This is a genomic window from Curtobacterium sp. MCJR17_055 (assembly GCF_003224335.1).
Classification (GTDB): domain Bacteria; phylum Actinomycetota; class Actinomycetes; order Actinomycetales; family Microbacteriaceae; genus Curtobacterium.
In genome coordinates this window covers 1-227989 of record NZ_QKLF01000002.1, presented here as the reverse complement: position 1 = coordinate 227989, position 227989 = coordinate 1, and the positions used below count along the sequence as shown (strand labels likewise).

Annotated in this window: 212 protein-coding genes, 1 tRNA gene and 1 riboswitch (1 of these 214 cut by a window edge); of the genes, 144 read left to right on the top strand and 69 right to left on the bottom strand. The window is 71.2% G+C overall.

The window, feature by feature from the left end:
- The 4 genes from DEJ16_RS05125 to DEJ16_RS05110 form a co-directional block, all read left to right on the top strand.
- On the top strand, positions 1 to 1798 hold the 3' portion of the coding sequence (locus DEJ16_RS05125; protein ID WP_258365831.1) for a cellulose synthase catalytic subunit. The gene continues 170 nt to the left of window position 1, outside the view; only the last 1798 of its 1968 coding nucleotides appear in the window; the start codon falls outside the window, past its left edge; the stop codon is at positions 1796 to 1798.
- Positions 1795 to 2535, top strand: coding sequence for an HlyD family secretion protein (locus DEJ16_RS05120; RefSeq protein ID WP_110824290.1), 741 nt, complete (start codon positions 1795 to 1797; stop codon positions 2533 to 2535). The genes DEJ16_RS05125 and DEJ16_RS05120 overlap by 4 nt, the downstream gene beginning before the upstream one ends.
- Before the next feature lie 2 nt (positions 2536 to 2537).
- Positions 2538 to 4622: a glycosyl hydrolase gene (locus tag DEJ16_RS05115; protein ID WP_110824289.1), complete on the top strand. Its 2085-nt coding sequence runs from the start codon at positions 2538 to 2540 to the stop codon at positions 4620 to 4622.
- 78 nt (positions 4623 to 4700) lie between these two features.
- Positions 4701 to 5225 (top strand): hypothetical protein, encoded by a 525-nt coding sequence (locus DEJ16_RS05110; RefSeq protein ID WP_110824288.1) that lies wholly within the window; start codon positions 4701 to 4703, stop codon positions 5223 to 5225.
- A gap of 1 nt (position 5226) precedes the next feature.
- On the opposite strand, the gene DEJ16_RS05105 is transcribed toward DEJ16_RS05110, so the two are convergent.
- Together DEJ16_RS05105 and DEJ16_RS05100 are read right to left on the bottom strand one after the other, a co-directional pair.
- Complete coding sequence (locus tag DEJ16_RS05105) at positions 5227 to 6006, bottom strand: DNA-formamidopyrimidine glycosylase family protein (RefSeq protein ID WP_110824287.1); 780 nt, start codon at positions 6004 to 6006, stop codon at positions 5227 to 5229.
- 23 nt (positions 6007 to 6029) lie between these two features.
- Positions 6030 to 10766, bottom strand: coding sequence for an ATP-dependent helicase (locus DEJ16_RS05100; RefSeq protein ID WP_110824286.1), 4737 nt, complete (start codon positions 10764 to 10766; stop codon positions 6030 to 6032).
- Between the two features lie 142 nt (positions 10767 to 10908).
- Between DEJ16_RS05100 and DEJ16_RS05095 the strand changes: the two genes are divergently transcribed.
- Complete coding sequence (locus tag DEJ16_RS05095) at positions 10909 to 11583, top strand: PadR family transcriptional regulator (protein ID WP_258365830.1); 675 nt, start codon at positions 10909 to 10911, stop codon at positions 11581 to 11583.
- Positions 11584 to 11597: 14 nt separating this feature from the next.
- Here the strand turns inward: DEJ16_RS05095 and DEJ16_RS05090 are convergent, their stop codons facing one another.
- Positions 11598 to 12215, bottom strand: coding sequence for an alpha/beta hydrolase (locus DEJ16_RS05090; RefSeq protein WP_110824285.1), 618 nt, complete (start codon positions 12213 to 12215; stop codon positions 11598 to 11600).
- A 74-nt stretch (positions 12216 to 12289) separates the two neighbouring features.
- Between DEJ16_RS05090 and DEJ16_RS05085 the strand changes: the two genes are divergently transcribed.
- A complete protein-coding gene (locus tag DEJ16_RS05085; RefSeq protein WP_110824284.1) occupies positions 12290 to 12844 on the top strand; it encodes an NUDIX hydrolase family protein in 555 nt (184 codons plus the stop codon).
- 79 nt (positions 12845 to 12923) lie between these two features.
- Here the strand turns inward: DEJ16_RS05085 and DEJ16_RS05080 are convergent, their stop codons facing one another.
- Together DEJ16_RS05080 and DEJ16_RS05075 are read right to left on the bottom strand one after the other, a co-directional pair.
- Entirely contained in the window at positions 12924 to 13124 is a 201-nt protein-coding gene (locus DEJ16_RS05080) for a CsbD family protein (protein WP_110824283.1), read from the bottom strand.
- Between the two features lie 116 nt (positions 13125 to 13240).
- Entirely contained in the window at positions 13241 to 14884 is a 1644-nt protein-coding gene (locus DEJ16_RS05075; protein ID WP_110824282.1) for a DEAD/DEAH box helicase, read from the bottom strand.
- Positions 14885 to 15245: 361 nt separating this feature from the next.
- Here DEJ16_RS05075 and DEJ16_RS05070 point away from each other — a divergent pair, with 361 nt between their 5' ends.
- On the top strand, positions 15246 to 16118 hold the full coding sequence (locus DEJ16_RS05070) for an endo alpha-1,4 polygalactosaminidase (protein ID WP_258365829.1): 873 nt from the start codon (positions 15246 to 15248) through the stop codon (positions 16116 to 16118).
- Positions 16119 to 16215: 97 nt separating this feature from the next.
- On the opposite strand, the gene DEJ16_RS05065 is transcribed toward DEJ16_RS05070, so the two are convergent.
- The 4 genes from DEJ16_RS05065 to DEJ16_RS05050 form a co-directional block, all read right to left on the bottom strand.
- Positions 16216 to 16575 carry a GntR family transcriptional regulator gene (locus tag DEJ16_RS05065; RefSeq protein WP_110824444.1) on the bottom strand — a complete coding sequence of 120 codons (360 nt, stop codon included), beginning with the start codon at positions 16573 to 16575 and terminating at the stop codon, positions 16216 to 16218.
- 10 nt (positions 16576 to 16585) lie between these two features.
- The gene (locus DEJ16_RS05060) at positions 16586 to 17218 is read right to left on the bottom strand and encodes a DUF1684 domain-containing protein (RefSeq protein ID WP_110824281.1); all 633 of its coding nucleotides are present in this window, start codon (positions 17216 to 17218) and stop codon (positions 16586 to 16588) included.
- A gap of 70 nt (positions 17219 to 17288) precedes the next feature.
- A complete protein-coding gene (locus DEJ16_RS05055) occupies positions 17289 to 17762 on the bottom strand; it encodes a hypothetical protein (protein WP_110824280.1) in 474 nt (157 codons plus the stop codon).
- A 121-nt stretch (positions 17763 to 17883) separates the two neighbouring features.
- Complete coding sequence (locus DEJ16_RS05050) at positions 17884 to 18516, bottom strand: GNAT family N-acetyltransferase (protein WP_110824279.1); 633 nt, start codon at positions 18514 to 18516, stop codon at positions 17884 to 17886.
- 95 nt (positions 18517 to 18611) lie between these two features.
- Between DEJ16_RS05050 and DEJ16_RS05045 the strand changes: the two genes are divergently transcribed.
- Together DEJ16_RS05045 and DEJ16_RS05040 are read left to right on the top strand one after the other, a co-directional pair.
- Complete coding sequence (locus DEJ16_RS05045; RefSeq protein WP_110824278.1) at positions 18612 to 19256, top strand: hypothetical protein; 645 nt, start codon at positions 18612 to 18614, stop codon at positions 19254 to 19256.
- A gap of 49 nt (positions 19257 to 19305) precedes the next feature.
- Positions 19306 to 19605, top strand: a complete 300-nt coding sequence (locus DEJ16_RS05040; protein WP_110824277.1) for a DUF427 domain-containing protein — start codon at positions 19306 to 19308, stop codon at positions 19603 to 19605.
- Positions 19606 to 19618: 13 nt separating this feature from the next.
- On the opposite strand, the gene DEJ16_RS05035 is transcribed toward DEJ16_RS05040, so the two are convergent.
- The 7 genes from DEJ16_RS05035 to DEJ16_RS05005 form a co-directional block, all read right to left on the bottom strand.
- The gene (locus DEJ16_RS05035) at positions 19619 to 20869 is read right to left on the bottom strand and encodes an Nramp family divalent metal transporter (protein WP_110824276.1); all 1251 of its coding nucleotides are present in this window, start codon (positions 20867 to 20869) and stop codon (positions 19619 to 19621) included.
- Between the two features lie 123 nt (positions 20870 to 20992).
- Positions 20993 to 21688, bottom strand: coding sequence for a CGNR zinc finger domain-containing protein (locus tag DEJ16_RS05030; RefSeq protein ID WP_110824275.1), 696 nt, complete (start codon positions 21686 to 21688; stop codon positions 20993 to 20995).
- A 9-nt stretch (positions 21689 to 21697) separates the two neighbouring features.
- Positions 21698 to 22216: a SprT-like domain-containing protein gene (locus tag DEJ16_RS05025; protein ID WP_258365828.1), complete on the bottom strand. Its 519-nt coding sequence runs from the start codon at positions 22214 to 22216 to the stop codon at positions 21698 to 21700.
- Positions 22213 to 23046, bottom strand: coding sequence for a hypothetical protein (locus tag DEJ16_RS05020; protein WP_110824274.1), 834 nt, complete (start codon positions 23044 to 23046; stop codon positions 22213 to 22215). Before DEJ16_RS05020 ends, DEJ16_RS05025 begins: the two co-directional genes overlap by 4 nt.
- 112 nt (positions 23047 to 23158) lie before the next feature.
- Entirely contained in the window at positions 23159 to 23884 is a 726-nt protein-coding gene (locus DEJ16_RS05015) for a DUF4064 domain-containing protein (protein ID WP_110824273.1), read from the bottom strand.
- 96 nt (positions 23885 to 23980) lie between these two features.
- Positions 23981 to 24823, bottom strand: coding sequence for a spermidine synthase (locus DEJ16_RS05010; RefSeq protein WP_110824272.1), 843 nt, complete (start codon positions 24821 to 24823; stop codon positions 23981 to 23983).
- Positions 24816 to 25190 (bottom strand): hypothetical protein, encoded by a 375-nt coding sequence (locus DEJ16_RS05005; protein ID WP_110824271.1) that lies wholly within the window; start codon positions 25188 to 25190, stop codon positions 24816 to 24818. The genes DEJ16_RS05010 and DEJ16_RS05005 overlap by 8 nt, the downstream gene beginning before the upstream one ends.
- Positions 25191 to 25552: 362 nt before the next feature.
- Here DEJ16_RS05005 and DEJ16_RS05000 point away from each other — a divergent pair, with 362 nt between their 5' ends.
- The 3 genes from DEJ16_RS05000 (at position 25553) to DEJ16_RS04990 (ending at position 33897) form a co-directional block, all read left to right on the top strand.
- Positions 25553 to 26104 carry a hypothetical protein gene (locus tag DEJ16_RS05000; RefSeq protein WP_110824270.1) on the top strand — a complete coding sequence of 184 codons (552 nt, stop codon included), beginning with the start codon at positions 25553 to 25555 and terminating at the stop codon, positions 26102 to 26104.
- Between the two features lie 375 nt (positions 26105 to 26479).
- Complete coding sequence (rpoB, locus tag DEJ16_RS04995; protein WP_110824269.1) at positions 26480 to 29968, top strand: DNA-directed RNA polymerase subunit beta; 3489 nt, start codon at positions 26480 to 26482, stop codon at positions 29966 to 29968.
- 47 nt (positions 29969 to 30015) lie between these two features.
- Positions 30016 to 33897, top strand: a complete 3882-nt coding sequence (locus tag DEJ16_RS04990) for a DNA-directed RNA polymerase subunit beta' (protein ID WP_110824268.1) — start codon at positions 30016 to 30018, stop codon at positions 33895 to 33897.
- A 174-nt stretch (positions 33898 to 34071) separates the two neighbouring features.
- On the opposite strand, the gene DEJ16_RS04985 is transcribed toward DEJ16_RS04990, so the two are convergent.
- Positions 34072 to 34470, bottom strand: a complete 399-nt coding sequence (locus DEJ16_RS04985) for a VOC family protein (RefSeq protein WP_110824267.1) — start codon at positions 34468 to 34470, stop codon at positions 34072 to 34074.
- A gap of 329 nt (positions 34471 to 34799) precedes the next feature.
- Between DEJ16_RS04985 and DEJ16_RS04980 the strand changes: the two genes are divergently transcribed.
- From DEJ16_RS04980 to DEJ16_RS04885, 20 genes are all read left to right on the top strand, one after another.
- On the top strand, positions 34800 to 36470 hold the full coding sequence (locus DEJ16_RS04980; RefSeq protein WP_110824266.1) for a GspE/PulE family protein: 1671 nt from the start codon (positions 34800 to 34802) through the stop codon (positions 36468 to 36470).
- Between the two features lie 18 nt (positions 36471 to 36488).
- A complete protein-coding gene (locus DEJ16_RS04975) occupies positions 36489 to 38102 on the top strand; it encodes a type IV pilus twitching motility protein PilT (RefSeq protein ID WP_309146405.1) in 1614 nt (537 codons plus the stop codon).
- Positions 38102 to 39325 (top strand): type II secretion system F family protein, encoded by a 1224-nt coding sequence (locus tag DEJ16_RS04970; RefSeq protein ID WP_110824265.1) that lies wholly within the window; start codon positions 38102 to 38104, stop codon positions 39323 to 39325. The genes DEJ16_RS04975 and DEJ16_RS04970 overlap by 1 nt, the downstream gene beginning before the upstream one ends.
- Positions 39326 to 39517: 192 nt before the next feature.
- Complete coding sequence (locus DEJ16_RS16040; protein WP_110824264.1) at positions 39518 to 39955, top strand: type IV pilin protein; 438 nt, start codon at positions 39518 to 39520, stop codon at positions 39953 to 39955.
- Between the two features lie 83 nt (positions 39956 to 40038).
- Positions 40039 to 41403: a prepilin-type N-terminal cleavage/methylation domain-containing protein gene (locus tag DEJ16_RS04960; protein WP_110824263.1), complete on the top strand. Its 1365-nt coding sequence runs from the start codon at positions 40039 to 40041 to the stop codon at positions 41401 to 41403.
- Positions 41400 to 42089, top strand: coding sequence for a hypothetical protein (locus DEJ16_RS04955; protein WP_146232819.1), 690 nt, complete (start codon positions 41400 to 41402; stop codon positions 42087 to 42089). Before DEJ16_RS04960 ends, DEJ16_RS04955 begins: the two co-directional genes overlap by 4 nt.
- A 13-nt stretch (positions 42090 to 42102) precedes the next feature.
- Entirely contained in the window at positions 42103 to 43938 is a 1836-nt protein-coding gene (locus DEJ16_RS04950; RefSeq protein WP_110824261.1) for a hypothetical protein, read from the top strand.
- Positions 43935 to 44792, top strand: coding sequence for an A24 family peptidase (locus DEJ16_RS04945; RefSeq protein WP_258365827.1), 858 nt, complete (start codon positions 43935 to 43937; stop codon positions 44790 to 44792). The genes DEJ16_RS04950 and DEJ16_RS04945 overlap by 4 nt, the downstream gene beginning before the upstream one ends.
- A gap of 101 nt (positions 44793 to 44893) precedes the next feature.
- A complete protein-coding gene (pilM, locus tag DEJ16_RS04940; protein WP_110824260.1) occupies positions 44894 to 45946 on the top strand; it encodes a type IV pilus assembly protein PilM in 1053 nt (350 codons plus the stop codon).
- Entirely contained in the window at positions 45943 to 46722 is a 780-nt protein-coding gene (locus DEJ16_RS04935) for a hypothetical protein (protein ID WP_110824259.1), read from the top strand. Before pilM ends, DEJ16_RS04935 begins: the two co-directional genes overlap by 4 nt.
- 1 nt (position 46723) lies before the next feature.
- Positions 46724 to 47461 carry a hypothetical protein gene (locus tag DEJ16_RS04930; protein WP_110824258.1) on the top strand — a complete coding sequence of 246 codons (738 nt, stop codon included), beginning with the start codon at positions 46724 to 46726 and terminating at the stop codon, positions 47459 to 47461.
- A gap of 171 nt (positions 47462 to 47632) precedes the next feature.
- A complete protein-coding gene (locus DEJ16_RS04925) occupies positions 47633 to 48391 on the top strand; it encodes a hypothetical protein (RefSeq protein WP_110824257.1) in 759 nt (252 codons plus the stop codon).
- 40 nt (positions 48392 to 48431) lie between these two features.
- Positions 48432 to 48887 (top strand): DUF6121 family protein, encoded by a 456-nt coding sequence (locus DEJ16_RS04920; protein ID WP_110824256.1) that lies wholly within the window; start codon positions 48432 to 48434, stop codon positions 48885 to 48887.
- A gap of 75 nt (positions 48888 to 48962) precedes the next feature.
- A complete protein-coding gene (locus DEJ16_RS04915; RefSeq protein ID WP_110824255.1) occupies positions 48963 to 50123 on the top strand; it encodes a hypothetical protein in 1161 nt (386 codons plus the stop codon).
- A gap of 263 nt (positions 50124 to 50386) precedes the next feature.
- Positions 50387 to 50755, top strand: a complete 369-nt coding sequence (rpsL, locus tag DEJ16_RS04910) for a 30S ribosomal protein S12 (protein ID WP_058728453.1) — start codon at positions 50387 to 50389, stop codon at positions 50753 to 50755.
- Between the two features lie 5 nt (positions 50756 to 50760).
- The gene (gene rpsG / locus DEJ16_RS04905) at positions 50761 to 51231 is read left to right on the top strand and encodes a 30S ribosomal protein S7 (protein ID WP_110824254.1); all 471 of its coding nucleotides are present in this window, start codon (positions 50761 to 50763) and stop codon (positions 51229 to 51231) included.
- Positions 51232 to 51319: 88 nt separating this feature from the next.
- A complete protein-coding gene (gene fusA, locus DEJ16_RS04900; protein ID WP_110824253.1) occupies positions 51320 to 53434 on the top strand; it encodes an elongation factor G in 2115 nt (704 codons plus the stop codon).
- 149 nt (positions 53435 to 53583) lie between these two features.
- Positions 53584 to 54771, top strand: a complete 1188-nt coding sequence (gene tuf / locus DEJ16_RS04895; RefSeq protein WP_110824252.1) for an elongation factor Tu — start codon at positions 53584 to 53586, stop codon at positions 54769 to 54771.
- Between the two features lie 143 nt (positions 54772 to 54914).
- Positions 54915 to 55892 carry a DNA topoisomerase IB gene (locus DEJ16_RS04890; RefSeq protein WP_110824251.1) on the top strand — a complete coding sequence of 326 codons (978 nt, stop codon included), beginning with the start codon at positions 54915 to 54917 and terminating at the stop codon, positions 55890 to 55892.
- 87 nt (positions 55893 to 55979) lie between these two features.
- Positions 55980 to 56777: a DarT ssDNA thymidine ADP-ribosyltransferase family protein gene (locus tag DEJ16_RS04885; protein WP_110824250.1), complete on the top strand. Its 798-nt coding sequence runs from the start codon at positions 55980 to 55982 to the stop codon at positions 56775 to 56777.
- 78 nt (positions 56778 to 56855) lie between these two features.
- On the opposite strand, the gene DEJ16_RS04880 is transcribed toward DEJ16_RS04885, so the two are convergent.
- A complete protein-coding gene (locus DEJ16_RS04880; RefSeq protein ID WP_110824249.1) occupies positions 56856 to 57653 on the bottom strand; it encodes a TrmH family RNA methyltransferase in 798 nt (265 codons plus the stop codon).
- 549 nt (positions 57654 to 58202) lie between these two features.
- Between DEJ16_RS04880 and rpsJ the strand changes: the two genes are divergently transcribed.
- The 23 genes from rpsJ to map all read left to right on the top strand — a co-directional run bounded on the left by rpsJ (position 58203) and on the right by map (position 70751).
- Positions 58203 to 58511, top strand: coding sequence for a 30S ribosomal protein S10 (rpsJ, locus tag DEJ16_RS04875; RefSeq protein ID WP_110824248.1), 309 nt, complete (start codon positions 58203 to 58205; stop codon positions 58509 to 58511).
- Between the two features lie 14 nt (positions 58512 to 58525).
- Complete coding sequence (rplC, locus tag DEJ16_RS04870) at positions 58526 to 59179, top strand: 50S ribosomal protein L3 (RefSeq protein WP_110824247.1); 654 nt, start codon at positions 58526 to 58528, stop codon at positions 59177 to 59179.
- Between the two features lie 2 nt (positions 59180 to 59181).
- Entirely contained in the window at positions 59182 to 59841 is a 660-nt protein-coding gene (gene rplD, locus DEJ16_RS04865) for a 50S ribosomal protein L4 (RefSeq protein WP_110824246.1), read from the top strand.
- The gene (gene rplW, locus DEJ16_RS04860; protein WP_110824245.1) at positions 59838 to 60137 is read left to right on the top strand and encodes a 50S ribosomal protein L23; all 300 of its coding nucleotides are present in this window, start codon (positions 59838 to 59840) and stop codon (positions 60135 to 60137) included. Before rplD ends, rplW begins: the two co-directional genes overlap by 4 nt.
- An 18-nt stretch (positions 60138 to 60155) precedes the next feature.
- A complete protein-coding gene (rplB, locus tag DEJ16_RS04855) occupies positions 60156 to 60995 on the top strand; it encodes a 50S ribosomal protein L2 (RefSeq protein ID WP_110824244.1) in 840 nt (279 codons plus the stop codon).
- 11 nt (positions 60996 to 61006) lie between these two features.
- Positions 61007 to 61288, top strand: a complete 282-nt coding sequence (rpsS, locus tag DEJ16_RS04850) for a 30S ribosomal protein S19 (protein ID WP_017885529.1) — start codon at positions 61007 to 61009, stop codon at positions 61286 to 61288.
- A gap of 26 nt (positions 61289 to 61314) precedes the next feature.
- Complete coding sequence (rplV, locus tag DEJ16_RS04845; protein ID WP_110824243.1) at positions 61315 to 61707, top strand: 50S ribosomal protein L22; 393 nt, start codon at positions 61315 to 61317, stop codon at positions 61705 to 61707.
- Positions 61707 to 62513, top strand: a complete 807-nt coding sequence (rpsC, locus tag DEJ16_RS04840) for a 30S ribosomal protein S3 (protein WP_110824242.1) — start codon at positions 61707 to 61709, stop codon at positions 62511 to 62513. The genes rplV and rpsC overlap by 1 nt, the downstream gene beginning before the upstream one ends.
- 2 nt (positions 62514 to 62515) lie before the next feature.
- Positions 62516 to 62935 (top strand): 50S ribosomal protein L16, encoded by a 420-nt coding sequence (gene rplP, locus DEJ16_RS04835; protein ID WP_110824241.1) that lies wholly within the window; start codon positions 62516 to 62518, stop codon positions 62933 to 62935.
- The gene (rpmC, locus tag DEJ16_RS04830) at positions 62935 to 63255 is read left to right on the top strand and encodes a 50S ribosomal protein L29 (RefSeq protein WP_110824240.1); all 321 of its coding nucleotides are present in this window, start codon (positions 62935 to 62937) and stop codon (positions 63253 to 63255) included. Before rplP ends, rpmC begins: the two co-directional genes overlap by 1 nt.
- Complete coding sequence (gene rpsQ / locus DEJ16_RS04825) at positions 63255 to 63539, top strand: 30S ribosomal protein S17 (RefSeq protein WP_110824239.1); 285 nt, start codon at positions 63255 to 63257, stop codon at positions 63537 to 63539. The genes rpmC and rpsQ overlap by 1 nt, the downstream gene beginning before the upstream one ends.
- A gap of 31 nt (positions 63540 to 63570) precedes the next feature.
- A complete protein-coding gene (rplN, locus tag DEJ16_RS04820) occupies positions 63571 to 63939 on the top strand; it encodes a 50S ribosomal protein L14 (RefSeq protein ID WP_110824238.1) in 369 nt (122 codons plus the stop codon).
- A gap of 3 nt (positions 63940 to 63942) precedes the next feature.
- Positions 63943 to 64296: a 50S ribosomal protein L24 gene (gene rplX / locus DEJ16_RS04815; RefSeq protein WP_110824237.1), complete on the top strand. Its 354-nt coding sequence runs from the start codon at positions 63943 to 63945 to the stop codon at positions 64294 to 64296.
- Positions 64296 to 64886, top strand: coding sequence for a 50S ribosomal protein L5 (gene rplE, locus DEJ16_RS04810; RefSeq protein WP_110824236.1), 591 nt, complete (start codon positions 64296 to 64298; stop codon positions 64884 to 64886). The genes rplX and rplE overlap by 1 nt, the downstream gene beginning before the upstream one ends.
- Positions 64887 to 65041: 155 nt before the next feature.
- A complete protein-coding gene (gene rpsH, locus DEJ16_RS04805) occupies positions 65042 to 65440 on the top strand; it encodes a 30S ribosomal protein S8 (RefSeq protein ID WP_110824235.1) in 399 nt (132 codons plus the stop codon).
- A gap of 6 nt (positions 65441 to 65446) precedes the next feature.
- Positions 65447 to 65983, top strand: a complete 537-nt coding sequence (gene rplF / locus DEJ16_RS04800; protein WP_110824234.1) for a 50S ribosomal protein L6 — start codon at positions 65447 to 65449, stop codon at positions 65981 to 65983.
- 2 nt (positions 65984 to 65985) lie between these two features.
- Entirely contained in the window at positions 65986 to 66363 is a 378-nt protein-coding gene (rplR, locus tag DEJ16_RS04795; protein ID WP_110824233.1) for a 50S ribosomal protein L18, read from the top strand.
- Positions 66360 to 67172, top strand: a complete 813-nt coding sequence (rpsE, locus tag DEJ16_RS04790; protein WP_181419464.1) for a 30S ribosomal protein S5 — start codon at positions 66360 to 66362, stop codon at positions 67170 to 67172. The genes rplR and rpsE overlap by 4 nt, the downstream gene beginning before the upstream one ends.
- Complete coding sequence (rpmD, locus tag DEJ16_RS04785) at positions 67172 to 67357, top strand: 50S ribosomal protein L30 (RefSeq protein WP_082517835.1); 186 nt, start codon at positions 67172 to 67174, stop codon at positions 67355 to 67357. The genes rpsE and rpmD overlap by 1 nt, the downstream gene beginning before the upstream one ends.
- Complete coding sequence (rplO, locus tag DEJ16_RS04780; protein WP_110824232.1) at positions 67354 to 67818, top strand: 50S ribosomal protein L15; 465 nt, start codon at positions 67354 to 67356, stop codon at positions 67816 to 67818. Before rpmD ends, rplO begins: the two co-directional genes overlap by 4 nt.
- Before the next feature lie 178 nt (positions 67819 to 67996).
- Positions 67997 to 69319 carry a preprotein translocase subunit SecY gene (gene secY / locus DEJ16_RS04775; protein WP_110824231.1) on the top strand — a complete coding sequence of 441 codons (1323 nt, stop codon included), beginning with the start codon at positions 67997 to 67999 and terminating at the stop codon, positions 69317 to 69319.
- Positions 69316 to 69906 carry an adenylate kinase gene (locus DEJ16_RS04770; RefSeq protein WP_110824230.1) on the top strand — a complete coding sequence of 197 codons (591 nt, stop codon included), beginning with the start codon at positions 69316 to 69318 and terminating at the stop codon, positions 69904 to 69906. The genes secY and DEJ16_RS04770 overlap by 4 nt, the downstream gene beginning before the upstream one ends.
- Positions 69907 to 69920: 14 nt before the next feature.
- Positions 69921 to 70751 (top strand): type I methionyl aminopeptidase, encoded by an 831-nt coding sequence (map, locus tag DEJ16_RS04765; RefSeq protein ID WP_258365826.1) that lies wholly within the window; start codon positions 69921 to 69923, stop codon positions 70749 to 70751.
- Between the two features lie 310 nt (positions 70752 to 71061).
- On the opposite strand, the gene DEJ16_RS04760 is transcribed toward map, so the two are convergent.
- Positions 71062 to 72342, bottom strand: a complete 1281-nt coding sequence (locus DEJ16_RS04760; protein WP_258365825.1) for an LCP family protein — start codon at positions 72340 to 72342, stop codon at positions 71062 to 71064.
- 287 nt (positions 72343 to 72629) lie between these two features.
- On the opposite strand from DEJ16_RS04760, the gene infA reads away from it, so the two are divergent.
- The 7 genes from infA to DEJ16_RS04725 all read left to right on the top strand — a co-directional run bounded on the left by infA (position 72630) and on the right by DEJ16_RS04725 (position 77192).
- On the top strand, positions 72630 to 72851 hold the full coding sequence (infA, locus tag DEJ16_RS04755) for a translation initiation factor IF-1 (protein WP_017885509.1): 222 nt from the start codon (positions 72630 to 72632) through the stop codon (positions 72849 to 72851).
- A 70-nt stretch (positions 72852 to 72921) separates the two neighbouring features.
- Positions 72922 to 73038 carry a 50S ribosomal protein L36 gene (rpmJ, locus tag DEJ16_RS04750; protein ID WP_022903266.1) on the top strand — a complete coding sequence of 39 codons (117 nt, stop codon included), beginning with the start codon at positions 72922 to 72924 and terminating at the stop codon, positions 73036 to 73038.
- 206 nt (positions 73039 to 73244) lie between these two features.
- On the top strand, positions 73245 to 73619 hold the full coding sequence (rpsM, locus tag DEJ16_RS04745; protein ID WP_110824228.1) for a 30S ribosomal protein S13: 375 nt from the start codon (positions 73245 to 73247) through the stop codon (positions 73617 to 73619).
- Positions 73620 to 73628: 9 nt separating this feature from the next.
- Positions 73629 to 74027 carry a 30S ribosomal protein S11 gene (rpsK, locus tag DEJ16_RS04740; protein ID WP_110824227.1) on the top strand — a complete coding sequence of 133 codons (399 nt, stop codon included), beginning with the start codon at positions 73629 to 73631 and terminating at the stop codon, positions 74025 to 74027.
- A gap of 188 nt (positions 74028 to 74215) precedes the next feature.
- On the top strand, positions 74216 to 75211 hold the full coding sequence (locus DEJ16_RS04735; protein WP_110824226.1) for a DNA-directed RNA polymerase subunit alpha: 996 nt from the start codon (positions 74216 to 74218) through the stop codon (positions 75209 to 75211).
- Between the two features lie 64 nt (positions 75212 to 75275).
- Positions 75276 to 75857 carry a 50S ribosomal protein L17 gene (rplQ, locus tag DEJ16_RS04730; RefSeq protein WP_110824225.1) on the top strand — a complete coding sequence of 194 codons (582 nt, stop codon included), beginning with the start codon at positions 75276 to 75278 and terminating at the stop codon, positions 75855 to 75857.
- 177 nt (positions 75858 to 76034) lie between these two features.
- A complete protein-coding gene (locus DEJ16_RS04725) occupies positions 76035 to 77192 on the top strand; it encodes an aromatic acid exporter family protein (protein WP_110824224.1) in 1158 nt (385 codons plus the stop codon).
- Positions 77193 to 77202: 10 nt separating this feature from the next.
- Here DEJ16_RS04725 and DEJ16_RS04720 read toward each other — a convergent pair whose 3' ends face one another.
- Positions 77203 to 78339 carry a hypothetical protein gene (locus DEJ16_RS04720; RefSeq protein WP_146232818.1) on the bottom strand — a complete coding sequence of 379 codons (1137 nt, stop codon included), beginning with the start codon at positions 78337 to 78339 and terminating at the stop codon, positions 77203 to 77205.
- A 126-nt stretch (positions 78340 to 78465) separates the two neighbouring features.
- Here DEJ16_RS04720 and truA point away from each other — a divergent pair, with 126 nt between their 5' ends.
- The 6 genes from truA to glmM all read left to right on the top strand — a co-directional run bounded on the left by truA (position 78466) and on the right by glmM (position 85823).
- On the top strand, positions 78466 to 79383 hold the full coding sequence (gene truA, locus DEJ16_RS04715) for a tRNA pseudouridine(38-40) synthase TruA (RefSeq protein WP_258365824.1): 918 nt from the start codon (positions 78466 to 78468) through the stop codon (positions 79381 to 79383).
- Positions 79384 to 79432: 49 nt separating this feature from the next.
- Positions 79433 to 80179 carry an MBL fold metallo-hydrolase gene (locus tag DEJ16_RS04710; RefSeq protein ID WP_110824222.1) on the top strand — a complete coding sequence of 249 codons (747 nt, stop codon included), beginning with the start codon at positions 79433 to 79435 and terminating at the stop codon, positions 80177 to 80179.
- A gap of 133 nt (positions 80180 to 80312) precedes the next feature.
- Positions 80313 to 83192 carry an ExeM/NucH family extracellular endonuclease gene (locus DEJ16_RS04705; protein WP_181419463.1) on the top strand — a complete coding sequence of 960 codons (2880 nt, stop codon included), beginning with the start codon at positions 80313 to 80315 and terminating at the stop codon, positions 83190 to 83192.
- 264 nt (positions 83193 to 83456) lie between these two features.
- On the top strand, positions 83457 to 83903 hold the full coding sequence (gene rplM, locus DEJ16_RS04700) for a 50S ribosomal protein L13 (protein WP_110824221.1): 447 nt from the start codon (positions 83457 to 83459) through the stop codon (positions 83901 to 83903).
- A gap of 38 nt (positions 83904 to 83941) precedes the next feature.
- Entirely contained in the window at positions 83942 to 84427 is a 486-nt protein-coding gene (gene rpsI / locus DEJ16_RS04695; RefSeq protein ID WP_110824220.1) for a 30S ribosomal protein S9, read from the top strand.
- Between the two features lie 22 nt (positions 84428 to 84449).
- Positions 84450 to 85823 (top strand): phosphoglucosamine mutase, encoded by a 1374-nt coding sequence (glmM, locus tag DEJ16_RS04690; protein WP_110824219.1) that lies wholly within the window; start codon positions 84450 to 84452, stop codon positions 85821 to 85823.
- 186 nt (positions 85824 to 86009) lie between these two features.
- Here the strand turns inward: glmM and coaA are convergent, their stop codons facing one another.
- The 3 genes from coaA to DEJ16_RS04675 all read right to left on the bottom strand — a co-directional run bounded on the left by coaA (position 86010) and on the right by DEJ16_RS04675 (position 88720).
- On the bottom strand, positions 86010 to 86954 hold the full coding sequence (coaA, locus tag DEJ16_RS04685) for a type I pantothenate kinase (protein ID WP_110824218.1): 945 nt from the start codon (positions 86952 to 86954) through the stop codon (positions 86010 to 86012).
- An 85-nt stretch (positions 86955 to 87039) separates the two neighbouring features.
- Complete coding sequence (locus DEJ16_RS04680) at positions 87040 to 87525, bottom strand: glutathione peroxidase (RefSeq protein WP_110824437.1); 486 nt, start codon at positions 87523 to 87525, stop codon at positions 87040 to 87042.
- A gap of 10 nt (positions 87526 to 87535) precedes the next feature.
- Positions 87536 to 88720: an ATP-binding protein gene (locus tag DEJ16_RS04675; RefSeq protein ID WP_146232817.1), complete on the bottom strand. Its 1185-nt coding sequence runs from the start codon at positions 88718 to 88720 to the stop codon at positions 87536 to 87538.
- A 114-nt stretch (positions 88721 to 88834) separates the two neighbouring features.
- On the opposite strand from DEJ16_RS04675, the gene glmS reads away from it, so the two are divergent.
- Genes glmS through tsaE form a run of 5 tightly spaced genes read left to right on the top strand, consistent with a single transcriptional unit; the run spans position 88835 to position 93841 of the window.
- A complete protein-coding gene (glmS, locus tag DEJ16_RS04670) occupies positions 88835 to 90682 on the top strand; it encodes a glutamine--fructose-6-phosphate transaminase (isomerizing) (RefSeq protein WP_110824216.1) in 1848 nt (615 codons plus the stop codon).
- 6 nt (positions 90683 to 90688) lie between these two features.
- Positions 90689 to 91087: a holo-ACP synthase gene (locus DEJ16_RS04665; protein WP_110824215.1), complete on the top strand. Its 399-nt coding sequence runs from the start codon at positions 90689 to 90691 to the stop codon at positions 91085 to 91087.
- Complete coding sequence (gene alr / locus DEJ16_RS04660; RefSeq protein WP_110824214.1) at positions 91084 to 92187, top strand: alanine racemase; 1104 nt, start codon at positions 91084 to 91086, stop codon at positions 92185 to 92187. Before DEJ16_RS04665 ends, alr (DEJ16_RS04660) begins: the two co-directional genes overlap by 4 nt.
- Entirely contained in the window at positions 92184 to 93347 is a 1164-nt protein-coding gene (gene alr / locus DEJ16_RS04655) for an alanine racemase (RefSeq protein WP_181419462.1), read from the top strand. The genes alr (DEJ16_RS04660) and alr (DEJ16_RS04655) overlap by 4 nt, the downstream gene beginning before the upstream one ends.
- Positions 93348 to 93385: 38 nt before the next feature.
- Positions 93386 to 93841: a tRNA (adenosine(37)-N6)-threonylcarbamoyltransferase complex ATPase subunit type 1 TsaE gene (gene tsaE, locus DEJ16_RS04650; protein ID WP_110824436.1), complete on the top strand. Its 456-nt coding sequence runs from the start codon at positions 93386 to 93388 to the stop codon at positions 93839 to 93841.
- A 394-nt stretch (positions 93842 to 94235) separates the two neighbouring features.
- Here the strand turns inward: tsaE and DEJ16_RS15690 are convergent, their stop codons facing one another.
- From DEJ16_RS15690 to DEJ16_RS04630, 5 genes are all read right to left on the bottom strand, one after another.
- Positions 94236 to 94400, bottom strand: a complete 165-nt coding sequence (locus DEJ16_RS15690; protein WP_181419461.1) for a hypothetical protein — start codon at positions 94398 to 94400, stop codon at positions 94236 to 94238.
- A complete protein-coding gene (locus DEJ16_RS04645; RefSeq protein WP_110824212.1) occupies positions 94397 to 94996 on the bottom strand; it encodes a dihydrofolate reductase family protein in 600 nt (199 codons plus the stop codon). The genes DEJ16_RS15690 and DEJ16_RS04645 overlap by 4 nt, the downstream gene beginning before the upstream one ends.
- Before the next feature lie 65 nt (positions 94997 to 95061).
- Positions 95062 to 95670 (bottom strand): hypothetical protein, encoded by a 609-nt coding sequence (locus DEJ16_RS04640; protein ID WP_110824211.1) that lies wholly within the window; start codon positions 95668 to 95670, stop codon positions 95062 to 95064.
- 190 nt (positions 95671 to 95860) lie between these two features.
- A complete protein-coding gene (locus DEJ16_RS04635; protein ID WP_110824210.1) occupies positions 95861 to 96931 on the bottom strand; it encodes a CU044_5270 family protein in 1071 nt (356 codons plus the stop codon).
- Positions 96924 to 97469: an RNA polymerase sigma factor gene (locus DEJ16_RS04630; RefSeq protein WP_181419460.1), complete on the bottom strand. Its 546-nt coding sequence runs from the start codon at positions 97467 to 97469 to the stop codon at positions 96924 to 96926. Before DEJ16_RS04630 ends, DEJ16_RS04635 begins: the two co-directional genes overlap by 8 nt.
- 152 nt (positions 97470 to 97621) lie before the next feature.
- On the opposite strand from DEJ16_RS04630, the gene tsaB reads away from it, so the two are divergent.
- The 4 genes from tsaB to DEJ16_RS04610 all read left to right on the top strand — a co-directional run bounded on the left by tsaB (position 97622) and on the right by DEJ16_RS04610 (position 100860).
- The gene (gene tsaB / locus DEJ16_RS04625; RefSeq protein ID WP_110824208.1) at positions 97622 to 98242 is read left to right on the top strand and encodes a tRNA (adenosine(37)-N6)-threonylcarbamoyltransferase complex dimerization subunit type 1 TsaB; all 621 of its coding nucleotides are present in this window, start codon (positions 97622 to 97624) and stop codon (positions 98240 to 98242) included.
- On the top strand, positions 98239 to 98778 hold the full coding sequence (gene rimI / locus DEJ16_RS04620; protein WP_258365823.1) for a ribosomal protein S18-alanine N-acetyltransferase: 540 nt from the start codon (positions 98239 to 98241) through the stop codon (positions 98776 to 98778). Before tsaB ends, rimI begins: the two co-directional genes overlap by 4 nt.
- Entirely contained in the window at positions 98765 to 99820 is a 1056-nt protein-coding gene (gene tsaD / locus DEJ16_RS04615) for a tRNA (adenosine(37)-N6)-threonylcarbamoyltransferase complex transferase subunit TsaD (RefSeq protein ID WP_110824207.1), read from the top strand. Before rimI ends, tsaD begins: the two co-directional genes overlap by 14 nt.
- 98 nt (positions 99821 to 99918) lie before the next feature.
- The gene (locus DEJ16_RS04610) at positions 99919 to 100860 is read left to right on the top strand and encodes a DUF4190 domain-containing protein (RefSeq protein WP_110858032.1); all 942 of its coding nucleotides are present in this window, start codon (positions 99919 to 99921) and stop codon (positions 100858 to 100860) included.
- Between the two features lie 113 nt (positions 100861 to 100973).
- Here the strand turns inward: DEJ16_RS04610 and DEJ16_RS04605 are convergent, their stop codons facing one another.
- Positions 100974 to 102176, bottom strand: coding sequence for a class I SAM-dependent methyltransferase (locus tag DEJ16_RS04605; protein WP_110824205.1), 1203 nt, complete (start codon positions 102174 to 102176; stop codon positions 100974 to 100976).
- A gap of 158 nt (positions 102177 to 102334) precedes the next feature.
- Here DEJ16_RS04605 and groES point away from each other — a divergent pair, with 158 nt between their 5' ends.
- Positions 102335 to 102631 (top strand): co-chaperone GroES, encoded by a 297-nt coding sequence (gene groES, locus DEJ16_RS04600; RefSeq protein ID WP_110824204.1) that lies wholly within the window; start codon positions 102335 to 102337, stop codon positions 102629 to 102631.
- Between the two features lie 123 nt (positions 102632 to 102754).
- Positions 102755 to 103708: an EamA family transporter RarD gene (gene rarD, locus DEJ16_RS04595; protein ID WP_110824203.1), complete on the top strand. Its 954-nt coding sequence runs from the start codon at positions 102755 to 102757 to the stop codon at positions 103706 to 103708.
- A 249-nt stretch (positions 103709 to 103957) separates the two neighbouring features.
- Here rarD and DEJ16_RS04590 read toward each other — a convergent pair whose 3' ends face one another.
- Positions 103958 to 105295, bottom strand: a complete 1338-nt coding sequence (locus DEJ16_RS04590) for an ABC transporter substrate-binding protein (RefSeq protein WP_110824202.1) — start codon at positions 105293 to 105295, stop codon at positions 103958 to 103960.
- Between the two features lie 249 nt (positions 105296 to 105544).
- Between DEJ16_RS04590 and DEJ16_RS04585 the strand changes: the two genes are divergently transcribed.
- The gene (locus tag DEJ16_RS04585; RefSeq protein WP_110824201.1) at positions 105545 to 106363 is read left to right on the top strand and encodes an SDR family oxidoreductase; all 819 of its coding nucleotides are present in this window, start codon (positions 105545 to 105547) and stop codon (positions 106361 to 106363) included.
- Between the two features lie 85 nt (positions 106364 to 106448).
- Here DEJ16_RS04585 and guaB read toward each other — a convergent pair whose 3' ends face one another.
- Positions 106449 to 107951, bottom strand: a complete 1503-nt coding sequence (guaB, locus tag DEJ16_RS04580; RefSeq protein WP_110824200.1) for an IMP dehydrogenase — start codon at positions 107949 to 107951, stop codon at positions 106449 to 106451.
- A gap of 363 nt (positions 107952 to 108314) precedes the next feature.
- Here guaB and DEJ16_RS04575 point away from each other — a divergent pair, with 363 nt between their 5' ends.
- The 7 genes from DEJ16_RS04575 (at position 108315) to DEJ16_RS04550 (ending at position 116067) form a co-directional block, all read left to right on the top strand.
- Positions 108315 to 109643 (top strand): branched-chain amino acid ABC transporter permease, encoded by a 1329-nt coding sequence (locus DEJ16_RS04575; RefSeq protein ID WP_110824199.1) that lies wholly within the window; start codon positions 108315 to 108317, stop codon positions 109641 to 109643.
- A gap of 12 nt (positions 109644 to 109655) precedes the next feature.
- Positions 109656 to 110642 (top strand): branched-chain amino acid ABC transporter permease, encoded by a 987-nt coding sequence (locus DEJ16_RS04570; RefSeq protein WP_110824198.1) that lies wholly within the window; start codon positions 109656 to 109658, stop codon positions 110640 to 110642.
- Complete coding sequence (locus tag DEJ16_RS04565; protein ID WP_110824197.1) at positions 110635 to 111597, top strand: ABC transporter ATP-binding protein; 963 nt, start codon at positions 110635 to 110637, stop codon at positions 111595 to 111597. Before DEJ16_RS04570 ends, DEJ16_RS04565 begins: the two co-directional genes overlap by 8 nt.
- A gap of 134 nt (positions 111598 to 111731) precedes the next feature.
- Entirely contained in the window at positions 111732 to 112457 is a 726-nt protein-coding gene (locus DEJ16_RS04560) for an ABC transporter ATP-binding protein (protein WP_258365862.1), read from the top strand.
- Between the two features lie 340 nt (positions 112458 to 112797).
- Positions 112798 to 112974: a hypothetical protein gene (locus DEJ16_RS15685; protein WP_181419459.1), complete on the top strand. Its 177-nt coding sequence runs from the start codon at positions 112798 to 112800 to the stop codon at positions 112972 to 112974.
- A gap of 54 nt (positions 112975 to 113028) precedes the next feature.
- Entirely contained in the window at positions 113029 to 114147 is a 1119-nt protein-coding gene (locus tag DEJ16_RS04555; RefSeq protein ID WP_110824195.1) for a GuaB3 family IMP dehydrogenase-related protein, read from the top strand.
- Between the two features lie 63 nt (positions 114148 to 114210).
- A complete protein-coding gene (locus DEJ16_RS04550; RefSeq protein ID WP_110824434.1) occupies positions 114211 to 116067 on the top strand; it encodes a glycerol-3-phosphate dehydrogenase/oxidase in 1857 nt (618 codons plus the stop codon).
- Between the two features lie 108 nt (positions 116068 to 116175).
- On the opposite strand, the gene DEJ16_RS04545 is transcribed toward DEJ16_RS04550, so the two are convergent.
- Positions 116176 to 116667, bottom strand: a complete 492-nt coding sequence (locus DEJ16_RS04545; protein WP_110824194.1) for a hypothetical protein — start codon at positions 116665 to 116667, stop codon at positions 116176 to 116178.
- A gap of 119 nt (positions 116668 to 116786) precedes the next feature.
- On the opposite strand from DEJ16_RS04545, the gene DEJ16_RS04540 reads away from it, so the two are divergent.
- From DEJ16_RS04540 to guaA, 5 genes are read left to right on the top strand one after another with little or no spacing between them, the layout of a single operon-like run.
- Positions 116787 to 117317, top strand: a complete 531-nt coding sequence (locus DEJ16_RS04540; RefSeq protein WP_110824193.1) for a cation:proton antiporter regulatory subunit — start codon at positions 116787 to 116789, stop codon at positions 117315 to 117317.
- Positions 117318 to 117320: 3 nt separating this feature from the next.
- The gene (locus DEJ16_RS04535; RefSeq protein WP_110824192.1) at positions 117321 to 118748 is read left to right on the top strand and encodes a cation:proton antiporter; all 1428 of its coding nucleotides are present in this window, start codon (positions 117321 to 117323) and stop codon (positions 118746 to 118748) included.
- 47 nt (positions 118749 to 118795) lie between these two features.
- Positions 118796 to 119587, top strand: coding sequence for an SURF1 family cytochrome oxidase biogenesis protein (locus DEJ16_RS04530; protein ID WP_181419458.1), 792 nt, complete (start codon positions 118796 to 118798; stop codon positions 119585 to 119587).
- Positions 119588 to 119597: 10 nt separating this feature from the next.
- Positions 119598 to 120044 (top strand): DUF3817 domain-containing protein, encoded by a 447-nt coding sequence (locus DEJ16_RS04525; protein ID WP_110824190.1) that lies wholly within the window; start codon positions 119598 to 119600, stop codon positions 120042 to 120044.
- The gene (gene guaA, locus DEJ16_RS04520) at positions 120041 to 121621 is read left to right on the top strand and encodes a glutamine-hydrolyzing GMP synthase (protein ID WP_110824189.1); all 1581 of its coding nucleotides are present in this window, start codon (positions 120041 to 120043) and stop codon (positions 121619 to 121621) included. The genes DEJ16_RS04525 and guaA overlap by 4 nt, the downstream gene beginning before the upstream one ends.
- A gap of 414 nt (positions 121622 to 122035) precedes the next feature.
- Here the strand turns inward: guaA and DEJ16_RS04515 are convergent, their stop codons facing one another.
- Positions 122036 to 122950, bottom strand: coding sequence for a Bax inhibitor-1/YccA family protein (locus tag DEJ16_RS04515; RefSeq protein WP_110824188.1), 915 nt, complete (start codon positions 122948 to 122950; stop codon positions 122036 to 122038).
- Positions 122951 to 123225: 275 nt separating this feature from the next.
- On the opposite strand from DEJ16_RS04515, the gene DEJ16_RS04510 reads away from it, so the two are divergent.
- Positions 123226 to 124248 (top strand): glycerophosphodiester phosphodiesterase family protein, encoded by a 1023-nt coding sequence (locus tag DEJ16_RS04510; RefSeq protein WP_110824187.1) that lies wholly within the window; start codon positions 123226 to 123228, stop codon positions 124246 to 124248.
- A gap of 35 nt (positions 124249 to 124283) precedes the next feature.
- Positions 124284 to 126743, top strand: coding sequence for an ATP-dependent helicase (locus DEJ16_RS04505; protein WP_110824186.1), 2460 nt, complete (start codon positions 124284 to 124286; stop codon positions 126741 to 126743).
- An 8-nt stretch (positions 126744 to 126751) separates the two neighbouring features.
- Here the strand turns inward: DEJ16_RS04505 and DEJ16_RS04500 are convergent, their stop codons facing one another.
- Positions 126752 to 127255, bottom strand: a complete 504-nt coding sequence (locus DEJ16_RS04500; protein ID WP_110824185.1) for a GNAT family N-acetyltransferase — start codon at positions 127253 to 127255, stop codon at positions 126752 to 126754.
- 115 nt (positions 127256 to 127370) lie between these two features.
- On the opposite strand from DEJ16_RS04500, the gene DEJ16_RS04495 reads away from it, so the two are divergent.
- The 3 genes from DEJ16_RS04495 to DEJ16_RS04485 are packed head-to-tail and all read left to right on the top strand — an operon-like array spanning position 127371 to position 132690.
- On the top strand, positions 127371 to 128915 hold the full coding sequence (locus DEJ16_RS04495; protein WP_110824184.1) for a pyridoxal-dependent decarboxylase: 1545 nt from the start codon (positions 127371 to 127373) through the stop codon (positions 128913 to 128915).
- Complete coding sequence (locus tag DEJ16_RS04490; protein WP_110824183.1) at positions 128912 to 130339, top strand: lysine N(6)-hydroxylase/L-ornithine N(5)-oxygenase family protein; 1428 nt, start codon at positions 128912 to 128914, stop codon at positions 130337 to 130339. The genes DEJ16_RS04495 and DEJ16_RS04490 overlap by 4 nt, the downstream gene beginning before the upstream one ends.
- Positions 130336 to 132690, top strand: coding sequence for a GNAT family N-acetyltransferase (locus tag DEJ16_RS04485; RefSeq protein ID WP_110824182.1), 2355 nt, complete (start codon positions 130336 to 130338; stop codon positions 132688 to 132690). Before DEJ16_RS04490 ends, DEJ16_RS04485 begins: the two co-directional genes overlap by 4 nt.
- 69 nt (positions 132691 to 132759) lie before the next feature.
- On the opposite strand, the gene DEJ16_RS04480 is transcribed toward DEJ16_RS04485, so the two are convergent.
- From DEJ16_RS04480 to DEJ16_RS04465, 4 genes are all read right to left on the bottom strand, one after another.
- Complete coding sequence (locus DEJ16_RS04480) at positions 132760 to 133395, bottom strand: pyridoxal 5'-phosphate synthase (RefSeq protein ID WP_110824181.1); 636 nt, start codon at positions 133393 to 133395, stop codon at positions 132760 to 132762.
- Between the two features lie 64 nt (positions 133396 to 133459).
- Complete coding sequence (locus DEJ16_RS04475; protein WP_181419457.1) at positions 133460 to 134314, bottom strand: oxygenase MpaB family protein; 855 nt, start codon at positions 134312 to 134314, stop codon at positions 133460 to 133462.
- 1 nt (position 134315) lies between these two features.
- Positions 134316 to 134621, bottom strand: a complete 306-nt coding sequence (locus DEJ16_RS04470; RefSeq protein WP_110824179.1) for a hypothetical protein — start codon at positions 134619 to 134621, stop codon at positions 134316 to 134318.
- 298 nt (positions 134622 to 134919) lie between these two features.
- The gene (locus DEJ16_RS04465) at positions 134920 to 136551 is read right to left on the bottom strand and encodes a RecQ family ATP-dependent DNA helicase (RefSeq protein WP_110824178.1); all 1632 of its coding nucleotides are present in this window, start codon (positions 136549 to 136551) and stop codon (positions 134920 to 134922) included.
- Positions 136552 to 136782: 231 nt separating this feature from the next.
- Between DEJ16_RS04465 and sucC the strand changes: the two genes are divergently transcribed.
- The 5 genes from sucC (at position 136783) to purH (ending at position 143342) form a co-directional block, all read left to right on the top strand.
- Positions 136783 to 137952 (top strand): ADP-forming succinate--CoA ligase subunit beta, encoded by a 1170-nt coding sequence (gene sucC / locus DEJ16_RS04460; protein ID WP_110824177.1) that lies wholly within the window; start codon positions 136783 to 136785, stop codon positions 137950 to 137952.
- A gap of 14 nt (positions 137953 to 137966) precedes the next feature.
- Positions 137967 to 138854: a succinate--CoA ligase subunit alpha gene (gene sucD, locus DEJ16_RS04455; RefSeq protein ID WP_110824176.1), complete on the top strand. Its 888-nt coding sequence runs from the start codon at positions 137967 to 137969 to the stop codon at positions 138852 to 138854.
- 88 nt (positions 138855 to 138942) lie between these two features.
- Entirely contained in the window at positions 138943 to 141036 is a 2094-nt protein-coding gene (locus tag DEJ16_RS04450; RefSeq protein ID WP_110824175.1) for a DUF6350 family protein, read from the top strand.
- An 84-nt stretch (positions 141037 to 141120) separates the two neighbouring features.
- The gene (gene purN, locus DEJ16_RS04445; protein ID WP_110824174.1) at positions 141121 to 141714 is read left to right on the top strand and encodes a phosphoribosylglycinamide formyltransferase; all 594 of its coding nucleotides are present in this window, start codon (positions 141121 to 141123) and stop codon (positions 141712 to 141714) included.
- Complete coding sequence (gene purH, locus DEJ16_RS04440) at positions 141711 to 143342, top strand: bifunctional phosphoribosylaminoimidazolecarboxamide formyltransferase/IMP cyclohydrolase (RefSeq protein ID WP_110824173.1); 1632 nt, start codon at positions 141711 to 141713, stop codon at positions 143340 to 143342. Before purN ends, purH begins: the two co-directional genes overlap by 4 nt.
- Positions 143343 to 143438: 96 nt before the next feature.
- Here purH and DEJ16_RS15925 read toward each other — a convergent pair whose 3' ends face one another.
- Positions 143439 to 143567, bottom strand: coding sequence for a hypothetical protein (locus DEJ16_RS15925; protein WP_258365820.1), 129 nt, complete (start codon positions 143565 to 143567; stop codon positions 143439 to 143441).
- 345 nt (positions 143568 to 143912) lie between these two features.
- Between DEJ16_RS15925 and DEJ16_RS04435 the strand changes: the two genes are divergently transcribed.
- The 3 genes from DEJ16_RS04435 (at position 143913) to DEJ16_RS04425 (ending at position 148253) form a co-directional block, all read left to right on the top strand.
- Positions 143913 to 145739, top strand: coding sequence for an ABC transporter ATP-binding protein (locus DEJ16_RS04435; protein WP_110824433.1), 1827 nt, complete (start codon positions 143913 to 143915; stop codon positions 145737 to 145739).
- Positions 145740 to 145864: 125 nt separating this feature from the next.
- On the top strand, positions 145865 to 147673 hold the full coding sequence (locus DEJ16_RS04430) for an ABC transporter ATP-binding protein (protein WP_110824432.1): 1809 nt from the start codon (positions 145865 to 145867) through the stop codon (positions 147671 to 147673).
- A gap of 64 nt (positions 147674 to 147737) precedes the next feature.
- On the top strand, positions 147738 to 148253 hold the full coding sequence (locus DEJ16_RS04425; RefSeq protein ID WP_110824172.1) for a DUF805 domain-containing protein: 516 nt from the start codon (positions 147738 to 147740) through the stop codon (positions 148251 to 148253).
- Here DEJ16_RS04425 and DEJ16_RS04420 read toward each other — a convergent pair.
- Both DEJ16_RS04420 and DEJ16_RS04415 read right to left on the bottom strand, forming a co-directional pair.
- A complete protein-coding gene (locus tag DEJ16_RS04420; RefSeq protein WP_110824171.1) occupies positions 148250 to 148609 on the bottom strand; it encodes an MGMT family protein in 360 nt (119 codons plus the stop codon). The genes DEJ16_RS04425 and DEJ16_RS04420 overlap by 4 nt on opposite strands.
- Positions 148610 to 148617: 8 nt before the next feature.
- Complete coding sequence (locus DEJ16_RS04415) at positions 148618 to 149070, bottom strand: GNAT family N-acetyltransferase (RefSeq protein ID WP_110824170.1); 453 nt, start codon at positions 149068 to 149070, stop codon at positions 148618 to 148620.
- 81 nt (positions 149071 to 149151) lie between these two features.
- Here DEJ16_RS04415 and DEJ16_RS04410 point away from each other — a divergent pair, with 81 nt between their 5' ends.
- The 9 genes from DEJ16_RS04410 (at position 149152) to DEJ16_RS04370 (ending at position 161218) form a co-directional block, all read left to right on the top strand.
- On the top strand, positions 149152 to 150426 hold the full coding sequence (locus DEJ16_RS04410; protein WP_110824169.1) for an ROK family transcriptional regulator: 1275 nt from the start codon (positions 149152 to 149154) through the stop codon (positions 150424 to 150426).
- A 29-nt stretch (positions 150427 to 150455) separates the two neighbouring features.
- Positions 150456 to 151307 carry a PhzF family phenazine biosynthesis protein gene (locus DEJ16_RS04405; RefSeq protein ID WP_110824168.1) on the top strand — a complete coding sequence of 284 codons (852 nt, stop codon included), beginning with the start codon at positions 150456 to 150458 and terminating at the stop codon, positions 151305 to 151307.
- Positions 151308 to 151580: 273 nt separating this feature from the next.
- Positions 151581 to 152936: an extracellular solute-binding protein gene (locus tag DEJ16_RS04400; protein WP_110824167.1), complete on the top strand. Its 1356-nt coding sequence runs from the start codon at positions 151581 to 151583 to the stop codon at positions 152934 to 152936.
- A 100-nt stretch (positions 152937 to 153036) separates the two neighbouring features.
- Complete coding sequence (locus tag DEJ16_RS04395; protein WP_110824166.1) at positions 153037 to 153987, top strand: carbohydrate ABC transporter permease; 951 nt, start codon at positions 153037 to 153039, stop codon at positions 153985 to 153987.
- Positions 153988 to 153989: 2 nt separating this feature from the next.
- Positions 153990 to 154889: a carbohydrate ABC transporter permease gene (locus tag DEJ16_RS04390; protein WP_110824165.1), complete on the top strand. Its 900-nt coding sequence runs from the start codon at positions 153990 to 153992 to the stop codon at positions 154887 to 154889.
- 46 nt (positions 154890 to 154935) lie between these two features.
- On the top strand, positions 154936 to 157980 hold the full coding sequence (locus tag DEJ16_RS04385) for a glycoside hydrolase family 38 C-terminal domain-containing protein (RefSeq protein WP_110824164.1): 3045 nt from the start codon (positions 154936 to 154938) through the stop codon (positions 157978 to 157980).
- Between the two features lie 267 nt (positions 157981 to 158247).
- Positions 158248 to 159483 (top strand): ice-binding family protein, encoded by a 1236-nt coding sequence (locus DEJ16_RS04380; protein WP_110858031.1) that lies wholly within the window; start codon positions 158248 to 158250, stop codon positions 159481 to 159483.
- Between the two features lie 132 nt (positions 159484 to 159615).
- The gene (locus tag DEJ16_RS04375) at positions 159616 to 160362 is read left to right on the top strand and encodes a histidine phosphatase family protein (protein ID WP_110824162.1); all 747 of its coding nucleotides are present in this window, start codon (positions 159616 to 159618) and stop codon (positions 160360 to 160362) included.
- The gene (locus DEJ16_RS04370; RefSeq protein WP_110824161.1) at positions 160355 to 161218 is read left to right on the top strand and encodes an NAD(P)H-hydrate dehydratase; all 864 of its coding nucleotides are present in this window, start codon (positions 160355 to 160357) and stop codon (positions 161216 to 161218) included. The genes DEJ16_RS04375 and DEJ16_RS04370 overlap by 8 nt, the downstream gene beginning before the upstream one ends.
- A gap of 5 nt (positions 161219 to 161223) precedes the next feature.
- Here the strand turns inward: DEJ16_RS04370 and DEJ16_RS04365 are convergent, their stop codons facing one another.
- Both DEJ16_RS04365 and DEJ16_RS04360 read right to left on the bottom strand, forming a co-directional pair.
- Complete coding sequence (locus DEJ16_RS04365; RefSeq protein ID WP_110824160.1) at positions 161224 to 161661, bottom strand: YdeI/OmpD-associated family protein; 438 nt, start codon at positions 161659 to 161661, stop codon at positions 161224 to 161226.
- A gap of 119 nt (positions 161662 to 161780) precedes the next feature.
- Positions 161781 to 162260 (bottom strand): NUDIX domain-containing protein, encoded by a 480-nt coding sequence (locus tag DEJ16_RS04360; RefSeq protein ID WP_110824159.1) that lies wholly within the window; start codon positions 162258 to 162260, stop codon positions 161781 to 161783.
- An 84-nt stretch (positions 162261 to 162344) separates the two neighbouring features.
- Between DEJ16_RS04360 and nagB the strand changes: the two genes are divergently transcribed.
- Complete coding sequence (gene nagB / locus DEJ16_RS04355) at positions 162345 to 163130, top strand: glucosamine-6-phosphate deaminase (RefSeq protein WP_110824158.1); 786 nt, start codon at positions 162345 to 162347, stop codon at positions 163128 to 163130.
- An 11-nt stretch (positions 163131 to 163141) separates the two neighbouring features.
- Here nagB and DEJ16_RS04350 read toward each other — a convergent pair whose 3' ends face one another.
- Entirely contained in the window at positions 163142 to 164311 is a 1170-nt protein-coding gene (locus tag DEJ16_RS04350) for a MalY/PatB family protein (RefSeq protein WP_110824157.1), read from the bottom strand.
- A 146-nt stretch (positions 164312 to 164457) separates the two neighbouring features.
- Between DEJ16_RS04350 and DEJ16_RS04345 the strand changes: the two genes are divergently transcribed.
- Entirely contained in the window at positions 164458 to 166929 is a 2472-nt protein-coding gene (locus tag DEJ16_RS04345) for a GH92 family glycosyl hydrolase (RefSeq protein ID WP_220032656.1), read from the top strand.
- Positions 166926 to 167795: an alpha/beta hydrolase gene (locus DEJ16_RS04340; protein ID WP_181419455.1), complete on the top strand. Its 870-nt coding sequence runs from the start codon at positions 166926 to 166928 to the stop codon at positions 167793 to 167795. The genes DEJ16_RS04345 and DEJ16_RS04340 overlap by 4 nt, the downstream gene beginning before the upstream one ends.
- 24 nt (positions 167796 to 167819) lie before the next feature.
- Here DEJ16_RS04340 and DEJ16_RS04335 read toward each other — a convergent pair whose 3' ends face one another.
- The 7 genes from DEJ16_RS04335 to clpS form a co-directional block, all read right to left on the bottom strand.
- On the bottom strand, positions 167820 to 168794 hold the full coding sequence (locus DEJ16_RS04335; protein ID WP_110824155.1) for a GNAT family N-acetyltransferase: 975 nt from the start codon (positions 168792 to 168794) through the stop codon (positions 167820 to 167822).
- Positions 168795 to 168847: 53 nt separating this feature from the next.
- Positions 168848 to 169510, bottom strand: coding sequence for a peroxiredoxin-like family protein (locus DEJ16_RS04330; RefSeq protein ID WP_110824154.1), 663 nt, complete (start codon positions 169508 to 169510; stop codon positions 168848 to 168850).
- 123 nt (positions 169511 to 169633) lie between these two features.
- Positions 169634 to 170797, bottom strand: coding sequence for an N-acetylglucosamine-6-phosphate deacetylase (nagA, locus tag DEJ16_RS04325; protein WP_181419454.1), 1164 nt, complete (start codon positions 170795 to 170797; stop codon positions 169634 to 169636).
- Positions 170794 to 171201 carry a YrdB family protein gene (locus DEJ16_RS04320; protein ID WP_110824153.1) on the bottom strand — a complete coding sequence of 136 codons (408 nt, stop codon included), beginning with the start codon at positions 171199 to 171201 and terminating at the stop codon, positions 170794 to 170796. The genes nagA and DEJ16_RS04320 overlap by 4 nt, the downstream gene beginning before the upstream one ends.
- Positions 171202 to 171209: 8 nt before the next feature.
- Positions 171210 to 172079 (bottom strand): formyltetrahydrofolate deformylase, encoded by an 870-nt coding sequence (gene purU, locus DEJ16_RS04315; RefSeq protein WP_110824152.1) that lies wholly within the window; start codon positions 172077 to 172079, stop codon positions 171210 to 171212.
- A gap of 85 nt (positions 172080 to 172164) precedes the next feature.
- Complete coding sequence (locus DEJ16_RS04310; protein ID WP_110824151.1) at positions 172165 to 172641, bottom strand: DUF2017 domain-containing protein; 477 nt, start codon at positions 172639 to 172641, stop codon at positions 172165 to 172167.
- Complete coding sequence (gene clpS, locus DEJ16_RS04305; protein WP_110824150.1) at positions 172638 to 172925, bottom strand: ATP-dependent Clp protease adapter ClpS; 288 nt, start codon at positions 172923 to 172925, stop codon at positions 172638 to 172640. Before clpS ends, DEJ16_RS04310 begins: the two co-directional genes overlap by 4 nt.
- Positions 172926 to 172963: 38 nt before the next feature.
- A riboswitch (ZMP/ZTP riboswitch) is annotated at positions 172964 to 173049 on the top strand.
- A 54-nt stretch (positions 173050 to 173103) separates the two neighbouring features.
- Here clpS and glyA point away from each other — a divergent pair.
- On the top strand, positions 173104 to 174408 hold the full coding sequence (gene glyA / locus DEJ16_RS04300) for a serine hydroxymethyltransferase (RefSeq protein WP_309146392.1): 1305 nt from the start codon (positions 173104 to 173106) through the stop codon (positions 174406 to 174408).
- Complete coding sequence (locus DEJ16_RS04295; RefSeq protein WP_110824149.1) at positions 174405 to 175328, top strand: tetrahydrofolate dehydrogenase/cyclohydrolase catalytic domain-containing protein; 924 nt, start codon at positions 174405 to 174407, stop codon at positions 175326 to 175328. The genes glyA and DEJ16_RS04295 overlap by 4 nt, the downstream gene beginning before the upstream one ends.
- A 301-nt stretch (positions 175329 to 175629) precedes the next feature.
- Here the strand turns inward: DEJ16_RS04295 and galK are convergent, their stop codons facing one another.
- A complete protein-coding gene (galK, locus tag DEJ16_RS04290) occupies positions 175630 to 176769 on the bottom strand; it encodes a galactokinase (RefSeq protein WP_110824148.1) in 1140 nt (379 codons plus the stop codon).
- The gene (gene galT / locus DEJ16_RS04285; protein ID WP_181419453.1) at positions 176766 to 177863 is read right to left on the bottom strand and encodes a galactose-1-phosphate uridylyltransferase; all 1098 of its coding nucleotides are present in this window, start codon (positions 177861 to 177863) and stop codon (positions 176766 to 176768) included. The genes galK and galT overlap by 4 nt, the downstream gene beginning before the upstream one ends.
- 63 nt (positions 177864 to 177926) lie before the next feature.
- Here galT and DEJ16_RS04280 point away from each other — a divergent pair, with 63 nt between their 5' ends.
- Complete coding sequence (locus tag DEJ16_RS04280; protein WP_110824146.1) at positions 177927 to 178772, top strand: DeoR/GlpR family DNA-binding transcription regulator; 846 nt, start codon at positions 177927 to 177929, stop codon at positions 178770 to 178772.
- Positions 178769 to 179704, top strand: a complete 936-nt coding sequence (locus tag DEJ16_RS04275) for an aldose 1-epimerase family protein (RefSeq protein WP_110824145.1) — start codon at positions 178769 to 178771, stop codon at positions 179702 to 179704. The genes DEJ16_RS04280 and DEJ16_RS04275 overlap by 4 nt, the downstream gene beginning before the upstream one ends.
- A gap of 49 nt (positions 179705 to 179753) precedes the next feature.
- On the opposite strand, the gene DEJ16_RS04270 is transcribed toward DEJ16_RS04275, so the two are convergent.
- The 3 genes from DEJ16_RS04270 to DEJ16_RS04260 form a co-directional block, all read right to left on the bottom strand.
- A complete protein-coding gene (locus DEJ16_RS04270) occupies positions 179754 to 180074 on the bottom strand; it encodes a hypothetical protein (protein WP_110824144.1) in 321 nt (106 codons plus the stop codon).
- 159 nt (positions 180075 to 180233) lie between these two features.
- Positions 180234 to 180872, bottom strand: a complete 639-nt coding sequence (locus tag DEJ16_RS04265; protein ID WP_110824143.1) for a TetR/AcrR family transcriptional regulator — start codon at positions 180870 to 180872, stop codon at positions 180234 to 180236.
- Between the two features lie 388 nt (positions 180873 to 181260).
- Positions 181261 to 181333, bottom strand: a tRNA-Lys gene (locus DEJ16_RS04260).
- A 43-nt stretch (positions 181334 to 181376) separates the two neighbouring features.
- Here DEJ16_RS04260 and DEJ16_RS04255 point away from each other — a divergent pair.
- The 3 genes from DEJ16_RS04255 (at position 181377) to DEJ16_RS04245 (ending at position 184352) form a co-directional block, all read left to right on the top strand.
- Positions 181377 to 182006 carry a DNA-directed RNA polymerase subunit beta gene (locus DEJ16_RS04255; protein ID WP_110824142.1) on the top strand — a complete coding sequence of 210 codons (630 nt, stop codon included), beginning with the start codon at positions 181377 to 181379 and terminating at the stop codon, positions 182004 to 182006.
- Between the two features lie 916 nt (positions 182007 to 182922).
- Positions 182923 to 183498 carry an ECF RNA polymerase sigma factor SigK gene (gene sigK, locus DEJ16_RS04250; protein ID WP_258365816.1) on the top strand — a complete coding sequence of 192 codons (576 nt, stop codon included), beginning with the start codon at positions 182923 to 182925 and terminating at the stop codon, positions 183496 to 183498.
- Complete coding sequence (locus tag DEJ16_RS04245; protein WP_110824140.1) at positions 183495 to 184352, top strand: anti-sigma factor domain-containing protein; 858 nt, start codon at positions 183495 to 183497, stop codon at positions 184350 to 184352. Before sigK ends, DEJ16_RS04245 begins: the two co-directional genes overlap by 4 nt.
- 585 nt (positions 184353 to 184937) lie before the next feature.
- On the opposite strand, the gene pstB is transcribed toward DEJ16_RS04245, so the two are convergent.
- The 6 genes from pstB to DEJ16_RS04215 form a co-directional block, all read right to left on the bottom strand.
- Positions 184938 to 185717 (bottom strand): phosphate ABC transporter ATP-binding protein PstB, encoded by a 780-nt coding sequence (gene pstB / locus DEJ16_RS04240; protein ID WP_110824139.1) that lies wholly within the window; start codon positions 185715 to 185717, stop codon positions 184938 to 184940.
- Positions 185718 to 185790: 73 nt separating this feature from the next.
- Positions 185791 to 186870 carry a phosphate ABC transporter permease PstA gene (gene pstA / locus DEJ16_RS04235; protein WP_110824138.1) on the bottom strand — a complete coding sequence of 360 codons (1080 nt, stop codon included), beginning with the start codon at positions 186868 to 186870 and terminating at the stop codon, positions 185791 to 185793.
- Between the two features lie 19 nt (positions 186871 to 186889).
- Positions 186890 to 187840: a phosphate ABC transporter permease subunit PstC gene (gene pstC, locus DEJ16_RS04230; protein ID WP_110824137.1), complete on the bottom strand. Its 951-nt coding sequence runs from the start codon at positions 187838 to 187840 to the stop codon at positions 186890 to 186892.
- A 160-nt stretch (positions 187841 to 188000) separates the two neighbouring features.
- Positions 188001 to 189116 carry a phosphate ABC transporter substrate-binding protein PstS gene (gene pstS / locus DEJ16_RS04225; protein ID WP_110824136.1) on the bottom strand — a complete coding sequence of 372 codons (1116 nt, stop codon included), beginning with the start codon at positions 189114 to 189116 and terminating at the stop codon, positions 188001 to 188003.
- 499 nt (positions 189117 to 189615) lie between these two features.
- Positions 189616 to 190563, bottom strand: a complete 948-nt coding sequence (locus tag DEJ16_RS04220) for an NUDIX domain-containing protein (protein WP_181419452.1) — start codon at positions 190561 to 190563, stop codon at positions 189616 to 189618.
- Complete coding sequence (locus DEJ16_RS04215) at positions 190560 to 192725, bottom strand: RNA degradosome polyphosphate kinase (RefSeq protein ID WP_110824134.1); 2166 nt, start codon at positions 192723 to 192725, stop codon at positions 190560 to 190562. The genes DEJ16_RS04220 and DEJ16_RS04215 overlap by 4 nt, the downstream gene beginning before the upstream one ends.
- A gap of 209 nt (positions 192726 to 192934) precedes the next feature.
- Here DEJ16_RS04215 and DEJ16_RS04210 point away from each other — a divergent pair, with 209 nt between their 5' ends.
- The 10 genes from DEJ16_RS04210 to DEJ16_RS04160 all read left to right on the top strand — a co-directional run bounded on the left by DEJ16_RS04210 (position 192935) and on the right by DEJ16_RS04160 (position 211431).
- Positions 192935 to 193216 carry a pyrophosphorylase gene (locus DEJ16_RS04210; protein WP_110824133.1) on the top strand — a complete coding sequence of 94 codons (282 nt, stop codon included), beginning with the start codon at positions 192935 to 192937 and terminating at the stop codon, positions 193214 to 193216.
- Between the two features lie 106 nt (positions 193217 to 193322).
- Positions 193323 to 198716: a DUF6531 domain-containing protein gene (locus DEJ16_RS04205; protein ID WP_110824132.1), complete on the top strand. Its 5394-nt coding sequence runs from the start codon at positions 193323 to 193325 to the stop codon at positions 198714 to 198716.
- A 69-nt stretch (positions 198717 to 198785) separates the two neighbouring features.
- Complete coding sequence (locus DEJ16_RS04200) at positions 198786 to 199187, top strand: hypothetical protein (protein WP_110824131.1); 402 nt, start codon at positions 198786 to 198788, stop codon at positions 199185 to 199187.
- A 775-nt stretch (positions 199188 to 199962) separates the two neighbouring features.
- A complete protein-coding gene (locus DEJ16_RS04190) occupies positions 199963 to 200436 on the top strand; it encodes a hypothetical protein (RefSeq protein ID WP_181419451.1) in 474 nt (157 codons plus the stop codon).
- A gap of 949 nt (positions 200437 to 201385) precedes the next feature.
- The gene (locus DEJ16_RS04185; RefSeq protein ID WP_110824128.1) at positions 201386 to 201835 is read left to right on the top strand and encodes a hypothetical protein; all 450 of its coding nucleotides are present in this window, start codon (positions 201386 to 201388) and stop codon (positions 201833 to 201835) included.
- 8 nt (positions 201836 to 201843) lie between these two features.
- The gene (locus DEJ16_RS04180; protein WP_146232816.1) at positions 201844 to 202353 is read left to right on the top strand and encodes a hypothetical protein; all 510 of its coding nucleotides are present in this window, start codon (positions 201844 to 201846) and stop codon (positions 202351 to 202353) included.
- Between the two features lie 125 nt (positions 202354 to 202478).
- A complete protein-coding gene (locus DEJ16_RS04175; RefSeq protein ID WP_110824126.1) occupies positions 202479 to 202718 on the top strand; it encodes a hypothetical protein in 240 nt (79 codons plus the stop codon).
- A gap of 286 nt (positions 202719 to 203004) precedes the next feature.
- Entirely contained in the window at positions 203005 to 205692 is a 2688-nt protein-coding gene (locus DEJ16_RS04170; RefSeq protein WP_110824125.1) for a hypothetical protein, read from the top strand.
- Positions 205689 to 207041 (top strand): amino acid ABC transporter substrate-binding protein, encoded by a 1353-nt coding sequence (locus DEJ16_RS04165; RefSeq protein WP_110824124.1) that lies wholly within the window; start codon positions 205689 to 205691, stop codon positions 207039 to 207041. Before DEJ16_RS04170 ends, DEJ16_RS04165 begins: the two co-directional genes overlap by 4 nt.
- Positions 207042 to 207141: 100 nt before the next feature.
- On the top strand, positions 207142 to 211431 hold the full coding sequence (locus DEJ16_RS04160; protein WP_110824123.1) for an FtsK/SpoIIIE domain-containing protein: 4290 nt from the start codon (positions 207142 to 207144) through the stop codon (positions 211429 to 211431).
- A 292-nt stretch (positions 211432 to 211723) separates the two neighbouring features.
- Here the strand turns inward: DEJ16_RS04160 and DEJ16_RS04150 are convergent, their stop codons facing one another.
- Genes DEJ16_RS04150 through DEJ16_RS04140 form a run of 3 tightly spaced genes read right to left on the bottom strand, consistent with a single transcriptional unit; the run spans position 211724 to position 215414 of the window.
- Complete coding sequence (locus tag DEJ16_RS04150; RefSeq protein WP_110824122.1) at positions 211724 to 213862, bottom strand: serine/threonine-protein kinase; 2139 nt, start codon at positions 213860 to 213862, stop codon at positions 211724 to 211726.
- A gap of 47 nt (positions 213863 to 213909) precedes the next feature.
- Entirely contained in the window at positions 213910 to 214734 is an 825-nt protein-coding gene (gene mshD / locus DEJ16_RS04145; RefSeq protein ID WP_110824121.1) for a mycothiol synthase, read from the bottom strand.
- A complete protein-coding gene (locus tag DEJ16_RS04140; protein WP_110824120.1) occupies positions 214734 to 215414 on the bottom strand; it encodes a response regulator transcription factor in 681 nt (226 codons plus the stop codon). Before DEJ16_RS04140 ends, mshD begins: the two co-directional genes overlap by 1 nt.
- A gap of 98 nt (positions 215415 to 215512) precedes the next feature.
- Between DEJ16_RS04140 and DEJ16_RS04135 the strand changes: the two genes are divergently transcribed.
- From DEJ16_RS04135 to DEJ16_RS04125, 3 genes are all read left to right on the top strand, one after another.
- A complete protein-coding gene (locus DEJ16_RS04135) occupies positions 215513 to 215818 on the top strand; it encodes a hypothetical protein (protein WP_110824119.1) in 306 nt (101 codons plus the stop codon).
- Between the two features lie 153 nt (positions 215819 to 215971).
- Positions 215972 to 216574 (top strand): FABP family protein, encoded by a 603-nt coding sequence (locus DEJ16_RS04130; RefSeq protein WP_110824118.1) that lies wholly within the window; start codon positions 215972 to 215974, stop codon positions 216572 to 216574.
- Entirely contained in the window at positions 216574 to 217650 is a 1077-nt protein-coding gene (locus DEJ16_RS04125) for a folate-binding protein YgfZ (RefSeq protein ID WP_110824117.1), read from the top strand. The genes DEJ16_RS04130 and DEJ16_RS04125 overlap by 1 nt, the downstream gene beginning before the upstream one ends.
- Positions 217651 to 217795: 145 nt before the next feature.
- Here the strand turns inward: DEJ16_RS04125 and DEJ16_RS04120 are convergent, their stop codons facing one another.
- Entirely contained in the window at positions 217796 to 218584 is a 789-nt protein-coding gene (locus DEJ16_RS04120) for a class I SAM-dependent methyltransferase (RefSeq protein ID WP_110824116.1), read from the bottom strand.
- 43 nt (positions 218585 to 218627) lie between these two features.
- On the opposite strand from DEJ16_RS04120, the gene DEJ16_RS04115 reads away from it, so the two are divergent.
- Positions 218628 to 219374 (top strand): phosphoglyceromutase, encoded by a 747-nt coding sequence (locus DEJ16_RS04115; protein ID WP_110824115.1) that lies wholly within the window; start codon positions 218628 to 218630, stop codon positions 219372 to 219374.
- Between the two features lie 71 nt (positions 219375 to 219445).
- On the opposite strand, the gene DEJ16_RS04110 is transcribed toward DEJ16_RS04115, so the two are convergent.
- Together DEJ16_RS04110 and phoU are read right to left on the bottom strand one after the other, a co-directional pair.
- Positions 219446 to 219988: an AAA family ATPase gene (locus tag DEJ16_RS04110; RefSeq protein WP_110824114.1), complete on the bottom strand. Its 543-nt coding sequence runs from the start codon at positions 219986 to 219988 to the stop codon at positions 219446 to 219448.
- Between the two features lie 119 nt (positions 219989 to 220107).
- Positions 220108 to 220779: a phosphate signaling complex protein PhoU gene (gene phoU / locus DEJ16_RS04105; RefSeq protein ID WP_110824113.1), complete on the bottom strand. Its 672-nt coding sequence runs from the start codon at positions 220777 to 220779 to the stop codon at positions 220108 to 220110.
- Positions 220780 to 220925: 146 nt separating this feature from the next.
- Here phoU and DEJ16_RS04100 point away from each other — a divergent pair, with 146 nt between their 5' ends.
- A complete protein-coding gene (locus tag DEJ16_RS04100; RefSeq protein ID WP_110824112.1) occupies positions 220926 to 222092 on the top strand; it encodes a cell wall metabolism sensor histidine kinase WalK in 1167 nt (388 codons plus the stop codon).
- Positions 222089 to 222769, top strand: coding sequence for a response regulator transcription factor (locus DEJ16_RS04095; RefSeq protein WP_110824111.1), 681 nt, complete (start codon positions 222089 to 222091; stop codon positions 222767 to 222769). The genes DEJ16_RS04100 and DEJ16_RS04095 overlap by 4 nt, the downstream gene beginning before the upstream one ends.
- A 74-nt stretch (positions 222770 to 222843) precedes the next feature.
- Here DEJ16_RS04095 and DEJ16_RS04090 read toward each other — a convergent pair whose 3' ends face one another.
- Positions 222844 to 223431 (bottom strand): hypothetical protein, encoded by a 588-nt coding sequence (locus DEJ16_RS04090; protein WP_110824110.1) that lies wholly within the window; start codon positions 223429 to 223431, stop codon positions 222844 to 222846.
- A 185-nt stretch (positions 223432 to 223616) separates the two neighbouring features.
- Between DEJ16_RS04090 and DEJ16_RS04085 the strand changes: the two genes are divergently transcribed.
- The 4 genes from DEJ16_RS04085 (at position 223617) to rlmB (ending at position 227845) form a co-directional block, all read left to right on the top strand.
- Complete coding sequence (locus DEJ16_RS04085; RefSeq protein ID WP_017888066.1) at positions 223617 to 224099, top strand: CarD family transcriptional regulator; 483 nt, start codon at positions 223617 to 223619, stop codon at positions 224097 to 224099.
- Between the two features lie 51 nt (positions 224100 to 224150).
- On the top strand, positions 224151 to 225326 hold the full coding sequence (ispD, locus tag DEJ16_RS04080; RefSeq protein ID WP_110824109.1) for a 2-C-methyl-D-erythritol 4-phosphate cytidylyltransferase: 1176 nt from the start codon (positions 224151 to 224153) through the stop codon (positions 225324 to 225326).
- 61 nt (positions 225327 to 225387) lie between these two features.
- Positions 225388 to 226797 (top strand): cysteine--tRNA ligase, encoded by a 1410-nt coding sequence (gene cysS, locus DEJ16_RS04075; protein WP_110824108.1) that lies wholly within the window; start codon positions 225388 to 225390, stop codon positions 226795 to 226797.
- A gap of 28 nt (positions 226798 to 226825) precedes the next feature.
- On the top strand, positions 226826 to 227845 hold the full coding sequence (gene rlmB / locus DEJ16_RS04070) for a 23S rRNA (guanosine(2251)-2'-O)-methyltransferase RlmB (RefSeq protein ID WP_110824107.1): 1020 nt from the start codon (positions 226826 to 226828) through the stop codon (positions 227843 to 227845).
- Positions 227846 to 227989: the final 144 nt, after the last annotated feature.

Here is a 227989-nt window from a genome sequence, read left to right as displayed (position 1 = left end):
CGAAGGCGCCGACCGCCCGGCCGCACCGGTCGTCCACGTGACCGAGCAGCCCGCCGCCGCCCGCAACCGCGACACCCGGGCCCACAGCCCGGTCATGGTGCTCATCGTGCTGCTGGCGACGCTCGGCGTCGTCACCTACGCGGTGTTCCTGCTCAACCCCGCCAACCGCGGGGACTTCCTGCCCTACGGGCTCGTCATCATCGCGGAGAGCGTCCTCGTCGGGCAGTCCCTGCTGTCGATGTGGACGATCCTGTCCGGCGGTACCGACCCGCGTGACTTCGCGTTCCACAACACCCAGGACACGCTCTTCGACCCCGACGAGATCGCCCGTGACGGGCTCGTCGAGCGCGGCCACCGCTGGCCGATGCGCGTCCGCGGCAAGCGGGTCGTCGTCGACGTCTTCATCACCGTGTACGGCGAGGAGCTGACGAAGATCGCCGCGACCGTCGCCGCCGCGGTCGCGATGCGCGGCGAGCACCGCACGTGGATCCTCGACGACGGTCGGAGCGACGACGTGCGCGCCCTCGCCGACCGCCTCGGTGCCCGGTACGTCCGTCGGCTGTCCTCGAACGGCGCGAAGGCGGGCAACATCAACCACGCCCTGACGCTCGCGAAGGGCGACTACTTCGCCGTCTTCGACGCGGACTTCGTGCCCGCGAAGGACTTCCTGTTCGAGACCGTCCCGTTCTTCGCGGACGAGTCGATCGCGTTCGTGCAGACCCCGCAGACGTACGGCAACCTGCACAACCTCGTCTCCCGCGGCGCCGGCTACATGCAGACGGTGTTCTACCGCTTCATCCAGCCCGGCCGGAACCGGTTCAACGCGGCCTTCTGCGTCGGCACGAACGTGATCTTCCGCCGTGCGGCGATCGACGACGTCGGCGGCATCCACACCGACTCGAAGTCCGAGGACGTCTGGACGAGCCTGCACCTGCACGAGCGCGGCTGGAAGTCGGTCTTCATCCCGATGACCCTGGCGGTCGGCGACGCTCCGGAGACGATCGAGGCGTACAGCAAGCAGCAGCTCCGCTGGGCCACCGGCGGGTTCGAGATCCTGCTCACGCACTTCCCGTTCAACCCGAAGCGCAAGCTCACGATGGACCAGCGCCTGCAGTACTTCGTCACCGCGAGCTTCTACCTGACCGGCATCGTCCCCGGCCTGCTGCTGCTCGTCCCGCCGCTCGAGATCTTCTTCGACCTCCGCCCGATGAACATGTCGATCGGGGTCGGCGAGTGGGTGCTGTTCTACCTCGGCTTCTACCTCATGCAGGTCGTCCTGGCGTTCTACGCCCTCGGGTCGTTCCGGTACGAGACCCTGCTCCTGGCCGCGGTGTCGTTCCCGATCTACGCCCGTGCGCTGTGGAACGTGCTCTGCGGGAAGGAGCAGGCCTGGCACGTCACGGGAGCCGGTCGGGGCCGGGCGCCCTCGCCGTTCAACTTCATCGTGCCGCAGGTGCTCGTCTTCGTGTTCCTGTCCCTGACGAGCGTCGTCGCGATCTGGCGTGACGTGTCGAACGGGCAGCTGACGCTCGCCACCGCGTGGAACATCACGAACTCGGTCATCTTCGGCGCCTTCATCGTCACGGCGTTCCGTGAGCAGTCGGTCAACCGGCGGGCCGCCCGGCAGGAGCGTGACGCGGACACCGCTCCGGTCTTCGTCCTCGCCACGGCCGGCCTCGAGCCCGCGCCCGCCCTCCGGACGCAGGTCGTCCGCCCCGACTCGCTGCAGAACGCACGCGACGTCATCACCGCCAGCGCCGCCTCCGGCACCCCGACGGCCGTGGAGGTCGCATCATGACCTGGACCAACCGACTCCGCCTGTACGGTGGCATCCTGGTCGTGCTCGTCGTCGTCGCGGCCTGCACGCTCGTCTTCAACCAGCGGCGGAGCGCCGTGACGAGTGCCTCGGCCGCCATCACCGCGCAGGAGTACGCCGTCGGCACCGACTACGGCGGAACGGTCACCGAGGAGTACGTCGAGGAGGGTGACACCGTCCGCGAGGGGCAGGAGCTCATGCAGGTCCAGAGCCTGCAGCTCGCCCAGGACATCCGGAAGGGCGTCGTCGGCGCGGACACCACCACCAGCGCGTACGAGATCGAGTCCGACGGCCTGATCACCTTCAAGGCGGAGGTCTCCGGCACCGTCGCGAAGCTCGACGTGAAAGCCGGTGGGTACGTGCAGGCCGGCTCGGAGCTCGGCACGATCCACAAGGCGAAGAGCCTGTTCGTCACGTCCGAGTTCCTCGTCAGCCCGCGCGACTACGGCCGGATCACCGACGGTGCGACGGTCGACTTGCGCCTGCCGAACGACCGCTCGATCGAGGGGACCGTCAAGAACGTCAGCGTCGTGACCGACGCCGACGGCCAGGCGAAGACGACCGTGTCCGTGGAGAGCCCGGAGCTGTCGGCGTCGCCGTCGTCCGGGGTCACGAGCCCGGGCACCCCGGTGGACGCGACACTGCACCTCCGCGACGACGGCCGGCTGGCCGGTGTCACCGACGCGTTCCGCGACTTCCTCCGTCAGATCGGGATCTGAGCGTGCGGCTCCGTGCCGCTGCCGTCGCCCTCGTGGCCGCGTCCGCGCTCGTCCTCACCGCCTGCACCGGGACCGGCGCCGAGACCGGGACGGGAGGCCCGGACCGCGCCACCGGGACCGGCTCACCGTCCGCGGACGGTCCGGACCGGGAACAGGCCCGCGACCAGGCCCGCGCCCTGGCCGCCCTCGGTGCCGTCCCGAAGACCACCGCGGGCACCATGCGCCTCGCCGACGGGCTCGTCCCGCCGACGAACCGGTGGTTCTCCGGCCTGGTCTACGGCGCCGCACCGCAGCCGGTCTTCCCGACCCCGATCTCGTGGCAGGTGACCGACGACGGGTTCGCCGCCGGGCTGCCCGTGGTGAGCGCCACCGAGAAGACGATCGCCGGTGGTGCGGTGCAGCAGGTCGGGCTCGACCTCGGCGCCGACCGGACCCTCGTGTCCGCGTACGACCAGGTGTCCGTGACGGTCGAACACCGCGACGGCGACCGGGTCGTCGGGCACACCGTCCTCGCGCAGGGGTCCCCGCTCGTGTCCTACACGGCCGAGGCCGGACAGACCGTGCGCGCGACCTCGAGCATCACCGCGACCGGTGACGGCCCCGACGGCACGACGACGGGCACCATCGCCGCCGACGGTCGCACGTGGGGCGTCGTCACCAGCGGCGACGTCAGCGGCAGCGCGATCGAGCTCGGTCGCGGGGGCACCGTCGTCCTCTTCCCCGTGCCCGACGACGCGACCGGCAAGCAGGTGCGTGCCCTGTCCACCGCGGCGGCGTCCCCGTTGCAGCAGGTCACCCTCGCCCGCTCGTCGACCGGCACCGCGACCCACGGCGAGCAGCGGACCGCTCTCGGGTACCGCACCGCGGCACGGGGCGACACCGTCATCGTGCCGCAGCCCGGTCAGGGCGCGACGGGTCTGGACTGCACGGGTCTGCACTACGCGACCATCACCGGGGACGCCCCCGTCTGCACCGGTGACGTGCTCCGGTTCGCGGCCCCGAGCCTCCAGGCCGACGACCGGTTGGACCTGTCCCGGCTGTCCTCGTCCGAACGCGACGAGCTGACCGGTCAGGTCCGCGCGGACGCCGGCGCGGTCTCGGAGGCGTCCTTCGGCGCCGACAGCTACGGCGGCGGCAAGGACCTGTACCGGGTCGCGAACCTGTACCGGCTCGCCACGCAGCTCGACCTCGACGACGTCGCCGCGGGCCTGCGGGAGCAGTTGGTCACGCAGATCGACCAGTGGACCGATCCGGAGGGCTGCGGCGTCAGCGGCACGCGGTGCTTCCGGTACGACGACACCGTGAAGGGCCTGGTCGGCCAAGCGCCCTCCTACGGCTCGGACGAGTTCAACGACCACCACTTCCACTACGGCTACCTGCTGTCCGCAGCGGCGATCGTCGCGGACGGGTCGGACGAGCTCGTCGCGGCGTGGGCGCCCGTGCTCGACCTCGTCGCCGCGGACATCGCGTCCCCGGAGGCGACGGCGTCCTTCCCGGAACTCCGCGTGTACGACCCGTACGCGCAGCACTCGTGGGCCTCCGGGTACTCGCCGTTCGCGGACGGGAACAACCAGGAGTCCTCGTCCGAGGCCGTGTCCGCCTGGAACGGGCTCGCCCGTTGGGGGACGGTCTCCGGCTCCCGGTCGACCGCGGAACTCGGCAGCTGGCTGCTCGCGAACGAGGCCGTGTCTGCCCAGCGTGACGTGCTCGACCCGGACCTGCGCGCGTTCCCCGGGTTCGAGCACACGATCGTCTCGCTGAACTGGGGCGGCAAACGGGACCACGCCACGTGGTTCAGCGCGGACCCGGCGGCACCGGCCGGCATCGAGCTCATCCCGATGCCAGCGGTCGCGACGGAGTACGTCGCGGCCGGCGGGAAGCGGCAGATCGCCCGGGTCCTCGACGAGGCCGTGCCGGAGGGCGACTACGCGGTGCAGTTCGGGGACTACCTGCTCATGTACCGGGCGCTCGCCTCGGGCAGCCAGGCGACGGTCGCGTTGGCCGCCGCGCGGGACCTGCCGGCGGAGGACATCGACACCGGCAACACCCGCTCGTACCTGCTCGCCTGGATCATGGCGCGCGGGTAGCGGGTGCCGGACCGGGAGCGCGGTCGGGGGACGCGCTCCTGGGCTCCGGCACACCTCCGGCGGCCTACGGTCGGGAGCATGACCACCTTGCGCGCGAAGACCACCGCCACCCTCGTCGGCCTCGCCACCGTCGGCCTGCTGCTCGGCGGCTGCTCGAACGCCGGTGCCCAGAACGGCAACCCGGTCGGGAAGGTGCCGGGCTCGGAGGAGTCCGCGACCCGCTCCGACCCGGGTCAGCGCAACAGTGCGCCGTGCGGGGTCGCCTCGAGCGCCGCCGTCGACGCGATCGACGAGGCGGTCGGCCCGCACGACGGCACCGACGTCGTCAGCGTCACGGAGAGCGACGAGGGCTGGTACCTCGGCGTCTCGGTCGCCCCGAACACGAGCGACGACCCCAACGACGACGAGGTCGGCATCTGGGGTACGGAAGAGGACCCCACCGCCGAGGACTTCGACGGCCCGGTCTTCCCGGTGAACAAGGTCGCCGAGGACGTCGTCGCCGACGAGCAGGGCTCCGCGACCGCAGCACCGTCCGCCTTCTCCGAGACGTCGAAGGCCGCGAAGCAGGTCCAGAGCTGCATCGTCGAGGCCGTCGACCACTGAGTCAGGTCTGGCAGCGCGGACACCAGTAGGTGTCCCGCAGCGTGAGCTCCGACTCGCCCAGGTCGCCCGACCGGACACGCGTGCCACAGCGCAGGCAGGGCTTGCCGGCCCGGTTGTAGACCCAGAACCGCTGCCCCGGGCGGTCGACGCCCGTGGTCACGCGGTTGCTCCGGTCGCGGTTGGCGACGATGAGCCGGGAGGCCATGGTCACCATCCGCGCGGGGTCGCGCACCTCGCCGACGGGGCGCGTGGGCAGCACGCCCCGCAGGAAGCAGAGCTCGTTGCGGTAGACGTTCCCGAGGCCCGCCATCACCCGCTGGTCGAGGAGGGCGAGGCCGACCGGTCGCTCCGGGTCGGCGGTGAGGTTCGCGAGGGCGAGGTCGGCGTCCCAGTCCGGGCCGAGCAGGTCCGGACCGAGGTGCCCGACGACGGTGGACTCCTGGTCGCGCGGGACGACCTCGAGGACCCCGAGCGTGAACCCGACGGTCGACACGTCCGCGGCGTCGAGCACCACGCGCGCCTGGAACGCGGGTCGCCGCCAGCGCTCGCCGGGCCGGTAGACGTCCCACCGGCCCTCCATCTTGAGGTGCGAATGCACGGTGAGGTCGCCGATCCGGTGCAGCAGGTGCTTGCCGCGAGGCACGACCTCGTCCACCGTCCGCCCGACCAGGTCGAGCGCGGCGAACGCGGGTACGCGGAAGTCGCTGCGGGTCAGGACCTTCCCCGCGAGCGCGGCGTGCAGGCGGGCCGCGGCGCGGAAGACGGTGTCGCCCTCAGGCACGATCGACCTCAGGCATGATCCACTCAGGCACGGAGTCGCAGTCCCTGCGGGGTGGCGGTGAAGCCCGCCGTGCGGAGCGCCGTGCCGAGCGCCGACTCGAGGACGAACTCCCCGTCGACCCGCTCCACCGACAGCTTGCCGAGCCCGGACCGCACGGTGGCCGCGATCGACGTCGCCGCCGCCGCGAGGTCGGCCGGGTCCTCGGTGAAGGTCAGCACGCTCTTGCCGCCGCGTTCGACGTAGACGGCGAGCTGGCCGTCGACGAGCACGACGAGCGCGCCCGCCTTGCGGCCAGGTCGGTGCCCCCGTCCGGTCTTCGTCGCCGGGGTGGTGGTCGCCGGGGACGTGCCCGCGGCCTCCGCGCCGGTCGAGCCGTCGGCGTCCTCGTCAGCGGCGTCGTGCGGCCACGGCAACGCCGCCCCGTAGGGGTTGGCCGGGTCGGTGGCGGCGAGGGTGAGCGCCTCTCGCGTGCGGTCCGGGTCGGCCCGCTCCTCGTCGTCCAGGTCCTTCGCGTACGTGCGGAGCCGGTCGACGGTCGGCCCGGTGGCGAACTGCGCCGCTCCGAGCCCCTCGACGAAGTACCCGCGTCGGGCGCGGCCGGACTCCTCGAACTTCGCGAGCACCCGGTAGACCCCGGCGAAGCCGCCCCGGACGCCCTCGACCTGCACGGCCCCGCGGGTGACGACGCCGTAGCGCTCGAGCAGGAGCTCGGCGGTCGCCGCGGCCCGGACGGTCGCGTCGGGTTCGGCGAGCGGCAGGAGCGACCAGCGGCCGCCGACGTTCGGCGGTCCGGACTGGGTCGGCAGCGTCGGCCGACGACGCCCGCGGTACGCCCGGGCCCGGGGCGCGGCGGACGTGCGCGCCGCGCCGCCGAGCATCGCCCGGAGCGGTGCGAAGGTGTCGTTCGTGATCTGTCCGGCCCAGACGAGGTCCCACAGCGCGGTCGTCATCGCCTTGTCGTCGGTGCTCCCGACGGCCTGGCCGAGCTGGCGGAAGAAGTAGGCGCCACCGCCGGCGAGGGCGCCGAGCACGTCCCGCTGCAGCTCGGTCGTCTCGTCCCCGGCGGCCTCGGCCAGGGTCGTCGCCGCGGTGTCGGCGAGGTGCAGGCGCACCCAGCCGTCGTTGCCGGGCAGGGTCCCGCCGCCGGACCAGAGGACCTCGCCCGTGGCGGTCAGCTCGTCGAGCATGCTCGGGGCGTAGTCGGACACCCGGGCCGGCAGCACGAGGGACTCCCATGAACTGGCGGGCAGGGCGACACCGGAGAGTTGGTCGACGACCTGCAGCACGCCGTCGATCCCGCGCAGCCCACCGCGGGTGCCGGGGACGCGGACGTGCTGCCACGCCGGCATGAACCGGGCGAGCGTGTCCGGGGACACCGGCTCGACCTCGTGCCGGAGCGCCGCGAGCGACTTCGTGCGGATGCGTCGGAGCACCTCGGAGTCGCACCACTCGGCGCCCTGTCGGTCCGGTCGGAACTCGCCCTCGACCAGCCGTCGGTCGGCGACCAGGCGACGCAGCGTGTCCTGCACGACCGCGACACCGAGACCGAGCCGACCGGCTGCCTCCTGCAGACTGAAGGGTCCGTGGCTGCGGGCGTACCGACCGACGAGGTCCCCGAGCGGGTCCGCGACCGGTTCGACGAACGCGGTCGGGACACCGATCGGCAGCGGGACGCCCAGCGCATCGCGAAGCCGGGACGCGTCCTCGATGACGGCCCACCGGGTGGCGCCGGCGTGCGAGAAGGCCAGGACCCGGCGGTCGCGCTCGAGCCCCTCGAGTGCCGTGCGCAGGGTGGTGCCCGCCTCGGTCCGGTCGGGGGCGTCCGCGAGCCAGCTGCGGTCGAGCAGCTCCTCGAGGTCGAGCGCGCCGACGAGCCGCAGGACGTCGACCATGCCCTCCACGTCCCGCGCCCGGCGGTCCGGGGAGAGCCGCTGCAGGTCGCGCTCGACGCCCTCGATGACCGCGGGGTCGAGGAGCTCACGCAGCTCGGCCCGACCGAGCAACTCGCTGAGCAGCGTCGAGTCGAGCGACAGGGCGGCAGCCCGACGTTCGGCGAGCGGGGAGTCGCCCTCGTACATGAAGGCGGCGACGTAGCCGAACAGGAGCGTCCGGGCGAACGGTGACGGCTGCTCGGTCTCGCTCTCGACGAGCCGGATGCGCCGTCGGGCGATCTCGTCCGCGATCCCGAGCAGGGACGGGACGTCGTACACGTCCTGCAGGACCTCGCGCACGGTCTCGAGCAGGATCGGGAACGTCGGGTACTTCTGGGCGACCTCGAGCAGCTGGGACGCCCGCTGGCGCTGCTGCCAGAGCGGCGAGCGGCGGCCGGGGTCGCGTCGCGGGAGCAGGAGCGCCCGGGCGGCGCACTCGCGGAACCGGGCGGCGAACAGCGCGGACCCGCCGACCTCGTCGGTGACGATCGCCTCGAGGTCGTCGCGGTCGAAGACGAACAGGTCCGCTCCGGGAGGCTCGGCGTCGGTCTCCGGGATCCGCACCACGATGCCGTCGTCGGCGGCCATCGCCCCGCCGTCGATCCCGTGCCGTTCCCGCAGGCGGGCCGCGACCGCGAGGGCCCACGGCGCGTGCACGGTCATGCCGTACGGGGAGTGCAGGATGAGGCGCCAGTCGCCGAGCTCGTCGCGGAAGCGCTCGACGACGAGCGTCGTGTCGCTCGGCACGTGGCCGGTGGCGGCGCGCTGGTCGCGGAGGAAGGTGATGAGGTTCGTGACCGCGCGGTCGTCGAGTCCGACGCCCGCCACCCGCGCGCGGGCGTCCTCGTCCGAGGCGGACTCGACCTCGCGCACGAAGGCACCGGTCGCGCGGCCGAGCTCCGCCGGTCGGCCCAGGCCGTCGCCCTTCCAGAACGGCACGCGGCCGGGCTGCCCGAACGCCGGACTCACCAGGACGCGGTCGTGGGTGATCTCCTCGATCCGCCAGCTCGTGGCCCCGAGCGCGAAGACGTCGCCCACGCGGGACTCGTAGACCATCTCCTCGTCGAGCTCCCCGACGCGGGAGGCCCGCTCCCCGACCATGAAGACGCCGAACATCCCGCGGTCGGGGATGCTCCCGCCGCTCGTGACGGCGAGTCGCTGGGCCCCGGGACGACCGGTCAGGGTGCCGTGCACGCGGTCCCAGACCAGGCGCGGGCGCAGCTCGGCGAACTCGTCGCTCGGGTACCGCCCGGTGACCAGGTCGAGCGTCGCGTCGAACGCCGAGCGGGGCAGGCCGCTGAACGGGGCGCTGCGCCGGACCAGGTCGAACCAGTGCTCGACGTCGACGGTGTCGACCGCTCCGGCGGCGACGGTGTGCTGCGCGAGGACGTCGAGCGGGTTCGCGGGGACCGAGATCGACTCGATCTGCCCGCTGACCATCCGCTCGACGGTGACAGCGCTGTTGACGAGGTCGGCCCGGTGCTTCGGGAAGAGCACACCGCGGGAGACCTCGCCGACCTGGTGCCCGGCGCGGCCGACGCGCTGCAGGCCGCTCGCGACCGACGGCGGTGCCTCGACCTGGATGACGAGGTCGACCTCGCCCATGTCGATGCCGAGTTCGAGCGAGCTGGTGGCGACCACGCAGCGCAGCCGCCCGGACTTCAGGTCGTCCTCGATGATCGCGCGCTGGTCCTTGGACACCGAGCCGTGGTGGGCACGGGCGAGCACCGGCACGCTCGGGTCCGAGCCGCCGCCTTCGGTCTGTCCGGATCCGCCGACGAGCTGGGCCGGCGGGCGCTTCGGCTGGGCCACCGGCGCGTGCGCGGACGCCCGCCCCGGGGACTGCGCGACCGCCACGGCGCCGACGCCGGCGGCCACGGGCTCGGCCACCTCCGTCGTCGCGAGCGCCCGTTCCTCGTGGATCTCGTTGAGCCGGGCGGTCAGGCGTTCGGCGAGTCGTCGGGAGTTGGCGAAGACGATCGTCGACCGGTGCTGCTCGATGAGGTCGACCACGGACTCCTCGACGTGCGGCCAGATCGATCCGTTCGTCGGGCTGGAGGTCGCGTCCGCCCCGACCGGTGGGGCGCCGAGCTCGGTCATGTCGTCGACGGGGACGACCACGCGCAGGTCGAACGTCTTCTGCGCGGGCGGCGCGATGATCTGCACCGGCGCACGACCACCGAGGAAGCGGGCGACCTCCTCCGCCGGACGCACGGTCGCGGACAGGCCGATGCGCTGTACGGGCTTCTCGAGCAGGTCGTCGAGGCGCTCGAGCGAGACGGCGAGGTGGGCGCCGCGCTTCGACGACGCGACCGCGTGCACCTCGTCGACGATGACGGTGTCGACGTTGACGAGCGTCTCGCGGGCCTTCGACGTGAGCATGAGGTACAGCGACTCGGGCGTCGTGATGAGGATGTCCGGCGGCAGCCGCAGGAGCTTCTGCCGGTCGGACGAGGGGGTGTCCCCGCTCCGGACCCCGACCGTGACGTCCGGGGGTTCCAGGCCCATCCGCTTGGCGGTCTGGGTGATGCCGACCAGCGGGCTCCGGAGGTTGCGCTCGACGTCGACTCCGAGGGCCTTCAGCGGGGACACGTAGAGCACCCGGGTCCGCTGCTTCGCCGGCGGGGTGTCGGTCGAGGCGATGAGCCGGTCGATCGACCAGAGGAACGAGGCCAGCGTCTTACCGGAGCCGGTCGGGGCGATGACGAGCGCGTGCTGTCCGGTCGAGATGGCGTCCCACGCCCCGGCTTGCGCTGCCGTCGGTTCGCGGAAGGCACCCCGGAACCACTCGGCGGTGGCGGGGGAGAAGCGCTCGAAGACGTCCGTCATGGTCCGGTCCATCCTGCTCCTCACCACCGACAGCGTCCTGATGCGGGCGCTGCTTGACAAGACGAACGGTACCGATCGATCGTTACAGCATCACGACCGGTACGAACCCGGTCGTGGACCATCCTCCACGAAAGGAGTCGTCATGCACTCCATGGACGACCACACCAGCACCACGTCCCCCCGCGGCCCCTTCGGTCGCGGGCCCCGCGGACCCCGCTTCGGCGGCGCCCGCCAGCACCACGGCGTCGGGTTCCATGGCCGTGACCACGACTCCGCCGGCCGTGGCGGTCGCGGCTCCGGCCCGGGCTTCGGCGGACCCGGCTTCGGCGGACCCGGGTTCGGCCCGGGCTTCGGCGGCGGCTTCGGCCCCGGTCGCGAGCGCCGCCGTCGCGGCGACGTCCGGCTCGCCGTCCTCGGCCTCCTCGGCGAGGGCCCGCAGAACGGGTACGCCGTCATCAAGACCATCGCCGAGCGCACCGGCGGCGCATGGAAGCCGAGCCCCGGTTCGGTCTACCCGACGCTCCAGCAGCTCGTCGACGAAGAGCTCGTCGTCTCGACGGGCGACGGCCGCAAGACGCTCTTCGAACTCACCGACGCCGGACGCGCCGAGGTCGAGGCGAAGGCCGACGAGATCGCCGCCGCGTGGGAGTCCACGCCCGGCATCCCCGACTCGCAGCGGGCGTTCGTCGAGTCCCTCCGCAGGGCGATGGGCGTGCTGCACATGTACCGGACCACCGCCACGGAGGCGCAGCTCACCGCCGCCACCGCGAAGGTCGACCAGCTGCGCCGGGACCTCCTCCAGATCCTCGCGGACTGACCGTCCGTCCCGGCTCAGTCGCCGATGAACGCCGCGACGTCGGCCAGCTCCGCCGCGGAGACCGCGTGCGGCAGACCCGGGTAGCTCCGGTCGGTCACCCGGGTGTGTGCGGCCGCCCACGCGCTGGTCCTGGCGGTGGCCTCGGCGGGGATGACCGTGTCGGCGTCCCCGTGTCCGAGGAACACCCGTGGTCGGACGGCGGCCAGTCGGTCGTCACGACCGTCGTCGACACCGGGGACCACGAAGCCGGACAGCGAGACGGCGAACGCGAACGCCTCCGGTCGCGTGCGCAGGAGCTGCAGGGCCATCGACCCGCCCTGCGAGAAGCCGAGCAGACCGATCCGCGGGTGGTCGGCCGCGACGGCGTCGATCCAGTCGAGCACGGCGGTCGCGGACGCGTCGGCGGCGGCGGGGTCCGGTGACCCGGGCGTCCCGAGCGGGTACCAGCTGAAGCCGGGCCCCCACGGGTCCGGTGCCCGGAGCGCTGCCACCGTCCACGCCGCGGGCAGGGCCGGTGCCAGACCGAGCAGGTCGTGCTCGTGGGACCCGACCCCGTGCAGGGCGACGAGGAGCGGGGTCCCGACGCGGTCCGCTGCCGATCGGGTCCACTGCACGACGTCCGCATCCACCATGGGGACAACGGTATCCGTCCACCGCCGTGCTCCTCCGGCACCGGATTCGCCGCCTGGCCTGGTAGGAACGGTGCATGGCCTCGCTCCGCACCCCCGACCCCGACCCCGACTCCGGCTCCGGCTGGCTGTCGGACGAGGAACTCGCGACCGTCCGCCGTCGCATGCCCATCACCTACGTGGAGGCCGTCCCGGTGCGCACCGACGGCCTCGGAGTCGTCACGGAGGTCGGCGTGCTGCTGCGCGTGTCCCCGAGCGGATCGATCGCCCGGACGCTCGTCTCCGGTCGCGTGATGTACGGCGAGTCGATCCGCACCGCGCTGTTCCGTCACCTCGAGAAGGACCTCGGGCCGATGGCGTTCCCGCAGCTGCCGCCCAGCCCGAACCCCTTCACGGTCGCGGAGTACTTCCCGCTGCCCGGCGCCTCGGTGTTCACGGACGAGCGGCAGCACGCGATCTCGCTCGCCTACGTCGTGCCGGTCACCGGGACCTGCGAACCCCGGCAGGACGCCCTCGAACTGACCTGGATGAGTCCGATGGAGGCCGCGTCCGACGCCGTCGCAGACGAGATGGAGGGCGGTCGCGGTGCGCTGCTCCGTGCCGGTCTCGCCTCGGTGGGCGCCCTGCACTGACGGCGTCCCCCGCACACGACGAAGCCCCCGGATCCGATCGGATCCGGGGGCTTCGCAGCGCGGTACGGGACCGGCTTCGTTACTTGTCGTTCTTGAAGGAGTCGGCGACGCCGTGTGCAGCGTCCTTCACGTCGGTGACGCCCTGCTTGGCCGAGGCCTTGCCCTGGTCGGTCTGACCTTCGGCCTTCAGGCGGTCGTTGTCGGTGGCGTTGCCGAAGCCTTCCTTGGCCTTGCCGGCCGCCTTCTCAGCGGCGTTCTTGATGTCTTCGATCCCAGCCATACGTGCTCCTTCCGACGACGGACGATTCCCCGGTGGACGCTCGCGCATCCGCCGGTGACCAGTACCGTACGCGGCGACACCGGGCCGCTCGGAGGAGACGTTGAGGTTGGACCGGGTCAGCGACCGCTGCCGGCCGGACGGGAGGCGCGGCGGGACCCACCACGACGGGCTGCGGGCGCAGCGTCGTCACGCGGGGACCGACCGGCGGCGTAGCCGCCGTCCGACGACCACACCGACGCGGAACCGCCGCGGGTGGTGTCGGAAGCGGCGCGGCGCGGTGCGCCACGGCGCTGGCCGGAGGCGGCACCGCCGGTCGACGCGCCACGGCGGTCGTCGCGACCGGCCGCGTCGGACCGACCACCACGACGGGAACCCGAACCAGCCGTGTCGCTGCCGGCAGCGGAGCGCCCGGCGGAGGACGAGCCTCCCGACCGGCCGCCGGTGCCACCGACGGGGGCGCCACGACCACGCGAGCGGCCACGACCCTGGCCGGCGGCGTCACCGGAGGACTGGCGACGCGGCTGCTGCTGGACCACGGGGGTCGTGTCCTCGCGGTACGGGGCGACCTCGCCGACGAGCTCGGTCACGGCCGGGGAGGTCGCGGTCACCTGCTGCGGGGTGACCTTGATCGCTGCGGCGCGCATCATCTGCGCGACGTCACGACGCTCGGCGGGCATCGCCACCGTGACGACGTCACCCGAAGAACCGGCACGGGCGGTGCGGCCGGAACGGTGCAGGTACGCCTTGTGCTCGGTGGGCGGGTCGACGTGCACGACGAGCTCGACGGCGTCGACGTGCACACCGCGGGCGGCGACGTCGGTGGCCACGAGGACGAGTGCGTCGCCGGAGGAGAACCGGGCGAGGTTCCGCTCACGGGCACCCTGCGACAGGTTGCCCTGCAGGTCGACGGCCGGGATGCCCTGGCTCGACAGCTGCTTGGCCAGGCGCTTGGCGTGGTGCTTCGTGCGCATGAAGAGGATGCGGCGGCCGGTGCCGGAGGCGAGGGCCTTGACGAGGTCCTTCTTCGCGTCGGCGTCGGCGACCTCGAACAGGTGGTGGGTCATCGCCTCGACCGGGCTGGTCTCGTCGTCGACGGAGTGCATCACCGGGTCGTGCAGGAACTTCTTGACGAGCTTGTCCACGCCGTTGTCGAGCGTGGCGGAGAACAGGAGGCGCTGGCCGTTGACCGGCGTCGCCTGCATGATCTTGGTCACACCGGGCAGGAAGCCCATGTCGGCCATGTGGTCGGCCTCGTCGAGGACGGTGACCTCGATGGCGTCCAGGTGCACGTGGCCCTGCTGCATCAGGTCGGCGAGGCGACCCGGGCAGGCCACGACGATGTCGACGCCGCGGTTGAGCGCCTCGACCTGACGGCCCTGGCCGACGCCACCGAAGATGGTCGTGGTGTTGAGGCCCATCGCCTTGGCGAGGGGGGCGAGCGTCGCGTCGATCTGGGTCGCGAGCTCACGGGTCGGGGCGAGCACGAGGGCACGGGGGCGACCGGCGCGGCGCTGGCGGGGTGCGGCGGCGAGGCGGGCGGCGAGGGGGATCGCGAACGCGATCGTCTTGCCGGAGCCGGTGCGGCCACGGCCGAGCACGTCCTTGCCCGTGAGCGAGTCCGGGAGCGTGTCGACCTGGATCGGGAAGGCGTTCTCCTTGCCCTGGCCGACGAGGACGTCGACCATCGGGGCGGGCACACCGAGGTCGGCGAACCGGACGTCGGCGGTGTGGGGGTCCTGCGTGGTGTTCTGGGTGGTCATGGTGACCTCTCGGGCCGTTGCCGGCCGGGAAGGCGCGCGGTCGAGGCCGGCGCGGGCGGGAGCGCATCCGTGGGCGGTCCGTGTCCCGGAGGAGACGGCGCTGGTGGACGGGTGCTGTCGCCGCAGCAGAGAGCCTGGCACCGGTTCCGTCTTCCCGGACGGGTTCCGGGAGGAGGGGAGGTGCGCGATACATCGGTGTCGGTTCCGCGTGTGAGCCGCTGGGGCTCGGTGCGGGACACCGGGAGTTTCGGGGGCGTCCGTACGACGCACGAGGCGATCGGCGCCTCGAGTGGTCCCAGCATAGCGGGCCGGGGACCCGGAGCGGGAGGGGGCGTTCGCGATGAGCGTGCGAGGATGCCTCGTGCGCACCCGGATCCCCGTCGTCATGGCCGCCCTCGTGACCCTCGTCACCCTCGCCTCGGCGGGCTGTGCGGGCGCGGGCGGCGAGATCGCGCTGACGGGTGGTGCCACCGCGCACGCCGACGGGTCCGCCGCTGCGGCTCCCCGGCCGCTCCCGACGACCGGCATCCCCGACTACCAGCTCGGCGGCGGGTACGCCCCGCCCACGGGCGTCACCGTCGTCGCACGGGACAGCACCGAGCGACCGGCCGCCGACACGTACGGCATCTGCTACGTCAACGGCTTCCAGACCCAGCCCGGTGACCGCGGGTCCTGGCTGTCCGACCACCCGGGAGCGGTCCTCCGGACGGCGGCCGGCACGCCCGTGCGCGATCCGGGGTGGCCGGACGAGATGTTGCTCGACACCCGGACGGCAGCGGCGCGCGCGACCATCACTGCGGTCCTCGGGCGGACGATCGCCCGGTGCGCGGACCGTGGGTTCGACGCCGTCGAGTTCGACAACCTCGACTCCTGGACCCGGTCCGGCGGCAGGCTCACCCGCTCCGGCAACCTCGCGCTCGCCGCCGCGCTCGTCCGGGCGGCGCACGACGAGGGGCTGGCCGCCGCGCAGAAGAACACCCCGCAGCTCGGCACGGTCGGGCAGCAGCGCACCGGGTTCGACTTCGCGGTGGCCGAGGAGTGCGTGCAGTACGACGAGTGCGCCGCCTACACGGACGTGTACGGCGACCGCGTGGTGGACGTCGAGTACGCGGACACGCTCGAGCAGGACTGGTCGGACGTGTGTGCGATGCCGGACCGCCCACGCATGACGATCCTCCGCGACCGGGACCTCGTGCCGGCCGGCGACGACGGGTACGTCTTCGAGCACTGCTGAGCGTCGCGCCGCGGGCACCGATCGCACTCGGCGACGGGACACGCGCCTCCCGGTACGAGCGGTGTCGCCCGGCGCGGAGTCGGCGCGCTCCGGACCGCTACGCCGGCCAGGCGTCCCGCAGCGCGGAGGCCGCCTGGTCCGCCGACAGGCCGGCCTCGCGCGCAGCGGCCACGAGCGCGGCCGCCGCGGCGGTGACGCTTTCCGGAACCTCGGCCGGTCGCACCACCCGGGTGCCGGCACCCCGCGCGGTGTGCACGAGCCCGGCCTCCTCGAGCAGCTGGTAGGCCTTGGCGACCGTGCCGGCTGCGAGCCCGAGCTCGGCGGCGAGCCCGCGGACGCTCGGCAGCCGCTCGCCGTCCACGAGGTAGCCGGCGGTGATCTGTGCGGCGAGCTGCGACCGCACCTGTTCGAAGGGCGGCACGCGGCCGCCGGCGTCGATCGCGACGAATCCCGACATGCGGTCCACCCTAGGAGCCGTACCGCTCGCCGACCGGGATCGCCACGGGCACGGTGTTGCCGGGCGGCGCGAGCGGGCACGCCCACGCCGGGTCGTACGCGCACGACGGGTTGTACGCGAAGTTGAAGTCGAGCACGAGCTCCCCGTCGACACCGCCGAGGTCCGCGCCCTTGATGGTGTCGAGCAGGTAGCGGCCACCGCCGTAGGTCCCGCCGGGCTTCCCGGCACCGGCGTCCTTCACCGGGACGAACAGCCCACCCGCGTAGCCGCCGTGCGACCACACGTCGAGCGTGCCGACGCCGGGGACCTCCACGACGCCGAGGCGGTCGAAGTGCACGACGCCGTCGGTGCCGGTCTCGACGTCGAGCGCCTGCGGGGCCGCCTCCTCGATGCGGAGCCGGAAGCGCCAGGCGGGGTCGTAGTCGGGGACGGGGAGGGACGTGAACGCGGCTGCGTCCTCGGGGAGGAGCGGGCTCGCGGGGTGTCCGGCGAACATGGCGTCCCGGCCCTCGCGCCACAGTGCGTGTGCGGCCTCGGGGGTCGCGGCGGCCCGCGCCCGTCGGTACAGGTCGAAGGTCCGACGCCGCCAGTCGACGGTGGCGAGGGTGCTTCGGACGCGGTCGGCGGTCTCCGTCTGGGTCACGTCGCTGAGCGTACGCCCGGCCGGTGACGCCGCTCCGGGCCTGGAGGCGCGGCCGCGGGGTCCGCTCGGGTCACGCCCGCCAGGTGGGCGCGAGGGCCCGCATCCGGAACGCCCGCCACTGCCAGATGACCCACATGCCGGGCCAGAGCGCCACCCCGAGGAGCGCCGGCCGGGTCCGGTAGGTCAGCCGGTCGCGGAACAGCGTGCGCCCGCCCGGCAGCGCGGAGACGGCCATCCGGTGGCGCATGTCCATCCGGGCGAACAGCCCGCTCGTGCCGCCACCGCGGTCGACCTGCACGGGGACGCCCTCGGTCTCGTGCAGGTCGATGTCGACGTGGCTCGAGCCGCTCGGGAGGACACCGAACGTCGACGCGCTGATCGGGTGCGGGTCGTGCGGTGTCCAGTGCTCGGGGAACCCGTCGCGGTCGAGCGACCGGTAGACCAGGAACGGCTTCGTGACGGCGACCATGACGGACGGCCGGAGGAGGGCGTCCCGGACGGCGTCCACGGGTGCGTCCAGTTCGATGCGGAGTCCGACGTGCATGGGGCGGACGCTACCCGGGCGTGCTGGGGTGCCGTCGCGCGGGCGGGGGCGCGGGCATGGGCGCGGGCACGGGCACGGGCACGGCACGGCGTCCGCGGCGGGAGGGCCACCGCCGGGACCGTCAGGCGTGCCGGGCGGAGCGGCGGCGCGACCCTTCCGCGCGGTCATGGCTGCGCAGACGTTCAGCGAGGGAGAGCCGGACGGTCGGCCACTCGGACTGGATGACCGAGAACACCACGGTGTCGCGGAGGCTGCCGTCGCGGCCGAGGGCGTGGTTCCGGAGCACCCCGTCCTGCTTCGCGCCGAGGCCCGCGATGGCGGCGCGGGACCGGGTGTTGTGCCAGTGCGTCCGGAACTCGACCGCGATGCACTGCCACACGTCGAAGGCGTGCGAGAGCATGAGCAGCTTCGCCTCGGTGTTGATGCCGGTGCGCTGGGCGGAGGCGCCGAGGAACGTCGCACCGATCTCGACCCGGCGGTTGTCCCGGTCGATGTCGAGGAACGAGGTGGCGCCGACGACCCGTCCGGTGGGGCGGTCCCGCACGGCGAACGGCACCATCCGACCGGCGGCCTGCTCGGCGAGTCGCCGGTCGATCTCCTCGTCGACCCCCGCCGGCGCGGGCACGCGGGTGTACCAGGCGCGCCAGAGGTCACCGTCCGCGACGGCCGCCCGCAGGTCGTCCGCGTGCTCGTGCGACAGGGGCTCGAGCGTGACGCGGTCGCCGGTGAGGGTGGGCGCGGGGTCGGTCTCCATGGCAGGGGATCGTACCGGGCACACCGGGCACGGCAGCTGCGCGGGACCGCTCGGAGCGTGCTCGGCCGAGGCCCCGCCGCGACTATCGTGTCGGCGTGCAGGAACGAGGACAGCAGCGGTACCAGGTGCGGTTCGGGTGGGGTGTCCCGGGAGCGGCGCGGGTCGCCGCCGACGCGCACCTGCTCGTGTGGGTGGACGTGCTCCCGGCGGCCGCCTTCCCCGACGACGTCCGCGCCGATGACGTCCGGCACGACGACGTCCGCCACCACGACGTCCACCGGGGTGTGCCGCTCGGGCAGCTGCCCGACGGGCCGGAGGTCGTGCTCGGTCACCTCGGCAACACCGCGGCGGTCGCCGGACGGGTGGCGCGCCTCCAGGCCGAGCGGGGCGACCGCTGCGTCGTCGCGGTGGTCGCGGCCGGCCACGTCGACGGACCCGTCGGCGGCGACGCGGCCGCCGAGGCGGGCGAGGCACCGGACGTCCGGACGGTCCCGGAGTTCGCCGTGGAGGACCTGCTCGGCGCCGGCGCGGTCGTCGACGCGCTCGTCGAGTCCGGCATCGACCACACGTCCCCGGAGGCCGCGGCGGCGTGCGCCGCCTGGACGGGCCTCCGCCGGGCGGCGAAGCACCTCGTCACGGCCTCCGAGGCGGCCGCCGTGCTCGGCGCCGAGCGGGTGCACGCGGCGCTCGCCGTGGGTCCCGACCTGGTCACGCTGCGACCGTCCACCGCACGGGCGTAGGGTCCCCGTCGGACGCCGTCGGACCGACGGCCGGAACGAGGAGGAAGTCATGCAGGCAGTGATCGGCGACACCGTCATCGCGGAGGCCCCGGAGGCGGACCTCATCCAGATCGAGGGCAACTGGTACTTCCCGCCGGCGAGCGTGAAGACCGAGCTGTTCAGCGAGAGCCCCACCCAGTACCACTGCCCGTGGAAGGGCGACACCCAGTACTGGACCGTGACGGTCGACGGGCAGGAGCACGTGGACAACGCCTGGTCCTACCCGGAGCCGATCCCGTCGTCGTTCGACCGCGTCGGCCAGGACTACAGCGGCTACGTGGCGTTCTGGAAGGACGTGCGGGTCTCCTAGGAGCCGCGCGGGCTCAGCCCGTGACGGTGAGCACGATGAGCGCCACGTTGAGGGCGACGATCACCGTGGCGATGAGCCAGGCCACGACCCGGGTGCCGACGGCGTTGACGTCGGCACCCATCACGCTCCGCCGGGACGTGTAGGCGACGAGCGGCACGATCGCGAACGCGATGCCGAAGCTCAGCACGACCTGGCTGATGACGAGCAGCTGGGTGGCGTCGGCGTCGAGCGCGAGCAGGACGATCGCGGGGACGAGCGTGACGAGCCGCCGCACCACGAGCGGCACCCGCACGCGCAGCAGCCCGTGCATGATCTCCGCGCCGGCCATGCAGCCGACCGACGTCGACGCCAGCCCCGACGCGAGCAGTCCGATCGCGAACAGCACCCCCACGACCGGACCGACGTTCTCGGCGATGGCCCGCTGGGCCCCGGGGATCGAGTCGGTGCCGTCGACGCCCTGCAGCGTGGCGGCGGCGAGGACGAGCATGCTGATGTTCACGCCGCCGGCCACGACCAGGGCCAGGCCCACGTCCCAGCGGGTGGCGACGAGGATCCGGTGCCGTTCGGGGCCGGCCGGGACGTCCCCGTGCCGGTCGCGGGCCAGGGCGGAGTGCAGGTACACGGCGTGCGGCATGACGGTCGCGCCGAGCATCGAGGCGGCGAGCAGCACGGACCCGGAGTCGGCGAACCGGGGTGCGATGCCGGCGACGAGCTCGTCGGGGGACACCTGCGCGAACAGCAGCCCGGCGCAGAACCCGATCGTGAGGACCGCGAGCATCGCCGTGACGACCGCCTCGAAGGTCCGGGCGCCCCGGCGGTTCTGCAGCAGGAGGATCGCCATCGAGACGACGCCGGTGATCAGCCCGCCCGCGACGAGGGGCACGCCGAAGAGCAGGTGCAGGGCGAGTGCGCCGCCGATGACCTCGGCCACGTCGGTCGCCGCCGCGACCACCTCGGCCTGCGCCCAGAACAGCAGGCGCGGCGTGCGGCGCATCTTCAGGCCGAGCAGTTCCGGCAGCGACTTCCCGGTGACGATGCCGAGCTTCGCCGACAGGTACTGCACCACGACCGCGCTCGCGTTGGCGGCCACGAGCACCCAGAGCAGCAGGTACCCGTACCGGGCGCCGGCGGTGAGGTTCGCGGCGACGTTGCCCGGGTCGACGTAGGCGATGGCGGCGACGAAGGCCGGTCCGAGCAGTCCGAGCCCGGCGGCACGTCGACCGGGCGGGCGCTGGCTCACGACCGGGGCGGCGGTGTCCGTCATGCGGTCAGCATGCCAGAGAGTTCGGTGCACCGAATCCAGGGTTTCGGTGCCGCACCAGATCGGGCGGTCCGCGGCCCGCTGCCAATCCCGCTGCCGGACCCGCTGCTCGCAGCTCGGTGTCGGTCAGACGCCTGCGCGGCGGGCCCGGTGCGCACGCACCTTCGCCCGGTTCCCGCAGCGCTGCATGGAGCACCAGCGTCGGGTGCCGCCGCGCGAGGAGTCGTAGAACACCAGGCCGCAGTCCGGCGCGGAGCACCGGCTGAGGCGCGCGGACCGGCCCTCGGCCTCGAGGTCGTCGAAGCCGACCTCGGTGAGCAGGGCGACGGCGTCGCGGGCGACGCTCGAGAGCGCCTGCGCGAGCCGGACGCGGTTCGCCCCGGCACGGCGTCGACCACCCGGGAGGCTCGGGGGCACGTCCGGCAGTGCGGCGAACAGGTTGACGGTGTCGATGTCGTCCGGCACGGGACGGGTGCGTCCGGTCCCGGCACGGAGGCCCGCGGCGACGGCGGTGCGCTCGCCCGCGGAGTCGGCGGCGGCGGGTGCTGCGGCGACGGCGAGGCGGGCGATCGCGGCCCGGAGCGCACGGGCGTCCTGCAGTTCGCGCGCGGTGGCGCCGACGTCGATCGGTTCGGTGTGCAGGCCGAGCCACTCGTCCAGGTCGGCCGGGGTCGCGAGCAGTTCACCGAGGTGTCCGCGCGGACGGCGCCGGTCGGGGTCGTCGGTGAACCCGCCGGTGTGCGCGAAGTCGAGGGCGATGCGTCCCGCGTCGAAGAACCACGAGGACCCGGCATCGGTCCGGATGTCCTGCCCTGTTCGCATCCGCCCAGGCTAACGGGTGTGCGGCGCGCCTCCGACACGATCCGCCCGGGCTGGGCTAGTCGTCTCCGTCGTCCCGGGCAGGCGTCGCGTCCATGCGATGACGTTCCGCTCGTCGAACCGGCGCGAGCACCGGGCGCAGGCCAGCGGGCGCGTGGGGGTCCGGTACCGGAAGTGCTCGTGTCCGGCCGGGCAGTGCCCCACCCACGGCGCCAGTTCGCTCGCGATCGGTCCGTCGTGCAGCCGCGACCCGGTGTACCCGAGGGCACGGGCCGTCCGGCGCCACGAGGGCCCGTGGCCGGCGCGTGGCCCGCTCAGGGCGTGCGCGATCTCGTGCAGGAGGACCTGCTCGACGTCGTCGGGAGCGAAGCGGACGGCGAGGTGCCGGCTCACGGTGATGCGGCGCCGGGCGAAGTCGCACTGGCCGGCTCGGGTCTTCGCGTTGTCGAACGCGAAGGTCCAGGAGCCGTCGGGCAGGTGGGCGCCCATCAGCTCGGCAGCCCGGGACCGGACGTGGTCGAGTGCGGTCACTGCTCCCCGAGCGGACCCTGGCCCTCGTCGGACCGGTCCTTCCGGGCGGACAGGCGGCCCCAGAGCGAGTCGCCCTCGGTCCGGGCGGCGTCGGGCGCACCGAGCACCCGGCGTCGGATCGGCGGGATCTGCTTCTCCGGTTCGGCCATGCGCGTCTGCGGTTCGCCCTCGGTGCGGACCGCGACCTCGCGGGCGGTCCGCGGTCGAGCGGCCTCCGGCTCAGGGGCGGGCTGCGCCATGGAGGCCCGGAGTGCGGCCTCGACGGCCGTGCGGAGCGCTTCGGTGCGCTCGGACGGTGCTCCGGCAGCGCGGAAGGCGTCGTACGCGCGGCTGAGGACGGCGCGCGCCTCCTCGAACCGGGAGAGCTCGTAGAGGGACCAGCCCTCGAGTTCGGCGGCGGCGCCCTCCAGCTCCGGCCACTCCTCGGTCGCGGCCGTGTCGCGCGCCATCGAGGCCTCGGTGGCGGCGCGCTCGTAGCGCCCGAGGTCGTGCAGGACGTGGGCGCGGCGGATGCGTGCGCCGACCTTGTCCTGGCGTTCCCCGGTGAACATCGTCAGCCGGAACACCTCCTCGGCCACGGTGAGCGACTCGTCCAGGCGGCCGAGCAGACGGAGCAGTTCGGCGCGCTCGGCGAGGGCGTCGGTGCTCCGGCTCTGGCCGAGGTCGCGCAGGCGGTCCTGCACGACCTGGACGTCGACGGCCGGGCGGAGGCTGATCGGCGCGAAGGTGCTGCCCGGGCTGACCCCGGCGGTCACCGGGGCGGCATGACGGGGCTCCCGGGCCTGGTCGGTCCGGTCGTGGTCTCGGCGTTCGTCGGGCGGGAGGGACATCACGGTCGAGGGTATCCGCGCGATCCCCTGAGGTCCCCGTGCCACGCGCACGGAACGCGCACGGCCCGCCCCGGATGCACCGGGACGGGCCGTGTCGGTCGGCGTCGAGCGGTCAGCGAGCCCCGGCGACGGCGGCGGCGATCGAGGCGCCGTAGGCGACGAAGAACACGATGCCGGCGAGGACGGCGAGGACGATCGCCAGGACGCCCCACACCCGGCCGCGTCCCGTGGCGGTGGCGATGATGCCCTGCACGAGGGCCCAGAGCCCGATGACGAAGCCGATGCCCGCCACGACCAAGGCGCTGCCGACGGCGCCCATCACGGCGGGATCCGACATGAGCTCCTGCGACATCTGCTGCTGGTCGACGGTGCCGGAGCCGCCGCTGCGCATGAGCTCCCGGAACGACTCGCTCGCCCCGATGCCGCTGCCGAACAACCAGCCGCCGACGGCACCGAGCACGAGGGCCACGATCCCCAGGCCGAACGCCACGACCCCCAGGGTGCGCTTCCGCTTCACCGCGCCCTCGTGCGCCTGCCAGGCGGGAGCGGCGCCGTGCTGCTGGTCCCACTGCTGCGGCTGCCCGTACTGCGGCTGCCCGTGCTGCTGCTGCCCGTGCTGCTGGTGCCCGTACTGGTCGCCGTGCTGCTGCTGCCCGTACTGCTGGTCGCCGTGCCGCTGCTGGCCCCACTGCGGCGCGGACTGCTGGCCGTACTGCTGCGTTGGCTGGTCCTCGTACCGCGGTGCCGAACCGTGCTCGGGCGTGATGCGCTCGCCGTAGCGCGGCTGGTCCTGCTCGCCGTGGCCCTGCGGGGCTGGGGTGCGATCGTCGTTGGTCATCGGCGGCCTCCTCGTGGTGTGCGGTCGCGCGCTGGCGCGGCGTGCCCCCATCCTGGCAGCGTCCGCACCGCGAGGGACGCCGTCCGCAGCCGCTGCTCAGGCGCCGAAGACGGACCGGTTCGGCTCGGGCGACCCGATGGCCGTGGTGTCGGTGACGATGGGCGCTCCCGCGATGAAGGACCGCAGCTCGTCGCCGTGCACGACCTTGCTCGGCAGCGGGTCGGAGGAGTACCGCCGCGGCATCTCCGCGATCGGCAGGGCACCGGGGGACCCGAGCAGCACGATGTTGCCGAACCGCCGGCCCTTGAGCATCCCGGTGTCCGCGACCGCCGCGACGGACGGCAGCACCGACTGCAGCGTCGCTGCCTGCCCACGGGCGAAGGCCAGGCCGGCACCGTCGGCGACGTTCACCGCGACGATGCCGGTCGGGGACAGGAAGGAGGCGACCGAGCGGTAGAACTCCACGCTCGTCACGTGCGCAGGGGTGCGTGCGCCGCTGAAGACGTCGACGACGGCCAGGTCCACGGTGCCGCGGAGACCGGCCGGCAGCTTCTCGAGCACCTCGCGGGCGTCGCCGTACCGCACGCGGATCGAGGCGCCGCGGGGGAACGGCAGGGCGTCCCGCACATGGTCGACCAGGTCCCGCTCGAGCTCGATGACCTGCTGCCGCGAACCCGGTCGCGTGACCGCGACGTACCGCGGCAGGGTCAGCGCACCGGCGCCGAGGTGCAGCGCGGTGACCGGCCCCGGCGGCAGGAGGTCGATCGCGTGCCCGATCCGCCGGATGTACTCGAACGCCAGGTGTGTCGGGTCCTCGAGGTCGACGTGTGACTGCGGCGTGCCGTCGACCACCAGGGTGAACGAGCCCGGCCGATGCTTGTCCGGCTCGACCACCGCGTACCCAGCACCGACCCGGAACCCGTCGAACGCATCAGCCATGGGTCGATGGAACACCATCGCGGCCCGCGACCTCGCGGAGGTGCTGCGCCGTCCGCTCGGTGAGGAACGCGCACAGCCTTCCGACCGCCAGGACCTCGGTGGCCAGGGTCATCACCTGCTCCGCGGAGACCTGCGCGTCGGTCTCGCGGGCCTCGAACGTCACGGTCCACTCCGGCGAGCCGCCGATCTCACGCTTCAGGTAGACCTCGGTCCCGGACGTGCCCAGCCGGGCCACGATGAGCGCGGTGTCGATGAGGGAACCGTCCCACGACACGTCGATCGCCCGTGGGTCGGCAGCGTCACCGGCGTCGTGGGCACGGAACTCCGCGATCCAGCTGGAGAGCTCCTCGCTCGAGAGACTGGGCATGCGACCAGGATACGAACCGCACGCGCGCCGGCCGACCGGTCGTCCGATGGACGCTGGCCGCCGCTGATCCATGCTTCTGCATGGACAGTCAGGAGACGCCGAGGTGCACGACGTACCGTGCCGGTGTCCTCGTGCGACGGACGACGCGACCCCACCTTCGGTCGTTCCCGTCGCCCCGGTCGGCCCGACGCCGTCGACGCCCGCCCCGGTCCACGCCGGAGCCCGTCCGCCGCCGTTCCCGACCGCTCCGGACGCAGCCCGACGACGAGCCCCGCCCTCGTCGCGGGCCTCCTCGCCGTGCCGCCGTCCGACCCACACCGCCGCACCACGTCCGGGCGTCCCGCGCCCGAAGGAGCCCGACCATGTCCACCGACACCCTCTCGATCCCAGTCCGTACCGGACGTTCCGCGCGAGCGTCCGCTCGCACGACGGAGCCGGGGCGGGCCTCCCGGCCGCTCGTCGAGGACCGCCAGAGCGCGCCCGTCTGGATGCGCGTCGTCGGCGGGGTCGTGCTGGCCGCCGGGCTCGCGCTGACGGCGGCGGTCCTCGCCTGGCCGGGGGACGCGCCCGAGTCGGCGCTCGTCGTCCCCGGGCTCGTCGCCGTCGTGGTCGGCGCACTCGCCCTCGCCGCCCGCGCCGGGTTCACCGTCACCGAGGACGCCGTCGTGCTGCACTTCCGGCCGCTCCCGCCCCGCCGGATCGCCAGAGGGCGGATCACGAGGGTCCGGGTGACTGAGGCGGACGCCACCACCTACGGCGGGGTCGGTCTCCGGATCGGGCGCCGCCGCCGGGCACTCGTGCTGACGCCGGGGCCCGGGGTGGAGATCACCGACGACGCGGGACGGACGACCTTCGTGCGGAGCGACCGACCGTGCGACGCGGTCCGTGCACTCGGAGGGGGCGGCCGGCGGTGACCGCGCGGGGGAATGAGACCGGCCCGGCGGGGCTTATACACGCCGGACTCGATCTCGGTCAAGCCAGGACTGGACAGCGCACTCGTCCCCGACCTATGATGACAGTTCGCGCTCCCTGGCATCCGTGTCGTCATATTGCGGTCGACCGAGTTCCTCGAAGACGCCTCTCAGCAGGTGCTTCGCAGAACACGCCTGGTGATGCCGGTCCCGTATATGGCGGCGGGGCCCGCTCACCGATCATCCCACAGGCGGCTCCGGACCCGGAGCCTCACCGTACTCGTGTCGTGATCATCGGGTTGCGCCGAGCGATCAATCCACTCACCTACACACTGCTCGTCAGTGTCGGCCCGACGGGGCCTACCGGAGGTCAAACCCTTGGCTGCTGCGCCCAACGCATCCACCAACCCCAAGAACGGTCGCAACCACTCGCGACTCTCGTTCGCCAAGATCACGGACACCCTCACGGTTCCTGATCTGCTCGCCCTCCAGACGGAGAGCTTCGACTGGCTCGTCGGCAACGACGCATGGAAGGCCCGCCTCGCCGAAGGGCAGGAGCAGGGTCGCACCGACCTCGCGCTGCACTCCGGCCTCGAGGAGATCTTCGAGGAGATCTCCCCGATCGAGGACCTCGGCGAGACCATGCAGCTCTCGTTCACGTCGCCGGAGCTCGAGGACCCGAAGTACTCGATCGACGACTGCAAGGAGCGCGGCAAGACCTACGCCGCTCCGCTGTACGTCAACGCCGAGTTCATGAACCACATGACGGGTGAGATCAAGACGCAGACGGTCTTCATGGGCGACTTCCCGCTCATGACCGAGCGCGGCACGTTCATCATCAACGGCACCGAGCGTGTCGTCGTCTCGCAGCTCGTCCGCTCGCCGGGCGTGTACTTCGAGCGCGCCCAGGAGAAGACGTCCGACAAGGACATCTACTCCGCTCGCATCATCCCGTCGCGCGGTGCGTGGCTCGAGTTCGAGATCGACAAGCGCGACCAGGTGGGCGTGCGCATCGACCGCAAGCGCAAGCAGTCCGTGACCGTCTTCCTCAAGGCCCTCGGCCTGACGAGCGAAGAGATCATGGAGGAGTTCCAGGGCTTCGCGTCCATGGAGTCGACCCTCGAGAAGGACGCCGTCCTCACGAAGGAAGAGGCGCTCAAGGACATCTACCGGAAGCTCCGTCCGGGCGAGCAGGTCGCCGCCGAGGCCGCGCGTGCGCTCCTCGACAACTTCTACTTCAACCCGAAGCGCTACGACCTGGCCAAGGTCGGTCGGTACAAGCTCGACCGCAAGCTCGGCATCGACGCCCCGCTGTCCGACTCGGTGCTCACCGTCAAGGACATCGTCGCGACGATCAAGTACCTCGTGTCGCTGCACGCCGAGCGCACCACGATGGACGGCATCCGTGACGGCGAGCCGGTCCAGCTCCGCCTCGACGTGGACGACATCGACCACTTCGGCAACCGTCGCATCCGCGCCGTCGGCGAGCTCATCCAGAACCAGGTCCGCACGGGTCTGTCCCGCATGGAGCGCGTCGTCCGCGAGCGCATGACCACGCAGGACATCGAGGCCATCACGCCGCAGACGCTCATCAACGTGCGTCCCGTCGTCGCCGCGATCAAGGAGTTCTTCGGGACCAGCCAGCTGTCGCAGTTCATGGACCAGAACAACCCGCTCGCGGGCCTGACGCACAAGCGGCGTCTGTCGGCCCTCGGCCCGGGTGGTCTGTCCCGTGAGCGTGCCGGCGTCGAGGTCCGCGACGTCCACCCGTCGCACTACGGCCGCATGTGCCCGATCGAGACCCCGGAAGGCCCGAACATCGGCCTGATCGGTTCGCTCGCGTCGTTCGGTCGGATCAACTCCTTCGGCTTCATCGAGACCCCGTACCGCCGGGTCGTGAACGGTCAGGTCACCACGACCATCGACTACCTCACGGCCTCGGAAGAGGACGACTTCGTCGTCGCGCAGGCCAACGCCCCGCTGACGGACGACTTCCACTTCCAGGACGACAAGGTGCTCGTCCGCAAGAAGGGCGGGGAGGTCGAGCTCGTCGGCAAGGACGAGGTCGACTACATGGACGTCTCGCCGCGCCAGATGGTGTCGGTCGCGACCTCGCTCATCCCGTTCCTCGAGCACGACGACGCGAACCGCGCCCTCATGGGTGCGAACATGCAGCGCCAGGCCGTGCCGCTCCTCCGCTCCGAGTCGCCGCTCGTCGGCACCGGCATGGAGGGCTACACCGCCATCGACGCCGGTGACGTCGTCACCGCCGACAAGGCGGGCGTCGTCTCCGAGGTCTCGGCCGACGCCGTGACCCTGCAGCTCGACGAGGGCGGCACGCAGACCTACTACCTGCGCAAGTTCGACCGCTCGAACCAGGGCACCAGCTACAACCACCGCGTGATCGTCAGCGCCGGTGAGCGTGTGGAGCAGGGCGAGGTCATCGCCGACGGCCCCGCGACGGAGAACGGCGAGCTCGCGCTCGGCAAGAACCTCCTCGTCGCGTTCATGCCGTGGGAGGGCTACAACTACGAGGACGCGATGATCCTGTCGCAGAACCTCGTGAAGGACGACACGCTCTCCTCGATCCACATCGAGGAGTACGAGGTCGACGCCCGCGACACGAAGCTCGGGAAAGAGGAGATCACCCGCGACCTCCCGAACGTCAGCCCGGACCTCCTGGCCGACCTCGACGAGCGCGGCATCATCCGGATCGGTGCCGAGGTCCGCCCCGGCGACATCCTGGTCGGCAAGGTCACGCCGAAGGGCGAGACCGAGCTGAGTGCCGAGGAGCGCCTGCTCCGTGCCATCTTCAACGAGAAGTCGCGCGAAGTCCGCGACACCTCGCTCAAGGTGCCCCACGGTGAAGAGGGCACGATCATCGGCGTCAAGGTGTTCGACTCGCAGGACGGCGACGACGAGCTCGGCTCGGGCGTCAACCAGCGCGTGGTCGTCTACATCGCCCAGAAGCGCAAGATCACCGCGGGTGACAAGCTCGCCGGCCGCCACGGCAACAAGGGCGTCATCTCGACGATCCTTCCCGTGGAGGACATGCCCTTCCTCGCGGACGGCACCCCGGTCGACATCGTCCTCAACCCGCTCGGCGTCCCCGGCCGCATGAACTTCGGCCAGGTCCTCGAGATCCACCTCGGGTGGCTCGCGAAGCAGGGCTGGAACGTCGAGGGCATCCAGGAGTGGGCCTCCGCCCTGCCCGAGGCCGCGCACAGCGCAGCCCCCGGCACGAAGGTCGCCACCCCGGTGTTCGACGGTGCGTACGAGCGCGAGATCGAGGGCCTCCTCGACTCCACGCTCCCGAACCGTGACGGCGAGCGCCTGATCGGTTCCTCGGGCAAGGCGCAGCTCTTCGACGGTCGCTCCGGCGAGCCGTTCCCGGAGCCCGTCTCGGTCGGCTACATGTACATCCTGAAGCTGCACCACCTGGTCGACGACAAGATCCACGCCCGTTCGACCGGCCCGTACTCGATGATCACGCAGCAGCCGCTGGGTGGGAAGGCGCAGTTCGGTGGACAGCGCTTCGGTGAGATGGAGGTGTGGGCGCTCGAGGCATACGGTGCCGCGTACGCCCTCCAGGAGCTCCTGACGATCAAGTCCGACGACATCCTCGGCCGCGTGAAGGTCTACGAGGCGATCGTCAAGGGCGAGAACATCCAGGAGCCCGGCATCCCGGAGTCGTTCAAGGTCCTCATGAAGGAGATGCAGTCGCTCTGCCTGAACGTCGAGGTCCTCTCGGCGGACGGCCAGGCGGTCAGCCTCCGCGACACGGACGACGAGGTCTTCCGTGCCGCTGAAGAGCTCGGCATCAACATCTCCTCGCGGTTCGAGTCGTCGTCCGTCGACGACATCTGATCCCTCCCGTACCGAACACGTTTCGAACTCAGCAAGAGAGAAGAACATTGCTCGAAGCAACTTCCTTTGATGCCATTCGGATCGGTCTCGCGACCGCCGAGGACATCCGCCAGTGGTCGTACGGCGAGGTCAAGAAGCCGGAGACCATCAACTACCGCACCCTGAAGCCCGAGAAGGACGGTCTGTTCGGCGAGCAGATCTTCGGTCCCTCCCGCGACTGGGAGTGCGCCTGTGGCAAGTACAAGCGTGTCCGCTTCAAGGGCATCGTCTGCGAGCGCTGCGGCGTCGAGGTCACCAAGTCCTCGGTCCGCCGTGAGCGCATGGGCCACATCGAGCTCGCCGCGCCCGTCACGCACATCTGGTACTTCAAGGGCGTCCCGTCGCGCCTGGGCTACCTGCTGGACATGGCGCCGAAGGACCTCGAGAAGGTCATCTACTTCGCCGCGTACATGATCATCAGCATCGACGAGGAGGGCCGTCACGCCGACATGCCCGGCCTCGAGAACGAGATGCGCCTCGAGATCAAGAACCTCGAGAACCAGCGCGACTCGATCATCGCCGACCGCCTCAAGAAGCTCGAGGACGACCTCGCAGCCCTTGAAGAGGAGGGCGCCAAGGCCGACGTGAAGCGCCGGACCAAGGACACCGCCGAGAAGGAGATGTCCCAGGTCCGCAAGTCCTTCGACGAGGACATCACCCGCCTCGAGCGCGTGTGGGAGGACTTCCGCAACCTCAAGGTGGGCGACCTCAAGCCCGAGGACGCCGTCTTCCACGAGCTCCAGGACCGCTTCGGGATCTACTTCGACGCCTACATGGGCGCCGAGGCGATCAAGCTGCGGCTCGAGGCCTTCGACCTGGCCGCCGAGGCCGAGGCGCTGCGTCTGCAGATCGCCGAGGGCAAGGGCCAGAAGAAGATCCGCGCGATCAAGCGCCTGCGCGTCGTCAGCTCCTTCCTCGCCACCGGCAACTCGCCGGCCGCGATGGTGCTCGACGTCGTGCCGGTCATCCCGCCGGAGCTCCGCCCGATGGTGCAGCTCGACGGTGGCCGCTTCGCCACGTCGGACCTCAACGACCTCTACCGTCGTGTGATCAACCGCAACAACCGTCTCCGCCGCCTGCTCGACCTCGGTGCCCCCGAGATCATCGTGAACAACGAGAAGCGCATGCTGCAGGAAGCGGTCGACGCGCTGTTCGACAACGGTCGCCGTGGACGTCCGGTCACGGGTACCGGCAACCGCGCCCTGAAGTCCCTGAGCGACATGCTCAAGGGCAAGCAGGGTCGTTTCCGCCAGAACCTGCTCGGCAAGCGCGTCGACTACTCGGGCCGTTCGGTCATCATCGTCGGCCCGCAGCTCAAGCTCCACCAGTGCGGTCTGCCCAAGCAGATGGCGCTCGAGCTGTTCAAGCCGTTCGTCATCAAGCGCCTGATCGACCTGTCGCACGCGCAGAACATCAAGTCGGCCAAGCGCATGGTCGAGCGTTCGCGCGCCCAGGTGTGGGACGTGCTCGAGGAGATCATCCGCGAGCGCCCCGTGCTGCTGAACCGTGCGCCCACGCTGCACCGTCTCGGCATCCAGGCGTTCGAGCCGCAGCTCGTCGAGGGCAAGGCCATCCAGCTCCACCCGCTGGTCTGTGCTGCGTTCAACGCGGACTTCGACGGTGACCAGATGGCCGTGCACCTGCCGCTGTCGGTCGAGGCCCAGGCCGAGGCCCGCATCCTGATGCTCGCCTCGAACAACATCCTCAAGCCGTCCGACGGCCGTCCGGTGACCCTGCCCGCGCAGGACATGATCATCGGTCTGCACCACCTGACGACCGTCCGTGAGGGCGCCGTGGGTGAGGGCCGGGCGTTCTCCTCCGTCGCCGAGGCGATCCTCGCGAAGGACCAGAACACGCTGCACCTCAACGCGATGGTGAAGATCCGCATGACGGGTGTCCACTTCGCCGAGGGTGAGGCGCCGGAGGGCTACGAGGTCGGTCAGCCGATCCTCCTCGAGACCACCCTGGGCCGTGCGCTCTTCAACGAGACCCTGCCGGCGGACTACCCGTTCGTCCAGCGGGTCACCGACAAGGGCACGCTCTCCGCGATCGTCAACGACCTCGCCGAGCGCTACTCCAAGACCGAGACGGCCGCTGCGCTCGACCGGATCAAGGACGCCGGCTTCTACTGGGGCACCCGCTCCGGTGTGACCGTCGCCCTGTCGGACGTCGTGACGCCTCCTCGCAAGAAGGAGATCATCGCGGGCTACGAGGTCCAGGCCGCCAAGGTGCAGGGCGAGTTCGACAAGGGTCTGATCACCGACTCCGAGCGTCGCGCCGACCTGATCAAGATCTGGACCGAGGCCACGAACGAGATCGCGCAGGAGATGCGCGACAACTTCCCGGTCGACAACACCATCAACCGCATGGTGTCGTCCGGTGCTCGTGGTAACTGGCTGCAGGTGCGCAACATCGCCGGTATGCGTGGTCTGGTGAACAACCCGAAGGGCGAGATCATCGCCCGCCCGATCATCAACTCGTACCGCGAGGGCCTGACCGTGGCGGAGTACTTCATCGCCACGCACGGTGCTCGCAAGGGTCTGGCGGACACGGCACTCCGTACCGCTGACTCGGGCTACCTGACCCGTCGTCTCGTGGACGTGTCGCAGGACGTCATCATCCGTGAGGACGACTGCGGGACGACCCGTGGCCTCGAGCTGCCGATCGCGACGGTCGGTGCTGACGGCGGGCTCGTCCGCGACCCGCGCGTCGAGAACACCGTCTACTCGCGCACCCTCGCGACCGAGGCCGTCGACGCCTCGGGCACCGTGGTGGCCGAGGCCGGCGAGGACGTCGGTGACGTCCTCCTCGACAAGCTGCTCGCTGCCGGTGTCGAGAGCATCAAGGTGCGCTCGGTCCTGACCTGCGAGTCGGCCGTCGGTGTCTGCGCGCAGTGCTACGGCCGCTCGCTCGCCACGGGCAACCTGGTCGACATCGGTGAGGCGGTCGGCATCATCGCCGCCCAGTCCATCGGTGAGCCCGGTACCCAGCTGACGATGCGTACCTTCCACACGGGTGGTTCGGCCTCGGCCGACGACATCACGCAGGGTCTGCCCCGCGTGACCGAGCTCTTCGAGGCCCGCACCCCGAAGGGCGCGTCCCCGATCGCCGAGGCCCCCGGCCGCGCCACGATCGAGGACACGGACAAGGGTCGTCGGATCATCCTCACGCCGGACAACGGCGACGAGCCGTTCATCTACCCGGTGCTCAAGCGTGCGACCCTCCTCATCGAGGACGGGCAGCACGTCGAGCTCGGCGAGCAGTTCATCGCCGGCACCGTCGACCCGAAGGAAGTCCTCCGGGTCAAGGGTGTCCGTGAGGTCCAGAAGCACCTGGTCAACGGTGTGCAGGACGTGTACGGCTCGCAGGGTGTGCCGATCCACGACAAGCACATCGAGGTCATCGTCCGCCAGATGCTCCGCAAGGTCACCGTCGTCGACCACGCCGACACCGACCTGCTGCCGGGTGAGCTCGTCGACCGGTCGCGCTACAACGCGATCAACCGGGCGGCGCTGCAGGAGGGTCGCAAGACCGCCTCGGCTCGCCAGGAGGTCATGGGCATCACGAAGGCGTCCCTCGCGACCGAGTCGTGGCTGTCCGCCGCGTCCTTCCAGGAGACCACCCGCGTCCTGACGCAGGCGGCCATGGAGGGCAAGCAGGACCAGCTCGTCGGCCTCAAGGAGAACGTCATCATCGGGAAGCTCATCCCCGCCGGGACGGGCCTCAGCCGGTACCGCGACGTGGACGTGAACGCGACGGAGGAAGCGAAGGCGGAGCGGTACCCGAACCGCATCTTCGCGGACGACTCGTCGTTCTCGGACGCCGACCTGAGCTTCGTCGACTTCGACAGCTTCTCGTCGGACGACTTCACGCCGGGCACGTACAACTGAACCGAGTGACCCCCAGGAAGGGCCCCGCATCCGTCAGGATGCGGGGCCCTTCCCCGTTGTGGGCGGAGCCCGTTGTGGGCGGAGCCCGTTGTGGGCGGAGCCCGTTGTGGGCGGAGCCGGACGGGAGGCCCGGGGCGGCCCCGTCACGGGCCTCCCGGCCTGCCGTCTGGATTCCTAGACGGGGCGGTCGGCGCCGCTGTCGCGGCCGCCGGATCCGCGCCCGCGCTCGTCGGCGAGCGAGTACAGGTTGAGGACGTTGCCGTCCGGGTCGCGGACGTCGAACCAGTCGACCGCACCGTCGACACACTCGACCGGACCCACGTCGATGCCGAGCGCGGCGATCCGGGCGTGCTGGGCGGCCACGTCGTCGACGCCGAAGCGGACGGTCGCCGGGTTCTCGTCGGCATCGGGGTCCTCGAGGAGCTGGATCCAGATCCCGCCGACCTCGTACTCGGCGACGCCCTCGGTCGGTTCGAGGTCCGGCTCGAGTCGTTCGAACACCGCGCCGTACCAGAGGCAGGACGCCTCGAGGTCGGTGACGGGCAGCCCCACGGTCACGCTCGTGATGTCCATGCCTCATCATGGTCCCTGCTCACCGGGCGCGTCGAGGGGTCGCGACTTCCCCGCCACAGCCGGTCCTGCGCGCCGGCCGTGCACAGGAGGATCCGTTCGGGAACGCGACGCGATCGGTGGGGCTGATGCTGTCGGTCATGCGCGTTCGCCGTCACCTCGATACCCGTCGGTACCCCTGTTCTGGGTCCAGCAACAACTCCTCCGCCCCCTCCTTCTGGGACTGCTCCGGGAGCGTGCCCGGACGTAGCGTGGACGAGCGTCGTACCCCTGGCGGCGCGCATCGAACCACGCCGCTTCGGCGCGCCCGGCAGCAAGGAGGTACAGGGCTCATGGCAACCCTGTCCGAGATCCTCATCCTCAACGGTGCGCTCCCGATCGAGTACCTCGACGCCATGACCGGCCACGAGGACGTCGACGAGCAGGCGATCCGCTCGCTGGTCGAACAGGGCGTGGTGAGCGAGGCGCAGTACATCACCGCGCGCGCCGCCTCGCACAACTCGAAGACCGTCCCGCTCACCGACTACCCGGTCGACGGCACCGCGGTCTCGGTGCTGCCCGCACCGCTCTGCCGCCGGCACTCGGTCCTCGGGATCGGGTTCGAGGGGGAGACCCTCGTGCTCGCCATGGTGAACCCGGCGAACGTCCTGGCGATCGACGACGCCCGCGCGGCCTCCGGTCGCCCGATCAAGCCCCTGCAGGTCGACGAGCGCGACCTGCTCGCCGCGTTCGACCGGTACCTCCGTGCCGACGACGAGCTCAACGACCTCACCTCCTCGCTCGAGGAAGAGGCCTCGCGCTCGAACGAGCAGCAGGCGGACATCGGCGACGGCTCCCTGGACGACGTGCCGATCGTGCGCTTCGTGAACCTGCTCGTGTCCCAGGCGATCCAGGACCACGCGTCCGACATCCACATCGAGCCCGGCGAGCACGAGGTCCGGGTCCGCTACCGCATCGACGGCGTGCTGCACGAGATGACCCCGGCGCCGAAGAACATCCAGAACGGCGTCATCAGCCGGCTCAAGATCATGAGCGACATCGACATCGCCGAGCGTCGGAAGCCGCAGGACGGCCGTATGTCCGTGCGGCACGGTGGTCGGCAGATCGACCTGCGCGTGGCGACCCTGCCGACCGTGTGGGGCGAGAAGGTCGTCATGCGGATCCTCGACAACACGAACACGTCGTTGACCCTCAAGGACCTCAACCTGCTCGACCGCAACGCGGCGGCGTACCAGAAGTCCTACTCGAAGCCGTACGGCATGATCCTGGTCACCGGCCCGACCGGTTCCGGCAAGTCCACGACGCTGTACACGACGCTGAACGCCGTCGCGAAGCCGGAGATCAACGTCATCACGGTCGAGGACCCGGTCGAGTACCGGATGGCCGGCGTCAACCAGGTGCAGGTCAACCCGAAGGCCGGCCTGACGTTCGCGTCCGCCCTCCGCAGCATCCTCCGGTCCGACCCGGACGTCGTGCTCCTCGGTGAGATCCGCGACCACGAGACCGCGCAGATCGCGATCGAGGCGTCCCTCACCGGCCACCTCGTGCTCTCCACCCTGCACACGAACGACGCCCCCTCGGCCGTCACCCGCCTCACCGAGATGGACATCGAACCGTTCCTGGTCGGGTCCGCCCTCGACTGCGTCGTCGCCCAACGCCTCGCACGCAAGCTCTGCGACCGCTGCAAGGTGCCCGCCGTGTACGAGGCCGAGCAGCTGCACGCCCTCGGGTTCCTCGACGCGCCCGACGCCGCCGTCCCGGACTTCTTCGCTCCCCTCGGCTGCGCCGTGTGCTCGAACACCGGGTACCGCGGGCGCATCGCACTGCACGAGGTGATGACCGTCACGGAGGAGATCGAGCGGCTCGCCGTCGCCCGTGCCTCGAGCGCGGAGATCGGCCGTGTCGCCCAGCAGCAGGGCATGCTCACCCTCCGGATGGACGGGTGGGAGAAGGTCAAGCTCGGACTCACGAGCGTCGACGAGATCCTGCGCGTGGTCGCGTAGCCCCTGGAGGACGAGCAGATGACCGAGTCCGTCTACGACGTGACGCCCGCCAGCGACGAGCCGGTGGCCGGCTGGCACCCCGGGACGCCCGGCATGCCCGGTGTCGAGGTCGGCGGTCGCCGTGCCGCACGCCTCGCGCAGGCCGCGCAGGCGGCACCGACCTCGTACCCGCCCGCCGCGGCAGCCGGGCCGTCGGCGGCCGTCTACGACCTCGGCGACGACCTGACCGCGTGGTCCGCGCCGGTCGGGCAGCCCGTCGCCGTCCCCGTCGCGCAGCCGCAGGCCGTGCCGGCGACCCCGCCGGCCGCGGTCCCGCCGTCGACCGCCACCTACGGGTACGACCCGTACCAGGTGACCGAGCGCTTGCCGGTGGCGCCCGCGGCCGCGACCACGAGCCTCCCGAGCGTCGCGCCGCACGCGCCGACCCAGGTGGTCACGCCGACCGGCAGCCCCGAGATCAACTTCACCCGCCACGCGCGCGAGGTGGCCGACTCCGACCTCATCACCGCCCTCGCGCAGGTCGTCTACCAGGGCGCATCGGACCTGCACGTGACCGCGGACGCCCCGCCGACCGTGCGGGTCGACGGGTCGCTCCGACCCGCCGTGCCGGGAGGCCCGTGGGCCCGCAACAAGGTCATCGCCGCCCTCAAGACGCTCCTGTCGGGCGACCAGGCCGCGCAGTTCGACCAGGAGCAGGAACTCGACTTCGCGTACTCGCTGTCGCCGGAGTACCGCTTCCGCGTGAACTTCTACCAGCAGCGCGGCAACTGGGGAGCGGCCTTCCGCATCATCCCCACGAAGATCAAGACGCTGAAGCAGCTCGGGATCCCCGAGCACGTCGGGGAGTTCTCGAAGCTGTCCCGCGGGCTCGTCCTCGTCACCGGGCCGACCGGCTCGGGCAAGTCCACGACGCTCGCCGCGCTCATCGACCTCGTCAACGAGACCCGCGCCGACCACATCGTCACGGTCGAGGACCCGATCGAGTTCATGCACGAGCACAAGAAGGCGATCATCAACCAGCGGGAGGTCGGGGCGGACACCCACTCCTTCGCCCGCGCGCTCAAGCACGTCCTCCGCCAGGACCCGGACGTCATCCTCATCGGCGAGCTCCGCGACCTCGAGACGATCTCGGTCGCGCTGACCGCCGCCGAGACCGGCCACCTCGTCTTCGCGACCCTGCACACGCAGAGCGCTCCCGGCACGATCGACCGCGTCATCGACGTCTTCCCACCGCACCAGCAGGGGCAGATCCGCACGCAGCTCGCGGCGACGCTCGAAGGCGTCGTCTGCCAGACCCTCGTCCCGAAGGCGAACGGCACCGGGCGCATCGTGTCCACCGAGATCATGAAGACCACCCCCGCCATCGGCAACCTCATCCGCGAGGGCAAGACGTACCAGATCACCTCGGCAATGCAGGCGGGGCGGGACGCGGGCATGCACACCATGGACCAGGACCTGGCCGAACTGGTCAACGTCGGCACCATCACCCGCAAGGCGGCGCTCGAGAAGGTCCACGACCTCGAGGGCTTCGACCGGCTGGTGCAGCGCGTCGAATCACCGTCCGACGCGTCCGCCGACGCGATCGCCGCGAGCGGGATCGACTTCGGCGACAAGTTCTCCGGAGGTTACTGATGTCCCTCGCGTTCGACTACCGGGGCCGCGACGGCTCCGGCAAGCTCGTCAAGGGTCGGCTCGACGCCGCCTCCGAGGGGGCCGTCGTCCAGCGGCTCCGGGGGATGGGCGTCTCGCCGATCGCGATCACCGAGGCCAAGGCCGGCACGGGCCTGCAGACCGAGATCAAGATCCCCGGCTTCGAGAAAGGCGTCGGCCTCAAGGACCTCGCGGTCATGGCGCGGCAGGCGTCGACGATGCTGTCGTCGGGGTTGTCCCTGCTGAAGACGCTCGGGATCCTCGCGGACCAGACCGAGAACAAGAAACTCAAGGGCATCCTCCAGAAGGTCCGCGACGAGGTCGAGCAGGGTGTCTCCTTCTCGGACGCCGTTGGTCGCTACGAGGCCGACTTCCCGCCGATCATGATCAACATGATCCGCGCGGGGGAGACCGGCGGGTTCCTCGACCAGGCGATGGACTCGATCGCGACGAACTTCGAGAAGGAGCACAAGCTCCGCACGACGATCAAGTCGGCCATGACCTACCCGGTCGTCGTGCTCATCATGTCGCTCGCCGCGGTGGCGATCATGCTGATCTTCATCGTGCCGATCTTCCAGGACATGTTCTCCAACCTGGGGGGAACCCTCCCGCTGCCGACGATGCTGCTCGTCTACGCGTCCCGCTCGATGAAGTTCGTCTTGCCGGTCCTCATCCCGTTGGTGATCGTGGCCTGGCTCTGGTGGCGCGCCAACAAGAACTCGGTGAGGGTTCGCTCGTTCTTCGACCCGATCAAGCTCCGCGTGCCGGTGTTCGGCGCGTTGAACCGGAAGATCGTCATCGCCCGGTTCTCCCGTAATCTCTCGAACATGATCGCCGCGGGCGTGCCGATCCTCCAGGGCCTGCAGATCGCCGGTCAGGTCTCCGGGAACATCGTCATCGAGAATGCAACTGCGCGCGTTTCCGAATCGGTACGGAAAGGCACGACGATCGCCGAACCGCTCGCCGAGGAAGATATCTTCCCGAGCATGGTGGCGCAGATGGTCTCCGTCGGTGAAGACGCTGGTTCCCTCGAGGTCATGCTCGAGAAGATCGCGGTGTTCTACGACGCGGAAGTCGAAGCGACGACCGAGGCGCTGACGTCCCTGATCGAGCCACTCCTGATCGCGTTCCTCGGCGTCGTCGTCGGCGGCATGATCGTCGCGCTCTACCTGCCGATCTTCCAGATCACCACCCTGGTCAAGTAGGCAGGGCGCTTTTCATGACCCCCGATCGTGGGGAAGTCAGGTCATTCTTGACCCCGGTAGTGGGGGTGTTTCCCTGCACTTTGACCCCCGTTCTCGGGATTATGGCCGAGAAATCCGCTCAATACGATGGATGACGGCGGCAGCACGGCCCCGAATGATTTCTCCTCACATTCTCAATCGATTGGAAATGCAATGTACTTTGCACTCCTGGGCAAGCTGAACGCTCGCCGGCAGAACCTCGCCGCTGACAAGGAAAAGGGCTTCACGCTCATCGAGCTCCTCGTCGTGGTCATCATCATCGGCATCCTCGCCGCGATCGCCATCCCGGTGTACGTGGGTGTGCAGAACAACGCGAAGGAGTCCGCGGCGAAGTCGGACCTGACGAACGCCAAGACCGCCGTCGTGACGTACTTCACGCAGAACAACAAGAACCCCGCGAACCTCACGTCGCTGTCGGAACAGGGCTACCCGAACCCGACGTCCACCTACACGACTCCGGGTACCGCTCCCGCCTTCGTCTCGGGCGCCAACGGCACGGACGGCAAGTTCTGCCTGAAGGCGGTCAGCAACAACAACAAGTCGTTCTACGTGACGCAGGACAGCGGCGTCTCCGAGACCGTCTGCTCCTGATCTGATCCGCGGCGGCGGGCTCGCGACCTCCCGGGTCCGAGCCCGCCGCCGTTCCACTGCCCGCGACCCGAAGGGAGACGACGATGCGGCGCATCAGTTTCCTCCTCCAGTCGGCGCGCGAGCGGCAGGACGGCTTCACCATCATCGAGGTGATGGTCGCGATGACCGTGTTCGCGATGATCGCAGCAGGGGTCGCCGCGGGCATCGTCTCGAGCATCTACCTGACGCAGGACAATCGCTCGCGCGAGGCTGCGCTCAACCTCGCCACGCAGGAGATCGACCGGGTGCGGAGCGTCAAGGACGTCTTCACCGTGACCAACTCGTCGAGTCCGGCGCAGGTCGGTGGGCAGCAGTACACCGTCACCCGATCGGTGAACTGGATCACGTCCACGGGCTCCGACAACACATGCGGAGCGGGAGACGGTGTCCTCGCCTACAAGCGCGTCAACGTCCAGGTCGCGTGGTCGAACGGAACGTCGAGCAAGCAGCGGTCCGTCGACATCGACACGCTGGTCGCGCCACCGACATCGGTCGCGAGCAACACGAGTTCGACGATCGTCATCGCTGTCTCGACGGCGAACGGTGCGCCCAACACCGATGCGACGGTCACCGTCAGGCCGGTGGGAGGCGGTGCTGCGCTCCCGCCCGAGCAACCGGCTCCGACCGACGCCAACGGGTGCTCCTACGCCGTCGACGTGAAGCCGGGGACCTACGAGGTCTCGGTCTCGAAGAGCGGGAACACCGACGAGGACTTCGCTTCCACCGCGTCGAAGCAGGTCGCCACCGTCGCTGGCAGTGTGGCCAGCCAGTCGTTCGTGCTCGACCAGCCGGCATCGGTCACGCTGCAGTACGCGGCGAACGCCAGGGCCGGGAGCAACCCGAAACTGCCGAGCGGTCTTTCCGCGTCCTTCGTCCGCGGTCAGACGGTGACGACGGTGACGTCCTCGCAGACGAGGGTGTTCCCCTACGGCTACGACGTCTACGCGGGCAAGTACGACAAGAGGACGTGCGCCAACGTCAACCCCTTGGCGTGGTCGATCCCCACGACGTCGAACCTCATGGTGGACGCGGCGAGTGTCCCCACCGGGGTCGGCGGTGTCGCGGGTGACTCCAGCACGGTCAAGATCCCGATGGGCCTGATCGACGTGAAGCTCGTGGGCTCCGACACCGTCCTGGTCGCGACGCCGACTCCCGGGCCGGGCACCGCGAACGACCCCGGGTGCACGACCCAACCGGCAACCACCTACACCTTCACCGGGCTGGATTCGAGGACCGCGACGACCATCGCCCTGCCGTACGGGGCCTTCCAGTTCAAGGAGGGGACGTCCGCGGCAGCGCTCGGGCCGAACACTCCCGTCTTCGCCGCTTCCGCCGGAGCGACGAACGTCAACGTGACGGTCTCCGGACGCACGGTGCTCTTCGATCCCCGGACGAAGGGTGCACCGTGACGCGGCGGTGGAGGGAGCTGCGTCGACGGTTGCTCGCCGAGGAGCGCGGCATCAGTCTCGTCGAACTCATCGTGGCCATGACCCTCAGCATCCTCATCCTGACGGTCGCAGGGTCCTTCCTCGTGTCGGCGCAACGCGCGTCGGTGACGGCTCGAGCGGTCAACGACAACACGCGTACGGCAGCAGCAGCGATGAACGAGATGACCCGGATCCTGCGATCGGCGACGAACAACGCGGTGTCGACGGGTGACGAACCGCAGTACGCCTTCCAGTACGCGAGTGCGACCAGCGTCCGCTTCTTTTCCTACGTCAACACGGACTCGACGGCGTCGCGGCCCGTGCTGGTGCAGCTCACGCTGGATCCGGTCCGACGATCGATCACCGAGACGAAGTGGGCGGGCACCCAGGTGGGTGCGAGTGATTACTACACCTTCCCCCTGGCGTCGACGCCGTCCTTGAGTGCGACGCCCGTGTCGACCCGCACGCTGGCGACGTCGGTCGTGTCCACGAGGGCCTTCACGTTCACCAACGCGGCAGGCGCTCCGCTCGGTTCGATCGACGCCCCCCTCAGTGCAACCGACCTGACCAACGTCCGACGCGTTGCGATCACCATCACCGCGGGGACGGACGTGTCCGACCGCCGCGCAACGACGTTGACGAACAGCGTCAGCCTCGCGAACCTCTGATCGGAGCCTCATCGTGATCCGGATCCTCCATACGCTGCGTGCTCGCGACGACGAGCGCGGCGTCGCACTCGTCGCGGTCGTCGGCGTGGGCATGGTGGTCATGATGCTCGTCGCGACGCTCGTCGCGGTCTCGTCGAGCGGAGCGCGACTCACCACGAACGACCGGGACTGGGCACGTGCCGCAGCCGCGGCGTACGCGGGCATCGCGGACTACCAGGCCCGTCTCAACGCGGACAACTCGTACGGGACCCACGGCGAGGAGGCCGCTCCGTTCAGCAGGGACAGCGGGAGCAAGTTCTCCGACGGCCCCGGTGGCAATCCGGCCTTCGGGTACCGGCCCGAAGACCGTTGGGTGGACGTTCCCGGGCGCGACGGCACTCCGAGTGGTGGCTCCTACCGGTACGCGGTCGACAACTCGAAGCTCACGTCGCAGGGCGCCATCCGTGTGCAGTCGACGGGGCGGGCTGGTTCGACGACACGGACGTTCATCGCGAACGTCCGACCGGACGGCTTCTCGAACTACCTGTACTTCACGAACTACGAGTCGCAGGACCCCTCCGTGAGCAACGAGACGGTCAACTCCACCTGCGGCGGCCAGCAGTGCAAGGTCCCCTGCACCAGCGAGTACCGGCCGTTCGCCGTCGGGACCACCTGCCAGTACATCCAGTTCGCGGCACGGGACCTGCTCGAAGGCCCGGTGCGGTCGAACGACCAGTTCCGGATCTGCGGCGCGACCTTCCAGGGCACCGTGCAGAGCGTGTACGGCTGGACCAAGGCAGGGTGCACCGGTACGACGCCGACCTTCGCGAGCAACCCCACGACGAGTTCGACGCTCACGCCGCCGGCCACCATCGCGGATCTCCGCGACTACACGCGCGAGGACCTCCGGTCGACGACGGACACGCCCGAGGGCCCGGGCTGCCTCTACACCGGTCCCACGAAGATCACCTTCCTCGGCGGGGGGAAGGCCAACATCGTCTCGCCGATGACCGTGAAGACGTGGGTGAAGGGAGCAGCCGAACAAGCGGGCGGCTTCCTGACGGGAGGCAGCCAGCCAGCCCGTTGCGGGGACGTCGACCAGCTGCACACCCCCGCCGGCGCGACGATCGACATCCCGAAGAACAACCTCATCTACGTGCAGAACGAACCGGCCGTCCGGTCGCGCGGCGGCCAGGACCCCAATCTCTGGAGCAGCTCGGAGTACAAGCGGGAGTCCACCGCGTGTGACGTCACGACGCGCGCCAGCACGGCCACGTCGCTGCCGTCGAACGGGGTGGGGTTCCCCGAAGTCGGCAGCACCAACGAAGCAGACCCGACAGCGGGCCTCGGCAACACCGTGACCGATCCGTACGGTTGCGACAACGGTGACGTCTTCGTGAAGGGCACGGTGGACAAAGCGGTGACCGTCGCTGCGGAGAACTACCTGTACGTCACCGGCGACATCACCTACCCCGCGACCCGGTCGGCGTCGACGGTCCTCGGGCTGATCGGACAGCGTGCAGTGTGGGTCTGGAACCCCGTCAACCAGGCCAGGCAGCCCTACAAGCCGGCCAACCGCCGGATCGACGCGGCGATCCTCGCGAACGACGGCACGTTCGCGGTGCAGAACTACACGCTCGGGTCCTCCCGGGGAACGCTGACCGTGAACGGATCGATCGCGCAGAACTTCCGTGGGGCGGTGGGGACCGGGAGCGGGGCGAGCGGGTACTTCAAGGACTACGCCTACGACCCGTCCCTCGCCACGTACACCCCACCGAAGTTCCCACAACCGACGATCACGACCTACCGCGTCGCGACGCAGCTCGAGTCCCGCACCGCCTACACCGCATCGGGGGCAGCGGTACCGTGACGATCTCGGCAGCCGCTCCTGTCCTGGTCGTGCTCGTCGGTGTCCTGGGCATCGTCGTGGGGTCGTTCCTGAACGTGGTCGTCCACCGCGTCCCCGCCGGACTCTCCGTCGTCCGGCCGGCCAGCGCGTGCCCGCGGTGTGGGCACGCGATCCGTCGTCGCGACAACGTGCCCGTCCTGTCGTGGCTCGCACTGCGGGGGCGTTGCCGGGACTGCGGCGTCCGTATCCCGAAGCGGTACCCACTGGTCGAGGCGGCGACGGGCGGGCTCTTCGTGGTCGTCACGCTCCTCTTCCTCACCGCGCCCTGGTCGCCTGCGACCGGTGGCGCAACGGGAGCGTCAGCGGACGTCCACGTGCTCGTCGTGCTCGTCGCGTACCTGTACCTGATGGCGATCAGCCTGGCGCTCGCGCTCATCGACCTCGACACCCACACATTGCCGAACCGGATCGTGCTGCCGGCCTCCGTGGTGATGCCGGTGCTGTTGCTCACGGCATCCGTCCTGTCCGGCGACTGGGCAGCGTTGGGGCGGGGCGCGGTCGGAGCGGTGGTCCTCGGCGGGGCCTACCTGGGACTCGCCGTGGCGGTGCCCGGCGGTATGGGGTTCGGGGACGTGAAACTCGCCGTCGTGCTCGGGCTCGCCCTGGCGTACCTCGGATGGGGACCCCTCGCAGTGGGTTCTTTCGGCGCGTTCCTCCTCGGCGGTATCTTCGCCATCGCCCTGGTCGCCGTGCGGCGAGCCGGACGGCGGAGCGGGATCCCGTTCGGCCCCTGGATGCTCGTCGGCGCCTGGCTCGGGATCGCGTTCGGTCCACCGCTCTGGGCGATGTACCTCGGGCTCCTCGGGCTCTCGTGATCAGCCCCCGATCGCGAACCCACCAAGTCCTCCCGGCGTCCCGCCCGGGCATGCACCATCCTCCGCAGAGCTCCTCCGCGGCGGCACGGAAGGAGGCCGTCATGGCCAAGAGCATCGTCGGCGTCGACATCGGCGCGGCTTCGATCCGCGCTGTCGAGGTGCAGGACGCAGACCGGGCGAAGCCGGTGATCCTCCGCTTCGCCGAGGTGCCGGTGCCCGAGGGATCCACGCGGCAGGGAGAGGTGGTCGAGCCCAACACGGTCGCGGCCGCACTCCGTCAGCTGTGGTCCGTCGGGAAGTTCCGGTCGCGCGACGTCGTCCTCGGGATGGGGAACCAGCGCGTGCTCTCCCGTGACCTGACCGTGCCGAAGGCTCCGCTGGCGCAGATCAGGGAATCGCTGCCGTTCCAGGTCCAGGACATGCTGCCGGTCCCGGTCGTGGACGCGATCCTCGACTTCTACCCGACCTCGGAAGGGACGAGCGAGAACGGTCCGACGGTCAGCGGTCTCCTGGTCGCCGCCGTGAAGGACGCGGTCCTCGCGAACGTGCGCGCGGTCCAGACCGCCGGCCTCAACCCGGTCGCGGTCGACCTCATCCCGTTCGCCCTCGCACGCGTCCTCTCGCCATCGCAGCGGAGCGGGACCACGGCCATCGTCGAATGCGGCGGCAACACCACCACGGTCGTGGTCGTCACCGACGGCGTGCCGAAGTTCGTGCGCATCATCCCCACCGGAGGCGAGGACGTGACCCGGCTCCTGGCCGGCCGTCTCGAGGTCCCCGCATCCGCGGCGGAGTCCGTGAAGCGTCACTTCGGCATGGACTCGACCCGTGCGCGGACCCGCGACGACGCCCTTGCGGTCGCCGCGGTCCGGGAGACGGTCGGAGAGCTGCTCGCGAGCCTCCGGAACACGATGAACTACTTCGTGAACACCCACCCGTCCGAGCCCGTCGGCGAGGTCCTGCTGGTCGGCGGTGCGGCTGAGCTGCCGGGCTTCGCGTCGGCGCTCGCGGAGGCCACCGGCTTGCCCGTCCGACGCGGCGAGCCGTTCACCCACGCCGGGCTCGCGAAGTCGATCCGCCCAGAGGACCTCCAGACGCACGGCTCGTCGATCACCGTGGCGTGGGGGCTCGCAGTCGGAGGGAAGGCAGCATGAGCGAGGCGAAGATGAAGCAGCCGCGGTTCGCCGGGGCCCGTGGGCGCTCGAGTGTGAGCCCGGAGCGCCGTGTCGTCGAGGAGACCGCGCAGCGGTCGAAGCGCCAGCCCCGACGAGGGGCCGGCAACGGTCCGGTCGTCGGTGCCCGTCCGCGCGCGGACCTCCTGCCGACCGAGGTGCTGGTCCACCGGCGTGAGCGACGGGTCGTCGGTCGTCTCTGGGCGGGGGTCGTGGTCGTCGCGGTGGCGGTCGGCATCGGCATCGGAGGCGCTTCCCTCGTGGCGACCCGAGCGACGGACGACCTCGCGAACGCACAGGCGCAGACGCTCTCGCTGCTGCAGCAGCAGGCGCAGTACAAGGAAGTGCGGACGACCGAGTCCTCGACGTCGCTCCTGGAGTCCGCGCAGGCGGTCGGAGGGTCGACCGAGATCGCGTGGGGGCCGTACCTGCACGAGGTTCGGGCGTCCCTCCCCGAGGGCGTCGTGATCAACGGCGTCGGCGTGGACTCGGCTTCCCCGCTCGAGCCGTACGCGCAGACCGATGCACCCCTGCAGGGCAGGCGGGTCGCCACGCTGACGCTCGACGCGATCAGCCAGACGTTGCCGACCGTGCCGGACTGGCTCGAGTCCGTCCGGTCGTTGGACGGCTTCGTCGACGCGAACGTCAACTCGGTGACGCTCGAGGAGACGAGCGGCCACTACACGGTCAACATGACCATCCACGTCGACGAGCGAGCATTCGACGGCAAGTACCTCCCGCAGAAGAAGGGGGAATGACATGACCCGGAACCGCCTCAACATGGTCCTGGCCGTGCTCGCCATGGTGGTGGTCGCGGCTGCGGGCTTCTTCCTCGGCGTGCAACCCCAGCTCAGCCGTGCGGCGACCGACGGTGCCCAGCAGGCGACCGTCGAGCACGAGAACGCGGTGAAGTCCGGCGAGCTCGCCCGCTTGCGGCAGCAGGCGAAAACCCTGCCCGAGATGCGGACGGCACTCGCCGAGTTGCAGGCCTCCGTGCCGTCGTCGGACCGCATGTCGGCGTTCTACGACGAGGTCGACCAGGCAGCGACGACGGCAGGCGTCACGGTCTCGACGATCACCACCTCGGACGCGACCGCCTACATCCCGCCGGTCACCGAGGCGGCGTCGACCGCGACCGACGGGGCCGAGCCGGCGGCGCCGTCCACTACGACCCCCACGCCGTCCGCATCGGCCACGCCCACGCCGCCGGGCGTCACGACCGACGCGCGGATCACCGGGGAGAACTTCTCCGTCATCCCCGTCACGGTGTCGGTGGACGGCTCGTTCGACCAGGCGATGTCCTTCGCGACCGAGGTGCAGGACCTGTCCCGGCTGTACCTCGTGACGTCGATCACGTCCTCCGCCTCCGAACCGTCGGCGGAGTCCACCGAGACGTCCTCCACGACCTGGAACTTCAGCGGCTACGTCTACGTCCTCGACGTCGACGTCGACGCCGACGCGTCGGCGACGACCGCGGCGTCCGGCGACGCGGGCTGAACCCGACTCCACCGAACGCCCCCCGGAAGGGGTCCCGCCGCCACGCCGGACCCGCTTCCGCCGGGGCGTTCCGTGCCTCTACGATGCTGCTCGGGCCCGCGCTCGCGGCTGCCCATCTCCCTCTCGGACGTCCCTCGGAACGGGCGTCCCTCGTCGTGCCCGGAGTCGCTCGTGTTGGTCGGTGTCGTGGAGTTCCTCGGCTGGTTCGGGGCCGGAACGGTCCTCGTCGGGTACGTCCTCTTCTCGCTCGGGAAGATCGCGAACGGCCCGGTGTACCAGCTGTTCAACCTGGTCGGTGGCGTCGCGATCGCGGTGAACGTGGCGGCGCACCATGCCGTCCCCTCGACGATCGTGAACAGCATCTGGGCGGCCGTGGCGGCAGTGGTCCTCGCGCGCATGGTCGTCCGCCGCCGACGGGGCACGTCGGCCGGCGTGCAGCCGGCTCCGGAGCTGCACGCGGAACCCCCGACCACGACGGCGGTCCTGCCGGTGGTCGGCCCGGCCCTCCGCGACCACCAGCCGGAGGCGGACCACCGCTCCGATGCGGACCACCGCTCCGAGGTGAACCACCGCTCTGGGGTGGACCACCGCTCCGAGGCGGACCAGCAGCCGGAGCCCGACCAGCCGGAGACCGGCCACCGGCCCGACGGGCCCCTCGACGAGGCCGCGCCCACGGGCCTCCCGGCCGGCCGCACGACGGGCACGGAGGCCACGAGCACAGACGCCACGAGCACAGACGCCACGGGCACGGACGCCACGGGCACCGCCGCCACGGGCACCGACGCGCCCGCTCCGATGACGGAGACGGTGCCGGTCATCACGGCGACCATCGCCCTCGCGCTCGTCCAGGCGGCACACCAGCAGCACGCGGCCCAGCAGGAGGCCGCGCAGCAGCAGACCACGCAGCCGGAACCCGCCGACGCCCCGTAGCTGCCGGACCCGGACCGACGCGGAGCGCTACGATCGGCGCATGTCCCGGTGGTTGGTGGCGACGATGGCGTCGGTCCTCTTCATCGCGCTCGTCATCGCCGTGACGGGCTTCGAGGCCCTGCTCGCCGACGTCGAGGCGATCCGGCAGCCGGACGCCACCCCCTACCTCGGGCCGGCGATGGTCGTCGGCGCCGGTGTCGCCGTGTTCCTCGCGACCGCGATGGGCGCCCGCGAGGGGAACCCCGTCGTCACCGGACTCGTCGCCGCGGCGACGACGTACCTCGTCATGCTCGGCGTGGGCGCGGTCGGCTACGCCCTCGTCCGGTCCGACGCCGCGGAACTGCTCGTCTTCCCGGCGGGCTACGCCCTCAGTCCGTTCGTGGTCGGTGGGGTCGTCGTGGCGCTCGTCACGGTCGTCGGCGGCATCTCCGCGGTCCGGTGGCAGGGCCCCCGCCCACAGGGGCAGCAGTCGTCGCCGATTCGTCCACAGGACTGACGGGAGGCCCGGCCCGCGTCCGCCGCGTTCGGTACGATTCCGGGACGAGCTGAACGACGGCGCCTTGGGGGACTCATGACGGACGCACCTGACGACTCGCGGGGCTGGGAATCGGTGCCGGGGGCAGACACCCTCCGCGGCGACCGTGCGCTGCCCGCGGTGATGACCGCCGGCCCGACCGCGTCTGCCCCGGGGTACGCGGCCGGTCGACCTCGCCGCGGACTCCGGAAGGGTGCGGTGATCGGCATCGTCGCCGGAGCCGCAGCGCTCGTGCTCCTCGTGGTCGCGGGCGGCATCGGGTGGTCGGTCGGGTCGGACAGCCACTCCGCGGACCGCCCCGTGCAGGCGTTCCTGCAGGACGTCGAGGGCGGTCGCCTCACGGACGCGCTCGACGCCGCCGGCATCGACCGCGACGACGACGACGTCCTCCTCACCGACGCCGCCTACGCGCAGGCGAACGACAAGATCACCGCCCACCGGATCACCTCGGTCGACCAGGGCGACGACCGCGCGACCGTGCACGCGCTGCTGACCCAGGCCGGTCGGAGCGTGCCGGCCACGTTCGAACTCGAGCGCACCGGGACGGACTGGGGTGTGTTCCCCGTCTGGGAACTGCAGCCGCCGTCCCTCGGCTCGGTCGAGGTCGTCGTGCAGGGACCGACCGACAGCACCGTCCGGGTCGCCGGAGCGGAGGCGACGACCGGTGACCTCGGCGCGGTCGCACTGCGGGCGTTCCCCGGCTCGTACGAGGTGTCGTCCGAGGGCGGCAAGTGGTTCGCCGCCGATGCCTCGACGGCCGCCGTGCGGGGGTTCGGGACGCCCGGGACCCCGGTCGTGCTCGCCACGACCCTGACGGACGCCGGCCAGCAGGCCGCCACGAAGGCCGTCGACTCCTGGGTGGACGGCTGCGTCGCGGCCCAGACGGCCACGCCCGACGGCTGCAGCTTCTACGCCTACGGGGAGAACCCGGCGAACACCTACACGAACCAGAAGTGGACACTCGACGCCAGGCCGTCGGTCGGCGTCGGCGACTGGTCCTCGAGGGGATGGCTCGTCGAGACCCGCGCTCCGGGGTCGGCGACGTTCACCGCGGAGTTCACCGGTCCGAACGGTCGTGGGACCGCGACGGCCGGGCCGATCGACGTCAACGCGTCCGGCTGGATCACCGGCTTCGGGGACGACGGCGCCACCTTCGTCCCGGCGGTCGCGAACGGCCAGACCGACTCCGGCTCCTGACCGCCCTCGTCCCGCGTCCCCGGGCGGTTCTCGCCCGGGGCGAACGGGCCGCCGTCGGGCCCACCGTGGATTGATTTCAGCGGGCGTGGCGGCTAGGCTCTCCCGGGTGTGCGCCTTCGGGCGCGCCCAGATCCTGCAGGCCTCCGGCCTCCTGATCACTCCATCCCCCATCTCCCTCCGCCGTCAGGCGGTGGTCCGCGTGGGATGAGGAAGCCGACGGACCGCGTCGGCCAGAGAGCACGAGCGAAGAACCAGGAGAACAGTTGCCTACCATCCAGCAGCTCGTTCGCAAGGGTCGTACGCCGAAGGTCGTCAAGACCAAGGCGCCCGCCCTGAAGGCGAACCCCCAGCAGCGTGGCGTGTGCACCCGCGTCTACACCACCACCCCGAAGAAGCCGAACTCGGCACTGCGCAAGGTCGCTCGTGTCAAGCTCTCGAACGGCACCGAGGTCACGGCCTACATCCCCGGTGAGGGCCACAACCTCCAGGAGCACTCGATGGTGCTCGTCCGCGGCGGTCGTGTGAAGGACCTCCCGGGTGTGCGCTACAAGATCATCCGTGGTGCCCTGGACACCCAGGCCGTCAAGAACCGTAAGCAGGCCCGCAGCCGCTACGGTGCGAAGAAGGGTTGAGTTAGATGCCTCGTAAGGGTCCCGCCCCGAAGCGCCCCGTCGTCGCCGATCCGGTCTACGGCGCCCCCGTCGTCAGCCAGCTCGTCAACAAGATCCTCCTCGACGGCAAGAAGGGCCTCGCCGAGCGCATCGTCTACGACGCACTCGAAGGGGTCTCCTCCAAGAACGGCCAGGACGCCGTCACGACGCTCAAGAAGGCGCTCGACAACGTCCGTCCGACCCTCGAGGTCCGCAGCCGCCGCGTCGGTGGCTCGACCTACCAGGTCCCGGTCGAGGTCAAGCCGCACCGTGCGAACACGCTCGCGCTGCGCTGGCTGACCTCGTACGCCAAGGCCCGTCGCGAGAAGACGATGACCGAGCGTCTCATGAACGAGATCCTCGACGCGTCGAACGGTCTCGGTGCCGCGGTCAAGCGCCGTGAGGACACCCACAAGATGGCCGAGTCGAACAAGGCCTTCGCGCACTACCGCTGGTAGTCATCCGGCACCGTCCGGGTGCCTCGGTCAACAGCCGCGGCACTCGGACGGCCGCCACCCTCTCCTACAACTCTCTCGGAGGAACCCTGTGGCACAGGACGTGCTCACCGACCTGAACAAGGTCCGCAACATCGGCATCATGGCGCACATCGACGCCGGCAAGACCACGACCACCGAGCGCATCCTGTTCTACACGGGCATCACGCACAAGATCGGTGAAGTCCACGACGGCGCAGCCACCATGGACTGGATGGCGCAGGAGCAGGAGCGCGGCATCACGATCACGTCGGCCGCGACGACGTGCTTCTGGGACAACAACCAGATCAACATCATCGACACCCCGGGTCACGTGGACTTCACGGTCGAGGTGGAGCGTTCGCTCCGCGTCCTCGACGGTGCGGTCGCCGTCTTCGACGGCAAGGAGGGCGTCGAGCCCCAGTCCGAGACCGTGTGGCGTCAGGCGGACAAGTACAACGTCCCGCGCATCTGCTTCGTCAACAAGATGGACAAGCTCGGTGCGGACTTCTACTTCACCGTCGACACGATCATCAACCGCCTCGGTGCGGAGCCGCTCGTGCTCCAGCTCCCGATCGGTGCCGAGAACGACTTCGTCGGCGTCATCGACCTGATCGAGATGCACGCCAAGGTCTGGCCGGGCGATGCCAAGGGTGACGTCACCATGGGCGCCCAGTACGAGGTCCAGGAGATCCCCGCGGACCTCAAGGACCGTGCCGAGGAGTACCGCGCGAAGCTCGTCGAGCGTGTCGCGGAGACCGACGACGCACTGCTCGAGAAGTACTTCGGCGGCGAAGAGCTCTCCAAGGACGAGATCAAGGCCGCGATCCGCAAGCTGACGATCAACTCCGAGGTGTACCCGATCCTCTGCGGCTCGGCGTTCAAGAACCGTGGCGTGCAGCCGATGCTCGACGCGGTCATCGACTACCTGCCGTCGCCCCTCGACGTCCCGCCGATGATCGGCCACGACGTCAAGGACGAAGAGGTCGAGATCATCCGCAAGCCGGAGGCCTCCGAGCCCTTCTCCGCGCTCGCGTTCAAGGTCGCGGTGCACCCGTTCTTCGGTCGCCTCACCTACGTCCGCGTGTACTCCGGTCACATCGACTCCGGTGCCCAGGTCATCAACTCGACCAAGGGCAAGAAGGAGCGCATCGGCAAGATCTTCCAGATGCACTCCAACAAGGAGAACCCGGTCGACTCGGTCACCGCCGGTCACATCTACGCGGTCATCGGCCTCAAGGACACGACCACGGGAGACACCCTGTGCGACCCGTCGAACCAGGTCGTCCTCGAGTCGATGACGTTCCCGGAGCCGGTCATCGAGGTCGCGATCGAGCCGAACACCAAGGCCGACCAGGAGAAGCTCTCCACCGCGATCCAGAAGCTCGCCGAAGAGGACCCGACGTTCCGCGTCGAGCTCAACGCCGAGACCGGTCAGACGACGATCAAGGGCATGGGCGAGCTCCACCTCGACATCCTCGTCGACCGCATGAAGCGCGAGTTCAAGGTCGAGGCGAACGTCGGCAAGCCGCAGGTGGCCTACCGCGAGACCCTGACCAAGGTCGTCGAGCGCTACGACTACACCCACAAGAAGCAGACCGGTGGTTCCGGTCAGTTCGCGAAGGTGCAGATCGCGCTCGAGCCGATGCCCGTCACCGCCGAGAAGGTGTACGAGTTCGAGAACGCCGTCACCGGTGGTCGCGTTCCGCGCGAGTACATCCCGTCGGTCGACGCCGGTATCCAGGACGCGATGCAGGTGGGCGTGCTCGCCGGCTTCCCGACCGTGGGTGTCAAGGCGATCCTCAAGGACGGCGCGGCGCACGACGTCGACTCGTCCGAGATGGCGTTCAAGATCGCCGGTTCGATCGCGTACAAGGAAGCGGCCCGCAAGGCCGGTCCGGTGCTGCTCGAGCCGATCATGGCCGTCGAGGTCCGTACGCCCGAGGAGTACATGGGCGACGTCATCGGCGACCTGAACTCGCGTCGCGGTCAGATCTCCGAGATGACCGATGCGTCGGGCGTCAAGGTGGTCCGCGCGAGCGTCCCGCTGTCCGAGATGTTCGGGTACGTGGGCGACTTGCGCTCCAAGACCTCTGGTCGTGCTGTCTTCTCCATGGTGTTCGAGACCTACAACGAGGTCCCGCGCAACGTGGCGGACGAGATCATCCAGAAGAGCACCGGGGCCTGACGCTCCCGCGTCATCCCCAGGCGAGGGTGCCCGGCGACGGGCCCCTCGTCACCAAGTAAAGTAGAGACACACACACCGCGCGCCAACAGCGCAGGGCCGACCAAGGTCCTGCCGGGGGCGACGCATCCGAGTCCTGAGGAGGACCCACAGTGGCCAAGGCCAAGTTCGAGCGGACCAAGCCGCACGTCAACATCGGAACCATCGGTCACGTCGACCACGGCAAGACCACGCTCACGGCGGCGATCACCAAGGTTCTGCACGACCAGTACCCGGACCTCAACGAGGCCCGTGACTTCGCGCAGATCGACAACGCTCCCGAAGAGCGCCAGCGCGGCATCACGATCAACATCTCGCACGTCGAGTACCAGACCGACAAGCGCCACTACGCGCACGTCGACGCTCCTGGTCACGCCGACTACGTGAAGAACATGATCACCGGTGCGGCCCAGATGGACGGCGCGATCCTCGTGGTCGCCGCCACCGACGGTCCGATGCCCCAGACGCGTGAGCACGTCCTGCTCGCCCGTCAGGTCGGCGTCCCCTACATCGTCGTCGCCCTCAACAAGGCCGACATGGTGGACGACGAGGAGATCCTGGAGCTCGTCGAGCTCGAGGTCCGCGAGCTCCTCGGCTCGCAGGAGTTCGACGAGGACGCCCCCGTCGTGCAGGTCTCGGCGCTCAAGGCGCTCGAGGGCGACGAGAAGTGGGTCAAGTCCGTCCAGGACCTGATGTCCGCCGTCGACGAGAACGTCCCGGACCCGGTGCGCGCCACCGACCAGCCGTTCCTCATGCCGATCGAGGACGTCTTCACGATCACCGGTCGTGGAACCGTCGTCACCGGCCGTGTCGAGCGCGGTGAGCTCGACATCAACTCCGAGGTCGAGATCGTCGGCATCAAGGCGACCCAGAAGACCACGGTCACGGGCATCGAGATGTTCCGCAAGCTGCTGGACAAGGCAGTCGCCGGTGACAACACCGGTCTGCTCATCCGTGGCCTCAAGCGCGAGGACGTCGAGCGCGGCCAGGTCGTCGTGAAGCCGGGTTCGGTCACGCCGCACACCGAGTTCACCGCGAACGCGTACATCCTGAACAAGGAAGAGGGCGGTCGTCACAACCCGTTCTACGCGAACTACCGTCCGCAGTTCTACTTCCGCACCACGGACGTCACCGGCGTCATCACGCTGCCCGAGGGCACCGAGATGGTCATGCCCGGTGACACCGTCGCCATGACCGTCGAGCTGATCCAGCCGATCGCCATGGAGGAGGGCCTCCGCTTCGCCATCCGTGAGGGTGGTCGTACGGTCGGCGCCGGTACGGTCGAGAAGATCATCAAGTAACTCCGGTTGCTCCACGAGAGCGGGGTCGGGCCTTCGGGTCCGGCCCCGCTCTTCGTGGTCTCCGCACCGGGCGAGGCGGCAGAGGGCGCCCGCGGGGTACGTTCCTGCAGCGTCCGGCAGCGCCGAGGGTGTTGCATCGGGTCGTGACACGTCTGCGCCGTTCCTCGACCAAGGGTCGCGGGTACCACCGCGTCCGCAGCGGCAAGGGCTTCTCCTACCGCGACCCGTACGGCACCACGGTCTCCGACCCGGAGGTGCGTCAGCGGCTCGAGGACCTCGTCATCCCGCCCGCGTGGGACGACGTCTGGATCTCGCCGTACGAGAACGGCCACATCCTGGCCACCGGCATCGACGGTGCCGGTCGCCGGCAGTACATGTACCACCCGTCGTGGCGCGACCGGATGGACAAGATCAAGTACGACCGGGCCCTCGCGCTGGCCGAGTCGCTCCCGGCCGCCCGGCGGATGGTGACCCAGGACCTGCGCCGACCGGACCCGGACCGCCGTCGCGCACTGGCCGCAGCCTTCCGGATGCTCGACCAGGGCTCGCTCCGCGTCGGGTCGGAGCGGTACGCCACGGAGCACGGCAGCCACGGCCTGTCGACACTCCTCTGCTCGCACGCCCACATCTCCGGGGACGACATCGAGCTCGGCTTCCCCGGCAAGAGCCACCAGGCGTGGTCCTCGACGATCCACGACGCCGACCTCGCCCGTGTCCTGGTGGGGATGAAACGGCGGGGGGCGAACGCTCGGCTGCTCTCTTTCCGCGAGCGGCGGGGGGACGAGTGGCAACCGGTGACCGCGGAAGACATCAACGCCTACGTGAAGGAGCGTGCCGGGGATGAGTTCACGGCGAAGGACTTCCGCACGTTGCACGGCACGGTCGCGGCCGCGGTCGACCTGGCCCAGACCGGTGTCCTGTCGAGCCAGGCGAAGCGCAAGAAGGCGATCTCGCACGCGGTGAAGGCCGCGAGCGAGGTCCTCGGCAACACGCCGACCGTCGCCCGCCAGAGCTACATCGACCCCCGGTTGCTCGATGCGTACGAGCACGGCGAGACCATCGACCCGGCCCGGTTGCACGCCGCCGAGTCCGAGGTCCGGGCCCTGCTCTACCGGCAGTGACGTGATCGGTCGCCCGCGGTTCCCGGATGACGTAGCGTTGGTCGTCGTGCCCGCCCACCCCACGAGGCACGGAAGGACCCATCAGTCGTGACCGACGAGTGCATCCACGGTTTCCCCATCGAGCTCTGCGACATCTGCTCCCCACGGCAGCGTGACCCGGAGACCATCACCAAGACCCCGACGCCACGACGCACGCGTGTGACGACGTCGTTGCGGTCCGCCCCGACGAACGCCAACGGGAAGGCCGTCGAGCCGACGTTGCCCGCCACCCGCGACTTCGCGGCGCTGCGTGCGCACCACGTCACGCACGTCGACAACCTCGCCTCGATCCTCGCCGAGGGCGCGATCCTCGCCGCCGACCGCGCGACGCCCTCCGTCGACGTCAGCTCCGCCGCCACCCGGGAGGCCCGTGGCGCGGCGCTCGCACCCGACGGTTCCAGCGTGGCCGGGCACGTGCCCTTCACGCTCTCGCCGGACGCGCGCCGGTGGGACGAACTCCGCTCCGGCGCGGAGGAGGACCGCTGGTCGGACGCGGCCAGGCGCACGCGTGCGACGGAGTTCGTCGTCCTCGTCGTCCCGACCACCGCGTTCGGTGCGTCGGTGATCCTGGCGGACACGGACGCCGAGGACCCGGACGTCCGCTTCGCCGTCGGCCCGGAGGCGGCCACGAACCTCCTCCGTCGCACCGACATCACGGACCCGTCCATGCACGGGGTCGAGCTGCTCGCCGGCCCGCAGGTGCCGCTGTCGTCGGTCGCGCTCGTGGGCGTGCCGAACGACCGCGTCCGGCAGCAGGTGAAGGCCGTCTTCGCCGAGCAGGGCGGACCGTCGCCCCGTGTCGCGGTGTTCCCGCCGTGGTTCGTGCCGCCGCTCCCCGAGGACTGACGCCGCTCGCGACGCTCATGCCACGCAGGACGCCCCGGTTCCCCGAGTGGGAGCCGGGGCGTCCTGCGTGCCGTCGGGTCAGGGACGTCGACGGGAGCGGGCGTAGAGCACGATGCCGGCGACGACGGAGACGTTGAGCGACTCCACCCGGCTGTCGATCGGCACCGACACCGTCTGCGTCGCGAGGTCCTGCAGGACGTCCGACGCCCCGGTCTTCTCGGCGCCGAGCAGCAGGGCGACGTCCTCCTCGAGGTCCCCGAGCGACTCGGGGGAGAGGGAGCCGTCCATGTCGACGTCGACCACGCGGAGCCCGGACTCGCCGAGCCACCGGGCGACGCGCTCGCGGGTCTCGAGCAGGACCGGCACCGAGAACACGTGGCCGCGGCTGGCGCGCACGACACGACGGTCGGCGATCGTGGGGAGGTCGCTGTCGACGAGCACGACGCCCCGTGCACCGAGGCCGACGGCCGTGCGCACGATGGCACCGATGTTGCCGACGATCTTCACGCCGTCCAGGACGAGCACGTCCCCGGTGCCCTCGGCGAGGGCGGAGAAGCGGGCCGGTGCCGGGACGTTCGCGACGCCGAAGACCTTCGGACGCTTCTCGGAGCGGAACACCTTGGTCAGGACGGCCGGGTCGACGAGCCGTACCGGCACCCCGTGCTCGGTGCAGAGGGCGGCGAGGTCGGCGGGGAACTCCCGGATCGAGTCGCCGTACACCTCGACGAAGCGGACGCCGGCGCGGAGGGCCTGCACGAGGGGCTCGAGGTCCTCGACGATCGCGGTGCGGACGGCGCCGCGCGCCGGCTTCGCGAGGTCGGCGAGACGCTGCACCGCGGGGTCGGACTGGTCGGTGAGCACTTCGGGTTCCGGCATGCGCGAAGGCTAGCAGCGGCGCGGGACGCCGCCCCGGGAGCGGCCGCCGACCGACCGTCCGGCGTGCGTCGACCCGACCGCTGCGGGCGGGCCTCCAGGCGGTGGGTCGGGACGCTGAGGAGCCCGGTACGACGGACCCGGGAGGCCCGGAGGGCCGTGTCCGACACGCCGGTACGATCGCGACACGCCCGGGTTGCACCGACGCGGGGCCTATGGGAGACTTGTCCGGTTCCGAAATTCCGCGGGCGTTCGCGCCCGCAGGGTCACTGCTCTGGCAGTGCACAACCCCCTTGTGAAGCAGGGCTGGGTTGGGCCGCAGGCAGCAGAACACGATCGTCATCCTCGAGCACCACGGCGCAGCAGTGCCGGGTGCGGGTGACGACATGTCCGCGCGGGTGGCCCAGGCCCTCGCGCGGTTGACAGGAGAACAGCGGTCATCCCCTCCGGGCGGAGCCGGTGGTTCACGTAAACAGCCGGGCACGCGACAGCGGAGTCCCGGCGGCGTCAGGCGGCCTGCGGGTGCGCGGCGCAGAGAGGACAGGAAAACACATGGCGGGACAGAAGATCCGCATCCGGCTCAAGTCGTACGACCACGAGGTCATCGACACGTCGGCCCGGAAGATCGTCGACACGGTGACCCGTGCCGGTGCGACCGTGGTCGGCCCGGTGCCGCTCCCCACCGAGAAGAACGTGATCCCCGTGATCCGTTCTCCCCACAAGTACAAGGACTCGCGCGAGCACTTCGAGAAGCGCACGCACAAGCGGGTCATCGACATCGTCGACCCGACGCCGAAGGCCGTCGACTCGCTCATGCGACTCGACCTCCCGGCGGACGTCAACATCGAGATCAAGCTGTAAGGGGGCTGGAACTCATGGCGAACTCAACCAAGACCGTCAAGGGCCTCCTCGGCAAGAAGCTCGGGATGACCCAGGTGTGGGACGAGAACAACAAGTTCATCCCCGTCACCGTGATCGAGGTCGGCCCGAACGTGGTCACCCAGATCCGCAACGTCGAGCGCGACGGCTACGAGGCGATCCAGATCGCCGCGGGCCAGATCGACCCCCGCAAGGTGAACAAGCCGGCCGCCGGCCACTTCGAGGCCGCCGGGGTCACCCCGCGCCGCACCCTCACCGAGATCCGGACGAACGACTCCGCCGAGTACTCGCTCGGCCAGGAGCTCACGGTCGACCTGTTCGAAGCGGGCCAGAAGGTCGACGTCGTCGGCACCAGCAAGGGCAAGGGCTTCGCCGGTGTCATGAAGCGTCACAACTTCGCCGGTGTCTCCGCCTCGCACGGTTCGCACCGCAACCACCGCAAGCCCGGTTCGATCGGCGCCTCCTCGACCCCGTCGCGTGTCTTCAAGGGCATGCGCATGGCCGGTCGGATGGGTGGCGACCGCGTGACCGTCCTCAACCTCACGGTCCACGCCGTCGACGCCGAGAAGGGTCTGCTGCTCGTCAAGGGCGCCGTCCCCGGTGCTCGTGGCCGTTCCGTCTTCGTCCGCACCGCCGTGAAGGGTAAGTGATCATGGCCACCACGACCGCAACCACGATCGACGTCCTCGACGTCACGGGTGAGAAGTCCGGCACCGTCGAGCTCCCCGCAGCGATCTTCGACGTCGAGACCAACGTCCCGCTGATCCACCAGGTGGTCACCGCGCAGCTCGCCGCCGCGCGCCAGGGCACCCACAAGACCAAGAACCGTGGCGAAGTCCGCGGTGCCGGTCGCAAGCCGTTCAAGCAGAAGGGCACCGGCCGCTCCCGTCAGGGTTCGGTCCGCGCTCCGGAGCACACCGGCGGTGGCGTCGTCCACGGACCGACCCCCCGCGACTACTCGCAGCGCACCCCGAAGAAGATGATCGCCGCAGCCCTGCTCGGCTCGCTCTCGGACCGCGCCCGCGGTGGCCGCATCTCCGCTGTGGAGGGCTTCATCGCGGCCGAGACGCCGTCGACGAAGGTCGCCCGCACGCTGCTCGAGAAGGTCGCGCCCGTCAAGAACGTGCTCGTCGTGCTCGAGTCGGGCGACGAGCTCACGCTCAAGTCGATCCGCAACCTGCCGAACGTCCACGCGCTCTCGTACGGCCAGCTCAACGCCTACGACGTGCTCAAGGCCGACGCGCTCGTCTTCAGCAAGAGCGCACTCGACGCCTTCATCGCGTCGAAGACCGCGAAGGAGATCACCGCATGAGCGGCTTCAACAAGGACCCGCGCGACATCATCATCTCGCCGGTCGTGTCGGAGAAGAGCTACGGCCTCATCGACCAGGGCAAGTACACGTTCCTCGTGGACCCCCGTGCGAACAAGACCGAGATCAAGCTCGCGATCGAGAAGATCTTCGACGTCAAGGTCGCCGGCATCAACACGCTGAACCGTCCGGGCAAGACCCGCCGGACCAAGTTCGGGATCGGCAAGCGCAAGGACACCAAGCGCGCCATCGTGACGCTCAAGTCCGGTTCGATCGACATCTTCACGGCTGTCGGCTGAGGACCAGAGGGATAAATCATGGCTATTCGTAACTACAAGCCCACGACTCCCGGTCGTCGCGGCTCCTCGGTCGCCGACTTCGCCGAGATCACCCGTTCGACCCCGGAGAAGTCCCTGCTCCGTCCGCTGCCGAAGACCGGTGGCCGGAACAGCTCGGGTCGCATCACGACGCGTCACATCGGTGGTGGCCACAAGCGCCAGTACCGCGTGATCGACTTCCGTCGTGCCGACAAGGACGGCGTCGACGCGAAGGTCGCGCACATCGAGTACGACCCGAACCGCACGGCGCGCATCGCGCTCCTGCACTTCGTGGACGGCACCAAGCGCTACATCATCGCTCCGAACAAGCTCAAGCAGGGCGACGTCGTCGAGACGGGCCCCGGCGCTGACATCAAGCCGGGCAACAACCTGCCGCTGCGCAACATCCCCGTCGGTACCGTGATCCACGCGATCGAGCTCCGTCCCGGTGGCGGCGCGAAGATGGCCCGATCCGCCGGTGCCTCGGTGCGTCTCGTCGCCAAGGACGGCCCCTACGCGCAGCTCCGTCTGCCGTCGGGCGAGGTCCGCAACGTCGACGCGCGCTGCCGCGCCACCATCGGCGAGGTCGGCAACGCCGAGCAGTCGAACATCAACTGGGGCAAGGCCGGCCGCATGCGCTGGAAGGGCGTCCGCCCGACCGTGCGTGGTGTCGCGATGAACCCGGTCGACCACCCGCACGGTGGTGGTGAGGGCAAGACGTCCGGTGGTCGTCACCCGGTCAGCCCCTGGGGCCAGGCCGAGGGTCGCACGCGCAAGCCCAACAAGCCGAGCGACAAGCTCATCGTCCGTCGCCGTAACGCCGGCAAGAAGCGCAAGTAGGAGTTCCGAAGATGCCACGCAGTCTGAAGAAGGGCCCCTTCGTCGACGAGCACCTGCTCCGCAAGGTCGTCACGCAGAACGAGGCCAACACCAAGAACGTGATCCGTACCTGGTCGCGTCGGTCGATGATCGTCCCGAACATGCTCGGTCACACCATCGCGGTGCACGACGGCCGCAAGCACATCCCGGTGTTCGTCACCGAGTCGATGGTCGGTCACAAGCTCGGCGAGTTCGCGCCGACCCGCACCTTCCGCGGCCACGTGAAGGACGACAAGAAGGGCCGTCGCCGCTGAGGCGGCGACGAAAGAGGAGGAACGAAATGGTGGAGTCGATCGCACGCGTGCGACACATCCGCGTCACGCCTCAGAAGGCCCGTCGCGTCATCCAGCTGATCCGCGGCAAGCAGGCCCACGAGGCGCTCGCCATCCTGAAGTTCGCCCCCCAGGGCGCTTCGGAGCCCGTGTACAAGCTGGTCGCCTCGGCGATCGCCAACGCACGTGTCAAGGCGGACTCGACGAACAGCTTCCTCGACGAGCGCGACCTCTACGTGAGCAGCGTCTACGTCGACGAGGGCACGACCCTGAAGCGGTTCCAGCCGCGCGCCCAGGGCCGCGCCTTCCGCATCAACAAGCGCACCAGCCACATCACGGTCGTCCTCGCGACGCCGGATGAGGCCGAGGCCGCCGCGACGAGCAAGAAGGCGAGCAAGTAATGGGCCAGAAGGTCAACCCGTACGGCTTCCGTCTCGGGATCACGACGGACCACATCTCCCACTGGTTCGCCGACAGCACGAAGAAGGGTCAGCGTTACGCCGACTTCGTGGCCGAGGACGTCAAGATCCGTCAGTTCCTGACGAAGACCCTCGACCGCGCGGGCGTCGCCCGCATCGAGCTGGAGCGCACCCGTGACCGCGTCCGCGTGGACATCCACACGGCGCGCCCGGGCATCGTCATCGGTCGCCGCGGCGCCGAGGCGGAGCGCATCCGGAGCGAGCTCGAGAAGCTCACCAAGAAGCAGATCCAGCTCAACATCCTCGAGGTCAAGAACCCCGAGACCGAGGCCCAGCTCGTCGCGCAGGGCATCGCCGAGCAGCTCTCCGCTCGTGTCGCGTTCCGTCGCGCCATGCGCAAGGGCCTGCAGGGTGCACAGCGCGCCGGCGCCAAGGGTGTCCGCATCCAGGTGTCGGGCCGCCTCGGCGGCGCGGAGATGTCGCGTTCGGAGTTCTACCGCGAAGGCCGTGTGCCCCTGCACACCCTCCGCGCGAACATCGACTACGGCTTCTACGAGGCCCGGACCACGTTCGGCCGCATCGGCGTGAAGGTCTGGATCTACAAGGGCGACATCACGAACAAGGAGCTCGCTCGCGAGCAGGCGAACCAGCGTTCGTCCCGCCCCGAGCGTCGTGGCGGCGACCGTCGTGGCGGCGGCCCCCGTGGCGACCGCAACGAGCGCGGTGGCGACCGTCGCGAGCAGCAGGCCCCGCAGGACGCGCCGGCCGGCGCAGGAGTTGAGGCGTAACCATGCTTATCCCCCGTCGAGTCAAGCACCGCAAGCAGCACCACCCGAAGCGTTCGGGCCAGGCGACCGGTGGCACCAAGGTCTCCTTCGGTGACTACGGTATCCAGGCGCTCACCCCGGCCTACGTGACCAACCGTCAGATCGAGTCCGCTCGTATCGCGATGACGCGTCACATCAAGCGTGGCGGCAAGGTGTGGATCAACATCTACCCGGACCGTCCGCTCACCAAGAAGCCGGCTGAGACCCGAATGGGTTCCGGTAAGGGTTCCCCCGAGTGGTGGATCGCGAACGTCAAGCCGGGTCGTGTGCTCTTCGAGCTCTCCGGCGTGAGCGACGAGATCGCCCGCGAGGCACTGACCCGTGCAATCCACAAGCTGCCCCTCAAGGCACGCATCATCAAGCGCGAGGAGGGCGACGCATAATGGCGATCGGTTCCAAGGAGCTCCGTCCCACTGAGCTCGACACCTTCGAGAACGAGCGTCTCGCTGACGAGCTGAAGAAGGCCAAGGAGGAGCTGTTCAACCTCCGCTTCCAGTCGGCCACCGGCCAGCTGGAGAGCCACGGCCGTCTCCGTGCCGTCAAGCGCGACATCGCGCGCATCTACACCGTGCTCCGCGAGCGCGAGCTCGGCATCCGTGCCACGCCCGCCCCCGTCGAGACCGCCCCGAAGGCCAAGAAGTCGTCGAAGAAGGCCGAGAAGCCGGCTGAGTCGACCGAGGCCGAGACCGCCGAGGAGAACTGATGGCGACCGAAGAGAAGGACTCCGCAGCCCTCACCCGCGGCTACCGGAAGACCCGTCGCGGCTACGTGACGAGCGACAAGATGGACAAGACGATCGTCGTCGAGGTCGAGGACCGCGTGAAGCACCCCCTCTACGGCAAGGTCATCCGTCGCACGTCGAAGGTCAAGGCCCACGACGAGCTCGGGACCGCCGGCATCGGCGACCTGGTCGTCATCAGCGAGACCCGTCCCCTCAGCGCCACCAAGCGCTGGCGCCTGGTCGAGATCCTCGAGAAGGCCAAGTAGGCCTCGGCCCGCTTCGGAATAGGAGACAGCAGTGATTCAGCAGGAATCCCGCCTGAAGGTCGCCGACAACACGGGTGCCAAGGAGATCTTGACCATCCGCGTGCTCGGTGGCTCGGGTCGTCGCTACGCCGGCCTCGGTGACGTCATCGTCGCCACGGTGAAGGACGCCATCCCCGGCGGCAACGTGAAGAAGGGTGACGTCGTCAAGGCGGTCATCGTTCGCACCAAGAAGGAGACCCGTCGTCCCGACGGCTCCTACATCAAGTTCGACGAGAACGCGGCAGTGATCCTCAAGGCTGACGGCGACCCGCGCGGTACCCGCATCTTCGGGCCGATCGGTCGCGAGCTCCGTGACAAGAAGTTCATGAAGATCATCTCGCTCGCGCCGGAGGTGCTGTAAGCCATGGCGAACATCAAGAAGGGTGACCTGGTCCAGGTCATCACGGGCGCCACGCAGGAGCGTGGCGGCGACCGCGGCAAGCAGGGCAAGGTCATCGAGGTCCGCGGCGACCGTCTGGTCGTCGAGGGCATCAACTTCGTGACCAAGCACGTCCGCGTCGGTCAGACCCAGCGCGGTTCGAAGACCGGTGGCATCGAGCAGCACGAAGCCCCGATCCACGTGTCGAACGTCGCGATCGTCGACCCGAAGACCAAGAAGCCGACCCGCGTCGGTTTCCGCAACGAACAGGTGGAGAAGGACGGCGTCACCAAGACCGTCCGCGTCCGCTACGCCAAGAAGTCTGGTGAGAAGCTCTGATGACCGACACGACTGCCGCGACTGCTGAGAAAGTTCAGCCGCGCCTCAAGCAGAAGTACCGCAACGAGATCAAGGCGGCGCTGACCGAGCAGTTCGGTTACGCGAACGTCAACCAGGTCCCCGGCCTGGTCAAGGTCGTCGTCAACACCGGCGTCGGCGAGGCCGCGCGCGACTCGAAGATCATCGAGGGGGCCATCAAGGACCTCACGGCGATCACGGGTCAGAAGCCACAGGTCACGCTGGCCCGCAAGTCCATCGCGCAGTTCAAGCTGCGTGAGGGCCAGGCCATCGGCGCGCACGTCACCCTCCGCGGTGACCGCGCGTGGGAGTTCCTCGACCGCCTGCTGTCGCTGGCGCTCCCGCGCATCCGCGACTTCCGCGGCCTGAGCGACCGCCAGTTCGACGGCAACGGCAACTACACCTTCGGTCTCTCGGAGCAGAGCGTGTTCCACGAGATCGACCAGGACCGCATCGACCGCGTGCGTGGGTTCGACATCACCGTCGTGACCACCGCGAAGACGGACGACGAAGGCCGCGCGCTGCTCCGCCAGCTCGGCTTCCCGTTCCGTTCTGCCGAGCAGACGGTCTAAGCTACTCCGGGCGGTGCGGGCCGGAGGAGTTTCTCCTCCGGCCCGCTCGCACGAAGTCACACCGATCCCGGGGAACCGCCCTGGGATCACATCGATCGTCGAGGTCGGCACTCGTGGAACGGGTGTCGAAACCGGACGAAGGACGGAAACGCATCATGACGATGACCGATCCGGTCGCAGACATGCTGACCAGATTGCGGAACGCGAACTCGGCGCACCACGACGCCGTCTCGCTTCCGAGCTCCAAGCTCAAGCAGACCATCGCTGACATCCTCAAGCGCGAGGGTTACATCAGCGAGTGGAAGGTCGAGGACGCCCGCGTCGGGCAGACCCTGACCATCGACCTCAAGTACGGCCCCGATCGCGAGCGTTCGATCGCCGGCATCAAGCGCGTCTCGAAGCCGGGCCTCCGCGTCTACGCGAAGTCGACCGAGATCCCCCGGGTCCTCGGTGGCCTCGGCGTGGCGATCCTGTCGACCTCCTCGGGGCTCCTGACCGACCGCGAAGCCGAGCAGAAGGGCGTGGGTGGGGAAGTCCTCGCCTACGTTTGGTGATCGATCATGTCTCGTATCGGACGTCTCCCCATCGACATCCCGGCCGGAGCGACCGTCTCGGTCGACGGCCAGAACGTCGCCGTCAAGGGCCCGAAGGGCGAGCTTTCGCTCGTCATCGCTGAGCCCATCCAGGCGAAGGTCGAGGACAACCAGGTCCTCGTCAGCCGCCCGGACGACGAGCGTTCCTCCCGCGCGCTGCACGGCCTGACCCGCTCGCTCATCGCGAACCAGATCATCGGCGTCACCCAGGGCTACTCCAAGGGCCTCGAGGTCGTCGGGACCGGTTACCGCGTGGCCGCCAAGGGCAGCGACCTCGAGTTCGCGCTCGGGTACTCCCACCCCATCACGGTCAACCCGCCGGCCGGCATCAGCTTCGCCGTCGAGGGCAACAACAAGGTCACCGTGAACGGCATCGACAAGCAGCTCGTCGGTGAGGTCGCGGCCAACATCCGCAAGCTGCGCAAGCCCGAGCCCTACAAGGGCAAGGGTGTCCGCTACGCCGGCGAGATCGTGCGCCGCAAGGCCGGAAAGTCAGGTAAGTGATCATGGCCATCGGAACTCGTACTCGAGGCAAGAGCAAGGCGGCTGCCAAGGCGCGTCGCCACAACCGTCTCCGGAAGAAGATCACCGGGACCGAGACCCGTCCCCGTCTCGCCGTCACCCGTTCGTCACGTCACGTGTTCGTCCAGGTCATCGACGACGCCAAGGGTCACACCCTCGCCAGCGCATCGACGATGGAGGCCGACCTCCGCTCGTTCGACGGCGACAAGACCGCCAAGGCCCGTCGCGTCGGCGAGCTCGTCGCCGAGCGCGCGAAGTCGGCTGGCGTCGAGGCCGTGGTCTTCGACCGCGGCGGTAGCAAGTACGCCGGTCGCGTCGCCGCGATCGCCGATGGTGCCCGTGAAGGAGGGCTGAACCTGTGAGCGACATCGCGAACACCAACGACGACGCCGAGGCCACGACCGAGGTCGAGACGACCGACGCCGAGACCACCGCGACCGAGGCGAAGGCCCCCGCGGCCAAGGAGCCCGACGTCCCGGTCGTCGAGCGTCCCGTCGAGACCGCTGCGGGTTCGGCATCGAACAACCGCGACTCCGTCGACAACCGTGGCCGTCGTGGTGGCGGCAGCGGTGGCGGGCGTGACCGTCAGCAGGGTGGCCGTGGCGGCAACGACCGCAACGGTCGCGGCGGCGACAGCCAGTTCCTCGAGCGCGTCGTCACCATCAACCGCGTCTCCAAGGTCGTCAAGGGTGGTCGTCGCTTCAGCTTCACCGCGCTCGTCGTCGTCGGTGACGGCAACGGTCTGGTGGGCGTCGGCTACGGCAAGGCCCGCGAGGTCCCGACCGCCATCTCGAAGGGCGTCGAGGAGGCGAAGAAGAACTTCTTCCGCGTCCCCCGCGTCGGCAACACGATCCCGCACCCGGTGCAGGGTGAGGCCGCCGCTGGCGTCGTCCTCCTGCGTCCGGCCGCTGCCGGTACCGGTGTCATCGCCGGTGGTCCGGTCCGCGCCGTGCTCGAGTGCGCCGGCATCCACGACGTCCTGAGCAAGTCGCTCGGTTCGTCGAACACCATCAACATCGTGCACGCGACCGTGACGGCGCTCAAGCAGCTCGAAGAGCCGCGTGCCGTCGCCAGCCGTCGTGGTCTGCCCGTCGACCACGTCGTCCCGGCCCGTCTGCTGCACGCCGAGGCGGCCGCTCGTACGGCTGCGAACGAGAAGGCAGGTGCGTGATGGCGATGCTGAAGATCACGCAGACGAAGTCCGTCATCAGCGAGAAGCAGTACCAGCGCGACACGCTCCGCAGCCTGGGTCTCAAGCGCATCGGCCGTACGGTCCTGCGTGAGGACAACTCCCAGAACCGCGGGTACATCGCGACGGTTGCGCACCTCGTGAAGGTCGAGGAGGTCGACGCATGAGCGACGAGAAGAACGAGCGCGTCCAGATCCTGAAGGTTCACCACCTTCGTCCGGCAGCGGGGTCCAAGAAGGACCGCACCCGCGTCGGCCGTGGTGAGGGCTCGAAGGGCAAGACCGCCGGCCGTGGCACCAAGGGCCAGAAGGCCCGGTACCAGGTCAAGGTCGGCTTCGAGGGTGGGCAGATGCCGCTGCACATGCGCACCCCGAAGCTCCGCGGGTTCAAGAACCCGTTCCGCGTCGAGTACCAGCCCGTGAACCTGGACAAGATCGCGGAGCTCTACCCGAACGGTGGCGACGTCACCGTCGCGGACCTGGTCGCCAAGGGCGCCGTCCGCAAGAACGAGAAGGTCAAGGTTCTCGGTCAGGGTGACATCAGCGTGGCGATCACCGTCACGGTCGACAAGGTCTCGGCATCCGCCGAGGAGAAGATCGTGGCGGCGGGCGGCACCGTCACCAAGTAGTCCCCGTCGGCGGCGGCCCGCGCATTGCGCGCGGGCCGCCGTTACGGTTTCCTTGATGGCAGGTCCGGAACACGGCGTCGTTCGACGTGCGTGCCGGACCACGGGGTCGGCGCTTCCGGCCACGGGCGACCTCGCCCGGCTCGACCGGTCAACCGGTCACAGAAGTTCGGAGTAACTCGTGTTCAGAGCGGTCGCGCGCATCATGCGCACCCCAGATCTTCGGAAGAAGATCGGTTTCACCCTCGCGATCATCGCGCTGTTCCGCCTCGGCTCGTACATCCCGGCACCGTTCGTGGACTACGCCAGCGTGCAGGCCTGCCTGGCGTCCGCGTCGTCCTCCGGCGGCCTGTACGACCTGATCAACCTGTTCTCCGGCGGCGCGCTCCTGAAGCTCTCGGTCTTCGCGCTCGGGATCATGCCGTACATCACGTCGTCGATCATCGTGCAGCTCCTGCGCGTGGTGATCCCGCACTTCGACTCCCTCTACAAGGAGGGTCAGTCCGGTCAGGCGAAGCTGACGCAGTACACGCGCTACCTCACCATCGCGCTGGGCGTGCTGCAGTCCACCACCCTGATCACCGTCGCTCGCTCGGGTGCCCTCTTCGGCACGAGCGCCTCGGCCTCCTGCACGTCGATCATCTCGAACGACAGCTGGTACGCGATCCTCCTGATGGTCATCACCCTGACCGCGGGCACCGGCCTGATCATGTGGATGGGCGAGCTCGTCACCGAGCGCGGCATCGGCAACGGCATGTCGCTGCTCATCTTCACCTCGATCGCCGCGCAGTTCCCGTCGGCGCTCTGGGCCATCGAGCAGTCGCAGTCCTTCGAGCTCTTCCTCTTCGTCATCCTGGTCGGCCTGGTCATCATGATGGCCGTCGTGTTCGTCGAGCAGTCGCAGCGGCGCATCCCGGTCCAGTACGCCAAGCGCATGGTCGGGCGCCGCACCTACGGCGGCAACAACACGTACATCCCGATCAAGGTGAACATGGCCGGCGTCGTGCCCGTCATCTTCGCGTCCTCGCTGCTGTACCTGCCGGCGCTGATCGCACAGTTCAACCAGCCCTCGGACGGCTCCGCGCCGGCCCCGTGGGTGACCTGGATCCAGAGCAACCTGACCTCGGGTGACAACTGGTTCTACATGGTCCTGTACTTCCTGCTCATCGTCGGGTTCACGTACTTCTACGTCGCGATCACCTTCAACCCCGAAGAGGTCGCCGACAACATGAAGAAGTACGGCGGGTTCATCCCGGGCATCCGAGCCGGACGTCCGACCGCCGAGTACCTCGACTACGTCCTCACCCGGGTGACGCTGCCCGGTGCGCTCTACCTCGGTCTCATCGCGCTCATCCCGCTCGCAGCACTGGCGCTGTTCGGGGCGAACCAGAACTTCCCGTTCGGCGGTGCCAGCATCCTGATCATCGTGGGTGTCGGCCTCGAGACCGTGAAGCAGATCGACTCGCAGCTGCAGCAACGTCACTACGAAGGGCTCCTCCGTTGAGCGCACGCCTCATCATCGTCGGACCTCCCGGAGCGGGCAAGGGCACCCAGGCCGGCCGCATCGCGTCGGCGCTCGGGATCCCCGCGATCTCCACGGGCGACATCTTCCGCAAGAACGTCGCCGACGGCACGCCCCTGGGGCAGCGCGCGAAGGCGCTCATGGACGCCGGTGAGTACGTGCCGGACGACCTGACCAACGCGCTGGTCCGGGACCGTCTCGCCGAGCCGGACGCCGAGCAGGGGTTCCTGCTCGACGGGTACCCGCGCACCACCGCACAGGTCGAGTACCTCGACGCGCTCCTCGCGGAGCAGGGTGCGGCGATCGACCTCGTCGTGCAGCTCGTCGCCGACCAGGACGCCCTCGTGGCGCGCCTGCTCAAGCGTGCGGGGGAGCAGGGTCGCGCTGACGACACCGAGGAGACGATCCGTCGTCGCCAGCAGGTGTACCAGGAGCAGACCGCGCCGATCGTCGCCGTCTACCAGGAGCGCGGACTCGTCGCCGACGTCGACGGTCTCGGCACCGTGGACGAGGTCGGGGACCGCATCGCGGAGGCCCTGACGACCCGCGGTCTCACGGCCGCCGTCTGACCGGGGTCGCTCCGGTGCGTCGACGGAAGCCCTCCATCTACAAGTCGCCCGAGGAGCTGCGCGCCATGGTGCGCCCGGGTCTCCTCACCGCGCAGGCGTTGGACGCCGTCCGAGCAGCGATCCGTCCCGGGACGACCACGGCGGAGCTCGACGCGATCGCCGAGCGGACGATCCGCGACGGCGGGGGCATCCCGAACTTCCAGCTCGTGCCGGGCTACCGCCACACGCTCTGCGTCTCGGTGAACGACGAGATCGTGCACGGGATCCCCGGCGCACGGGTGCTGCAGGCCGGCGACATCGTGTCGGTCGACGCCGGGGCCGAGGTCGACGGCTGGAACGGTGACAGCGCCTTCACCGTGGTCGTGCCCGGCGGCGACCCCACCGTGGCGGCCGCCCGGCAGAAGCTGTCCGACACCACCGAGCGCGCGCTGTGGCACGGCATCGCAGCGCTCGCGCACGCACGGAACCTGCACGAGGTCGGCTCGGCCGTCGAGGACGCCATCGACGAGACCGGGGCGTGGGGCATCGTCGAGGACTTCACCGGCCACGGGATCGGCCGGTCGATGCACGAGGAGCCTCCGGTCTTCAACCACCGTGTCCGCGGTGCCGGCCCTGCCGTGCAGCCGGGCCTCGCGGTCGCCATCGAACCGATGGTCACCGCCGGCACGATCGACAGTTCGACCGACGACGACGAGTGGACCGTCCGGACACTCGACGGGTCCGACGCCGCCCACTGGGAGCACAGCGTCGCGGTGCACGCCGACGGCATCTGGGTGTTGACCGCCGCCGACGGTGGGGCCGCCGGGCTGGCACCCCTCGGCGTCACGCCGGTCCCGGTCCCGTAGCGCGCCTCCCGACCGCGCCTCCGGACCGCGTCTCCAGCTCCGGGCACGGAGGCCGTCCGGCCCGGCACCCGGTGCTGCCGTCCACGCTGCAGGACCCGGGTCGCGGGCCGACCCTGGTGACGCGGGACGGGCCTCCAGGCAGGACGTGGCCGGTGCGGTGCGGTGCGGCTGCACCGCGCATCTCCCACCCGCCGCCGTCAGGCGACGGGCTCCGTGGCGTGGGGAGGCGGCCCTGCCGACGGCGCCGACGGGTCGGGGCCGGACGAGAGGCCCGGCGTCCCCGACCCCGGACCGTCCGTGGCGCGGTTCCTCAGTTCCCGACGGAGCAGGTCTCCTCGGCAGCGCTCTGTCCGCTGATCGAGGAGGGCAGCGGCGTCGAGGAGGGGCTGCTCGTCGTGGTCGTCTGTCCGTCCGGCGTGGCCGACGCGCTCGGAGCAGCGGTCGCGGTGTCCGACGGCGCGGCATCGGACGGGCTCGCGGACGGAGCCGCGGTCTCTGCGTCGGACGACTCCTGCGACGCGCGACCGGTCGACGAGTCGCTGAGCGAGGTCCGCTCGTCCGTCTGCAGGGCGACGTTGAGCGTGTGGGCGGCGGCCTCGTCGACGACGACGCGCGCCGCGTCGGCGGGGTCGTCGACGACCGGGTACTGCACGAAGAGCATGCTCGAGGTGCTCATGCCGCGCAGGGTCGATGCGAGGCCGACGAGGGTCCGGGTCTGCGCGAGGCCGTCGGACAGCGTCATGTTGGACAGCGCTGCGCCGGCGAGCTTGTAGAGGGTGATGGGGTTCGACAGGGTGCCGTCCGCCGTCACCTGGCGGAGCAGTGCGGACAGGAAGACCTGCTGGGAGCTGATGCGAGCCAGGTCGCTGCCGTCGCCGACGCCGTGGCGCGAGCGGAGGAAGGCGAGCGCGTCCGAACCCTGCAGGGAGTGCGCGCCGGCGGTCAGGTGCAGCCCGGTGAAGGTGTCGTCGATGGGGGTCGCGACGCAGACGTCGACGCCGCCGAGGGCGTTCGACATCTCGATCACGCCGTCGAAGGTGATGAGCCCGGCGTAGGGCACGGTGAGGCCGGTGAGGTTCTCCACCGTGTCGACGACACAGGAGACACCGCCGTTGCCGAGCGCGGTGTTGAACTGCGCTGACTCCGCTGCGGGGTAGGTCGTCCCGGTCTCGGGGTTGGTGCACGCCGGGATCGGCACCATCAGGTCGCGGGGGAAGCTGACCGCGGTGAGCTGCTGGTGGTCCTCGGACACGTGCACGAGCATCGTGACGTCGTTGCGGGCGCCCTCGACGTCCTCGTCGGAGTCGAACTGCCCGACGCGGGTGTCGCTCCCGATGAGCAGGATGTTCGCGCCACCCTCGATGGCGGTGACGTCGGCGGTCTCCGCGGTGCTCTGGTCGTCGGTGCTGAGCTGCACCGTCTGCGGCGCCGCGGCGAGCTGGGCGCCGGCGATCGCGGCGACGCTGGTGCCGCTGACGAGCAGGACCGCGGCCGCGGATGCGACGACGGACAGGAGGGTCGTCCAGGCGCGGCGGCGGGGGAGTCGGCCGTGGCGGGCGACGGGGCTCGCGCGGCCGGGGGCGTCGGGCACGGGGGTCCTCCTTCGGTGACTGCTCTCGTCACCGTACGGGGCTGGGCCCTGTTCCGGCATCGCTCCGGCTGTGGAGAACCTGTCGAACAGCGGATCTGCGGGCCGATCCGGGCGGCTCGTCCCCTGCACTGGGGTGCCCGCGCCGCTCCGACATGCAGGCGCACTTGGCAATCGGCGGTCTACCACATAAGATCGATCTTTGGTGTGCCATGCCCTCTGGCGTGGCGCCCGACCCGCAGACCGGCTCGGGGATCACACCGGTAATCCAACCAAGCGACAGTGAGGCTATGGCCAAGAAAGACGGCGTCATCGAGATCGAGGGCTCGGTGCTCGAAGCTCTGCCCAACGCGATGTTCCGCGTTGAGCTGACCAACGGACACAAGGTCCTCGCGCACATCTCCGGGAAGATGCGCCAGCACTACATCCGCATCCTCCCCGAGGACCGCGTGATCGTGGAGCTGAGCCCGTACGACCTGACCCGCGGCCGGATCGTCTACCGCTACAAGTGATCCGCGAGCTGGAAAGGAACGGCCCGGCGAACCCGCCGAGCACGAAGCCAGCGAGCACGAGGAACGAACAATGAAGGTCAACCCCAGCGTCAAGCCCATCTGCGAGCACTGCCGAGTGATCCGCCGGAAGGGCCGCGTCATGGTGATCTGCAAGAGCAACCCGCGTCACAAGCAGCGCCAGGGCTAGTCCCCGTGGGGCTCCTCCGGGAGCCTGCCGCGTGAGCGGGGTCGCCGGTCGTCAGACCGCCTGCGGCTCGAGCACGAACCACAACTGAAGATCGACAACGCAGTACCAGAACCCATCCGCCTCGGCGGGTGGGGGACACCTCGGGACGGAGGCCCGGGCACCGGTACTGCGCCACACCTCCATCGACAACAGGAGCAGCCAGCACAATGGCACGTCTAGCAGGCGTCGACATCCCGCGCGAGAAGCGCGTGGAGATCGCACTCACCTACATCTACGGGGTCGGCCGTACCCGCGCCGTCCAGACGCTCGCGGAGACCGGCATCTCCGGCGACATCCGCGTCAAGGACCTCACCGACGACCAGCTCGTCGCCCTCCGCGACTACATCGAGGGCACGTTCAAGGTGGAGGGTGACCTCCGCCGTGAGGTCGCCGCCGACATCCGCCGCAAGGTCGAGATCGGTAGCTACGAGGGTCTCCGCCACCGTCGTGGTCTCCCGGTGCGCGGTCAGCGCACCAAGACCAACGCTCGTACCCGCAAGGGCCCGAAGCGCACCGTGGCAGGCAAGAAGAAGGCTCGATAGGAGATCACGATGGCTACCCCCAAGACCGCCGCGCGCAAGCCGCGCCGCAAGGAGAAGAAGAACGTCGCCGTGGGCCAGGCCCACATCAAGAGCACGTTCAACAACACCATCGTCAGCATCACCGACCCGTCGGGTGCCGTCCTGAGCTGGGCGTCCTCGGGCGCCGTCGGCTTCAAGGGCTCGCGCAAGTCGACGCCGTTCGCGGCGCAGCTCGCCGCCGAATCGGCCGCCCGTCAGGCCGCCGAGCACGGCGTCAAGAAGGTCGACGTCTTCGTCAAGGGCCCGGGCTCGGGTCGCGAGACGGCGATCCGTTCCCTCCAGGCCGCTGGCCTCGAGGTCGGCTCGATCAACGACGTCACGCCGCAGGCGCACAACGGGTGCCGCCCGCCGAAGCGCCGCCGCGTCTGACGCGAGGAGCAACCGGCCGTTCCCCGCTCGTTCCCTGACCGGGACGAGCGGGGTCGGCCATTCCTGGTCGTTCGATCGCGCACTCCAGTGCGCGTGATCACAACTGAAACAGACCCGTCGGGGCCCGGCCGGCCCCGTCGTACCGCCAAGTGTCATATAGCGGACACTTCGCCGAAAGGAATTCCACAGTGCTCATTGCACAGCGCCCCACCCTGAACGAGGAGTCGATCTCCGAGTTCCGCTCGCGCTTCGTCATCGAACCGCTCGAGCCGGGCTTCGGCTACACCCTCGGCAACTCGCTGCGCCGCACGCTCCTCTCGTCCATCCCCGGTGCTGCCGTCACGAGCATCCGCATCGACGGTGTCCTCCACGAGTTCAGCACCGTTCCCGGTGTCAAGGAGGACGTCACCGAGATCATCCTGAACATCAAGAGCCTGGTCGTCTCCAGCGAGCACGACGAGCCGATCACCGCGTACCTGCGCAAGCAGGGTGCGGGCCAGGTCACCGCGGCGGACATCTCCGCCCCGGCCGGTGTCGAGATCCACAACCCGGACCTCGTCATCGCGACCCTGAACGACTCCGCGCGCTTCGAGCTGGAGCTGACGATCGAGCGTGGCCGCGGCTACGTCTCGGCGACCCAGAACCGCTCGGAGTTCAGCGAGGCCGGTCAGATCCCGATCGACTCGATCTACTCGCCCGTGCTCAAGGTCACCTACCGCGTCGAAGCGACGCGTGCCGGTGAGCGCACGGACTTCGACCGCCTGGTCGTCGACGTCGAGTCGAAGCCCGCGATCACGCCGCGCGACGCCATCGCGTCGGCCGGTCGCACGCTGGTCGAGCTGTTCGGTCTCGCCCGCGAGCTGAACACGGCGGCCGAGGGCATCGAGATCGGCCCCGCGCCGGTCGACGCCGTGCTCTCGAACGAGCTGCAGACCCCGATCGAGGACCTCGACCTGTCGGTGCGCAGCTACAACTGCCTCAAGCGGGAGGGCATCAACACGGTGTCCGAGCTCGTCGCCCTGTCGGAGACGCAGCTCATGAACATCCGCAACTTCGGTCAGAAGTCGGTGGACGAGGTCAAGGACAAGCTCACCGAGCTCGGCCTGTCCCTCAAGGACACCGTCCCCGGATTCGACGGTGCCCACTTCTACAGCGGGTACGACGAGGACGAGTCCAGCAACTGACCTCGCGCTGACGCGCACGCGCTCCTGACACGGGGCGCACCACCATCACCACTGGAGAACTGACATGCCGAAGCCCACCAAGGGCCCCCGCCTCGGTGGCGGTCCCGCCCACGAGCGCCTGCTCCTGAGCAACCTCGCCAACGCCCTCTTCACGCACGGTCGCATCACGACGACCGAGACGAAGGCCAAGCGCCTCCGTCCGGTCGCCGAGCGGCTCATCACGTTCGCGAAGCGCGGCGACCTGCACGCGCGTCGTCGCGTGATCGCGGCCCTGCGCGACAAGACCGTCGTGCACACGCTGTTCACGGAGATCGCGCCGCAGGTGGCCGACCGCCAGGGCGGCTACACCCGCATCACGAAGCTCGGCTTCCGCAAGGGCGACAACGCGCCGCTCGCCTCGATCGAGCTCGTCCTCGAGCCCGTCTCGAGCTCACCGGCACCCGTCACGCGCAACGCGGCCCCGGCCGCCGCTGCGCCGGTCGCCGAGGACACCACGTCCGAGGAGACCACGGAGGCCCCGGTCGAGGAGACCGAGACCACCGAGGAGTCGACCCCGGTCGCCGACGAGACCACGACCGACGCTGCTGCCGAGGTCGAGGCCGACGCCGCTGCGAAGTCGGACGACGCCGCGGACGCGTCCAAGTAGTCGCACCGCACCACAGGAAGGCCCCTGCAGCGTCTGCTGCAGGGGCCTTCCTGTTCCACCGCGCAGGCTCCTGACCACGCGGTTCGGACCGCCCGGCGGACCCGGGAGGCCCGGCGTACCCGGGAGGCCCGACCAGCGTCCGCCCCACACCGTGCCGACCGAGAGACGAGGTACCCGATGCAGTTCCAGCACGTCGCCGGCGTCGGCACCCGACTGTGGCGGTGGAGCCGGGACTCCGGCACGCAGCCCCGGCTGCTGCACGCAGCCAAGGCAGCTGCGGCGGCCACCATCGCCTGGCTGGTCGCGCAGAACGTGCCCGGTGTGGCAGCGGAGTACCCCTACTACGCCCCGCTCGGCGCGGTCGTGGCGATGCAGACGACGGTGTTCGCCGGACTCCGGAGCGGGCTGCAGACCCTGGTCGGGATCGCGCTCGGCATCGCGGTCGCCGCCTTCACGATGTGGGTCGGCGACCCCGGGGTCCTGGCCGTGGCGATCACGGTCGGCGTCGGCGTCCTCGTCGGCGGGTTCCGGGTCCTCGGCGAGGGGAGCTCCTGGGTGTCGACGGCGGCGCTCTTCGTCCTGCTCGTCGGCGGTGCACACGCCGAGGGGTACTCGCTCGGGTACCTGGTGCAGATGGCCGTCGGCGTGGTGGTCGGGCTCCTCGTGAACTTCCTGGTGTTCCCGCCCCTGCACTTCTGGGACGCCGAGCGCCGCATCGACCAGGTGAACACCGTCCTCGCCACGCACCTGGACGGCCTGGCGGACGTGCTCGAACAGGGCGAGCGTGACGAGCGCGCGTGGGACCAAGCGCAGGACCGCCTCGACCGTGCCATCGCCGACGTCCGGGCTCGGGTGTCGATCGCCCAGGAGAGCCGCCGCATCAACCTCCGCGGTGCGCTCCGCGGCTCACGTGCCCGCCTGCAGCGCGACGGCGCCCGCTTCCGCGCGCTCGAGCGGGTCGCCTGGTACACGACCGACCTGACGGAGCTGGTGGCTCGTTCCGGTCCGGTGTCGGCGAACCTCGGACGTCCGGACGAGGCGTTCACGACGCCGCTCGTGCACGCCATCCGGCAGGTCGCGTCGATGGTCCGTGGCGACCACCCGCCGGACGAGGGCGACCGGGCGATCGCGGAGCTCGAGCAGGCGCTCGACGCCTCCCACGAGTTCCCGTCGGACGTCGCCGTGACCGCCACTGCGCTGGTGGCGCTCCGCGGCATCGTCGAGTCGGAGCGCCGGGCGACCCGGGACGCCGACACCGAGACCGGCCCTGCCGAGCCGACGAGCATCCGCGACCGGCTCGTGCGCCGACGCGGGCACGGCGGTCAGCGGGGCTGACGCCGACGCGTCACGAGCCGAACGACGACGCCGCCCACCGCTCGACCGCGGCGGCGGTGTCCGATGCCGCCTCGGTCGTCAGGAGGTACTGCGTCCAGGTGCGGTCGTGCACCACGTCGACCGTGCAGGCGAGCTCGTCACACGTGCGCCATGCGGCGTCGCGTGCGCCGAGCCCCGGCAGGTCGATCCGTCCGTCGCGGTCGACGGTGCCCGCCGCGAGCCGCTGCTCGACGACCCACCCGCTGTCCGGGACCGAGGCGTACACCGCGCCCGTGGTGTACTCCGGGCCGACGAAGCGGCACGCGCTGCCGCCGACCCGGCTCTGGGCGAACTCGTCGATGGTCGGCGGGGTGTCGGTCAGCGTCACCGAGTCGCGGAGGGTGGTGTCGGCGATGGCCGCGACCCCGTCCGTCGTGCAGTCGGTGAACGACCAGTCGTCCGAGTCGTCGCCGTCCACCGATGCAGCCGGGGACGCGGCGACGGTCTCCCGTGCGTGCTCGAGGAGCGCTTCGTACTCGGGCTGCATCGCCTCGGGGGTGGCGTCAGACGCGGTCTGCAGACGCACGACCGCGACGTCGACCCAGGCCGTCCCGGCGAGCACACCACCGTTGCAGTACACCCGTGCAGCATCGCTCGCGGCGCAGCGCACTGTGGTCGCGCTCTCCGCGGGAGCGGTCGCGTCCGTGCCGGCGGTCCGGAACGCGGCAGCGGCGTCCGGGAGCACGGCGACTCGGACGCCCTCGTAGGCGGGCTCGTCGGCCGTGCGCGCGGCGCGGTCGTCCAGTGGGGAGCTGCCGTTGGACGCCCAGCATCCCGTCCCGCCGGCGAGCCTGGTGGCGTTCCACGTGGCGGCCGGGTGGGCCAGTTCGGTGATGGCGTCGACGGGCTCGGCATCGGGGACGAGCGCGCGGACGAGGTCGTCCGGCAGGAGGGCGTCGCACGCGGGCGCGTCTCCGGCGGAGGGCTCGGTGCCGAAGTCGGTCGTGGCGGGCGTGTGCTCCGGGGTCGCCTCGGTGGAAGGGCTCGCGGCGGTCGGGGCGGCTGTCGGGTCGGTGCTCGGCGTGGGAGCGCAGGCGGTCATGCCGGTGCTCACCGCGGCCAGGAGCGCGATGGCCACGACCCCCCTCGTGACTGTCTTCATGTGCATGCCTTCAGTATGGAGACGCGCGACCGGCTCGGACGCGGGCGCACATCACGGTCCGGTACCGACCTCGATCCCGCAGAGCCTGTCCCGACGGCGCTGACGTCGCGCTGACGTCGGTACCGTGGAGGTGTGAGCGAGACCGGCCGGACCGAGGGCGAGGCCGGCGTGCGGCTGCGGCTCGACATCGCCTACGACGGAGCCGCGTTCTCCGGGTGGGCCCGACAGCCCGGACTCCGGACCGTGCAGGGCGCGCTCGAGTCCGCCCTCGCCACCGTCTTCACCCGCTGGGGCACACCGCCGCAGCTCACGGTCGCCGGCCGCACCGACGCCGGTGTGCACGCCACCGGGCAGGTCGCGCACCTCGACCTCAGCGACGAGCAGTGGGCCGCGCTCTCCCGTCCCCGCCGTCCCGCCGCCGACGGCACCACGCGGGACCCCTTCGCCGGGCTGGTCCGCCGCCTGAACGGGCTCGCCGGGCCGGACGGGGACGTCGTCGTCACCCGGGCGTCGGTCGCCCCGCCGGGGTTCGACGCGCGGTTCTCACCGGTCTGGCGGCGGTACCGGTACCGGGTCGCCGACCTCGATGCCGCCCGTGACCCTCTCCGTCGCGGACACACGACCTGGTACCCGGGGCGCCTGGACCGGGCGGTGATGGAGCGCGGTGCGCTCCGCCTGCTCGGGCTGCACGACTTCGCGGCGTTCTGCAAGCCGCGTGAGGGCGCGACCACCATCCGGACCCTGCAGGAGTTCCGCTGGGACCGCGAGCCGGACGGCGTGCTCGTGGCGAGCCTCCAGGCCGACGCCTTCTGCCACTCCATGGTGCGCGCCATGGTGGGCGGCTGCCTCGCCGTCGGCGAGGGCCGCCTGACGCCGGACCGGCTCGACGAGCTGCGGATCGCCGCCGAGCGCACGAGCGCCTTCACGGTCGCCCCGGCCCGTGGGCTCACCTTGACGGAGGTCGGGTACCCCGACGACGACGCCCTGGAGGCCCGTGCCGTGCAGACACGCGCCCGTCGCGACGCGGAGGGACACCGGCCCGGCGACTGAGCGGCAGGCACCCGCGTCGCGTCCCGGCGCAGGGCGCTACCGTCGGGGCATGGCTCCTCGTGCTCCGCGCTCCCTCGTCTCCGTCGCACCCGGCGTGGTGTTCGTCGAGGGGCCGGTGTCCAACTGGGTCGTCCTCGCCGAGGAGGACGGCGTCGCCCTCATCGACGCGGGGTACCCCGCCGACACCGACCTCGTCCTGGACAGCGTGCTGCTCGCCGGCCACGACCTCGACGAACTCCGACGCGTGTACGTCACCCACGGCCACGTCGACCACGTCGGCGGCCTGCCCGGGATCCTCGAGCGTCATCCGCACGTCGAGGTCCTCGCGCACGCCGACGAACTCGCCAACGTCCGTGGACCGGGGCGCCAGCAGGTCACCCCGGCGGAGATCGGCGGACGGCTCGCCGCTCCCCGGGTGCTGCGGTGGCTCGGGCGTGCGATCGCCTCCGACGCGCTCCGGCCGACCACCGTCCCGTCCGCGCGCGCGTTCACCGCGCGGGACTTCGACGGTCGCGCGATGACCCCGCTGCCCGCGCCCGGCCACACCGCCGGGTCCACCGCGTACCTGCTGCCGGCCGCCGATGCGATCGTCACGGGCGACGCCGTCGTCACCCACCACGACACCCAGCCGGCCTCGTGGGCACCACGGCCGCGCATGATCACGCCGTTCTTCACCGCCGACCAGGCGCTCGCCGTGGAGTCCGCGGGCGTGCTGCCGTACCCGGCGATCGTGTTGCCCGGACACGGCCCGGCGGTGCACCGGGTCGGGTCGGAGTGGGTGCCGATCGAGGCGTGACGGCCGAGCACGGCGCCGGAGAACGGGCGGTCGACCCTCGTCCGGGGGGAAGGTTCACCTGCTCGTAACCTGTGCGCCCGCGCAGGACCGTACCGTCGTCGGGATCCCTCCCGACCACGAACCGAAGGTCCTCATGCCCCGAACCGTCGGACGCACCCTGCTGTGCGCCACGGCTGCCGCGACCCTGCTCGCCGCACCGCTCGTCACCGTCACCGCCGCGACCGCGAACCCCGCGGGCACCGGACTCGTCATCGCAGAGGCGTACCTCAAGGGCGGGAGCGCGAACGCGTTCTTCAACCAGAAGTTCGTCGAGATCGCCAACCCGACGGCCAGCCCGGTCACCCTCGACGGATGGTCGCTCCAGTACCGGGCGGCGACCAGCACCGGCGCGTTCAGCACGAGCGCCCTCGAGGGCACGGTCCCCGCGAACGGCACCTTCCTCGTGTCGATGGCGGGCAACGGGAGCGAGCCCGCCGGGGCCGACCTGCCCGCCGCGGACGACACCGCGTCGCTCAACCCGTCCGGGACGACCGGCACGCTCGTCCTCGCCGACCGCACGGCAGCGCTGACGCTGCCGGCGGGCCCGGTCGCGACGGGCACCGCGGGCGTGGTCGACCTGCTCGGCTACGGGGCGTCGAACACGTTCGAGGGCACGGTCCGCACCGTGACGGGGGCGAACGCGGTGCCGAACGGCCTCGTCCGGGCGGGCACGGCCGACACCGACGTCAACGGCACCGACTTCACCGTCACGACGACGGTCACGCCGCGCAACGCAGCCGGACAGACCGCGGGCGGAGGAACGACCCCCGCCCCGGGTGACGGCGGCACCACACCACCGGCCACCCCTGCGGTCGCCGCGACCATCCCCGAGATCCAGGGCACGACCGACACCTCGCCGTTCGTCGGCAGGACCGTCGTCACGAGCGGCGTGGTCACGGCCGTGTACGCGACCGGCGGGCTCAACGGCTACACGATCCAGACGCCCGGGACGGGAGGCCCGACCGACCCTGCCACGCGGACCGCGTCCGACGGGCTCTTCGTCTACTCCGCGGCCACCGTCGGTCAGGTCGCGATCGGGGACCACGTCGAGCTCACCGGCACGGTGTCCGAGTTCTCCGGGCTGACCGAACTGACCGTCTCGAGCGCCGCCGGACTGCGCACGCTCAGCACGCCCGCCGTCGCGCCGCAGCCGGCCGCCGTGGTCTTCCCGCGCACGGACGCCGCGCGGGAGTCCCTCGAGAGCATGCTCGTCGCCCCGCAGGGCTCCTACACGGTCGCCGACAACTACACGACGAACCAGTACGGCGAGATCGCGCTCGCCACGGGGACCGGCCGACTCCTGCAGCCGACCGAGGTCGCCCGTCCGGGCAGCGTCGAGGCCGCCGCGGTCGCCGCCGACAACGCCGCCCGCAAGGTGACGCTCGACGACGGCGCGAGCACGAACTTCCTGCCGCGGGACGGCCAGGACCAGGCCGCCCGTGAGGTCCCGGTGCCGTGGTTGACGAACGCGGGACCGGTCACGGTCGGTGCGACCACGACGTTCACCGCCCCCGTGGTCCTCGACTACCGGAACAACGCCTGGAAGTTCCAGCCGACCACGCCGATCACCGGCGCGACCCCGACGGCCGACCTGCCCGCCTCGTTCTCGGACGTCCGGACCGCGACGCCCGAGGGCGTCGGCGGCGACCTGACGCTCGCCGGGTTCAACGTCCTGAACTACTTCCCGACGACCGGCGACGAGGTGGCCGGCTGCACGTACTACCGGGACCGTGCGGGTGACCCGATCACGGTGGACTCGGGCTGCGACGCCCGTGGTGCTGCCGAGCAGGAGGACCTCGACCGCCAGCAGGTGAAGATCGTGAAGGCGATCAACGCCCTCGACGCGGACGTGGTCTCGCTCGAGGAGATCGAGAACTCGGCCCGCTTCGGCCTGGACCGCGACGCGGCCGTGGCGACCCTCGTCGCCGCCCTCAACGCGGCGACCGGCACCGACACGTGGGCCTACGCGGAGTCGCCCTCCGTCGTGCCGGCCAGCGAGGACGTGATCCGCCTGGCGCTCATCTACAAGAAGGACCGCGTCGCCCCCACCGGCGAGTCGACGATCCTGCTCGACCCCGCCTTCACGAACGCCCGCCAGCCGGTCGCCGACGCCTTCCGTCCGGTCGGCGGCACCGCGGAGGACGACTTCCTCGTCATCGCGAACCACTTCAAGTCGAAGGGCTCCGGCACCGGCGAGAACGCCGACCAGGGCGACGGGCAGGGGGCGTCCAACGCCGACCGCGTGCGACAGGCGCGGGCGCTGGCGACCTTCTCGACCGCCATGCAGGAGCAGTACGGCACCGACAAGACGTTCCTGATCGGTGACTTCAACGCCTACAGCGAGGAGGACCCGATGGTGGTGCTCCGCGACGCCGGGTACACCGACCTCGCCCCGGCGCAGGACGCGTCGGAGTACTCCTACGTGTTCAGCGGCCTGAGCGGGTCCCTCGACCACGTGCTGGCCTCGCCCGCGGCGCTCGCGAGCGTGACCGGCGTGGACATCTGGAACATCAACTCGACCGAGTCGGTGGCCCTGGAGTACAGCCGGTACAACGTGAACGTGTCGGACCTGTACCGCGACGACGTGTACCGCGCCAGCGACCACGACCCGATCCTGGTCGGCTTCGACGTGACCGAGGCCGAGGTGCCGGGTGACCCGACACCGGAGCCCACCCCGACGCCGGGCCCGGGCACGGACCCGACCCCGACGCCGACGCCGACGCCGGTCCCGGGCGCGGCCGACCCGACCCCGACCCCGGGTGCTGGTGACCCGAGCGCGGGCCCCGTCGCCGGTGACGGGGGGACGACCCCGGGCGCGGGCGGGCTGACCGGGACGCCGAGCGCGGGTGACGGCCTGGCCTTCACCGGCGCGGAGATCGGGGGCGGCCTCGCGGCTGCGCTCGCCCTCCTGGCCGCCGGTGGCGGGCTCCTCGCCCTCCGTCGCCGCCGGACGACGGGTGGCGGCGCCGAGTGACGCCGCGCTGACCGCGACCACCGACGGGAGGCGCGATCCGGGTCCGACCCGGGTCGTGCCTCCCGTCCGTCGTGTGCGGCGAGGCGGGCGCGGTTGACCGAGCGCTCCGGCGTCCGCTAGGCTCTCACCTTGGTCTGCGCGCTCTGTTGCGCCAGACAGTCAGATGGGCCCTCCACCGGGTCGTTCGCCGGGCGTCTGCCCGCGAGAACGCCCACCGGAGTGGGATTCACGGACTCCTCACCTCGACACGAAAGCAGCACTCCTGTGACTCGTACGTTCTCCCCGAAGCCGGCAGACGTCCAGCACGACTGGATCGTCATCGACGCGACCGACGTCGTGCTCGGCCGCCTCGCTTCGCACGTCGCCGCCCTCCTCCGCGGCAAGCACAAGGCCACCTTCGCCCAGCACATGGACATGGGTGACTACGTCATCATCGTGAACGCCGACAAGGTCGCCCTGACCGGGTCGAAGCTCGCCAAGAAGGTCTACTACCGCCACTCCGGTTACCCGGGCGGCCTCACGGCCACCACCTACCCGGAGATGCTCGAGAAGCACCCGACGCGCGCCGTCGAGAAGGCGATCCGCGGCATGCTGCCGAAGAACACCCTCGGTCGCGAGCAGCTCAAGAAGCTCAAGGTCTACGCAGGCGCTGAGCACCCCCACGCGGCGCAGCAGCCCAAGCCGTACACCTTCGACCAGGTCTCGCAGTAACAGCGGCCACGACGACTTCCAGGAACGAGAAAACACTCATGGCTCAGATCGCTGACTCCATCGACCAGACCCCGGAGACCTTCACCACCGAGAGCGCGCCCGTCGCGTCGGAGGCGGCTCCCCGTCAGATCCTCAACGTCTCGGGCGGTGCCGTCGGTCGCCGCAAGGAGGCCATCGCGCGCGTCCGCCTGGTCCCCGGCTCCGGCACCTTCTCGGTGAACGGCCGCACGCTCGAGGACTACTTCCCGAACAAGCTGCACCAGCAGCTCATCAACGACCCGTTCAAGGTGCTCGAGCTCCTCGGTGCCTACGACGTCACCGCCCGCATCACGGGTGGCGGCCCCTCGGGTCAGGCCGGCGCGCTCCGTCTCGCCATCGCCCGCACCCTGAACGAGATCGACCGCGAGAACAACCGCGCGACCCTCAAGAAGGCCGGCTTCCTCACCCGTGACGCCCGCGTCATCGAGCGCAAGAAGGCCGGTCTCAAGAAGGCCCGCAAGGCGTCGCAGTTCTCGAAGCGCTGATCGCCTGACGGCGGGAGATCGCATGCCGCGTCTGTTCGGTACCGACGGCGTTCGTGGCCTCGCCAACGGCGAGTTGACGGCCGCGCTCGCACTGGGTCTTGCCCAGGCGAGCGCGGCCGTGCTCACGCACGGACACCACGCGGACGCTCGTCGAGCGTCCGGTCGCACGCGCCCCCGGGCCGTGCTCGCGCGTGACCCGCGCGTCTCCGGCGAGTTCCTGGGTGCCGCCGTGGCAGCCGGGCTCGCCTCCGCCGGCGTCGACGTCCTCGACGCCGGGGTCATCCCCACCCCAGCAGCGGCGTACCTGGTTGCGGACGTCGACGCCGACTTCGGCGTGATGATCTCCGCCTCGCACAACCCCGCCCCGGACAACGGGATCAAGTTCTTCGCCGCTGGTGGTCGCAAGCTGCCGGACGAGGTCGAGGACCGCATCGAAGCGGCCATGCACGACCAATCCGCACCGACCCCCACCGGTGCCGAGGTCGGGCGCATCACCCGCTTCGCCGACGCCGAGGACCGCTACGTGGTCCATCTGCTCGGCACGCTGCCGCACCGACTCGACGGGATCCACGTCGTGCTCGACTGCGCCAACGGTGCCGCCTCCGGGGTCTCGCCCGAGGTGTTCGTCAACGCGGGTGCGAAGGTCACGCTCATCGGTGCCGACCCGAACGGCATCAACATCAACGACGGCGTCGGCTCGACCCACATCGACAACCTCGCGCGCGCGGTCCTCGAGGCCGGCGCCGACGTGGGCATCGCGCACGACGGTGACGCCGACCGCTGCCTCGCCGTGGACGCCGACGGCAACGCGGTGGACGGCGACCAGATCATGGCGATCCTCGCGCTGTCCCTCAAGGAGCGCGGACGCCTGGTCGACGACACCCTCGTCGCCACGGTGATGTCGAACCTCGGGCTCAAGCGGGCCATGGCGGACGCGGGCATCACGGTCCTCGAGACCGGTGTCGGGGACCGGTACGTCCTCGAGAAGATGACCGAGGGTGGGTTCTCGCTCGGTGGCGAGCAGTCCGGCCACATCATCTTCAGCGACTATGCGACGACCGGTGACGGGGTCTTGACTGGCCTCCACCTCGTGGCGGAGATGGCGCGCACCGGCAAGACGCTCGGCGAGCTCGCCGCGTGCATGACGGTGTTCCCGCAGGTGCTCCTCAACGTGAAGGGCGTCGACCGCCACGGGCTCGACGACCAGGGCGTCCAGGACGCGATCACCGACGCCACCGACGCACTCGGTGACTCCGGTCGCGTGCTGCTGCGTCCCTCGGGCACGGAGCCGGTCGTCCGCGTGATGGTCGAGGCGGCCTCGCAGGAGGACGCCCAGCGCGTCGCCGAGGAGCTCGCCGACGTCGTGCGTGCGCGCCTGACGCTCGACGCCGCGTAGCCGCGCGGGGTCGCGCCTGCGTCGGCCACGCGCGCCGGCCGCGCCGGCCGCGCTCGCGCCCCGCTGGCGTGGATCGCATCTGCACAACAGAAGCCCGTCCGAACTGCGCACTCGCGCGGTTCGGACGGGCTTCGGTTATGCGGGGACGGCAGGCACCGCGGGACGGCAGGCACCGCGGGGACACGGTCAGATCTTGCGGAGCAGGACGCTCGTCACCTTGTGGTCGGCGGCCTTCTTGAGCACGAGGGTCGCCCGGGAGCGCGTCGGCAGGACGTTCTCGAGCAGGTTCGGCTCGTTGATCGCCCGCCACACCTCGGTCGCGGTGCGGACGGCGTCCTCGCGGGACAGCTCGGCGAAGCGGTGGAAGAACGAGTCCGGGCTCGAGAACGCCTGCTCCTGCAAGGCCAGGAACCGGTCGACGTACCAGGACTCGATGTCCTTCGTCTTCGCGTCGACGTAGATCGTGAAGTCGAACAGGTCGGACAGGGCCAGGCGTCCGTGCACCGGTGGCGCGAGCACGTTCAGCCCCTCGACGATGAGGATGTCCGGCTGCCGCACGACGATCTCCGCGTCGGGCACGATGTCGTAGACCAGGTGCGAGTAGTACGGCGCCCGGACCTCGGCGGCACCGCTCTTCACGTTGCTGACGAACCGGAGGAGCGAGCGACGATCGTACGACTCCGGGAAGCCCTTGCGGTCCATGATCCCGCGGCGCTCGAGTTCCGCGTTCGGGTACAGGAAGCCGTCGGTCGTCACGAGCTCGACGCGGGGGGTGTCCGGCCACCGCTTCGTCAGCTCGCGGAGGAGGCGCGCGACGGTGCTCTTGCCGACCGCGACCGACCCGGCGACGCCGATCACGAACGGGGTCCGGCTCGCACGCTCGCCGAGGAACCGGCTCGTCTCGGCGTGCAGGTCGCGTGCGCCGGCGGCGTACAGCGTCAGGAGCCGGGAGAGCGGCAGGTAGACGTCCTGCACCTCGGTGATGTCGAGGCGGTCGCCCAGCCCGCGCAGCTGCACGATCTCGGTCTCGGTGAGGGAGAGGTGCTCCTTCGGCGCGAGCTGCGACCACTCGTCCCGGGGGATCTCCACGAAGGGAGTGGGGTGCGCGACGGTCGTCTCCGGGATCGGCATGGGGTCGAGCGTACCCAGCGGGAGGCCCGGCAACCGCCCGCGACGACGGTCCGGCGGAGCGCGGCTCCCGTCCGGCACCCGCGGGTCAGGCGGGGAGTGCCGCTTCGATGGCGGCGACGACCTCGGGAGCGTCCGGCTTGGTCGTCGGCCGGAAGCGCGTGATCGCGCCGTCCGGCGCCACGAGGAACTTCTCGAAGTTCCACGCGACACGACCGGCCTTGCCCGCAGCGTCCGGCGTCTGCTTCAGCTCCTTGTAGAGCGGGTGCGCGCCGCCGCCGTTCACCTTGACCTTCTCGGACATCGGGAAGGTCACGCCCCAGGTGGCGGAGCAGTACTCCTCGATGGCCTCCGACGAGCCGAGTTCCTGGAGGAACTGGTTGCTCGGGAAGCCGAGGACGGTGAAGCCCCGCGGCCCGTAGGTCCGCTGGAGTTCCTCGAGCTGTTCGTACTGCGGGGCGAGGCCGCAGCGTGACGCGACGTTCACCACGAGCACGGCTTTGTCGGCGTACGAGCCGAAGGTGGTCTGCTCGCCCTGCAGGGTGGTGATGGCGATGTCGTCGAAGCGTCCCATGCCGCGCACGCTAGCCGCCCTCGTCGGGGATCGCCTGGCCGTCCACGAACGAATCGAGCCGCGGCACGGTGAGCGCCACGCGGTCCGGTCCGGGCATGAACAGCAGCCCCTTCTCGCACAGCGACCGCCGGACCGACGCCCAGCCGCCCGCCGGCGCCGGTGCTGCCTCCACCGTGGCGACGGCGACCGCGGTGCCGGGCGCACGGGCGACACGGCGGAGGTACTGCTGCTCCTGCTCCGACGCGCGGTCCCACCACCCCGGGAAGAACCCGGCGTCGAGCTCTGCCTGACCGCGCTCGACGCCGGCCTCGGCGTCGGCCCGGGTGATCGTGCCGCCGTCGACGGCGGTCGCCCATGCGCATGCGGCGAACGTCTGCAGGTGGATCGGGTAGCCGTCGGCGGCGTCGAGCACGACCCGGGCGGCGTCGTCGTCCCACAGCACGCCCGCCGCCCGAGCCGGGTCGCGGAGCGCCGACTCCGCGCTGGTCCGCGGCAGCGGACCGACCTGCCGGAACGCGAACATCCGTCCGGCGTACGACCGGGCATCGCAGAGCACCGCCGGGCTGTTCGGCAGGCCCGCGGCCGTGACGAAGAACGGCCAACCACGCTGCACGGCCCGGTGCTGGACGGTCAGGAGCGCACCGAGCAGATCGAGGTCGACGTCCTGTACCTCATCGACCACGACGAGCAGGGCGGTGCCCCGCTCGGTGAGTGCCGGAGCGAGGTCCTCGACGGTCTCCTGCAGGTCGATCTCGGCGACGCCGGTGTCCGCCCGTCCCACCGCGGGCTCGACACCGAGGTCGACGGACACCCCACCGAAGGCGATGCCGAACGACCGCACCGCGGCGAGCGCCGTCGCCGCCCGGCTCGTCATCCCACGACCGCGGAGACGGCGGGCGGCCAGCGCGAGCCCGTGCGCGAGCTGGCGGCGGACGCATGCCCGTCCCGAGGGGCGGCTCTGGCCCTCGAGCTCGACGACCAGCCAGCCGGCATCGCTCGCCCGGTCGCGCATCCGGTCGAGGAGGACCGTCTTGCCGATCCCGCGGAGGCCGGTGAGCACGACGCCCCGCCCCGGTCGCCCGGCGGCGGTGCGGCTCACCAGGTCGTCGAACGCGCCGAGCTCCTCGTCACGCCCGGCGAGCAGGGGCGGTCGCACCCCGGACCCGGGCGCGTAGGGGTTCTGGTCGGCGTGCATCACAGCAGGGTGGTGGACGGGCGCGTGCGCGACCCAATCCTCGGTATGTCGTCGACGACATGTGGCGGTGCGGTGCTCAGCGAGCCCCGCAGCACTGCCCGTAGGATCGGTCCCATGTGTGGAATCGTCGGCTACGTCGGCAGCAACAGCAGCACGGACGTCCTCCTCGGGGGCCTCCGCCGTCTCGAGTACCGCGGCTACGACTCGGCGGGCATCGCCGTGATCGACCCCGCCGGTGACATGACCTCGGCGAAGAAGGCCGGCAAGCTCCAGATGCTCGTCGACGAGCTCGAGGCGAACCCCGTCCCCGACGGCGGCACCGGCATCGGCCACACCCGCTGGGCGACCCACGGCGGCCCGACCGACGGCAACGCGCACCCGCACCTGGCCGACGGCGGCAAGCTCGCCCTCATCCACAACGGCATCATCGAGAACTTCGCCCCGCTCAAGGACGAGCTGCTCGCCGAGGGCGTCACCTTCGAGAGCCAGACCGACTCCGAGGTCGCCGCGCACCTCGTCGCGCGCGAGTTCCGCGAGACGCACGACCTGACCGAGGCGATGCGACGCACGGTGGCCCGCCTCGAGGGCGCGTTCACCCTGCTCGTCGTGCACGCCGACCAGCCGGGCGTCGTCGTCGGCGCCCGTCGCAACTCGCCCCTCGTGGTGGGTCTCGGCGACGGCGAGAACTTCATGGGTTCGGACGTCGCCGCGTTCGTCGCGTACACGCAGCGGGCCCTGTCGATCGGTCAGGACGAGATCGCCACGATCCGTCCGGACGGCGTCGACGTCATCCACTTCGACGGCACCCCTGCCGAGCCGAGCGAGTTCGAGGTGAACTGGGACGCCTCCGCCGCCGACAAGGGCGGATGGTCCTCGTTCATGGCGAAGGAGATCAGCGAGGAGCCCGAGGCCGTGCGCAACACGATCCTCGGCCGCGTGCACGAGGGCGCGATCACGCTGACCGACCTCGACCCGATCGCCGAGCGGCTGCAGCAGGTGGACCGCGTCATCGTCATCGCCTGCGGGACCGCGGCCTACGCCGGCATGCTCGGCAAGTACGCGATCGAGCAGTGGGCACGCGTTCCCGTCGAGGTCGAGCTCGCGCACGAGTTCCGCTACCGCGACCCGGTGCTCGACGACCGCACCCTGGTCGTCTCCATCAGCCAGTCCGGCGAGACGATGGACACGCTCATGGCCGTCAAGTACGCCCGCGAACAGGGCGCGCAGGTCCTCTCGATCTGCAACACCCAGGGCGCCACGATCCCGCGCGAGTCCGACGCGGTGATCTACACGCACGCCGGACCGGAGGTCGCGGTCGCGTCGACGAAGGCGTTCCTGGCGCAGGGCGTCGCGCTGTACCTGCTCGGCCTGCACCTCGCCACGCTCCGCGGCACGCTGACCGCCGAGCAGATCGCCACCCAGGTCGCCGAACTGGAGGGACTGCCGGAGAAGCTCCAGCAGACCATCGAGGACGCCTCCGGTGTCGCCGAGCTGGCCAAGTGGATGGCGGACACCCGGAGCGTGCTGTTCCTCGGTCGCCACGTCGGGTACCCGATCGCCCTCGAGGGCGCCCTCAAGCTCAAGGAGCTCGCGTACATCCACGCCGAGGGCTTCGCCGCCGGTGAGCTCAAGCACGGTCCGATCGCGCTCATCGAGCCCGGCCAGATCGTCTTCGTCATCGTGCCGTCCCCGCGCGACGCCCGCTCGCTGCACCCGAAGGTCGTGTCGAACATCCAGGAGATCCGCGCCCGCGGTGCGCGGGTGATCGCCATCGCGGAGGAGGGCGACGCCGCCGTGCTGCCCTTCGCCGACGAGGTCCTCCGGATCCCGCTCGCGACGCCCCTGTTCGAGCCGCTGCTCGCCGTGGCACCGCTGCACATGTTCGGCATGGAGCTCGCCGCGGCCAAGGGCCTGGACGTCGACCAGCCGCGCAACCTCGCGAAGTCGGTCACCGTCGAGTAGTCGGACGTGATCATCGGCATCGGGGTCGACGTGGTCGACCTGGAACGGTTCGAGCGGGTGCTCGCACGGACGCCCGCGATGCGGACGCGGCTGTTCACCGACGCCGAGCAGCTGCGCGACGGCGAACCGCGTCCGATCGCGTCGCTCGCCGCCCGGTTCGCCGCGAAGGAGGCGCTCGTGAAGGCCTTCGGGTCGAGCGCTGGGCTGAGCTGGCGTGAGCTCGAGGTCGTCGCGGACGACCAGCGCAACCCGTCGCTCACGCTGCACGCCGGCGCCCAGCGGGTCGCTGACGACCGGGGCGTCTCGCACGTGCACCTCTCGCTGTCCCACGACGGCGGGATCGCGACGGCGTTCGTCGTCATCGAGGGCCGGGACCGGCCCGCAACGGAAGGAGCGGCCGCGTGAGCGCGTTCACGGGGGTGACCGTCGACCGGGAGGCTGTCATCGCCAACTACGCGACGGTCGCGGAACAGGTCGCTCCGGCGGGCGTCATCGGCGTGGTGAAGGCGGACGGGTACGGCCACGGTGCCGTCGAGGTCGCCCGGGCACTGGTCGACGCCGGCGCGGACTGGCTCGGCGTCGCCGACCTCGACGAGGCGGTGGCGCTCCGGCAGGCGGGGATCGACGAGGGCGTCCGCATCCTCGCGTGGCTGCACGCCCCCGACGAGGACTTCCGCCGCGCGGCCCGGTACGGGATCACCCCGGCGGTGTCGAGCGTCGAGCAGCTCTCGACCGCGGCCGACGCCGACGTCCCGGCCGTGCACCTCGTCCTGGACACCGGACTGAGCCGCAACGGCGCGGTCGAGTCGGAGTGGCCCGAACTCTTCGCGACTGCGGCGGCACTGGCCCGCGGTGGGGACCGCACCCGGATCGAGGGCGTCATGTCCCACCTGTCGAACGCGTCGCGCGTCGACGACCTCGACCAGGACGCCGCACTGCAGCGGGCACTGGACGGTCTGGCGGCGGTCGGGATCCGGCCGGAGGTCGTGCACCTCGCCGCGAGCGCCGGCAGCCTGGCGCTCCCGGAGACCCGGCGCGACCTGGTCCGGGTCGGACTCGCGCTGTACGGGCTCAGCCCGTTCCCGGACCGCACCTCGGCCGACCTCGGACTCCGTCCCGCGATGCGGGTGACCGCCGCGGTCCTCCGGATCGTCCCCGTGCCCGCGGGTGACGGTGTCTCGTACGGGTACACGTGGCGTGCCGAGCACGACACCCGGCTCGCCGTGATCGGCCTCGGGTACGCGGACGGGTTCGACCGCGGTGCCGGGGGCGCCGTGTCCGTCCGCATCGGTGACCGTCGGTTCCCGGTCGTCGGCCGGATCGCGATGAACGCGATGCACATCGACATCGGGGACGCCGACGTCTCCGTCGGGGACGAGGCCGTGGTCTGGGGCGACCCCGCGAACGGCGACCCGGCGGTGGAGGAGTGGGCCGACGCGATCGGCACGATCAACTACGAGGTGGTCGCCAGGGTCGGCCGCAGCGTGGAACGGAGGACGACGTGAGCGCACCACTCCGCCGCGCGGTCATCGACCTGGACGCCTACCGCGCCAACCTCGACCTCGTCCGCTCGTGGATGGACCCCGTCGAGCTGATGGCGGTCATGAAGGCCGACGCGTACGGCCACGGGCTCGAGGCCATCGCCCTGACCGCGGTCGACGCCGGCATCCGGTGGATCGGGGTCCTGACGGTCCCGGCTGCCCTGCGCCTCCGGTCGATCGGCGTCGGCGAGGACGTCCGGCTGTTCACGTGGCAGCACGACCCCGGCCTGGACTTCCGGGACGCGGTCGACTCCGGTGTCGACCTCGGCGTCTCGGACGTCGCCGAGTTGCAGCGCATCGTGGCCGCGGTCGACCACCGACCGGCCCGGGTGCACCTCGGCGTCGACAGCGGCCTGCACCGGGACGGCGCGTCCTCCGACGCCTGGCCGGCGCTGGTGGAGGCCGCCCGGGACGCGCAGCGCGACGGGCGCATCGAGGTCGTCGCGGCGTACACGCACCTGGCCGAGTCGTCCGACGAGGACGACGCAGCGGCCGTGGCGCACTTCGACGCGATGGTGGAGCAGGCCGAGGACCTCGGGCTCGACATCCGCTGGGAGCACGTCGCCGCCTCGCTCGCCGGGCTCGAGCGCAAGGAGTTCCGGAAGGACATGGTCCGGATGGGGGCGAACCTGTTCGGCATCCCAGGCGCCGACGGGGTCACCGCCGCCGACCTCGGTCTGACACCGGTCATGACGGTCACGAGCTCCGTCGCGAAGACGAAGCGCGTCCCCGCCGGCACGGGCGTCTCCTACGACTACACGTACCGCACCGACGCCGAGACCACCCTGGCGCTCGTCCCGGTCGGCTACGCGGACGGCGTGGCGCGGGCGGCGCAGGGGCGCGTCGAGGTGGCGGTCAACGGCACGCGGTACCCGATCGCCGGCCGGGTCGCCATGGACCAGTTCCTGGTCGACGTCGGTGACGACGACGTCCGCGTCGGCGACCCGGTGACCCTGTTCGGCACCGGCGAGGACGGCGAGATGACCGTCCTGGAGTGGGCGAGCGCGATCGACACGATCGGCGAGGAGGTCGTCTGCCGGATCGGGAGCCGGGTCCAGCGCGTCCACGAGGGACACTCGGCCGAGGGCCGTGTCGGCGCCTACCTGCGCGGGGAGCGGGCGTGACCGTCCTGCTCGACACCACGGTGGACACGACGGAGCAGATGGGCGCGCTCGGCGCACGGCTCGCGGCGGTCCTGCGCGCCGGTGACCTCGTCGTGCTGACCGGGCCGCTCGGCGCCGGCAAGACCACGATGACCCGCGGCCTCGGCGCAGCACTCGGGGCGCGGGGGCAGGTGTTGAGTCCGACGTTCGTGCTCGCGCGCACCCACCCGACGACGGCCGGACCGGACCTGGTGCACGTCGACGCGTACCGGCTGTCCGACCCGGTGGAACTCGACGACCTGGACCTCGACTGGGACGGCTCGATCGTCGTCGTCGAGTGGGGCCGGGGCATGGTCGACGGGGTCAGCGACAGCGTCCTCGACGTCGAGATCGTCCGCGCGACCGGCGGTGCCGTCGGGGCCGGGGACGACGTCGACCCCGACGACGTCCCGGACGAGCCGCGCCGCGTCGTCGTCACCGGCAGCGGCCCGCGCTGGCAGGGCATCACCCTCTGACCCGCGTCCCGTCCCGGGACGGGTGTCCGCGCCGGGTCCCCGGCGTCCGCCGGACGGGAGGCCCGTGAACCGCACCGACGTCCGTGACGTCGGGCGGGCCTCCCGTCCGGGGCACGCGGAGATCGGCCAACTCGCTCGAAACGCTTGGGTATCGAGCGCAGACGGCGTAGCGTCGCCCGCGCTACACCGCGGACCCTGGCCGCGGATGCCCGATCCCTGTTCCCGGGCTGACCTCGTCGTGACCACGCGTCGTACCCGACGGCGTCGTAGCGCGAGGGCGCTCGTCGCGGAGACCCGAACCTGCCGCGAGCGCCCTCGACCCTCGCCCGACGGGTCCGACGGGTCCGACGGGTCCGACGGGTCCGACGTCCGGGTCGTGGGGGCGCAGGGCGCGTCAGCGGCGCTGGCGGCCGAGCAGCACGATGCCGAGCAGCACCAGTGCCGACACGACGAGGACCACGGTGACGAACAGCCCTGTCACGTCGGTCGCGCCACCGTCGTCGCACGGCACGGCATCGGACACACAGGACGCCGCGGCGTGCAGTACGGCCGTCGTCACGCGGACGCTCCCCGGACCGCGTACCGGTGCAGGGTGACCCCGTTGTCGAACGCGCGCTGTTCGAGGAGGTCGAGCAGCAGGGGCGCCGGGACCGGCTCGTCGAAGAGCGGTCGACCGCTGCCGAGGACCGCGGGGTGCGTGTACAGCAGGAGCTCGTCGACGAGCCCCGCGGCGAGCAGCTGCGTGGCGAGGGTCGCGCCGCCGACCGCGATGTCCCCCTCGGACTCCTGCCGCAGGGCCGCGAGCTGTGCGATCGCGTCGTCACCGCCGATGACCCGGGTGTGGTGGTCGGCCGTCGTCCTGGTCCGCGACACCAGGACCTTCGGGATGTCGGTCCAGATGTGCCCGAACTCGCGGAACCACTCCGGCAGCGAGTCGTCGTCGCGCGCGTCCGGCCAGAACGGGTCCATCATGTCGCGGACGACGCGGCCCTCGACGAACATCGTCATCGCGCGGGCACGGTCGTTGAACTCGCGGTGCAGGGGGCCGTCGATGTGGAGCCAGTCGGGCCCCTCGAGGCCGCTGTGGTCGCCGCGGTCCCGTTCGATGAGCAGGTCGAGCGAGACGTTCATCCAGTACACGAAGCGCGCGGGCATCGGGACTCCTCCGTCGATGGCGGAACGGTACCGCCGAGCACTGCGCTCGGCAAGAGACCGATCGGTCAGGGCCGACCGGGTCGGCTCCGCAGCCCGCAGCTGCGCCGCTCGAGGTCCGCGAGGGCCGCGATCGTCGCCGGGTCCCGCTCCCGCCACCGGTCGACGACACCGGGGCCGAGCGCGGTCACGGCATCGCGCCCGACGAGTGCCCGGAGTGCCAGGACCTCGGTCCCGTCCGGTCCACGGTCGACCTCGCGGGTGGCGGTCGCGGCACGGACGAACCGCCCACGGGTGCGCGTCCAGACGAGGAGCAGGACCACGACGAACACGACGGTGAGGCCGCCGCCGACGAGGTGCGCCAGGTGGACGGCGGTGTCGTGCTGCTGCGCTCCCGCGGCCGCCACGGCGCCGGCGTGCTCGCTCGCCCTCCGCAGGGGCGCACTCACGGCGTCACCGGCGAGGGGGATGTCCGCGAGGGCCCGTGCGGTCGCCGACAGCTGCCGCTGGAACGCCGAGCCCTCGTCCTGCACCCGGGTGCCGATGGACGCGAGCCGTTCGATCGAGCCGGCGACCTCCCTGCCGACCACCACGGCGAGGACCAGACCGACGAGGACGAGGAGGTCGGCGACGACCTGACGGACACGTCGGACCGGTCGGCTGTCGTACACGACCATCACGGGCCTCCTGTCCGGGTCGACCGGTGCCGGACGTGGCTGGTCGGTCGACGTCCCAGTCTGCTGGTGCCGCCTGTGCTCCCGGTCCGTCGGACCGGTCCGGGCACCGTTCGCACCCAGCGACAGTCCGTGGGTCTGGAGCTCCGTGGTCTGTCGCCGACAGCGAACCGGGCCTCCGGCACCGCGCCGCTCAGGGCACGACGTCCACCGGTGCGGTCCGCACGGCGACCGAGTCGATCACCGCCCCGGCCGGGATGCTGCCCGTGCGCTGTGTCTGTACGGTCCGCTCGCCGAGGTAGGTGCCGGACGCCCGGTCGATGATCACGTCCTGGCGTTCCTTCCCCGTCCGCGCCGGCAGTCCGATCGCGGTTCCGACCCGTCCGTCGAGGGACGCCTGCTCCTCGGTCACGACGATGCCCGGCAGGGTCGCCAGGGCCTCGTACATGGCGGCACGGAGGTCGGCGGGCACCAGCCCGGTGCGGAGGAGCCAACGGACGGTGTCGAAGACGTGCTCCGCGTCGGTCGTGTCCACCGGGCGAGGTGCGGCGTCGATCCGCCGCACGAGCGCGGCAGGGTCCCGGGGCAGGCCCTCGATGTCCGTCACGGCGATGGTCCCCGGACGCACACCGCCGAGTTCCCCGACCGTGAAGTCGCCGCCGGCAGCGCGCTCCCACTGCGGGTCGTCGCGGTGGGCCTCGGTCGCGTAGTCGTCCGCCGCGGCCTCCCGAGCGGCCGCTCCGCCGTAGAAGGTCGTCGCCGGCTCGGACCAGCTCTCGCGGACCCAGGTGTCGGTCACGTCCGCGGGCACCCACGTCGTGCTCGTCCGCCGTGCCAGGTAGCCCTCGTCGTAGTGCTCGCCGTCCGACGACGCGTACCCGAGTGCCCGCTCGGTCTCCACGACCCGCGTGTACGAGCCGACCGGTGCCCTGTCCGCCGCGGCCGCACGGGCCGCCTCGTGCAGGGTGGCCGCGGCAGCGCGGTCCGGTGACGACCAGTGCGTGGTCCCGATGCCGGTGGCGACCAGCACGCCGGCAGCGACGACCGCGGCACCGGCGACCAGGACGGGGCGGAGCCGATGACGCCGACGGACGGGAGGAACGGTGCTGGCCGCCGCGGCGCCTTCCGTCGACGGGGCGGTCGCCGCCGCCTGCGCTGCTGCGTCGAACCGGTGGCGCGCACGGTCGAGGGCAGCTTCGAGGACCTCGGGCGGTACGTCCTCCCGACGCAGCGGACGGAGAGCGGCGAAGTCGTCGTCAGACATGGAGGGGTCCGTTCAGGGGGTCGGTGGCACCCGGGACAGCGCGGAGGGCCGTGCGGGCGCGGTTCAGTCGGGAGCGGACGGTACCGACGGGGACGCCCGTCGCCTCCGCGATCTGCTCGTAGGTGAGCTCGGCCCAGGCGTGCAGCAGCACGGTGTCCCGGACGGCGGGGCGCATCCGGTCGAGTTCCCGGACCACCGCCTGCACGGCACGCTGTACGTCGACGCGGTCACCGGTCTCGTCTTCGAAGTGCTCCGGGGCGGCGGAACGGGACATGGCGCGCTGTGTCCGGCGTTGCGATCGCCAGTGTCGGCTGAGCAGGTTCGTCGCGATGCCGAACAGCCACGGCAACGGCTCCTGCCGCTCGGGGTCGAACGAGTTCCACCGCACCAGGGCCGTCACGAACGTCTCGCTGAGGATGTCCTCCGCGGTCTGCAGGTCGGTCCGGCGGGCGAGGTAGCGCAGGATGCGGCGTCCGTGCAGGTCGAACTGGCGACCGAGCTCGTCGGCGGCGTCTGGCGGGGGATGGTTGCTGGGCACGGTAGGTGTTGCCCGATCCTGGTCGGGGAGTTCCATCTTCGTCCTTGCCGGCGGGCACGGTCCTCGCTGAGCGACAGTGTTCGCGGCCGCTGCCCCGCGGACCGTCGCTCAGCACGAACGGCCCGTCACGGCACCGCGCCTACGATGGACGGGTGCTGCTCGCGATCGACACCTCCGCCGGGACCTCCGTCGCCGTCGTCGACCCGACGACCGGGCAGGTCCTCGCCGAGCGCGCGACCGACGACACCCGCCGGCACGCCGAGGTGGTCGGCCCGTTCCTCGACGAGGTCCTGCGCGCCGCCGGGGTCAGCCCGTCAGCCGTCACGGGCGTCGTCGCCGGCATGGGTCCCGGCCCCTTCACCGGCCTCCGCGTCGGGATCGCCGCCGCCCGCACGTTCGCAGCCGCACGCGCCGTCCCGTTCCTCCCGCTCGTCAGCCACGACGCGGTCGCGACGGGGGAGCCCGGGCCGCTCGTCGTCCTCACCGACGCTCGTCGCCGCGAGGTCGCCTGGAGCGCCTACGACGCCGACGGCACGCGCGTCGCAGGTCCGGGACTCGCGAAGCCGGCGGACCTGGACGACGTGCTGCGGGCCTCGCGTCCGGAGGCCGTCGACTGGCGGCGCGTGACGGCCGCGACCATCCCGGCCGGGAGGCTCGGGGTGCTGGCCGCGGACCGGCTCGCCTCCGGCGCACCCCTGGCCGCCGACACCCCGGTCTACCTGCGCGAACCCGACGTGACGATGCCGGGAGCGCCGAAGCGGGTGGCCCGGTGACCGCCGTGCTGCCCGACGGACTGCGGCTCCGTCGTGCGCACCCGCAGGATCTCGACGACGTCATGTGGCTCGAGCAGGTCTCGTTCCCGACCGATGCCTGGTCGGCCTCGCAGATGTCCGGTGAGCTGCACTCCCCGCACGGGTACTACGTCGTCATCGAGACCACCGACGAGGACACCGCACCGACGGTCGTCGGGTACGCCGGCCTGTCCTCGCTGCCCGGCAACCCGGTCGCGGACGTGCAGACCATCGCGGTCGCGGCCGAGCAGCGCGGCAAGGGCCTCGGCCGGGTGCTGTTCACGGAACTCCTCGACGAGGCACGTCGCCGCGGGGTGCACGAGGTGTTCCTCGAGGTCCGCGCGGACAACCCCGTGGCGCAGGCGATGTACACGGCGGCCGGGTTCGAGCAGATCGCCGTCCGGCCGCGGTACTACCAGCCCGACGGCGTCGACGCGTGGGTGATGCGCGCCGAACTCGTGCCGGACGCCACTCGACCCGGACCGATCGGACAGGAGGCGCTCGATGACCGCGGCTGAACCACTGGTGCTCGGCATCGAGACCTCGTGCGACGAGACCGGCGTCGGCATCGTGCGCGGGACCACCCTGCTCGCGAACGTCATCGCGTCGAGCATGGACGAGCACGCCCGCTACGGCGGCGTCGTGCCCGAGGTCGCCGCACGGGCGCACCTCGAGGCGATGACGCCGACCCTGCACCAGGCGCTCGAGCAGGCCGGGGTCACCCTCGACGAGCTCGACGCCGTCGCCGTCACCGCCGGGCCGGGGCTCGCGGGCGCGCTCATGGTCGGTGTCGGCGCGGCGAAGGCGCTCGCCGTGGCGACCGGCAAGCCGCTGTACGGCGTGAACCACCTCGTCGGGCACGTCGGCGCGGACGTCCTGCGCACGGACGGCTCCGAGATCGAACTCCCGACCGTGGCGTTGCTCGTCTCGGGCGGCCACACCTCGCTCCTGCTCGTCCGGGACCTGGTCGGCGACGTGGAACTGCTCGGCGAGACGATCGACGACGCCGCGGGTGAGGCGTTCGACAAGGTCGCCCGGCTCCTCGGCCTGCCGTACCCCGGCGGACCCCAGATCGACCGCGCGGCAGCCGAGGGCGACCCGACGGCCATCCGGTTCCCCCGGGGTCTGACGCTGCCGAAGGACATGGCGGCACACCGCTACGACTTCTCGTTCTCCGGACTGAAGACCGCCGTCGCCCGGTGGGTCGAGCGCTGCCGAGACGAGGGTCGCGAGGTCCCCGTCGCCGACGTCGCCGCGAGCTTCCGCGAGGCCGTCGTCGACGTCCTGCTGACCAAGGCGCTCGCCGCCTGCCGGGACACCGGTGTCGAGCGGCTGCTGCTCGGCGGCGGGGTCGTCGCGAACGCGCGGCTGCGGCAGGTGGCGGAGGAGCGCTGCGCTGCAGCCGGGGTCGCACTGCGGATCCCGCCGTTCGACCTCTGCACCGACAACGGCGCGATGATCGCCGCCGTCGGTGCGCTGCTCGTCACCGAGGGGCACGCCCCGAGCGACCTCGGCATCGCGGCGGACTCGACCCTGCCGGTCACCACGGTCCAGGTCTGACGGGCGCCGGCCCGGGCCGCTCCCGCTCCTGAACGACGCAGGGAGCCGTGTGGGAGGATCGGTGCCGGTGGTCGACCGGCCACCGGGAGGGGTGACACGTGTCCGATCAGAACGACCGATCGAAGCCGGACGAGACGCCGGACCAGGCGTCGGGTCAGGAGTCGAGCCAGCCTGCGGCGTCCGCGTCGACCGATCCGGAGCGCGGGCACGACCCGGCGTCGCGGGACCCGTTCGCGTCCTCCGGCCAGGGGTCGGCAGCGCAGGGTGTCACGGACCCGGCGGGCGACCCGAGCGGACGTGCGGCCTCCTCCGGGCAGTCGACCAGCGCGCAGCAGAGCCCGTACGCGACGCCCGGCCAGTCCGGGTCGCACGCGGCGTACGGCTCGCAGGCGGGCCAGTACGGCTCGCAGAACCAGTACGGCGCGCAGAACCAGTACGGCGCGCAGCAGGCCGGCTCGAACCAGTACGGCTCGCAGCAGGCCGGGCAGGGCCAGTACGGCTCGCAGAACCCGTACGGCGCGTCGAACCCCTACGGCGGGCAGAACCCCTCGGGGTCCCAGGGCCAGTACGGCGGACAGAAGGCCTCGAGCCAGTCGCCCTACGGCCAGCAGCCCCACGGCCAGCAGCAGTACGGCCAGCAGTCGTACGGCGCCCAGCAAGGAACCGCGGCCGGCTACAACCCGTACGCGGCCTCGAGCCCGTACGCCTACGGGCAGCAGCAGAAGACGAGCGTGCTCGCGATCCTGTCGATCGTCTTCGCCTTCGGCGGACTCCTGTTCGGGCCGCTCACCATCCTGACCAGCCCCGCCGGCGCGATCATGGGGCACGTGGCCCTCGGACGCATCAAGCAGACCGGTGAGCAGGGGCGCGGCCTCGCCCTCGCCGGCATCATCGGCGGCTGGATCATCACCGCGCTGGCCGTGATCGGCGTCGTGGGGTTCATCCTGTTCGCGGTCTTCGCCGCCCAGAACCCGAACTACGGGGGCTACGACGACTACAACGGCTACGACACCAGCAGCACGGCCGTCGTCATCGCCTGACCTGCTCGCGTGCGGCTCCGCAGGACGACCGCACCGGACGACGACGGGGCACCGCCACCACGGCGGTGCCCCGTCGTCGTGTGTCGCGCAGCGCAGCGCAGCACCCGGACCGCTCAGCCGGCCATGTCGGTGAGGCGCTCGCACAGGACGGCGGTGTGGCGGCCCTCCAGTCTGGTGAGCACGAGCGTGACGCGACCACGCCCGCGCAGTCGCAGGCGCTTGCGGAACTCGGCCGGGTCCACGTCCACCCCGCGCTTCTTGATCTCGACGGTCCCGATGTCGTCCGCCGCCAGTCGTGCCGCCAGCCGCTTGACGTCGAGCGGCATCGTGTCGAGCACGCGGAACCCCTGCGCGAACGGTGTCCCGACCGCCCGGTCACTCGTCACGTAGGCGATGCCCTCGGAGAGCATCCGGCCGTCGATCGACCGCGCCAGGTCCCCGATGAGCCGGGCACGGATGACGGCGCCGTCGGGTTCGTAGAGGTACGCACCGAGAGGCCCGACCTCGACGTCCTCGGCGTCGGCGGCTCCCGTGAGTTCGGCGATGCCGTGCGGACCGATGACGGTCGCTGCCCGTCGGACTCCGGGACGGGCGAGCGGACCGAACCACAGGGCGAGTTCGACGACCTCGCGGTCGACGGACGTCCACTGCGCCTCGGCGGTGTCGGGGATCAGGTCGCGGTCGATGCCCGGGCCGAGCTTCACGCCGGTCGGGGTCGTCGTCGCGGCGGCGAACACGGTGTCGAGCGAGGGCGACCAGTCGTCCGGGTCGGCGAGTCGTCGGGTGTCCGAGTGCCCGCTCGTCCGCCGGGCCGGGTCCATCCAGACCCCGTCCACGGAGCTGACGTCGAACGTGGCGGCGTCCCCGAGCTCGACGCGGGCGTTCGGCCACGGTGCGAGGTTGTGCGTCGCGACGGCCGCGGTCACCTCGTCCCGGTCGACGGCGGCGACGTCGAGGTCGAGCGCCGCCATCGCGAGCGCGTCCCCGCCGATCCCGCAGCCGAGGTCCGCGACCCGCTGCAGGCCGGCGGCGGCGAAGCGTCCGGCGTGCTGCGCGGCCACCTGCAGCCGCGTGGCCTGTTCGAGCCCGGCCTCGGTGAAGAGCATGCGCGCCGCGAAGTCACCGAACTTGCCGCGGGCCTTCTGCCGGAGCTTCGCCTGGGTGAGGACCGCCGCGACGAGTGCGGGGTCGTGCCCCTCGGCCCGGAGGCGGGACACCACCCGGACGATCTCGCCGCCGTCCGAGACCGAGGGCGTACGGTCGAGCAGGTCCATCCCCGCCGGGGTCAGCAGCTGGGTCAGTTCGGCGGCGTCCATGCCCCGATCCTCCCAGGTGCGGGCAGAGCGGGGCGCGCTGGCACTCGGATTGACCGAGTGCCAGTGACGTCCTACAGTTGGGGTTGGCACTCTCCCCAGGGAAGTGCCAACCCGGTTTTCGTCAGTACCGAACACGTACCGAGAAAGAAGAGGTCACCGTGGCCGTCAGCATCAAGCCGCTCGAAGATCGCATCGTCATCCGCCAGGTGGAGGCGGAGCAGACCACCGCTTCCGGTCTGGTCATCCCGGACACCGCGAAGGAGAAGCCCCAGGAGGGCGAGGTCGTCGCCGTGGGTCCGGGTCGCATCGACGACAACGGCAACCGCGTGCCGCTCGACGTCGCCGTCGGCGACAAGGTCATCTACTCGAAGTACGGCGGCACCGAGGTCAAGTACTCGGGTGAGGACCTCCTCGTCCTCTCCGCCCGCGACGTCCTCGCGGTCATCGAGAACTGACATCTGCTCCACGAACGCCCCGTCGGCCTGGCCGGCGGGGCGTTCGTCGTCCCGGGGACGCCACGACCGCCGGGAGGCCCGGGTGCGCCCGCGTCCGTCGGTCCGCCTTCCTAGGATGGTTCCGTGAGTGAACCGAGTCCCACGCGTCCGGCGCGCAGCGAGGCATCCGTCGGCGTGGTGCAGGCCCTCGTCGCGTACGGGCTCTGGGGACTCATGCCCCTGCTCTTCGCGGCCATGGCCCCGGCGGGCGCGTTCGAGATCGTGTCGTGGCGGATCGTCTTCGGCCTGGTGTTCTGCGCCGTTGCCATCCTCGCGACCCGCTCGTGGCTGCGCACCCGGTCCCTGCTCGTGCAGCCGCGGGTGATGGGCATCATGGGCATCGCCGCCGGGCTCATCCTGGTGAACTGGACCGTGTACGTGCTCGCGACCACCACGGGGCACACCGTCGAGGCGGCGCTCGGCTACTTCATCAACCCGCTCGTCACGATCGCGCTCGGCGTGGTGGTCCTCCGCGAACGCCTCCGACCCCTGCAGTGGACCGCCGTCGGCGTCAGCGTCCTGGCCGTCGTCGTCATCGCGGTCGGGTACGGACGGATGCCGTGGATCTCGCTGGCGCTGGCGTTCTCGTTCGGGACGTACGGTCTCGTCAAGAAGCGCGTGGGCGGCACGGTCGACGCACTCAGCGGGCTGACGATCGAGACCGTGTGGTTGCTCCCGCTCGCGGTGGGGGCGCTCGTCGTGCTCGGCGTCACCGGGCTCGGCGGCGGGGTCACGTTCACGAGCGAGGGCTGGGTGCACACCCTCGTCACGGTGCTCACCGGGCCGGCGACCGCGGTGCCGCTCCTGCTCTTCGCGTCCTCGGCCCGTCGGGTGAGCCTGTCGACCCTCGGGCTGACGCAGTACCTCGCACCCGTGATGCAGCTGCTCGTGGGGGTGCTCGTGCAGCACGAGCCGATGTCGGTCTCGCGGTGGATCGGCTTCGGGATCGTCTGGTCGGCGCTCGTGCTGCTCACCGTCGACTCGTTCACCGCTGCGCGGCGGGGTGCGCGACCCGACGCCGTACCCGAGCCGGCCTGAACTGACGGGGGCGGGGCGGGCCTCCCGGCCGGCGAGCGAGTCGCGCCTGCGGGACGCGCCTGTCTGTCCCTGACGCCGCTTCGATGTCGAGACGCCGCGTTGTTCCGCGTCGTCTCGACCGTTCGGCGGCGTGACGTGCTGACGCCGGTGTCTCCGCGCTCCCGCCCGCAGCCGAGCCGCCCGCATGCCCCGCCCACGCGAACGGCCCCCGGGAGCAGCTGCTCCCGGGGGCCGTCGGTCGTGCGGGTGTTACTTCGAGACCGAGCCCTGGATGGCGCTCTGGTACACGGGCTTGTTGTCGCCGTCGAACTTGTAGATGCCGATGTAGGCGCTCGACGGGTCGTTCTTGGAGTCGAACGGACCGATGCCGGACGGGCCGGTGTAGTGGATGTCCTCACCGTCGTCGAGGAGGTCCTTGCAGTCCTTGAACGTCGAGCACTCGGTGCCGCCGTCGGCCCCGGAGACCGCAGCCATGTTGGCCTGGATCGTGCCGGAGTCGGTGCCCTTGCCCTTCACCGCGGCGAGGGCGGCGAGGGTGGTGGCGTCGTAGGACTCGGCCGCGTACGAGAAGTCGGCGAGGTCCTTGTTCGAGGACTTCTTGTAGAAGTCGACGAGGCGCTTCTTCAGGTCGTCCTTCGGGCTGGCACCGGGGATGGTGCCCTGCGCGCCCTCGAGGGTGCCCTTGTCGAAGTCCTTCGAGTAGTCCGCCGTGTTGCCGTCGGACATGTAGATCTTCGCCTTGTTCCCCTGCGAGACGAGCTCGGGGATGATCGACTTCGTCTCGTCGAAGGCCAGCACGACGATCGCGTCGGGCTCGGTCGCGAGTGCCGCGGTCACCTCGGACGAGAACGTGGTCTGTCCGGGCGGGAACTCCTGCCCCTTGCCCTTGGCGCCGTAGACGACCTGGCCACCGGCGGACTCGACGGCCTCCTGGACGGAGTTGCGGAGGCCGGTGCCGTACGTGTCGTTGAAGACGAGGAACGCGACCTTGGCGTTGCCGTCACCCGTGACGAGCTGGCCCAGCGCGGAACCCTGGACGGAGTCCGGCGGAGCGGTGCGGTAGTAGTGCGACGAGTAGCCGGACAGGTCGGTCGCCGTGTTCGCCGGCGAGATCTGCACCATGCAGTTGCTCGTGAGCTGGTCGATCACGTTGAGCGTGACGGAGGACGACTCGGCACCGATGACGACCGGGACCTTCGCGTCCACGAGCTTCGTCGCGGCGGAGCTCGACACGGTCATGTCGTTGCTGTCGCCGGAGTCGGTGGCGGGGTCGATGGTGACGTCCTCGTCGAGCACACCACCCGCGGCGTTGATGTCCTCGACGGCGAGGCCGACGCCGGACTCGGCCGGCGGGTTGAGGTAGGCCAGCGACCCGGTCAGCGGCAGGATCGTGCCGATCTTCAGCGGGTCGGTGCTGGGCGACGAGGGGGCCTCGCAGCTCGCGGCCGGGTCCTTCTTCGCGCCGCCGGCCTTGGCCGACTCGGACGCGCCGTCACCGGCGTTGCTCGAGGTGGAGCAGCCGACGAGGAGCACCGCTGCCGCTCCCGCCAGTGCCAGCGCCGTGGTGGCGCGGGTGGTTCTGATCATCCGTGGAACCCTTTCTCTGCGCGGAGGCCCTACCGCATCGGGTCGAGCGCGGCGTCTCCGCGTGGGATTGAGGAGAAAACTAGGGTCGATGTGTTTCGCCCGTGTGACGGAAGTACACGCCTGGGTGTTTCGTTACATACCCGTGACACTTCTGAGCGGCCTCACCGGAACCCCTGATCAGGAGTCCGTCCGGACGGTCTCCGTGGTCCCGGATGGTCGTCCTGGAGGCCCGGCGTACGTTCCGCAGACATGAGCGACACATCTTCCACCACCGTCTTCCGGCCCACGCGGGCCATCGTCACCGGCTCGGAGTCGGGCATCGGCAAGGCCACGGCCGTCGCGCTGGCGGCCGCAGGCATGGACGTCGGGATCACCTACCTGTCGGAGCCCGACCGGGCCGAGGAGACCGCGGCCGAGGTCCGCGCCGCCGGGCGACAGGCGTACGTGGCGCAGCTCGACGTGACCGACCTCGAGCGGGCGGGCGCGGTCATCGACGGCCTCGTGTCCCAACTCGGCGGGGTCGACGTCATCGTCGCCGACGCGGGCACGGGCGACAACGCTCCGTTCCTCGACCTGACGCTCGACCAGTGGCGGCACACCGTCGCGACCGACCTCGACGGGGCTTTCGTCACGATCCAGGCAGCCGCTCGTCGCATGGTCGCGCAGGGCACCGGCGGCCGGATCATCGGCATCACGAGCGTGCACGAGCACCAGCCGCGGTACGGCTCCAGCGCGTACGACGCCGCGAAGCACGGGCTCGGCGGCCTGCTCAAGACGATCGCGATCGAGCTGGCGTCGCACGGCATCACCGCGAACGCCGTCGCACCGGGGGAGATCGCGACCCGGATGACCGGCGCCGAGGACGAGGACCCGCACACGATCTCCCGTCCCGGGGTGCCCCTCGGCCGTCCGGGCAACGCGTGGGAGATCGCGGCCGCCGTGGCGTTCCTGGCCTCGCCCGCGTCGTCGTACATCACTGGCGTCTCGCTCCCCGTCGACGGCGGCATGCTCCAGATGGGCCCGCACGGCGGCAGCCACATCACGTCGGACGACTGGCGGAGCGCGTAGTCCCGGACGAAGCGACGAGGGCGGCCCCCCACAACGGTGTCTCGTTGCGCGGGGCCGCCCTCGTCGTGTTCTGTCGAACCGGGGGTCAGCCGCGGTAGTTCGGCGCCTCGACGACCATCTGGACGTCGTGCGGGTGCGACTCCTTCAGCCCGGCCGCGGTGATGCGGACGAACTTGCCGCGGGCCTTCAGCTCGGGGATCGTCCGGCCGCCGACGTAGAACATCGACTGCCGCAGCCCGCCGACGAGCTGGTAGACGACGTTGCCGACCGAGCCGCGGTAGGGCACCTGGCCCTCGATGCCCTCGGGGATGAGCTTCTCGTCCGAGGGGACGTCCGCCTGGAAGTAGCGGTCCTTCGAGTACGACGTCTTCTTGCCGCGGGTCTGCAGCGCCCCGAGGGAGCCCATCCCGCGGTACGCCTTGAACTGCTTGCCGCCGACGAACACCAGGTCGCCCGGGGACTCGTCGGTGCCGGCGAGGAGCGAGCCGAGCATGACGGTGTCCGCGCCCGCGACGAGGGCCTTCGCGATGTCGCCCGAGTACTGCAGGCCGCCGTCGGCGATGATCGGGACGCCGGCCTCGCGTGCGGCGAGGGAGGCCTCGTACACGGCGGTCACCTGCGGCACGCCGACACCGGCGACGACGCGGGTGGTGCAGATCGAGCCCGGGCCGACGCCGACCTTGACGGCGTCGACACCGGCGTCGATGAGCGCCTGCGCACCGGCACGGGTCGCGACGTTGCCGCCGATGACGTCGATGCCGTCGAACGACGAGTCGGCCTTGATGCGGCGGACCATGTCGAGCACGCCTTCGCTCTCGCCGTTCGCGGTGTCGACGACGAGCACGTCGACCCCGGCGTCGCGGAGGGCCTCGGCGCGCTGCCAGGCATCGCCGAAGAAGCCGATGGCGGCACCGACGCGCAGTCGGCCTTCCTCGTCCTTCGTGGCGTCCGGGTACTTCTCGCTCTTGTCGAAGTCCTTGACGGTGATGAGCCCGCGGAGCTTGCCGTCGGCGTCCACCAGCGGCAGCTTCTCGATCTTGTGCTGCGCGAAGATGGCGATCGCCTCTTCGGGGTCGATGCCCTCGAGCGCCGTGATGAGCGGGGCCTTCGTCATGACGTCACGCACGAGCGTGCTCGACATCTCGAACGGTGCGACGAAGCGCATGTCCCGGTTCGTGATGATGCCCACGAGCGTGCCGTCGGCCTCGACGACCGGCAGGCCGGAGACGCGGAACTGCCCGCAGAGCGCGTCCACGTCGGCGACGGTGGCGTCCGGGCTGGTGGTCACCGGGTTGGTGATCATGCCCGACTCGGAGCGCTTCACCTTGTCCACGTAGGCGGCCTGGTCCTCGATGGACATGTTGCGGTGCAGGATCCCGATGCCGCCCTGGCGTGCCATGGCGATGGCCATGCGCGACTCGGTGACGGTGTCCATGGCCGCGGAGAGCAGCGGCACGTTGACGGAGATCCGCTTGGTGAGCCGCGACGTCGTGGACGCCTCGCTCGGGATGACGTCGGTGTGCCCCGGCAGGAGCATGACGTCGTCGTACGTGAGTCCGATGAATCCGAACGGATCCGGCTGGTCCATGGGTCCCCTTCGTGGGCGAGGTGAACGGGTGTCAGTACCGGGAACGCACCGGTGGGCTCTCGATGGGACATGGTAACGCGCGCGACGCAGGCGCCATTCCTGGGGGCGGGATCGGTCGCTGTACCGGCCGGACGGGAGGCTTGTCCGCTGGAACGCAAATCGACTCGCCTGTGCAAGGTCACGGTTGCGGCACGATTTGTGCAGGGAACGTGCCGGAAACACGGGGGACACAAAAAATCCCTAGGGTCCTCGACTATCCGAACGAGAGGCTCATCCGTGGGTTCCATCACTCCGCCGGGGTCAGCGCTGGCGCGCCGACTCCGCCGCGGGGCACCAGGCCGTCGTCGCCTGGTCCTCGCCGCCGTGCTCTTCCTCGCCTTCCTGGCCACCTTCGCCGTCGACGTGGTGCTCTCGCCCGTCGCCGGCGCAGCGACCAGCAGCCCCTCCGCCAGCAGCGCACCGGCGAGCACCGGGCCCTGCGTGGTCAGCACGACGAACGGCTGCATCCAGGGCACGATCCTCGACTCGGAGCGGGAGCCCGCCGCGGGAGTCGACGTCGACGTCACCGGCCCCGGCTCGTTCACGGGGTCCTCGACGACGAACGCCGACGGCCGCTGGTCGGTCAGCATCTCGGAGGCCGGGCCCTACACGGTCAAGGTCGACCAGGACTCGCTGCCGAAGGGGCAGTACCTCACCGACGCGAAGGACGCCGAGCGCACCGTGCAGGGCAACCTGAACGCCAACGCCGGCACGATCTTCCAGCTCTCCGACCAGGAGGGCGCGACCACCGACACCGGCGCCACGAGCGTCACCGCGGCACGGTTCTGGCAGCAGTTCGCCTCCGGCATCCGCCTCGGACTCCTCATCGCCCTCGCCTCGATCGGCCTGTCGCTCATCTACGGCACGACCGGCCTGTCCAGCTTCTCCCACGGTGAGCAGGTGACCCTCGGTGGCCTCCTCGCCTACGTCTTCGCGAACCAGCTCGGATGGAACATCTGGCTCGCCGGGCTGGTGACCGTGCTGCTCTGTGCCGCGACCGGGTACCTGCAGGACGCGGGCATCTGGAAGCCCCTGCGGAAGCGCCGGATCAGCCTCACGCAGCTCATGATCGTGACGATCGGTCTCTCGATCGCCGCCCAGTACGCCTTCCAGTACTTCTTCGGGGCATCGACCGTCCGCATCCAGCAGGGCAACCCGGAGACGGTGACGTTCGCCGGCATCACGCTGACGGTGCAGTCGTACGTCGCGATGGGGATCGCGCTCGTCGTGCTCGTCGGCACGGGGCTGTTCCTCGGGAAGACGCGCTTCGGACGTGCCACCCGTGCGGTGTCCGACAACCCGGCGCTCGCCGCGGCCTCGGGCATCGACGTCGACCGCGTGATCCGCTTCGTGTGGACGCTCGCCGCCGGTCTCGCCGGTCTGTCCGGTGTGATGCTCGGCCTCGTGCTGAACGGCGTGAACTGGCAAACCGGTCTCCAGCTGCTGCTGCTCATGTTCGCCTCGGTGACCCTCGGCGGTCTCGGGACGGCCTACGGCGCGCTCGTCGGCTCGATGATCATCGGCATCGTCGTGGAGCTCACGAACCTGGTGCTGCCCGGTGACTTCAAGTACGCCACCGCCCTCGTCATCCTCATCCTCATCCTGCTGTTCCGGCCGCAGGGCATCTTCGGCCGTGCCGAGCGGATCGGCTAAGGGAGCACCCGCATGGACTACATCCTCACCCTGCTCACCTCGCTGACGCAGGAGGCCCTCGCGCCGACGACCGCGGCGTTCGCGCTCGCGGCGATCGGCCTCAACGTGCACTTCGGGCTCACCGGCCTGGTCAACATGGGCCAGGCGGCGTTCCTGCTGCTCGGTGCCTACGGGTTCGCGATCTCGATCTCGAACGGCTTGCCCGTCGGCCTCGCGGTGCTCATCGCCCTGGCCATCGCGATCGTCTTCGCGGTCATCCTCGGCATCCCGACCCTGCGGTTGCGCGGGGACTACCTGGCGATCGTGACGATCTCCGGTGCCGAGATCATCCGCATGGTCGGCCGATCGAGTCTGCTCACCGACACCACCGGTGGCTCGAACGGCATCACCGGCTCGAGCTACCGCGAGCCGTTCAACGCGCTGAGCTTCCTTCCCGACGGCACCACGACCATCCTGTGGTTCACGTACTCGAACAACGGCGTCAACGGCTGGTGGATCCGCATCGTCGGCTGGGGCCTGGTCGCCCTGTTCACCCTCGTGCTGTTCCTGCTCATGCGCAGCCCGTGGGGCCGTGTGGTGAAGGCCATCCGCGAGGACGAGGACGCGGTCCGCTCCCTCGGCAAGAACGTCTACTCGTACAAGATGCAGGCGCTCGTCTTCGGTGGCGCGCTCGGTGCCCTGGCCGGGGTCATCTACGTCCTGCCGAGTTCGGTGCAGCCGGACGCGATGGGCCGCTCGATGACCTTCTTCATCTGGACGGCGCTCATCCTCGGAGGCGCGGCGACGGTGTTCGGACCGGTGCTCGGCGCGATCCTGTTCTTCGTCGTCCGTCTCTTCATCCGCACGCTCGCGGGTGACTTCATCCCGAACTCGATCATGAGCGCCCAGCAGGCCGAGCAGTTCTCCTACGTGCTGGTCGGTGTCGCGCTCATGCTCCTCATCGTCTTCCGCCCACAGGGACTCCTGGGGAACAAGAAGGAGCTGACGTTCAGTGTCTGAACCCACCGGAACCACGCCCGGCGTCCCCACCGCCCTCACCGCGGTGCAGCACGCCCCCGGTTCGCCGAAGCCGGACGCCATCCTCACGGTCGACAACATCAGCCGCCGCTTCGGTGGCATGACCGCGGTCGACGTGGACCACCTCGAGGTGCAGCGCGGTGCCATCACGGCCCTCATCGGGCCGAACGGCGCCGGCAAGACCACCTTCTTCAACCTGCTCACCGGCTTCGACAAGCCGACGAGCGGCAAGGAGGCCCGCTGGCAGTTCAACGGGAAGACGCTCGGCAACACCGGGGCCGCGAAGGTCGCCCGCGCCGGCATGGTCCGCACGTTCCAACTGACGAAGGCGCTGTCGCGCCTCACCGTGATGCAGAACATGCTGCTCGGCGCGAAGGACCAGCCGGGCGAGAACTTCTTCGCCGCGCTGGTCAGCCCGCTGTGGCGGAAGCGTGAGCAGGAGATCACGGCGAAGGCCGAGGACCTCCTCGCCCGCTTCAAGCTCCTCGAGAAGAAGGACGACTACGCCGGATCGCTCTCGGGCGGCCAGCGGAAGCTCCTCGAGATGGCCCGCGCGCTCATGTCCGACCCGACGATGATCATGCTCGACGAGCCGATGGCCGGCGTGAACCCGGCGCTGACGCAGTCGCTGCTCGGGCACATCCAGTCCCTCCGCGACGACGGCATGACGGTGCTCTTCGTCGAGCACGACATGCACATGGTCCGGCACATCTCGGACTGGGTCGTCGTGATGGCCGAGGGCAAGGTCGTCGCCGAGGGCCCGGCCGCCACCGTCATGGACGACCAGGCCGTGATCGACGCCTACCTCGGCGCCCACCACGACACCGACCTCGGTGACGACTCGCTCCTCACCGAGGAGACCTACGAGGAACTCGCCGACGAGGTCGCAGAAGAGGACGCGGCGGACGCCGCCGACGAAGGGAAGGCGACCCGATGACGGACGCGACGAACGGCACCGGCGCGGACCGGGCCTCCAGTGCGGAGCCGGCAGCGGTGGCCGTCACCCCGGGCAGCACGACCCCGCGTGCCGCGACCGGCGGGGCCACCGCGGTGCAGGACCGCGAGCCGGTCATGCGTGCCGACAACCTCGTCGCCGGCTACCTGCCGGGTGTCAACATCCTCAACGGGTGCGACCTGGTCTGCTACCCGGGCGAGCTCATCGGCATCATCGGCCCGAACGGCGCCGGCAAGTCGACGCTCCTCAAGGCGCTGTTCGGCCTCGTGAACATCCGCGAGGGCTCGGTCACGCTGCAGGGCGAGGACATCACGAACCTCAAGGCGAACAAGCTCGTGCAGGCCGGCGTCGGCTTCGTCCCGCAGACGAACAACGTCTTCCCCTCGCTCTCGATCGAGGAGAACCTGCAAATGGGGCTGTACCTGCGCCCGAAGAAGTTCGCCGAGCGGCTCGAGGTCATCTACGACCTGTTCCCCGTGCTCGGACAGCGCAAGGGCCAGCGCGCCGGGTCGCTCTCCGGTGGTGAGCGGCAGTCGGTCGCGATGGCGCGGGCGCTCATGATGGACCCGAAGGTGCTGCTGCTCGACGAGCCCTCCGCTGGCCTGTCGCCGGTGCGGCAGGACGAGACGTTCATCCGCACCCGCCGCATCAACAAGGCCGGCGTCTCCGTGATCATGGTCGAGCAGAACGCCCGCCGGTGCCTGCAGATCTGCGACCGCGGCTACGTCCTCGACCAGGGGCGGAACGCGTACTCGGGCACCGGGAAGGAGCTCGCCGACGACCCGAAGGTCATCGAGCTCTACCTCGGAACGCTCGCCAAGGACGTCGACGCCACGAAGTAGGGTCGTCGACACCGCGGGTGCCGCTGTGGGGGCAGCATCCGCGACGGACGGGGCCGTGCTGGCTGCGCTTGCGCGCCGCACGGCCCCGCTCTCGTGCCGCGGGGCGGACGCCGGGGTCGGAACGGGACACCCGGTGTCTCCCGGAGACGCCGGTGTCGCATCGAGACGCCGGTGTCTCACCCGAGACACCGCCGGAGCGGTGAGACGCCACCGGTTCCGGCGGCGTCTCACGCACTCGGCGGCGTCTCGCGCAGACGCGCGTGTCCGCGGGAGCGACCCCGTGCCTCCCGTCCGGCCGGGAGGCCCGTCCCGCCTCCGGCGCGTCGGGTACCGTTCCAGCGTGGAACGCTTCTCGGCCCGGGCGATGGACGCCCTCGTGTGGGTGGTGTTCGTCGTGCTCTTCGTCGGCGCGGCCCTGCTCGTGAAGGTCGCCGCCGCACTCCTCGTCGTGCTCATCGTGCTGGCGCTGCTGCTCGGGCTCACGCTCCGGGTGCTCCGCCGACGTCGCACGCGCTGACCCGCCGACCGTCCGGCCGTGCCACCCGGACACCCCGCCCGGTAGGGTTGCCGGGTGAGCGAAGTCGAGATCGGTGCAGGCAAGCGCGGACGTCGGGCGTACGCGTTCGACGACATCGCGGTGGTCCCCTCGCGGCGGACGCGTGACCCGCGGGACGTCAACGTCCAGTGGTCGATCGACGCGTTCACCTTCGAGTCGCCGATCCTGTCCGCGCCGATGGACTCCGTCGCCTCGCCCGCGACCGTCATCGAGATGGGGCGTCTCGGCGTCCTCGGGGTCCTCGACCTCGAGGGCCTGTGGACCCGCTACGAGGACCCGGAGCCGTACCTCGCCGAGATCCGCACGCTGACCGACGGCAACGTCACGAAGCGCATGCAGGAGATCTACGCCGAGCCGGTCAAGGCCGAGCTGATCACCCGCCGTCTGGCCGAGATCCGCGCCGCCGGCGTCCCGGTCGCCGGCTCGCTCAGCCCGCAGCGCACGCAGGAGTTCTCGCAGACGGTCGTGGACGCCGGTGTCGACCTGTTCGTCATCCGCGGCACGACGGTCAGCGCCGAGCACGTGTCGCAGAACACCGAGCCGCTCAACCTCAAGAAGTTCATCTACGAGCTCGACGTCCCGGTGATCGTCGGCGGTGCCTCCACCTACACGGCGGCCCTGCACCTCATGCGCACCGGCGCCGCGGGCGTGCTCGTCGGCTTCGGCGGGGGCGCGGCGTCGACCACGCGCGCCGCGCTCGGCATCCACGCACCCATGGCCACCGCGGTCGCCGACGTCGCCGGCGCTCGTCGCGACTACATGGACGAGTCCGGCGGGCGGTACGTGCACGTCATCGCGGACGGCGGTCTCGACACCGCCGGGGACGTCGTCAAGGCGATCGCGATGGGGGCCGACGCCGTCATGCTCGGCACCGCACTGGCCCGCGCGGCAGAGGCCCCGGGCGGTGGCTTCCACTGGGGTGCCGAAGCGCACCACCCCGAGCTGCCCCGCGGCCGTCGCGTCGAGGTCGGCACCATCGGCTCGCTCGAGAGCATCCTGAACGGCCCGACCCCGTCGTGGGACGGCCGCGCCAACCTGGTCGGCGCCCTGCGTCGGTCGATGGCGACGACCGGGTACTCCGACGTCAAGGAGTTCCAGCGAGTAGAAGTGGTCGTGGCGCCCTACCACCGCTGACGCGGTGCGCCCGTGGACGATCCGCGGGCGCTGCTCCGGCGCCGGACGGCGATGGAGGCGATCATGACAACGACGGTCACGAACGGTGCGTCGAGCACCGCGGGGTTCGACCCCGCGACGAAGCTCGGCCCGGACGAGCGCGAGGCCGCGATCGAGACCCTGAAGACCCGGGAGCTCGACGTCCTGGTCGTCGGCGGCGGCATCGTCGGCGGTGGTGCCGCACTCGACGCCGTCACCCGGGGCCTGTCGGTCGGGATCGTGGAGGCCCGCGACTGGGGCTCGGGCACGTCCAGCCGGTCGTCGAAGCTCGTGCACGGTGGCATCCGGTACCTCGAGCAGCTCAACTTCACGCTCGTCCGCGAGGCCCTCATCGAACGCGGCCTGCTGCTCCAGCGCATCGCCCCGCACCTGGTCAAGCCGGTCCGCTTCCTGTACCCGCTCAACCACCGGGTCTGGGAGCGCTTCTACATCGGCATCGGCATGGCGATGTACGACGTCTTCAGCTGGTCCGGCGGACGTCCGCCCGGCGTGCCGCACCACCGCCACCTCACCCGCACGCAGGTGCTCCGCTCGATGCCGTCCCTCAAGAAGGACGCGTTCGTCGGCGGCATGACCTACTACGACGCGCAGGTCGACGACGCCCGCTACGTGGCCGCACTCGTCCGCACGGCGGCCTCGTACGGCGCACACGCTGCCTCGCGGGTCCGGATCGAGGGCTTCATCAAGGTCGGGGAGCGGGTCGTCGGGGCGCACGCGCACGACATCCAGACCGGTGAGCACTTCGACATCCGGGCGAAGCAGGTCGTCAACGCGACGGGTGTCTGGACAGACGACACCCAGGCGATGGTCGGCACCCGCGGGCAGTTCAAGGTGCGTGCGTCGAAGGGCGTGCACCTCGTCGTCCCGCGCGACCGGTTCCAGTCGAACTCGGGCATGATCCTCCGCACCGAGAAGAGCGTCCTGTTCGTCATCCCGTGGGGTCGCCACTGGCTGATCGGCACGACCGACACCGACTGGTACCTCGACAAGGCGCACCCGGCGGCGACCGCGGCGGACATCGACTACATCCTCGAACACGTCAACAAGGTGCTCGCCGTGCCGCTCACCCGCGAGGACGTCGAGGGCGTCTACGCCGGTCTCCGACCGCTCCTGGCGGGGGAGTCCGAGGCCACGTCGAAGCTCAGCCGTGAGCACGTCGTCGCACACACGGCCCCGGGCCTCGTGGTCGTCGCCGGTGGCAAGTGGACGACCTACCGCGTGATGGGCAAGGACGCCATCGACGAGGCCGCCGCAGCGATGGACGGCAGGATCCCGGAGTCGACGACGCAGGACATCCCGCTGCTCGGCGCCGAGGGCTACCCGGCCGCGTGGAACAAGCGGGCCCGCACCGCGAAGACGTTCGGCGTGCACAAGGTCCGGATCGAGCACCTGCTCAACCGGTACGGCACCCTGGCGACCGAGGTGCTGCAGCTCGTGCAGGAGGACCCCTCGCTCGCCGAGCCGTTGCCCGGTGCCGACGACTACATCGGGGCCGAGGTCGTGTACGCGGCCTCGCACGAGGGTGCCCTGCACCTGGAGGACGTCCTCGCCCGCCGCACCCGCATCTCCATCGAGGCCTGGGACCGCGGCGAGTCCGCGGCGCCGGTTGCCGCGCGGCTCATGGCGGACGTGCTCGGCTGGGACCAGGAGACCACCGAGAACGAGGTGTCGAACTACCTCAAGCGGGTGGCCGCCGAGCGGGAGTCGCAGCTGCAGCCCGACGACGAGTCCGCCGACCGCGTGCGGCTCGAGGCGCCGGACATCGCGTTCGGGTTCGAGGAGGACGACGTCGTCGTCGGCGGCGGCCGGAGCGACGGCGCCGAGGGGGCGACGGCGTCCGACGAGCAGGTCGTGGGCGAGAAGACGACCGAGCCCAGCTGACGCGGGCCGGACGGGAGGCTCCCCACCCTGGGCCGAGGACGTGCCGCTGGTGCGTCGGTCCGGGACCGGCCAGCGCGGGTGGCTACGCGGCGGCGCGGGCGCGGGTGGCTACGCGGCGGCGCGGGCGCGGCGGAGGGTCTGCACCATCGTCAGGAACAGGACCGCCGGGATCGCGACGAGGGCCGCGAGGCTCGTGCCGTAGAGCACAGCGGCGCCCATGCCGTGCGCGCCGCCGGACACCCCGAAGGAGTCCGCGACGTCCATGCCGAGGAAGAAGCCCGACTGGAAGACGGTACCGGAGCCGCACGCGACCAAGGCGAGGTGGCAGACGAGGGCCACCGGTACGGGGATCTCCTTCCAGATCGCCGCGATCGCGAAGCCGACGGCGAGGACCACGCCGATGCCGGCCGTCACCAGCACACCGACGACGTCCTGCCGGGAGTTCATGCCCATCGCGTCGACGGTGGCGTAGATCTCCGACAGCGACTTCCCCGGCACCGCGGCGAGCGGGTCGAGCACGAGGGCGTTCACCGCCAGCAGCGCGGCGTAGGCGGTGACGACGAGCGCGCCGGACACGGCGACGACGGTCTTGGAGGTCATCCGGCCATCCTCACCGGGCGGGGTGGACCGCCGCGTCCACCGCCGGGATGACCTGTGGAGAACGGAATGGCCGAGCCCTCCCGGTGGTTAGCATGGGTGTCCTGGGAAAGGGAGCCATCATGGTCGACGTCCATCGCGTCAAACTCCCCGGCGTCGGCGTGCTGCACAGCTTCTACACCGACGACGGTGGCAAGTGCGGTGTCATCACGCACCGGTCGGGTCACTCCGACCTCATCTCGTTCGCGGACGTCGCCGACGGCGCGGACAAGTCCGAGAAGGTCTCGCTCCGCCTGAGCGAGGACGAGGCGCACACCCTCGCCGAGCTGCTCGGCGGCACCCGGATCACGGAGGGCCTCGACAAGCTCGACGAGATCCCCGGCCTGTCGATCGACTGGTTCAGCGTCGACTACGACGACGCCATCGCCGGCAAGCCCCTCGGCGACCTGCACGACTCCGGGTTCATCGGCCTGACGGTCGTCGCGGTGGTCCGCGGCGACAGCGCCAACCCGGCGCCCTCGTCCGACTTCGTCGTGTTCCCCGGGGACACGATCGTGGTCGCCGGCGCGCCCGAGAAGGTCGCGAAGGCGTTCTCCTTCTACCGCAGCGGTCAGTTGGCAGCAGCCGCTGCCGAGGCGCCGCCCGGGAGTTAGTCGATGCACCTGGGTGGTGAGCTGCTGACCATCGGCGGCCTGTTCCTCATCGCCTACGTCCTCGGACGTCTCGGCAAGACCATCGGCCTGCCGGCGATCCCGGTCTACATGGTGGTCGGACTCATCGCGAGCCCGCACACCCCGTGGATCGGACTGAGCGTCGAGTCCCACACGATCGAGCTCATCGCCACGTTCGGGCTCATCCTGCTGCTGTTCAACCTGGGGTTGGAGTTCGACCAGGAGGAGTTCTACGGCAACGCCGGCAAGCTCCTCGTGTCGGGCGGCACCTACGTCGCGATCAACATGGGCGTCGGGTTCGCGTTCGGTTTCTCACTCGGATGGGGCACGCGCGAAGCCCTGATCATCGCGGGGATGACGGCGACGTCGTCGAGCGCCATCGTGACGAAGCTCCTCATCGAGCTCCGGCGCCTGGCGAACGACGAGACACCGATGATCCTCGGCGTCACCGTCATCGAGGACGTCTTCATCGCCGTCTACCTGGCGATCGTGTCCGTGGTGCTCTCCGGCGACACGAACGTCTGGGCGGTGATCGGGAAGCTCGCGCTCGCGTTCGGGTTCCTCATCGTCATGTTCAGCCTGGCGCGCTGGGGCGGCAAGCAGGTCTCGCGGATCTTCGCGACCCGCGACGACGAGCTGTTCACCGTGCTGTTCTTCGGCCTCGCGGTGATGTTCGGTGGCATCGGGGACCTGCTCGGCGTGACCGACGCCATCGGTGCGTTCGTCATCGGGCTGCTCTGTGGTGCCACGCGCTACCGGGACCGCATCGAACAGCTGGCGCTCCCGATGCGCGACGTCTTCGCGGCGTTCTTCTTCGTCAACTTCGGCCTCGGCCTGGACGTCTCGACCTTCGGCGAGGTGCTCTGGCCGGTCGTCGCCGCCATCGGCATGACCGTCGTGCTCAACGCCGTCGCGGGGCAGCTCGTCGCCCGGATGAACGGCTTCAGCGTCCAGCAGGGCATCAACACGGCGGTCATCCTCGTCAACCGCGGCGAGTTCGCGCTCATCCTCGCGACGCTGTCCGCGGCGGCCGGACTCGAGGAACGCATCACCGCGTTCGCCGGGCTCTACGTCCTCATCATGGCGGTGCTCGGTCCGCTGCTCGCGGTGAACTCCGACCGCATCGGTCGGCTCGTGCTCCGGCCGGGTCGGGTGCGGAAGCTCCGCGGGCGCGAGCTGGCGGCAGCGCAGGCCGCCGCCGAGCGCAAGGCCGAGCGCGACCGTCGGTTCGCCGAGGAGATCGCCCTCGTGGAGGCCGCGGGCAGGGAAGAGCGCGAGAATGGGGAACCGGAGACGACGCCGTCGCGCGCACAGCCGGTCACACCGGAACCCGTGCGCGTGAGCACGTCGTCGATCGAGATCCCCGCCGAGCGTCCCGAACGCCCGGTCCGACCACGCGATCCGGAGTACTGACACGCATGTGGGCCGTTGCACGACGTCCGAGGTGGATCGCACTGCTCGTGTTGGCCATCGTGCTGGCGGGCGTGTTCGCCGCGCTCGGCAAGTGGCAGCTCGAGCGCAGCATCGAGAACGGCAAGCCGCTGCCCGCCGGGACGGAGACGCGGCGCGCTCTCGATGACGTCACGACCCCCGACAAGCCCGTCGGCTCGACGCTCGCGGGCCAGAAGATCACCGTCTCCGGGCGCTTCGTCGCCGGGGACACCACTGTCCTCACCGGCCGCAGCGGGGGTGGGACGTACCAGGCCGTCGGACACCTGGTCGACGACGCGACGGGGGCGAGCCTCCCGGTCGTGATCGGGTGGTCCGACCAGCGGGCGGCCGCCGTCGCCGGGGGTGACCGTCTGACCGACGGCGCGACCATGACGGTCGAGGGCCGGTACTACCCGGCCGAGTCGCCCGACCAGGACGCCTTCGAGCAGGGCGAGTACTCCGCCGTCGCCCCGGCCCGGTTCGTCAACACCTGGAAGGCGTTCGACGACCGGATGTACGGCGGCTACGTCGTCGCCGGAGCCGCCGTCGCGGACGCCGCGGACCTCGGCACCATCGCCGACCGGGCCCCCACGCGCGAGGTCCAGTTCGACTGGCTCAACCTGTTCTACGCGGTCGAGTGGGTCGTCTTCGCCGGGTTCGCCGTCTTCCTCTGGTACCGCTTCGTGAAGGACGCCTGGGAGCGCGAGCAGGACGAGGAGCGCGAGACCGCCGAAGCGGCCGCCGGTGGCGCCGCTGATGACGAGGCGCCCGCCGACGAGGCCGCTGTGGACGACGCCCGGGCCGAGCCGGGTCGCCGGTAGGATCGACGGCATGGCTCTGACCGTCCGGACCCGCGACATCCCGAAGATCCCGGGGGCCGTGCGGTTCTACCGCATCTCCGCGTACATCACCGGTGTGCTGCTGCTGGCCCTGATCGTCGAGGTCGTCATCAAGTACACGCCGATCCAGCGCGAGATGCAGCTCGGCGGGGGAGCGTTCTTCGTCCCGAACGGCACCGCCGGCGAGGCGCCCGGCACGTTCAACCTGTCCGTCGCGATCCTCATCGCCCACGGCTGGCTGTACGTCGTCTACCTCTTCGCGGACTTCCGCCTCTGGAGCATCATGCGCTGGCGGCCGTCGCGCTTCCTGCTCATCGCCCTCGGCGGGATCATCCCGTTCATGTCCTTCGTGGTCGAGCACCGCATGCAGAAGGCCGCCATGACCACCCACCACGAGCTGACCGCGCAGCAGTCGCGGGAGAAGGAGAGCGCTCGGTGAGCGAGACCGAACAGCGTCCCGTCCTCGTCGTCGACTTCGGCGCGCAGTACGCGCAGCTGATCGCACGGCGCGTCCGCGAGGCCAACGTCTACAGCGAGATCGTCCCGCACTCCGTCACGGCGGACGAGATCCGCGCGAAGGACCCCGCCGCGATCGTCCTGTCGGGAGGCCCGTCCTCCGTCTACGAGGACGGCGCTCCGGCTCTGGACAGCGAGATCCTCGACCTCGGCGTCCCGGTGCTCGGCATCTGCTACGGCTTCCAGGCCATGGCGAAGTCGCTCGGCGGCGAGGTCGCACACACCGGCCTGCGCGAGTACGGCGCGACCGACGTCACCGTCAGCGGGACCGACAGCGTCCTGCTCGGCGGGCAGCCCGCGTCGCAGACCACCTGGATGTCGCACGGCGACTCGGTCGCGAAGGCCCCGGAGGGCTTCGCGGTCCTCGCCTCCAGCGACTCGACGCCGGTGGCCGCCTTCGCCTCCGACGAGCGCAAGCTCTACGGCGTGCAGTGGCACCCGGAGGTCAAGCACTCGGCGTTCGGCCAGGCCGTGCTCGAGAACTTCCTGCACAGGGCTGCCGGGCTGCCGGGCGACTGGAACTCCGCGAACGTGATCGAGGAGCAGGTCGAGCGAATCCGCGCGCAGGTCGGCTCGTCCCGCGTGATCGCCGGGCTGTCCGGTGGCGTCGACTCCGCCGTCGCCGCGGCGCTCGTGCACAAGGCCGTCGGTGACCAGCTGACGTGCGTGTTCGTCGACCACGGGCTCCTCCGCGCCGACGAGCGCAAGCAGGTGGAGGAGGACTACGTCGCCTCCACCGGCGTCCGGCTCGTCACGGTCGACGCCCGCGAGCAGTTCCTCGACGCGCTCGCCGGCGTCAGCGACCCGGAGCAGAAGCGCAAGATCATCGGGCGCGAGTTCATCCGCACGTTCGAGGCCGCGGCCGAGGCACTCGTGCTCGAAGCACGCGCGTCCGACGGTGACGCCGAGGTCAGGTTCCTCGTGCAGGGCACGCTGTACCCGGACGTCGTCGAGTCCGGCGGCGGTTCGGGCACCGCGAACATCAAGTCGCACCACAACGTGGGCGGGCTGCCCGACGACATGACGTTCCAGCTCGTCGAACCCCTCCGCACCCTGTTCAAGGACGAGGTCCGCGCGGTCGGCCGCGAGCTCGGACTCCCCGAGGTCATCGTCGGGCGTCAGCCGTTCCCCGGCCCGGGTCTCGGCATCCGCATCGTCGGCGAGGTCACCGCCGAGCGCCTCGAGATCCTGCGGGCCGCGGACGCGATCGCCCGCGCCGAGCTCACCGCAGCGGGTCTGGACGACGAGATCTGGCAGTGCCCGGTCGTGCTCCTCGCCGACGTCCGTTCGGTCGGTGTCCAGGGCGACGGTCGTACCTACGGGCACCCGATCGTCCTCCGTCCGGTCTCGTCCGAGGACGCCATGACCGCTGACTGGACGCGCCTGCCGTACGACGTGCTCGCGAAGATCTCGAACCGCATCACCAACGAGGTGCGCGACGTCAACCGGGTCGTGCTCGACGTCACGTCGAAGCCGCCGGGGACGATCGAGTGGGAGTGAGGCTCCCCTGACGCCCGAGGGCCCGGTACGCAGTGCGTACCGGGCCCTCGCTCGTCCTGCCGGGCGCACCCCGCGCCTCCCGTCCAGGTCGCAGGACATGCCGTTCGATGGTCGCCGAGGTCGCACGTCCTGTTGCTGGACGGGCGACCGGGCGGCAGTTCGTGCGACCTCGGCGCACGCGAGCGGCGGGGTCGCAGGACGTGTCGTTCGAGGTCGCCGAGGTCGCACGTTCGGTCGTCGGGCAGCCGTCCCGGCGGCCGTTCGTGCAACCTCGCCGGACCGCCGGCGGCCGTTCGTGCAACCTCGCCGGACCGCCGGCGGCGGTTCGTGCGACCTCGGCACGCGGCCGGCGACGCAGCGCGCGGGAACGACGGAGGGCCCCGGCGACTGCCGGGGCCCTCCGTGTGCTGCGAGCTAGTTGCGCGAGCTGCTGGCGATGATCGCCAGGATGCGCAGGATCTCGAGGTACAGCCAGACGAGCGTGACGATGAGGCCGAACGCCGCCGTCCAGGCGTAGATGCGGGGCGCGCCGCGCTCGACACCGGTCTTGATCTGGTCGAAGTCGAGGACGAGCGAGTACGCCGCCATGAGCACCACGAGGATGCCGATCACCACACCGAGCGGGATGCCGAACACCGTGACGCCGAGGAGCCCGAACGCCGACTGCGTCACGCCCAGGAGCATCAGCACGACGTTGACGAGCGAGAACGCCATGTAGCCGACCAGCGCGACGAGGAAGAACCGCGTGGCCTTCGGGGTCGCGCGGACCTTGCCGGACGTGAAGAGCAGGAGCGTGACCGCGAAGACACCGAGCGTGCCGAACACCGCCTGCGTGACGATGCCGTCCCACATGGTGTTGTACATGCCCGAGATGCCACCGACGAAGAGGCCCTCGAAGAAGGAGTACGCCAGCACCAGGGCGGGCGACGGCTTCTTCTTGAAGGTGTTCACCAGCGCGAGGACGAACCCGACGAGCGCGCCGACGATCCAGACCACCGGCGGGAGGTTCCAGCCGGCGACGGCACCGACGATGAGCACGCCGAACGCCAGGAGCGTCTTGACGATGGTGTCCTCGTACGACATCCGGTCCGTGTCGACCTTGTTCGCCGAGGGGCGGTCGTACATGTCACGCAGCTGGTCGGGCGAGAACCCGGGCTGCTGCGGCGCCTGTCCCCAGCCGGTCTGGCCGTACGGCGCCTGCGGGTAGCCGCCCTGCTGCGGGTAGCCCTGCTGGGGGTACCCCTGCTGCGTGTTCGAGCCGGCGCCCCATGCGTTCCGGCCCGCGTCGTTGAAGGCGGGGGACTGGTCGAAACCGGGCTTGAAGGCCATGGTGTCCTCTGATTTCCTCTGGTGTGGAGTCGTGGAGCCGGTACCCGGATGGCATCGGCTCGTGGGCTCGGGAAGGAGTGCGGCGGAGCCGTTCCTTCGTGTCCTCACAGCCTACGGGCCAGGTGTGCTCGATGGCTGTGGATTCGCGGGAAGCGGAACGTCCCCGGGCCCTCCTGGTGACGAGCCTATGGACCGCTGCTGTCGGTCCACCGAACGGTGTCCCCACGCTGGCTGAACGTCGGCGCCGTGCTCGCGCAGTCCGTATCGTCGCGTGCATGCAGCCGCTCGTCATCGCCCACCGCGGTGCCTCCGGGTACCGGCCCGAGCACTCCCGCAGCGCCTACGAGCTCGCGGTCGAGCTCGGTGCGGACGCGATCGAGCCGGACCTCGTGCCGACGAAGGACGGCGTCCTTGTGCTCCGGCACGAGAACGAGGTGTCCGGCACGACCGACGTCGCCGACCGCCCGGAGTTCCGGGACCGGCGGACGACGAAGACGATCGACGGGCACCGGACCACGGGCTGGTTCACCGAGGACTTCACGTGGGAGGAACTGCGCACCCTGCGGACCCGTGAGCGCCTGCCGGAGCTGCGCCGGGCCTCCCGGCAGCACGACGGCGAGGACACGGTCCTGCGCCTGGAGGACCTGCTCGCGATCCTGGACGCCGCCCCGCGGCGGGTCGGGCTCGTCGCCGAGGTGAAGCACGCCAGCGCGTTCGCCGCCGCGGGGTTCCCGATGGCCTCGTTGCTGGACGGCGTCCTCGGCTCGGCCGGCTGGCGTGGCGACGACCGGCTGACGGTCGAGTCCTTCGAGAAGCGCGTGCTGCGCGAGGTGGCCGCGCTCGGCACCGGTGCGCGCTTGGTGTACCTCCAGGAGGCCCGGGGCGCGGCCGCGGACGAGGTCGCCACAGCCGGCGCCGCGGCCCCCACGTACGCCACCGAGCGGACCGACGCGGCACTGGCCCGGCTCGCGACGGAGTTCGACGGGATCAGCGTGGACCTGCCGACCCTGATGGCAGGTGTGGACACCCGCGCCGTCGACGACCCGGGACCGGTGCGGAGCGACGTCGTCGAGCGGGCGCACGCCGTCGGGCTCGCGGTGTACACGTGGACGCTCCGACCGGAGAACCGGTTCCTGCCCGCGGCGCTCCGGCGCGGGGGCGACCTGGCGGCGCACGGCGACTGGGAGCGGTGGTTCACCTCGGTCGTCCGGACGGGCGTGGACGGGGTGTTCGCGGACCACGCGGACCTCGCCGTCCGTGCCCGATCGCTCGTCGCGGACGGCGCTGCGCGGGCCTGATGGGTGTCGCAGGTCGCGCCTAGACTGTCCCGGACATGACGATCGTGCTCGACCCCTCCGACTCGACGCCCGGCCGTACGCACGGTCCCGGCGCGGGTGACCGTGCGTACGAGGACCCGTTCACCGCGGGCCTGAACCCCCAGCAGAAGGAAGCCGTCGAGTACCGCGGCGAGTCCCTGCTCATCGTGGCCGGTGCCGGTTCGGGCAAGACGAGCGTGCTCACCCGACGCATCGCGCTCCTGCTGGCCAACCGCGAGGCCTGGCCGTCCCAGATCCTCGCGATCACGTTCACGAACAAGGCCGCGGCCGAGATGCGCGAGCGGGTGCAGGCCCTGGTCGGGCAGGCCGCCGAGGGCATGTGGATCTCGACCTTCCACTCGGCATGCGTGCGGATCCTCCGGCGCGAGGCCGAGCGGTTCGGGTTCCCGCAGTCGTTCACCATCTACGACTCGGCCGACTCCCGGGCGCTGCTCAAGCGGATCATCAAGGACCTCGAAGCGGACACGCTCGGGCTGACCGTCGGGGCGGCGGCGTCGAAGATCTCGAAGCTCAAGAACGAGCTGCAGGACATCGACACCTACGCGCGCAACATCAACACGGACGACCCGCAAGAGGTCATGTTCACCGAGGTGTTCCGGCGGTACACGAGCGAGCTCCGCCGGGCGAACGCGTTCGACTTCGACGACCTCATCGGGCAGACCGTGTTCCTGTTCCGCGCGTTCCCCGAGATCGCCGCGCTCTACCAGCGCCGCTTCCGGTACGTCCTGGTCGACGAGTACCAGGACACGAACCACGCGCAGTACGCGCTCATCCGCGAACTCACCCGTCCCGTGCCCGTGGAGCAGGTCGACAAGCTCGAGGACGCCGGGCAGCACGTCGAGCGGATGCGGGAGACCGACGGGTCGATCGCGCCGGCGTCGCTCACGGTCGTGGGTGACTCCGACCAGTCGATCTACGCCTTCCGCGGCGCGGACATCCGCAACATCGTCGAGTTCGAGCGGGACTTCCCGAACTCGAAGGTGATCCTGCTCGAGCAGAACTACCGATCGACGCAGAACATCCTCGACGCCGCGAACGCGGTCATCGCGAACAACTTCGACCGGCAGGCGAAGAACCTGTTCACGGACGTGGGTGCCGGCGAGAAGATCGTCGGCTTCACCGGGTACACCGGGCACGACGAGGCGCAGTTCGTCGCGGACGAGATCCAGCGTCTGCACGAGGACGGCATGGACTACCGCGACATGGCGGTGTTCTACCGGACGAACTCGCAGACGCGTGCGCTCGAGGAGATCTTCATCCGCGCCGCGATCCCGTACCGGGTGCTCGGCGGGACGAAGTTCTACGAGCGCGCCGAGATCAAGGACGCGATGGCGTACCTGATCACGGTCGCCAACCCGGCGGACCCGCTGTCGCTCCGACGCATCCTCAACGTGCCGAAGCGCGGCATCGGCGCCGTCACCGAGACCGCCCTGCAGCGGTACGCCGACGAGCACGAGGTCTCGATGCGCGAGGCCCTGCGGCACGCGGACGAGCTCGGGTTCGGACCGAAGGTGCGCACCGCGATCACCTCGTTCGCCGGGCTCCTCGACGAGGTCGCCGCCAAGGCCGCGGACCAGCCGGTGGTCGACACCCTCACCCAGCTGCTCGACGGCTCGGGGCTGCTCGAACAGCTCCGGAAGTCGCCGGACGCGCAGGACGCCGCCCGTGCCGACAACATCGACGAACTCGTCGCCGTGACCCGGGAGTTCCAGAAGAACAACCCCGAGGGCACGCTCGCCGACTTCCTCACCGAGGTCTCCCTGGTGGCCGCGGCCGACGAACTCGACGACTCCTCCGGCACGGTGTCGCTCATGACGCTGCACACCGCGAAGGGCCTGGAGTACGACGCCGTGTTCCTGACCGGTGTCGAGGAAGACCTGCTCCCGCACCGGATGTCGGCGAACGAGCCCGGTGGTCCGTCCGAGGAGCGACGCCTGTTCTACGTGGGCATCACCCGGGCGAAGAAGGTCCTGTTCCTGTCGCTCGCGATGACCCGGGCGCAGTTCGGCGACGTCAACGTGGCGATGCCCTCACGCTTCCTGCAGGAGATCCCCGAGGGGCTCGTCGAGTGGAAGCAGTCACCGGGCATGGCGAACAGTCGCGGCGGCACACAGCCCCGCGCGCTCAACGCCAAGCGCGACGGTGGCTTCGGCGGCGGCACCGGTGGCGGTGGCTACCGCGGCGGTGGCGGCTGGAGCGGTGGGTCCTACGACCGTGCGGCCGCCGCGGCGAAGACGAAGCCGAAGACGGAGTGGGCGAACCGGGTGTCCGGGCAGGTCCGGGACAACGGCGACATGGAGCTGGCTCCGGGGGACCGGATCTCGCACGTCGACTTCGGGCAGGGGACCGTCTCGGCGGTGACCGGTCAGGGCGCCAAGCGGATCGCGGAGATCGCGTTCGACAGCGCGGGGCGGAAGAAGCTGCTCATCAAGATCGCGCCGATCGAGAAGCTCTAGCCGACGGCTCAGCGCACCATCCGGGCGGCGAGGACCGCGTTGTCGCCCAGCCGTTCGGTCTTCGTCGTGCCGTCGCGTCGGAACCCGTTCCGCCGGTAGAAGGCCTGCGCCCGGGGGTTGTCGTCGGCGACCCACAGGAACGCCGGTGCGTTGCCGAGGACGGCGTCGAGGAGCAGCTGACCGGCGCCCGACCCGTGCGCCGATGCCAGGACGTAGATGCCGGTGAGCTCGACGTCCCGGATGGCGGGGTCGTCGCGAGCCGGACCCGCGGTGGCCCACCCGACGACGGCGCCGCGGTGCTCGGCGACCGCCACGCTCGTGCCGGCTGCGCTCGCGCCCGCGATCGTCCGCCGCCACCGTGTGGTGCGCGCGACGGGGTCGAGTGACGCGAGGAACGCCGCCGGCAGCAGGTGGGCGTACGCCTCGCGCCATGCCTGCACGTGCACGTCGGCGATGCCCGGCGCATCCGTGTCGACGGCTGGTCGGACGGTGAGCTGCTGGACGTGCCCCATGCCCCGACCGTACCGGGAGCCCCGGCCCGGACGCACTCGAGGGTCACTCGCGTCCGCCACGCCCGGTGCTCCGGACGGGTGACAGGGGGAGCAGGTGAGGTTAGCCTCACCTAACATGACCCCGCTCGACACGACTCCGCTCGACACGACTCCGCTCGACCTGATCAGTCCCGAGACGGCGCAGCGCTACCGGCAGGCCGTGGGCGCGACCATCGACCGACTCGCCGACCGCATCGCCGTCGCCGAGGTCCCGACGACCGACACCCCCGCGGTGGACCTCCACCAGCGCGTCGCCACGGTCGACCTCGACGGACCGGCACTCGGCACGGAGCGTGCGCTCGCCGAACTCGACGACCTGTTCGTTCGCGAGGCCGTCTGGTTCCACACGCCCGGGTACCTCGCGCACCTCAACTGCCCGGTCGCCCTGCCCGCGGTCGCCGCGGAGGCCGTGCTCGCCGCCGTCAACCCCTCGGTCGACACGTGGGACCAGTCGCGCATCGGGACCGACATCGAGCGGCACGTGGTGGACTGGCTGGCCCGGCGGATCGGCTTCCCGGCGGGTGACGGGATCTTCACGTCGGGCGGGTCGCAGTCCAACCTGCAGGCCCTCCTCCTGGCGCGGGAGGCCGCGACGGCCGCCCCCGCGACGGTCGCCGCCCCCGCCGCGTCCGCGACGGCTGCCTCCGTGATGGCCGCCCCCGCCCCCGCGCTCACCGACCTCGCCGTGTTCGCCACCGCGGAGACACACTTCAGCGTGCGCAAGTCCGCCCGCCTGCTCGGCCTGCCCGACGCCGCGGTCGTCGACGTCGAGACCGACACGTCCGGCCGGATGCTCCCGTCCGCACTGGCCCTCGCGATCGCCGACGCCCGCGGGGACGGTCGCACCCCGATGGCCGTCGTCGCCACGGCCGGCACCACCGACCGCGGGGTCATCGACCCGCTCGCGCCGATCGCGGACGTGTGCGACCTCGAGGGCGTGTGGCTGCACGTCGACGCCGCCTACGGGTGCGGCCTGCTCGTGTCCCCGACGCGACGGCACCTGCTCGACGGCATCGAGCGTGCCCGCAGCGTCACGACCGACCTGCACAAGTCCTTCTTCCAGCCGGTGTCGTCGAGCGTGCTCGTGGTGCGCGACCCGGCGGACCTGCGCCGGGCCTCCTGGCACGCGGACTACCTCAACCCGGAGGACGCGACCGAACCGAACCAGGTCGACAAGTCACTGCAGACCACCCGCCGGTTCGACGCGCTGAAGCTCTGGGCGACGCTCCGCGCCTCCGGAGCGGAGGCGATCGGGCGGGCCTTCGACGCCGTCGTCGACCTGGCCGCCGACACGCACACGCTCGTGCAGGCCGACCCGGACCTCGTCCTCGTGGCGCCGACGCAGCTGAGCACGGTCCTGTTCCGCTGGCAGCCGGCGGGGGTCACCGACGAGGAGTCGGACGCGATGGTGGCACCGCTCCGCGCGGCGCTCCTGGCCGAGGGACGGGTGCTCATCGCGAAGACCGTGGCCGACGGGCGGCCGTGCAACAAGCTGACCCTGCTCAACCCGGCGACGACGACGGAGCAGATGCGGGCCTCCCTCGACCACGTGGTGGCCACGGCGGAGCGCCTGCGCGCGGCGTCGACCCGGCCGACCGTGACCGGCGGAGCCGCACGATGACCGCCGTCGACGCGACCGCCACCGCCACGACCCGGATGCACGACGTCGTCGGCATCGGCATCGGCCCGTTCAACCTCGGGCTCGCCTGCCTGACCGACCCGATCGACGACCTCGACGCCGTGTTCCTCGACGCGCGTGACGGCTTCGCCTGGCACCACGGCATGATGCTCGACGACGCGACGATCCAGGTGCCGTTCCTCGCCGACCTCGTCACGATGGCGGACCCGACCTCGTCGTTCTCGTTCCTGGCCTGGCTCAAGGAGACCGGTCGGCTCTACCCCTTCTTCATCCGCGAGGACTTCCACCCCCTCCGCAGCGAGTACGACGCCTACTGCCGCTGGGCCGCCGACCGGCTCGACACCCTCCGCTGGGGACGCCGGGTGGTCGCGGTCGAGCACGACGCCGCGCAGGACCTGTTCACCGTGCACGCCGAGACGGCGGACGGTGCCGAGACGTACCGGGCCCGGCACGTCGTGGTCGGCGTCGGGACCGAGCCGTCGGTGCCCGCCGCGCTCCGCGACCTGGACGGCCCGGTGCTGCACTCCGCCGACTACCTGCCGAACCGGGACGCCCTCCGTGGCGCCGGGTCCGTCGCGGTGATCGGCAGCGGCCAGTCCGCCGCCGAGGTCTACCGCGACCTCCTCGAGGGCATCCGCGACGGCGGGTACCGCCTGGACTGGATCACCCGGTCGCCGCGGTTCTTCCCGATGGAGGACACGAAGCTCACCCTCGAGATGACGAGTCCGGAGTACACCGACCACTTCCACGCGCTGCCCGAGCACGTCCGGGACCGCCTCGGCCGCGAGCAACGCGGGCTGTACAAGGGCATCAGCGCGGACCTGGTCGGCGAGGTCTACGACGCGCTGTACCGGATCAGCGCCAGGGGTCCGGTCCCGACGACGCTGCGCACCGAGACGAGCGTCACCGCCGCCGACTGGGACGCCGACCGGGGCGTGTACCGGCTGACACTCCGGCACGAGCAGCTCGGCGAGACGTACGAGCACGAGGTCGAGCGCCTGGTCCTCGCCACCGGGTACGCGCCGCGGCCGCCGCGGTTCCTCGACCCGGTCGCGCACCTCGTGGCGCGCGACGCCCGGGGTCGGCTCGCCGTCGCCCGCGACCACCACGTGGACACCCTCGGCGGTCGGATCTGGGTGCAGAACGCCGAGGAGCACACGCACGGCCTGACCGCACCGGACCTCGGCATGGGGGCGTGGCGGAACGCGTCGATCATCCAGTCCGTCACGGGGCGCGAGGTCTACGGCCTGGAGGCCCGGATCGCCTTCCAGGAGTTCGGTCTGCCCGCCTCGGTCCGCGCCGAGCGCGCCGAGCGCGCCGAGCGCGGCGAGCGCGCCGAGCGCGGCGAGCGCGGCGAGCGCGCTGTGCGCGCTGTGCGCGCCGAGCACGCGGAGGTGCGCGCATGAGCGCGGTCCAGCACGACCGGACCGGTCTGGCGGAGGTGCTGCCGGGCCTCCTGTCCGTGGTGCCGGTGGACCCGGAGCGGGACGCGATCCGCGTGCAGTCGTGGCTCGCGGCTCCGCCGTCGTCGTGGTGGGGCATGCAGCACGCCGACGTCGACGGCGTGCGGACGTACCTGACCGCGGTGCAGGCCGACCCGGCGCAGGACGGCTGGCTCGTGCTGCGCGACGGGGTGCCGTGCGCGTACGCCGAGACCTACGACCCGGCGACGGTCCTGCTCGTCGACGTCTGGGACGCACGTCCCGGTGACGTCGGCATGCACCTGCTCGTCGCCCCGCCTCCCGTGGCAGGCCGGGTGCACGGACTCACCAGTGCCGTGATGCGCGCCGTGGTCGAGCACTGCCGGGACGCCCTCGGTGCCCGGCGCGTGGTCGTCGAGCCGGACGTGCGGAACACCGCGGTGCAGGCGAAGAACGCCGAGGTCGGGTTCCGGGCGCTCCGCGAGGTCGACCTGGACGGCAAGCGCGCGCTGCTCTCGGTGCTCGACACCGCATCGATCGGCGTGCCCGACGACGACGGTCCGGCCGCGCACCTCCGGCCCGAGCACCTGGCGGTCGCGCAACGACACCTGGTGGCGAAGGCCGTGGCTGAGTTCACGCACGAGCGACTCGTCACACCGCGACCGGACGGCGACGGGTGGCTGCTCGACACCGGCGGCTCGCGCTACCGCTTCCGGGCACGGCAGCACCAGCTCGAGCACTGGTCCGTCGACGAGCACACCCTGACGCGGGAGTCCTCCTCGGCCGACCCCGTGCCGCTGCCGCTCGACGCGCAGGACCTCGTGCTGGAACTGCGCGACGTGCTCGGGATCCCGGACGCCCTGCTCGGCACGTACCTCGAGGAGGTCGCCTCGACGCTCGCGAGCGCGGCCGCCAAGCACCGCCGCGGAGGTCCGTCGGCCCGACAGCTCGCCCGCGGCCGACGGGACGGGGACGTCGTCGCCTCGTTCCAGGACGTCGAGGCGGCGATGACCGAGGGGCACCCGGCGTTCGTCGCCGCGAACGGGCGGATCGGGTTCGGCCTCGACGAGTACCGGGCGTACGCACCGGAGTCCGGCGGCCGCTTCCGCATCCGGTGGCTCGCCGCCCGTCGGGCGCACACCTCCCTGGCGCTCGCCGCGGACCGGACCGAGGCGGAGCACTGGGCCGCGGAACTCGGGGCCGACACGGTCGCCGAGCACCGCCGGACGCTCACCCGCCGCGGCCTGGACCCCGACGACTACGTCTGGCTGCCGGTGCACCCCTGGCAGTGGCAGCACCGCATCGCCGTGACGTTCGCGCCCGACCTCGGCCGGCAGGACCTCGTCGACCTCGGGGAGGGTCCGGACCTGTTCCAGCCGCAGCAGTCCATCCGCACCGCCTTCGACCGCAGCCACCCCGAGCGCTCGTACGTGAAGACGGCGCTCGCGGTGCAGAACATGGGGTTCCTGCGGGGCATGTCCCCGGCGTACATGCGCTCGACCCCAGCGGTGAACGACTGGGTCGCGTCGCTCGTGGCGGCCGACACCACCCTGCGGGACGCCGGGTTCCGGGTGCTGCGCGAACACGCGGCGATCGGGTACACCGGCGACGCGTACCACCGGGTGGACGTCGCCTCGCCGCAGCGGAAGATGCTCGCGGCGCTCTGGCGGGAGAGCCCGGTGCCCCGGACGGCTCCCGGGGAGCAGCTCATGACGATGGCGGCACTGCTGCACCGGGACGCCGACGGGCGTGCGGTCGCCGCCGAGCTCGTGCGTGCCTCCGGGCTGGACGCGGCGACGTGGGTGCGGCGCTTCCTCGACGCGTACCTGCGGCCGGTCGTGCACTGCCTGACCGTGCACGACCTGGCGTTCATGCCGCACGGCGAGAACCTGGTGCTCGTCCTGCGCGACGGGGCCGTGACCGGCGCGTTCATGAAGGACATCGGCGAGGAGGTCGTGGTCCTCGGGGAGCACGACGACCGTCCGGTGCCCGAGGACATCCGCCGCATCGTGCACCCGGTCGACGACGACGAGGCGGCGCTCGCCGTGTTCACCGACGTGTTCGACGGGGTGCTGCGCTTCCTGGCAGCGGTGCTCGACGACGACGGGGTCCTGCCCGGGGACGCCTTCTGGCGGCTCGTCGGCGGGTGCGTCGACCGGCACGCGGCGGAGCACCCGGACCGTCGGCGTCCGCTCGACCTGCGGGTGCCGACGTTCGAGCACTCCTGCCTGAACCGGCTGCAGCTGCGCAACACGCTCGCGATGGTCGACCTGGCGGACCAGTCGTCCTCACTCATCCGCGCGGGGGCGATGCCGAACCCCATCGGGCGGGGCTGATCCGCCCCGTCGCCGCACGCTCGCGACCCATCGGCGGTTGCCGGGGCGGGGCGCCCCTGGCGCGCGGCGCTACGGCTGGAGGCGGGTCGCCGACCAGGCGCCGTGGGCGTGCGCGTACTGCAGGCGGCGGTGCATCCGGTCGCGGCTGCCGTGCCAGAACTCGACGAGGTCCGGCTCGAGCCGCCACGCCACCCACCCCGCCGGGCGCGGCACGTCGTCGTCGGACTCGTCGAGGAGCACGTTCGCGTCGTCGATGAGGTCCTGCAGCGTCCGGGGCTCGAGCACCGCGGACTGGTCGGCGACGGCCGTGGCGGCGCGCGACTTCGGCGACCGGTCGGCGAAGAGCCCGTCGGACTCCGCGTCGGAGAGCTGCACGGCGCGGCCCTCGAAGCGGAGCTGCTGCATCGTCTCGCGCCAGTACACCTGCAGGGCCGCGTGCGGGTTCTCCGCGAGCTGCCGTCCCTTCGGGCTGAGCGTCGAGGTGCCGAACACCAGGCCGCGGTCGTCGATCCGCTTGACGTCGACCGTCCGGGCACCGACGCGGCCGTCCGCACCGGCGGTGGCCAGCGTCATCGAGAGCGGCTCGGACACCTCGTGCTCGCCGGCCTGGTCGAGCCAGGTGCGGGCGAGGTCGAGCGGGTCCGCGGGCGGCGCGTCGAACTCGGGCAGGAGCAGGGAGTCGTCACCGGACAGGGAGGAGGACATGGCCCCACTCAACCGTGGTCGGCGCGGGGACGTCCAGGCTCGCGGGGGACGGACACCCGATCACTCAGTGGTGCGCGTGCCGGGCCGCGGTGCGGTGCATCCCGCGCAGCAGGAGGACCCGCGGCAGGCGCAGCAGGGGTCCGGGCACGACGGCGCGGGCCGCCCGGATGCCGGCGAGGGTGCGTCGCCAGCGTCGTTCCTCGCGGGGTCCCCACGCGAAGCCGTAGTCGTCGCGCACGGCGTCCGGCAGCATGCCGACGGTGACGATCCGCACGAGGGGCATCGCGGAACGGACCCAGAGCGGTGCCGCCCGGGGGTGCAGGAGGTCCCGGACGACACTGCGGGCGTCGTCCGTCACCCGGAGGGTCCCGAGCGTGTCGGCCCAGTACGCCTCGAACGCGGCGACCGACGTCGGCCAGCGGTCCGCTGGCACCCGGAGCGCGGTGGCGATCGGCGCGTAGGCCCGGAGGACCGCCTCCGCCCGCTCGGCGTCGACCGGGGTGCCGAGCAACCGGTGCGTCCGGATCGCGGAGTCGTACAGCGTCGCGGCCACCCACAGCTGTCGGTCGACCTCGTTCGCTCCCGCGACCGGCCGGTGCGCGTGCTCGACGAACGACCGCGCCACGGCGGCGTCCCGCGCGGTGCCGGTCACCACCGCGTACACGTACATGAGGGTGTGGGCCAGCCGCTGCTGCGGTCGCTCCGCGAAGTCGGAGTGCCGACGGACGCCCGCGGCGACGACCGGGTCGGCGATCTGCAGCAGGATCGCGCGGCCGCCCGCGATGACCGGCGTGCTGTCGGCGATGAAGCGGCGGAGCGCGCGGTCCCGGTGCCCGGGCCGGTCGCGGTCGTGGCCAGGGGACGGACGGGAGCGGCCGCGCACGTCGTGCGCCGGGCCTCCCGTCCGTCGACCGGTCACGTCAGAGGGGCTTCGTGCCCAGGTCGCCGCCGAGGTCCGGACGGTCGTCGCCGTGCTCCCAGAGGTCCGGCGATCCCTCGCGCGGCGCCCCACCGGTCGGGCCGTCGTCGGTGCCGTCGCCGAGCTGCGGCTCGACCGTCTCGCCGGCGACCGCGTCGTTCGTCACGGTCTCGAGCGCCTCCTCGGCGTCGTCGGTCTCGTACGCGCCGACGTACTCGCGGTCCACGTCGTCGGCGCGGCCCTCGTCGTCGGAGTCGCTGACGCCGTCGCTGAACTCGTCGCCTGGGGTGATGCCGGGGTCGGACATGTGTCGCTCCTGTCGATCGTGTTGCGTGCTCGTGCGGTGGCCGTCGTGCGCCGACGCGGCCCCACCGGTCCTTGCTACCCGGGTGCCGGTGGGAACGTCCGTGGTGCCCGGGGGACGGCCGGTCGCACCCAGGCGGACAGCGGCCGCGCGGGTCGGCTTCGCCTGCCGTTCACCTGCGGGCCACCACGAGGTCACCCCCGCGGTGTCTACTGCGTGTGCTCGGGGGAGTGGAGCGCGGTCGCCGACGGGTGGTCGAGCGACCGCGCCTTCCCCCGCCGCACCGTCCGCCGCACGTGCCTCAGACGCGCTCGAGCAGGTGCCGCTCGGTCACGTCGGCGAGGGCCAGCGTCCGGTACCCGGCGGACTCGAAGAACACCGTCAACCGGTCGTCCTCGGTGCTCATGACCGTGCCCCGGCCCCACTCGGCGTGCTCGACCGGCGCGTCCGGCGGCCACTCGGCGTCGTGCGACCCGTCCGCCCCGTGCGCATCCGTGTCGGTCGCGGTGCCCGCCGAGCACGTGTCGCAGTTGCCGCACGGCTCGGGGAGCTCGTCACCGAAGTACCCGAGCAGGAACTGCCGACGGCAGCCGGTCGTCTCGGCGAAACGGCGCATCATCTCGATGCGCGACTCCTCCACCCGCTCCCGCTCCTTCGCGTGCGCCTTGGCGAGCTCGACCGCGGCGTCCGCGTCGGCGGGGCCGTCCGGGACACGGCGGAGTCCGTCGGCGGCGTCGGACAGCGCGCCGGCGTCCACCAAGGCGTTGGCGACGCGGGAAGCGGTGCGGGCGGCGAGTCCGGAACGCTCGGCGACCTCGGACCGGGGCAGGACCCCGTCCTCGGGAACCGCGTCGAAGACCGCCCGGAGCGACGCGGGCCGGGGCGATCCGGAGGCGAAGAACCGGCGGAGCCCGAGGTCCTCGGAGCGGTAGTGCAGTGTCGTGAGGCCGACGTCGCCGTCCCGTCCGGCCCGGCCGACCTCCTGGTAGTAGGCGTCGACGGACTCGGGGACGTCGGCGTGCACGACGAAGCGCACGTCCGGCTTGTCGATGCCCATGCCGAAGGCGCTGGTCGCGACGACGACGTCGAGGGCGCCGTCGAGGAACTCGTGGTGCACGTGTTCACGGTCCCGCACGCGCAGGCCCGCGTGGTACGCCTTGGCGCGGCGACCGCTCTCGACGAGTTCGTCCGCGTAGAGCATGGTCTCGGCACGGGTGGCGACGTACACGATCCCCGCGCCCTCGAGCCCGACCACCTGGGCGACGACCGCGTCACGCTTCTCGTCGGCGTCACTGTGCCGCTGGACCTCGAAGCGCAGGTTCGGGCGGTCGAAGCCCGTCGCGACGACGAGCGGGTCGCGCATCCCGAGCCGCTCGACGATCTCGTTGCGCACGGGCGTCGAACCGGTTGCCGTCATCGCGAGCACCGGAGGACGTCCGAGCCGCTCGATGACCTCGCCGAGCACCAGGTAGTCCGGGCGGAAGTCATGGCCCCAGCTCGAGACGCAGTGCGCCTCGTCGACCGTGACCAGCGCGACCCCGGCCTCCCGCAGCCGGTCGACGACCTCGTCCTTGGCGAGCTGCTCCGGGGCGAGGAAGACGTAGCGGGCCGCCCCGGACGCGACGGCGTCCCACGCGTCCTCGAGCTCGCGGTGCGCCCGGGTCGCGTTGATCGTCACCGCGCGGGGTGCGTCCGGGTGGTCCTCGATCCCCACGACCTGGTCCTCCTGCAGGGCCACGAGGGGCGAGACCACGACGACGGGGCCGTCCAGTGCGAGGGCGGCGACCTGGTAGATCGCGGACTTGCCGGAACCGGTCGGCATGAGGGCGAGGGCGTCACGGCCCTCGAGGACGGCGTCGACCACGGTCTCCTGCGCGTCGCGGAGTTCCCAACCGAAGACCTCGGCGGTACGGGTACGGAGTTCGTTCTGCACCCGATCGACGGTGCACGATCCGGCCTGGTCGGTCGCCCGGAGACGGCGTACCCCGGACGACAGAGGTCGGCGGCCGGCGCGGGCAGCGCGTTCTCCACCGGGGCACCGCGCGTCCACCTGCCAGCGCTAGGCTCGGTCGCGGCCGTTGTCTCGACATCGAGCGACCCTCGATGTGGAGGCGCGACCGGACACCGATGCCGATCGCACGAACCGTGCGGGAAGAAGAACAGCGTGGATCTTTTCGAGTACCAGGCCAGGGACCTCTTCGAGTCCTACGGCGTCCCCGTCCTCCAGGGGATCATCGCCGACACCCCCGAGCAGGCGAAGGCGGCTGCCGAGCAGATCGGCGGCGTCGTGGTCGTCAAGGCGCAGGTGAAGGTCGGTGGCCGTGGCAAGGCCGGCGGCGTCAAGGTCGCGAAGACCCCGGACGAGGCGTTCGAGCACGCGCAGGCGATCCTCGGCCTCGACATCAAGGGCCACACCGTGCAGCGCGTCATGGTCGCGCAGGGTGCCGACATCGCCGAGGAGTTCTACTTCTCGGTGCTGCTCGACCGGGCGAACCGCTCCTACCTGTCGCTCACCAGCGTCGAGGGCGGCATGGAGATCGAGCAGCTCGCGGTCGAGAAGCCCGAGGCGCTCGCGCGCGTCGAGGTGAACCCGCTCACCGGCATCAACAAGGAGGCCGCGCTCGACATCGCGCGCCAGGCGAACTTCCCATCCGAGCTCCAGGACCAGGTCGCGGACGTCTTCGTGAAGCTCTACGACGTGTTCGCCGGCGAGGACGCCACCCTCGTCGAGGTGAACCCGCTGGTCCGCACCGGCGACGGGCAGATCCTCGCCCTCGACGGCAAGGTCTCCCTCGACGAGAACGCCGACTTCCGCCACGAGGGGCACGCGCAGCTCGAGGACACCGCGAGCGAGGACCCGCTCGAGGCCAAGGCGAAGCAGCACGGCCTCAACTACGTGAAGCTCGACGGCCAGGTCGGCGTCATCGGCAACGGCGCCGGGCTCGTCATGTCGACGCTCGACGTCGTCGCCTACGCCGGTGAGCGCCACGGTGGTGTGAAGCCCGCCAACTTCCTCGACATCGGCGGCGGTGCCTCGGCCGAGGTGATGGCCAACGGCCTCGACGTCATCCTCGGCGACCCGCAGGTGAAGAGCGTCTTCGTGAACGTCTTCGGCGGCATCACCGCCTGCGACGCCGTCGCGAACGGCATCGTCGCCGCGCTCGGCATGCTCGGGGATGCGGCCACCAAGCCGCTCGTCGTCCGCCTGGACGGCAACAACGTGGACGAGGGCCGACGGATCCTGGCGGAGGCAGCGCACCCGCTCGTCACCGTCGCCGCGACCATGGACGATGCGGCCGAGAAGGCCGCCGAGCTCGCCGCGGCCGCGGCGTAAGGAGCACCAGAGCAATGTCGATCTTCCTCAACAAGGACTCCAAGGTCATCGTCCAGGGCATCACGGGCGGTGAGGGCACGAAGCACACCGCCCTCATGCTCAAGGCCGGCACGCAGGTCGTCGGCGGTGTCAACGCCCGCAAGGCCGGCACGACCGTCACGCACGGCGACGTCGAGCTCCCCGTCTTCGGCTCGGTGCGCGAGGCCATCGACACCACCGGTGCCGACGTCTCGATCGTCTTCGTCCCGCCGGCGTTCGCGAAGGACGCCGTGATGGAGGCCGTCGACGCCGAGATCCCCCTCGTCGTCGTCATCACCGAGGGCATCCCGGTGCAGGACGCCGCGGTGTTCTGGGCGCACGCGAAGGCGCTCGGTGGGAAGACCCGGATCATCGGGCCGAACTGCCCCGGCATCATCACCCCGGGGGAGTCGCTCGTCGGCATCACCCCGGCGACGATCACCGGCAAGGGCCCGATCGGCCTCGTCTCGAAGTCCGGCACCCTGACCTACCAGATGATGTACGAGCTGCGCGACCTGGGCTTCTCGACCGCCATCGGCATCGGCGGCGACCCGGTCATCGGGACGACGCACATCGACGCGCTCGCCGCGTTCGAGGCCGACCCGGAGACCGAGGCCATCGTGATGATCGGTGAGATCGGCGGCGACGCCGAGGAGCGCGCCGCCGACTACATCAAGGCCAACGTCACGAAGCCGGTCGTCGGGTACGTCGCGGGCTTCACGGCCCCCGAGGGCAAGACGATGGGCCACGCCGGCGCGATCGTGTCCGGTTCCGCCGGCACCGCCGAGGCGAAGAAGCAGGCGCTCGAGGCGGCCGGCGTCAAGGTCGGCAAGACGCCGTCCGAGACGGCCGCGCTGCTGCGCGAGGTCATCGCCGCGCGCTGACGCGTGCTCCTGTCGGACGGGAGGCTCGGTGCGGGACCCGCGCCGAGCCTCCCGTCCTGCGCGGGGTCGGGCACGTATCCTCGCTGCGATGAACCGCCTCGGAACCGCCCTCCTCGCCGTGATCGAAGCGATCGTGACGGTCGGCGTCGGCGTGGGCGTCGCCCTCGTGCCGCTCACCCTGCTGTGGGCGTTCGAGTACGGACTCCAGGTCGACTGGAGCGTCTTCTGGACCGCGGCGGGCAACGTCTGGCTCGTCGGTCACGGCGTGGACGTCACGTTCACGCTCGGCTCCGCGGCGGCGGAGGCCACCGGTCTCCCCGGGGCGTCCGCACCGATCGTCGTCACCCTCGCGGCCCTCGGGTTCGCCGTCGTCACGGCGTGGCTCGGCGGCCGGGCCGGACGCCGGTTCGCCGAGACGGAGCACCGCGTCACCGGGGTCCTGGTCGGCACCGCGGCGGTCGCCGCCCTCGGCCTGCTGGTCGCCCTCACCGCGACCACGAGCGCCACCCACCCGGTGATCTGGCAGGCCGTCGTGCTGCCCGCGCTCTGGTTCGGCGTCCCGGCCGTCGTCACGGCCGAGGTCTGCCGGCGGCGGCGTGGCCAGGCGGCCGATCCGCTGACCCTCCGGGTGGTGGACCTGGTCGGCCGCATCCCGGCGCTCTGGCGCGGCGTCGTCGGCTTCGGTCTGCGCGCCGGCACCGTCGCGACCGCGTGCGTCGTGGCGGTCGCCGGCATCCTGGTCGGGTTCGCGCTCCTCGGCTCCTTCGCCGAGGTCATCACGCTCTACGAACGGTCGCACGCCGGTGTCGTCGGCGGCATCGCCATGACCGTCGGCCAGCTCGCGTTCGTCCCGGACCTGGTCGGGTGGGCCACGGCGTGGCTCGTCGGCCCGGGCTTCGCGATCGGCGCCGGATCGTCGGTGTCGCCCCTCGGGACCGTGCTCGGCCCGCTCCCGGCCGTGCCGCTGCTCGGGGCGCTGCCGACGTCGGGACACACGTTCGGCCTGGTCTGGATCCTGGTGCCCGTCGTGGCGGGCTTCGTCACCGGTGGACTGCTGCGTCCGCGGCTCGTCCGTGCGCTCGGGTCCGCCGACTCGGCCCTGTACCGGGCGCTCGGCGGAGTCGTGACCGGGCTGGTCGCCGGTGTCCTGACCGGTGTCGTCACCGGGCTCACCGCGGGGTCGGCGGGGCCGGGGCGCCTGGCCGTCGTCGGCCCGGACGCCCTGGTGGTCGGTGCCGTCGCCGCACTCGAAGTCGGTGTCCCCGCGATCATCGCGCTCGCGATCGGCAGTGACCTGGTGCGCCTGCCGGAGCGCTCCTGGATCGGTGAGCGCTGGCACGAGGTCGAGGACGACGTCGCCACCGCGGACGCGAGCGCCGACCACGGGTCGCTCATCGCTGCCCTCGACCACGCGGGCGCCGGCCGGACCACCGACGTGCACCGGTTCTCGGTGGACGAGGTGCACGACCCGGTGACGCACGCCAGCACGGACTCCGGTGCGGTTCCCCGAGCGACCGCCGACCTCGACCGTGGCGGCGAGACGCTGACGTCCGACCGTGTGGCGGGCGACGACCAGCCCGGACGCGGCGACGACCGGCCCGGACGCGGTGCGGACGGGGCGGAGCACGGCGGGGCCGACACGGGCCTCCCGGCTGCGCCGGACGCGGCGCCGTCCCAGACCGAGGCCGCGCACGCCGAGGCCACCGACGTCGACCTGCCGGACTGGGCGCGGACGGACGCTGTCGCATCCGAGCGTCTGGACGACCACGCGGGCGCTGCCGCCGGGCCGCGCACGCGAGCCGGCGGCGCCGTCGACAGCGTCCGGGCACGCCTCCGTGCCGCTGCCACCGGTGCCCGCGACCGGGCCGGGGACCTGCGCGAGCGGGCCGGCGACCTGCGAGACCGCGCGGACGCCTTGCGGCACCGCCCCGGCGGTGCCGTCCCACCCACGACCGACGCCGCACCTGCACCGTCGGGCTCCGCGGGCCCCGTCCCGCCGCGGACCGACGAGCAGCCGGCCTTCCCCTGGAGCACGGAGGAGTTCGTGGCCGGGCGGGACGACGTGGACCCGGAGCCGCCCGCGCGACCGGCGCCCCGTGCGGCGACCTGGGACACGACGGACCAGATCCCCGAGGACGAGCTGCCGTGGTGGCGGAGGCCGAAGGGCGACACCGACGCCTGAGCTACCGGCTCACCTTCTTCTGGGCACGCTGCGCGGGACCGAGGTCGACCGCCGCGACGATCGATCGAGGCTAGGGTTGTTCCCGTGCTCGAACTGGTCGTCCTGATCTCCGGTACCGGGTCGAACCTCCGGGCCCTGCTCGAGGCGACCCGCGATGCCGAGTACCCCGCCCGCGTCGTCGCGATCGGGGCGGACCGTGACGCCGAGGGCCTCCAGCTCGGCGAGGAGTACTCGATCCCGACCTTCACGGTGCCGTTCACGCGCTACGCGACCCGCGCCAAGTGGGGCGAGGCGCTCGCCGAGCAGATCCGTCCGTGGACGCCCGACCTGCTGGTGCTGTCCGGGCTCATGCGCCTGCTGCCGCCCGCGGTCGTGGCGGAGTTCGGACCGTCGGTCATCAACACGCACCCGGCGTACCTGCCCGAGTTCCCGGGTGCGCGCGGCGTCCGTGACGCCCTGGCTGCCGGCGTGACCGAGACCGGCGCGAGCGTCATCGCCGTGGACGACGGCGTCGACAGCGGACCGATCCTGGCGCAGGAGCGCGTCCCGGTCCTGCCGCACGACACCGAGTCGACCCTGCACGACCGCATCAAGCCCGTCGAACGCCGGCTGCTCATCCAGACCGTCCTCGACATCGCCAACGGACACATCGACCTGAAGGGCACCACCCCCGCATGAGCGTGCACGCCGCCGACCCCAGCCTGTACCGCGACCGGGACGTCGTGCCCGTGCGTCGTGCCCTCATCTCGGTGAGCGACAAGTCCGGGCTGCTCGAGCTCGCCGGCGCCCTCGCCGACGCGGGTGTCGAGCTCGTGTCCACGGGCTCCACCGCGCAGACCATCCGTGACGCCGGGTACGCCGTCACCGACGTCGCGAGCGTCACGGGCTTCCCGGAGTCGCTCGACGGCCGCGTGAAGACCCTGCACCCCGCCGTGCACGCGGGGCTGCTCGCCGACCTCCGGCTCGAGTCGCACGAGCAGCAGCTCACCGACCTCGGCATCGCGCCGTTCGAGCTCGTCGTCGTGAACCTGTACCCGTTCGTCGAGACGGTCGCCTCGGGCGCCGACACCGCGACCGTGGTCGAGAACGTCGACATCGGCGGCCCGGCCATGGTCCGCGCGTCCGCGAAGAACCACCCGAACGTCGCGATCGTCGTCTCGCCCGCCTCCTACGCCGAGGTCGTCGAGGCCGTCCGTGCGGGCGGCACCGACCTCGCCCTCCGCAAGCGCCTCGCCGCGCAGGCCTTCGGCCACACCGCGGCGTACGACACCGCCGTCGCCGCGTACTTCGCGTCCGACGTCGTCGCCGAACCGGTCGCGTCCGGCGCCGACGACCGGGAGGCCCCCAGCGCCTTCCCGGAGCAGCTCACGCTGACCGCGGACCGCACCGCGACGCTCCGCTACGGCGAGAACGCCCACCAGTCCGCGGCGCTGTACACGAGCGCCGACGGCACCGGGATCGCGCAGGCGACCCAGTTGCACGGCAAGGAGATGTCGTACAACAACTACGTCGACGCGGACGCAGCGGTCCGTGCCGCGTACGACTTCGCGGAGCCGGCCGTCGCGATCATCAAGCACGCCAACCCGTGCGGCATCGCGGTCGCCGCCCCCGACGCATCCGACCCGATCGCCTCCGCGCACGCCGCCGCGCACGCCTGCGACCCGCTGTCGGCGTTCGGCGGGGTCATCGCGGCGAACCGTCCGGTCACGCTGGGCATGGCCGAGACGATCGCCGACATCTTCACCGAGGTCGTCGTGGCTCCCGCGTTCGACCCCGAGGCACTCGAGGTCCTGTCCCGCAAGAAGAACATCCGCCTGCTCACGCTGCCGGGGGACTTCGCGCTCGCCGAGCGTGAGGTCAAGCAGATCTCGGGCGGCTTCCTCGTGCAGGACGCCGACCGCTTCACCGGGTTCGACCAGTCCGCGTGGACCCTGGTCTCCGGCGAGCCGGCCGACGAGCAGACCCTCGCCGACCTGGCCTTCGCGTGGAAGGCCAGCCGTGCGGTGAAGTCGAACGCGATCCTGCTCGCGAACCAGGGCGCGAGCGTCGGGGTCGGCATGGGGCAGGTGAACCGCGTCGACTCGTGCCACCTCGCCGTGAACCGCGCCGGGGACCGCGCTGCCGGTTCGGTCGCCGCGTCGGACGCGTTCTTCCCGTTCGCCGACGGCTTGCAGGTCCTGCTCGACGCCGGGGTGCGTGCGGTCGCCCAGCCGGGCGGCAGCGTCCGGGACGACGAGGTCATCGCGGCCGCGACGGCAGCCGGCGTCACGATGTACTTCACGGGCGAGCGGCACTTCTTCCACTGAGTACCGATCCAGCGGCCGCGGCGGCGGGGCGGAGGAGCACGCGTTGCTGGTTGCGCGCTGGGAGTCGCTGCCGATAGTCTGCAGGGCTCTGCGGCCTCAGCCGACGACTGCTCCACGGGTCGGCGGCACCGCGGACACGACGGTGACGAAGACGACGACTGGAGTGACGATGGACACGACGACCGGCACCACGGCAACGGGGGCCCGGACGACACGGACGTCCATCAGCGGGACCGCTCCCGACGCACGACGCGCCCGTCGCGCCGTCGCGTCGTCCCCGTCCGCGGGGGCACCCGTCGTCCCGGCGACGCCGACCGCGTAGAGCCGCCTCCCGCACCCGCCGGGCCGGATCGGGCCCAGCCCGACCGAGCGCCAGGGACACGTGTCCCCGTCGCCTCCGACCGGATGCCGATCCGGCCCACCGACGGACGCCGTCCCGACGGCGACGACCGCGGCACCGTGACCGGGCAACCGGCCGACCAGACCACGCAACGCACCCCGGGCCTCCCGTCCGGACAGGGCCAGCCCCTGGCCGACGGGACCCGGCACGAAGCACGAGGACGCACACGCATGTCCCAGGGACCCGATCGGGAACCGGCGCCGACCCCGGCGCGACCGTCCACCGCCCGCGCGCTCGGACGACTCTGGCCCTACGTCCAGCCCTACCGATGGCGTCTGCTCGGCGGGATGCTGGCGGCGCTCGGCGCCTCCGTCGTCGCGCTCGCCATCCCGTACGTCCTGCAGGCCCTCGTCGACGGGCCGCTCGCTTCCGGGGACGGTGGACTCATCCTGCCCGCCGGAGCCGCGGTGCTCGCGCTCGGTGTCCTCGAGGCGTTCTTCATCGCCTCGCGCCGGAAGCTCGTCATGCGGCCGTCGACCCGCATCGAGGCGAGCATGCGGAACGCGCTCTACGCGAAGCTGCAGGATCTGCCCGTCGCGTTCCACGACCGATGGGAGTCCGGGCAGCTGCTGTCCCGCTCGGTGTCCGACCTGTCGCTCATCCGGCGCTGGCTGGCGTTCGGCATCGTGCTCCTCGTCGTGAACGTCGTGACGATCGTCATCGGGTTCGCTGTGCTCTTCACGTTCGGCTGGCAGCTCGGCCTCATCTTCCTGGTGGCGTCGATCCCGGTGTGGGTGAACAGCGTCCTGTTCGAGCGGAAGTACTCGATCGTCGCCCGCCGCAGCCAGGACCAGGTCGGCGACCTCGCGACGAGCGTCGAGCAGTCGGTGCACGGCATCCGCGTGCTCAAGGCGTTCGGGCGGGGCCGGTACAAGCTCGACGAGTTCGCCGAGCAGGCCGAGCAGCTGCGCGGCACCGAGATCGAGAAGGCCAAGGCGATCGCGGCGATCTGGCTGTGGCTGCTGCTCGTGCCGGACGTGGCGTTCGCGCTCTGCCTGCTCGCCGGCATCTGGCTCGCCAGCCAGGGGGACCTCAGCGTCGGGCAGCTCTTCGCGTTCTTCGCGACCGCGACCGTGCTGCGCTTCCCGATCGAGTCGATCGGGTTCTTCCTGTCGATGACGTTCGACACCCGCACCGCAGTGGACCGGTACTTCGAGGTCATGGACTCCGAGAACACGATCACGGACCCCGCGGAGCCGAAGACCATCACCGAGCCGCACGGTGCGCTCTCGTTCAACGCGACGCACTTCCGCTACCAGGACTCCCCGCCGCAGTTCCCCGACCTGGTGGACGGCGTCGAGCTGCACCTGCAGCCCGGCGAGACGATGGCGCTCGTCGGACTCACCGGCTCCGGCAAGACGACCCTGCTGTCGCTCGTGCCCCGGTTGTACGACGTCACCGGCGGGTCCGTCACGATCGACGGCGTCGATGTGCGGGACCTCACCCGAGCCGAACTCCGACGGCACGTCGCGGTCGCCTTCGAGGACGCGACCCTGTTCTCGTCGAGCGTGCGCGACAACGTCCTGCTCGGCCGCCCGGACCTGACCGGCCCGGAGGCCGAGCGGATCATGCGCGAGGCCCTCGACATCGCGCAGGCGTCCTTCGTGGACGACCTGCCCGAGGGCGTCGACACTCGGGTCGGAGAAGAAGGGCTGTCGTTGTCCGGCGGGCAGCGGCAGCGACTCGCGCTCGCCCGGGCGATCGCGGCGCGGCCGAGCGTGCTCGTCCTCGACGACCCGCTGTCGGCGCTCGACGTCGACACCGAGGCCCGGGTGGAGGCCGGTCTCCGCCGGGTCCTCGCCGACACGACCTCGCTCATCGTGGCCCACCGTCCGTCGACCGTGACGCTCGCGGACCGGGTGGCGCTCATGGAGGACGGCCGCGTCACCGCCGTCGGCACGCATGCCGAGCTGATGGCCACGAACGAGCACTACCGTGCCGTCATCTCGTCGCTCGACGACGACGACGCAGACGACCGAGAGGAGGCGATGGCATGAGCGACGAGACCGACCAGGACGCGCGCGTGACCGTCGACCAGGAACCCACGGGCGGATCGGTGCCGGTGGCGCAGGTCGGCACCGGCACGCAGGCAGCCGAGGCAGCGGCCCCGGTCACCGCGTCGATCACCGTGCACGGGGTGCGCGGCGAGGAACGCGAGGACTTCACGAAGGCCGAGAGCCGCCGCCTGCGGCGCCGGTCGCTCGGACTGCTCGGCTCGCTCACCGCGCCGCTGCGGGCCCGGCTCTGGGGCATCGCCGTCGTCGTGGTGCTCGCGACCGCCGGGCAGGTCGCCGGACCCGCGCTCATCGCCTGGGGCATCGACCACGCCCTGCCCACCGTGCTCGACCGGGACGACTGGTCGCCGGCGTTCCTCGTCGTGGGGTCGTACATCACGATCGCGGTCGTCGGCGCCGTCCTCACCGCCTGGTACACCGTGCTGTCCGCGCGGATCAGCCAGGCGATCCTGTTCGACCTGCGGAAGCGGGTGTTCCTGCACACGCAGCGGCTCTCGCTCGAGTTCCACGAGACCTACACCTCGGGCCGGATCATCTCCCGCCAGACGAGCGACCTCGACTCGATCCGGGAACTGCTCGACTCCGGGTTGAACCAGCTCATCCAGGGCGTGCTGTACATGCTCTTCACCGCGGCGGCGCTCGTGCTCCTCGACCCGACCTCCGGCCTGGTGCTCGCGGTCGCCCTCGTGCCGCTGTGGTTCCTGACCCGGTGGTTCCAGCAGCGCTCGCAGCAGCTCTTCCGGTCCACCCGGACGACGAGTGCCCGCGTGATCGTGCACTTCGTCGAGACGATGACCGGCATCCGCGCGGTGCAGGCGTTCCGCAAGGAGTCCCGCAACGAGGTCGAGTACGGCGAGCAGGTCGAGCAGAACCGGCAGGCGAACGCCCGCGTGTTCAACCTGTTCGGGATCTTCGACCCGGGTCTGGTGCTCATCGGGAACGCGACGCTCGCCGCGGTCGTCATCGTCGGCGGCTTCCGGGTCGTCGGCGGGTCGCTCGAGATCGGCGCGCTGCTCGCGGTCGCGCTGTACGCCAAGCGGTTCTTCGACCCGGCGCAGGAACTCGCCATGTTCTACAACAGCTACCAGTCGGCCTCGGCCGCGATGGAGAAGATCTCCGGCGTCCTCGAGGAGCAGCCGAGCGTCCCGGATCCGGCGAAGCCGGTGAAGCTGCCGGACGCGGCCGGCCGGGTCGACTTCGAGCACGTCGCGTTCGCCTACAAGGAGGACCGCGTCGTGCTGCCGGAGTTCGACCTGCACATCCCGGCGGGGCAGACCATCGCGCTCGTGGGGTCCACCGGTGCCGGCAAGTCGACGCTCGCGAAGCTCATGGCGCGGTTCTACGACCCGACCTCGGGCGCGGTCACCCTGGACGGCGTCGACCTGCGGGACCTCGACCCGAAGGACATGCGCCGGGCGGTCGTCATGGTGACGCAGGAGGCGTACCTGTTCTCCGGCTCGGTGGCGGACAACATCGAGCTCGGTCGACCGGGAGCCTCCCGAGCGGACATCGTGTCGGCGGCGAAGGCGGTCGGTGCCCACGCGTTCATCACGGCACTGCCGGACGGGTACGACACCGACGTGAACAAGCGCGGCGGCCGGGTGTCGGCAGGGCAACGGCAGCTGCTGTCGTTCGCCCGCGCGTTCCTGGCGGACCCGAAGGTGCTCATCCTCGACGAGGCCACGGCGTCGCTCGACATCCCGTCGGAGCGGCTGGTGCAGGAGGGGCTCGAGACCCTGCTCGCCGACCGGACCGCGGTGATCATCGCGCACCGGCTGTCGACCGTCGCGATCGCCCACCGGGTGCTCGTCATGGAGTACGGCCGCATCGTCGAGGACGGCACGCCCGCCGACCTCATCGCCGGGACGGGGCGGTTCTCGCAGCTGCACGCGGCCTGGCGGGACTCGCTGGTCTAGTGATGTCCGTGAAGGGGGTGCGTCCCGTCCGGGGCGGGACCGGACGCCGTGGTTTGCTGGGGGGATGAGCAGCAACGACGTCCAGCCGGGAGGCGTCGCCCTGCGCGACCCCTTCGTCGGCGCCCCCTTCGCCGAGGCCGTCCGGCGGTTCTGGCGGAAGTACACGGTGTTCACCGGCCGGGCGTCCCGTTCCGAGTTCTGGTGGTGGTGGCTCACGTCGTTCGCGGTCGGCCTCGTGCTGCAGCTCGTGCCGCAGGCGTTCACCCCGGACGCCCCGCTGCTCGAGAACCCCGTCGGGTCCTACCTGTTCGTGCTCTGGGCCCTCGTGACGCTCGTCGGTGGGCTGGCCCTCGGGGCGCGGCGCCTGCACGACGCGAACCTGTCCGGCTTCTGGCAGTTCCTGCACGTGCTCCCGGGCATCGGGTCGCTCGTGCTCTTCGTGTTCTTCCTGCTGCCGTCCAACCCGAAGGGCACGCGGTTCGACCTGCAGGCCGGCCCGGCGACGCCCGGCCCGGCGACGCCCGGCCCGGCGACGCCCGGCCCGGCGACGCCCGGCTCGGGGACGTCCGCGCGGCGCTAGTCCGACCGGTTGTCCGCGGTCGGCGACCAGCGCGCACGGCGCATGTCGAGCCTCCAGGCCGCGTCGTCGTCGACCGCACGCGTCGGGCGCAGCGGCGTGCCCTCGGCGCGGTAGTGCTCGAGGGCGCGTGCCTCGTGGCGGACCGGTGGCAGCCCGCCGGCCCGGACGACCCGCCACCAGGGCAGGTCGACGCCCTCGTGGGCCATCACCTTGCCGACCGCACGGGAGGCACGGGAGCCGAGCACGGCGGCGACGTCGCCGTACGTCATCACGCGACCCGGCGGGATGGCACGGACGACCGCCGCGACGGCGGCACCGAAGTCGTCCGCGCCCTCGCGGGACGACGGGGCCGACACGACGGCGCCTAGAGCGTCAGCGCCGCGAAGTGGTCGCCGTACTGGGTCTCGCCGATCACCCGGAAGCCGATCGCCTCGAAGAACGCCGCCGGGCTGCCAGCACCGGGCTCGTAGACCACGGTCAGGCGCTCGAAGCCGCGCTTGCGGGCCTCCTCGGCGAGACCGTGCACGGCGAACCGGCCGACACCGCGGCCCTGCGCGTTCGCGGCGACGTTGACCCGCCAGATGCAGCTGCGCAGTTCTTCCTGCGCGTTGTCGGCGTCGAAGCTGCCGATGATGAGCCCGACGACCTCGTCCCCGTCCAGGACGACCCGCGGCCACGAGGCGCTCGGCTTCACGTCCGACTCGGCCTGCGCGTACGAGGTCGGCTGGACGAACTGCTCCTGCCCCGGCTTCAGCGTCAGCGAGTTGGCCGCTGCGGCGGTCGCTGCGGAGAGTTCTTCGAGGCGGAGGTCCGTCATGTCGGTCAGGCTAACGGTGCGGGCGGGTCGGATGCCAGCGGTGCGACGGAGGCAGCGTGCTCCGGCGGTATCGTCGCTCGGGTGGCGGAGCATCGACGTGGGGCGAACCTGCCGTCGCTGGGCGGCTTCAACCGCACGGTCGTGCTCGACGCCGTCCGTCGCTCACCCGACGGGCTCAGCCGCGTCGAACTCGCGGCCCGCACCGGCCTCAGCCCGCAGACGGTCTCGAACGTCACCCGGTACCTCATCGACGGCGGCATGATCGTCGAGTCCGGCACGGTGGTGTCCGGGCGCGGCAAGCCGCGCACGATCCTCCGTCTGGAGGCCCGCAGCCGCTTCGCCGTCGGGGTGCACGTCGACCCCGCGGTCGTCACGTACGTGCTGCTCGACCTGGCGGGTGCGGTGGTGGCCGAGGCCACCACGTCGACCCCGAGCGCCGAGGACCCGGAGCAGGTGATCCGGACGATGGCGTCCGCGGTCGACGAACTCGTCCGTCGCGCCGACGTCGACCCCGACGACGTGCTCGGGGTCGGGGTCGCCTCGCCGGGGCCGATCGACGCGGCCGCCGGCATCGTGCTCGACCCGCCGTTCCTGCCGCGGTGGCGGGACGTGGCGCTCCGGGACGCCCTCGGGGACGCGACCGGGTACCCCGTGCTCCTCGAGAAGGACGTCACCGCCGCGGCGGTCGGCGAGTTGTTCCTGGCGCGGGAGGCAGCGGCGCGGGACTTCGCGTTCGTGTACTTCGGCACCGGGTTCGGCGTCGGGCTCGTCATCGACCACGAGCCCGTCCGCGGGTCCGGGGCGAACGCCGGGGACGCCGGACACATCATGGTCGACCAGGGGAGCCTCGCCGGCACGCCCGACGGCGAGGGTGCGCGTGGCGAGGTCGGAGCCACCGTGACGCCCGACCGGCTCGTGCGGATCGCGGCGGATCGTGGCGTCCCGCTCGGGGCCGTGGACGAGCTCGCGGGCGACGGGGTGGACGCCGGGGTCGACCTCGCGGCCGTCGACCGGGCGTGGGACGCGCTCGGGGACGCGGTCGCGGCCGGCGACCCGGTCGCGTCGGCGTTCGCGGCCGAGGTCGGCACGGTGATGGGACGGGCGGTGGTCGTCATCGTCAACCTCCTCGACGTGGACCGGGTCGTCTTCGGCGGGCCGTTCTGGTCGCGGATCGCACCCGCTGCCCTCCCGGCGGCGACGGCGGCGATCGCCGGGTCGCCGATCCTCGTCCCGAAGCACCCCGTGACCGTGGTCGAGAGCCAGCGCGGGGCGGACGTGGCCGCGGTCGGGGCGGCCTGCCTGGTGCTCGACGCGGCGCTGTCGCCGCGCGCGAGCACGTTGCTCATCGCGCACTGAGGGTCGCGCACGCTCGGTAGCCTCGGACCGTGCAGCACGTCGAGGTCCTCCGGTACACCGCGTTCGCCGACCCGCAGGCCGGTGCGCACGGCGGCAACCCGGCCGGGGTCGTCCTCGACGCCGCGGCCCTCACCGACGACGAGATGCTCGCGATCGCGCAGCGGGTCGGGTACTCCGAGACCGCCTTCGTCACCGGGTCGGACGGGGACCGGGTCCGGGTGCGCTACTTCTCCCCGGCCGCGGAGGTGCCGTTCTGCGGCCACGCGACGGTCGCGCTCGCGGTGGCGATCGCCGAGCGGCAGGGGCCCGGGCAGCGGGTGTTCGTCACACGGTCGGGCGACGTCGTGCTCGACACGGTCCTGTCCGCGGGCGTCGTACAGGTCGCGATGACGAGCGTCGAGCCCGCGACCCGGCCGCTGCCCGACGACCGGCTGCTGACGCTGCTCGACCTGCTCGGACTCGTGCCGGACGACCTCGACGCGGCGCACCCGCCCCTCGAGGCCTTCGCCGGCAACTGGCACCCCGTGCTCGTCCTCGCCGACGCGGACCTGTTCCACCAGTTCCGGTTCGCCCCGGAGGCGCTCGCCGACCTCATGCGACAGAGCGGCTGGCCGGCGACCGTGACCGTGCTGCACCCGGTGACACCGGGGGAGTACGAGGCGCGGAACCTCTTCCCGGTCGGCCGCATCACGGAGGACCCGGCGACGGGATCGGCCGCCGCATCCGTCGGGGCGTACCTGCAGGAGACCGGCGTAGCCGTGCCGGGTGACCGGGTCGTGATCCGGCAGGGGCGGCACGTCGGACGGCCGAGCGTGCTGCTCGTCGACGTGCCTGCGAGCGGCGGCGTCACCGTCACCGGCGGGGCGACCCCGATCCGGTAGCCGCGCACCCGGGCCCGGGCCCGGCACGGACCCGGGCCGGTCGCAGTCGAGCCGACGGGCCGCTTCGCGCGCAGCGACACCGTTCGTGCTCGCTGACGCGGAGAACGTCGCGCAGCGCGAACCAAGCCGGACCGGACCGCCCCCGCCACGCGCAGGTCACGAACCGGACGCGCTTCCCGTCGAACGCTTGACAACGTTCAAATCCATACGATGGACTAAACCGGCAACGCGGGCAACGGAGTCCGCGACCTTCACCCGTGCAAAGGAGCACCGATGAAACGCACCCGCATCATCGCCGGATTCGCCGCCGTGGCCGTCGCCTCGGTCGGACTCGCCGGCTGCTCGAGCTCGGGGTCCGCCTCGAGCGACACGATCAAGATCGCCTACCAGAAGTTCGGCGCCTTCCAGCAGCTCGACGCCCAGATGAAGGTCGTCAAGAAGGAGTACGAGGAGGCGAACCCCGGCAAGGAGGTCGAACTCGTCCCGATCCAGGCGCAGGAGGACGACTACGCCACGAAGCTCGCGCTGATGAACCGGGCACCCGCGACCGCGCCCGACGTCATCTACGAGGACACGTTCCGCATCAAGGCCGACGCCGATGCCGGCTACCTGCAGCCGATCGACCGGTTCACCGAGAAGTGGGACGAGTGGGACCAGTTCTACGACAACGCGAAGCAGGCGGGTGAGGGGGAGGACGGCAAGATCTACGGCGTCCCGATGGGCACCGACACCCGTGCGCTCTGGTACAACAAGGAGATCTTCGAGAAGGCCGGTCTGCCCGTGCCGTGGAAGCCGGAGACCTGGGACGACGTCCTCGCCGCCGCGAAGACCATCAAGGAGCAGCAGCCGGACGTCATCCCGTTCAACATCTACTCCGGCAAGGCGCAGGGCGAGGCCTCGACCATGCAGGGCTTCGAGATGCTGCTCTACGGCGCGGACGGCGACGGCAACACGCTGTACCGCGACGGCAAGTGGGTCGTCGGCTCGGAGCAGTTCCAGGACTCGCTGCAGTTCATCGAGGACGTCTACCAGGGCGACCTCGGGCCCACGCCGCAGCAGGCCCTCGACACCAACATCGGGACGACGATCACGCAGACGTGGCTGCCGGAGGGCAAGCTCGCGATCGACCTCGACGGTTCGTGGCAGTCCGGCACCTGGCTGGAGTCCGGCACCGCCCCGTGGGCCGAGTGGAACGACGTGATGGGTCAGGCGCCCTTCCCGACGCAGAACGGCCAGGAACCGGGCTACAACTCGATGTCCGGCGGTTGGACGCTCGCGGTCGGTTCGAAGTCGGGGAACCCGCAGGACGCGTTCGACTTCATCACGATGTTCCTCGACAAGGACGGCTCCATCAAGTACGACTCGGAGAACAGCCAGATCGCCGTCCGCAAGGACGTCGCCGAGGACCCGGCGTACACCGGCGCGAACCCGACCTTCGAGTTCTTCTCCGGGCTCGTGGAGCACACGAACTTCCGTCCGGCGACGAGCGAGTACGCACAGGTCTCGAACGCCATCCAGGTCGCGATGGAGTCCGTGATGACCGGTCAGCAGTCGCCCGCCGAGGCAGCGGCGGTCTACGACAAGGCCGTCGAGGGCGTCGTCGGCAAGGACGCCACCGTCGCCGGCTGACCGCCCGCACCACCTGACGGGAGGCGCGGTGCCCGTCCGCCCCGCGCCTCCCGACAGCCCCCATCTCCGGAACCCTCTCCGCACCCGGAAGGCATCCACCGTGTCCAGCACCCCCCTCGCGCCGACGCTGTCGGCCCCCGGTTCGCCGAACCGCGCCGACCCACCCTCGCCGCGGAAGCGGCGCCCGATGCGGAACGCGACGCGCGTCGTCCCGCTCCTGCCCGCCGTCGTCCTGCTCGTCGTGTTCCTGCTCGGGCCGGTCATCTCGTCGTTCTACGGCTCCTTCACGAACGCGGCGCTGACCGGCATCGACGCCGCGGACCAGCAGTTCGTCGGCTTCCAGAACTACGTCGAGCTCTTCCAGGACCCGGACTTCCCGAAGTCCGTGGTCCTGACGATCGTGTTCCTCATCGCCTCGGCGGTGGTGGGGCAGAACGTGCTCGGCCTCGGCCTCGCGCTGCTCATGCGCAGCGCGAACCGGGTCGTCCGCGGCGTCGTCGGCACCTTCGTCGTCGCCGCGTGGGTGCTGCCCGAGATCGTCGCCTCGTTCGCGGCGTACGCGTTCTTCCACGACGAGGGGACGCTGAACACGTTCCTCGCGTCGCTCGGCGTCAGCGGGCCGAACTGGCTCTACACGTACCCGATGATCGCGGTCATCCTCGCGAACGTCTGGCGCGGGACGGCGTTCTCGATGCTCGTCTACTCGGCCGCCGTGCAGGAGGTCCCCGAGGAGATCACCGAGTCCGCCGAGGTCGACGGCGCCACCGGCTGGCAGCGTCTCGTCTACATCACGCTGCCGGTCATCCGCCGCAGCATCTCGACGAACCTCATGCTCACGACGTTGCAGACCCTGTCGGTCTTCACCCTCATCTTCGTGATGACGGGCGGCGGACCGGGCACGAACTCGTCGACCCTGCCGATCCTGGCGTACCAGGAGGCGTTCCAGTTCTCGCAGCTCGGCTTCGGGACGGCGATCGCGACCATCCTGCTCGTGGTCGGCGCGGTCTTCTCGATCATCTACATCAAGGCACTGAAGCCGGAGGTGGACTGACCATGGCCCTCACCGCTGACCGTCCGGTCTCGAACGTCACCCGCTCGGTGACCGCCCCGGGCGCGGTCCACATGACCTCGCCCCGGGGTCGCACCCTCCGGTGGGTGTCGAACATCGTCCTGCTCGTCATCGCGGTGTGCTTCGCGGTGCCGCTGCTCTGGCTCGTGCTCGCATCGGTGGACACGCAGGCGTCGCTGTCGGTGAAGCTGCCGTCGCAGTTCACGCTCGACAACTTCACCCAGGTGCTCACCCCGGAGCTGTCGTTCATCCCGCTCGCGAACAGTCTGCTGCTCTCCGGTGGCACGGCCGTCGCGACGGTCGTCGCCGCGCTCCTCGCCGCGTACCCGCTGTCCCGGTACAAGCTGCGCGTGAACAAGCCGTTCCTGTACAGCATCCTGTTCGGCACCGGTCTGCCCATCACCGCGATGATGGTCCCCGTCTACGCGCTCTTCGTGTCGCTCAACCTCATCGACAACATCTGGGGCTGCGTCTTCTTCCTCGCCGCGACCAGCCTGCCGATGGCGATCTGGATGGCGAAGAACTTCATGGACTCGGTGCCGATCTCGCTGGAGGAAGCGGCCTGGACCGACGGCGCCTCGATGTTCACGACGCTCACCCGCATCGTCGTGCCGCTCATGCGACCCGGCATCGCCGTGGTGTTCATCTTCGTGTTCATCCAGGCGTGGGGGAACTTCTTCGTCCCCTTCGTCCTGCTGCTCTCGCCCGACAAGGTGCCCGCCGCGGTGAGCATCTTCAACTTCTTCGGTCAGAACGGGGCCGTCGCGTACGGGCAGCTCGCCGCGTTCTCGATCGTCTACTCCGTGCCCGTCATCGCCCTCTACGTGCTCGTGTCCCGCGGCCTCGGCGGGGGCAACGCCCTCGCCGGCGGCATCAAGGGCTGACCACCGCACCCCAGCCGCGCTCACCACGCGGAACGAAAGGACCCTCATGCACCAGGACGAACCGCTCGTCGAGGCCCGCATCGCGCGACTCGTGCGGGACCGCGTCGACCCGAACGTCCACCGACGGGCATCGCCGGTGACGATCGAGGCCTGGCAGGTGCCGGACGAACCGGTGCCCTTCGCCGAGGCCGTGCAGCAGACGTACACGCCGTTCACGGTCGGCGAGCCGTGGGGCGCCCGACCGTGGGGCACCACGTGGTTCCGGGTCACCGGCACCGTGCCCGCGGACTTCGGCACGGCGGACGGCACCACCGCCGAGCTCCTCGTCGACCTCGGGTTCAGCAAGCGCCAGCCCGGGTTCCAGGCCGAAGGGCTCGCGTTCCGCCCGGACGGCTCCACCATCAAGGCCATCGAGCCGCGCAACGACACCGTCCCGCTGCAGGTCGGCCCGGGGGAGTCGTTCGAGCTCTACGTCGAGGCCGGCGCGAACCCCGACATCGGCGGCGACGACTTCCAGGGCGCCACCCCGCTCGGCTCGAAGCACACCGCCGGCGACGTCCCGATCTACCGCCTGCGCGCACTCGAGGTCGTCGAACGCGACGACACCGTGTGGGAGCTGCAGCAGGACCTCTGGGTGCTGCGCGGTCTCATGGCCGAGCTCCCGACCGACGGCACCCGCGGCGCCGACGTGCTCCGCGTGCTCGAACGGGCTGCGGACGCACTCGACCCCGACGACGTGGCCGGGACCGCCGCCGACGCCCGCGCCGTGCTGGCGACGGCGCTCGCCGTGCCCGCCAGTGCTGCTGCGCACCGCGCGATCGCCGTCGGGCACGCGCACATCGACTCCGCCTGGCTCTGGCCGGTGCGGGAGACGAAGCGCAAGTGCGCCCGCACGTTCTCCAACGTGCTCGACCTGATGGACCGCGACCCCGACTTCACGTTCGCGTGCTCGTCCGCCCAGCAGTACGCCTGGATGCGGGACGAGTACCCGGAGGTGTTCGGCAGGATCAAGCAGCGCGTCGCCGAGGGGCGGTGGATCCCGGTCGGCGGCATGTGGGTCGAGTCCGACACGAACCTGCCCGGTGGTGAGGCCCTGGCCCGGCAGTTCGTCGCCGGCAAGCGGTTCTTCCTCGAGGAGTTCGGCATCGACACCCCCGAGGCCTGGCTCCCCGACTCGTTCGGGTACACCGGCGCGCTCCCGCAGATCGTGCGCGCCGCGGGGTCGAAGTGGTTCGTCACGCAGAAGCCGTCGTGGAACGAGACGAACGTCATCCCGCACACGTCGTTCCTGTGGGAGGGCATCGACGGCTCCCGGGTCCTCACGCACCTGCCCCCGGCGGACACGTACAACTCCGACGTCTCGCCCGCGGACCTGCACCGGGGGGAGCGCCAGAACAAGGAGCGCGGCGTCGCGAACACCTCGATGCTGCTCTACGGCTTCGGTGACGGCGGTGGTGGCCCGACCCGCGAGATGGTCGCCGCAGCCCGACGCCAGCACGACCTGGACGGCTCGCCCCGCGTCGACCTCGGCACGCCGGCGCAGGTGTTCGAGGAGCTGGAACGGGCGCTGCCCACCCCCGGCGTCTGGTCCGGGGAGATGTACCTCGAGTTCCACCGCGGCACGTACACGTCGCAGGTCCGCACGAAGCAGGGCAACCGCCGCTCCGAGCACCTGCTCCGCGAGGCCGAGCTCTGGGCCTCCACCGCGGCCGTCCGGCTCGGGCAGGCGTACCCGTACGACGAACTCGAGTCGGCCTGGCACACCGTGCTGCTCCAGCAGTTCCACGACATCCTGCCGGGCTCGTCCATCGCCTGGGTCTACGAGAACGCGGAGGCCGAGTACGCCCGCGTCGCAGGTGTCCTCGAGGAACTGATCGGCACGGCGACCTCCGCACTCGCCACCGGCGGTACGGCCACCGCGGACCGGCCGGGAGGCCCGGCCGCGTCCGCCCCGCAGGTCCGGTTCAACGCGTCCCCGGTGGTCGCCGACGGCGTGACCGCGCTGGGAGCCGCGCCCGTCGACGTGGCGCGGGCCGTGCCTCCCGAGCCGGACGGCGACCGGTTCGTCTTCGACACCGGTGCGGTCGTCGCGACCGTCGACGCGGCCGGGCACGTCGTGTCGTTCGTGGACCGGGCCTCCGGGCGGGACGCCGTCGCCCCGGGCGCCGCAGCGGCGGAGTACACCGTGTTCCGCGACACCCCGAACCAGTGGGAGGCGTGGGACATCGACCGGGCGTACCAGCGCCACGGGTCCGCGCTCACCGCGACGAGCGTCACGGTCGAGGGTGACGCGCTCGTCGTCGTCCGTCCGTTCGGCAGCTCGACCGTGACCACCCGGTACACGGCGGCCGAGGGGCAGCCCGAGCTGGTCGTCGAGACCGAGGTCGACTGGCACGAGCAGCAGAAGCTCCTCAAGCTGGCGTTCCCGCTCGACCTCAAGGCCGACCAGGCGTCGAGCGAGATCCAGTTCGGGCACATCGACCGGCCGACGCACCAGAACACCTCGTGGGACTTCGCACGGTTCGAGACGAGTGCGCACCGGTGGGTGCACGTCGCCGAGCCGGGCTTCGGGGTCGCGATCGCGAACGACTCGACCTACGGGCACGACGTCACGCGGAGCACCCGGGCGGACGGCGGGACCACCACCCAGGTGCGGGAGTCCCTCGTGCGCGGGCCGAAGTTCCCCGACCCCGAGGCCGACCAGGGGCACCACGTGTTCCGCACCGTGCTGCGCGTCGGCGCCTCGGTGCTCGACGCCGCCGACTCCGGGTACCGGCTCAACCTGCCGGTGCGGACGGTGCCCGGCGACACGGCCGTCGAACCGCTCGTCACCGTGTCGTCGCCGCAGGTGTTCGTCGAGGCCGTGAAGCTCGCCGAGGACCGGAGCGGGGACGTCGTCGTGCGGCTGTACGAGGCGCTCGGCGGTCGGGCGACCGACGTCGGCGTGGACTTCGGGTTCGACGTCGCCGGCGTCACCCGGGTGGACCTGCTCGAACGACCGCTCGACGACGGGACGTGGGAGGACGGCGGACCCGTCGTGCTGACGCTCCGGCCGTTCGAGATCGTCAGCCTGCGGGTGCGACGGGCGTAGTCGGGCGGGACGACCGCGGCGTCGGACGGGGCTCTGGGTGCACCCGTCCGGCGCCGCTCGTGCATGGTGTGCCCCCTGCACTGGGGGTCCGCGGCGGCCGGTGACCGCTCCGAGCGTGTGTGCGACCTGGGAGTCCGGCCGTGAGCGAGGCGGATCGGGCGTCTCCACCCCGTTCCGAGCAGATGTGACGCATACTCCGGAGACCGGAGATCATGCGTCCGTCGTCGACGAACGCACTGTGCCTCTCCCTCTCAGACAGGTGCCTCCATGGCCGCGTCACCGTTCCTCCGCAGCGTCCTGACGGGTGGTGCCGGTCTGGGCCTCGCAGTGTCGCTCGTCCTCACGGCGTCATCCGGCGCCTCCGCGGCCACCGAGATCGACGGGCCCGTCACACTCGGGACCGCTGCCACCTACGGCGTCCTCGGGGCCAGCGCCGTCACCAACACCGGACCGACCGTCGTCAACGGTGACCTCGGCGTCTCGCCCGGCACCGCGGTCACCGGGTTCGGAGCGGCACCGGACGGCGTCGTCACCGGCACGGTCCGGTCCCGCACCGAGGCCGCGCAGGCGCAGCAGGACGCCCGGACCGCGTACGACGCGGCCGCGGCACTCACACCGAGCGGCGTCGACGTCACCGACCTCGACAACCGTGCGCCGCTCGTCCCCGGGGTCTACTCCGGGGGTGCACTGGACCTGTCGGACGGCAACACGCTCACCCTGGACGGCGACGCGCAGTCGACCTGGGTGTTCCAGGCAGCGTCCACGCTGGTCGTGGGGACGGACACCCGGATCCTGATCACCGGCGGCGCGAGCTCGTGCAACGTCTTCTGGCAGGTCGGTAGCTCCGCGACCATCCAGAGCGGTGCGCAGTTCCAGGGCACCGTCCTCGCCCAGCAGTCCGTCACCGCGGTCACCGGTGCAACGGTCCAGGGCCGCCTGCTCGCCCTGAACGGCGCGGTGACGCTCGACACGAACACGATCACGCCGTCACAGACCTGCCCGCCGCCCGCCACCCCCACGCCGACCGTCGCGCCGTCGATCACCTCCGGCACGCCCACGGACGCGACGACCGGACAGCCCTACAGCTACACCGTGACCGCCACCGGGACGCCGACGCCGACCTTCACCGCCACGGGCCTGCCGACCGGTCTCACGATCGACAGCACCACCGGCGTCATCTCGGGCACCCCGACCGCGCCGGGGTCCTCGACCGTGACGATCACCGCATCGAACGGCACCGGCCCGGCCGACACCCAGGTCGTCACCGTCCGGGTCCTGGCGCCCACGCCGACGCCGACCCCCACCACGCCGGCCGGGACGACGCCGACCGGGACGACGCCGACCGCCGGTGACGTGGGCACCGGCACCGGTCGGACGCCCACCGGGACCCTTGCCTTCACCGGCAGCGACCCGACGCTCCCGCTCGGCATCGCCGGCGTGCTGCTGGCCGCGGGCCTCGGACTGACGGTCGTCGCCCGACGTCGTCGCGCAGGCCGCGTCTGACCCCGACCCCTTCCCAACGCACACGGCACCGCTCGTCCCCCGACGGGCGGTGCCGTGTGCGCCCGAGCGTCGAGGCGGGGCCGCGCCTCTGCCCGGGAACCGGTCCAGCGCCTCCCGGCTAGCGTCGCGGCCATGGCCGTCACCGAGATCTGGCTCGTCCGCCACGGAGAGTCCACCGCCAACGTCGCAGCAGCCCGGGCGGAGGCCGCCGGGGCCGACGTCATCGAGGTCGACCACCGGGACGCCGACGTCCCGCTGAGCCCGCTCGGCGAGGAGCAGTCGCGAGCGCTCGGAGCGGAACTCGCCGAACGCGGGGTCGACGACGTCCCGGTGGTGCTCTGGGTCTCCCCGTACCGACGCGCGCAGCAGACGATCGGCATCGCGCTCGAGGCCGGCGGCCTCGCCGAACCCCCGCGCCGCGTCGACGAGCGACTCCGCGACCGGGAGCTCGGCGTGCTCGACCGGCTCACCCGGACCGGCTCGGCGAACCTGCACCCCGACGAGGAGCAGCGCCGGCAGTGGCTCGGCAAGTACTACCACCGACCCGCGGGCGGGGAGTCCTGGGTCGACGTCATGCTCCGGCTGCGCTCGATGTTGGCCGACGTGGACCGGCTCGACGGTGCCGACCGTCTCGTCATCGCCGCGCACGACGCCGTCGTCATGCTGGTCATCGCCGTCTGCCTCGACCTCGACGAGCCGGAGCTGATGGACTTCGCCGAGTCGCACACCGTCGCGAACGCCTCGTTGACCCGGCTCCGACGCGAGGGCCTCGGGAGCCGCTGGTCCCTCGAGGAGTTCTCCGGCACCGGCCACCTCGACGAGGACCCGGGCGCCACCGTCACCGAACACGAAGGCCGGAAGGACGACGCCCGTGTCTGAACCCACCCCCGTCACCCCGAACCTGCTGCGCGAGTGGGCCCTGCCGGAGGTCGGCGGGAGCAAGTACGGCCGCGGGCAGGTGCTCGTCGTCGGCGGCGCGGCCAAGACCCCGGGTGCCGCGATGCTGTCCGCGACCGCGGCGCTCCGCGTCGGTGGTGGCCGACTGACGCTCGCCGTCGCGGAGAGCGTCGCCCCGCACGTCGCCGTCGCCCTGCCCGAGTCCGGCGTGCAACCGCTGCCCCAGGACGACGACGGCCACGTCGCGGTCGGCGCCGTCGACACCCTGACGGACGACCTCGAGAGCGCCGACGCCGTGCTCGTCGGACCGGGCCTGGACGAACCCGACGGCAGCCGTGACCTCGTCGCCGGACTCGCCGCGGCGGTCGGTGACGACACGATCGTGGTGCTCGACGCCTTCGCGCTCGGTGTCGCGGCGGACCTCGTGGACGAACTCGCGCCCCTGCGCGGACGACTCGTGATGACCCCGAACTCCGGCGAGGCGGAACGGCTCCTCGGCCGTGACTGCTCCGACGACCACACCGACGCGGCGGAGATCGCCGAGCGCTTCGGCGCCGTCGTGTCGCTCGGCGGGGTCGTCGCCGCGCCGGACGGCCGGGCGTGGGCGAAGGGCACCGGTGCCGGCGGACTCGGGACGAGCGGCAGCGGCGACGTGCTCTCCGGCGCGATCACCGGCCTGCTGGCACGCGGGGCCGACGTCGCCCAGGCCACCGTCTGGGCGACGCAGGTGCACGCGGCGGCCGGCGACCGACTGGCCGTCCAGGTCGGGCCGATGGGGTACCTGGCGAGCGAGCTGCTCGGCGAGATCCCGCGGGTCCTGGTCGAGTTCGGCGCCTGACCGGGTCACCCCCGGAGCGACGCCACCGCCTGCTCGATGCGCCGCGCGCGGGTCTCCGGTGCCTTCGCCTGCTCGACCGGGTCGACGAGCGCCCGCTTGCGCGACCCCGACAGGGTGTCGAACGCCGCACGGACCCCCGCCGCGCTGAGCGCCGCGTCGAGGTCGGCGGGCACGTCGACGGTCCGCGGCAGGGAGTCGACCTCGAGGGACACGGTCACGCTGTCCCCGGCCGCGATCCCGGCAGCCGTCCGGTGCTCCGCGGACAGCGGGACGAGGAACTCCCCTCCCATGACGCCGACCGTCGACCGGTACGTGTACCCGCCGTCGATCGTGACGACGACCGCGGGACGCCTGCCCGACCCGAGTTCCTCGACGACCTCGGCCGGGACGGGCAGGCCGGTCGCGTTGACGCGCGCCTGCCGGACGGTCGTCGTGAACTCCATGCGGGCCTCCAGGGCGGCTCGGCGGCGTCAGCCGCGGTCTCCGGCACGCGCGTCACGCACCACTGCGGATCCCCACGACGGTACCTGCGCCGGGGGCCTTCCGCCACCGGCGCCGACCGTCAGCGCTCGAAGCGGGCAGCGACCTCGTCGGCGAGGGCCGCGTCGACCCGTCGGCGCATGTCCTCCGACATGTCCGGGAGGCTCGTGACCGGTGCCCAGAACGCCTCCGTGTTCTCACCGTCGGCCGGGTACGGGTCGCCGGAGACCCAGCGGCAGGCGAAGACGAGGTCCATGTACTGGGCGCGGTCGCCGTTCGGGTAGGTCATCGGCTCGAGCGTCTGGACCCACGCCAGGCGTTCGGCGACGGCGACGACGTCGGCCTCCTCGAGGACCTCGCGCTCCGCGGCGACGGCGGGTTCCTCGCCCGGGTCGACGATGCCGGTGACCGGGGTGAGGGCGCCGTTGTCGGCACGGCGGACGACGAGCACCTCGCGGTCGTCGCCCTCGCCGCGGGTGACGACCGCGGTGACGCCGGTGAGCCAGAGCAGGTCGTTCCCGACCTTCTCGCGCAGGGACAGGACGAAGTCGGGAGTGGGCATGCCGTCACGCTACCGGCCCCGGGCCCACCTCCCGCCGCCGCGCTCACCCTGTCCGTGACTGGTCATGACCAGTAGGCTGACGACGTGGAGATCATCATCCTGCCCAGCCCGGCGGAGGTCGGTCGCGTCGCCGCGGCCAAGATCGCGTCGGTCGTCACCACGAAGCCCGCGGCGGTCGTCGGGCTCGCCACCGGGTCGAGCCCGCAGGGCATCTACGCCGACCTGCGCCGCCGGGTCGAGGCCGGCGAGCTGTCGTTCGCGCAGGCGCGCGGGTTCGCCCTCGACGAGTACGTCGGCATCCCGCTCGAGCACCCCGAGTCGTACGCCAGCGTCATCGCCCGCGACGTCGTCGAGCCCCTCGGCTTCGACCCCACCCGGGTGCGCGTGCCGGACGGCCGCGCGGGGGACCTCGCCTTCGCCGCGAAGGAGTACGACGCCGCGATCCGCGCTGCCGGCGGGGTCGACGTGCAGATCCTCGGCATCGGGGCGAACGGGCACATCGGGTTCAACGAGCCGACGTCCTCGTTCGTGTCCCGCACCCGCATCAAGACGCTCGCGCCGTCCACGCGCGAGGCCAACGCACGGTTCTTCGACTCGCTCGACCAGGTGCCGACGCACTGCATGACGCAGGGACTCGGCACGATCCTCGAGGCCCGCGAGCTCGTCCTCGTCGCGCAGGGCGCGGCGAAGGCGGACGCGGTCGCCGCCGCCGTCGAGGGGCCGCTGTCGTCCTTCGTGCCGGGCTCCGCGCTGCAGCTGCACGAGCACGCCACGGTCGTCGTGGACGAGGAAGCGGCCGCGGGCCTGCAGCTCGCCGACTACTACCGGTACACGTACGCGAACAAGCCGGAGTGGCAGCGGTTCGAGTAGCCCCGCGGAGGTCAGCGGGCGGCGGCCAGGCGCGCGAGCCCCTCGCGCAGGGTCTCCTCCGAGCAGCCGAAGTTGAGCCGGACGTGCCCGATGCCCTGCCGCCCGAAGTCCCGCCCGTTCGACAGCGCCACCTGCGCCCGGTCCACCAGGAGCGGCGCGGGGTCGTCGCCCCACGGCAGGGCCCGCAGGTCGAGCCAGGCCAGGTAGGAGGCCTGCGGCTGCCGGTACCCCGCGCCGGGCAGCGCGGCGCCGAGCTCCTCCGCGAGGACCCGGCGGTTCGCCGCCAGCTCGGCGAGCAGGGACGCCAGCCACGGGCCGCCCTCCGTGAACGCGGCGACGCTCGCGGTGTACCCGAGGATCCCGGTGCGCTCGACGACCTCGCCCGGCAGTCCGTCGAACCACCCGCGGGCACGGTCCGACGCGCCGACCATGAGGGCGCACTTCGTGCCGGCGAGGTTGAACGCCTTGCTCGCGCTCGTCAAGGCGACCCCGAGGGCCGCGGCCTCCGGGCACGAGTCGAGGAACGGCGTGAAGACGGCGTCTGCGTGCACGAGCGGGGCGTGGATCTCGTCGGACACCACCACGGCGTCCCACTCGGCGGCGAGCCGGGCGAGTGCCGCCAGGGACTCCCGGTCGTGCACGAGCCCGAGCGGGTTGTGCGGGTTGCACAGCAGCACGGTCCGGGCGCCGTCCGCGAAGGCCTGCCGCACGCCGTCCAGGTCCATCCGCCAGCCGGCCGTCGTGTCGAACGGGTCGGCCGGGCCCTCGGGGGCGAGGAGCGGCACCTCGGTGACGGACCCGCCGGCTTCGCCGACGTACTCCCAGAAGGGCGCGTACACGGGCGGCATGATGACGACCTGGTCCCCGGGCTCGATCACCCGGCGGAGGACCTCGACCGCCGCGACCGAGACGTCGGTGGTGGTCCGGACGAGGTCGGGGTCCACCGACCAGCCCCACCGGTCGGCGGCGAAGTCGGAGAAGGCCTCGGGCAGCACCCGGTGATGCCCGACGTACCCGGTGTCGCCGTCGGTGACCGCCCGGACCAGGGCGTCCCGCACGGGTTCGGCGAGGGCGCAGTCCATCTCGGCGACGAACATCGGCAGCACCTCGGGGCCGAACGCGGTGTACTTCTCGCTCGTGCGGGTCCGGCGGGCATCGAACACGGAGACCATGACGCTCATGTCGTCATCCTCGCAGCACCTGGGTCCGGCGACCAGGGTGACCGGTCCCGGGCTCGGACGGCTCGAGGCGACCACCACGTGAACAGCCGCCGACCTCCCGGTGACGGTGGTGCCGTCCCCCGTCCGAGGGGGCTAGCGTCACGACCGTGACCCGTTCCCGCGCGCACCGTCGCCCGCTCCTCCGTCCGGTCCCGCTCGCCGCGGTTGCCACGATCGCCGCACTGCTCGGCACCGGGGCGGTGGTCGCCCCGGCCGCAGCCAGCCCGGGGACCGCAGCGTCCGGGGCGGGCGTGACCACGGCCTCCCGGCACGGAGCCGACCCGGCGGCGTCTGTCGACCCGTTCATCGGGACCAACCACGACGGCAACACCTGGCCCGGAGCCACCGCACCGTTCGGCATGCTCCAGTGGAGCCCGACGGGCACGAAGGGCGACCAGACCTCCACCCCGGTCGCGAACGGCTACTCGTACGACGTCAACCGGCTGCGCGGGTTCAGCCTCACGCACCTCAACGGCGCCGGCTGCGCTCCGGGTGCCGCGGGCGACGTGCCGATCATGCCGGTCACGACGCCCGTCACGACCTCGCCCTCCGCGGACTCGACCGACGCCGTCTACGCCGCCGGGTACTCGCACGACCAGGAGCACGCCAGCCCCGGCCGCTACGGGGTCACGCTCGACAACGGCGTCAGCACCGACCTCGCCGTGACCACCCGCGCCGGCATCGGCGAGTTCACGTTCCCGGCCGGGCAGGACGCCAACCTGCTCTTCCGCACGTCGAACTCGATCAACGGCAGCGAGGCCGCCGACACCCGTGTCGACGCCCGCACCCGCACAGTCAGCGGCAGCGTCCTGACCGGCGGCTTCTGCAGCCGCCGCGCGAACGGCGGCGGCGCGACGAACCCCGACCGGCGCAGCTACTACCGCCTGTTCTTCACGGCCACCTTCGACAAGCCGTTCACGAGCACCGGCACCTGGAAGGACGGTGCCGTCCAGCCGGGAGGCACGCGCGCCTCCGGCGGGGAGGGGTACCTCACCGGCGCCGACCGGGCCGGACGCGGCTCCGGCGCGTGGGTCGGGTTCGACGCGCGCCGGGGTGCCACCGTGCACGCGAAGATCGGCATCTCGTACGTCAGCGCCGCCGGCGCCGTCGCGAACCGTGACGCCGAGGTGCGGAAGCACGCCACCGTCGCCAGCGTGGCGGCCGACACCCGTGCCTCCTGGAACCGCGAACTCTCGCGCATCCGGGTCGGCGGCGGCACCGCGGACCGCACCACGCAGCTGTACACGGCCGTGTACCACGCACTCATGCAGCCGAACACGCTGAACGACCGCGACGGACGGTACCTCGGGCCGGACATGCGGGTGCACCAGATCGACCGCGGACACCGCGCCGTCTACGGCACGTACTCCGGATGGGACCAGTACCGGGCGCAGATCCAGCTGCTCGCGCTGTTGCGGCCGGACGTCGCCGGGGACATGGCGCAGTCGATGCTGCGGTTCGCCGAGCAGAACGGCGGCGTGTGGGACCGGTGGCTGCACCTCGGCGCACCGACCCACGTGATGACCGGCGACCCCTCGGCCGCGACCCTCGCCACCTGGTACGCCATGGGCGTCCGCAACTTCGACGTCCGTGCGGCCTACGCCTCGCTCCGCAAGCAGGCGACCGTCGAGAACGCCGACGCCGAGAGCGACATCGGGTGCCCGGGCCAGTGCCTGGCGCAGCGGCCCGCGCTCGACGAGTACCTGCAGCGGCACTACGCCGCGAACGACGACTGCTCGTGCTGGGGCGGCGCGGCCGAGACGCTCGAGGACTCCATCTCCGACAGCGCCCTCGGGTACTGGGCGTCGTCGCTCGGGCTGCGCTCCGACGCCCGGATGTTCGCCGCCCGGGGCAAGTACTGGGAGAACACGTTCAACGGGGCCGTCGGGTACCAGGCCGCGCGCCAGGCCGACGGGTCGTGGACGCCCGGGTGGTCGCCGTCGACCGGCACCGGTTTCGCGCAGGGGACGAGCGCGCAGTACACGTGGCTCGTGCCGCAGGACGTCAGCGGGCTGTCGTCCGCCCTCGGTGGGGACGCCGCCGCGGTCGCCCGGCTCGACGCGTTCTTCCACGACGCCTCGGGCAACTGGGCCGTGACCGGTGGCGACGCGACGCGGTTCGACCCGACCAACGAGCCCGACATCCACACGCCGTGGATGTACAACGCGCTCGGGCAGCCCTGGAAGACGCAGGAGACCGTGCGCCGCGTCGTCGACGACGCCTACCGCACCGGGCCGAGCGGCCTGCCGGGCAACGACGACCTCGGCACGATGAGCGCCTGGTACGTCTTCGCCTCCATCGGTCTGTTCCCGCAGACGCCCGGCCGGGCCGAGATGCTCATCGGGAGCCCGACGTTCAGCACCGTCGACATCCGGCGGTCGAGCGGGCAGCGGATCGTGATCCGGTCCTCGGGGACGGAGCAGTACGTGCAGGGCGCGCGGCTCGACGGGAAGACCCTCACGAAGTCGTGGGTGCCGGCATCGTTCGTCAACCGGGGCGGCACGCTGTCGCTCCGTGTCGGTGACTCCGCCGACACGACGTGGGCGACCGCGGAGCGCGACCGGCCGCGCGACCGGTGAGGCGGCGCCAGCTGACGCACGCCGGGGGGCCTGCGGCCAGCGGCACCACCGGGCAGTCCGACCACGCCGTCCCGATCCGGTGGTACGAGGCGTCCCCCGCCCGGACCGCGGACACCCCGACGCTCCTCTGGCTCCACGGCGGCGGGTTCTTCCGGGGCGGGCTCGACCAGCCCGAGGCGCACGCGGTCGCGCAGGAACTGGCCCGGCTCGGCGTCCCGGTGGCCACGGTGGACCACCGCCTGGCGCCGGTCCCCGGCCTGGCATGGGTCCGGCAGCGGGCGGGGCGTCCCCGGGTGCGGTTCCCGCTGCCCCTCGACGACGTGCTGCAGGCGTACCGGACGGTCGCCGCCCGGTCCCCGGACGGCGTGGTCCTCGGCGGCGCGAGTGCCGGAGCGTGCCTGGCGGCCGCCACGACGCTCCGCGCACTCGACGACGGGTCCTCCCCGCCGGCCGGAGCGGTGTTCGCCTACGGGTTCTTCCACCCGGTCCACCCCCGACACCACGACGCGCGGCGGCGCTCGCGTCGGCACCGGCGGATCACCCACGCGCCGTGGGCGTTGGACGTGATGAACCGCAACTACGTCGGTCGGGGCGGTGGGCTGTCGGACCGCTTCGCCTTCCCCGGCGGCCACGACGTCGGGGGGTTCCCGCGGGCGCTGTTCATCAACGCCGAGCACGACAACATGGCGGCCTCGGGAGACCTCTTCGCGGCGGAGCTCGGTGCCGCCGGTGTCGACGTGGCACACCACGTCCTGCCGGGTACCCGCCATGCCTTCCTGAACCGTCCGGCGCTGACGGAGTTCTCGACGGCCACGGCGATGATCGCGTCGTGGATCCGCGGGACGGCGGGGCCGGCCGACCGCTGAGGGCGGCCGGACCAGCTCCTGGGCTCAGCGCTCGGGCATGCCGCTCGCACCGGACGGCGTGACCCAGACGAGCGAGGACACGACCTGCCGACCCATGGACCGGGCGTTCGCCAGGGACGCACGGTTGCCGGGGTGGATGTGGCCCCAGAGGACGTCCGTCGGGCTGGCCGGGAGCGCGCGAGCCAGGTGCTGCCCGGTCGCCGTGCCGAGACCTCGACCCCGGTGACCGGCGTCGAGCACGATCTCCTGCACGCTGAACCCGGTCAGCCCGTACGAGTCGTCCCGCTCGGCGGCGACCACGCCAGCCACCGTGCCCGCCACGACGACCTCGAACAGGAGGCCCTGCTCGTCCGCTTCGGCAAGGGACTCCGCGTCGGCCGGTGTCGCCCAGTCGGCGGAGGTCGGCTGGTCGGCGATGCGTTCCCGGTAGACCGAGGCGACCAGTCCGGCGGCGTCCTCGGGGCTCGTCCGGACGAGCGTCACGTCCTCGTACCGACGGGTCGGCGGCTGCGCGGTGATCTCGTCGACCCCGCCGGCGACGACCAGCAGGTCTGCGCGCAGCGTGGCACCACGCGGGGTGGCAGCAGCGGCGCCGGGCGTCGAGACGTCGCCCGGCAGGTGGACCCGCAGGCACCGGGGTGCGAACGCGGCGTAGTGGTCCATGAGGACGGCGATGTCGTCGAGGCCCGCTCCGTCCGGCGTCGCCGTCGTCGCGATGACGTCGACGAAGGGTTTCTCGACGTCGCGCCCGCGGAACCGGATGCCGGCGACGGCCCACCCGCCACCCGGCAGGTCGATCCGCCGGTTGGCCCAAGCGAGGGGATCAGCCACGGGCAGCCCGACGGCGTCCCGCACCATCGCGCCCCACGCGGCGTCCCCGACGAGGTCGAGGGCCGGTCCGACCCACCCCGCGAGCGCGTCGCGCCAGGCAGGGTCCCGCTCCTTCGTCGTGTCCGGTGTCCAGGTGCCGAGGGCGTCCACGACGTCGGAGTGGTCCATAGCCACACTCTACGAGCGGCCCGAAGTCCGAGCGCCCGCTACCCGGCGAGCCGCTACCCGGCGACGCGGTCGACGGCGTCGAGGACCTCCGCCACCTCGGTGCGCGTCGTGTAGTCGACGTGCACGTCGGCGAACCGGACGACCCGGTCGCCGTCGACGACGAACACCGACGGGAACGGGATCTGCGCCGTGTGGTCGACGTTGCTGTCGGCGACGTCGAAGCCGAGCTGCGTGTGCGCCTCCCGCGCGGGCCCGTCCGGCTCGGTGACGATGCCGAGCTGCGCGGCCAGGGCATTTGCCGGGTCCGACAGGACGGGGAACGCCAGCTCGCCGTTCGCGATCGCCTGCTCCGAGCCCTCGGGCGTCTGCGGTGAGATCGCGATGAGCCGGACCCCGCGGGCGGTGAGTTCCGGCAGCAGGTCCTGCTGGTACGTGCGGAGCGTCAGGTTGCAGTACGGGCACCAGGCGCCGCGGTAGAACACCACGACGGCGGGGGAGCCGTCGAGCTCGGCGGCCAGTGACGTGTCGGTGCCGGTCGCCGTCAGCAGCGCGGCGTCGGGGACGGTGTCGCCCACGCCGGCGGCGGTGCTCGGCACACCCGCTGCACGGAGAGCCGCCTGCTCCCGGTCGAACACCGCGCTCAGGTCGGGGCCGATCTGGGCGATGAAGCCCTCGTTGAACGTGTCGACCTGTTCGGCGATGGACTGCTCGGGCATCGGTGCTCCTCCGGGTGGCGGCGGTGGGTCCGCCGGTGCAGGGAGCCTATGCAGCCGGGTCGAGGCCGGCGCCGCATGCCGTCACGGAGTGTCACAGACGTCCGCGGACCGGAGCGCCGATCGTCAGCGCAGTTCGCGCCCGCCGCCCCACACCCGCCGCACCTCGAGCGTCGGCGACAGCGCGACGAGGTCCGCCGCGTACCCCGGCGCGAGTCGGCCGAGCCGGTCCCCGAGCCCGATCGCCGCGGCCGGGGTGCTCGTGAGCGCCGCCACGGCCTCGGGCAGCGTCCGCCCGGCGAGGGTCACGGCGTTCCGGAGTGCGACGTCCTGCGTCAGGGTCGACCCTGCGATGGTGTCCGTCCCGGCGACGCGCGCGACCCCGTCCGTCACGGTGACGTCGAGGGACCCGAGGCGGTAGTCGCCGTCAGCCGCTCCCGCCGCACCCATCGCGTCGGTGATGAGCGCGACCCGACCCGGGGCGGCGCGGAACAGCGTCGCGGCGACGAGGGGGTGCACGTGGACCGCGTCCAGGATCAGCTCGAGCGTGACCCGGTCGTCCGACACCGCCGCCCCGATCGGCCCCGGCGCACGGTGGTGTAGCCCAGGCATCGCGTTGAAGGCGTGCGTCAGGACGGTGGCGCCGGCGTCGAAGGCGGCACGCGCCTGGTCGAGCGTCCCCACGGTGTGTCCGACCGCGACCGTGACGCCCGCGGCGACGAACCGGCGGACGGCGTCGACCGCTCCCGGCAGCTCGGGCGCGATGGTGATCTGCCGGAGGACGCCCTCGCCGGCCTCGAGCAGGGTGTCGACGTCCGCCGGGGTCGGCGCGATGAGGTGGTCCTCGTTGTGGGCGCCCTTGTTGTGCGGGGAGAGGAACGGCCCCTCCAGGTGGACGCCGAGCACGAGCGGGTCCGTCGCCATCACGGTACGCACCTGCGCCAGCGACGCGACCAACGCGCGCACGGGGTTCGCGACGAGCGACAGGACCGACCGGGTGGTGCCGTGCGAGCGGTGCACCGCGAGGGCACGGGTGAAGGACTCGTCCTCGTACGCCTCGGTCGCGCCGCCGTGCCCGTGCAGGTCCGTGAAGCCGGGCGTCAGGACCGCGTCGTCGAGGTCGACGACCTCCTCCGCCGCGGGTGCGGCTCCGGACCCGGCCTGGAGGATCGTGTCGCCGCCGACGAGCACCCATCCGTCCTCGACGGACCCGGCCACGTCGACCAGGCGGGCGGCGCGCAACAGCGTGGTCCGGGCCTCCACGCGGTCCCCGCGGCCTGCGTCGGTCATGCGGTCTCCCGCCGGAACGCGACCACGCCGCTGACCGCAGCGACGACGACGAACACGAGCCCGACGACGGGGTGGCCGAGCGAGATCCAGGTGGCACCGGCGGCGACGACGAGGGCGGTCTCGACGACGGTCTTCCCGACCACGTCGGTCTCGATCGGGGAGCGCGGTGACCGGAAGAGGTACCAGACGACGGCCGCGAAGAGCGGGGCGCCGACGATGAAGAACACCGCCGGGAACGGGTACGGCCACGACAGGTAGCCCCAGTACGCCAGGGACAGCAGGCCGAAGGCACACACCAGGGACCGGAGGACGGTCCAGACGTCCACCGGGGGATGCGGCGTGGGGGCCGGCGCGGGCACGGGGTCGTCGCCAGGGTCGACCGGACTGCGGGGAGCGTCGCGCATCGGCGGACCTACTTGAAGATGATCGTGCGGGCGCCGTCGAGGAGCACGCGGTCCTCGGCGATCCAGCGCACGGCCTGGGTCAGGGTGCGGGACTCCTCGTCCTGACCGATGGACACCAGCTCGGCGGGCTCCTTGGTGTGGTCGACCCGCACGACGTTCTGCTCGATGATCGGGCCCTCGTCGAGGTCGCTCGTGACGAAGTGCGCCGTCGCGCCGATGAGCTTCACCCCGCGGGCGTGCGCCTGCCGGTACGGGTTCGCGCCCTTGAAGCCGGGCAGGAACGAGTGGTGGATGTTCACCGCACGACCGGCGAGCGCCGCGCAGAGTTCGGGGGAGAGGATCTGCATGTACCGGGCGAGGACGACGAGCTCGATGTCGTGCTCCTCGACCGCCTCGAGGATCCGGCGCTCCATCGCGGCCTTCGACCCGGCGTCGGACACCGGTCGGTGCTCGAACGGCACCGAGTAGAACGACGCCAGCTCGGCGAGGTCGGTGTGGTTCGACAGCACGAGCGGCACGTCGATCGGCAGCTGCCCGCCGCGCTGCCGGTACAGCAGGTCGTTGAGGCAGTGGCCGGCCTTCGACACGAGGACGAGCGTCCGCATCGGCCGGCCGACGATGTCGAGCTGCACGCGCATGCCGTAGCGCTGGACGACGGGAGCGAGGGCCTCCTGGAACGTCTGGCGGTCCACCGGTGCCATCACCTGCAGGCGCATGAAGAAGGTGTCCGTGTCCGCGCTGGAGAACTGCTGGGACTCGGTGATGTTGCCCTCGGCCGCGACGACCGCTCCGGAGACGGCGTGCACGATGCCGGGCTGGTCGTCGCAGACCAGCGTCAGGGTCCAGTGCGTGGGGGTCTCGGGCGTCGGGGTCGTCACCGGATCAGGGTACCGGGGGCGTGCGCGCGTCAGCGCGCGACCGGACGGGAGGCACGTGGCGGCGGTGGAACGGGCCTCCTGGCCGTCAGCGGGAGGAGATCGTGACGACCAGGTGCTCCTGCACGTACCCGAGCCAGTCGTAGACGTCCCGCAGGCCGATGCTGCCGTCGTCCCCGTCCAGGCCGTTGTCCGCGGTGTCCCGGTCCACGATGCCCAGGCGGTCCGCGATGGTGAGCCGCAGGTCGGTCAGCGACCGGAGCCAGGCCTGCTCGTCGGCGCGGGTGAGCGCTCCGTCCCGGGTGCCCGTCAGCCACTCGTGCACGACGGCCGCGTTGGCGGACTTGGCGGTGCGCAGGTCGTCCTGCGTGTACCGGCGGAACTCGGCGCTGGCCTCGTCGTCCCCCGGGTAGGCGTCCGGGAACATCCGCGTCGCCACCGGGTCCGTCGCCAGGTCGTGGTCGAGGACCTGGCGCAACTGCTCCACGAGGGACGTCAACACGGCGCGCTCGCCGGAGGCCAGTCCGAGGTGCACGCCGTCGGCGCGACGGACGAAGGGGATCACGCGGCGGGGGCCCGGTCGACGGTCGCCTGCAGGCCGTACCCGTGCATGGCCTCCACGTGTCGCTCCATCTCCTCGCGGTGCCCCGTCGCGACGACCGCCCGACCGTCGGAGTCGACCTGGTGCATGAGGCGCTCGGCCTTCGCCCGCGGGAACCCGAAGTACGACTCGAAGACGTAGGTGACGTACGACATCAGGTTCACCGGGTCGTCCCACACCACGGTCGTCCACGGGACGTCGGCCCGCACCGACGTGCGCTCGTCGAGGTCCGGACTCAGCATGGTCATGGGGACAAGGGTGACACGAACCTGCGGCCTCGGTACGATCGAACGGTCGCGACTGGCGTTGGATGGGTCACCATCGGGGAGCGACACCTGACACGGAGCGCAGCCGTACGCCTGGGCCGCGCCCACCCGTCCACCCCGTCGTACGCGTGTGCGCGGCGGCCAGACAACGAGGAGTCCCGTGTCCATCACCGATCTCACCCCCGCCGCCGCGTCCGCCGACGCAGCCCGGACCACCTTCAACGCCCCGCTCGCCGAGGTCGACCCGGAGATCGCGGCCGTCCTCCAGCAGGAACTCGGCCGTCAGCGCGACACCCTCGAGATGATCGCGTCCGAGAACTTCGTGCCCCGCGCCGTCCTCGAGTCGCAGGGCTCGGTGCTCACGAACAAGTACGCCGAGGGCTACCCGGGCAAGCGCTACTACGGCGGCTGCGAGTTCGTCGACATCGCCGAGCAGCTCGCCATCGACCGCGCGAAGGCCCTCTTCGGTGCCGCGTACGCGAACGTGCAGCCGCATTCCGGCGCCAGCGCGAACGCCGCGGTCCTGCACGCCATCGCCTCCGCCGGCGACACCATCCTGGGCCTCGAGCTCGCCCACGGCGGCCACCTGACCCACGGCATGAAGCTCAACTTCTCCGGCCGCATCTACAACGCCGTGTCCTACGGCGTCGACCCGGAGACGTTCGAGGTCGACTACGACGACATCCGCGCGAAGGCGATCGAGCACCAGCCGAAGGTCCTCATCGCCGGGTGGTCGGCGTACCCCCGTCAGCTCGACTTCGCGAAGTTCCGCGAGATCGCCGACGAGGTCGGTGCGACGCTCTGGGTGGACATGGCGCACTTCGCCGGGCTCGTCGCCGCGGGCCTGCACCCGTCGCCCCTCCCGCACGCCCACGTCGTCTCCTCGACCGTGCACAAGACGCTCGCGGGTCCCCGCTCGGGCATCATCCTGTCCAACGAGGAGTCGCTCTTCAAGAAGCTCAACTCGGCCGTGTTCCCGGGGCAGCAGGGCGGCCCGCTCATGCACGTGATCGCCGCCAAGGCCACCGCGTTCCTGCTCGCCGCGACGCCCGAGTTCAAGGACCGCCAGGAGCGCACGCTCCGCGGTGCGAAGGCACTGGCCGAGCGGCTGACGCAGGACGACGCCAAGGCCGCGGGCATCGACGTCCTCACCGGCGGCACCGACGTGCACCTGGTGCTCGTCGACCTGCGCGAGTCCGAGGTCGACGGCAAGCAGGCAGAAGACCTGCTGCACGAGGTCGGCATCACCGTGAACCGCAACTCGGTGCCGTTCGACCCGCGTCCGCCGATGGTCACCTCGGGTGTCCGCATCGGCACCTCGGCGCTCGCGACCCGCGGGTTCGGCGACGCCGAGTTCACCGAGGTGGCGGACATCATCGCGCTGACCCTCATGCCGAACCCGGACATCGAAGCGCTCTCGGCCCGGGTGGAGGCCCTGACCGACGCGTTCCCGCTCTACGCGTGAGCGCCGCGCTCCCTCGTGAGCGTTGGGCGGGGGAGGGCAGTGCCGTCCGCATCGACGGCACCGTCCTCGCCGCGCGTACGCTCGACGACCTGAAGGTCCGCATCGACCGCCTGCACGACCACGGCTTCCGTCCCGGTCTCGGCACGATCATGGTCGGCGAGAACCCCGGGTCGGTCTCCTACGTCGCCGGCAAGCACAAGGACTCGGCGCAGATCGGGCTCGACTCGGTCCGCATCGACCTGCCCTCGTCCGCGAGTGCGGCCGACATCCGGGCTGCGATCCTGCAGATGAACGACGACCCGCGGGTCACCGCGTTCATCGTGCAGCTCCCGCTGCCGCAGGGCATCGACCCGATCCCGATGCTCGAGCTCATGGACCCGGCGAAGGACGCCGACGGCCTGCACCCGACGAACCTCGGTGAGCTCGTGCTCGCCGTCCCCGGTGGCGCCGGCACGATCGACGCCCCGCTGCCGTGCACCCCGCGCGGCATCGTCGCGATGCTCGAGGCGTACGGCGTCCCGATCCGGGGCGAGCACGTCACGATCATCGGGCAGGGGCTGACGGTCGGTCGTCCGCTCGGGCTGCTGCTCACCCGGCTCGAGGCGACCGCCACCCTCACGCACTCGCTCACCGAGGACGTCGCCGCCGAGTGCCGCCGCGCCGACATCATCGTCGCCGCGGCCGGGGTCGCCGGGCTCGTGCAGCCGGACTGGGTCAAGCCCGGTGCTGCGGTCATCGACGTCGGCATCAGTCGCATCGTCGACCCGGCGACCGGGAAGGCGAAGCTCCGCGGCGACGTCGATCCCGCGGTCGCGTCGGTCGCCGGTTTCCTGTCGCCGACGCCGGGCGGGGTCGGACCGATGACCCGCGCGATGCTCATGAAGAACGTCGTCGAGGCCGCGGAGCGCCACCTGAAGTAGGTGCGCGGACGCGGTAGGCCCGCCGTCGTCAGTCGGCGCAGATCGGCCCTGCACAACGAGAACCGGCTCGCGCCACGGACGTCCGTGGCGCGAGCCGGTTCTCGTTGTGTGGATACAGGTGACGCCGCGGTCCGCAGGAGCGTGGCGGCCGGGAGGCCCGGTGCCGGCCCGACGGGCGCGGCCGGCCGGCATGGCCCTTCGCGGTCAGCGACAGTCCGCGCGGCCGCCGGGCCGCGCACTGTCGCTCAGCGCGAAGCGCGCCCGGCCAGCTCCGCGCGCCGGGCGCCGCGCGGCCGCGCCGCTACGCGTCGCGCCGGGCGCCCTGCGCCGCGTGCACCGTGAACACGGTCGGCTCGCGGTACCCGGCGTCGGCGAAGGCGGCGGTGACGGCCGCGGCGATGCGCTCACGGGCCTCCCGGTCGACGAGCGCGATGGCCGAACCGCCGAAGCCACCACCGGTCATCCGGGCGCCGACGGCACCGTTCGCCATCGCGGTGTCGACGGCCAGGTCGAGCTCCGGCACCGAGATCTCGAAGTCGTCGCGCATCGACTCGTGTGACGCGACCAGCAGGGACCCGATCGCGCGGGGCCCGTCCGCGCGGAGCGTCTCCACGGTGTCGAGGACGCGCTGGTCCTCGGTGACGATGTGGCGGACACGGCGGAAGGTCTCGTCGTCCAGGAGCTCCTGCGCGCGCGGGAGGTCCTCGACGGACACGTCACGGAGCGCGGGGACGCCGAGCACCTCGGCGCCGCGCTCGCACGAGTCCCGACGGGCCTTGTAGCCACCGGTCGCATGGGCGTGCTCGACGCGGGTGTCGATGACGAGCACCTCGAGGCCGTTCGCCTCGAGCGCCAGGTCGACGACCTCGGTGTCGAGCGTGCGGCAGTCGAGGAACACGACCGCGTCCTGTTCGCCGAGGAGCGACGCGGACTGGTCCATGATCCCGGTCGGGGCACCGACGGCGTGGTTCTCGGAGTACTGCCCGACCTTCGCGAGGACCTTGCGGTCGAGGCCGAGCTCCCACAGGTCGGTGAACGCCAGCGCGACGCCGCACTCGATCGCGGCGCTCGACGACAGGCCGGCGCCCACGGGCACGTCCGAGTCGATGAACACGTCGAAGCCGGTCCTGTCGGACAGGTCGGCCCCGGCCTGCTCGCGGAGCGCCCAGGCGATGCCGAACACGTAGGCCGACCAGCCGTCCATGTTCTCGGGCGACAGCTCGTCGAGGGAGAGCTCGTGCACCGCGTCCGGCTCGAACGCCGATGCGACCCGGATCAGCCGGTCCTCGCGCTGGGCGATCGACGCCACCGTGCGCCGGTCGATCGCGAAGGGCAGCACGTACCCGTCGTTGTAGTCGGTGTGCTCGCCGATGAGGTTGACGCGACCGGGAGCGGAGTACCGCACCGCCGGCTCGTACCCGTAGACCTGCTGGAACGTCATGCGCGTTCGATCCCTCCTCGGATGAACTCGGCCGCCTTCTCGGGCACGAGGTCCCCGATCCAGGCGCCCATGGCGGCCTCGCTGCCAGCCAGGAACTTGAGCTTGTCCGCCGCGCGACGCGGGGACGTGATCTGCAGCATGAGCCGCACGGTGTCGCGCGCGGTGTGCACCGGCGCCTGGTGCCACGCGGCGATGTACGGCGTGGGGGTGTCGTACAGCGCGTCGAGCCCGCGGGTGAGCCGCAGGTGCATGTGTGCGAGCTCGTCCTTCTCGGCCTCGGTCAGGCCGGCGAAGTCCGGCACGTGGCGGTGCGGCAGCATGTGGACCTCGATCGGCCAGCGTGCGGCGAACGGCACGAAGGCGGTGAAGTGCTCGCCCTGCAGCACCACGCGCTCTGACGCGCGCTCGTTCGCGAGGTGCTGCTCGAACAGGTCCGGCCCGAAGCGCTCGATCGACGCGAGCAGTCGTTGCGTGCGCGGCGTGACGTACGGGTACGCGTAGATCTGCCCGTGCGGGTGGTGGAGCGTGACGCCGATCGCCTCGCCCCGGTTCTCGAACGGGAACACCTGCTGGATACCGGGCATGGCGGAGAGGGCCGCGGTGCGGTCGGCCCAGGCCTCGACGACCGTCCGGGCCCGCGACTCGGAGATCGACGCGAACGAGCCGCTCGTCTCCGGGGAGAAGCACACGACCTCGCAGCGGCCGACGCTCCGGAGCTGACGGTCGAGACCGACATCGGACAGGGACTCGAGGGACTCCGGAGCGTCGTCCGCCTCGAGCATCGGACCGAACGACGGGGACCGGTTCTCGAACACCGCGACGTCGTACCGGCTCGGGATCTCGGAGGGGTTCGCAGCGGTCTGCGGTGCGAGCGGGTCCTGGTCGGCCGGCGGCAGGAACACCCGGTTCTGCCGACTCGCCGCGATGGAGACCCACTCACCGGTCAGGACGTCCTGCCGCATCCGCGCGGTCTCGGGCCGCGGGTCGAGGACGCGGTGGTCGATGCTCCGCTCGGCGGGGAGCGTCGAGTCCGCGTCGTCGAAGTAGAAGAGGTCGCGGCCGTCCGCGAGCGTCGTCGCACGTTTCGTGATCACCGCATCACTGTACTCCGGTACGAAGACTTGCGAAAGCAAGTGGAAGCAGACGAAACTCGTCCCGTGACGACCGACGAGCCTCCCGTGCTGCCCGCACTGCTGCGCCAGGAGCGCATCGTCGCGATCCTCGACGGCGCCCGCGGCATGGTCCGGACCGCTGACCTGGCCGCCGCGGTGGGGACGAGCGAGGTGACGGTCCGGCAGGACCTCGCCACCCTCGACCGGGAGGCCCGGATCCGCCGGGTGCACGGCGGTGCGGTCCGCCTCGGGGCCGGCTCACGCGAGCGTCCGCTCGAGGTGACGGCCGTCGAGAACAGCACCGCGAAGGCCGCGATCGGCCGGGCCGCAGCTGACCTCGTGCGCTCCGGGCAGTGCATCGTCCTCGACGTCGGGACGACCCCGGCGGCCGTCGCCGAGGCGCTCGTCGCACGCGAGGACCTCGTCGACCTGACCGTCGTGACGAACTCGCTCACCACCGCCCTTGCGCTCGAACGGGCGGTGCCGCGCTTCACCGTCGTCGTCACCGGTGGCACGCTCCGGCCCATGCAGCACTCGCTCGTCGCGCCCTTCAACGCCACCGTGCTGCCGATGCTGTCCGCCGACCTGGTGTTCCTCAGCGGGACCGGGCTGGACGTCGAGCACGGGCTGACGAACGTGAACCTGCCCGAGACCGAGGCGAAGCGGGTCCTCGCGGCGGCGGGCAGGCGTACCGTCGTGGTCGCGGACGGGTCGAAGTTCGGCCGGGCCGACATCGGCGTGGTCAGCACGCTGGAGGACGTCGACGTTGTCGTCACCGCGGGAGCCAGCGCGGACGCGGTCGACCGGATCCGGGCGGCCGGGGTCCACGTGGTGGTCGCGGACGGACCAGCGGGCGCGACCCGCACATCGGAGAGGAAGCAGCACCCATGAGCACAGCGGCACCCACCGGCGGTCAGTACCACCTGCGGCACGCGGGACCCGACGGCGTCGTCGAGGCCGTCGTCACCGAGGTCGCCGCCGGCATCCGCGAGTTGCGGGTCGCCGGGTTCGACCTCACCGAGCCCTTCCCCGCGAGCGAGGCCCCGGCCGGGGCGAACGGCATCGTCCTCGTGCCGTGGCCGAACCGCGTGGCCGGTGGCGTGTGGCAGCTGGACGGGGCGGCGCAGCAGCTCGACATCTCGGAGCCGAAGTACGGCAACGCTTCGCACGGGTTGCTCCGCTTCGCGCCGTACCGCGTCGTCGAGCAGACCGAGTCGTCGATCGAGCAGCAGGCGACGATCCACCCGCAGCACGGCTGGCCGTTCACCCTCGAGACGCGTGTGCACCACGAGCTCGTGGAGGACGGCATCCGCATCACCCACACGATCACGAACCGCTCCGGTCGCCCGGCGCCGTTCGCGGTCGGGTCGCACCCGTACCTCCGGGCCGGCGACACCCCGGCGGAGGACCTGGTGATCCGCCTCGACGCCGCGACCGCCTTCACGGTCGACGAGCGGAAGATCCCGAACGGCACCCGCCCGGTCGAGGGGACGGACGTCGACCTGCGCCAGGGGCTCCGTGCCGGTGACGCGGACCTGGACACGGCGTACACGGACGTGCAGCCGGACGCGGACGGCATCCGTCGGACGTCGCTGCACGGGCCCGAGGGCGACGGCGTCGAGCTGTGGCAGGACGCGTCGTTCCCCTACGTGCAGGTCTTCACGTCCCGCGAGTTCCCCCGCGGTGACGGGAAGGGGCTCGCCGTGGCGGTCGAGCCCATGACCGCACCCGCGGACGCGCTCAACTCGGGGGAGGGGTTGCGGTGGCTCAAGGCCGACGAGACGTGGACCGGCTCGTGGGGGATCCGACGCGTCTGGTCCTGACCGGGGTGACGCGATCGGCCTGGCCGGCCGGTCGCTTGCGGCGGTCGGGTCAGGCTCGACGCATCCGCAGGGCCTCGACCGCGAGTGACTCGCTCGGGTAGCGGCCGATCTCCTGCGCCCATGCCGGGTCGTCACCGCGCAGCGCGAGGAAGTCCTTGCGCTGTCGGCAGACGTACCCGAGGACGGCGGTGCCGGTCGCGACCTCGGCGAAGTCGGCACGGATGTGCCGGATGCTGACCTTCGCGTTGCGTCGGAGGGTGTCCAACAGGAGCTCGTCGCTCATGCTCGTCCCGGTGGCGGCGGCGAGCTCCACGAGGCGGCGCGCGTCACCGGTGGAGCTGGTCTGCGTGGCGTCGATGGGCTCGATCACGGTGTACCCCGTTCGGTGTGGTTCGTTCAGTGCTGACGTCCCGCGGTGAGCGGAACGAGAACGACCATATCCGGGTGAATCCAACAGACTGCTGAGCGGGGCACCGATGTGGACAGTGCGGCGACCAAGGATCACCTGGGGGCGAGCTGTACCCCGGGATCAGCTCGCCTGCGAGAGGTCCCACACGGGCGGGACGTAGGCGCGGGACCATCCCTCGCGGAGACGCGTCACGGCTCGGTCGAAGGACTCGAGCAGGTCCATCTCCGGACGGACCATCGACTGCAGCTGCAGGCCCTCGTACGTGGCGATCAGCTGCTCGGCACCGCGAGCCGGCTCCATCGTGTGCGGTTCGCGGCCGACGGTGATGTCCTGCACGAGGGACTCCTGCACGAAGCTCTGGAACCGGCGCCACCGGCTGTGCAGCATCGGCGCGAGCGGGTGGTTCGGTGCCGCGGCGATGTTCAGCATCGCGGTGAGGAACCGCATGAGCGACGGGTCTTCGATGTTCTTCATGACGATCGCGCGGAGGAACCGGACCGTGCCCAGCTCGGCGGCGATCGGCATCAGCCCCGTCGTGCGCTGATCGTTCCACCGGTCGATGCTCGCGAGGAGGAGGCCGTCCCAGCTCGGGAACGAGCCGGTCATCGTCTCGACGCTCATCGAGGCCTCTGCGGCGACGCGAGCGGGGGTGACCTCGTGCAGGGGCAGTTCGTGGAGTACGCGGATCATCGCATCGACGATCTGGGTGCGGGTGAAGACGTCGTCGTGCTGTGCGGAGTCCATGGTGGCGCTGGGCATGACAGCACCACACCACAGGCGCGCTGCGGCGTGGTACCCCCACAACGAGCATCATGTCCCGTTCGCGAGACGGGCGCGGACCCCAGAACGGGGCGGCACGGTCGGACGGGAGGCGACGAGGAGGTGGGCCCCGTGGGGCTCGAACCCACGACCCTCGGATGAAGAGGGCGGTGGGCGTCCCGACCAGAGGTGGGCCCCGTGGGGCTCGAACCCACGACCCTCGGATGAAGAGGGCGGTGGGCGTCCCGACCAGAGGTGGGCCCCGTGGGGCTCGAACCCACGACCCTCGGATGAAGAGGGCGGTGGGCGTCCCGACCAGAGGTGGGCCCCGTGGGGCTCGAACCCACGACCCTCGGATGAAGAGGGCGGTGGGCGTCCCGACCAGAGGTGGGCCCCGTGGGGCTCGAACCCACGACCCTCGGATTAAAAGTCCGGTGCTCTACCAACTGAGCTAGAGGCCCTCGCGACCAAGGGTATCGGGAGAGCAGCGCCTACACTGTCGCGGTGCCTCGTGAACACCACCGACCCGTCCAGTTCACCGACGCCGAGTTCGCCGCCATCCAGGGCGGTGAGGACCCGGCGCTGGTGAACCGCGTCGCGCACGACACGGCGAACGCGCTCCTCCACCGCGTGCGGGAGGACCCGGACCCCGCCGTCGTCGAGCGGCTGGTCACGTACACGGACGTGCACGGCATCGACGCGATCGCCGAACTGTGGGCCCGCGTCGGCGCACACACCCTGCCGGGTGCGCTCTGGCGCATCTACCTGGTGCGGACCGTCATCCGGCAGAACCCCGAGGAGATCGCCTACCTCTTCGAGCGCGGCACGCAGCTCATCGGCACGATCGACCAGGCCGTGGCGGGTGCCGAGGAACCGACCGGCCCGGCGGAGATCCTCACCCTGTCCGACCGGATCCTGCACGGGTTGTACACGGGCGACTTCGCGGTGGCGCTCGAGCGCGGGGCCGCGTTCGCGCGGCTGACCGCCGCGGGGGCGACCTCGGTCGCGGATGATTCGGACCGCACGGCCCAGGAGCGGGCATCGGCGCTGACGACGCGCGCGTACCGGCTCGCGGAGCTGGCCGAGGACCTGTCCGCCGCTGCGGCGCTGTGGCGTCGCGACAGCCTGGACTGACCACCCTCCGACAAGCCGCCTGGTCACTGCGTCGTCGGACTGCACGGTGACGGACACGAGCACCGTTCGGCGGTCGAGACGTCCGTCAGGACGCCGCCGCGTCGGGCGGACGCGGGTCACCCGGGTCCGAGCCCGGACATGAGAAGACCGGGCCGCAGAAGCGCCTCTCGGCGCGAGGCCGCTCGGAGCGGCGAATATTGGAGCCCGGGGCTTGCTGCGGCCCGGCGAGATCAAGTGTACGAGACACCTCCCCGTCCGTACCCAGGTGTTCACTCTGGGGGGACAGATCCGCGACCGCGCGCGCCGTGGACAGCGCTCCGGGTCCGCTCGCGCTCCCAGCCCGCAACCGGTCGCGGTGCCGCGCTCGCACCCCGTGGCGGTGCCCGGTCCGCACCCACTCGCGGTGCCCAGCCCGCGCCCACCCGCGGTGCCCGGCCTGTTGCCGCATCCGGGCCTCCCGTCAGCACCCGTGACCGGACCTTCCGTCAGCACCCGTATCCGGGCCTGCATCGGACGCGTCGGCGCGGTGCGGCCGACGCCCGTCCAGAGCACGCCGACCACCGCCGCGGCGCCCGCAAGACTGTCCGCCGACCGCAGCGGACATCCCAAGCGATCCTGACCCAAACCGACGGCGCGAGGGTGCCGAATCATCAGCGTGACCGTCGCACGACGATCACACGAGGTCCCCGTGCGACCCGGGCCCGCTCCCGGGTCAATTCCCTGTGGGTCGCACGGGGCCTCGGCACCTGAACACGGCACCACCCGCGTAGCGACCGCTGCGTCACCCGATCCGAACGGGACCCGACTGATGACCACCGCGACCGCCGTCGCCGAGCGCACTGTCCAGTGCGCGCGGAGGACGCCGTCCACCCGGGAAGGAGGAAAACCTGCAATGCTCACTCTCGTGGAAGGCGACATGGATGGTTGGACTCCCGCCGCCCCGGAACCGGTGTCGGCGGACGACCTGCTCATCCGGGTCGCGACCGGCGACCAGGCTGCGTTCTCCGACCTGTACGACGAGCTGTCCGGCCGGGTCCTCGGACTCGTGACGCGGCTCCTCAAGGACCGGGCGCAGTCGGAAGAGGTCACGCAGGAGGTCTTCCTCGAGGTCTGGCAGCAGGCCACGCGCTTCGACCAGGCCCGCGGCAGTGCCGCCAGCTGGGTGCTGACGATGGCGCACCGCCGAGCGGTCGACCGGGTGCGGGCATCGCAGTCCTCCCGCGACCGGGACACGAAGATCGGCATCCGCGACTTCGAGACGGACTTCGACTCCGTTTCCGAGTCGGTCGAGATCCGACTCGAGCACGAACGCGTCAGCCGGGCGCTCTCCCGACTCACCGAGTTCCAGCGGCAGGCGGTGCAACTCGCCTACTACGGCGGCTTCTCGCACAGCGAGATGGCCGAGCGACTCGGGGTGCCGATCGGCACCGTCAAGACCCGTCTCCGCGACGGGATGATCCGACTCCGTGACGAGATGGGGGTGAACTCATGACCGAACGACACGACGACCCGGAGCTGATGACCGGCTCCCACGCCCTCGACGCGCTCAGTGACGAGGAGCGCCACTCGGTCGAGCAGGCCCTCCGCACCGCTCCCGAACTCCGACTCGAGGCCGACTCGCTGCGCGAGACCGCCCTCGCCCTCGCCTACGCCGTGCCCCCGGTCACGCCCCGCGCCGACCTCAAGGCCTCGCTCATGGCGAAGATCGCCCAGACGCCGCAGCTGCCGGCGCTCGATCAGTCAGCTTCCGACGAGGAGGGCATCGTCGAGCCCGTCCAGGAGGCCCGGCCCGCGCCCGTCGCCGACCTCGCTTCCGACTCCGGTCGCGCCGCGACGAAGGCCCGCGCCCGCTGGTTCCAGCGTCCCGCGGCCGCCCTCAGCGCCGCCGCCGCCGTGGCCGTCGTCTTCCTCGGTGTCGGCCTCGGCGTCGGCCCGTCGCTCTTCTCGGACGACGGCGGCGCCCCCGCCACCACGCAGGCTGCCTCCGGCCTCGACCAGATCTACGCGGCGCCGGACTTCCAGCGCAGCTCGGCGAAGGTCAAGGGCGGCGGGACCGCCACGGTCGTGTGGTCCGGGCAGCTCGGGCGCTCCGCGGTCATCCTCGACGGGGTCAAGGCCGCGCCGAAGGGCAAGACCTACGAGCTCTGGTACATCGGCTCGCAGGAGTCCGGCGGCACCATCGAGGCAGCCGGGCTCATGCACGACGTCGACGGCGGCGTTCGGTCAGCGGTGCTCCGCGGCACCATGGTCGCCGGTGACACGATCGGCATCACGGTCGAGCCGGCGGGCGGGTCGGACCAGCCGACCTCCGAGCCGGTCGTGGCCGTGCCGACGTCGGAGGCCTGAGCGCCCGCGCACCTGCGCCACGGACGGGAGGCTCCCCACCAGCTGGTGCGGAGCCTCCCGTCCGTTCGTGGTGCGGCCGGTCCGCCGAGCGGCGAGACGCCGCCAGGCACGCGAGACGCTGCCGAGTGGGTCGGACGCCGCCGGGTGAGCCGGACTCCGCCGGGTGAGCCGGACGCCGCCGGGCGCTGGACGCCGCCGAGTGCGCCAGACGCTCCGGAGTGGGCCGGACGCCGCCGAGTGGGCCGGACGCCGCCGAAAACGGCGGCGCTTCGCTGCGCTCGGGGGCGTCTCGTACGGACGGGGGCGTGCCGTGCAGACGCGGGCGTCCCGTGGGGACGGCGTCGTGCAGACGGGGCGTGCCGCGCAGACGGGGGCGTCGCGTGGGGACGGGGCGTGCCGCGCAGACGGGGCGTCGTGTGGGGACGGGGGCGTCGAGTGTCGACGGGGGCGTGCCGCTCAAACGGGTGTGTCTCGTGGGACGCAGGGCCCGGGCCTGTGGACGCAACGACAGGAGGCCCGGTGCCGTCCGTGGCGGACGTGCACCGGGCCTCCCGGCTGGTGGTCAGCGGACCGACCGGCGGCTGATCACCCGAAGCGACCCGAGACGTAGTCCTCGGTCGACTTGACGGACGGGTTCGAGAAGATCGTGGCGGTGTCGTCGAACTCGATGAGGTGACCGGGCTGACCGGTGCCCGCGATGTTGAAGAACGCGGTCTTGTCGCTGACGCGCGAGGCCTGCTGCATGTTGTGGGTCACGATGACGATCGTGAAGTCCTTCTTCAGCTCCTCGATGAGGTCCTCGATGGCGAGGGTGGAGATCGGGTCGAGCGCTGAGCACGGCTCGTCCATGAGGAGCACGTCCGGCTGCACGGCGATCGCGCGGGCGATGCAGAGACGCTGCTGCTGACCACCGGACAGGCCCATGCCGGGCTTCTCGAGGCGGTCCTTGACCTCGTTCCACAGGTTGGCACCCTGCAGCGAGCGCTCGACGATGTCATCGGCCTCGGACCGCGAGATGCGCTTGTTGTTCAGCTTGACGCCGGCCAGCACGTTGTCCTTGATGGACATCGTCGGGAACGGGTTCGGGCGCTGGAAGACCATGCCGACCTGACGACGGACGATGACCGGGTCGACGCCGGGGGCGTACAGGTCGTCGCCGTCCACCTTGACCGAACCCTCGACGTACGCACCGGGGATGACCTCGTGCATGCGGTTCAGGGTGCGGAGGAAGGTCGACTTGCCGCAGCCGGACGGGCCGATGAAGGCGGTGACGGTGCGGGGCTCGATCGTCATGTCGACGCCCTCGACGGCCTTGAACTTCGAGTAGTAGACGTTGAGGCCGTCGACCTCGATGCGCTTGGACACGTGGATCCTTCTGGTTGGGTGGTCGAACCGCCGGGGCGGGAAGTCGGGTGGAGGGGGATGCCGGTGTCCCGCGCTAGCGCGGGAGCTTCGGGGCGAAGAGGCGGGTGATGAAGCGGGCGAGCAGGTTGAGCACCATCACGATGAGGATGAGGAGCAGCGCTGCCGTCCAGGCCCGGTCGACGAACGGCACCGGGTTGGCGCCCTGCTGCGAGTACTGCGTGTACGCGAACACCGGCAGCGTCATCATCGGGTCCCCGAACAGGTCGTAGTTCATGCTCGAGGTGAAGCCGGCCGTGACGAGCAGCGGCGCGGTCTCGCCGATGACGCGGGCGATCGAGAGCATCACACCGGTCGTGATGCCGGCGAGGCTCGTGGGGAGCACGACCTTCACGATCGTGAGCCACTTCGGGACACCGAGCGCGTACGAGGCTTCGCGGAGTTCCATCGGCACGATCTTCAGGACCTCCTCGGTGGAGCGCACGACGATCGGGATCATCAGCACCGCGAGGGCGATCGAGCCCACCAGGCCGAAGCGCGAGCCCGGGCCGAGGATCAACGCGAAGAGCGAGTAGGCGAAGAGGCCGGCGACGATCGACGGGATGCCCGTCATGACGTCGACGAAGAACGTGATCCCTCGGGCGAGCGGACCCTTGCCGTACTCGACCAGGTAGATGGAGGTCAGGAGGCCGATCGGCACGCTGATGAGCGCTGCGAAGAGCGTGATCTCCAGGGTGCCGACGAGGGCGTGGACCGCGCCGCCGCCCTCGGAGATGACCCCGCGCATCGAGTACGAGAAGTACTGGGCGTCGAAGCGGGCCAGGCCCTTCGCGAGCACCGTGTAGAGCAGGGAGATCAGCGGCAGCACCGCGATCACGAAGGCGGTGACGACGAGCGAGGTGATGAGCCGGTCGACGGCCTTCCGCCCACCCTCGACGATCCGGGAGAGGACGACGATGAGGACGTCGAACAGGACCGTGCCGAGGAAGACCGCGGCCACGATGTTGAAGTCCTCCGTGGCGCCGCTGGCGGCGAGCAGGGCGAACACCAGGCCGAGGGCGACCCAGCTGCCGATGAGGAGCAGCCACGGGACGGACTTGTGGAGCTTCCCGTTGGCGAAGACGTTGCCGGCGGGCTGACGGAGTGCGAGGGACATCGGGGTGCGACCTTTCCCGTCAGGAGACTCGCTTGCGGACGATGTACCGCGCGAGCATGTTGATGACCAGGGTGATGACGAAGAGGATCAGGCCGGAGGCGACCAGGGCGTTGAGCGCAGTCCCCGAGGCCTCGGCGAACTGCAGCGCGATGTTCGCCGCGATGGTCGACGGGTTGAGCGACCCGATCAGGTTGAAGGTGATGTTCGTCGACACCGACAGGACCAGCGCGATCGCCATCGTCTCGCCGAGTGCACGACCGAGCCCGAGCATGATCGCGGACACGATGCCGGACTTGGCGAACGGCAGGACCGACATCCGGATCATCTCCCAGCGCGTCGCGCCGAGGGCCAGGGCCGCTTCCTCGTTCAGGGTCGGCGCCTGCAAGAAGATCTCGCGCATGACGGCGGTCATGATCGGGATCGCCATGACCGCGAGGACGATCGACGCGGTGAGGATGGTGCGCCCGGTCCCGGAGACCTGACCGGAGAACAGCGGGATCCAGCCGAAGTGCTCGTTGAGGAACTCGTAGAACGGGCGGACGAACCGTGCCAGCACCACGATGCCCCACAGTCCGTAGACGACCGACGGGACCGCGGCCAGCAGGTCGATGACGTACCCGAGCACCGGTGCCAGGCGGCGCGGCGCGTAGTGCGAGATGAAGAGCGCGATGCCGAGCGACAGCGGCACGGCCATGACGAGCGCCAGGAACGCCGACCACACCGTGCCGAAGACGAGCGGGCCGACGTAGTCCCAGAAGTTCGCGGCGTCGTTCGGCAGGTCGCCGGCCTTCGCCGAGAACGCAGGGAGGCTCTGCCAGATGAGGAACGCCGCGACGAGCGCGAGGACGAAGAGGATGAGACTGCCCGCCACGACGGAGGCGGTGGAGAACACCCGATCGCCGATGCGGACGACGGCCTTGGGCTTCGACGGGGTGGCGGTGTCCTGGTCTCGGACCGGTGCGGTCGTCATGGAGCTCCTGTCGGAGGATCGCGTCGGGGTGAGCGCGAGGGTTCGGGGGAGAGGTGGTTCGTGGGGATCGCGACGGGCGCGGAGGCGGCTCGCGTCGGGACGGGCGAGAGCCCGGACGCCGGTCAGGTGGGTGGGACCGGCGTCCGGGCGCGAGCGGGACTTACTTGATGGAGGCGACCGCCGCTGCGGCCTTCTCCGCGAGGTCGGACGACAGGGCGGCCGACTTGGCCTCCGTCGCCGCGGCCTTCTGCGCGTCCTCGGACACGACGTAGCCGAGGTACGCCTTCACGAGGTCGGCCTTGTCCTTGTCCTCGTACTCCTGGCACGCGATGGCGTAGGAGACGAGCACGAGCGGCCAGGCACCCTCAGCGGTGTCCTTGCGGTCGATGTCGATCGCGAGGTCGTTCTCCTCGCGGCCCGTGGCGACGTCGGAGTCGGCGACGACCTGGGCAGCGCCCTCGGCCGAGAGCTCGGTGGCCGTGTCGCCGACCATGAGCTTGGCCTTGTCGAGGTCACCGGCGCCGGAGTCGTCGATGTAGGTGATCGCGTTCGAGGCGCCCTGCATCGCCGAGGCCACACCGGAGGTGCCCTTCGCGCTGTCGCCGACCTCGTACGGGAAGGTCTGGCTGGGCTCTTCGGTCCACACGTCACCGGCGTTCGCGGAGACGTACTCGGAGAAGTTCTGTGTGGTGCCCGAGTCGTCCGAACGGTGGACGACCGTGATGTTCGAGTCCGGCAGGTCGACACCGTCGTTCAGCGCGGCGATCTCGTCGTCGTTCCACTTGGTGATCTTGCCGGAGAAGATGCCCGCGATGCTCTTCGCGTCGAGGGTGAGGTCCGAGACGCCGTCGACCTTGTAGGCGATCGCGATCGGGGAGATGTAGACGGGGATGTCGATGCCCTTGGAGTCCGCGGCGCAGTTCTTGAACTCGCCGGAGAGCTCCTCTTCCTTCAGCGCGGCGTCGGAGCCGGCGAAGTCAGCGGCACCCGACATGAAGTTCTCGCGCCCGGCACCGGAGCCGTCGGGCGTGTAGTTCACCGTGACGCCGGAAGCCTGCTCCTGGAAGCCGGCGGCCCAGGTGGCCTCGGCGGTCTGCTGCGCGGAGGAGCCCGAGCCGGTGAGGGTGCCGGAGAGCTTCGAGTAGTCGACACCCGAGGCGGCGGAGGGCGACGACGATCCGCCGTTGCCCGCGTCCTCGTTCGCCGCGCAGGAGGAGAGCACGACGGCGCCGGCGATCGCGATTGCCGCGACCGAGCCGATTCGCTTGATGTTCACAGGGGTCCCTTCGGGAGGTGAGTGCAGTGGGACCGCTGTGTGGTCCCCGGGCCGGTGCTGACCCGGGAGCGACTGTAGGGACGAGAGGTGACCGGGATGACGCTCTCCGGTGAACGGGAGGTGAACGCGGGGTTCACCCGGTGCGGGTCGGCGGACGCGGGTCGGCGTGCACGGGCAGGATCAGGGGCACGCTGCCCTCCGGCCGGGAGGCTCGGGGGACACCGCGGGCCTGTCACCGGCTGAGGTGGGTCCCGATGGTCGGCGTCCGTGCCGGACGCGGGTCCTGCCATGCTGATCTCTTCGGCTTCCCGACGGCCCGGCCGGGTGGCAGCCCGTGCTGACGGACGGCTGGTTCCAGGCTGCCCGTCCTGTCGGACGGCCCGGTTCCGGGTCATCCGTCCTGACGGGCTGCACGTCCTGGCGGTGGCCGGGCCGCCGGACGGCCGGGCTCGCCGATCGGGCGGCGGACTCCTCGCTGACGGGCTGCTCGGGCCTTTCGTCAGGCGCTGACGGTGTTGCGGTGCGTCTCGACCGCGACGAGCTTGCGGCCGGCGATGTGCATGACGGCGAAGTCCCCGACCGAGAGCATGGCGGCCCGGCGGAGGTCGAACCGCGCCCGGTCGTCGGCGGTGTCGTTCGCGATCCGGGAGATGATGTCCGGCAGCACGGGGCCGTGCGAGCACAGCACCGCGGACTTGCCCTTGTCGAGGCGTTTCCGTACGACGCCCTTGACGTCGGCGGTGCCACGTTCGTGCGCGTCCTGACTGATGTCGGCGGTGTTCGAGACGCCGAGCTTCGTCCTGGAGGACAGCGGCTCGACGGTCGCGAGGCACCGCGCGGCAGTGCTGCTGACGATCTTCTTCGGACCGAACGCCGCGACCGGCGCCGCCACGGACTTCGCCTGTGCCCGTCCGACCGGCAGGAGGGGGCGGGTCGCATCGGGCCCGTCCCAGTCCGAACCGGGGACGGTCTTCGCGTGCCGCAGGGCGATCAGGGCGAAGGTGTCGTGCTCGCCTGCCGCCGCGCGCTCGGCGAAGCGCTCGAGGATCGCGACGTCCCGCTCGTAGGTGAGCCGCGCGCGGGCGTCGTCGATCGACACCCACTCGACGGCGGCCACCTCGTCGTTCGGGCGGAAGACCCCCGCCCGCTCGAACTCCTTCCGGCTCACCCGCGCCGACCAGTAGTGCACGACCTTGTCGCGTCCGCTGGGCAGGACGTACTCGGCGCGACCGAGGGGAGCGCCGAGGTGTACGCGGTACCCGGTCTCCTCGTCGATCTCGCGGACCGCTGCTTCCGGCACGCTCTCGCCCGGGTCGACCTTGCCCTTGGGGAACGAGACGTCCTTGTGGTGCTCCCGGTGGATGAGGAGCACGAGCGGGACGCCGTCCTGCTCGCGCCACACCACGGCCCCGGCCGCGACGACCGGGCCTGCCTGCCCTCCACTCACCGCGTCGAGCGCTTCCGCGCCGAGATCGTCCGCATCTGCACGTTCTGGGCGTCGTCGAGCGGTCGACCGTCCTCGTCCGTCGAGCGGCGGGTCCATTCGCCGTCCGACTCCAGGTGCCACGAACTGGTGGTCTCGGCCATCGCCAGGTCGAACATCCCCTGGACCTCGTCGATGTGCGCGGGAGCGGTGAGCCGCACCAGGGCTTCGACGCGACGGTCGAGGTTGCGGTGCATCATGTCTGCGCTGCCGATGAAGACGACCGGGTCGCCGTCGTTGTGGAACGCGAAGGCCCGGGAGTGCTCCAGGTACCGTCCGACGATGCTCCGGACGCGGATGGTCTCGCTGACCCCTTCGAGTCCGGGCTTCAGCGAGCAGATCCCGCGGACCCAGACGTCGACGGGGACACCGGCCTGGCTCGCCAGGTAGAGCGCGTCGATGATCTGCTCGTCGACCATCGAGTTGACCTTGATGCGGATGCCCGAGGGCTTCCCGTCGCGGGCGTTCTGCGCCTCTGTCTGGATGCGCTTGACCAGCCCCTTCCGCAGGTGCAGCGGCGCGACCAGCAGTCGCTTGAACTTCTTCTCGATGGCGTAGCCCGACAGCTCGTTGAACAGGCGCGTCAGGTCCTTGCCCACCGTGTCGTCCGCGGTGAAGAGGCCCATGTCCTCGTAGATCCGCGAGGTCTTCGGGTTGTAGTTGCCCGTGCCGATGTGGCTGTAGTGCTTGAGCGTCCCGCCCTCCTGGCGGATGACGAGCACCAGCTTGGAGTGCGTCTTCAGCCCGACCAGGCCGTAGACGACGTGCACGCCGGCCTTCTCGAGCTTGCGGGCCCACGTGATGTTGTTCTGCTCGTCGAAGCGCGCCTTGATCTCGACCAGGGCGAGGACCTGCTTACCGGCAGCTGCGGCGTCGATGAGGGCCTCGACGATGGGGGAGTCGCCCGACGTGCGGTACAGCGTCTGCTTGATCGCGAGGACGTTCGGGTCGGCTGCGGCCTGCTCGAGGAACGCCTGCACGCTGGTCGCGAAGGACTCGTACGGGTGGTGGACCAGGACGTCGCGCGCGGCGATCGCGCGGAACAGGTCGGGCTTCGTGTTCGGTTCGCCCGGCTGGAACTGCACCGGGGTCGTCGGGACGTGACGCGGGTAGTGCAGGTCGGGACGGGCGATCTTGGCGATCTCGAACAGCCCGCCGAGGTCGAGCGGCGACGGCAGGCGGTAGACCTCCTGCTCGGTGATGTCGAGTTCGCGCACCAGGAGGTCGAGCGTCACCGGGTCCATGTCCTCGGTGATCTCGAGCCGGATCGGCGGACCGAAGCGACGGCGGAGGAGCTCTCGCTCGAGTGCTTGGATGAGGTTCTCGGCCTCGTCCTCCTCGATCTCGACGTCCTCGTTGCGGGTGATGCGGAACACGTGGTGCTCGAGGACCTCCATGCCCGGGAACAGGTCCGGCAGGTGGTTCGCGATGAGGTCTTCGAGGGGGATGAAGCGCAGCCGCCCCGAGTTGTCGTCCGGGAGCTTGATGAAGCGCGGGTAGTTCTGCGGCACCTTGAGGCGCGCGAACTCCTGCCGCTGCGACTTCGGGTTGCGCACCCGCACCGCCAGGTTGAGCGAGAGGCCGGAGATGTAGGGGAACGGGTGTGCCGGGTCGACTGCGAGCGGCATGAGCACCGGGAAGATCTGCTCGCTGAAGTACTCACGCATCCGCAGGCGGTCGTCCTCGCCCAGGTCGGACCAGTGCTCGACGTGGATGCCGGCGGCGTCGAGGTCGGGCTTGAGCGACCCGATGAAGGCGTTGGCGTGCCGTTCCTGCAGCTCGTGCGCCTTCATCGCGATGTCGCGCAGGACGTCGCTCGGCGCGCGACCGACGTTGGTGGGGACCGCGATGCCGGTGTCGATGCGGCGCTTCAGGCCGGCGACGCGGACCATGAAGAACTCGTCGAGGTTCGACGCGAAGATCGCGAGGAAGTTCGCACGCTCGAGCAGCGGCTGCGTCCGGTCTTCACCGAGCTCGAGCACGCGCTGGTTGAAGCGGAGCCAGCTGAGCTCACGGTCGAAGTACCGGTCCGAGGGCAGCGACTCGTGCTCGATCTCCACGACCTCGTCGAAGTCGTCGAGGTCGTTCGCGACGGAGTCGCCGTCCAGCTGCGGTTCGGTGTCCATGGCCACATCCTGCCACCAGCACCCTGCACCGGGAGCGGCCCGGGTTGCGCCTGTGGAGACAGAGGGTGAACGGGCAGTCGTCGGGACGGCGGATCAGCTGTGCACAGGAGGGTACGAGCGGGTGGACGACTCGGTATGGTGGTGCGCGTCAGAGCCTCCGGGGGATCTTCTGCGCGGGGGTGCAGGTACGAAGAGAAGAGGGGTTCACCATGTCGCGTGTGCTTTCGACCGAGCAGGCGAAGACCGCCATCCGTCAGATCCAGTCCATCGTGAACGGTGGGTTCACGGACCAGATCTCGCAGCTCGATGCGCAGGGGCGCATCCTGTCCGACTCGAACGTGTGGGACGGCCCGTTGGCGTCGAACTTCCGTGGTTCGACGTGGCCGGAGACCAAGGCTGCGCTGGACAAGGCGAAGACGGAGCTCGAGCAGCTCCGCACGCAGCTCGACAAGATCTCGCAGGACATCTTCACCGCGGGTGGCGGCGCGTAACACCGACCGACAACGCCCGGGTCGTCGACTGGTTCGACGGCCCGGGTTCCCGCGTTCGACGCGGACCATCACGACCAGCACCACTTCTTCCGGGGGGACGACAACCGTGTCAGGACAGCTGCACGCCAACACCGATCCGATCGAGTTCGACGACGCCACCGCTGATGCGCTCGCCAGCGCCATGCGCGGCGCGGCGAGTGCGATCGACGGTCAGATCGGGAGTCGTCAGTCGTACGTGTCGACGGCCTCGCAGGAGTTCCGCGGCCACTTCTCGCAGCTGTTCACCGAGAACGCGACGATCGCGAAGAGCGACGGTACGACCCTCTCAGACCTGATGCGCACGGTCGCGGGGTGGGTCGACCAGATGAAGAAGCTCGCCGCAGAAGAACGCGAACGGCGTCGCCAGGCCCGTGAGTGGCAGGAGCAGCAGGCTGAACGCAACGGGTTCGAGAAGTGGTGGGACGACACGTTCGGCACCGGGAACCCGCCGGACATCGAGAACAAGCCCGCGCCTCCGTTCGGCCCCGCGGAGATGCAGCCGAAGCCGAGGCAGACGCCTTCCCCGGGTTCCGGCGGCGGCGGGGGCGGGACGTCGTCCGCGAAGCCGGAAGACCTCCGGTCCTTCGCCACGGGCTCGGCGTCGTTGAACTCCGAGCTGTCCGGGAAGCCCGGGCTGCTCCGGGGCAAGCTGTCCGACTTCGCGTCCCTGTGCTCCTGGGGCACGATCAACGCGGACGGGCTCGTCACCGGCTTCGAGCGGTGGCTCGCAGCCAACGACCAGGACGTCGCCTGGGCGAAGACCATCGCCGACGCCTTCGCCGCCGCCGGGGGTGAAGGCGCGGTCTCGACCGTGTCCGACGCAGCGCTCGGCGCAGCTCTGCAGGCCGCGGGCGTGTCGGCCAACCGGACCGACCTGCAGATCGATCCGCCCACCGCCTACGGCGCGCAGCCGACGACCGGTTACTCGATGGACCCGGTCAACACGACGACCGGCAACTTCCTCGAGCCAGAGCTCGACCTCTCCTTCGACGGCGCATCCGCGTCCCTCAGGGTCTCGCGCATGTACAACTCCCTCGACCAGCGGGTCGGGGTCTTCGGCCCGGGGTGGGCGTCCGTCCTCGAGACCCGCCTGCTCCTCGACGACGAGGGCGCGTCCTTCGTCGGTGCCGACGGCCGGCTCGTCCGCTTCCCCCGGGCCGGCACCGGTTGGGCGCGCGGCGTCGGCGAGAACCGGTGGCTCACGACGGAGGCAGACCTCCTGGTCGTGCGGGACAACGAGGGTGGTCGTATCGACTTCACCCCGACTGGTCTCTGGGTCGGCGAGAGCGCCGGACCCGGAACAGCCGTGGCGGTGGAACGGGACGCTTCCGACGCCGTCGTGCGTCTCCGCCACGAACGCGGTCGCTTCGTGGACATCGAGTACGTCGACGGTCGTGTCGCCGTGCTGCGGGCCTCCGACGGACGTCGGGTGGAGTACGGGTACGACGACCGAGGGCGCCTGGTCTCGGCCGCGACCCCGCTCGGGACCAGGACGTACGGCTGGGACGAGGACGACCTCATCGTGACGGTCACGAGTGCCGACGGCGTGCTCGAGGTCGACAACGTGTACGACGCGCAGCGTCGTGTCGTCGAGCAGACCAGCCCGCACGGCCGCCGAGTCCGGTTCGCCTACCTCCCCGGCCGCGTGACCGTGGTCTCCGACCAGGACGGGACGCGTTCGAACGCCTGGATCGCGGACCCGAAGGGTCGACTCGTCGGGATCATCGACTCGGATGACCGTCGACAGTCGATGAGCTACGACCCGCACGGCAACCTCGTGTCAGCGACGGAACGCGACGGTTCGGTCACCGTGCACGCCTACGACGCGCGAGGCCGCCGTACGCGGACGGTCACGCCGACCGGTGGGGACCTGACGTACGGCTACGACGACGCCGACCGCGTCACGACCGTGGTCACGGAGAGCGGCAGCGTCGTCACGTACGAGTACGACGGTGACGAGCGTGACCCGTCGGTCGTCATCGACCCGATGGGCGGACGAACCGAACTCACGTGGGACCACGGCCTGCTCCTCCGGGTCGTCGACCCCACCGGTGTCACGCTCAGCCTCGACCACGACGCGTCGGGCGAGCTCGTCGCCGTGACCAACGCTGCCGGGCACGTCGCACGGATCGAGCGGGACGCCGCCGGTCACGCCGTCGCGACCATCAGCCCCACCGGCGCCCGCACGGAGTACCGCTACGGTGCCGCCGGTCAGGTCGTCGCTCGCCGTGACCCCGACGGCGCGACGTGGACGGTCGAGTACACCGCGGGTGGACGCGTCAGCGCCGTGACCGACCCGATCGATGCGCGGACCGTCCTCGCCTACGGGGCGGACGGTGAACTCGCCTCCACGACCGACGCGCTCGGACGGACCACCCGCCGGACCTACGACGACCAGGCCAACCCGCTGCAGGTCACCCTGCCGAGCGGCGCGTCCTGGACCTTCGCGCACGACGCCTTGTCGCGCCTCCAGTCCGTCGTCGACCCCACCGGCGCAGTGTGGCGCCGGGAGTACGGGGTCAACGGCGACCTGCACGCCGTGACCGACCCCACCGGAGTCCGCAAGGAGTTCTCGGAGGACCCGGCCACTGGCATCTCCACGTTGTCGGACGCGTTCGCGACGACCACCGTCCGGTCCGACGAGTTCGGACGGCCCGTCGAGGTGACGTCCGACGAGACCGGTTCCGAACTCGTGACGTACGACGCTTGTGGCCGACCGGTCGAGCTGGTGGACGGTGAGGGTGGCCTCACCCGTATCGAGCGCGACCCGAGTGGCCGGATCAGCGCGATCACGTCGCCGAGCGGTGGGCGGACGACCTACGAGTACGACGCCTGTGGCCGGCCTTCGGCCGCCACCGACCCACTCGGGGCGCGGACGACGATCACCTACGACGCAGACTCACGGGTCGTCGCGCGGATCTTGCCGACGGGTGACGTCGAGCGCATCGAGTACGACGTCGTCGGACGCGTCGTCGCGCGGACCGCACCCGGAGAAGGAACGGCTCGCTACCGCTGGGACGCGGCCGGGAGGCTCGTCTCCGTCCACGACGCACGTCACGGTCGACGTCGGTTCCGCTACGACGCCGCGGGCCAGCTCGTCGAGGCCGAGAACGGCCTGGGCGGAGTGACCGCCTACACGTACGACGCCGACGGGCGCCTGACCAGCGCGACCGACCCGGTGGGTGGTGTCACCCGGTACGCCTACGACGCTGCCGGACGGCTGATCGGCATCACGGATCCGTTGGGCAGGACGACCACCGCACGACTCGACGACGCCGGTCGCCGCATCCAGCAGACGGACCCCGACGGCGGGGTCGTCGAGTGGGCGTACGACGCAGCAGGACGTGAACAGCGGATCTTTGTGGACGGCGCCCTCGTGGCGGAGACCGCGCACGACAGAGCTCGACGGACCGTCGTCGTCACCGACCACACGCGTGGCCCTGGTCGGGACATCGAGCACGAGCTGTGCTTCGACCGGCGGGGTCTGCTCGTCCGGCGGAGCCGGGGCGGGCAGGCGATGTCCTGGGAGTACGACGTCGACGGCCGTCGTGCTGCCCGTACGGACCCCGACGGCAACCGCACGACATGGCGCAGGGACGCCGCCGGCCGCGTCGTCGGCGTCGAACGGGAAGGACTCGCGCCCGCCGCGTTCACCCTGGACACCCTCGGGCGCATCGTCCAGGCCTCGACCGGTGACGTCGTCCAGTCGTGGTCGTACGAGCGCGGGTCGCTCGTCGAACACACCGTGACCACGCCGGAGGGTGGCACGACGACCCGCATCGACCACGACGAGGACGACCGCATCGCGGCGATCACCGGCGCGGACGGTCACCGGACCTACGTCCACGACGCCGCGGCGCAACTCGTCAGCGCACTCGACGACGGCGGCCGTGGTCGGACCTGGCGGTACGACGCAGCAGGACGCCTCGTCGCCGAGACCGTCGACGATGCGGAACTCCGGCACGAGTACGACGCTGCCGGGCAACTCGTCGCCACCACCGGTGCTGACGGTGCGCGGACCGAGTACGTGCACGACGGACTCGGACGGCGCGTCCGGCGGACTGCTCCGGACGGTTCGACCACCGAGTACGCCTGGTCGGACCTCGGGTTCCTGGCCGGAGTCTTCGAGCGGGACGCGACGTACGACGAGACCGGCCGGCTCGAGGTGTGGACCGACGCTCTGGGCGAGGTCGCGGAAGTCGGAGGAGTCGACACCTGGTGGGACACCGCAGCAGGTGTCCCGGTCCTGACCTCGGTCGGCGCGACGCCGGTGCTGGAAGCCCCGGGCGGGATCCTCGCCGTCGACGGGAGCTGGACAGCAGGGAACTGGCGCGGGGCGCGTGCGACCGACGCGACCGATCCCTGGGCGCTCCTCGCATCGACGAGCGGGATCGACGGCGGCGCTGCGCTGCCGTCCGGAGTCGGGCTGACCCCGGGCGGAAGCCTGAGCATCGGGGGGATGGAGTGGCTCGGGGCACGGGTGTACGACCCCGTGGCGAAGGGCTTCCTGTCGACGGACCCGCTCGCGCCGGTCGTCGGAGCTGGGTGGTCGGGGAACCCCTACTCGTACGCGGGGAACGACCCGCTGCACGCGGTCGACCCGCTCGGGCTGCGGCCGGCGACGGACAAGGACCTGCAGGCGTACCGGGATGCGCACCAGGGCGGTCTCAAGGACTGGGCGGATGAGCACGCCGACGAGATCGCAGCTGTGGCGGTCGGCGTCGGGATCGGGCTGACGATCGCGTCGATGGTGACCCCGGTCGGGCCAATCGTCGCGATCGCGATGGCGGCTGGTGCAGGAGCCGCCCTCTCCGGCGGGCTTTCGATCCAGTCGAACAAGGGAGCTGACGGCAGGGTTGATTGGGGTGCGGTCGGATTGGACACCGTGATCGGGGGAGTCGCCGGGGCGGTCGGCGGTGGCGCCGCGGCGAAGCTTGCACAGTGGGCTCCGAAGATCACGCAAGCCGTCACGCCGCAGATTGCTCGGATCTCGCAGCCTGCCCTCCGCCAAGCAGCGACCACAGCCATTGGCTCGACAGGTCGGGCTGCCGTTGCGTCGGGGCTTTCGGGGGCAACGTCGAACGTCGGGAGCTATGCGATCGACCCGCAGATCACTGACAAGAGCGCCTTGGGGTACGTAAATGCCGCCGCGACTGGGTTCGGGGTGGGCGCAGGAACGAGCGTTGCATCAAGCGCTCTCAGCCCTCTCGTCTCGAAGCTGCCGATCGGCCCGGATGTCCCCGAAGGATGGGTCGGACATGAGCTGCCCAGCGCCGTCTCGCGGTGGAACGCCGTGACGGGTGACATCACCGACCGCTTCGTCGGTGGGGTCGGTGCTGTCGTGAACGAGGCCGTCCGCCCGGGCGGAGACGGTGTCGCGCAGGACTTCGGCACAACGTTCTTCGGAGGTGCTGTGTCCGGCGGGGAGGGGCCGACGAAGCCCGTTCACTCCGCTGGCTGACAAACTGGACGCACGGGCGATCGTACCGAGTTCTTGGGAGACGTATTGGTGACTGCAGCGAGACGGAAGATGTCGAAGACCAAGGCATGGGTATTGTTCCTGCTCTGGGCTTTCCTGATCGTCTTCGTGAGTGCGTTCTTCCTCGCTGGCCCCGCGGTGCTTCGGTCATACGACAACGCGCACAACGTCACGTTGACCTGTGAGGTCTCCTCCGCGAAAGCGAGCACCGGTTCCACTCGCTCGGCGAAAGGGGTCGGCGCGTCCATCCCGCAAGTCGTCATCGAGTCGAGCGATTGCGGCAAGTTCGTGTTGCGCACCGGCGTCACTGCGGACAACAGCCGCGACGTTGCATCCAGGTTCGAGACCGGAGCTGAGTACGAGTTCGAGGCCGGGGATGGATCGCTCAAGGTGCGCGGTTTGTTGAAGCTGTTCGGGGCCTCGCCTGAGTTGCTCTCCTACCGTCGTGCTTGAAGCGAGTGGAGCGCTGCTCAGTCGAGGAGAAAGCGCTGAGCGACTCAGTAAGTCGGCCACCTTGGGGTGGCGACCGGGGTGGGACCAGGATCAATTCGTGATATTTTCGGGATCGGAACGGCACGATGAGTCCGAAGCTTGACTCTGGCACTTTCCAGCAGTCAAGTGCGCTCGTTTTGGCATCTGTTGCGGTACTGGCGGCAGTCTTGTTCCCCGTTATTTCCGTCGGTGATCGCGTTGGCGGCGTTCTCCCCGTCGCACTGACCGGTGCCGCTGGCGGTCTGATCTTCATCGGAGGGGTTTTTATCTCTGCCGCGCGAGCATCGGTACGCCGGTGCTGGTGATCTCGATGATTGCTCTGATGTTCATCAGTCGCCAGATCGGCGGAATCTGGTTGGTCCTCATCCCCAGCTACATCCTGAGTGCTTTCGGCAGCGCAGTGCTCGGAGGGCATCTCAGGTCTCTTCGTACTCGAGAGGCGACGAGGCGCTGATGTCTTGTTGCGCCGAGGTCGCCGCTTGGTCCGGCTTCCCATCCCCACCGGACGACACATCCAGAGCGGCGACCACGCCATGGCTCGGGACGTCGCCCGGTGAAGCACCGTCGTCGACCACGTCGCGGGAGGGGCGGGCGGCGTGGTGAACGACGTGCTCGTTCGGAAGGATCCACGAGACTATCTGCAGGACGGGATCAACGGCGCGATCTCTGGCGCGAGCGGACGAACAGGTCCGCTGCACCCAGTTCGCCGCTGATCCGAACGGCGAGGGGAACGACCATGGCGGTATTCACGAAGACCGATGCCAGTGGGAAGCCGAGTCGCTCGAAGCGACGTGATCGTCTCGTCGCGATCGGGATCCTCGTCCTGGTCGTCCTGGTCGTCCTGGTCGTCCTGGTCGTCCTGGTCCCAGTGCTCGTGATCTTCGTCGGCCCGATCACGCTGAAGGTCTACGACGCGGCTCATCGGGTCGAGGTGTCGTGCAAAGTGCTCTCGGCACGGATCGGCGTTGGTTCGTCGCACTCGGTCAGGGGCATCGGTTCATCGACCAATCAGGTCGTGATCGAGACTTCTGGCTGCGGGACGTTGACGTTGCGCTGGGGCGTGACGAGGGACAACAAAGAATCAATCACCGACGGCTTCGCGCCCGGGACGACGTGGAAGTTCAATGTCGGTGCAGGTTCGTACCGGCTGCACCCCTTCCTGAACACCATCCGTCAGGCGGTCTTCGTGCAGGACTTCCAACGAGCCTGAACCCTCGTCGTCCGCCGAGGGGTGACAGCCGACGACAGTTGGGGAAGATGCCTCATACGCAGCCACAAACCGCTGACGGACTGTTCAGTACGCAGCAGCAGGGTCGCTTTTTTGGGGCTCGAATGCGTCCGGCGTCGCTGTCCGAGGTATCGGCGACGCTGCCTGGGAGATGTTCAGCGGCTGAGTCCACACCGTCGGCGACTAACGAGCCAGATGGCCCGGACGGCCCGGATCGCGGCAATCTGGAACTCAGGGATCGTGGTCGTATTCTTCGCCCTGCCCTGGCCCTGACCCTTGCATTTGGGATGCGTAGCGTCACCGACGGAGCCGCTGACTGAAGACGGCCGGGCGACGAATAAGGAATGGTGGGACCAGGGTGCCTGACGGTGTTCCTCCGACGAGGAGCACGAAGCGAAGGCGCGCGATCCGGGTTCTGGCGCTTCGCGCTCATGCCGATCATGATCCTGGTGGTGCAAGTCGGGGGCTCTGCCTGGGACCGGACACATCCGATCGCCGTGCGAGGCAGGGTCATCTCAGCAGAGGGCGGGGTGCGGTCATCCACCTCGGGGAGGGGCGTGGAGTGTCCTACGACCGGGTGGTGGTGCGCTCCGTCTGTCGCGGGGCGCTCGTCGTGCGAAGTGGAGTGACTGCGAAGAACCGCAATGTGATCGCACGGAAGTTCGAGCCGGGCAGCAGTACGAGTTCGAGATGGGAGAGGCGTCCTTCCGAAGCGTGCTTCGCGTCCTGCGAACTCCAGCGGTCGTGAAGGTGCACTAGCGCCGGACGCGGTGAACAGCGGAAGCGGGAAAGGTCAGCGGCGACGATTGGTGTTCGTCGTGGTGATTATGGTCATGCAGGCGAACGCAAGGTCGGTGTCCTGATCGACGACGTGCATGAGGCGCGTCGCTGAAGTCGACGGCAAGGGGAGTAACCGAGTAGAGGAGGAAACGTGGAGCTTTCCGGGCAGTCGATGGTCAGCGGGCGGAGGTTGTCGAGGCCGATGCGATGGTTGGTTTTGCTGCTCGTGATGGCGCTCTTCATGCTCGTGCTCTTCGTGTTCGCGATCGGGCCGGCGATGCTCGAGAACTACGACCGCGCACACATCACGACGATCAACTGCAAGGTGACGGCGGCCTACGCCGGCTCCGCTTCAAGTCGGTCGTTGCAGGGAGTTGGCACATCGTCCAACCAGGTGGAGTACCGGTCACCGGATTGTGGAACGCTTGTATTGAGTGGAGGGCTCACCGCCGAGGCAGCCGAGGAGAAAGCATCTGGAGTCGTGGGCGGGGAGCGTTACGACGTCAAGATCGGTCAAGGGTCTGCACGCCTGCGGGGATGGTTCCAAGCGGTCGGCGTCGCACCCAATGTGCTCGATGTGCGAGCCGAGCGTGGAAGGTGAGCCGCGCCATGCAATGGGACCGATCCGGCGGCCGGCAGAGGGCTACGACGATGATGGTCCCCGGCGGGACATCGACAAGGAGCAACGTGGGAGCGAAACGGCGCCGCGGGAACGTGCTGGTGATCTCGATGTTGAGCGCGATGGTGCTTGTCACCGCGCTGGTCCTCGGGGGCTCACGGGCGTGGAAGGCCTACGACGACGCGCACGTGATCTCCGTCATGTGCACCGTGACGGGTGCCGAAGGAGACATCGGGTCGAGCGCTTCCGGTAAGGGAATCGGATCGTCGTTCGACCAGGTCGCGATCATGACGAAGGAATGTGGTCCGCTCGTCCTCAGGCGGGGCGTGACGGCCGACAACAAAGACGCGATCGCCTCGAGGCTCGAAGCAGGAGGCTCGACTCGGTTCCAGATCGGCGAAGCATCATTCCGACACCGGGAGGCCCTCGTTCGCGTGCGCGAGAAGGTGGGTCGTCTTCGGTTTCTCGGCGGAACCGTGACAGGGGCCTGCAGCTGTTGATGGCCTTTCAGGAGTGACGGCTCCCTCGAGGTGAGGGCTCAGTCGCGCAGATTCGGCGCTTCGCCGGGACTCCTCGGATGCCGTCGTTCTTGAGGTCGCCGCATGGTCTGCGCGGACGCGACCGGATGGACGACATGAGCTTGCTTGACCTGATCGACACCCTGGACCGGCGCGGCGCTGAGGACGCAGCCTCAGCCGAACAGATCCATGCGGTGCGGTCGGTCCTCGCCCGTGCTCTGGCGCAGGAACAGGGGAGTCCAGTTTCCCGGTCGATCGTGCGGGAGGCCGGACGGACGGTCGCGGACTCCTGGCCTCTCCAGAGCGAGCTCGGCGCGCTGGTGCTGACGTTCTCGCGATCGGCGTAGTCCCGGTCTCGGTGATCGCTTCACGGGTTGTCGAACGGCTCCGTGTCGTCACCGCTGATCGTGTCGCCCGAACGGGGGACTCGTGGGTCTGTGGACAGTCGTCCCTCGGCGATGCAGCGCCGTTAGGATCGAGTCGCTTGTCGGTTCTTGAGGGGGACGATCGCCAATGTCGTTGCGCATGCTGCATCCAGGGGTACGAACGAAGAACGGCCGTGCGCTCGCCGTTGTCGCGATGGCGGGCGCTGCTGCGGTGGTCCTGGCGGGGTGCACGTCCACGGATCGCGCGGTGGAGAGCCCGTCTCGCGTCCTGCAGACCGTGGACACGCGCCTCGCTGCGGACGGGTCGATCACCACGATCTCCGACACCGCCATCTCGGTCGGCGCGGACGACTCGTCGTCCTCCGTCACGGAGCACGAGGCGGCGAAGGCCGCGGGTGACCTGCCGTTGCGCGTGACCACGCAGTACACGACGGCGAAGAAGAGCGGAACCGACCTCGCGGACCTGGCGGGCTACTCCGGCCGGGTCGAGATCGACCTCACCGTCGAGAACCTGACCGTCCGATCGCGGAACTTGACCTACGACGTGGCCGGGGCCTCCCGGACGACGCCGGCGCTCGTCGGCGCTCCCTTCAGCATCGCCGCGTCGACGGTGCTGCCGGGTACCCGACCGAACAGTGTCGTCACCGAGACTGCTGACGACGGCACCGCGACCGACGGTGTCGTCAGCGCGAACGGTGACGGCGATGCCGTCGTGCAGTGGGGACGCCTGCTCGCGCCGCCCATGTCGGGAGCGAGCACGACCCTGCACCTGGTGGCGAACGTCGACGATTTCGCGGCACCCACCTTCGACCTGGCCGCGCAGCCGGGCATCTCGACCGACCTGTCCTCGACCGGTGTGGTGAACGCGGCCTTCGGGTCCGACACCGACTCCGAACTGGCGCTGCAGCGGCGCACGATCGACCTCATCTCGCAGGTGAACGAGGTGCTCGCGCGCGCCGGGAGCACGATCACCGAGGTCCGGTCGAACCTCGAGACGACGTCGTCCACACTCGGTGTCCGGACGGCTGACCGGCTCAAGGAGAGCAGCACCTCGCTCGCCAGCACGATGAAATCGCTGTCCGGCCAGCTCGGCTCGTTGAAGTCCGACCTCGGCTCGACGGTCGGTGCAACGCAGTCCACTGTCTTGCAGCAGCTGCAGGAGACGACCACGAGCCTCGACGCGTTGCTCGGTGACACCTCCGCCACCGCTCCCCGTCCGGCGATCGACGGCGAGGGCTGCGCGGCAGCTCCGCAGCAGGCGGATGGTGGCGCGAGCGTCTACGGCAACCTCCTGCGGGTGTCGTCGCAGTTGGAGGGGTACGCGACGGCGAGCGAGGAGTGCAAGCAGCAGGTCAGCGACCAGCTCGCGTCCTCGATCGGCCCCCGCGAACCAACGGCAGAGAAGTGCGCCGTCGAGACCGCCCGCTTCTCCCTGACGTGCGCACTGTTCTCGTCGTCGACCAGCATCACGGAGGCGCTCGCCGGACTGGTGAAGACCGGCGCCGATCTGGCAAACGGTCTGCAGCCCGACTTGGCGGAGGCCGCCATCAATGAATACGGGAAGGTGGACACGGGGCTGGGCGAGGTGCAGACGGCTCTCGACGCGCTCTCAACGCGCTCGGGGAATGGCACGGCAACGGTCAAACAGCAGCTGGACGCTCTCGAGGAGGCAGTCCGGGTCGCGGGCGTCGGTGTGAAGGACCTCAGCGACAAGATCGTCGCTGTGCATGGTCGTGCCAAGGCCGCTCGGGGCGTCATCGGGAACATCGGCGACCCGCGCCTTTCCAAGACTATGCAAGCGCAGAATGCGGCGCTCGCGGAACGGATCTGCCAGATGGTCGTGCCCACCGATGACGGTGGTATCGTCCCATCGCTGCCGGTCGGACCAGGTCTCACCGAGCAGCAAGCCGACGAACTCCGTTCGTACCTGACGGCGACACCGTGCGTCGACGAGGGTGACGGTGCCAAGCTGGACACGGCGATCCCGTTCGACAAGCCGATGGACGCACGTCTCGCCGACCAGTCTGTCGCCTGGGACGAGTTGATCAAGGCCACGGACCTCGATGACGAGACGGCCGGTCTCGGCGCCGCGACCCGCGAGCTGCGCGATCGTTTTCGCACGATCGAAGACGCTCGTCGTGCGGTGTACGACAGCATCAGCACGAGCGGCGGCGACGTGACGTCGTCGGTCGAGCAGATGCAGACCGCGGTCGACGACGCGAACGAAGCCGGAGACAAGCTTGCGACGGCACTGACCTCGGTCCGTGACGAGCAGGAGTCCCTGGGCCAGAAGGTGAAGGACGCCTTTGCCAAGGCGAACGACGATACAGCGGAGAAGATCGACGAGCTCATCGACGAGCAGGTCCGCGAAGTGTCGGAGCAGGCCGGAACCAGCAACGCCGCCGTGCTGAAGGCGTTCGACCAGTCGATCGCCGGCCTCCGCTCGACGTCGAAGCAGGTGACATCCGGAGCCAAGGGCACGATCGACGAGCAGCGCGGCAAGCTCGAGCGGGAGAACTCGGCCCTCGCGACCGCAGTGGACGAGCAGACGAAGCAGAGCCTGGCGCGGATCGACGCGAGCACCACGGCGTCGACCCGCGACGTCGAGGGCGCGAGCACGCTGCTGACCGGAGACCTCAACCGCGTGATGCTCGACCTGGGCGACCGCAAGGTCAACGGCTCCGGCATCCTCGGCGCGATGGCGACGAGCGCGGCGAAGTCCGACTCCGCCGACTACCAGCTCGCCCTGGCCTCGCAGAACGCAGCTGGGTACGCCAACGTGCGCGCCGAGGACGTGGCGGGCATCCTCCTCCAGCAGGAGCAGTTCCGCGCATCGCTCGACGCGGCGACCACTCTGCCGGCGTTCCGGATGGACGTGCCGGAGAGCGCGACCTCGACGACGCTGTACACCTTCACCATCGGGGGCACACGATGACTCACGCCGTCGACGACATGCAGCACGACCGGCGGCCGCGCCAGCCGCTCGTGATCGTCGCAATCGCGGTGCTCGTCATCGCGGTGGTCCTCGCGGTCGTGGTGTTCGTGGTCGACCGGAACACGCCCGCGGCCGAGGCCGTCCCGGCGACCGTGCCGGTCCCGATCCGGGTCGCCCATGTGCCCGAGGGCACGAAGATCGGTGTGGTCGTCACGCTCGGCGACGGCGAGGGGGCCGACTGGGACGAAGCGGCGCAAGGTGCCCTCGTCGCGGAACGTCGTCTCACGCTGGGCGGGACGGACGTCGAACTCGTGACGCGGAACGACGGCGGCAGCGCCGGCGGTGGGGAGCGTGCCGTCGAGGCACTCGTCGACAGCGGCGTCTCGGGCATCGTGGTCGCCTCGTCCGGTGCGCACGTCTCCGGCGCGCTCGAGGCCGCCGCCGACGCCGGGGTGCCGGTCGTCCTCCCGTACGCATCCAGTGGCAGCGACTCGTGGTCGACGGCGCCGTCGCCGGCCTCCACGACCGCCGCCATGGAACGCGCGCTCCGAGGCGCTGACTCCCCGCTGCTGGTCGACCTCGGCGGCGGTGCGCCCTCCGGGCTGGAGGTCGCCCACGTGCTCACCGCGGATGCCGCCGCCGACGACACCGCGCTCGCGACGACCGTCGCCGAGCGGACCGGTGCCGTGACGGCGGACGCCACGCCCGCAGCCGGTGACGACCAGGCCGATGCCCCCGCTCCGGCGGACTCGGACGCGGTCGTCGTCAGCGGCTCGGCGGCTCGACAGGGGGCGTTCGTCGCCGCCCTGCAGTCCGCGGACGTGACGGTGCCCGTCGTCCTCACCCCGCAGGCGACCAGTCCGGCGTTCGGCACCGCGCTCGCCGACGCGAACGGCAGCCTGTCGGGCACGTTCGTCTCCGCGGGCGTCGCGACCGACGACGCGCGTGCGCTCACCTCCGACGAGCAGGGCCGTGCGATGTCGGCGTTCCTCGGCGGCGTCCGGGTGCTCGCTGACGACCCGGATGCGCAGAACCTCACCGCGGACCAGCCGTTCTCCGCGGTGGCCTGGGCTGCTGACTCGCGGAGCCATGACGCGGTCGTGGCCTTGGTGCGAGCCGTCGGCTCGGCTCGCAGCGACGACCCGTCCGATGTGACCGACGCGCTCGCCACTCTGCGTCTGGACGCCGGCGACGGGATCGCAGGACCTGCGCTCGACTTCCGCCAGCAGCAGGCACTCCGGACGGATGCGACGGTCCTCGCAGCCTCGTCGCAGACCCTCGGGCTCCGACCGGCGACCGCGGAACCGACCGCGTCGCTCGTGTGGTTCCAGGACTCCACCGCTCGCTGACCACGCACCGGCGCACCGGCGCACGAGTCGCCGGCACCCCAGACGACGGGCAACCGGACCGCCGGTACCCGCCCCACCGCACGGACCAGGAGGAGCGAGCATGCGACTGTTGATCGAGCTCGACGACCGACGTGAAGCGGTCGAGGTCGACGGGTGGGCAGCCACGTCGTGTCTCGGCGAACTCGTCCAGTCCGCCGTGGGCATCAGCCTCGAGCCCGGCACGACCCTGGCGGTCGACGGACACCGGACGAGCGTGGACACCCCGATCCGCGACCTCGTCCTGCTCGAGGGCTCCCGCATCGCCCGGACGCCCGAGGAACGCCCCCAGCTGGTCGACGGCTGGACCGTCACCTTGGCCGGCGGTCTCGACACCGGGGCAGTCGTCCCGATCCCCCGGTCCAGGAGGCTCGTGGTCGGTCGGGCGCCGCAGGCCGACCTGGTCCTGCCCACCGAGAGCGCCTCGTGGGAGCACTGCACGCTCGAGCTCGAGGACGACGGGGTCCGGATCCGGGACTCCGGGTCGACGAACGGCACCGTCGTGGCGGGGGAGCGACTCGACGAGGAGGGCGTCCTCGTCGAGGTCGGCACGAGCGTCATCGTGGGTGGCGCGGTGTTGCTCGTGCGCCCGGACCTGCACGAGACGCCGGTTCCTGCTCCGGGTTCGCTCCCGAACCTCACCCCCGCGGCCACGGCGCCGTTCAACCGTCCTCCGCGGCCGGGGCGCAACCGGGACGTGGAGCCCGTGTCGCCGCCGAGCAAGCGGGACGTGCCGCCGGCGTCGAAGTTCAGCTGGATCACGGTCGCCGCACCGCTGGTCCTCGCCGGTGCGATGGTCGCACTGCTCGGGGACGCCCGCTTCGCGCTCTTCGCCCTGCTCAGCCCCGTCACGGCGATCGGCATGTGGTTCGAGCAGAAGCACCGGCGCGCGAAGAACCTGAAGGAGGAGGACGAGCGCTTCGCGGAGGCGGTCCGCGACTTCAGCGGGGAGATCACCGCTGCCGCCGCGATCGAGGCCGCCCGTCGCCAGGAACTGGTCCCCGATCCGGCGACCGTGGTCCGGCGCGCGCTGTTGCCCGCGACGACACTGTGGCAGCGCCGGGCCGACGACGTCGACTTCCTCAGCCTGCACGCCGGCACGGGCGACGCGCCCTGGCGTCCCCAGCTCGACTCCCGCGCGACGCAGATGAAGCTCGAGGAGGCGGCGAAGACCGCCATCGAGGAGAGCAAGCTGACGGCGGCCCCGGTCGTCGCGGACCTCAGCGACGCCGGCGTCGTGGGCATCGTCGGCGACCGCGAGGGTGCCCTCGCACTGGCCCGGAGCCTCCTGGTCCAGGCGACGGTGCACTGCGGACCCGCCGACCTGACCGTCGGTGTGTTCTGCGACAGGGGCCGCGAGGACGACTGGTCCTGGGCCTCCTGGCTGCCGCACACCCGCGTCGCGGGGAGCAGCACCGGCCAGCGGTGGATGTCCGCGCAGCGTGACCAGGGCGCCGCGGTGCTCCGCGGCCTGCGCGAGTCCATCGACGAGCTACCGACCCCGGAGCTCCTCGTGCTCATCGACTCCGAGGTCCTCACCGAGGGGCGCGACGCCCCGGCCCGGAGCCTGCTCGGCCATGGTCGGGCAGCGCTCGGCCAGGTGCGTCGTCCGGGCGAGCGGCCCCGCCGGGTGAGCGGGATCGTCATCGCGACGAACGAGCAGCAACTCCCCGCCGCGTGCACGACGATCATCACGGTGGGGGCCGACGCGGCCGCGACGGTGTACCGCCCGGAGGACCGCACGCGCGTCGACGACGTCGTGCTCGCCGGTCTCAGCCCGGCGGACGCCGAGCAGTGCGCCCGGCACGTCTCGCACTTCGACGACCCGGAACTCCTGGTGCCGGGTGCCTCGCTGCCGTCGCTCGTGCGGCTGCCCGACCTGCTCGCGAGCGCCGCCCCCGACTCTGCTTCCGAGCCGAGCGGTCCCGCGGCCATCCGTGCCGCCTGGGAGGCCCGGACCGGCTTCTCGACGCCGATCGGGTCGTCGGAGAGCGGCGTCCTCGAGATCGACCTGGTCCGCGACGGCCCACACGGCCTGGTCGGTGGGACGACGGGTTCCGGCAAGAGCGAGTTCCTACGCTCCTTCGTCGCCGGGCTCGCCGCGCGCAACGACCCGACGCGCCTGAACTTCCTGCTCGTGGACTTCAAGGGCGGCGCCGCCTTCGCCGCGTGTGAGCGTCTGCCGCACACGATCGGCACGATCTCGAACCTCGACGAGCAGCTGGCCGACCGCGCCATCCGGGCGCTCGAGGCCGAGCTCGGGCGACGGCAGCGGGTGTTCGCCGCCGCCGGTGCCGACATCGACAACCTCGACGCCTACCTGGCGACCAAGCCGTCCGAGCCGATGCCCCGACTGCTCTTCGTGGTCGACGAGTTCGCGATGCTGGCGAAGGACTTCCCGGACGTCCTGACGTCCCTCGTGGCGATCGCCGCGGTGGGTCGTACCCTCGGCGTGCACATGGTCCTCGCCACGCAGCGGCCGGCGGGTGTCGTCAGCGAGGACATCCTCGCCAACACGAACATGCGCGTGGCCCTGCGCGTGCAGAGTCGTGAGGACTCGACGAACGTCATCGGCGTGCCGTCGGCCGCCGGCATCGGACGGCAGCAGACCGGTCGTGCCTACGTGAAGCTCGGCCAGGACGACATCACGCCGGTGCAGACCGCGCTCGTCACCGGTCGCGCCCGCGACGCCCGCGCCGAGCAGCCCGTCACGGTCCGCCCCACCGACGTCTTCGGCGTCCCCGCGCCCGTGGCGTTCTCCGCACCGGCGTCGAACGACCTCACCGACCTCGACGTCCTCATCGACGCGATCCGCACGGCCAACGACGAGGCCGGCTACGCACCGCCACGGCCGATCTGGCCGGAAGCGCTCGGCACGTCCGTCCCGCTCGACGCGCTCCTGCCGGCACCCGACACGACACATCAGACGTCCGCACCGACCCGCGTCCCGGTGGCCCTGGCCGACGACCCCGACAACCAGCGCCAGGTCCGGACCGGGTGGGACCTCGCCGAGGGCAACCTCATGCTCATGGGCATCCCCGGCAGCGGGACGAGCACGGCCCTCGCGTCGATCGCGCTGCAGCTGGCCCGCACGACGAGCCCCGACGACCTCGACCTGCTCGTCCTCGACATGGGTGCCGGCGACCTCGCGCCCCTGGCGGACCTCCCGCACACGAGCGCCTACGTCGGGTCCGGTGCCGGTGCTGCCGAGCTGCAGACCCGCATGCTCCGACACCTCCGCACCGAGCTCGACCGCCGCCGTGCTGCGCCGGGTGGTCGTCGTGCCGTCGTGCTCCTCGACGGTCTGGCGGCGCTCCGCGACGAGTACCAGGACTTCGAGGGACAGCAGCTGCTCGACGCGCTCTACCGCGTCTACGCCGAGGGGCCGGCGCTCGGCATCTCGTTCGCCGTGTCCACCACCCGGGCGAAGGCCGTCCCCTCGGCGATGGACGAGGTGACGACGCAGAAGTGGCTCTTCCGCCTCGCGGACCCGTACGACTACGCGACCATCGGCGTCCGACCGAAGGACGTGCCGCCGCCCGTCCCCGGCCGGTTCATCGACTCGACGGCGAAGCTGCAGTCGCACGTGGGCACGCCGACGGGCTCCCTCGCCGAGGCGGTCCGCGCGGTCCGCGAGCAGTGGGGCGACGTCACGCCGAAGGCCAGCGCGGTCGGTCGGCTCCCGGGCTCGGTCGCGGTCACCGACCTCGCCGTCCCCGCCCGCTTCGACACCGAGCCGTGGCAGCTCCCGGTCGGCATCGCGGAGGACGACCTCGGCACCGCCGTGCTCGAGGTGTACGACGGCGAGCACGTCCTCGTCGCCGGACCCGCGCGCTCCGGCAAGTCCTCGGTGCTCCTCGCCCTGGCCGCAGCCGCACGGAGCGCTGAGGGGACCCGACCCGCAGTGTGGGCCGTCTGCGACCGACGCTCACCGCTCGCGAGCGCGCTCGACACCGGTGCGGTCGACCGTCTCGCCGTCGGTGCCGACGAGGTCCCGGCGCTGCTCGCCGGCCTCCGGCTCGAGCGTGGACCGGTGCTGCTGCTCATCGACGACGCCGAACGGTTCGACGACGGCGACCAGAGCATCGCGTCGCTCCTGACGTCCGAGCGCCCCGGGCTCTGCGTGGTCGCCGCCGGGCGGTCGGCGGACCTCCGTTCGATGTACAGCCACTGGACCCGAGCGGTCCGGAAGGCCCGTTGCGGGGTCCTCCTGCAGCCCGACGTCGACTACGACGGCGAGCTCCTCGGCGTCACGCTGCCTCGACGTTCCCCGGTCGCGCTGACGACCGGACGCGGGTACGCGGCCTCGGGAGGCGCGGTGCGGCTCGTGCAGACAGCGTCCGCCGCGAGCTGATCCCCTCCGCCCACCTCGGAACAGCCGCCCGGCCCAGCCCGGACGGGCCAGCACGGCCCGGCGGCCGGGCGCGACTGGCCGGCCGGCCCGGCGCGCGGCCGCGGCCGAGGCCAGAGCCGGACCCAGGCATCAAACCGACAGATCACCGCGGAAGTCCCGGGCTGATCTGTCGGTTCCGCGCCCAGATCGACCGCCCGGGCGGCTCCCGCCGAGGCCCCGACCGCCGAGGCTGCCGACTGCCCAGGCCGCCGGCCGCCGCCGATCCGAGCCCGCCGACGCCGCGGCCCGCCGGTCAGTCGCGCGTGGTGATCCCGAACGGCTGGCTCTCGAGGTTCGTGAAGTTCCCCACGGTCGCCCGCACCGTGCACGACGGCGCGACCGACAGCGCGGTCACGACGAGCCCGTCCGACGACACCGCGAGCGCCCCCGAGCAGCCGTCGGCGAACCGCACGCCGGACTCTCCACCCGCGACGTCGGTCAGCATCTCCGAGGGCTTCCCGGCGCTCGGGCTGCGGTACAGCGGGTTCAGCTCGTCCGCACCGCTCGGCCACACGGGCACGAGCGTCACGGGCAGCGTGGTCTGGCTGACGGTGCGGTCGGGGGTGCGGACGTCGACACCCTGGAGGCGCTGCACCGGGTACGCGGTACCGGTCACCTCCTGGTCGGTCACCGCTGCGGTGGTCGCCTCGCCGACGGCGTCGAGCCACTCCTGCAGGCCGGAACCGCCAGACCCGGAACCGCCAGACCCGGAACCGCCAGCCCCCGTGACGCCCGCCTCCGAGCCACCGGCCGCCACGACGTCCTGCGGCACGGAGGCCTGCACGGTGACGGAGCCGCCCGCCTCGATCTCGACCCCGGTCAGGCTCCACGCGCACGCGGTGTCGACCCCGGTCAGGGACGGCTGGTTCCGCTTGGCCGTCACACCCTCGCCGTTCCACGTCACTGCCGGGCACTCGGCGTTCTCGTCCGCGCCGGGGAGGACCTCGAGCAGGGGGCCGCTGAGCGGTGCGGTCTGCGCGCTGTACGTGATCGAGACCTCGACGGTGCCGGCCTGGGGATCGACGACGGCCTTGCGCGTGGTCGTCAGCCCCGTGGGGAGCGGTCGGTCCTGCTGGTACGCGCTCGCTGCCTGCGCGGTGCCGGTGCCGGTGCGGGCGCCCTTCCGGCCGGCGCCGGGCAGCCACACGACGGCGGCGACGACGAGCACCACGACGAGGACGACCCCGACGACGCCGAGGGCGAGCATCCGGTTCGTCAGCCAGTCCGGCCGACGGAGGCGGCGTCGGGGCGGCTCGGGTTCGGCGGCGGCGACGGCGACCGGCGGGCGGGCGAGGGGTCGGATGACGGTCTGCGAACCGGCCTGCCCGAGCTCGGGTTCGGGGCCGGCGTCGACGGCTGCGAGCGCGCTGCCCGCGTCCCCGTCACCCGCACCGGCCGTGGACGCACCCGCCGAGAGAGCGCCGGCGCCCACACCACCGGCGCCACCCGCGGCGCCGGACCCACCGCGCACCACGGTCGCCGGCCGCTCGACCTCGTCGAACGAGTCCGGGTCGTCCGCCCGCGGCAGGGCCGGCGCGTCCCGGAGCGAGCGTGCCAGCCGGCGGAGGGTGGCCGCGGCGTCGACCGCGGAGGGTCGCGCTGCCGGGTCCTTGGCCAGGAGCGACGAGAGCGTCGACCACAGCGCGTCGGGCACGTCGAGCCGCGGCGGGGTCGAGGTCACGTGCCGGTAGGCGACGGCGAAGTCGGTGCCCGGTCCGGCGAACGGTGTCCGCCCGGACAGGAGTTCGTAGAGCATGACGCCGGCGCCGTACACGTCCGAAGCCGGACCGGACCGGCCCTGGCTGATCGACTCCGGCGCCATGTACTGCGGCGTGCCGAGGAGCCCGGTCGTCTTGCGGTCCCGTTCGGCCACGACCGAGGCGATGCCGAAGTCCGACACCCGCACGTCGCCGGTCCTGCCCGCGGTCCACGCGGAGTCGAGGAGCACGTTGTCCGGCTTGACGTCGCGGTGGCTGACGTCCTGCTCGTGTGCGGCGGCGAGGGCGTCGAGTGTCTCCGCGGTGATCGTCAGCGCGTCGGCCGGCGGGAGCGTGCCGACGGCGAGCAGCAGGTCCCGGGCCGAACCCCCACGGACCAGGTCCATGACGATCGCGAGCCGGTCACCCTCGACGACGAGGTCACGGACCCGGACGATCGAGGGGTGTCGGAGGGCGAGGAGCACCGAACGCTCGCGGACGAACCGCTCGACGACGTCGGGCTCCGCGGCGAGTTCGGCGCGCAGGAGCTTCGCGGCGAACTGCTCGCCGGTCGCGGTGTGCTCGGTCCGCCAGACCTCGCCGGACGCTCCGGTCCCGAGCAGCTCGACCAGGCGGTAGGACGCACCGAGCGGCTCACCACGGCCGTACTGCGCGTGCTGTCCGTCCTCCGCCACAGATCCCCCAGACCCACGATCACCGGCGCGTCACCGGCCGCCCCATGTTACCGGCCGGACCCCGGCGCCGCGTACTGGACGTCGATCGTGTGGGCGACGAACCCCTGCCGTCGGTAGAGCGCCAGCGCGGGGGTGTTGTCGCCCTCGACGTACAGGGCGACGGCGTCGAGCCCGCGGCCGACGAGCCGGGCGGACCCCGCACGCATGAGCACGCCGCCGAGGCCCTGCCCCTGCAGGTCGGGGCGGACGGCGACGGCGTAGAACTCGCCGACGCCGTCCTCCACCTTGAGCCAGCACGAGCCGGCCAGGCGGCCGTCGGCGTCGCGCAGCAGCACGAGGTCGTCGCCGGAGAACCAGGCGTCGGACTCGCGGGCCCGCAGGTCCTCGAGCGTCATCCGGCCCTGCTCCGGGTGCGTGGCGAAGGCGGCCGCGTTGAGCGCGAGCCAGTCGGTCTCGTCCTCCGTGGAGCCCGCGCGGAAGGCGTCGAGTCGGTAGCCGTCCGGGAGGCCCGTCTCCGGTGCCGCGGTCGGCACCGGTGCGCGCAACTGCAGCAGCGTCCGCTCCGCGGACCAGCCGTACCGGGCCGCGAGGGCGCGTGCGGCCGGGTGGTCGCCGTGCGCCCACGCGCGGACCGGGGCGTCGTCGCCGAGGGCGAGCACCTGCTCGACGAGGCTGGTCCCGATGCCGCGCCCCCGGGCCTCCCGGCGGACGACGACCTCGACCTCGTCGTCCCGGACGACCGCGACGCCGGAGTCGTCACCGAGCACGCGCGCCCGACCGGCCCGCAGGTCCACGAGCGTCTGGTCGGAGAACGGGGGAGCCTCGCCGTCCGCGACCGCGGCGTCGGCGAGCTGCTCGACGACGGCGAGCATCACTGCCCCTGCAGCCGTTCGTCGTCGTCGTGGACGTTGAAGCGGTAGCCGACGTTGCGGACGGTGCCGATGAGCGACTCGAGGTCGCCGAGCTTGGCGCGCAGGCGTCGGACGTGCACGTCGACCGTCCGGGTGCCGCCGAAGTAGTCGTACCCCCAGACCTCGCTGAGCAGCTGCTCGCGGGTGAAGACCCGGGCGGGGTGCGACGCGAAGAACCGGAGGAGCTCGAACTCCTTGAACGTCAGGTCGAGCGGCCGGCCACGCACCTTGGCGGAGTAGCTCGCCTCGTCGATGACGACGCCGGAGGCCTGGATCTTCGACCCGGTCGGGTTCTTCGACGCGCGACCGGCGTTGAGGCGGATGCGGGCGTCGACCTCCGCGGGGCCGGCGGACTCGAGCACGACGTCGTCGATGTTCCACTCGGTCGTCACCGCGGTGAGGCCGCCCTCGGTGACCACGAGGACGACGGGGGTGGTCGAGCCGCTCGTGGCGAGGATCTTGCACAGGGCCTTGGCGCTGACCAGGTCGGTGCGGGCGTCGACGAACATGAGGTCGCTCTGCGGCGCGTTCACCAGCTGCGCGGCCTCGGCCGGGACGTGGCGGATCCGGTGGCTCAGCAGGCCGAGGCTCGGGAGGACGTCGCCGGGCGCGGCCGAGGTGAGTACCAGGAGCTGTGCCACAGGACCTCCAGAGGGAGAAGACGTCGTTGCGCCATCCTAGTGAGCCCGCAGAACCCACCCGGACGGACGGTCCAGCGCGGGACTGTCATGATGGGGACGTGAGCGAGACGAGCGACCCCGCGACGGCCGAGCCGCCCGTCGGGCCGAGCCAGCGCCGACTGCGGCTGGCGTCCGTCGTGCCGGTCTGGTTGCTCGCGGTGGTCGGAGCGGTGCTCGTGCTCACCCTGACGGCGAAGGACTCGTTCGCCTGGCTCCTGCTCGTGTTCGTCGCGGCGGTGTTCGTCAGCTTCGTGCTCCAGCTCGCGACGCAGACGAAGGACGGTCTGGTCGAGCGGATCAGCATCGCCTCGTCCGGGTCGTTCGTGGTCGTGCTCGTCACCGCGCTCGTCCTGCTGGCTCGCTGAGCGTCCTGCGCTGTCGGTGCCGGCCGCGTAGAGTTGCGGCATGGATTCGCTGCTTGCGCTCGAGCTCTTCTACGTGGGCCTGCTCGGCCTGGCGTCGCTCGCCATCGCGTTCATCTCGGTGACGGTCATCGTCAAGCTCTTCAAGGGCCAGCGGTGATCGAACTGCCGGAGGGCCTCTCGGCCGAACTCGTCCCGCTGTCGTGGCTGGTCGGCGTGTGGGAGGGCACCGGGGTGGTCGAGTACCCCGTGGGCGAGGACGACACCGTCCGTACGTACGAGTTCGGCCAGCGCGTGAGCTTCAGCCACGACGGTCTGCCGTACCTCAACTACTCGTCCACGACGTGGCTGCTCGACGAGGACCGCACGCCGCTCGCCGCCGAGGTGGGCTACTGGCGACTCGACCGTCCGTCCGAGCCCGGTGACCGCGGTCCGGCGATGCTGCTCGGCGACGGACCGGTGCCGTTCTCGACCACGCAGAGCGTCGAGACGCTGCGCAACCAGACCGACGGGTTCGACGTCGAAGCGGCGATCATCCACCCCACGGGCGTCAACGAGCTCTACGTGGGCCGGGTGAAGCAGGGCCGCATCGACCTCGCCACCGACGCCGTGATGCGCTCCGCCAACGCCAAGGAGTACTCGGCGGCGACGCGCATGTACGGCCTCGTCGAGGGCAAGCTGTTCTGGGCGTGGGACATCGCCGCGCTCGGCCGTGAGCTCACCTCGCACGCCTCGGGGCAGCTCGCGAAGGTCGACTGATGCCGTCCCCGTTCGCCGGACACGACGGCTTCGTGGCGTCCGAGGCCGGTCCGGCCGCGCACCTCGGCAACCCGCTCGGCGAGCAGCGCCTGCTCGCCCGGGGCCGCGCGGTCGTGGAACTCGGGCTCGGGGTCGTCACGGTGTCGGGCCCGGACCGGCTGTCCTGGCTGAACTCGATCACGTCGCAGTTGCTGCTCGGCCTGGCGCCGGGCGTCAGCACCGAGACACTCGTGCTCGACGCGTCCGGTCGGGTCGAACACGCCGCCCGTGTCGTCGACGACGGCGAGACGACCTGGCTCCTCACCGAGCCGGACGACGCCGCGCCGCTCGCCGCGTGGCTGTCGTCGATGCGGTTCATGCTCCGCGTCGAGGTCACCGACCGCTCGGCCGACCTCGTCACGCTCGGCTGGTTCGCGGGTGCGGACCCGCTCGGTGGCGCCGCGCCGCTCACGACCTGGGTCGACCCGTGGTCGTCCGTCACGCCGGGCGGCTGGGGCTACGCCGACCTGGAGGCCCACCCCGGCTCCGACTGGACCCTCCGCATCGCCGTGGTCACCCCCGACACCGCCGCTGCCGTCGCGGCCTCGGACGTGCCGGTCGCCGGCCTCCTCGCGCTCGAGGCCCTGCGGATCGCCGCCTGGCGCCCGGCGCTCACCGACGTCGACGAGCGGACGATCCCGCACGAGCTCGACTGGCTCCGCTCCGCCGTGCACCTGTCGAAGGGCTGCTACCGCGGGCAGGAGACCGTCGCGAAGGTGCACAACCTCGGGCGTCCGCCGCGGCGGCTCGTGATGCTGCACCTCGACGGCTCCGACGGCGTGGTCCCCGCACCGGGCACCCCCGTCACGCTCGACGGCACCGAGGTCGGGCGGCTCGTCGCCTCGGCCACGCACCACGAGCTCGGGCCGGTGGGGCTCGCCGTGGTCAAGCGTTCGCTGGACCCGTCGGCGGTGCTGACCCTTCCGGCCGACGACGTCGTGGTGACCGCCGCGCAGGAGGTCATCGTGCCTCCCGGGGCCGGTGCGACCGCCGACGTGCCGCGCCTCCCGCGGCTCGGGGCCGTCCGCCGCGGCTGACCGGCCGAGCGCGGCCGCGCCCCACACCCCCGTCCGCGCCCGACACCCCGCCCGCGCCCCGCACCGAGCCCCGTCCCGCTCATCACGCCCGGTCCTGACGGGGTGCGATGTCCGTCGGCGGGTGCGACGCGCCCACCGACGTCGCTCACGCCGGAGCGACCGCCGACCAGGGGACGCTGAGTTCGCCGAGGCGCCAGCGCGTCACCCCGTGCAGCACCGGCCACCCGCGGTCCCGCACCCCGCGGACGGTCGCGATCCAGCGCTGCCGCGGGCCGTACGTGCCGAGCGGGGCCGCGACCGCCCAGGCCAGGTCGAGGTCGCGGAGGAACGCGTGCACGCGCTCCCCGGGGACGTTCCGGTGGATGAGCGCCTTCGGCAGGCGTTCGGCCACGATGCTCGGGACGTCGAGCCCGGCCAGCCGCAGCGCGACCGTGAAGGTGTGCGGGGCCTCCCGGTCGAGCGTGACCCACGAGGCGACGCGACCGACCTCGTTGCAGGTGCCCTCGACGAGCTGGCCGCCGGGCTGGAGCCGGTCCTGCATGATCCGCCACGAGCCGACGACTGCCGACTCGTCGTACTGCCGCAGCACGTTGAACGCGCGGATCACGGCGGGCCGCCGTCCGCCCGGTGTCGGGGTCTCGAAGCCGCCGAGCCGGAAGGTGACGGCATCACGGGTGCCGGCGTTCGCGAGGGCCACGCGCGAGGGCTCGATCTCGATGCCGGTGACCTCGACGTCCGGTCGGACGCGGGCCAGCCGGTCGCGGAGCTCGAGCGTCGTCGTCGGGCTCGCGCCGTAGCCGACGTCGGCGACGAGCGGGTCGTCGGTCCGGCGGAGCACCGGGAGCGTGGCGATCCAGCGGTCGACGCGGCGGAGGCGGTTGTGCCCGGTCGTCCCGCGTGTGACGGTGCCGATCGGCGAGGCGTTCCCGGGCATGGGACCAGGGTACGGGTGGAGCGCCGCTCGGTAGACTCGGCGCATGACCTCCACGCTCGTCCTGCTGCGTCACGGCAACAGTGACTGGAACCAGAAGAACCTGTTCACCGGTTGGGTCGACGTCCGGCTCTCCGAGCTCGGCGAGAAGGAGGCGAAGCGCGCCGGCGAGCTCATCGCCGAGTCGGGCATCGTGCCCGACGTCCTGTACACGTCGCTCCTGACCCGTGCGATCCAGACGGCCGACATCGCCCTGCTCGAGGCGGACCTCGCCTGGCTGCCGGTGAAGCGCGACTGGCGCCTCAACGAGCGCCACTACGGCGACCTGCAGGGCAAGGACAAGGCGCAGACCCTCGAGCAGTACGGCGAGGAGCAGTTCATGGAGTGGCGCCGCTCGTTCGACGTGCCGCCGCCCCCCATCGCCGACGACGCCGAGTGGTCGCAGGCCGGTGACCGCCGCTACGCCGGACTCGGCGACCAGCTGCCCCGCACCGAGTCGCTCAAGCTCGTCATCGAGCGCCTGCTGCCGTACTGGGAGTCCGACATCACGCAGGACCTCGCCGCGGGGAAGACCGTCCTCGTCACCGCGCACGGCAACTCGCTGCGCGCGCTCGTGAAGCACCTCGACGGCATCTCGGACGACGACATCGCGGGGCTGAACATCCCGACGGGCATCCCGCTCGTGTACGAGCTCGACGACGACCACCGTCCGACGAAGCCCGCGGTGTACCTCGACCCCGAGGCCGCCGCTGCCGGCGCCGCGGCCGTCGCCGCGCAGGGCGCGAAGAAGTAGGACCACCCGGGGCGACGTGCGTCGCGTCCGGACAGGAGGCCCGTCCCCGGCCGGGGCGGGCCTCCTCGCCGTCAGGCGAAGTGCGCGGCGATCTCCTGCACGAGCATGCCCACGTCGTAGGGACGGGCGGTGTCGACCCGGACGACGGGCGTCACCCCGACCGGACCGGCCGCGTCGCCGTGCTCGTCCCAGAAGGCGAGCACCGACGCCAGGTCCCCGTGCACGTCGTGGCGCACCGGCAGCGTGCCCGGGTCGTACCGGTCGCGGAGGCGCTCCTCGGCCGTGGCGCGGTCGACGTCGCACCACACCTCGACCGCGCGCGGCGACCCGGCGGTGGTGAGCCCGGCCTCCAGGAAGGCGCGGTCGCGGGACGGCAGCCAGACGGCGTCGAGGACGACCCCGTTCTCGACCGCCCCGGCCATCGACCACATCGTGTCCAGGGCGACACCGCCGAGCGTGCGCGAGGCGATCATCGGACCGGCGATGTCGGCCAGGGGCTCCTTGATCCGGTCCTTCGACAGGAAGGGGCAGCCGAGCACCTCGGCGAGGGCTGCCCCCACCGTGCTCTTGCCGGAACCGGGCATGCCGTTGACGATGATCGCGACCTGGGCCATGCCCTGATCCTCCCAGGTCTCCGACCGCAGCACACCGCCGGGACAGGCGTGAGCGGCAGCCGGAGCTGACGGGCAGCCGGAGCTGACGGGCGGCCGGAGTCGTCCGGCAGCCGGAGTCGTCAGGCCGGCGAGGTCGTGACCGCCGCGGCGCCGGCCCAGTCGCCGGTCGCCAGGTACTCGACCTTCTTCGCGATGGAGACCGCGTGGTCGGCGAAGCGCTCGTGGTAGCGGGAGGCCAGGGTGGCGTCGACCGTGTCGACCGGCCCGCCCTTCCAGGCCTCGCCGAGCACGAAGTCGAAGACGCTCGCGTGCAGCTCGTCGACGGCGTCGTCCTCGTCGCGGATCTCGGCAGCGAGGGCGATGTCCTCGGTCGCGAGCAGGCGCGTGAGCTTCTGCGACATCGCGACGTCGTGTGCGCCCATCTGCTTGAAGGTGCCGCGCAGGCCCTTCGGGACGACCTTCTCGGGGAAGCGCTGGCGCGTGAGCTGCGCGATGTGCTCGGCCATGTCACCCATGCGCTCGAGCGAGGAGCTCACGCGGAGGGCGGTCACGACGACACGGAGGTCGCGCGCGACCGGGGCCTGGCGGGCGAGGATGTCGATCGCGACCTCGTCGAGGTTCGAGGCGGCCTCGTCGATCTTCTGGTCGTCGGCGATCACCTCCTCGGCGAGTGCGACGTCGGAGTCGCTGAACGCCTGGGTCGCTCGGGTGATCGCGGACTCGACGAGTCCGGCGATCTCGGTCAGACGCTCTTGGACGTCCTGCAGCTCCTGCTGGAACACTTCGCGCATGGGGGAGAACCTCTCTCTGCGTACCGGACGAGTGTCGTCAGCCCAGGTGAACGATCGGTGACCTGCGGCTGAACGGTTCGCGTTCCGGCCCGGAGAGGGCGGCGAACGGGATCCGAACCGCGTGTGACCACTCCTACACTGACGGCATGGACAACGCGTGGCTCGTGCCACTGTCGATGCTCCTCGGCGGTGTGTTCGGAGCGGGCGTCGTGGTGCTGATCATCACCGCCGAGCGCACGGCACGGGCTGCCGACGTGGCGGAACGGACCCTCCCCGACGGCGTCGCCGCAGTGATCGCCACGATGCACAACCCCGCCGTCGTCGTCGACCCGTCGAACACCGTCGTCGCCGCCTCCCCGCAGGCACTCGCGGTCGGACTGGTGGTCCGGCGCAAGCTCGTGCACGCCGAGCTCGCCGAACTCGTGGACCAGGTGCGGCGCAGCGGGGAGATGGGGTCGGAGGACCTCGAACTCCCGCGCGGGGGACGGGGCGACGTCATCGGCTACCTCAGCTTCCGCGCGGCACAGCTCGGCAACCGGTACGTGCTCGTCACGGCCGACGACCTCACCGAGAGCCGGCGGATCGACGAGGTCCGACGGGACTTCCTCGCCAACATCTCGCACGAGCTGAAGACCCCGATCGGCGCGATCGGCCTGCTCTCCGAGACCCTGGTGCTCGCCGCCGACGAACCCGCGCACGTGCGGAAGTTCGCCGCGCAGCTCGTCTCCGAGTCGGAGCGGCTCGGCGCCCTGACCAAGGACATCATCGAGCTGTCCCGCCTGCAGTCCGTCGACGCGCTCGAGGCCAGCGAGGAGACCGCGATCGACGCGGTCGTGCAGGCCGCGATCGACGGCAACGAGGTCGTCGCCCGGGCCCGCGACATCGAGCTCGTCCGTGCGAAGCGGTCGAAGCTGCGGGTGATCGGCGACCCCGGCCTGCTGCAGGTGGCGGTGTCGAACCTCATCGCGAACGCGGTCAAGTACTCCCCGGACCACACCCGCGTCGGCGTCGGCGTCCGGCGGGTGAAGGGCTTCGTGGAGATCGCGGTCACCGACCAGGGCGTCGGCATCCCGCAGTCCGACCTCGACCGCGTGTTCGAGCGGTTCTACCGCGTCGACCCCGCACGGTCCCGTGCGACCGGCGGGACCGGCCTCGGCCTCGCGATCGTGAAGCACATCGTGAGCAACCACGGCGGTGACGTCCGCGTGTGGTCGCAGCCCGGCAAGGGCTCGACGTTCACCATCCGGCTCCCCGAAGCAGACCCCGAACTGACCACAGCACTCGAAGAGCAACTGGAAGAGCAGCCATCGTGACCAAGATCCTCATCGTCGACGACGAGCCGGCCCTGAGCGAACCCCTGGAGTTCCTGCTGCAGCGCGAGGGGTACGACACCTCCGTCGCTGCCGACGGCGTCACCGCGCTGTCGAAGTTCGACACGGACGACCCCGACCTCGTCCTGCTGGACCTCATGCTCCCCGGCCTGAGCGGCACCGAGGTGTGCCGGCAGATCCGCACCCGGTCGAACGTCCCCATCATCATGCTCACCGCGAAGGACTCCGAGGTGGACATCGTCGTCGGGCTGGAGCTCGGCGCGGACGACTACGTGACGAAGCCGTACTCGACGCGGGAGCTCCTGGCCCGGCTCCGTGCCGTCCTCCGCCGTCGCACCGAGGACGACCCGGGCGACGTCGGCATCCTGCAGGTGGGCGGCATCCGGATGGACGTCGAGCGCCACACGGTGTCGGTCGACGGCTCGGAGACGCCGATGCCGCTCAAGGAGTTCGAGCTCCTCGAGCTGCTGCTGCGCAACGCCGGCCGCGTGCTCACCCGCGGGCAGCTCATCGACCGGGTGTGGGGGTCGGACTACTTCGGCGACACGAAGACGCTCGACGTGCACATCAAGCGCATCCGCTCGAAGATCGAGCGCGTGCCGAGCACCCCGGAGGTCCTCGTGACGGTCCGCGGGCTCGGCTACCGCATCGAGGCGTAGCCGCGTCCGGACAGACAGGAGGCCCGGAGCCGGTCCTGCGGGACCAGCCCCGGGCCTCCCGGGTGTCTGCTGCGTCAGTTCGTGCCGTTGTCGCCCTCGGACGAGTCGGTCTGCGGACCCTCCTGCGTGCCGGGGGCGTCGGCGCCACCGGTCGGCTGCGTGCCGCTGACGGAGGGGGAGGTCTCGGTCGGCGTCGGCGTGGGGGACGGCGCGAGGGTCTGGTACTCCTCCTGCGCGCTCGTGAGGACCGGCACGGTGGCCGACGCGCCCTCGGCGCCCTGGTACGAGAAGTACATCTTCACGAGCGAGCCCGGCTCCGCGGTGACGTCGTCGAAGTCGACCGTGTCGTGCTGCTCGTCGTCGGCGAGCACGACGGTCGAGTTGCTCGGGACCTCGACGGTCTGGTCGGTGCCGTCGAGCTCGAGCGTGACGGTGCGGTCGCGCTCCCCGGTGTTGACCAGGGTGCCGACGAAGCGGGCGTCCTCGCCGGTGTCCGTGATGAGCAGGGCGTTGCGCACGTCGATGCTGCCCGTCGACACGTCCACGCCGTCGGTGATCTGGCGGATCTCCTTGGTGCGCGCCGGCGACAAGAACTCGCAGCCGGTGGCGCCGAGGGCGATGGACGCGGCGACGGCGACGGAAACGAGTACCCGAGCTCGCAAGAGGTTCCTCCGGAAGTCAACGATGGCGGACCGTGCGGCCCTGGCGATCATCCTACCCAGGCCCCGGGACGGCCGGAGGTCAGGGTCGGCGGTGCCCCGCGCGCCCCGGCCCGTCGCCGCGGGCCCGGCCCATTACCCGAACGGGCCTTGTGGTAAACTGAAGGTCTGGGAACGGAGCCTGATACATGCAATTCGAGGTCGGCGAGACCGTCGTCTACCCCCATCACGGGGCGGCAACCATCTCTGAAGTCAAGACTCGCGTCATCAAGGGCGAGGAGAAGGTCTACCTGAAGCTGCGCGTCACGCAGGGTGACCTCACGATCGAGGTCCCGGCGGACAACGTCGACCTGGTCGGCGTCCGCGACGTGATCGGCAAGGAAGGCCTCGACAAGGTCTTCGAGGTCCTGCGGGCACCGTTCACCGAGGAGCCGACCAACTGGTCGCGCCGCTACAAGGCGAACCTCGAGAAGCTCGCTTCGGGGGACGTCATCAAGGTGTCCGAGGTCGTGCGCGACCTCTGGCGCCGCGACCAGGACCGCGGGCTCTCCGCGGGCGAGAAGCGGATGCTGGCCAAGGCTCGGCAGATCCTCATCTCCGAGCTGGCCCTGGCGGAGAAGACCGACGAGGACAAGGCATCGACCGTCCTCGACGAGGTCCTCGCCTCCTAGGGCGAACCGCAGCTGGACCACACGACGACGACCGTCCTGCTCCCCGATCGGGTGAGCAGGGCGGTCGTCGTCGTCGCGGCGGGTTCCGGCACCCGCCTCGGGCTCGGGACGGCCAAGGCGTTCGTCCCCGTCGCCGGTGAACGCATGCTCGTCCGCGCACTGCGGACGGTGCTCGCGCTGACCGAGCCGACGTTCGTCGCGGTCGTGGCACCGGCGGACCGGCTCGACGAGTGCCGGGAACTCGTCACCTCCGTCGCGGGCGGCGCGGTCGCGTACACGGCGGTCGTGCCGGGAGGCGCGGATCGCCACGCGTCGGTCGAGGCCGGCCTGGCAGCCCTGCCGGACTCCGTCGTCACGGTCCTCGTGCACGACGCCGCGCGGTGCCTCACCCCGGCGAGCCAGTTCGAGCGGGTCTTCGCCGCGGTGCTGGCGTCGGGCGCCGGGGTCGTCCCGGGCCTGCCGGTCACCGACACCGTGAAGCGTGTCGACGGGGACACCGTGGTCGAGACCGTCGACCGGTCGGCGCTGGTCGGGGTGCAGACGCCGCAGGGCTTCCCGCTCGCGGACCTCCGCCGCGCCTACGCCGGGGCCGCCCGCGCCGAGACCGACGACGCCGGGGTGTTCCAGGCGGCCGGCGGGACGGTCCGGACCGTGCCCGGTGACGCCGACGCGTTCAAGATCACCACGCGGTGGGACCTCGGTCGTGCCGAGGCCGTCGTCGCCGAGCGTGCGGCGGCCGCGTCGACGCCTCCGTCGCTCGACCTCAGGGTCGGGCTCGGTGTCGACGTGCACGCCTTCGACGCCGCGAGCCCGTGCCGCGTCGGCCTGCTCGACTTCCCGGGTGAAGCGGGCCTCTCCGGACACAGCGACGGGGACGCCGTCGCGCACGCGGTGTGCGACGCGCTGCTCTCCGCAGGCGGCCTCGGGGACATCGGCGGGCGGTTCGGCACGTCCGACCCGCGGTACGCCGGAGCGACCGGGGACGTCTTCGTCCGCGGGGCCGTCGAGCTGCTCCGCGCGGAGGGCCTCGTCCCCGTCCGTGTCACGGTCCAGGTCGTCGGGAACCGCCCGCGCATCGGGGCTCGTCGCAAGGAGATGCAGGACGCCCTCGCCGCGGTCGTCGGCGCGCCCGTCGCGGTCTCCGGCACGACGACCGACGGGCTCGGCTTCACCGGGCGGGGCGAGGGGCTCACCGCGATCGCCACGGCCGTCGTCCGGGCCGTCTGAACACTCCACAGGCCCTGCCCTGTTCCGTCGCGGTGGGGGCGTCCCCCTCTAGGCTTGTCCTGTGACCGTTCGCCTGTACGACTCCCGCGCCGCCGACGTCGTCGACCTCGTGCCCCTGGTCGACGGACAGGTCAGCATGTACGTGTGTGGGCCGACCGTGCAGTCCTCCCCGCACATCGGACACCTCCGGTCCGCGCTCGTCTACGACATCTGGCGTCGCTGGTTGAGTCACCGCGGGTACCGGGTCACCCTGGTGCGGAACGTCACCGACATCGACGACAAGGTGCTCGACCTCGCCGCGGGCTCCGACGAGGCGTGGTGGGCCCGGGCCTACCGCGTCGAACTCGAGTTCACCGCCGCCTACGCCGCGCTCGGCATCCTGCCGCCGACGTACGAGCCCCGCGCGACGGCGAGCATCCCGCAGATGCAGGACATCATCACGAGCCTCATCGAGCGCGGGCACGCCTACCCGGCAGCGGACGGCAGCGGTGACGTGTACTTCGACACCGCGAGCTGGCCGGAGTACGGCGCCCTGACCCGTCAGCGACGTGACGACATGGTCGACGCCACCGACGCCGATCCCCGGGGCAAGCGGGACGCCCGCGACTTCGCCCTGTGGAAGGGCAGCAAGGCGGGGGAGCCATCCACCGCCAGCTGGGACTCGCCGTGGGGTGCCGGCCGCCCGGGGTGGCACATCGAGTGCTCGGCGATGTCCCGGCGCTACCTCGGCCCAGCGTTCGACATCCACGGCGGCGGCCTCGACCTGCGGTTCCCGCACCACGAGAACGAACTCGCACAGTCCACCGCGGCGGGGGACGCCTTCGCCTCGTACTGGCTGCACAACGGGCTCGTGACCGTCGGTGGGCAGAAGATGTCCAAGTCCCTCGGCAACTCGATCTTCGCCGCGGACTTCCTGGCGGCCGCACGCCCCGTCGTCGTCCGCTACTTCCTCGGCGCCGCCCACTACCGGTCCACGATCGACCACCACGAGGGCTCCCTCGCCGAGGCCGAGGCCGCGCTCGACCGCATCGAGGGGTTCCTCGACCGCGGTGCCGCACGACTCGAAGGGGTCCGCCTCGCCGACGCCCCGACGGTGCCGCAGGCGTTCGCCGACGCCATGGACGACGACCTCGCGGTGCCCCAGGCGCTGGCCGTCCTGCACGAGACCGTCCGGTCCGGGAACGCAGCGCTCGACGCCGACGATGCGGAAGCGCTCGGTGTCGCGTACCATCAGGTGGCCGCGATGGTGGAGGTGCTCGGCATCGACCCGCGGGCGCCGCACTGGTCGGGTGGTGCGCACGACACCGCCGCAGCACCGCTCGCCGCCCTCGTCGAACGCCTCGTGCAGGAACGCGCCGACGCCAGGGCCGCACGGGACTTCGCCACGGCCGACCGCGTCCGGGACGACCTCGCAGGCGCGGGCATCACGATCGAGGACACACCGTCCGGAACACGCTGGAGCATCGCCTGAACACGGCAGTGCCGAACAGGAGAACTGCATGAAGAACGTCTCGGGGAGCAAGAAGGGTCGTCCGGGCGCCGTCCGGACCGGCCGCAAGGGCAACAAGCAGGTCGGTTCCGGCGGGCAGGGCGCGCAGGCGCTCGAGGGCCGCAAGCCGACGCCGAAGGCCGAGGACCGCCCGTACCACCCGGCCGGCAAGCGCAAGGCCGCCAAGGAGCGCTTCGAGGCTGCGCGTGCCCGTCGTGGCGGCAGCAGCGCCTCGGCGCCGCAGACCCGCTCGGGTGGTCGACCGCCCGCACGCAAGACCGACGACAGCGAGCTGGTGACCGGCCGCAACTCGGTGCTCGAGGCGCTCCGGACGAAGACGCCGTCGACGACGCTCTACATCGCCGCCCGGATCGAGGTCGACGACCGCGTCAAGGAGATCCTGGCGCTCGCCAACCACCGCGGCGTGCCGATCATGGAGATCATGCGTCCGGAGCTCGACCGCATCACGGGGCACGACAGCGTGCACCAGGGTGTCGCGCTCAAGGTGCCGGCGTACGAGTACGCGGTCGCCGAGGACCTCGTCGAGCGGGCGTTCTCGCGCGACCAGGTCCCGCTCATCGTCGCGCTCGACGGCATCACCGACCCGCGCAACCTCGGTGCGATCATCCGGTCGACGGCCGCGTTCGGTGGGCACGGGGTCATCGTGCCGCAGCGTCGCTCCGTCGGCGTGACCGCGTCGGCGTGGAAGACGTCCGCGGGTGCCGCTGCCCGGACCCCCGTCGCGATGGCGCCGAACCTGACGCAGACCCTCAAGTCGCTGAAGTCGATGGGGCTGTTCGTCCTCGGCCTCGACGGTGGTGGGGACGTCGAGCTGGACGCCCTCGAACTCGCCGACCGGCCGATCGTCATCGTCGTCGGCTCGGAGGGCAAAGGCCTCTCCCGCCTCGTCACCGAGACGTGCGACGCGATCGTCTCCATCCCGATCTCGAGCGCGACCGAGTCCCTCAACGCGGGCATCGCCGCGAGCGTGACCCTGTGGGAGGTCGCCCGGCGCCGACGCGCCGAGTAGCGCCGCACCAGCGACATCCGGGAGGCCCGGTGCCGGTCCACGCGACCGGCGCCGGGCCTCCCGTCCGTCTGCCTGGAGGGCGCCGCCCCCCCCCCCCCCCCCCCCCCCCCCCCCCCCCCCCCCCCTTACCTCCCCTCCCCCCCC

What these genes read in the sequence shown, in the direction of transcription:
- DEJ16_RS05120 (WP_110824290.1), top strand. Translation starts at nt 1,795, where the DNA reads ATGACCTGGACCAACCGACTCCGCCTGTACGGTGGCATCCTGGTCGTG.
- DEJ16_RS05110 (WP_110824288.1), top strand. Translation starts at nt 4,701, where the DNA reads ATGACCACCTTGCGCGCGAAGACCACCGCCACCCTCGTCGGCCTCGCC.
- DEJ16_RS05100 (WP_110824286.1), bottom strand. Translation starts at nt 10,766, where the DNA reads ATGACGGACGTCTTCGAGCGCTTCTCCCCCGCCACCGCCGAGTGGTTC.
- DEJ16_RS05095 (WP_258365830.1), top strand. Translation starts at nt 10,909, where the DNA reads ATGCACTCCATGGACGACCACACCAGCACCACGTCCCCCCGCGGCCCC.
- DEJ16_RS05090 (WP_110824285.1), bottom strand. Translation starts at nt 12,215, where the DNA reads ATGGTGGATGCGGACGTCGTGCAGTGGACCCGATCGGCAGCGGACCGC.
- DEJ16_RS05085 (WP_110824284.1), top strand. Translation starts at nt 12,290, where the DNA reads ATGGCCTCGCTCCGCACCCCCGACCCCGACCCCGACTCCGGCTCCGGC.
- DEJ16_RS05080 (WP_110824283.1), bottom strand. Translation starts at nt 13,124, where the DNA reads ATGGCTGGGATCGAAGACATCAAGAACGCCGCTGAGAAGGCGGCCGGC.
- DEJ16_RS05075 (WP_110824282.1), bottom strand. Translation starts at nt 14,884, where the DNA reads ATGACCACCCAGAACACCACGCAGGACCCCCACACCGCCGACGTCCGG.
- DEJ16_RS05065 (WP_110824444.1), bottom strand. Translation starts at nt 16,575, where the DNA reads ATGTCGGGATTCGTCGCGATCGACGCCGGCGGCCGCGTGCCGCCCTTC.
- DEJ16_RS05055 (WP_110824280.1), bottom strand. Translation starts at nt 17,762, where the DNA reads ATGCACGTCGGACTCCGCATCGAACTGGACGCACCCGTGGACGCCGTC.
- DEJ16_RS05050 (WP_110824279.1), bottom strand. Translation starts at nt 18,516, where the DNA reads ATGGAGACCGACCCCGCGCCCACCCTCACCGGCGACCGCGTCACGCTC.
- DEJ16_RS05040 (WP_110824277.1), top strand. Translation starts at nt 19,306, where the DNA reads ATGCAGGCAGTGATCGGCGACACCGTCATCGCGGAGGCCCCGGAGGCG.
- DEJ16_RS05035 (WP_110824276.1), bottom strand. Translation starts at nt 20,869, where the DNA reads ATGACGGACACCGCCGCCCCGGTCGTGAGCCAGCGCCCGCCCGGTCGA.
- DEJ16_RS05030 (WP_110824275.1), bottom strand. Translation starts at nt 21,688, where the DNA reads ATGCGAACAGGGCAGGACATCCGGACCGATGCCGGGTCCTCGTGGTTC.
- DEJ16_RS05020 (WP_110824274.1), bottom strand. Translation starts at nt 23,046, where the DNA reads ATGTCCCTCCCGCCCGACGAACGCCGAGACCACGACCGGACCGACCAG.
- DEJ16_RS05015 (WP_110824273.1), bottom strand. Translation starts at nt 23,884, where the DNA reads ATGACCAACGACGATCGCACCCCAGCCCCGCAGGGCCACGGCGAGCAG.
- DEJ16_RS05010 (WP_110824272.1), bottom strand. Translation starts at nt 24,823, where the DNA reads ATGGCTGATGCGTTCGACGGGTTCCGGGTCGGTGCTGGGTACGCGGTG.
- DEJ16_RS05005 (WP_110824271.1), bottom strand. Translation starts at nt 25,190, where the DNA reads ATGCCCAGTCTCTCGAGCGAGGAGCTCTCCAGCTGGATCGCGGAGTTC.
- DEJ16_RS05000 (WP_110824270.1), top strand. Translation starts at nt 25,553, where the DNA reads ATGTCCACCGACACCCTCTCGATCCCAGTCCGTACCGGACGTTCCGCG.
- DEJ16_RS04985 (WP_110824267.1), bottom strand. Translation starts at nt 34,470, where the DNA reads ATGGACATCACGAGCGTGACCGTGGGGCTGCCCGTCACCGACCTCGAG.
- DEJ16_RS04980 (WP_110824266.1), top strand. Translation starts at nt 34,800, where the DNA reads ATGGCAACCCTGTCCGAGATCCTCATCCTCAACGGTGCGCTCCCGATC.
- DEJ16_RS04975 (WP_309146405.1), top strand. Translation starts at nt 36,489, where the DNA reads ATGACCGAGTCCGTCTACGACGTGACGCCCGCCAGCGACGAGCCGGTG.
- DEJ16_RS04970 (WP_110824265.1), top strand. Translation starts at nt 38,102, where the DNA reads ATGTCCCTCGCGTTCGACTACCGGGGCCGCGACGGCTCCGGCAAGCTC.
- DEJ16_RS16040 (WP_110824264.1), top strand. Translation starts at nt 39,518, where the DNA reads ATGTACTTTGCACTCCTGGGCAAGCTGAACGCTCGCCGGCAGAACCTC.
- DEJ16_RS04960 (WP_110824263.1), top strand. Translation starts at nt 40,039, where the DNA reads ATGCGGCGCATCAGTTTCCTCCTCCAGTCGGCGCGCGAGCGGCAGGAC.
- pilM (WP_110824260.1), top strand. Translation starts at nt 44,894, where the DNA reads ATGGCCAAGAGCATCGTCGGCGTCGACATCGGCGCGGCTTCGATCCGC.
- DEJ16_RS04935 (WP_110824259.1), top strand. Translation starts at nt 45,943, where the DNA reads ATGAGCGAGGCGAAGATGAAGCAGCCGCGGTTCGCCGGGGCCCGTGGG.
- DEJ16_RS04930 (WP_110824258.1), top strand. Translation starts at nt 46,724, where the DNA reads ATGACCCGGAACCGCCTCAACATGGTCCTGGCCGTGCTCGCCATGGTG.
- DEJ16_RS04920 (WP_110824256.1), top strand. Translation starts at nt 48,432, where the DNA reads ATGTCCCGGTGGTTGGTGGCGACGATGGCGTCGGTCCTCTTCATCGCG.
- DEJ16_RS04915 (WP_110824255.1), top strand. Translation starts at nt 48,963, where the DNA reads ATGACGGACGCACCTGACGACTCGCGGGGCTGGGAATCGGTGCCGGGG.
- rpsG (WP_110824254.1), top strand. Translation starts at nt 50,761, where the DNA reads ATGCCTCGTAAGGGTCCCGCCCCGAAGCGCCCCGTCGTCGCCGATCCG.
- DEJ16_RS04880 (WP_110824249.1), bottom strand. Translation starts at nt 57,653, where the DNA reads ATGCCGGAACCCGAAGTGCTCACCGACCAGTCCGACCCCGCGGTGCAG.
- rpsJ (WP_110824248.1), top strand. Translation starts at nt 58,203, where the DNA reads ATGGCGGGACAGAAGATCCGCATCCGGCTCAAGTCGTACGACCACGAG.
- rplC (WP_110824247.1), top strand. Translation starts at nt 58,526, where the DNA reads ATGGCGAACTCAACCAAGACCGTCAAGGGCCTCCTCGGCAAGAAGCTC.
- rplD (WP_110824246.1), top strand. Translation starts at nt 59,182, where the DNA reads ATGGCCACCACGACCGCAACCACGATCGACGTCCTCGACGTCACGGGT.
- rplW (WP_110824245.1), top strand. Translation starts at nt 59,838, where the DNA reads ATGAGCGGCTTCAACAAGGACCCGCGCGACATCATCATCTCGCCGGTC.
- rplB (WP_110824244.1), top strand. Translation starts at nt 60,156, where the DNA reads ATGGCTATTCGTAACTACAAGCCCACGACTCCCGGTCGTCGCGGCTCC.
- rpsS (WP_017885529.1), top strand. Translation starts at nt 61,007, where the DNA reads ATGCCACGCAGTCTGAAGAAGGGCCCCTTCGTCGACGAGCACCTGCTC.
- rplV (WP_110824243.1), top strand. Translation starts at nt 61,315, where the DNA reads ATGGTGGAGTCGATCGCACGCGTGCGACACATCCGCGTCACGCCTCAG.
- rpsC (WP_110824242.1), top strand. Translation starts at nt 61,707, where the DNA reads ATGGGCCAGAAGGTCAACCCGTACGGCTTCCGTCTCGGGATCACGACG.
- rplP (WP_110824241.1), top strand. Translation starts at nt 62,516, where the DNA reads ATGCTTATCCCCCGTCGAGTCAAGCACCGCAAGCAGCACCACCCGAAG.
- rpmC (WP_110824240.1), top strand. Translation starts at nt 62,935, where the DNA reads ATGGCGATCGGTTCCAAGGAGCTCCGTCCCACTGAGCTCGACACCTTC.
- rpsQ (WP_110824239.1), top strand. Translation starts at nt 63,255, where the DNA reads ATGGCGACCGAAGAGAAGGACTCCGCAGCCCTCACCCGCGGCTACCGG.
- rplX (WP_110824237.1), top strand. Translation starts at nt 63,943, where the DNA reads ATGGCGAACATCAAGAAGGGTGACCTGGTCCAGGTCATCACGGGCGCC.
- rplE (WP_110824236.1), top strand. Translation starts at nt 64,296, where the DNA reads ATGACCGACACGACTGCCGCGACTGCTGAGAAAGTTCAGCCGCGCCTC.
- rpsH (WP_110824235.1), top strand. Translation starts at nt 65,042, where the DNA reads ATGACGATGACCGATCCGGTCGCAGACATGCTGACCAGATTGCGGAAC.
- rplF (WP_110824234.1), top strand. Translation starts at nt 65,447, where the DNA reads ATGTCTCGTATCGGACGTCTCCCCATCGACATCCCGGCCGGAGCGACC.
- rplR (WP_110824233.1), top strand. Translation starts at nt 65,986, where the DNA reads ATGGCCATCGGAACTCGTACTCGAGGCAAGAGCAAGGCGGCTGCCAAG.
- rpmD (WP_082517835.1), top strand. Translation starts at nt 67,172, where the DNA reads ATGGCGATGCTGAAGATCACGCAGACGAAGTCCGTCATCAGCGAGAAG.
- rplO (WP_110824232.1), top strand. Translation starts at nt 67,354, where the DNA reads ATGAGCGACGAGAAGAACGAGCGCGTCCAGATCCTGAAGGTTCACCAC.
- infA (WP_017885509.1), top strand. Translation starts at nt 72,630, where the DNA reads ATGGCCAAGAAAGACGGCGTCATCGAGATCGAGGGCTCGGTGCTCGAA.
- rpmJ (WP_022903266.1), top strand. Translation starts at nt 72,922, where the DNA reads ATGAAGGTCAACCCCAGCGTCAAGCCCATCTGCGAGCACTGCCGAGTG.
- rpsM (WP_110824228.1), top strand. Translation starts at nt 73,245, where the DNA reads ATGGCACGTCTAGCAGGCGTCGACATCCCGCGCGAGAAGCGCGTGGAG.
- rpsK (WP_110824227.1), top strand. Translation starts at nt 73,629, where the DNA reads ATGGCTACCCCCAAGACCGCCGCGCGCAAGCCGCGCCGCAAGGAGAAG.
- rplQ (WP_110824225.1), top strand. Translation starts at nt 75,276, where the DNA reads ATGCCGAAGCCCACCAAGGGCCCCCGCCTCGGTGGCGGTCCCGCCCAC.
- DEJ16_RS04725 (WP_110824224.1), top strand. Translation starts at nt 76,035, where the DNA reads ATGCAGTTCCAGCACGTCGCCGGCGTCGGCACCCGACTGTGGCGGTGG.
- DEJ16_RS04720 (WP_146232818.1), bottom strand. Translation starts at nt 78,339, where the DNA reads ATGCACATGAAGACAGTCACGAGGGGGGTCGTGGCCATCGCGCTCCTG.
- DEJ16_RS04710 (WP_110824222.1), top strand. Translation starts at nt 79,433, where the DNA reads ATGGCTCCTCGTGCTCCGCGCTCCCTCGTCTCCGTCGCACCCGGCGTG.
- DEJ16_RS04705 (WP_181419463.1), top strand. Translation starts at nt 80,313, where the DNA reads ATGCCCCGAACCGTCGGACGCACCCTGCTGTGCGCCACGGCTGCCGCG.
- rpsI (WP_110824220.1), top strand. Translation starts at nt 83,942, where the DNA reads ATGGCTCAGATCGCTGACTCCATCGACCAGACCCCGGAGACCTTCACC.
- glmM (WP_110824219.1), top strand. Translation starts at nt 84,450, where the DNA reads ATGCCGCGTCTGTTCGGTACCGACGGCGTTCGTGGCCTCGCCAACGGC.
- coaA (WP_110824218.1), bottom strand. Translation starts at nt 86,954, where the DNA reads ATGCCGATCCCGGAGACGACCGTCGCGCACCCCACTCCCTTCGTGGAG.
- DEJ16_RS04680 (WP_110824437.1), bottom strand. Translation starts at nt 87,525, where the DNA reads ATGGGACGCTTCGACGACATCGCCATCACCACCCTGCAGGGCGAGCAG.
- DEJ16_RS04675 (WP_146232817.1), bottom strand. Translation starts at nt 88,720, where the DNA reads ATGCACGCCGACCAGAACCCCTACGCGCCCGGGTCCGGGGTGCGACCG.
- glmS (WP_110824216.1), top strand. Translation starts at nt 88,835, where the DNA reads ATGTGTGGAATCGTCGGCTACGTCGGCAGCAACAGCAGCACGGACGTC.
- tsaE (WP_110824436.1), top strand. Translation starts at nt 93,386, where the DNA reads ATGGGCGCGCTCGGCGCACGGCTCGCGGCGGTCCTGCGCGCCGGTGAC.
- DEJ16_RS04645 (WP_110824212.1), bottom strand. Translation starts at nt 94,996, where the DNA reads ATGCCCGCGCGCTTCGTGTACTGGATGAACGTCTCGCTCGACCTGCTC.
- DEJ16_RS04640 (WP_110824211.1), bottom strand. Translation starts at nt 95,670, where the DNA reads ATGGTCGTGTACGACAGCCGACCGGTCCGACGTGTCCGTCAGGTCGTC.
- DEJ16_RS04635 (WP_110824210.1), bottom strand. Translation starts at nt 96,931, where the DNA reads ATGTCTGACGACGACTTCGCCGCTCTCCGTCCGCTGCGTCGGGAGGAC.
- tsaD (WP_110824207.1), top strand. Translation starts at nt 98,765, where the DNA reads ATGACCGCGGCTGAACCACTGGTGCTCGGCATCGAGACCTCGTGCGAC.
- DEJ16_RS04605 (WP_110824205.1), bottom strand. Translation starts at nt 102,176, where the DNA reads ATGGACGCCGCCGAACTGACCCAGCTGCTGACCCCGGCGGGGATGGAC.
- DEJ16_RS04590 (WP_110824202.1), bottom strand. Translation starts at nt 105,295, where the DNA reads ATGATCAGAACCACCCGCGCCACCACGGCGCTGGCACTGGCGGGAGCG.
- DEJ16_RS04585 (WP_110824201.1), top strand. Translation starts at nt 105,545, where the DNA reads ATGAGCGACACATCTTCCACCACCGTCTTCCGGCCCACGCGGGCCATC.
- guaB (WP_110824200.1), bottom strand. Translation starts at nt 107,951, where the DNA reads ATGGACCAGCCGGATCCGTTCGGATTCATCGGACTCACGTACGACGAC.
- DEJ16_RS04570 (WP_110824198.1), top strand. Translation starts at nt 109,656, where the DNA reads ATGGACTACATCCTCACCCTGCTCACCTCGCTGACGCAGGAGGCCCTC.
- DEJ16_RS04560 (WP_258365862.1), top strand. Translation starts at nt 111,732, where the DNA reads ATGCGTGCCGACAACCTCGTCGCCGGCTACCTGCCGGGTGTCAACATC.
- DEJ16_RS04550 (WP_110824434.1), top strand. Translation starts at nt 114,211, where the DNA reads ATGACAACGACGGTCACGAACGGTGCGTCGAGCACCGCGGGGTTCGAC.
- DEJ16_RS04545 (WP_110824194.1), bottom strand. Translation starts at nt 116,667, where the DNA reads ATGACCTCCAAGACCGTCGTCGCCGTGTCCGGCGCGCTCGTCGTCACC.
- DEJ16_RS04540 (WP_110824193.1), top strand. Translation starts at nt 116,787, where the DNA reads ATGGTCGACGTCCATCGCGTCAAACTCCCCGGCGTCGGCGTGCTGCAC.
- DEJ16_RS04535 (WP_110824192.1), top strand. Translation starts at nt 117,321, where the DNA reads ATGCACCTGGGTGGTGAGCTGCTGACCATCGGCGGCCTGTTCCTCATC.
- DEJ16_RS04525 (WP_110824190.1), top strand. Translation starts at nt 119,598, where the DNA reads ATGGCTCTGACCGTCCGGACCCGCGACATCCCGAAGATCCCGGGGGCC.
- DEJ16_RS04515 (WP_110824188.1), bottom strand. Translation starts at nt 122,950, where the DNA reads ATGGCCTTCAAGCCCGGTTTCGACCAGTCCCCCGCCTTCAACGACGCG.
- DEJ16_RS04510 (WP_110824187.1), top strand. Translation starts at nt 123,226, where the DNA reads ATGCAGCCGCTCGTCATCGCCCACCGCGGTGCCTCCGGGTACCGGCCC.
- DEJ16_RS04505 (WP_110824186.1), top strand. Translation starts at nt 124,284, where the DNA reads ATGACGATCGTGCTCGACCCCTCCGACTCGACGCCCGGCCGTACGCAC.
- DEJ16_RS04500 (WP_110824185.1), bottom strand. Translation starts at nt 127,255, where the DNA reads ATGGGGCACGTCCAGCAGCTCACCGTCCGACCAGCCGTCGACACGGAT.
- DEJ16_RS04495 (WP_110824184.1), top strand. Translation starts at nt 127,371, where the DNA reads ATGACCCCGCTCGACACGACTCCGCTCGACACGACTCCGCTCGACCTG.
- DEJ16_RS04490 (WP_110824183.1), top strand. Translation starts at nt 128,912, where the DNA reads ATGACCGCCGTCGACGCGACCGCCACCGCCACGACCCGGATGCACGAC.
- DEJ16_RS04485 (WP_110824182.1), top strand. Translation starts at nt 130,336, where the DNA reads ATGAGCGCGGTCCAGCACGACCGGACCGGTCTGGCGGAGGTGCTGCCG.
- DEJ16_RS04480 (WP_110824181.1), bottom strand. Translation starts at nt 133,395, where the DNA reads ATGTCCTCCTCCCTGTCCGGTGACGACTCCCTGCTCCTGCCCGAGTTC.
- DEJ16_RS04470 (WP_110824179.1), bottom strand. Translation starts at nt 134,621, where the DNA reads ATGTCCGACCCCGGCATCACCCCAGGCGACGAGTTCAGCGACGGCGTC.
- sucD (WP_110824176.1), top strand. Translation starts at nt 137,967, where the DNA reads ATGTCGATCTTCCTCAACAAGGACTCCAAGGTCATCGTCCAGGGCATC.
- DEJ16_RS04450 (WP_110824175.1), top strand. Translation starts at nt 138,943, where the DNA reads ATGAACCGCCTCGGAACCGCCCTCCTCGCCGTGATCGAAGCGATCGTG.
- purH (WP_110824173.1), top strand. Translation starts at nt 141,711, where the DNA reads ATGAGCGTGCACGCCGCCGACCCCAGCCTGTACCGCGACCGGGACGTC.
- DEJ16_RS15925 (WP_258365820.1), bottom strand. Translation starts at nt 143,567, where the DNA reads ATGGACGTCCGTGTCGTCCGGGCCCCCGTTGCCGTGGTGCCGGTCGTC.
- DEJ16_RS04435 (WP_110824433.1), top strand. Translation starts at nt 143,913, where the DNA reads ATGTCCCAGGGACCCGATCGGGAACCGGCGCCGACCCCGGCGCGACCG.
- DEJ16_RS04425 (WP_110824172.1), top strand. Translation starts at nt 147,738, where the DNA reads ATGAGCAGCAACGACGTCCAGCCGGGAGGCGTCGCCCTGCGCGACCCC.
- DEJ16_RS04415 (WP_110824170.1), bottom strand. Translation starts at nt 149,070, where the DNA reads ATGACGGACCTCCGCCTCGAAGAACTCTCCGCAGCGACCGCCGCAGCG.
- DEJ16_RS04400 (WP_110824167.1), top strand. Translation starts at nt 151,581, where the DNA reads ATGAAACGCACCCGCATCATCGCCGGATTCGCCGCCGTGGCCGTCGCC.
- DEJ16_RS04390 (WP_110824165.1), top strand. Translation starts at nt 153,990, where the DNA reads ATGGCCCTCACCGCTGACCGTCCGGTCTCGAACGTCACCCGCTCGGTG.
- DEJ16_RS04385 (WP_110824164.1), top strand. Translation starts at nt 154,936, where the DNA reads ATGCACCAGGACGAACCGCTCGTCGAGGCCCGCATCGCGCGACTCGTG.
- DEJ16_RS04380 (WP_110858031.1), top strand. Translation starts at nt 158,248, where the DNA reads ATGGCCGCGTCACCGTTCCTCCGCAGCGTCCTGACGGGTGGTGCCGGT.
- DEJ16_RS04375 (WP_110824162.1), top strand. Translation starts at nt 159,616, where the DNA reads ATGGCCGTCACCGAGATCTGGCTCGTCCGCCACGGAGAGTCCACCGCC.
- DEJ16_RS04365 (WP_110824160.1), bottom strand. Translation starts at nt 161,661, where the DNA reads ATGGAGTTCACGACGACCGTCCGGCAGGCGCGCGTCAACGCGACCGGC.
- DEJ16_RS04360 (WP_110824159.1), bottom strand. Translation starts at nt 162,260, where the DNA reads ATGCCCACTCCCGACTTCGTCCTGTCCCTGCGCGAGAAGGTCGGGAAC.
- DEJ16_RS04350 (WP_110824157.1), bottom strand. Translation starts at nt 164,311, where the DNA reads ATGAGCGTCATGGTCTCCGTGTTCGATGCCCGCCGGACCCGCACGAGC.
- DEJ16_RS04335 (WP_110824155.1), bottom strand. Translation starts at nt 168,794, where the DNA reads ATGGACCACTCCGACGTCGTGGACGCCCTCGGCACCTGGACACCGGAC.
- DEJ16_RS04330 (WP_110824154.1), bottom strand. Translation starts at nt 169,510, where the DNA reads ATGCCCGAGCAGTCCATCGCCGAACAGGTCGACACGTTCAACGAGGGC.
- nagA (WP_181419454.1), bottom strand. Translation starts at nt 170,797, where the DNA reads ATGACCGACGCAGGCCGCGGGGACCGCGTGGAGGCCCGGACCACGCTG.
- DEJ16_RS04320 (WP_110824153.1), bottom strand. Translation starts at nt 171,201, where the DNA reads ATGCGCGACGCTCCCCGCAGTCCGGTCGACCCTGGCGACGACCCCGTG.
- clpS (WP_110824150.1), bottom strand. Translation starts at nt 172,925, where the DNA reads ATGACCATGCTGAGTCCGGACCTCGACGAGCGCACGTCGGTGCGGGCC.
- galK (WP_110824148.1), bottom strand. Translation starts at nt 176,769, where the DNA reads ATGACGTTCCAGCAGGTCTACGGGTACGAGCCGGCGGTGCGGTACTCC.
- DEJ16_RS04275 (WP_110824145.1), top strand. Translation starts at nt 178,769, where the DNA reads ATGAGCACAGCGGCACCCACCGGCGGTCAGTACCACCTGCGGCACGCG.
- DEJ16_RS04265 (WP_110824143.1), bottom strand. Translation starts at nt 180,872, where the DNA reads ATGCCCAGCGCCACCATGGACTCCGCACAGCACGACGACGTCTTCACC.
- sigK (WP_258365816.1), top strand. Translation starts at nt 182,923, where the DNA reads ATGGATGGTTGGACTCCCGCCGCCCCGGAACCGGTGTCGGCGGACGAC.
- DEJ16_RS04245 (WP_110824140.1), top strand. Translation starts at nt 183,495, where the DNA reads ATGACCGAACGACACGACGACCCGGAGCTGATGACCGGCTCCCACGCC.
- pstA (WP_110824138.1), bottom strand. Translation starts at nt 186,870, where the DNA reads ATGTCCCTCGCACTCCGTCAGCCCGCCGGCAACGTCTTCGCCAACGGG.
- pstC (WP_110824137.1), bottom strand. Translation starts at nt 187,840, where the DNA reads ATGACGACCGCACCGGTCCGAGACCAGGACACCGCCACCCCGTCGAAG.
- DEJ16_RS04215 (WP_110824134.1), bottom strand. Translation starts at nt 192,725, where the DNA reads ATGGACACCGAACCGCAGCTGGACGGCGACTCCGTCGCGAACGACCTC.
- DEJ16_RS04210 (WP_110824133.1), top strand. Translation starts at nt 192,935, where the DNA reads ATGTCGCGTGTGCTTTCGACCGAGCAGGCGAAGACCGCCATCCGTCAG.
- DEJ16_RS04200 (WP_110824131.1), top strand. Translation starts at nt 198,786, where the DNA reads ATGTCGAAGACCAAGGCATGGGTATTGTTCCTGCTCTGGGCTTTCCTG.
- DEJ16_RS04190 (WP_181419451.1), top strand. Translation starts at nt 199,963, where the DNA reads ATGGCGGTATTCACGAAGACCGATGCCAGTGGGAAGCCGAGTCGCTCG.
- DEJ16_RS04180 (WP_146232816.1), top strand. Translation starts at nt 201,844, where the DNA reads ATGCAATGGGACCGATCCGGCGGCCGGCAGAGGGCTACGACGATGATG.
- DEJ16_RS04175 (WP_110824126.1), top strand. Translation starts at nt 202,479, where the DNA reads ATGGACGACATGAGCTTGCTTGACCTGATCGACACCCTGGACCGGCGC.
- DEJ16_RS04165 (WP_110824124.1), top strand. Translation starts at nt 205,689, where the DNA reads ATGACTCACGCCGTCGACGACATGCAGCACGACCGGCGGCCGCGCCAG.
- DEJ16_RS04160 (WP_110824123.1), top strand. Translation starts at nt 207,142, where the DNA reads ATGCGACTGTTGATCGAGCTCGACGACCGACGTGAAGCGGTCGAGGTC.
- mshD (WP_110824121.1), bottom strand. Translation starts at nt 214,734, where the DNA reads ATGCTCGCCGTCGTCGAGCAGCTCGCCGACGCCGCGGTCGCGGACGGC.
- DEJ16_RS04125 (WP_110824117.1), top strand. Translation starts at nt 216,574, where the DNA reads ATGCCGTCCCCGTTCGCCGGACACGACGGCTTCGTGGCGTCCGAGGCC.
- DEJ16_RS04120 (WP_110824116.1), bottom strand. Translation starts at nt 218,584, where the DNA reads ATGCCCGGGAACGCCTCGCCGATCGGCACCGTCACACGCGGGACGACC.
- DEJ16_RS04115 (WP_110824115.1), top strand. Translation starts at nt 218,628, where the DNA reads ATGACCTCCACGCTCGTCCTGCTGCGTCACGGCAACAGTGACTGGAAC.
- DEJ16_RS04110 (WP_110824114.1), bottom strand. Translation starts at nt 219,988, where the DNA reads ATGGCCCAGGTCGCGATCATCGTCAACGGCATGCCCGGTTCCGGCAAG.
- phoU (WP_110824113.1), bottom strand. Translation starts at nt 220,779, where the DNA reads ATGCGCGAAGTGTTCCAGCAGGAGCTGCAGGACGTCCAAGAGCGTCTG.
- DEJ16_RS04100 (WP_110824112.1), top strand. Translation starts at nt 220,926, where the DNA reads ATGGACAACGCGTGGCTCGTGCCACTGTCGATGCTCCTCGGCGGTGTG.
- DEJ16_RS04085 (WP_017888066.1), top strand. Translation starts at nt 223,617, where the DNA reads ATGCAATTCGAGGTCGGCGAGACCGTCGTCTACCCCCATCACGGGGCG.
- rlmB (WP_110824107.1), top strand. Translation starts at nt 226,826, where the DNA reads ATGAAGAACGTCTCGGGGAGCAAGAAGGGTCGTCCGGGCGCCGTCCGG.